Raw genomic sequence first — 230,686 nt, forward strand, 5'->3', positions numbered from 1 at the left:
AGCGTCGGTCACGTCGACGTAGGCCACCTCGACGGCGGCCTCGGTGGGGCCGAACAGATTGACGATCCGGACCCGGCCGAGGAGATCGTGGGCGCGGGCGACGACCGCCGGCGGCAGCGCCTCGCCGGAACAGAACAGCCAGCGCAGCGAGTCCAGGGCCCGGATCTTCTCGGCCGGTACGACATCCAGGAACACCGAGAGCATCGACGGCACGAAGTGCACCGACGTCGCGCGGTGGTGTGCGATGAGATCGGCGATGTACGCCGGGTCGGCGTGCCCGCCGGCCCGCGCCACCACGATCGTCGCCCCCGTCATCACGGGGGCGAACAGTTCGGGCACCGACACGTCGAACGTGAAGGGCGTCTTCAACACGATGCGATCGCCGGTCGACCACGGGTACTCGTCCAGACCCCACCAGAGGCGGTTGAGCACCGAGGTATGCGACACCGTCACACCCTTCGGACGCCCGGTCGACCCGGACGTGAAGAGCGTGTACACCGCATCGTCGGGTCGCAGTGGCGCCAGTCGGTCCGCGTCGGTGACCGCCGCCACCGACAGGTCCACCTCGCCCGAGGCGTCGACCTCGATCACCGCGACCGCGTCACGCAGATGCGTCACCGACGACGGGACGGCGCCCGCCCCGACCAGCACGACGCCGACGGCCGCGGTCTCCACCATGTACTGCACACGGTCTGCGGGCACCGTCGGGTCGATCGGGACATACTGGCCGCCGGCAGCGACCACCGCGTGGATCGCGACGACCATCTCCACCGAGCGATCCAGCGCGACACCGACCGCCACCGCCGGTCCCACGCCGGCCGCGATGAGCTCTCGGGCCAGTGCCGACACCCGGGCACCGAATTCGGCATACGTCAGGGACCGCTCCTCGAACATCAGGGCGACATCGTCGGGCGACCGGAGGATCTGTGCGGCAACCGCATCCGCCACCGAACCGGAGGGCACGGCCATGGTCGTGCCGACGGACCAGTCGCCGATGTGGGCACTCTCGTCGGCGGTCAGCATTCCTACGTCGGCCACCAGGGTGTCCGGCGCCGACGCCGCGGCGCGCAGGATCTCGACCACCGCGTCGGCGAACACCCGGATCTGCTCGTCCGCGAAGGCATCCGGCAGATACTTGAGCGTGATCGAGAGCTGATCGGCCATCGGGGAGGTGATCATGTTCAACGGATAGTGCGTCGAGTCGCTGACGACGGCCTCGGCGATGTCGAGTCCGCCGGTGAGTGCGGCATCGGTGGTCGAGAGCGACTCGGTGTCCACCGGATACGACTCGTGCACCGTCAGCGTGTCGAACAGTCCGGGGACACCGGTGAGTGCGGTCAGCTCGGGCAGACCCAGGTGCTGGTGGTCGAGCACCGACACCTTGGCTTCCTGCAGGCGGGCCAGGACCTCGCTGACCTGCGCCGCCGGATCGACGTCCACCACCGCGGGCAGGGTGTTGATGAACAGTCCGACCATCGACTCGACGCCCTCGAGGTCGGCCGGTCGGCCCGACACCGTCTCACCGAAGGCGACCACCCGGTTGCCGGTCAGCCGCGACAACAGCACCGCCCACGCGAACTGCAACACCGTCGCCACGGTCGCCCCGGTCGACCGGGCCAGCGACTCGACGGCGGCGGTCAGCTCGGCGTCGACGATGACCTGGTGATTTCTCGGCAACGACGCCATCGTCGCCCGGGTACCGGGCGACACGAGCGTCGGTCCCTCGACGTCGGCGAGTACCTCGCGCCACGCGGCCAGACCGTCCGTCACGTCGATCCCGGCGATGTGCTTCAGATAGTCCTCGAAATCACCGTTGCCCGTGCCGATCTGGCCGGTGTAGGTGGTACCCGAGGCGTACAGGGCGATCAGATCGGCCAGCACCAGCGGACCGGACCAGCCGTCGAACAGGATGTGATGGTTGGTGATGACGACGCTGACGCCCCCCGCGTCGCGTACGAGCACCACCCGCAGCAGCGGTGGCGCGGCCAGATCGAATGGTGTCACCCGCTCGTGTGCGGTCACCTCATCGACACGAGCGCGACGTTCGGACTCACCGACGGCACCCAGATCGATGGTGCGCCACGGCACTCGGACGTCACCGGGGACCACGCACACCACCGCACCGCCCTCGGTCTGCACGAACGCGGACCGCAGCACGCGATGGTGTCCGACGAGCGTGTCGAGGGCTGCGTGCAGTCGCTGTTCGTCGACATCTCCGCGCAGGCGGAGCACCGCTTGGCTGACGTACACATCCACCGAGTCGTCGATGTCGGGGCCGGCCAGCGCGGATTGCAGATAGAGGCCTTTCTGCAGCGCGGACAGCGGCCAGATGGGTGCGTCCGGCCACCGGGACGACAGCAGGTCCAGATCCGCTTGCGACACAGCGGTTCCCGGAACGTCGGACGGGGACAAACCGACGTTTCGGTCATGTGACACCACATCCACGATGGCGGTCAGTTCGGCCGACCACCGATCCGCCAGCCCGGCGACGTCCTCGGCGGACAGGATGCCCTCGACGAACAGGAAGTCCGCGGACAGCTCACGGCCATGCATGCTCTGGCGGGTCCCGACATTCACGGTGAGGACATTCATCGCCGCCATCGCGCCCGACACCGACGCCGGCAGCGCCGGGGCGTCCGGATCCGCCATGAACGGCACCACGGTGTCGTTCGCACCGCCGCGACCGCCCGCACCGAAGAAATTGAATCCGATCGACGGCAGCGCGCGCCCCGCCATCCGGCCGTCACCACCGAAGCGCAGCAATCCGAAACCGACTCCGCGATCGGGCTGTCCGAGCCGTTCCTCCTTGGCGGCCTTCACCGCATGCACCACGTCGTCGGCCGGATCGAGAGCCATCGGCGCAATCGTCGTGAACCATCCGACGGTCCGGGCCAGATCCGCCCGCCGCGGGTCCGCGCCCGCCGCCGCGAGCTCCTCATAGCGCCCGTGGCCCTCCAGCAACACGCCGACCGGCGAGTCGTCGCCGATCCCCCGCGACTGCTGCCACGACCGCACGGCCCGGGCCAGGGCGGCCAGCAGCGCGTCGTTGACGTGCCCGCCGAACGCCTCCGGCACCACCGTGACCAACGCCTCGGTGACCGTGGCGTCCACTCGGTGCCGCACCGAGCCGAGTGTCGAGAACCGGTCCCGCACCCGGTCGAACGAGGTGCCGAACGAGGTCGGTGCACCCAGCCGTGACTCCCAGTACTCCAACTCGTGTGTCCGGTCGGCGGACTGACCGGCCAACGCCGTGTGCCAGGCCTGCGCCGAGGTGACCTCCGGCCGCACCTGCAGCGGCCCGCCCGCCTGCACCTGGGCCCACACCGTGATCACGTCCTCGATCAGGATCGGCCAGGACACCGCATCGACGCCGACGTGGTGGATGGCGAGGACGATGCGCGCCGCGTCGGCGCCCGCCACGAGGACCGCAGAGACCAGCACCCCGGCCGACGGGTCGAGCCGTCCGCAGGCATCCGCATGCGCCGCGGTGATCGCGTCGGCGAACTCCGGGGACCCAGCGGCCGCCGACGTCGTCTGACGACGCACCACCGGTCGCGAACCGACGCCGGCGGTCAGCACCCACCGCCCGTCGATGTCGGTGAGGCGCGCCGAGAGCATCGGGTGGGCATCCACGACCGCACCCAGGACACCGGACAGCGTCTCGGTGTCGAGTCCGTCCGGGGAGATGAGCACGACAGCCTGCGAGAAATCGGCGAAATCCGCTGCCGAATCCGATGATTCGATCATCCAGGAGACGACCGGTGAGATCGGCACGGAGCCGGATCCACCCGACGGCTCGTCCAGCAGTGGCAGCCGCTCGCCCCCAGAGGTGACCGCCTGCGCCATCGCGCGAACCGACTTGTGCTCGAAGATGTCCCGCGGCGAGAGCGACAGACCCGCCGCCCGTGCGGCCGACGACAGCTGGATCGATGAGATCGAGTCGCCGCCCAGCGCGAAGAACGACTCCACCACGCTGACCCGATCGACGCCCAGGACGCCGGCGACGACCTGTGCGAGTACTTCCTCGGTCGACGACGACGGCGCCACATGCGCGGCGCTCTCGGTCTCGATCACCGGAGCGGGCAGTGCGCGTTTGTCCAGTTTGCCCGCCGGTGTCAGCGGAAGGGCGTCGAGCACCTGCAGACTCGCGGGCACCATGTGGGAGGGCAAGCGTTCGGCGACGTGGTCGCGCAGCGCGGTGATGTCCGTGGACGGCTCGGCCACCACGTATCCGGCGAGCGCGGAGGCCACCGACCCGCCCACGCCGATCACCACCGCAGCAGTGACCTGCGGATGCGATTCGAGGACCGCGGCGATCTCACCGAGCTCGATGCGCAGACCACGCAGCTTCACCTGATCATCACTGCGGCCGACATACTCGAGCACCAGCTGTGACGCATCGGTCCGCGTCCACCGGACCACGTCGCCGGTTCGGTACATCCGGTCACCGGGTCCACCGTGCGGGTCGGCCACGAATCGTTCCGCGGTCAGGCCGCGACGGTCGAGGTAACCGCGGGCGAGGGCGACACCGGTGGCATACAGGTCACCGGCCACGCCGACCGGCACCGGATGCAGGCGGGCATCGAGCACCAGCAGTCCGACCCCGTCGATCGGACCACCGATGTGCACGGGACGCCCGGCGGTGAGCGCGTGACTCATCGCGACGGCGATCGACGCCTCGGTGGGACCGTAGGCGTTGAAGAAGGCGAGCCGCGGAGCCCAGCGATCGACCAGCGTCTGCGACACCGCCTCACCGCCGGACATGAGGACGGCCAGGTCCGGAACGGACTCGGGTTCCAGAGTCGCGAGCACCGACGGCGTCAGGAAGACATGGGTGAGACGCTGTTCGCAGATGAATGCAGACAGCATGTCCCCGCCGAGTACGCCGTCGGGCCGATAGACCAGCGCCGCACCGGATGCCGAGGCCAGCAACCATTCGAGGATGGATGCGTCGAAGCTCGGTGAGGCGAACCCGAGAACACGCGAGGAGGCGTCCACACCGAAGCGTGCGATCTCCGCCACGGCGAAGTTGTGGATGCCGCGGTTGGTGACCGACACCCCCTTGGGGGTGCCGGTAGAACCCGACGTGTAGATGACGTAGGCGACGGCATCGAGATGCCTCGGTGCGAGCAGCTCGTCGTCACCGATCGCCGCCGCGTCGTGGCCGGCCAATACGCCCGGTGATCCGATGTCCTCCATCGACCACCAGTCCGCACCAGACGGAAGGCCCTGGCGCACAGCATCTGTGGTCAAGCCGATGCGCACCCCGGAATCGGTGAGCATGTGTTCGATACGTTCCACCGGGTACTCGGGATCGATCGGCAGATACCCGGCACCGGCCTTGGCCACCGCCCACATCGCGGTGAGCAGATCCGCGGACCGCCCGATCGCCAGCGCGACCAGCGACTCGGTACCGACGCCCTGCGCGATGAGCCGGCGGGCCAGCCGATTCGACCGTGCGTCCAGCTCGGCATAGGTGAGCACCGCACCGGTCTGGTCGGTGACGGCGACATGATCGGGATGGCGTCGGGCGATGTCGGTGAAGACCTCCGCGGGCACTCGCGCGGCGGCGGCACGCCCGCCCCGCACCGGCAGCAACCCGGCGGCCTCGTCGTCGGAGAGAAGGTGGGTGTCGCCCACCGGCAGAGCCGGATCCGCGGTCAACTGGTCGAGCAGCCGGACGAGTTGCGTCGCCATGTGTTCGGCGGTCGCCGCGTCGAAGAGATCGGTGGCGTAGATCAGGCTTCCCTGCCATCGGTCACCGGCGTCGGTGATACCGACCGTCAGGTCAACCTTGGCCGGAATATCCTCGACTGCAACGGAACTCACCTCGATGCCGCCGACGTCATGCGCCAGCACGCCGCCTGCGGCGAACTCGGCGAGCACCGACTGGTCGAACGAGAGCAAGACCTGTGTCAGCGGGGCGAACGCCTCCGACCGAACCGGGGCAAGGGCCTCCACCACCGTCTCGAACGGCACATCGGCGTGGGCGAAGGCCTCCAGATCGGTGGCCCGCACCTGATCGAGCAACTCGGCGAACGGCATTCCCACATCGACCGTCGAGCGCAGCACCAGGGTGTTGACGAACATGCCGACCAACGGATCCAGCACCCGCTGACCGCGGCCGGCGATCGGCGTGCCCACCGCGATGTCGCCGGACGATGACAGCCGGGCCAACAACACGGCCAGCCCGGCGTGCACCACCATGAACGGGGTGACGCCGTACTCGCGTGCAACCACCGCGATGCGATCGGTGACCCACGCGGGGACCTCGAAGGACACCTGCGCGCCACGTTGGGAGGCGACGGCGGGTCGCGGCCGATCGGTCGGCAGCTCCAGCACGTCCGGCAGTCCCGCGAGTTGCGACGACCAGTAGGCGATCTGCTGCCCCACCACCGACTCGGGATCGCCGGCCGTACCGAGAACCTCGTGCTGCCAGATCGCGAAATCGGCGAACTGCACGTCCAGCGGTACGAACTCCGGTTCCGCGCCGGTGACCCGCGCCGCGTACGCGGTCACCACATCGGCGACCAACGGTCCCATCGACTCGCCGTCGGCGGCGATGTGATGCACCACGAGACCGAACACGTACTCCTCGGCCGCCACCTGCCACACCCGCGCCCGCATCGACCACTGCGCGGTCACGTCGAAGCCGGTGGCGATCGCGGCGACCAGCTCGCTCTCCGAACCGACGACGGCCCAGTCCAGTCGCTCGGACACCTCGTCGGCGGCACAGATCACCTGGACCGGTGTCCCGTCCACCGCCGGGAACACCGTGCGGAGCACCTCGTGACGCACCACGACATCGACGAGCGCGGTGTGCAATGCGTCGATGTCCACCGGCCCGGTCAACCGCAACAGCACCGGGATGTTGTACGTCGACGCCGACGGGTCGAACTGATTGATGAACCACATGCGTGCCTGGGCGAACGACACCGGCACCTGCTCCGGACGCGGCGCCACCGCCACCACCGGGGCCAGCCCCACCCCGCGCCCGCTGATCACATCGGCCAGCCCCTGCACGGACGGGACGTCGAAGACATCCCGGACCGACAGCTCGACGTTGAACGCCTCGGCGGCCCGGCCGACGATGCGCGCCGCCGCCAGCGAGTTGCCACCGAGGTCGAAGACGGAGTCGCCGACGCTGACCCGCTCCAGGTCGAGCACGTCGGCAACGATCTCGGCGAGGATCTTCTCCGTTTCCGAGCTGGGGGCCACATACTCCGCGGTGCCCTTGATCTCGGGCTCCGGCAGATTCCGGCGGTCGAGTTTGCCGTTCACCGTCAGCGGCAGCTGATCGATCACCATCACCACGTCGGGCACCATGTAGGTGGGCAGCAGGCCGGCCGCGGCGATACGCACCTCCGACGGTGTGGTCGCCTCCTCGGACTCGAGTACGACGTAGCCGACGAGCAGTTCGTCGGCGTTGTCGCGGCGCTTGACCGCGACCGCCGCGGCGTCCACCCCCGAGGTGGCCAGCAGCGCTGTCTCGACTTCGCCGAGTTCGATGCGGAAGCCGCGGAGTTTGACCTGAGCATCGGATCGACCCAGGTACTCCAGGCTGCCCTCGCGCGCGATGGCGAGGTCGCCACTGCGGTACATGCGGCTGCCATCCGCGGCGAACGGGTCCGCCACGAAGCGGATCGACGACAGTCCCGGTCGGCCCAGGTAGCCGCGGGTGACCTGGGTGCCGCTGACGTAGATCTCGCCGGGCACACCGTCGGGGACCGGGCGCAGCCGGTCGTCGAGCAGGTGGATGGTCAGCTCCGGGAGGCCCTGCCCCACATCAGAGCCCTTGGCGGACTGGACGAAATCGGGATCGAGTGCACGGAAGGTCGAGTGCACGGTGGTCTCGGTGATGCCGTACATGTTGACCAGCACCGGGCCTACCCGACCGTCGCTCTCCAGGCGATCGGAGTACCAGCGACGGACCTGGGCGAAATCCAGTGCCTCGCCGGCGAAGACCATGTAGCGCACGGTCGCGGCGAGTTGCGTCGACGATCCCGGCCGCACCGCGGCCGCGAGTTGGTAGTACGCCGACGGTGTCTGCGAGACCACCGTCGCCGACTCGGTGATCAGCAGTTGGGCGAACTCGTCGGGGCTGCGCGTCGTCAGGAAGTCGACCACCACCAGCCGCCCACCGAACAGCAGCGGGCCCCACATCTCGAACACCGAGACGTCGAAGGCGTAGGAGTGGAACATCGTCCACACATCGTTCTCGGTGAACCCGTAGTGCCGTTGGGCGGCCGACATCAGCCCGACGACGCTCCGATGTTCCACCACAACACCTTTGGGCCGACCGGTCGACCCCGAGGTGAAGATCAGGTACGCCGCGGCGCGCGGATCGATCACATCCGGCAGGTCCCGGTCGTCCGACGCCGCCGACAGCTCTGTGATGGTTCGCCGATCGACCTCCAGGAAGCCGAGTGCCTCTTGTCCGTCGTGATCGGTGATGATGAGCGCCGGTGCCGCGTCCGAGACGATGAACGCGAGGCGATCCGCGGGGTGCGAGGTGTCCAGCGGCAGGTAGGCCGCACCGATCTTGAGGATCCCGAGGATCGCGACCATGACCTCGACGGTGCGCGGAGTCGCCAGACCGACCACAGAACCCGGCCGGACGCCGGCGGCGAGCAGACCGGCGGCCACCGCATCGGAGAGCTCGTCGAGTTCCCGATACGTCAACGAGCCTCCGTCGAGATCGGTCACCGCCACCCGAGAACTGAAACGGTGCACGGCCGAACGGAAGATCCCCGGCAACGACCCCCAGTCGGTGGTGCCGGCCACGGCACACGCGCGCTGCCGGATCTCGTCGACCGCGGCCCGGATCGCCGATGCGATACCGGCCGGGTCCAAACCGTCCCGACGGATCAGCCCGGTGACGATCGCACTCACCGCGGCCTCGGTGTCCAGTCCACGTGCCTCGAACACCGAGGCGGTCGCGGAGACGCGGGTGTTCAACTCCGCGAACGTCATCGCGTTGCCGGCCCCGGTGAACGCAACGGTCTCCGGCTCGAGTTGCGCCGCGATGGTGATCAGGTCTCGCGTCGGCGGACGCCGCCCCCATCCCGTAGAAATGTCCACCGCGTCCAAACCGATTCCTGTCACGTCCGTTCGCTGCCTTCCGACTCAGTGGAATCCGTCGAATGATCGCCGCGTGTCACCACCGTGTCGGCACGTTCACGTAGCTCGGCGAGTACCGCGTCGAAGCCGTCGGGTCCGGCCTCGGCCAGACCCGGCACCAGAGTCATCGCCGCCATCGTCAACGCCGAATCAGCATCGGGCGCTGTGGGACTCATGGCTGCCATCATCACGTCGAGGTCACCGAAGCTCAGCGCCGGCGGGCCGCTGATCGCGATCGCTGTGGGGTCGGCCGCCGCCGCGGTCGACACCAGATCGGCGAGCCCGGCCTCCGAGTCGGCGGCATGGTCGGCCGACGCGAGCTGCTCGTCACCGAGACGAATGCTCACGTCGCCGACGGTGGCCTCGGGCTCGGATACCACCGACTCCAGCACCTGTAGATAGCGTGCCGCCATCCGGTCGATCGTACGGTGCTCGAAAAGATCTGTGGCATAGAGGAACTGCGCGCGCATCGCGCCCCCACGCCCGTCCCGCTCCGGATCGTTCGGGAACAGCGTGAGCTGCAGGTCGACCTTCGCCGAGGTGAGCTCCTCGTGGATCGGCGAGACGGTCAGCCGATCGAATTGCAGCACGGGGAAATCCACGTCCTGGAAGGCGAGCATGACCTGATAGATCGGATTGTAGGAGGTCGGCGGCTTGGACAGGGTGCGGGACACGATGTTGTCGAAGGCCACATCCGTGTGCGACATGTCCGCGAGGTCCTCGTTGCGCACCCGCGTGAGCAGATCGACGAATCGCTCACCCGGGTCGATCTGGGTACGCAGCGCCAGCGTGTTGACGAACATCCCGACGACGTCGTCCAGGCTCTGCTCGCCACGGCCGGCGAACGGCGTGCCGATCACGAGGTCGGTGGCACCCGACATTCGGTTGAGCAGGACCGCAAAGGCCGCGTGAATGACCATGAACGCCGTCGTGTGATGCCGGCGCGCAACAGAATCCAGCTGCGCCACGATGGCGGCCGGGATCTCGAAGTCCACCGAGTCACCCCGGAAGGTCGGCGACTTCGGCCGCGGTCGGTCATGGGGAAGGTCCAGGCGCTCCGGGACACCGGCCAGCCGTTCGTCCCAGTAGGCCAGCTGGCGTTCCTCTTCGGTGATGCCGTCGCCGTCGACGACGGCCAGACGTTCGGACAACCAGAGGCTGAAGTCGGCGTACTGCACCGGCAGCGGCTTCCAGGCCGGCTCGGCCCCCGTGCTGCGGGCGGCGTAGGCGGTCATCAGATCCCGTGCGAGCGGTGACATCGATGCGCCGTCGGCGCTGATGTGATGGACCACGAAGACGAGGACGTGCTCGTTCCCCGAGATCCGCAGCAACACCGCGCGCACCGGTGGCCGGGTGGTGATGTCGAATCCTTCACCGGTGACCCGCGCGATGGCGTCCTCGAGTGAGGACCCGACATCGCGCAGCTCCACGGTGAGTTCGCTCTCCACGACATCTGCCGGCATGATCACCTGGATCGGCTCACCGTTGATCATCGGATAGGTCGTACGCAGCGACTCGTGCCGCCGGACCAGGTCGGTGGTGGCCAGTTGCAGCGCGGCGACGTCGAGGTCGCCGGTGAGCCGCAGCGCCATCGCGACGTTGTACGCCGCCGATCCCGGATCGGAGCGGTTGACCAGCCACAGCCCGCGCTGCATCCCCGAGACCAGCACCAGCTCCGCGCGACTACGGGCGAGCAGCGGCGGCGCGCCGTGACCGGTGGGCCCGCCTGCGAGCGCCTGGGCCAGCGTCGCCACGGTCGGGCGTTCGAAGAGCAACTTCACCGGTACCGGCCGATCGAGCAGAGCCGACAGACGTGAGGTCACCTTGGTCGCGGACAACGAGCTACCGCCGAGATCGAAGAAGTCGGCGTCGGCGCTGACCCGGTCCTGTCCGAGAACCTGCCCGAAGATCCCGGCGACCACCGCCTCCATCTGCGAACTCGGTTCGCGATACCGGGCGGACGTTGTGAAGTCCACCGGCGGAAGGGATCTGCGGTCGATCTTTCCAGATGTCGTGAGACGGAACTCTTTCACGATGACCAGGGAGTGCGGCACCATGTAGCTCGGCAGATGGGTCGCGGCCTGTTCGAGGATTCTCTTGGGGTCGGCCGAGGCGCCCTCGACCAGGCGCGCGTAGGCGACCAGAACGTCATCGCCGCCGGGTCCGGGGACACCGAGGCTGACCACCTCACTCACCATGGGGTGACGCGCGATCGCGGCATCGACCTCGCCGGGCTCGATGCGCAGGCCACGGATCTTCAGCTGGAAGTCGGTGCGCCCCACGTACCGCAGGTTTCCGCCCGCGGTGCGGACCACACGGTCGCCGGTCCGGTACATGCGCTCCCCCGGCGCGAACGGGTTCGCGACGAAGCGGGTGGCAGTGAGGTCTTCTCGACCGTGGTAGGCCTGCGCGAGCGCAATGCCGGACAGGTACAGCTCACCGGGTACTCCGGCGGGCACCGGACGCAGCGCCGGATCGAGCACGAGTGTCCCGACGCCGGGGACGGCGTGACCGATGGTGACCTCGTCGCCATCGTGCAACGGTCCGGCGGCGGTGGCCCAGATCGTCACCTCCGTCGGCCCGTAGAGATTGAAGAATGCACGTCCCGCTCTCGCCCAGCGCCGCATCAGGTCCGGCGGGCATGCCTCACCGACACTGATCACACGGGTCAGGTGCGGCACGGCGGCCGGCTCCAACGTGGCCAATGCCGACGGTGTCATGACGGCGTGGGACACCCCGTGCCGGTCGATCAGTTCGGCCAGCTCGTCGCCACCGAACACGCCCGCGGGGCTGACCACCAGCTCCGCTCCGTTACACAGGGCCATCAGGATCTCGAAGATGGAGGCGTCGAAGCTCGGCGACGCCACGTGCAGGACCTTGGAACGCCTGTCCAGACGAAGGATCTTCTTCTGATTCGCGACGAGGCCGGCGAGACCTCGGTGGCTCAGCGCCGCCGCCTTGGGGCGTCCGGTGGAACCGGAGGTGTAGATCAGGTACGCCAGATCGTCGACCCCGGGTGCGCGAACCAGTTCGTCGGCGCGGAGGCGGGCACCGCTGTGCCCGGCCAGCTGCAGCTCCACCGACTCGTCGTCGATCGCCATCCATTCCACACCGGGCGGCGTCTTGGACGCGACCGGGAGCGTGGTCAGCCCGAGTCGTGCTCCACTGTCGGCGAGGATCTCGGCAAGCCGCCCGGCCGGATGGGCCGGGTCGATGCTGACAAAGGCCGCACCGCACTTCGCCACGGCCAGCATCGCCATCACCGACTCGTGCGAGCGCGGTATGCAGATCGCCACCACATCACCCGGGCCGATCTCCCGGGCGACGAGCTCGCGAGCCAGCTGATTGGTGCCGGCCTCCAACATCGACCAGGTGATCCGGACCGCCCCGCTCAGGGCGACCGCAGCCGGGTTCGCCTGCGCGACACCGTAGAACAGCAGGTCGCGCAGCGTCTCCGGGATGGCAGGCGCCTTGGGGTGGCGGGTGAGCATTTCGAGCTCGGCCTCGTCGACGAGATCGATGGTGCCGATCCGCCGATTCGGCGTCTCGACGATCGTTCGCAGAATCGTGTTCAGCTGCGCGGCCACACGTTCGATGGTCCGATGGTCGAAAATATCTGCCGCATATGCGAATTCGACGTCCAGACCCGACGACCCGACCTGATCGGTCACAGTGATCGACAGATCGAATTTGGCCGACGGCACACGGGCATCCAGCATCTGTGCGGATTCCACCCAATGATCGAGCGCCGTCGCCTGCCCGGGATGCATCGTCAACGACACCTGGAAGAGCGGAGTGTGGGCAGCGGACCGTTCCGGCGCAACGGCTTCGACCACTCGCTCGAACGGGATGGAGGAGTGACGCATCGCCCGGGTGCGGGTGGTGTGCGCGCGGTCGAGCAGCTCTGACGTCGTGTCCCCCGCCGAGATCGACGTCCGTAACACCACCGTGTTGACGAACATGCCGACCAGATCGGCGGTCTCGGGTTCATCGCGGCCGGCGACGGCCGTCCCGATGGCGACCTCGTCGACCTCCGCCCAGCGCGCGAGCAGGATCGCGAACGCCGCGTGCAGCACGGAGAACGGTGTGACGTTGTGGTCACGCGCCAATGTCCGGATGCCGGCGACCAGGTCCGGATCGAGCGAGGTGTCGACGTAGCCGCCTGCGCCCGACGCCACATGCGGCCGGGGATGGTCGGTGGGCAGCGGGAGGAAACCAGGTAGCCCGGCCAGCTCCTCTTCCCAGAACCGCAGACCCTCGGTCGCGATCTCCGTGGGATCCTCCGGATCACCGAGGAGCTGGTGCTGCCAGACCGCGAAATCCGCGTACTGCACCGCCAGAGGTGGCATCTGCGCCTGCGTCCGGTCCCGGCGCGCCGTGTAGGCCACGAAGAGATCCCTGATCAACGGCATCAGTGAGAATCCGTCACCGGCGATGTGGTGCAGCACCAAGACCACCACATAACCCTGGCGATCGCGCAGGATCCGAACGCGGAACGGGATCTCGTGCACCAGGTCGAAACCACGGGCGGCCTCGGCGGCGATCACCTCGTCGAGCCGGTCGTCGACGACACCGACCTCGACGTCGAGGAAGCTCACGGCCTCATGAGGCCGCAGGATCTCCTGCACCGGTTCGCCGCCACTGGATCCGAAGCGGGTGCGCAGGGTCTCGTGTCGTTCCACCAGGTCGGCGAGCGCCTGCTGGAGCGCGGCGATGTCGACATCGGCGCCGAGCCGCACCGCGCCGGGCATGTTGTAGGTGCCTGCACCCGGATCCATCCGGTTGACGAACCACAGCCGGGTCTGCGAGTGCGACAGCGGGATGATGTCGGGACGCGGCTCGACTCTGGTCAGCGGCGGTCGACCGTCGGCCCCACCCTTGCGGGACCGTTCGGCGATCTCGCCGACATCGACCGAGACGAACACGTCGGTGAGGTCGATCCGGACGTTGTGTTCGATCCGTGCCCGCGACACGAGTCGAGCGGCCATCAGCGAATCGCCACCGAGGGCGAAGATGTTGTCGCGCAGGCCGACTCGTTCGACACCGAGCAGCTCGCCGATGAGCGTCGCCAGGGTCTGCTCCATCGGGGTGCGGGGCGCCTCGTAACTGACGACGGGTTTGAGGTCCGGTGCGGGCAGGGCCTTGCGGTCGAGTTTGCCCGCGGTGCCGATCGGGAACTGCTCGAGCAGCACCGCGGCGGACGGGACCATGTGCGAGGGCAGATGGCGACGGCACCACGACAGAGCCGCAGCCTCGCTCACCGACTGATCATCGGAGCGGAGGTACGCGACGAGCACCGGTCCGGCGCCGAGGTCTGTGCGGGGTACGACTGCGGTTGCGTCGACCCCCGGCATGGCGTCGAGTACCGCTTCGATCTCGCCCGGCTCGATGCGCTGGCCGCGGATCTTGATCTGAAAGTCGGTGCGCCCCAGGTAATGCAGTTCGCCGTCGGCGCTCCAGCGGACCAGATCACCCGTGCGGTACATCCTCGTGCCCGCGGGACCGAACAGGTCTGCGACGAATCGATCCGACGTGAGATCGGTCCGCCCGACGTAGCCGTCCGCCAATTGGCAGCCCGCCAGATACAGTTCGCCCGCGACTCCGGCCGGGACAGGACACAGGCGGGTGTCGAGAACGTAGGTGTCGGTGTTCGCGACCGGCCGGCCGATCGGCACCGGACCATCGCCGACCACCACCCGCTGTTCGGTCACGTCGATCGCGGCCTCGGTGGGCCCGTACAGGTTCACCAGTTCGGCCGACGAGCCGGTCAACACGCGATCGGCGAGCAGCCGCGGCAGCGCCTCACCCGAGGTGAACACCCGCCGTACCGTGGGCGGCAGGAGGATCTCGTGGCCCTCGTTCTGCAAGACCTCCGTGTAGACATCGAGCATCGAGGGCACGAAGTGCAGCACGTTCACCTGCTGCTGTGTGATCAGGTCCAGCAGGTACTCGGGATTGCGGTGGCCGTCGGGCCGCGCGATGACCATCTCGGCCCCCTGGGCCAACGGCCACAACAATTCCCACACCGAGACGTCGAAGGTGAACGGGGTCTTGTAGAGCACCCGGTCCCCGGCACTCAACGGGTAGTTGCCCTGCATCCATGCGAGTCGGTTGATGACCGCGGAATGCGAGACCTGGACGCCCTTCGGTGTACCCGTCGACCCGGAGGTGAACAGCACGTAGGCGGCTTCACTGCCCCCGCCGACCGCGCTGTCCGTGGGCCACTCGTTGTCGCCGGAGGCGGCCCCGGTCGCGATCGCGTCGAAGCCGATCGTCCGCAGCGACGCGTCATCGATGACCACCCGCGCGGAGACCGTCTCGGCGATCAGCCGCCGCCGCTCGTCCGGTTGGGCGGGATCGACGGGCACGTAGGCGGCGCCGATCGTCAGCACCGCGTAGATCGCGGCGACCTGGGCGACGCCCCGGTCGAGTGCCACGACGACGTGGTCGCCCCGGCCGATGTCGTTGGACGCCAGATAACCGGTCAGCACACCACGCAGCCGATCGAACTCGGCGTAGGTCCACCGTCGACCCTCGAAATCGACCGCGACCCGTTCTCCGTGATCGCGCACGTTGCGTTCGAAGGGGGCGAGCAGATGGGTGACGGTCTCCGGCAGCGCCAGTTCGGGACCCCGCCCGACGTCGACCATCTCCTCCCGCTCTCCGGCGAGAAGGAGGTCGACGTCACCGATCAGCGTGTCGAGACCGGCGAACAGGCGACCCAGGAAGGTCAGGAACCGCTCGGAGTGCCCCTCCAGCTCGTCGGCGGTGTACAGGTTGGGATTGCCGTGGAGGTCGACGACGAGCCGGGCCCCTGGGCTTGCCTGATAGACGTTGAGGCGCAGATCTTCCAGGATTCCCGAGCTCAGGATCTGGTAGTCGACCGTCGCACCGATCATCTCGATCGGCTTGTCGAAGAACATGAGATTCACGATCGGACCGAACGATGCCGTGTTGGCATCCTGCAGCCCGGCATCGATACGGATGTCCTCGAACCGATAACGCTGATGGCGGAGAGCGCCGGTGAGTTCGAGCTGTAGCTGTTCGATGAGCTGGGTCATCGTCAATTGCGACACGTCACGTGCACGTACCGGCAGCATGTTGGCGAGCATGCCGCTGCCCATTTTGATCTTGGCGGAGGCCCGCCCCGTCACCGGAAGGCTCAGGACCACGTCATCGGTGCCGGCCATGCGCGCGAGATAGGCGGAGAATCCGGCCGTCAACAAGACTGCCGTGGACGTGTTGAGGTCCGACGCGACGCGATCGAGGGCGGCCTGCTGCTGCGCACTCATCTCACCTCCGGCCACGAGATTGACCGGGGACAGCGGCGCGGCCGCCGACTGCTGTGCGAGCGTGACACGCTCGGGCAGGTCGCGCACGCGCGCGACCCAGTGCTCGCGGTCCGCCTGTCGACGCGAGCCCTCGATGTACTTCTTGTCGTCCGCGAGGATCTCCGCCAACGTCGCCGCGGGTTTCGAAACGTATTCCGAACCCGCGAGCGCCATGTTGTACCGATCAAGGGTCTCGCGTACGCCGGTCAGACCGGCGTAGCCGTCCATGGCGATGTGATGTGCACGCACGTACCAGAATGAGCGGTCATCGGCGACCCTGATCAGCGTGGAAACAACCAATCGATCAGTACGCAGATCCATTTGTCGCTGATAGTCGTCGTTCATCCACTGACGCGCAGCAGCGACGGGGTCCGGCCGATCACGAAAATCGAGAAAGTCCAGACGGTTGTCGATCCCGTGATCGACAACCTGCATCGGTACCCCATTGACCTCGTCGATTCTGGTGAACGCGGACTCGCGAACACGCGCGTTCTCGACAACGACCTTCTCGAAGATCTCGCGATCGAGTGGCCGATCCCGGTCGCGGATATCGAGATACTGAGCAACGGTAACGGAATAGTCGGCAGAGAGGCTCTCGGCGAACCACATCCCACGCTGAGCTGCGGTGAGTTCCAGATATACGGGTTGGGTCTCGGTGGCATGATGGGTGTTCTCTGCTGACCCCATAGCCTCTCTCTTCCAGGTCATCGGCCAGCCCGAACCAGCGTCGTCCGATTCGTCCGACGCGTGGGTCGTCGTGGGCTGTCTGTTCCGGGGGAAGGTTGTTCCCTCGCAACAGTGTGCGTCATTATCCACCTTCCAAAACGAACTTCACCATGATTCGGTTGAATGGATGAGCAGCCACCCGCTCACCCGATTACCCGGTAAACGACTTGCTCACGGTAGGAATTCGGTCGATGACCGCAGATCGTTACCGACCGCCGCGACGAGTCATCCAAACGTACGAATCCATCGGTTCCCGAAGTAATGTTTGGGCAGCGCGTGGCGACAATATTCTGGGACCATCGACCATGATTTTGGGTAGCATCGCCACATCGTCCAGCCGTGCGCTCCGTAACCGAGGTGGCCCGAGAGGAGTTGTCGATGGCCGAGCAGACCCGCCGGTCCACCGCCGCAGCACCGATGGACCCGGTGTCGGACATCGACCGGGACGCGGATTTGCTCACCTCCGGTGACTTGCAGATCGGTCCCCAGCACATAGGTCCGCAGCGCATAGGTCCGCAGCATGCAGATCCGCAGTCGGTCGGCCCGCCTGCGGGTTCGTCGGACGCCGGATCTGCGAGTACCGAGTCCGGCCGGCCGGCTCGAGCACGTCACGCAGCCGTGCCGGGCGACGAGGCGCCGACTGTCCCGATCCCCACTGTGGCGGCCGGGTCCCCGGCACCGGAAACGGACGCGAGTGCCTCCGAATCCCCGGCGGTCGTGAATGGCTGGCACGTAGTCAGCAATTCCACGCTCGACCCCACCATCGCCGGCACCTATCCCACTGCCGACACCGACACCGCCCACACCACCGCCGAGGACTCTTCGACACCGCCGGGCGATCCGCCGAGCGTCTCATCCACAGATCAATCGACCGAGCCCCCCGCAGAGGACGTCGGCACACAGTCGAATGATATTCACCCCCAACACCTTCCGGACACCCCCACATCATCGACGGACGCGGTTCCGCCCGCCCCGCACAACCCGGTCGCCGACGTCCCGCAGCGAGAATCGGCGATCGAGGTCGTCAACCTGCACAAGCGATTCGGCGACAACGTCGCCGTCGAGTCCGTCAGCTTCTCGGTAGCCAAAGGGTCGATCCTGGCTCTGCTCGGTCCGAACGGGGCCGGCAAGACGACCACGGTGAACATGCTCTGCACACTGCTCAAGCCCGATGGGGGCAGTGCATCCGTGGCAGGGCACGACGTGGTGTCGGATGCGCCGGGGGTGCGACGGTCGATCATGTTGACCGGACAGTTCGCCGCCCTCGACGAGGCGCTCAGCGGACGAGAGAACCTCATCCTGTTCGGCAGGCTGATGGGCCTCACCCGCTCGGCGGCTCGTGCTCGCGCGGACGACCTGCTGACCTCGTTCGAGCTGACCGACGCGGCAAACCGCAAGGTCGGTGAGTACTCGGGCGGAATGCGCCGACGCATTGACATCGCCTGCGGCCTCGTCACGCAGCCGGAGGTGGTCTTTCTCGACGAACCGACCACCGGCCTCGATCCTCGGAGCCGTCTGGAGGTGTGGAAGCTCGTCGAGTCGCTGCGCGACCAAGGCGTGACCACGCTGCTGACCACCCAGTACCTCGAGGAAGCGGACACCTTGTCCGACCACATCGTGGTGATCGACCGCGGCAGGGTCATTGCGTCGGGCACCGCGGACGAGCTGAAGGCCGCGACCGGCGCCTCCCATTACGAGGTGTCGCCCGCCGACCCCGACGACCTGAACCGACTCGTGGAGTGCCTCGGGGACCTGGTGCCCGCCGGCACGGCCCGTCGGCCGTCCGATGACTCCTCCGATGACCCCGACGAGCGATTCTCGGTGGCCGTCCCGGCTCCGGCCGGAGCGGACACCCTCGTCGCCATCGTGCAGCGCACCACGCAGGCCGGAATCCGGCTGTCCGACGTCGCGCTGCGTCGCCCGAGCCTCGACGAGGTGTTCCTCGCACTGACCGACCCTGCTCGTCCCGATGGCACCGGTGCGCCCCGGGCCGCCACTCCGCCGGATGAGCCGGACCCGGGAACATGACGGCGACCGGGAACATGACGAGCCGGGGCACGAGCGCCGGCCGCATCGCCTCCGCCGAACTGACCGTCGGGCGTCCACCCACACACCCGATGGCGCAGTGGTGGACGCTGACGAGTCGCGGGCTGGGCGCGATCGTGCGCAACGGCGAGATCATCTTCGCGTTCGTCGCTCCGGTGCTCCTCGCGATCTGCTTCTACCTCCCGTTGCGATCGATCATGGACGCGGATCCAGGCATGGACTATGCGGCATTTCTCATGCCGATCATCGCGCTGCAGTCGGTGAGTTTCGTGGCATCGTCGGCCGCGATGCGTGCCGCCGTCGACACCACCAAGGGCATCAACACCAGGTTTCGCACGATGCCGATGCCCGTCGCCGTTCCGACCCTCGCACGACTGGGAGCCAACACCGTGTTGCTGGTGATCTCGGTGATCTGTGCGACGGTCACCAGCCTCGTCATGGGGTGGCGTCCCGACGGCTCCGCGCTCGAGACGGTCGGACTGTTCGGCGTCGTGCTCACGGTCGGCATATTGATCGCGATCCTGGCCGACGCACTCGGCCTGTTGACCAATAGGCCCGAGGCGACAAGTCAGGCCTTGTCCCTACCGATCCTGATACTCGGATTGCTGTCGACCGGGTTTGTACCCGAGAACCAATTCCCCGACTGGATTCAGCCGTTCGTCCGCAACCAGCCGATCTCGCAGTTCGCGACCTCGATGCGCGCGCTGAGCGACGGCACCGCGACCCTCGACATCCTCACCCCGACGATCTGGTGGTGTGTCGGACTCCTGGCCGCGGGGATCGTGATGACGACGCTCGGCGTGCGACGGGCCGTGCGATGACCGCCGCCATCGACTCCGCCTCGCCCGATCCGACCTCGCCCGAATCCGGCGAGGGTGAGGCCACCTCGGCTGCCGCGGCGCGGGCCACGTCCGCGACCGACACCGCCGGGACGCGCAGTCCTGCCGAGGGGTCTGTGCGCGCCTGGTTCACCCAGAGCCTCGTGTTGTCCTGGCGGCAGTTGTCGGTGATGATCCGCGACAAGGCGACGTTCCTGCAGCTGATCATCGTCCCGATCTTGACCCTGGCCATGTTCAAGGTGGTGCTCGGGGACGCGATCGGCAGCGCCACCGGCCAGGACAGCACCTACGGGACGGTACCTCTGGTCATCCTGGTCAGCGCGATGTTCGGGTCGGTCGCCGCCGGCATCCGGCTGAACCAGGAACGCGGGACCGGCCTGCTGTCCCGACTCTATGTCCTGCCGATCAACAGGGCCGCCGACCTCACGTCGCGGTTGCTGAGCGAGGTCTTCCGCATCGTGGTGGTGACTGCTCTGCTGATTGCGGTCGGCTCCACCATCGGATTCGACATCACCGGGGGCGTTGTCGCGGTCGCCGGCATCTTCGGTGTGGCTCTCATGTTCGGCGTCGCCTACGCAACGCTGGTCCTCGCGCTCGCCGTCAGCGCCCAGCCCTCGGCACCGTTGGTCCCCTTGCTGTCGCTCGTATCGAGTGTGCTCATGTTCTTCAATTCCGGCTTCTCCCCCGTCGATGCCTACCCGGGCTGGTTGCAGCCCATAGTGGAGAATCAGCCGATGACCCCGGCCATCGAGGTGATGCGGTCGCTCGCGGCCGGCGGCCCGATCGCCGAGAACCTCATCAAGGTGACCATCTGGACGATCGTCATCATCGGCGTCTGTATCTATCCGGCCCTCCGCGGCTACCGCAAGGCAGCGACCGCACGCTGAGGCAGCGACGCACCGGCGGCGCACGGTGTCGCGTACCGCGCACCACCGCTGTCCGGTCGTCATGACCGGGTTTGGGTGGCCGTCGGGTACGCGACACCGTGTGGCGCCGTGACTGTTTCACTCTATGGAGTTCTCAAGGGACAGATGCGGTCCCGGCCAGGGGTCGCTCTCTGCGGGTCGAGTAGCGGCGAACGAAGTGAGTTGCGTATCGAGACCTGGGTTGGGTGATCTCGATACGGTCCCTCGCCTGGCGGCTCGGAACCTACTCGATCAGCGGAAGAGCGACGGCGGGTCAGTCAGGCTGGTTGGTCGGGTGGGGTCAGCGGCGGTGGTCTGGCGGTTGTCGTCACCGGGTCTCGGTTCAGGCGGCGGTGGGCAGGTTGTCGAGGTTCATCGTGCGCCGGTTGTGGGCCGGGATTGGACGTCGTTGCGGGTCGACGGATGCCGGCGGGATCAGCCAGGGGTGTTTGTCGAGTCCCATCACGACGTCCCAGCCGTTGTGGTGGACGTCGTGGTGACACGAGGGGCAGAACAGGCAGCCGTTTTCCAGGTAGGTTTTGCCTCCGTCGGCCCAATGTTTGATGTGGTGCGCATGGCAGCGGGTGGCGGGTGCCCCGCATTTGATGCAGCCCCGATCGCGTTGGTGCAGAGCTCTTCTCAGAGGTGCGGGGAACAGGCGTTTGTCGTGGCTGATGTCGAGGGGGACGGCTTCGTCGTCGACGATCATGGTGGTGATGGTGCCGTCACAGGTCAGGGTGCGCAGGGTGGCTTCGGTGATCGACCCCATGAACTCGAGTTCGGCGTCTTCGGGTCGTTCGGCGGGCACGGTGATCAGGGTTTGGGTGCGCGGTGCGGAGGCGACATCGCCGCCGCGAGCAGCGATGTCCAGCAACGTTTCTAGCGCGTCGGCTTGGCGACGCTCGGTCGACCGGGCGTCGGGGGAGCCGTCGGGTTCGGGACGGGGTTTGGCTAGTTCTTCGATGGCGGCGTGGAACTTTTCGCCGACGTCGGTGTTGAGGTCGGCGTGCACTTCGAGCCGTCCGTCGCTGGTCAACGCTTTGGACAGGGTGTTGAGGTTGCGGTCTTCCGACGCCGGCAGACCACCGGTGTCGTCGGCAGCCCGGTTACCCAACCGTCGGGCGTGTTTGGTGATGTCGGCGGGGGTGGCGCCGGAGAAGAACTGTCCGAGAAGATCTGTCACAAACCTTAGACGCGCTGCGTCGTCGATCGGTTCCGCTGATCTGCCCTCGATATGGTTGACGCCTTTGACCACCGCATCGGCGTGCTCACTGGAGATCGCACCGTCTGCGGCATGCGCATGCAGGGTGGGCAGCGAGGACGTGGTGGCCGCGATCCGCAGCAGGCGAGCCGCCACAGCCGGCGCGAAGCCCATCACGATGAGCAGTTCGGTCATCTTGCGGCCGTGATCTTTCGCCACCCCCAAGCGATCCATGTCGCCGGCAAGGAGCGCGGCGAGGTGGTCGAGACGGTTGCGCCCGGTGATCACCACCTGCATCAGATCAAACGCGGCACGTCCGGTCAGGTCGTCGGATCGGCGCTGCTCACAGAGTGAATCGATGGATGTCATGAGGTCCCCCGAAGTTCTCATGACACCAATTTATTCGAACTGGTGTTCGAAGTCAAGGAAAATCCTGGACTTCTTCAGAAGCCTGTGGACGGCGTGTGGGGTCGCCATTCGGAGGGTGTCACGAACGGGTCGCCCTTCGTGACGCTCGCACGCTCGCTCCCTTCGTGACGCTCGCAAGCTCGCTCCCTTCGTGACGCTCGCACGCTCGCTCCCTTCGTGACGCTCGCACGCTCGCTCCTCAGGGCGGCGCCTCAGGGCGGCGCCTCAGGGACCGGGTGGTGACGCTCGCAAGCTCGCTCCGCGGCTCCTCAGGGCAGCGCCTCAGACTCAGGGACCGGCGTCACCGCGGACTGGCGAGCGCAGGCAATGCCGACCCCCGCGAATCCGACTCCTCTTTGGTCTCGATTCGACGCGCGCACCTACCGAAGTCTTGGCAGAGTTGTCCCATGGACAGCACCGCTGTGGAACGGGAGATCCTCACCTGGGATTTGAACGGCCAGGCATGCCGGGCACTCGCCCAGATGGTCGCCGACGACGGATTCGTCCCCGACATCATCCTCGGCATCGCGCGCGGAGGTCTGATCCCGGCCGGTGCGATGGCCTACGCGCTGGACTGCAAGATCCTGATCTCGCTGAACGTCGAGTTCTACACGGGAATCGGTGAGACCCTCGCCGAACCCGTGCTGCTCCCGTCGCTGTTGGAGAGCAGTGGACTCACCGATCAACGGGTCCTGGTCGTCGACGACGTCGCCGACTCGGGCAAGACGCTGCGGATCGTCGACGACTACTGCGAGCAGCAGGGCCGGGTCGCCGAGGTCCGTAACGCGGTCATCTATCAGAAGCCACACACGATCACCCGGCCCGACTATTGCTGGCGCACCACCGACAAGTGGATCAACTTCCCGTGGTCGGCCGACGGGCCGGTCGTCGACCGGCGCAATCCGTGATCATTGCGCAGACGTCGTCAGCCGATGGCGTGTAGCCCGCCGGCCTGGCCGTCGTCGATGTCGCGGGCCAGCCATTCGACCACCTGACACACCGTGTGGACGACGGCGGTCGGCTCGTCGAGCCTGCCGATGCGCGGTAGACAGTGCAGTATCGCGGCGGACACCGTGGACCCGATACCGAGGCCGTTCTGCTCGGCCACCATGTCATAACTGACCAGCGCGCCCGCGAGGTCGCGATAGGTCGCCGATTCGTCGATGTATCGGACCGCAGTCAGTGTCGGGGTGATCTCGGCGCGGCGCGCGATCTCGTCACGCGTCGCACACAATCGTGCGGTCGCCCACGGTCCGAAGTCACCGACCATGCCTGACCTGCTTTCCACACCCGAGAGGTCCGCGTCGGAGGGGATGAGACCGGGACTTCTCCGTGAAGAAATGATGACAGCTCATCGGGCTCCTGTCAGTCATGGACGACAGATTTCACGAAGAATGTCGCTCAGGGTCGCATCACTCGGTCCCGCGCTCGGCGCGGTCGGCCTCCATGGCGTCGATGAGACTCTTCGGCCGAAGGTCGGTCCAGTTCTTCTCCACATACTCGAGGCACGCCGCACGGCTGTCCTCACCGAACACCTTCGTCCATCCCGCCGGGATGTCGGCGAAGGTCGGCCACAACGAATGCTGGTTCTCGTCGTTCACCAGCACAAAGAAACGTCCGTTTTCGTCGTCGAACGGGTTGGTCATCTGCTCTGTCGTTCCTCTCGTGTCATCGCTGCCCCAACTGATCGGAGATCCACGGGCCGATCGTCTCCAGCGCCGTGGCATCCGCGAGACCCAGGTGGTGGGCATCGAGGTCGATGTTCCTGATCGTACCGGTCACATATTTCCGCCAGGACGTGCGGACCACGTCCGGGTCGTCCTTGTCCGCAGTCGCCGTGACGACGGCCAGCGAACCGTCGAACACGTCGGGGCGATAGCTGGTCACCACATCTCCGGCGGACGCGAAGCTGTCCATCACCCACTGCACCTGCTCGGACCCGAGCAGCCCCATCGACGCGATCTGCTCCCGCACGACCTCGGCCACCTCGTCGGACGTGCGAGCGCGCACGTCATCGCCGAGATCGAACAGATCACGCCAACCGCCCAGCAGGTCACCGACGACCGCGCCGTCCGAATCCGCCGACGAAACCACTTCGCCGGTTGTGCCGTCCGACGCCTCCTGGTTCGGCACCGCCGCGTCCATGATCCCCAGGAAACCCACCTGGGCGCCGTCCGCCTGCAGCATCGTCGCCATGGCGTGCGCGACATGTCCACCGAGCGACCAGCCGAGAAGGTTGTACGGCCCCTCCGGCTCCACGCGCCGGATCTCCTCGACGTACCGAGCCGCCAGCTCGTCGACGGTGCCGGCGCTCGGTTCACCCGACACCACGTGCGGGTCCTGCAGGCCGTAGATCGGCCGATCCGGCAGATACGGCGCGAGCCCGCCGTAGAACCACGCCAGACCGCCCGCGGGATGCACACAGAACAGCGGTGCACGGTCACCGCCGCGCCGCAGCGGAAGCAGTACCTCGCCGACGACCGCGTCATCGGTGCCGCCGTCAAACCTCGCGGCGACACCACGGACGGTGGGATCGCTGAACAGCCACGACAGTTCGATGTCGATTCCCGCGTCACGCAGGCGGGCGACGACGCGCGTCGCCGAGAGCGAGTTGCCCCCGAGATCGAAGAAGCCGTCGGTCGCGCCGACCTGTTCGACGCCCAACACCTCGGCGTACACGTTCGCCACGCTGCGTTCGGTATCGGTCTCGGGGTCGACATACTCAGCCGCCGACACCGGCTCCGGATCAGGCAGGGCGGTCTTGTCGAGCTTGCCGACGGGCGTCAGCGGCAGCGCGTCCAGCACGACGAAGGACGACGGGACCATGTGTCGCGGCACGCGCCGCGCCAGGTGATCACGCACGGCATCGACCTCCAGGCCGTTCTCACCGACGAGGTATGCGACCAGCGAGGAGACCGGCTCGCCGACCCCGAGCACCACAGCACGCCAGACGTCGCGGTGCTCACCGAGCACCGTCTCGATCTCACCGAGCTCGACCCGCTGACCACGCAACTTCACCTGGTCGTCGGTACGGCCGCCGACCTCGACGACGCGCCGGCCGTCGGAGTCGACGACCCAGCGGACGATGTCACCCGTGCGGTACATGACCGCCCCGGGAACTCCGTGGGGATACGCGACGAAGTTACTCGCCGTCAGTGCGGCCCGGCCCAGATATCCGCGGGCCAACGCGCCACCGGAGATGTAGAGCTCGCCGAAGGTTCCCGGCGGGACCGGGTTCAGGCGGTCGTCGAGTACCACGAGGTCCACTCCGCGCATCGGGGCGCCGACGTGGATCGGCTCCCCCGCCGTCATCGGCGATGAGTAGGTGACACCGATCGTCGCCTCGGTCGGCCCGTACGCGTTGAACACCGCCGTGTGGTGGGCATGCTCGTCGACCAGCGAGTGCGGGACCGGCTCACCACCGACGGTCAGCGACCTCAGTTCCGGCAGCCCGTCCGCGGGAATCGTCGCGGCGACACTCGTGGGTATCAGCGCATGCGTGATCCGGTTCTCGGCCATGTACCGATGGAGTTCGGCACCACCGAGAGCATCGGCGGGCCGATAGACCAGGGTGCCGCCGCCGAAGGTGGTCACCAGCATCTCGGCGACCGAGACGTCGAAGCTCGGGGACACATATCCGAGGGTGCGCGAACACTCGTCGAAGCCGGTGGTCGCGACCGACTCGGCAGCGAAGCCGTGCAGCGCGCGGTGGGTCACCGCGACACCCTTCGGACGGCCCGTGGAGCCCGACGTGTAGATGACGTAGGCGAGGTTGTCGGGACCCGGCGTGCCGAGCTTGTCCGCCGACGTCAGTGGCGCGGTGGATCTCTCGTCGGACCCGACCTCATCGGCCGCGGGAACGCCGGCGCCATCACCGTGGATGGCGGCCCCGTCGATCGTCAGCCAGGCCACCCCGGCCCCGCCCATGTCGGGCGTACCGGGAACCGTCACACCGAGGACCGCACCACAGTCCTCGATCATCATGCTCGTCCGCTCTATCGGATAGTCGGGATCGATGGGAACGAATGCGCCGCCGGCACGCGCGACCGCCCAGATCGCCGTCAGAAGTTCCACCGAACGCGGAATGGCCAGGGCCACCAACGAGTCCGGCCCCACACCGGCACCGATCAGGTTGCGTGCCAGGCGGTTCGCACGTCGATCCAGCTCGGCATACGTCACGGCGCTTCCGGCCGCATCGATCGCCGCCTCGCGATCCGGCCACGTGCTCGCGGCACGATCGAACAACTCGCCCAACAACATCGGCCCGGTGGCCTCGCCGCCGGAGACCGGGACGAGTTCAGCGCGTTCGGTCTCGTCGAGCAGGTCGACGTCGCCGACCGGTAGATCGGGCTCGGCGGTGTACACGTCGAGCAGGCGGACCAGGCGGCTCGCGAGCGCCGCCACGGTCGCATCGTCGAAGAGGTCGGTGGCGTAGACCACGGCCCCCGACCACGGCTGCCCCTGATCGCCGGCGGTGATCGCCACGGTCAGGTCCACCTTCGCCGACACCGCGTCGGCGGCCATCGGCGTGATCCGCACCCCGTCGATCTCGGCTCCCGGCAGACCAGCCGCAGCAACGTCGGTGACCGCGGACTGATCGAAGGTCAGCGATACCTGCGTCAGCGGCGAGAACGCCTCCGAGCGAACCGGATCGAGACGATCGACCACGGCTTCGAACGGTACATCTGCGTGCTCGAAGGCGTCGACGTCGGCTCGGCGGACGGTGTCGAGCAGCGAGGCGAAGGTTGCCGCAGGGTCCACCGGCGTACGCAGCACCAGGGTGTTCACGAACATGCCGACGAGATCGTCGAGTGCTCGGTGACCGCGCCCGGCGATCGGAGTACCGATCGCGATGTCGTCGGTGGCCGACACCCGCGCCAGCAGCGCGGCCAGCGCAGCCTGCACGACCATGAACGGCGTCACCGATTCGCGCCGTGCGACACCGGCCACCCGCATCGCCACGGACTCGGGGATCTCGAAGCGCGCCAACGCACCTCGATGTGAGGCCACCGACGGGCGAGGGCGGTCCGAGGGCAGGGCGAGGACATCGGGCAGGCCGGCCAGTTCATGTGCCCAGAAATCGAGTTGGCGCCCGATGACCGAACCCGGGTCATCGGTGGAGCCCAGTTCACGCTGCTGCCAGACCGCGTAGTCGGCGAACTGGACCTCGAGGTGCCCTCGGGTGGTGTCATCGCCGCGGAGCCGGGCCTGATAGGCGTCGAGCACGTCGGCGACCAGCGGTCCGATCGACTCGCCGTCGGCAGCGATGTGGTGGATGACCACAGCGAGGATGTGATCGTCCGGCGCCGCCCGCCAGAGCCGCACCCGCAGAGGCGTTTCCCTGGTGACGTCGAAGCCGGTGGACGCCGCCGCATCGAGCTCGCCGCGATCCTCGACCATCGCCCAGTCGGCGCGGCCCGGGTCGCCGTCGACGTCATGGATCAGCTGTCGCGGCACACCGTCGAACTCCGGGTAGGTGGTCCGCAGTATCTCGTGGCGGGCGACCACATCGGTCATCGCGCCGTGCAAGGCGTCGACGTCGAGTTCGCCCTCGAGGCGCAGCACGACGGGGATGTTGTAGGTCGGTGCGGCCGCATCGAATCGGTTGATGAACCACATCCGCTGCTGGGCGAGGGACAGCGGGATCTGCGCCGGGCGCGGGGTCACCGGCACGAGGTTCGACCGTGTTTGCCCCGAACCAGGTGCGACCGCCGCAACAAGGTCACGGACCGACGGCGCATCGAAGAGCATCCGGACACCGACTTCCGCGTCGAGAGCAGCGGCGACGCGCGCGACCAAGCGGGTGGCCGACAGCGAGTTGCCGCCGACGTCGAAGAAGCTGTCGGTGACACTCACCTGCTCGGCCCCGAGGACATCGGCGAAGATCTGCGCCACGATTCGTTCGGCGTCATTCGACGGGGCGACGTACTCGGTGCCGCCGGAGAAGTCCGGCTCGGGCAGGGCCCGGCGGTCGAGTTTGCCCGCGGTGTTCCGCGGGATGTCGTCGAGCACCGTCCAGACACCCGGCCGCATGTACTCCGGAAGCGACTGCGCGACATCGTGCTTGACAGCATCGAGGTCGATGTGATCGCCGGCCAGGTAGGCGACCAGGTGCTCTCCCCCGCCCGGTGCGGTGGCCACGGTCGCCGCAGCATGAATGACACCCGACGCCGACGCCAGCACCGACTCGATCTCACCCAGCTCGATGCGCTGTCCACGCAGCTTGACCTGGAAGTCGGTGCGGCCCAGATACTCGATCTCGCCGCGGTGGTTGACCCGCACCAGATCGCCGGTCCGGTAGAGACGGGCACCCGGCTCGCCATACGGGTCGGCGATGAACCGCTCCGCAGTGAGGTCGGGCCGCGCCGCGTATCCGCGGGCCAGCTGGACTCCGCCGACGTACAGCTCGCCGGGCACGCCGACCGGGACCGGACGCAGACGTCCGTCCAGGACGTGCGACGTCGAATTCCACACCGGCAGACCGATCGGGGTCGTGGCGTCACCGGCGTCGATCTCGCTGATCTGCTGGTAGGTTATCTCCACCGCAGCCTCGGTCGGGCCGTACAGGTTGAACAGGTCCGCACCCGGGATCAGCTCACGGGTCTGTGCCGCGACGGCCGGCGGAAGCGCCTCACCCGTGGTCGACAGAATCCGCACGCTGTCGAGCGCGGCCAGACGCCGCGGGCCCGCCAGTTCGAGGAACACCGACAACATCGACGGCACGAAATGCACCATGGAGGCGCGATGTTCGGCGATCTGTTCGGCCACGTAGACGGGGTCGAGGTGACCGTCGGCCTTCAGCACCACGGTCTTCGCGCCGATCATCAACGGCGCGAAGATCTCCGGCACCGAACAGTCGAAAGTGTAGGGCGTCTTCAACATCACGGTGTCGGACGCGTCGATCGGGAGCTGGTTCAGGCCCCACCACAGTCGGTTGAGCACGGCCTCGTGCGTCAGGGTCACACCCTTCGGCCGACCGGTCGAACCGGACGTGAAGATGGTGTACATGGCGTGATCGGGCCGCAGCGGGGCGAGCCGATCGTCGGGCGTCACCGGTGAGACGTCCCCCGCCACCCCGACCGAGGTATCGACAACCATCGGCTCGACCTCGCTCTCGCGCAGCGCTTCTGGAAGCAGGCCCGGCGCGACCAGAACCAGCAGTGCCCCGGCGGTGTCCACCATGTACTCGACGCGGTCGGACGGGGCGGCGGTGTCGATCGGCACGTACTGGCCACCGGCCGCGACGATGGCGTGAATGGCGACGACCATCTCGATCGAGCGCGGCATGCACACGCCGACTGCGACATCCGGGCCGACGCCACGCCGGATCAGTTCGTGCGCCAGCGCATTGACCCGATCGCTGAACTCGGCGTAGCTGACCGCGCGGTCACCGAGCCGCAGCGCGGTGGCTGACGGGGTGCGCCGCGCCTGGCGGGTGATGACGTCGGCGACGAACTCGTCGCTCACCAGGACATCCAGTCCGCCGGCACGTACGGCGTCACGCGCCCGTTCGGCGCGATCGAGGATCTCGGCGTCGCCGACGGCGAGATCCGGCCGTGCGCTCAGAACATCGAGCAGTGCGACGAATCGCCGTGCGATGGATCGGGCGGTCGCCGCATCGAACAGGTCGGCCGCGTACACCAGGTCACCACGCCACCCGCCGTCGGCGCCGTCAACGGCCACACCGATCGACAGATCGACCCGCGCCGGTGGGGTACGGCCATCCGTGACGGGCGCCACCCGCAGGTCGCCGTTCGAGGCGTCGACGCTCATCGACTCGAGCGCCTCGGTCGCGCTGACGATGCTCTGGTCGAAGCTGAGCATCACCTGCGTCAACGGCGCGAACGCATCCGAACGGGCCGGGTTGAGCTTCTCCACCAGATACTCGAACGGGACGTCGGCGTTGGCCAGCGCGTCGAGGTCGGTGCGGCGTACCAGATCGAGCAGATCGTGGAACGACGCCGAGCTGTCGACATCGGTGCGCAACACCAGGGTGTTCACGAACATCCCGACGAGATCATCGAGCGCAGCTCGTCCACGTCCCGCCGTCGGAGTGCCGATGGCGATGTCAGAAGTAGCCGACAGCCGGGCCAGCAGCGCGGCCAGTGTTGCGTGCACGACCATGAACTCGGTGACACCGTTCTCCGCGGCGAGTGCACTCACCCGCTCGACGACGTGACCCGGAACCCGGTACTCGACGAGACCGCCACGCATCGACGCCGACGACGGCCGCGGCCGGTCGGTGGGCAGCTCCAGCACGTCGGGCAGAGCCGCCAATTGCGTGGTCCAGTAGGCCGCCTGCCGTCCGAGTACCGAATCCGCGTCATCTGCGTGACCCAGAACACGCTGCTGCCAGAGCGCGAAGTCAGCGAATTGCACTGGTAGCGAGACGAACTCGGGAGCCGCGCCCGACACGCGCGCCCGGTACGCGGTGACCAGGTCCCCGACCAGTGGGCGCATCGACTCACCGTCGGTGGAGATGTGGTGTGCCACCAGAAGCAGTACATGGTCATCCGTCGCGGCTCGGAACAGCCGCGCCCGCAGCGACAGCTCGGCGGTGACGTCGAATCCCGCGGAGCCGGCGGCGAACACCTCCCGCTCGGTGTCGACGACCGCCCAGTCGAGCCGGTCCGCGGCCGCCTGCGGCGAGAGGATCTGCTGGATCGGCTCGCCCTGGTGCTGCGGGTAGACCGTCCGGAGCACCTCGTGCCGGGTCATCACGTCGACCAGCGCGGCGCGCAGTGCCGAGACATCCAGCGACCCGGTCAGTCTCATCGCCACCGGGATGTTGTAGGCCGCCGAACCGGGGTCGAAGCGGTTGATGAACCACATCCGCTGCTGCGCGTTCGACAGCGGAATCCGCTCTGGCCGAGGTCCGGCGACGAGCGGCTCGAGCGCGTCCTGCGCGGCTGTCAGCCGTCCCGCCAGTCCCCGTACTGTCGGCGCGTCGAACAGGTCGCGCACCGCCACATCGACGCCGAGCGTTTCCGACACACGTGAGACGACACGGGTGGCCGACAGCGAATTGCCACCCAGGTCGAAGAAGTTCGCAGTCGCGCCGACCTCGTCGATCCCGAGCACCTCGGTGAACACCTGCGCCACCGCCCGCTCGTCATCCGTTGTCGGCGGCACATGCCCGTCGTCTTCGATCACCGGTTCCGGCAATGCCGCCTTGTCCAGCTTGCCCACGGGGGTCAGCGGCAGTGCGTCGAGCACGGTGACGGAGGACGGGATCATGTGCGACGGCAGTCGTTGCGCCAGAACCGACTTCAGATCGGCCGTGTCGAGCGTGTCCCGAGTGACGACGTAGGCCGCGAGCGCCGTCGCGACCGATCCACCCACACCGACGACCACGGCCGACTCGACGCCCGGATACTCGGTCAGCGCCGATTCGATCTCACCGAGCTCGATACGCAGGCCGCGTAGCTTCACCTGATCATCACTGCGGCCCGAGTATTCGAGCACCAGGGATCCGGTCTCGTCACCGCGCCACCGCACGACGTCGCCCGTCCGGTACATCCGCTCCCCGGCATCCCCGTGCGGCGTGGCGACGAACCGCTCTGCGGTCAGACCCGACCGGTCGAGATACCCGCGCGACAACGCCGGTCCGGTGACATACAGCTCGCCGGTGACCCCGACGGGAACCGGATGCAGTCGGTCGTCGAGCACCAGCAGTCCGAGGCCGGCGAGCGGACCGCCCAGGCGGACAGGCGTACCCGCCGCCATCGGGGCGGACAGTGTCACGCCGATGGTGGTCTCGGTGGGCCCGTACAGATTGTGGACGTCCACATGCGACGACCACTCCTCGACCAGAGCCTGCGGCACCGTCTCACCGCCGGCCAACAGCGCAGCGAGATCCGGCAGCGTCGAGGGATCGAGCGTCGCGAGCACAGTGGGGGTGAGGAAGGTGTGCGTGATGCGGTGTTCGCGCATGTAGGTCTGCAACACATCGCCGCCCACCGCGTCGGCCGCCCGGTACACGAGGCTGCCGCCGGGGACGGTCGCGAGCAGGTATTCGAGCACTGAGGCGTCGAAGCTCGGGGAGGCGAAGCCGAGAACCCGGGGAGCCGTGTCCGCAGAGTCGTCGGCGCCGGCGGCGATGCCCAGCCGGGTCATCTCCTCCTGCGCGAAATTCGCGAGGCCCGAATGCGTCACGGTGACACCCTTCGGCCGGCCGGTGGAACCCGACGTGTAGATCACGTAGGCGACGTTGGCGGGACGCAGGACGGCACACTCGTCATCGGAGAACGCCACGGTCGGGTTCTCTTCGATCTGGGCCGCGACATCGTCGGCATCCAGGCGCAGCCAGTCGAAGCCCTGGTCGGGCAGGTCGCCGACCTGGCGCACGCTCAGGCCGAGCACGGCACCGGAGTCCTCGACCATCGACGCGACGCGCGCGGCGGGGTAGTCGGGATCGATCGGCACGTATCCGGCACCGGTCTTGGCCACGGCCCAGATGGCGGTGAGCAGCTCGGCCGAGCGTGGAATAGACAGGGCCACCAGGGATTCGACCCCTATTCCCCGCTCACGTAGCCACCGGGCGACCTGGTTGGATCGTTCATCGAGGATCGCGTAGGTGAGCTCGGTCCCGGCAGCGTCACGCACCGCCACCCGGTCCGGCCAGCGCCGTGCGGCGTCGGCGAAGAGATCGCGGAGTACGACCGGGTCGCTGCCCGGTCCGGCGGACACCGGTGTGAGGTCCGAGGCCTCGCCGGCATCCAGCAGGTCGACGTCACCGACGGCCACCGTCGGGTCGGCGACGACCACGCTCAACAGCCGGGTCAGGCGAGAGGTCAACAGCGCGACGGTTTCGTCGTCGAACAGGTCGGTCGCGTAGGTGACCGAACCGGCCCACGCATCGGGCCCGGTTGCGATGTTCACCGTCAGATCGACCTTCGCCGAGTCGGTCTCCGGGTCGAGGCCGGTGATCCGAAGTCCTCCGACCGTGACGTCACCGCGGTCAGGTCCTCCAGCCGCCGACTGCGCCATACCCTCCCGATCCCTGAGGAGCCCGGAGCCTGCGGAGGGACTCATATCCTCCCGATCCCTGAGGAGCCCGGAGCCTGCCGACGGCGTCATAGCCTCCCGATCCCTGAGGAGCCCGGAGCCTGCGGAGGGACTCATATCCTCCCGATCCCTGAGGAGCCCGGAGCCTGCGGAGGGCGTCACGAAGGGCGTCTGGTCGACTGCGAGGAGCGTCTGGACCAGCGGCGCGAAGGCTTCCGAGCGCGGCGGGTCGACGACCTCGACCACCTGCTCGAACGGGATGTCGGCGTGGGCGAAGGCATCGAGATCGCCGGCCCTGACGTCGGCGAGCAGCTCGTCGAACGACCACGACGCCTCGACCCGGGTGCGCAGCACCAGAGTGTTGACGAACATCCCGACGAGGTCATCGAGGACCGCGTCGCCGCGCCCGGCGATCGGGGTGCCGATCGCGACGTCATCGGTACTCGCCAGGCGCCCGAGCACAACTGCGAGAGCGGTGTGCAGGACCATGAATTCGGTCACGCCGCGATCGCGCGCCAGGCGCGAGATCTCCGCGGCGAGCGCTTCGGGGATCTCGAACGTGTGCGCCGCACCGCGCATCGAGGCAACCCGTGGCCGCGGCCGATCGGTCGGCAGATCCAGCACGTCGGGCAGCCCGGCGAGACGATCCCGCCAGTAGCCGGCCTGTTGCGACAGCAGGGTATCGGGCTCGTCGACGGCGCCCAGCACCTCGTGCTGCCAGGCGGCGAAGTCCGCGAACTGCACTGGCAGCGCCGGCCAGCCCGGCTCGGTGCCACCCGCGCGGGCCGTGTAGGCGGCGATCAGGTCGCGCGCGAGCAATCGCACCGATTCTCCGTCGGCGGCGATGTGATGCGCCACCACGACGAGCAGGTGCTCGGAGTGTGTCCCGGGGGCGCCAGGCGCCAGCGCGACGCGAATCGGCCACTGGGTGGTGACATCGAAACCCGTTGTGGCGATGGACATGGCGTCATCCGGGTGGTCCACCTGAATCCAGGGCACGTCGTCGGCGACGGCGTCGACCGGCGCGATCGACTGGTACGGCTGTCCCTGTTCTGCCGGGAAGGTCGTCCGCAGGATCTGGTGGCGTTCGACCAGGTCGATCACGGCGCGACGGAGCGCAGCGACATCGAGTGGCCCGGACAGGCGCAGTGCCACCGGGATGTTGTAGGTGGCAGCCGTCGGGTCATAGCGGTTGATGAACCACATTCGCTGCTGGGCGAACGACAACGGGATCGGGTCCGGACGTGACACCGACCCGATGGCCGGAAGCTCCTGTCGGGTACCGGGGCGGATCCGTCGGACCAGTTCACGCACGGATGGCGCATCGAACAGCGTCCGGACCGCCACGTCGGTGTCCAGGGCCTCCCCGACGCGCGCGACGAGACGGGTCGCGGTCAACGAGTTGCCGCCGAGGTCGAAGAAGCTGTCGGTCACCGAGACCCGCTCCACCCCCAGCACCTCGGCGACGACGTCGGCCACCACCTGTTCGACATCGTCGGCGGCGGAGACGAACTCACCCTCGGCGAACTCCGGCTCCGGCAGCGCACGACGATCCAACTTGCCGGCGGAGTTCAGCGGGATCTCGTCGAGCACCATCCACACCGTCGGCCGCATGTATTCCGGAAGTGAACCGGCAACATCGTGCTTGACGGCATCGAGGTCGAGCTGCTCACCGGGCACCGGCGCCACATACGCCACCAGATGTTCGGCACCGGCGGACGCCGCGGACACCGTGGCCGCGACGTGGACGACGCCCGGCGCGGCCGCGATGGCCGACTCGATCTCGCCCAGCTCGATGCGCTGACCGCGCAATTTCACCTGGAAATCGGTGCGTCCCAGATACTCGATCTGTCCGTCTCCGCCGACCGTCACCAGGTCGCCGGTGCGGTACAGGCGCCCGCCCCGTCCGCCGAAGGGATCGGCGACAAACCGCTCCGCGGTGAGGTCACTGCGCGAGGCGTACCCGCGAGCCAGTTGCACGCCGCCGAGGTAGAGCTCGCCGGGAACGCCGGGCGGCACCGGCCGCAGTCGCGAATCCAGTACGTGGGCCGTCGAGTTCCAGAACGGGACGCCGATCGGCACCGACGATGCGCGCGGATCGATGTCGTCGACTCGCTGACCCGTGATCTCGACCGCGGCCTCCGTCGGCCCATAGAGGTTGTAGAACGCCGCGTCCGGGAACCGGGCGCGGGCCTGAGCGGCCACGGCCGGAGGAAGCGCCTCACCCGTCGTCGACAGGTACTTGACGGAGGTCAGCTGCGCCAGTCGTTCCGGGTCGACGACATCGACGAAGACCGAGAGCATCGACGGCACAAAGTGGACCATCGTCGCGCGGTGCTCGGCGATCAGGTCCGCGAGGTAGCGCGGATCGGCGTGGCCCCCCGGGCGGGCCACCAGGAGTCGGGCACCCGCGATCACCGGGGCGAACAATTCCGGAACCGAGCAGTCGAACGTGTACGGGGTCTTCTGGACGACGACATCGTCGGCGGACAGGGGGAATCTGTCGAGTCCCCACCACAATCGGTTGACAACGGCTTCGTGGGTCAGCGTGACACCCTTGGGCCGGCCGGTCGAGCCCGACGTGAAGATCGTGTACACGGCGTTGTCGCCACGAACCCGAGCGCGCAGATCTCCTGCGGTCAGCGGGGTCTCGTCGCGATCGAGCGGCACCCGGGTGTCCACGACGACGATCGGCGTGCCCACTGCCTGGGCGGCGGCACGGACCATGGAGTCCATGTCCGTGTCGGTGTTGTCGGGCTCGGCACCCTCCGGCCCCACCAGCAGCATCGTGGCGCCCGCCGTGGTGAGCATGTACTCGGCACGGTCGATCGGGGTGCCGAGGTCGATCGGCACGTACTGACCGCCGGCGGCGACGACGGCATGGACCGCGACCATCATCTCGACCGATCGTGGAATACACACGGCCACCGCGACATCGGGTCCGACCCCGGAGGCCATGAGATAGCTGCCCAGCGCCGCGACCCGCGCGCCGAACTCGCGATAGGTGACCGTGCGGCCATCGAAGATCATCGCGATCGCGTCCGGGGTCGCGGCGATCTGCGCCGCCACCAGTTGATCGACGGTCTGGTCGGAGACCGATACCTCGGGGCCCCGAGCGCGGGTCAGCGCAGCGGTGCGGTCCACGTTCGACAACAGATCGATCTCGCCGATCTGGATGTCCGGTCGCTCGACGACCGAGGTCAGGATCTCGACCAGTGCGGACGCGAAGCCGGCGACCTCGGCGGCATCGAACGCGCTCGGCAGGTACTTGACGTTGATTCCGAGTCCGTCTGCCGTCGGCGTCGCGAAGAGGTTGAGCGGATAGTGCGTCGCATCGGTGACCTTGATGCCGTCGATCTCCAGCCCGGCTGCCGCACTGCCGTCGGCCACCGCATCCTCGTCGATCGGATACGACTCGAAGATCGTCAGCGTGTCGAAGCCGACCTCACCGACCGCCGCGGCGATCTCGGGAAGTCCGACGTGCTGGTGATCGAGCAGGCGGGTCTTGCTCTCCTGCAGTGCCACCAGTGTGGTCCGAACCGATGCTTGCGGGGCCACGGTGAGTGCGACCGGCAGGGTGTTGATGAACAGCCCGATCATCGACTCGACACCGTCGATCTCGGGCGGACGCCCCGACACCGTCTCGCCGAAGGTCACCGTCTCCTGCCCGGTCATCCGGGACAGCAGCACACCCCAGGCGAATTGCACGACGGTGGACACGGTGACATTGGAGGTACGCGCGAATTCCTCGACACCACGGCTGATCTCGGAGTTCACGAGCAGCGCGTGTTCGGCGGGCATCTCGTCGACCGTCGCCGTGGCGCCGGCGGAGACCAGGGTCGGACCGTCGATCTCAGACAATTCGGCGCGCCAGGCGTCGACGGCGGCCCTGCGGTCTTGACGGTACAGCCAGTGCAGGAAGTCCTCGTAGTCCGCACTTCGCCGTGTCGCAACCGATTGACCGTCGACCGCGAAACCCCGGATGAGCTCGGCGAGCACCACCGGTCCCGACCAGCCGTCGAACAACAGGTGGTGGTTGGTCACGATCAGGACGGCACGTGGTCCGTCCTGATCCGGCAGGGCCGCCAGCACGAAACGGATCAGCGGCGGTGCCGACAGATCGAATCGCTCGACACGTTCACCGGTCGCGATGTCCGCGATGATCTCCTCGGCGCGCTCGGATGTCTCGTCGCGGAGATCGATGGTCCGCCAGGGCAGATCGACGGTGGCCGGCACGACCGTCACGAGCGCACCACTTGTGCACTGCACGAACCCCGAGCGCAGTACGCGATGCTCGGCGAGCAGCCGGGTGGCGGCACGGTGCAGCCGGTCACCGTCCGGCTCGCCGGCGATCCTGAGCATCGCCTGGGTCACATAGACGTCGATGGCGTCGGCGACCTCGCCGGGCGTGCCGTCATGCCGGGCTGCCTCGACGAACAGCCCCCGCTGCAGCGGCGACAGTGGCCACAGGTCGGCACCCGGGTATCGGCTGCGCACGTCGTCGATATCGCGCTGGGAGAGGTCGGCACCCGCGATGTCCGACGGGGTCGGCCCCATGTCCCCGGACTCGTCGACGACATCGACGAGAACATCGAGCGCCCCGCGGAAGTGACCGGTGATCTCGGCGATCTCGGCGGCCGTCAGCGCACGCCGCGGATAGCTGAATTCGGCGACGATCTCGCGTCCGTCGTCGCCCGCTCCGATGTGGACGTGGATGTTGAGCGCGGCGGGCGCCCGCATGGCGCCGCTGACCGAGGCCGGGAGCGCCGGGGTGTCGTTCGCGATGGTGAACGCGTCGTCGGGATCGACGGCCGTTGCGGCGTCGGCGACCGCGGCCCCGACGGCACCCATGAAGTTGTAGAGGATGGGTGGCAGGTCACGATCGCCGAGCGCGGCGCCGGGAGCATACCGGTGCGGCGCGAAGCTCACGCCACGATCCGGTGTACCGGCGAGGATCTCCTTCACGCGACGCACGGTATCGACGACCGCGGCGGCGTCGAAACCGATGCCGTCTCGGATCTCCCGAGGGGCCGAGTGGAGGTCCGGCGGGACCGCGATCGGGGTGAAACCGGTGAACCAGCCGACGGTACGCGACAGGTCCGCGCCGGACGCGATCTGCTCCTCGCGCCCATGCCCTTCCACCAACATCGAGACGGTCCGTTCAGCGCCGTCGATGTCGGGCTGGGCGTCTTCCCAACGGCGGACCGCTGCCACGACCGCAGCCACCAGGATCTCGTTCACGCCGGAACGGAACGCGGCTGCGACACGGTCGAGCACCGCTGCGGAGGCGGCCGCGTCGACCGTTGTGGTCACGGTCATCATGTCCCGCATGCGATCTCGCACGCGGTCGAGTCGTCGTCCGAGAACGGTCTGCCGCTCGGGCAGACGCTGCTCCCACACGGCGGCCTCTGCCCCCCGCTCGGCGGGCAGACCGTCGAGGACACCGGCCCAGCGCCGCGCAGACGTGACCTCACCGGGGAGGTCGATCGCAGTGCCGGCGACGCGATGGGACCATGCGGCAGAGAGCTCGGCGGCCAGGATCGGCCACGACACCACGTCGATCGCGATGTGGTGCACGGCGATCATCACCCGTCCCGTGCCGCCGGCGGCAGGTCGCAGCCCGACGACGTCGACGAGCCGTCCTGCAGCGGGGTCGAGCCGGCCGAGGGCCGCTGCGTGCTCGGCGCGCATGATGTCGGCGAATTCGTCGTCGCCCGGTACCGAGCGCGTCGCGACGATCCGTACCGCCGCATCGGGCTCGAACGTGCCCGCCCCGGCGGTCAGCGACCAGCCGCCGTCGGTTGTCTCGACGAGCGTTGCGGTGAGCATCGGATGGTGTGCGACGACCGCGCCGACCACCGCCCGCAGATCCTCGATCGCGATCGCGGGCGGTAGTGACAGCGTCACGGTCTGCGAGTAGTCCGCGAAGTCCCGGCCGGAATCGGAGAGTTCGAGCATCCACCGGATCGCGGGCAACAATGATGTCGCCCCGACACCACCGCCCTCGTACTCGGTGAGGGTGGCCGTGTCCCGATCGGCGCTCGCGCGCGCTATCGCTCGGATCGTCTTGTGTTCGAAGATGTCGCGCGGAGTGATGTCGAAGCCGGCCGCGCGCAACTGCGAGGACAGCTGAATCGACATGATCGAGTCGCCGCCGAGTCCGAAGAAGGACTCGGTGACCGACACCCGCTGCACGCCCAGCAGTGTCGCGACCACACCTTCGATGGCACGCTCGACGGGGCCCTCCGGTTCGACGTGGCCCATGACCGGAGTCCCGAACTCGGGAGCCGGCAGCGCCTTGCGATCGAGCTTGCCCGCCGAGTTCAGCGGCAGGCTGTCGAGGACCGTCCACACGGTCGGACGCATGTATTCCGGCAGGGTGACATCGACCGCCGCGCGGACCGTGTCGAGCACGGGTGGCGCCGCCGGTGCGCCGGCGAGATAGGCGACGAGGTGCTCGCCGCCTCCCGGCGCCGTCGCCACGGTCGCGACCGCGTGGACGACACCGGGCGCCGACGCCAACACTGCCTCGATCTCACCGAGCTCGATGCGCTGCCCACGCAGCTTCACCTGGAAATCTGTGCGGCCCAGATAGTCCAGCCGCCCGTCGGAACCACGGCGCACGAGATCGCCGGTGCGGTACATGCGCGCACCGTCGCGACCGAAGGGGTCTGCGACGAATCGCTCGGCGGTGAGATCCGGCCGCGCGGCATAGCCACGGGCGAGTTGCACTCCCCCGACGTAGAGTTCGCCCGGCACCCCGGGGGGAACCGGCCGCAGCCGGGCATCGAGCACGTACGCCGTCGAGTTCCACACGGGCACGCCGATGGCCACCGATGTCTGATCCGGCCGCACACCAGCGATCGACTCGAACGTTATCTCGACGGCGGCCTCGGTCGGACCGTACAGGTTGTAGAACTCGATGTCCGGCAACAGTTCACGGGTCCGCGCAGCCACCGCCGGCGGGAGGGCCTCGCCGGTGGTCGAGATGATCCGCACACCACCCAGTGTGCGCACACGCTCGTCACCGACGACATCGAGGAAGACCGACAACATCGACGGCACGAAGTGGACCATCGTCACGCCGTACTCGAGGATCGACTCCGCCACGCGACTCGGATCGAGGTGGCCGTCGGCGTCGAGTACCGCCACCCCGGCGCCCACCATCAGGGGCGCGAACAGTTCCGGCACCGAGACGTCGAACGTGTACGGCGTCTTCAGCATCACGGTGTCCGACGGGTCGATCGGCAATTCGTGCAGACCCCACCGCAGCCGGTTGACCACCGCGGCGTGCGGGAGGGTCACACCCTTCGGGCGACCGGTCGAACCGGAGGTGAAGATCGTGTATGCCGCATGCTCGGGCCGCAGTGGCGCGCGGCGATCGGCATCGGTCACCGGCTGGGCGTCCGGGACCTCCCCGGTGCAGTCGACACCGAGGGTGTCGACGTCGACCCCGGACACGGCCGGCGCGTGGTCGTCGGAGACGAGGACGAGCGCGACGCCTGCGGTCTGCACCATGTACTCGACGCGGTCGTGCGGCGCGTCGACGTCGATGGGCACGTACTGGCCACCCGCCGTGATCACGGCGTGGATCGCAACCACCATCTCGGCGGAGCGTGGGATACAGACGCCCACAGCCACGTCCGGACCGACGCCGCACGCGATCAGGTGGTGGGCCAGCGAATCGACACGGGCGGCGAATTCCGCGTGGTCGATCGTGCGAGCACCGACGAGCAGTGCCGGCGCCGACGGATGGGCGGCGCCGTACTCCCGGAGGACGTCGGGCAGCACCAGGGCACCGACGTCGATGCGCTCGCCGGTGGACCGGGTGAGTTCCTCAGCGACCTCATCGTCGTCCAAGAGGCCGATGTCGCCGACGACGTTGTCCGGCCGTTCTCCGATCGACCGGAGGATCCGGTCGAATCCCCGGGCCAGCCTGCGGGCCGTCATCTCGTCGAAGATGTCTGCGGCATAGACGATCTTGCCTGTCAGGGTATTGCCGTCGTCGAGCAGGCCGAACGTCAGGTCGAACTTCGCGGCATCGGCGCCGGGATCAACCGTCCGCACCTCGAGACCGGCGATGTCGGTGTGTCCGGCGCCGCCCGAGGTGTCGCCGCCCTGGTCCAGCATCAGCATGACCTGGGCGAGCGGCTCGAAGGCTTCCGACCGGACCGGGTCAACCTTCTCCACGACCTGTTCGAACGGCACCTGTGCATGGGCGAAGGCGTCGAGGTCCACTCGACGGACGGCATCGAGCAGCTCGCGTCCGCTCGATGCCGGATCGACCGCCGTACGCAGTACCAGCGTGTTGACGAACATACCGATGAGTTCGTCGAGTTCGGCCCGGCCGCGTCCCGCGACCGGGGTGGCGATCGCGATGTCGGGGGTGGCCGACACCCGGGCCAGGAGAACGGCAAGAGCCGTGTGCAGCGTCATGAACAGCGTGGAGCCATGCTCGCGGGCCACTGCCGCCAGCGCCTCCCGGGTGGACCGGTCGATACGGAATTCGACTGTGCCACTGCGCATGCTCGCAACGCGCGGGCGTGGCCGATCGGTCGGCAGATCCAGTGCGTCGGGCAGCCCGGCCAGTTCGTCCGCCCAGAACTCCAGTTCGCCGGCGATCGTGGAGTCGGGCTCCTGCGGGGTGCCGAGTTCCCGGCGTTGCCACAGGGCGAAGTCGGCGTACTGCACGGTCATGGGCTCCCACGCCGGGGCCCGGCCGTCGACCCGCGCCGCGTAAGCGGCGATGGCGTCACGTGCCAGGACCGGCCCGGATTCACCATCGCTGGCGATGTGGTGGATGACCAGCACCAGCAGATGTTCGATTCCTGCAGCAGATTCGACGCGCGCGATCCGGGCCCTCAGTGGAAGCTCGGACACCACGTCGAATCCCCGGCCGACGACTGCGAGAGCATCTGCCTCGTCGGTGACCGCCCAGTCGACGGCGACCTCGTCCGTCCGGAGGATCTGCTGATGAGGCAGGCCGTCGGCACCCTCCGGGTAGATCGTGCGCAACACCTCGTGCCGCTCGACGACGTCGGCGAGGGCGACGCGCATCGCGTCGAGATCCACGGCGCCGGCCAGGCGCAGCACAACCGGGATGTTGTAGGCGGCGGACTCCGGTGCGAGACGGTTGATGAACCAGATGCGTTGTTGCGCATAGGACAGTGGAATCAGGTCCGGTCTGACCTGCGGTTCCAGCGGCGCACTGGTGTGCGCCGGCTCGTTCGACAAGACTGCCGCGAGTTCACGTGCGCTGGGCGCGTCGAACAGGGTCCGCACCGGAACCTCGACGCCCAGACCGTCTGCCACCCGGGCGGCGACCCGGGTCGCCGACAGCGAGTTCCCGCCCAGGTCGAAGAAGCTGTCGACCACCGACACCTGCTCGATGTCCAGCACGCCGGCGATGATCGCGGCGATCGTGGCCTCCCGGTCGGTCTCCGGTGCCACGTACTCGCCTGCCCGTCCCCGGAGTTCAGGGGTGGGCAGGGCCCGACGATCGAGCTTGCCCGCAGCGTTGATCGGCATCTCGTCGAGCACCGACCACGACGTCGGGCGCATGTAGTCGGGTAGCGAACGGGCGGCGGTCTCGGCCACGACGTCGAGGTCCACGGAGTCGCCGGTGACGTAGCCGACGAGTTCATCGCCCCCGCCGGGTGCCGTCACGACCGCGGCGGCCGCGTGCACGACACCGGGAGCCGATGCCGCCACCGCCTCGATCTCGCCGAGCTCGAGCCGCTGCCCGCGCAGTTTGACCTGGAAGTCGTTGCGGCCGAGGTATTCCAGCTCGGGACGTGACGAGTCCGCACCCACACGCCACCGCACACGATCTCCCGTGCGGTAAAGGCGCGCCCCGGGCGGACCGAACGGATCCGCGACGAAGCGCTCCGAGGTCAGGGTCGGCTGGTTCTCGTAGGCGCGTGCCACCTGGACACCGCCGATGTAGAGCTCGCCCGCGACGCCGACCGGGGTCGGGTGCAGCCGATCGTCGAGGACGACGGCGGTCGTGTTCGCGATCGGCCGACCGATGGGCACCGACTGATCCGACTGGACGACCTCGTGCCGGGTGACGATGACGGTGGTCTCGGTGGGACCGTACTGATTGTGCAGTCGTGCCGACGGAACAGCGGCCAGGGTCGCGTGCGCCGCGGCCGCCGACAGTGCCTCACCACCGGTGAGGATGGCGCGCAGACTGCCCAGACGCCGACGACCGTCCGCGTCGGTCACGTCGAGGAAGGCCGACAGCATAGACGGGACGAAGTGGACGAGCGTCACCGCGTGTCGCTCGATCATGGCGGCGATGTGAGCGGGTTCGCGGTGGCCGCCGTCGTCGGCGACGACCATCCGCGCACCTGCGAATGCAGGCAGGAAAAGTTCTCGCACAGCTGCATCGAACGTCGTCGGCGTCTTGTGCAGGATCGCGTCATCGCCGCCGACGGCGAACGCCTCCGCGTCCGCCCTCAGCCGGTTGAGGACCGACCGGTGCGAGACGGTGACACCCTTCGGCCGTCCCGTCGACCCCGAGGTGAAGATGGTGTACGCGGCGTGATCCGGGCGCAGCGGGGACGTGCGTTCGCGATCGGTGACCGGCACGATCTGTGCATCGGGTGCGAGGTCGTCGGACATCACGACCTCGAGGCGCGCCACATCATCGGGCAGCGGCACGTCATCGGCGCCACCGCTGGACACCAGAGCGAGACGGGCTCCGGCGGTCGACGCCATGTGGGCGCCACGTTCGGCCGGTGTCTCGGGATCGATCGGGACGTATCGGCCACCGGCGACGATCACCGCGTGGATGGCGATCACCATGTCCGCCGACCGCGGCATGCACACTGCCACAGCGACTTCTGGGCCGACACCGCGCCCGATGAGCTCCCGTGCCAGGGTGGCGACGTGGTGACGCCACTGTCGCCGGGTGATTCGCGTGGTCGATGTCTCGATGGCCGACGCATCCACGTCGGTATCGGCCCCGCCGGCGAGGTGATCGGCCAGGGTCGCCGAGGACGGTTCGGTGCTCGGACCGATGCCGGCACGCAACGCGCCCGCCCCGGCCTCGGCGAAGAGATCCAGGTCTCCGATCGGAGTCGCCGGCTCGTCGAGGAAAGCTGCGAGTGCGCGGCACAGTGTCTCGCCGAACCCTACGATCCGCTCGCGGTCGAACAGGTCGGTGGCGTAGGTGATCACCGACGTCCACGCCTGTTGTCCGTCCGCCATCGGACCGAAGTTGATGGACAGGTCCACCCGCGCGACAGCGGCCCCGGCGTCCTCGATCGGCTCCACGGAGACACCTGCCATGGCAGCACCCTGTGGGGGGTGCCCGGCGACGTTCAGCAACACCTGGGTGAGCGGTGCGAACGCTTCGGACCGCACCGGGTCGAGACGCTCGACGAGGTACTCGAACGGGACGTCCGCATGTTCGAAGGCATCGAGGTCGGTGGTCCGGACCTCGTCGACCAGCCCGTCGAAGGTCACACCCGAGTCGACCTGTGTCCGTAGGACGAGCGTGTTGACGAACATGCCGACGAGGCCGTCGAGTTCCCTGCGGCCACGCCCGGCCACCGGCGTCCCGATCGCGATGTCCGTCGAGGCGGACAGCCGCGCCAGCACGACGGCGAGCGCGGCGTGCACCACCATGAACGGGGTGACACCGTGTGCCGCCGCATATTCCGTGACCGCCCGCGACACATCGGAGGACACTGTGAACTCGTGTCGGGCACCGCGTCCGGACGCCACCGCCGGACGCGGCCGGTCCGAGGGCAACTCGAGCACATCCGGGAGATCGGCGAGCTGCTCTGCCCAGTAGCCGGTCTGGGCGCCGAGGACCGAATCGGGATCATCGGCCGAGCCGAACTCGCGATGCTGCCACAAGGCGACGTCGGCGAACTGCACATCGAGCGGGGTGAATTCGGGCGCCTCGCCGCGAACACGCGCATCGTAGGCCACCGCGAGATCGGCGATCAGCGGCGCCATCGATTCGCCGTCACCGGCGATATGGTGCACCACCACGACGAGCACATGTCGATCCGCCGACTCCGGTAGCAACCGCACCCGCAGCGGAAGTGCGGCACTGACGTCGAACCCGGTGTCGATCGCGTCCGCCAACGCACGCTCGTCGGTGACCACAGCCCAGTCGAAATCCGTGCGCGCCGAATCCGCGTCGACGATGTGCTGGTGTGGCACCCCGTCGATCGCCGGATACACGGTCCGCAGGATCTCGTGGCGTTCCACCACGTCGCCGAATGCGGCGTGCAGGGCATCGGGGTCGAGCGAACCCGTCATGCGAACCGCGACCCTGATGTTGTAGGCCGCCGACTCGGGATCGAAGCGGTTGATGAACCACATCCGCTGCTGCGCGAACGACAGCGGGATGATCTCCGGCCGCTCGTGCGCGACGATCGGCTCGACCACGCTGTCGCCGACACGGATTCGGCGGGCGAGATCACGGATCGTGGGTGCCTCGAACAGATCGCGGACCCCGATGTCGGCGCCGAGCGCCGCACCGGCCCGCGCGGTCACGCGGGTCGCGGACAGCGAGTTGCCGCCGAGGTCGAAGAAGCTGTCGGTCACCGACACCCGGTCCACGCCGAGCACGTCGGCGAACACCTGCGCGAGCGTCGTCTCGACATCGCCCTCGGGCGCGACCAGATCCCCGCCGGCGAACTCCGGATCGGGCAGGGCCCGGCGGTCGAGTTTGCCGGTGCTGCCCAGCGGGACGTCGTCGAGCGCCATCCACACCGTCGGCCGCATGTATTCGGGCAGGGCACCGGCGGCGTTGTCGCGGATCACATCCAGATCGAGTTCTTCGCCGGGACCCGCGGCCAGGTACGCGACCAGATGCTCTCCCCCACCGGGCGCGGAGGCGACGGTCGCGGCCGCGTGCACCACGCCCGGGGCGTCGGCCAGGACCGACTCGATCTCGCCGAGTTCGATGCGCTGACCACGCAACTTCACCTGGAAGTCGGTGCGCCCCAGATACTCGATTTCCGCGCGGTCCGCATCCGGCCCGCTGCTGTTCCAGCGAACCAGGTCACCCGTGCGGTACAGGCGAGACCCGTTCGCGCCGAACGGGTCGGCGACGAATCGTTCGGCGGTGAGGTCTGGCCGCGCGGCGTAACCGCGGGCGATCTGGACGCCGCCGAGGTACAACTCACCGGCGATGCCCGGCGGCACGGGACGCAGCCGGTCGTCGAGGACCCAGACGTCGGTGTTGGTGATCGGCGATCCGATCGGCATCGCGGTGACGTGTTCGTCGACCGCCTCGACGTGGTGCGCGGTCACCTCGACCGCGGCCTCCGTCGGGCCGTACAGGTTGTACAGCGCCACCTGCGGCAGCCGGCGGCGGGCGGCACGTGCGAGTGCCGGTGGCAGTGCCTCACCCGCGATGTAGAGGTAGCGCAGACCGGTCATCGCGGCGAGCTGCTCGTCGTCGACGATGTCGAGGAAGGCGGCCAGCATCGAGGGTACGAAGTCGACAGCGGTGATCTGCTCGCGGGCGATGAGCTCGGCCAGGTATGCGGGGTCGGCATGCCCGCCGGGACGGGCCACGACCACCCGCGCGCCGATCATGAACGGCGCGAACAGTTCCGGCACCGAGACGTCGAAGGTGTACGGCGTCTTGACGATGGTGGTCGCATGTGCGTCGACCTTCTCGAACGCCGCGAGTCCCCACCGCAGACGGTTGACGACGGAGGAATGCGACACGGTGACGCCCTTCGGGCGGCCGGTCGATCCGGACGTGAAGATCGTGTAGACCGCGTGCTCGGGACGCAACGGGGCCAGACGCTCGTCCGCGGTCACCGGCGCGGTACCGGTGGGCGCGGGCCCGGTGAGGTCCACGACATCGATCGGCAGGCCCGCGGTCCCGGCCACGTCGCGAAGCGCATCGGGTGGCCCGCCGGCGGCGACGAGGACGCGGGCCACGGCGGCCGTCTCCACCATGTACAGCAGTCGGTCCGCGGGCGTCTCGGTGTCGATCGGCACATACTGTCCACCTGCGACGACGATCGCGTGCACCGCCACAAGCGTTTCCAGCGATCGTGGCAGGCACACGCCCACCGCGACGTCGGGGCCGATTCCGGCCGCGATCAGCCGTCGGGCGAGATCGTTGACGCGAGCGTCGAACTCGGCGTAGGTGACGATCCGGTCGCCGTCGACCACCGCGACCGCCTCGGGCGTGCGCTCGGCCTGGGCCGCCAGTGCGGTTCCGACCAACTCGGGTGCGAGCGCCGCCGTGGCGCCTCGGCTCCAGTCGTCGACGAGGTCCCGTTCTGCCGACCCGAGCAGGTCGATGTCCGCGACGAGACCCGAGTCGGCAGCCGTGAGCGCACACAGGATCTGTCGCAGCGCCCGACCGTACTGCGCAACCTGCTCGTCGGTGAATGCACCGGGCAGATACTTCAGCTGCAACGAGATCCGGGGTGCGCCACCCGAGGATCCGCGCACGGGCGCCCCGATGAGGTTCAGCGGGTAGTGCGTGGCGTCGCCGGTCCGGACCTCGGTGATCCGCAGTTCGTCGGAGCGTCCGTTCTCCGCGACGGCCTGCTCGTCGACCGGGTAGGACTCGTACACGGTGAGCGTGTCGAAGAGCGTGTGATGCCCGGTGTGCGCGGCGATGTCGGCCAGCCCGACATGGTGGTGATCCAACAGTCGTGTCTTCGTGGTCTGCAGGCGTTGCAGCGCGTCGTCGACCGTCGATGCCGGATCCACGGTGACCGCGACCGGCAGGGTGTTGATGAACAGGCCGACCATCTGCTCGACGCCGTCCATGTCCGCCGGTCGCCCGGACACCGTCTCGCCGAACGCAACCGTTCGCTGACCGGTCATCCGCGACAGCAACACCGCCCAGCCGAACTGGAGCACGGTCGACGTCGTCACGCCGAGCCGCCGGGCCGTGGCGCCGATGGCGTCACCGAGTTCGGCGGGGACGTCGATGCGGTGATCACGAGGCCGGGTGTCCTCGGTGGCCACCTGGCCGGGAGCAACCAGCGTCGGCCCCTCCAGATCACTCAGCGCCGCCGACCATTCCGCGTGCGCCGCGTCGTCTTCGCGCGCGGCGAGCCAGGTCAGATACGTCTCGAAGTCGCCGTCATCGGTGGACGTCAGCGGTCGGCCGCCGAAGTAGGTGGCGAAGAGGTCGGCGAGGACCAGTGGTCCCGACCAGCCGTCGACCAGGAGGTGATGATTGGTGACGATCAGCGCCGCGCGGGAGCCGTTCGCGTCGTCGGGCAACAGCACCAGCCCGAAACGGATCAAGGCCGGCTCGTCGAGGTCGAAGGGGCGTCGCAGGTGATCGGCGCTGAAGTCGTCGAGGCGGGTGTGGGCGTCGCCTGCGGCCCGCAGGTCCAGGGTCGTCCATTCGAGCTCGACCGTCGGCGGCACGACCGCGACGACGGACCCGTCGGCGGTACGCACATAACCCGAACGCAGGACCCGATGATGCTGCAGGAGCGCGGACGCCGCGGCATGCAACCGCGCAACGTCGACGTCTCCGGCGAGGTCGATCACGGCCTGGGTGACGTACACGTCCACTTCCCCGGCCGAACCGTCGTCGACGCCGGAGGGCGTGCCGAGTTCGGCTTGGAAGTAGAGGCCCTGCTGCAGGGGTGTCAGCGGCCAGAGTTCGGCGCCCGGGAATCGACTGTGCAGGTCGTCGATCTCGTCCTGGCCGAGATGGGCACCGATCAGGTCCGACGGTGACGCGCCCACCTCACCGGTCCGGGCGGCGGTGACGATGTCGGCGAGTTCGGTGACCCACCTATCGGTGAGGAGGGCGACCTCGTCGTCGGTGAGAATGCCTGCGCGGTAGGCGAACGACGCACGCAGGGCTCGCCCACCGTCGGTCACGACGGTGCTCACGTCGACGGTCACGGCGCTCGACGCCATCATCGCGCCGGTGATCGTCGATGGCAGTACGACGTCGTCGCCGGACGGGAGGAACGCGTAGTCGGCGGCGGTGCGGTCGCCGTCGGACCCGGCACTGCCCGCTCCCACGTTGCCGAAGTAGTTGAACCCGATGGCCGGCAGCGGACGCCGGCGCAACTCGGCGAGTTCGGGGGTCTCCTGCACGTCGACGACGTTGGGCGCCAGGTAGCGCAGCACTCCGAACCCGAGCCCGTGATCGGCGCGCCCGAGCAGCTCTTCCTTGGTGTCCTTGACCGTGCGGGCGGCATCCCGGTTGTCTCCCACCGGGATACGCACCGGTGAGATCGCAGTGAACCATCCGACGGTCCGGGCCAGATCGACGGCGCGGGGATCGGCACCACGGGCGGCGACGTCGGACTCGCGTCCGTGACCCTCGACCTGGATCACCACCGCGTCGTCGCCGGCCGCGTCCCCCCTCGTGCTCCGCAACCGGTGCACCGCACGGGCCAGCGCGGCGAGCAGTGCGTCCTGGGTGCCCGCGGCGAATGCGTGTGGCACGGCGGTGAGCAGCGCTTCGGACACCTCGGTGTCCACGGTGACGGTCACCCGTTGCATCGGCGACGGCTGTAGACCGTTGTCCGACTCCCTGTCGCCGAACGGGGCCGCGTCGGCCGGCAACCGCTCCAGCCAGTAGGGCAGTTCGGCCAGCCGGTCGGGCACGTCGTCGGCGAGGACCTGTGCCCAGCGGCGGATGGAGGTTCCCTCGGGTTGCGGGGTCGGCTGCCCGCCGGAGGTCACCTGGGACCACATGGTCGCCAGATCCACCACGATCGTGGGCCACGACACCGCGTCGACGGCGAGGTGATGGATGACAATGAGCAGTCGCGCACCGTCGGCCGCCACGTCGTCAGCCGGCCCGGCGGCGGCCTGCCCGCTCGGGGTCCCGGGCGACACGACCACAAAGCGAGCGATGTCGCCGGTGGTCGGGTCGAGTTCGGCGAGCGCCGACGCATGGATGCGGGTCAGTGCGTCCACGAAGTCGTCGGTTCCGGGCTCCGCGTCCGGGGTCTCGAAACGCACGATGGCATCGACATCCACCGCCCGGCCCGTCTCGAGCGTCCAGTCGTCGGCCGTCCTCCGCAGTTGCGCCGCCAGCATCGGGTGCGCGGCCAGCAGCGCATCGATCATCGGAACGAGGTGCGCGCGCGTCATTCCCGCGGGCGCACGCAACAGATTGGCCTGGGAGAAATCGGCGAAGGCGGGCGTCGCATGGTCGGTGGGACCGTCGGCCCCCTCGAGCATCCACCGAATGATCGGCGTGATCACCATGTCGCCGGAGGGACCGCCTGCGAGTTCGGGAAGGGCCTCGAGCGCGCCGCCGGCACTGCCGGCCGCAGCCGCCATTCCACGGATGGTCTTGTGTTCGAAGATGTCCCGTGGTGTCAGCCGCAGCCCGACCGACTTCGCCGCCGAGGCGAGCTGGATCGACATGATGCTGTCGCCGCCCAGCGTGAAGAACGAGTCGCTCGCGCCGACGCGGTCGAGTCCGAGCAGCCCGGCCACGATGTCGGCCAGCGCGCGTTCGGCATCGGTCGCCGGCGGCACGAACGCGGTGTCGACGAGGAAGTCCGGCGCGGGCAGCGCGGCGCGGTCCAGTTTGCCCGACGGCGTCAGCGGGAGCTCGTCGAGAACGACGAACGCAGCCGGGATCATGTGCGCGGCCAGCCGGTCACCCGCCGCACGGTTCACCGCGTCGACGTCGACGTCGATGTCGGCGTCGCCGACGAGGTAGCTCACCAACCGGGTTCGACCGGCCGGGTCATCGGCACCGATGGTCACCGCCTGCCGTATGCCGGGCAGCGCGGCGAGGACGGCGTCGATCTCCCCCAGCTCGACCCGCTGACCGTTGATCTTCACCTGATGATCGGCGCGGCCGGCGAATTCGATTTCGCCCGCGGGTGTTCGGCGGACGAGGTCGCCGGTTGCGTAGAGGCGGGTGCCGGGAAGCCCGAGCGGGTCGGCGATGAAGCGGGTCGCGGTCAGACCCGCTCGTCCGAGGTAGCCGCGCGCCAGACCCGGCGCCGAGAGGTACAGCTCCCCGACCACGCCGTGCGGGACGGGGTTGAGACGCTCGTCGAGGACATAGGCGGTGAACCCGTGGATCGGGCGGCCGATCGTGACCGGCCGCGCGGCCCGGAGTCGGCCGGCGGTGGCGACGACGGTCGCCTCCGACGGTCCGTACATGTTGTAGAGCGCCAGTGCGGTACCGGTCGGTGCGGCCCATTTCTCGACCAGGTCCGGCGGGCATGCCTCTCCACCGGTCGCGAGGTGCTTGAGCTGCGGCACGTCGGCCGGATCCATGGTCGCCACGACCGTGGGTGTGATGATGGCGTCGGTCACCCGGTGGCGGGCCATGAGTTCGGCGAGTTCGGCGCCGCCATAGGTCTCGGCCGGCGAGACGACCAGCGTGTGACCCGATCCGATGGCCCAGAGCATTTCGAAGAACGACGCGTCGAAGCTCGGTGATGCGACGTGGAGTACGCGAGTGGCCGACCCGTAGGAGATCTCGCGCTGGGTGTGCACCAGATCCGAGACGCCGCGGTGGGCGACGGCAACTGCTTTCGGCCTGCCGGTGGAGCCGGACGTGTAGATCAGGTAGGCGAGGTTGTCCAGCCGCACGGGGCCGCGGCGCTCGTCGTCGGCGAGGACGTCGGCGGACTCGGTCTCGGCCCGGTCGATGACATCGGGGTCGTCGAGGACCAGCCATCGGGGTCGATCCCGGTCACCGAGCGTCTCCCGGTCGTCCATGGTGGTGATGCCCAGGGCGGCATCGGAGTCGGTCAGCATGAACGCGATGCGGTCATCCGGGTAGGTCGGGTCGATCGGGAGATAGACGCCACCGGCCTTGATCACCGCGAACGTCGCGATCACCGACTCGAGCGAACGCGAGATACCCACGGCGACCACCACATCCGGGCCGACGCCGTGGCTGATCAGGGTTCGCGCGAGACGATTGGTGCGCGCCTCGAACTCGCCGTAGTCGACAACGCGGTCGTCGACGACGAGGGCCGGGTGGTCGAGATCGAGGGTCCGGTCGAGGAGTACCTCCGGCAGCGTCCGGTTGCCACCGAAGGTCTCGGCGGCGCGGGCGGTCGCGGCGAGTTCGACACGCACCGCATCCATCTCACGGCGCTGGTCGTCGCCGAGCAGGTCGATGTCCCCGACCGCGGTGTCGCAATCGCCGGTGAGAGCGGCCAATACCCGCAGCCAGGTATCGGCGAAGCCACGCACCGTCGGTTCGTCGAACAGCGCTCGCGCGTAGAGGAATTCCGCTCGCAGCGGGGTGGAATCGCCCGTGCCCTGACCCTCCAGCACACCGACCGTCAGGTCGAACTTGGCATCCTGTTCGGCGATGTCGAGGGGTTCGACGGTCAGTCCCGCATCGGTGAAGCGCTGCCGCTCGGCGGTGTCGTCCGCGGCGTAGGTCAGGGCGATCTGTGTCAGCGGTGCGTGCGCCGATGACCGCTCGGGCGCCAGCGCGTCGACCAGCTGCTCGAACGCCACATCCGAGTGGGCGAAGGCGTCCAGGTCGACCGACCGCACGTCGGACAGGAATTCCGCGATCGTCTCGCCCGGATCGACCGTGGTGCGCAACAACAGGGTGTTGACGAACATGCCGATCAGGTCGTCCAGCGCGGACTGGCCACGACCCGCGATCGGCGCCCCGATCACGACGTCGCGGGTCGACGCGAGCCGCGACACGGTCACCGCCAGTGCGGCGTGACAGATCATGAACGGTGTGAGTCCCGTGTCGGCGGCGGTCTGCTGCACGGCGGCGGCGAGCTCGGACGGTACGTCGATGCCGATCCGATCCCCGTCGGCATCCAACACCGCCGGGCGCGGCCGGTCCATCGGAAGGTCGGTGACCGTGGGGATGTCGTCGAGCACGCTCAGCCAGTGGCCCATCTGCTGCCCGATGGGCGACTGCCGGTCGTCGGTGCGGCCGAGCGTCTCATGCTGCCAGAGGGCGTAGTCGGCGTACTGCACGGCCAAGGCTGCGGGCACCGCGCCGCTCCCGGAGGTACGCGCAAGATAGGCGCCGATCAGGTCCGCGGCGAGCACCTTCGCCGACTCGCCGTCGAACGCGATGTGGTGACACACGATGATGACGTCGGTGACGTCGGAATCCGGTGCACGCCAGATGCGTCCGCGGATGGGAAGTTCGGTGGCGACGTCGAAACCGCGTGCCGTCGCGGCCTGCAGTTCCTCGGCTCTCTCGGCGTGCGACCAATCCAGCAACCCACCGACGTCATCGACATCGAGGATGCGCTGGGTCGGACGCCCGTCGACCGTCGGGTAGACCGTGCGCAGGATCTCGTGCCGGGCGACGACGTCGCCCAGCGCGTCGAGAAGCGCGGCGGCGTCGACGCTGCTCCCGTCGATCTCAGCGCGCAGCCGCAGTCCCAGCGGGATGTTGTAAGCGGCCGAGCCGGTGTCGAACTGGTTGATGAACCACATCCGTTGCTGGGCGAAGGACAATGGGATGACGTGTGGCCGTGGCCCGGGCACGATCTCGGCGGTGGCGCCGGTTCCGGGCCGGACGCGTTCGGCGAGCGCTCGCACCGTGGCCGCGTCGAACAGGTCGCGAACCGAGACATCGGCGTCCAATGCTCGTCCGACCCGGGCGGCGACCCGCGTCGCCGACAGCGAGTTGCCGCCGAGGTCGAAGAAACTCGTCGTCGCCGACACCCGCTCGATTCCCAGCACCTCACCGAAGACCTCGGCGATCGTGGTCTCGGTTCCCGGGTTCGGGGCCACGAACTCGCCGCCGCCGAACTCCGGCGCCGGCAGGGCGCGGCGGTTCAGTTTGCCCGCACTGGTCAGTTCGACGCGGTCCAACCGCATCCAGACCGTCGGTCGCATGTGATCGGGCAGCATGCGCGCGGCGACCGCCTTGACGTCGTCGAGGTCGATCGACGTCTCCGGCGCACCGGCGACATAGGCGACCAGGTGCTGTTCCCCGTCGCCGGTGCTCACTACCGTCGCGGCGGCATGGACCACGCCGGGCGCCGAGACGAGCACCGCCTCGATCTCGCCGAGCTCGATGCGCTGACCGCGCAGTTTGACCTGGAAGTCGGTGCGTCCCAGGTATTCCAGCTCGCCGCGGGCGCTGTACCGGACGAGGTCACCGGTCCGGTACATCCGGGTGCCGGCCGAACCGAGCGGATCGGCGACGAACCGGTCGGCGGTGAGGTCGGCACGCGACGCATAGCCGCGGGCCAGTTGCACCCCGGCGAGGTACAGCTCGCCGGCCACACCGACCGGCACCGGGTGCAGTCGGGCGTCGAGGACACGGGTCGCGGTGTTCCAGACCGGTCGACCGATCGGGACCTCGGTGTCGCCGGCCCGCACTTCCTGGGCGGTGACGTCGACGGCCGCCTCGGTCGGGCCGTAGAGGTTGTGCAATCGCGCCGCGGGCAGCGCATCGAGTGCTGCGGCCGCCACCGACGGTGCCAGCGCCTCACCCGAGGTGAACAGCTGCCGCACCGAGGTCAGCACCGACATCCCTTCGGGGCCGAGCACCTCGACGAAAGCCGACAGCATCGACGGGACGAAGTGCGCGGTGGTCACACCGCGCTCGCGGATGAGCTGCGCGAGGTATGCGGGATCGCGGTGCCCGTCCGGTCGCGCGAGCACGAGTTGCGCCCCGACCATCAACGGCCAGAACAGCTCCCACACCGACACGTCGAAGGTGACGGGGGTCTTCTGCACCACGACATCGGCGGACCGCAGGCGGTAGGAGTCCTGCATCCACGCCAACCGGTTCGCGATCGCGCGATGCGAGACGACGACGCCCTTCGGTCGGCCGGTCGACCCGGAGGTGAACAGCGTGTAGGCGGCGTGATCGGCGTCGAGCGGCGCAACGCGGTCGGCATCGGTGACCGGTGCGGTGTCGCCCGTGACGGGTACCGACAGGTCGACGACCACGACGCGCGGCGCATCGGCGGTGAGACCCGAGACGACGTCGGCGACGGCACCGGACATTCCGGCCGGACCGATGAGCAGGGTCTCGGCGCCGGCGGTGTCGAGCATGTAGCCGATGCGGTCGGCCGGCGCGTCCGGGTCGACCGGCACATAGTGGCCGCCCGCGGTGACCACTGCGTGGATGGCGACGAGCATCTCCGCCGACCGTTCGATCGCCACCGCTACCGCTGTGTCCGGGCCGATCCCACCACCGATGAGTTCGCGGGCCAGCACGTTCACCCGGGCACCGAAGTCGGCGTAGGACAGGGTGCGGTCGCCGTCGACGAGAGCTGTTGCGGTGCGGTGGGATCGGACCGCCTTGGCGATGCCGTCCGGCAGCGGCGTGACGCCGGCGTCGACCTCGAGTCCCTGCGACCAGGCGCGGAGGCGGCCTTGTCCTGCGGCGTCGACGAGGGGAACGTCGCCGATCACGGTGGCCGGGTCGTCGACCAGCGCATGCAGCAGTTCGACATACCAATCGGCGATGCGCAGTGCGGTGTCGTGGTCGAAGAGGTCGTCGGCGTAGACGATCGAACCGTCGAGCGCCTCCAGGTGTCCGTCGTCGTCGCGAGTGGCGGACAGCCCGACGGTCAGGTCGAAGCGGGCGGCCGGGTCACCCGGGTCGGCCGGCGAGATGGACAGGCCGGGCAGGTCGATGCTCGGGTTCTGGTGTTGCTCGAGCGTGAACATCACCTGCGCCAGCGGGGCGAAGGACTCCGACCGGGTGGGGGCGAGTCGTTCCACGAGATACTCGAAGGGCACGTCGGCATGGGCGAATGCCTCAAGATCCGTTTCGCGGGTAGAGCGCAGCAGTTCGTCGAAGGACATGCCGGGCTCGATCTCGCTGCGCAGCACCAACGTGTTGACGAACATGCCGATCACGTCGTCCAGCGCGCTCTGCCCACGTCCGGCCACCGGCGTGGCGATCGCGACATCCGTTCCGGCCGAGAGCCTGCCGAGCAATGCGGCCAGCACGGCGTGCAGCACCATGAACACCGTGACGTCGTGACGTGACGCCAGGTCGTCGACCGCCGCGACGAGGTCGGCGGGTACGTCGAATTCGGCGAGACCGCCGTGCATCGACGCGACCGACGGGCGGACGCGGTCGGTCGGCAGTTCGATCACGTCGGGCAGGTCGGCCAGCTGACCATCCCAGTAGGAGACCTGCTGTCCGACAACGGACGTCGGATCGTCGACGGAGCCCAGGACGCGGTGCTGCCACACGGCGAAGTCGGCGTACTGGACCGCGAGTTCGGGCCAGTCCGGTGCACTGCCGGACGTCCGTGCCACGTATGCGGTGACGATGTCGCGCAGCAGCGGTGCCAGTGACTCACCGTCGGCGGCGATGTGGTGGATGACCAGCACGAGCAGATGCTCGTCGGTGCCGGTGGCGACGAGAGCGGCACGGATCGGCAGGTCGACGGTGACGTCGAACGGCTGTTCCACGACGGATCGCGCCGCAGATGCGTTGGCGGGCCGGGCGAACCAGGTGGTGTCGGTGTCGCCGATGGCAGGGTCGAGAATCTGCTGGCGGGCATCACCGTTCTCGTCGGCCGGGAACACGGTGCGCAGACTCTCGTGGCGGCCGATGACGTCGGCGAGCGCCTTCTGCAGTGCGTCGGCGTCGAGGTGCCCGGAGAGTCGCAGCGCGAACGGGATGTTGTACGCGGGTGACGTCGGATCGAACCGGTTGATGAACCACATCCGCTGCTGGGCGGTCGACAGCGGGAGGGCATCGGGCCGCGGCCCGGCGGTGAGCGGTTCCACCGCGGCCACGGTGTGCCCGGCGACGGTCTCACGCAGTGCGCGGACGCTGGGTGCGTCGAAGATGTCGCGGACCCCGACCTGCACACCGAGGGCCTCGGCGATGCGCGCCGCGACCCGGGTGGCCGACAGCGAGTTGCCGCCGAGGTCGAAGAAGCTGTCGCCGGCCGACACGTCGTCGAGTCCGAGCACCTCGGCGAACACCGTGGCGATCGTGCGTTCGGTGTCGTCGGCAGCGGCGACGTACTCGCCTGCCCCGAACTCCGGTTCGGGCAGGGCACGCCGGTCGATCTTGCCGGCGGTGTTGGTCGGCATCGACTCGAGTACCACCCACCCGGTGGGCCGCAAGTACTCGGGCAGTGCCTGCGCGGCAGCCGCCTTCACGGTGTCGAGGTCGACCTGCTCCCCCGCGACGTAGCCGACGAGGTGATCGTCGCCGCTCGGCGCGGACGCGACGACGGCGGCCGCATGCACGACAGCGGGTGCGGCGGCGAGCACGGCCTCGATCTCGCCGAGCTCGATCCGCTGGCCGCGCAGCTTGACCTGGAAGTCAGTGCGGCCCAGATACTCCAGCTCCCCGCGCCCATCGTGGCGCACCAGGTCGCCGGTGCGGTACAGGCGCCCACCCGATGAGCCGAACGGGTCCGCGACGAACCGGTCGGCGGTGAGGTCGGGTCGTGCCGCGTACCCACGCGCCAGCTGCACCCCACCCAGGTACAACTCGCCCGCGGTGCCGGGCGCCACCGGACGCAGCCGTGCGTCGAGCACCCACGCGGTGGTGTTCGCCACCGGCCGGCCGATCGGCACGCGGATGTCGCCGGGGCGGACTTCGTGGGAGGTGACGTCGACGGCGGCCTCGGTCGGACCGTACAGGTTGTGCAGCCGCGCCGTGGGAATCGCGCCCAGGGTGGCGGCCGCGACCGCCGGGGTCAGGGCCTCACCGGAGGTGAAGATCTGTCGCATCGCGGTCAGGTCTGCGATCCCGCCGTCACCGACGACGTCGAGGAACGTCGCGAGCATCGACGGTACGAAGTGCGCGGTGCTGACGTGCGCCTCGCGCATCAGTGCCGCGAGTTGGTGCGGGTCCCGGTGTGCGTCGGGGCGGGCGATCACGAGTTCGGCGCCGACACACAACGGCCAGAACAACTCCCACACCGACACGTCGAAGGTCACCGGGGTCTTCTGGAGCACCACATCGTCAGGCCCCAGCGGATACGACGACTGCATCCAGTCCAGACGGTTCACGATCGCGGAATGTGTGACGGTCACGCCCTTCGGACGGCCCGTCGAGCCGGACGTGAACAGCGTGTAGGCCGGATGCGTCGTCCGCAACGGGGTGATGCGCTCGGCATCGGTCACCGGTGCGACGGCATCGCCGGCCGGCGCGTGGGCGTCGACGCGGACGGTGTCGACGCGGTGTGCGCCGATCGCCTCGGGCACATCGCCGGCCACCAGCACCACCGCGGCGGCGGAGGTGTCCAGCATGTAGGTGATCCGGTCGGCCGGCGCCTCCGGATCGAGCGGTACATAGTGACCGCCGGCGGAGATGACCGCGTGGATGGCGACGAGCATCTCAACGGATCGCGGGATACACACGCCCACCGCGACTTCCGGTCCGACACCGCGTGCGATGAGCTCGCGTGCGAGCGTCCACACGCGGTCACCGAATTCGCCGTAGGTGACGGTTCGGTCGTCGAACGCCAGCGCGGCCGCGGTGCGCGTCGACGTGATCTGCGCCGTCACCTGGTCGGCGAGGGTGACGGGCTCGATGCCGACGTGGTCACCGTGCGCCCACTGCGCCACCTGGCTTCGGTCGGCGTCACTGATGGTGTCGACGTCGGCGAGCAGGCGTTGCGGTGTCTGCACGAGTGCCTCGAGCACCGCCCGCACATGGTCGGCGATCCGTGCGACCTGGGTGTCGGTGACGACGCTGGGCAGGTACTTGTAGGCGAACCGCATGCCGTCGCCGCGTGGGCCGACGATCAGGTTGAGCGGATAGTGCGTCGAATCGGCGAAGTCGACCCCGGTGATGTCGAGGCCGGCCGCGCGACTGCCCGACGCGAGCGCGTCGGAGTCGACCGGGTAGGACTCGTAGACGGTGAGGGTGTCGAACAGCACCGGCCGCCCGGCGATCTCGCCGATGTCGGCGAGGCTGAGGTGCTGATGGTCGAGCAGCCGGGTCTTCGCCTCCTGCAGGCCCGATGCGACCTGAGCGAGACTCCGGCGCGGATCGCAGTCCACGACCACCGGGATGGTGTTGATGAACAGGCCGATCGCGGCCTCGACCCCGTCGAGATCGGCGGGACGCCCGGACACGGTCTCACCGAAGGCGACCACCTGCTGTCCGGTCAGGCGGGACAGCACCATCGCCCAGGCCACCTGGATCGCGGTCGATGGCGTCACGCCGTTGTCACGGGAGAAACGGTGCAGGCCGCCAACGAGATCGGCGTCGAGATCGACCTCGAGGCCGGCCGGCTTCTCGGCGACCGCCGCGGATTGCTCGGCCGCGAGCAGAGTCGGTCCGTCCAGCGCAGACAGTGCCTCTCGCCACGCACGGTATGCGGCATCGCGATCGCGGCCGGCGAGCCAGTCGAGGAAGTCGCGGTAGTCGGTGCGGGCGCGAGACTGCGCCTGCAGCGCACCATCGCCGACGTACGCGGCGAACAGGTCGGCGATCACCAGCGGCCCCGACCAGCCGTCGAGCAGGATGTGGTGGTTGGTGATGATCAGCCGGTGCCCGCCCGACGGCATGCGGGCGGCGACGAACCGGATGGGACCCGGGCGGGTGAGGTCGAAACGGTTCGTGCGCTGGGCATCGGCCAGTTCCGTCAGCAGCGCCTCGGCGGTGTCCGCATCGTGGTCGCGGAGATCGACGCTGTACCACTCCGGTTCCGCCGTCGGTGGCACCACCGTGACCGGTGTGCCGGATGCCGTGCGCACGAACGCCGAACGCAGCACCGGATGTGCGCGGAACAGTTCGGTGGCCGCGCGTCGCATGCGGTCCTCGTCGATGGCGTCGGCGATCTCGATGACCACCTGTACCGAGTAGACGTCGATCTCATCGGGCCGGGCGGCGACCTCCGACTGGAACAGCAGTCCCTGCTGCAGCGGCGACAGTGGCCACAGGTCGGCACCGGGGTACCGCCGGCCGAGTTCGTCGATCTCGGCCTGGATGAGACCGACCTGCGCGACGTCGGATTCGGAGAGTCCGGGATCACCGACCTGCGCGACCTGGGACGCGATCGCGGCGAGTGCATCCTGCCACCGTCGGGCGATGTCGGTCGCCTCGGCGTCGTCGAGGACCGCCGCCGGGAAGCTGAGATCGGCACGCAGCACCCGACCGTCGTCGGAAGCGACGGCCGAGACGTTCACCGCCAGGGCGGCCAATGCCACCATGTCCCCGCGGACCGACGGGGGCAGGACCGGGACGTCGGTGGCGGGAAGGAAACCGACCCCCGCCGTGGTGCGATCGTCCGCCCCGGCGCTTACGTTGCCGAAGTAGTTGAACGCGATCGCCGGCAGCGGGCGTCCGGCCAGCGGCGAATCCTCGCGCAGATAGCGCAGTGGGCCGAAGCCGATGCCGTGATCCGGCAGCGCGGCGCGGGCGTCCTTGGTCGCCTTGACGATCGACGACTCATCCGGGTCCGCGGGGACGTTCACGGCGACCGGGGCGATGCTGGTGAACCAGCCCACGCTGCGCGAGAGGTCGGCACCACGGGCGATGTGCTCCTCGCGACCGTGTCCCTCGAGCAGGATCCGCACGCGTCCGGCCCGTCCGTCGGCCACGGCGAGCGCCAGGGCCGCGACCATCGGATCGTCGGCCCCGGTCCGGTAGGCCTTGGGTATGTGGGTCAGGAGCGCGTCGGAGAGCTCGGTGGGCAGCGTCCAGGAGATCGTCCGGACCGTCGACTGACGGTCACGGACACGGTCGAACGGACGCCCGATCGCGATGGCGTCGGTGTCGTCGAGGTGGCGAGCCCACATCTCGACTTCGTCGGTGCGTTCCGCCATTTCGGTGAGCACACCGGCCCAGCGGCGCATCGATGTTCCGGTGGCCTGCAGGGTGATCGGCTGTCCGGCCGCGAGTTGCGACCCGGCGGTGACGAGGTCGGTGATGATCGCCGACCACGACACCGCGTCGACCGCGATGTGATGGATGCTGACGATCAGGCAACCGTCCGCGGAGTCGGAGGTGGGCCGCAGGCCGGTCGCGGCGACCACGGCGCCGGTTGCCGGGTCGAGACGACCCAGGGTGTCGGCGTGGGCGCGCAGCAGGACGTCGGTGAACTCGGGTGCATCGGGGTCGACGACGACATCGTCGACACGCACCAGGAGTTCGGCGTCGAAGTCGTTGCCCGCGAGCATGTCCCACCGACCGTTGTCGTCGGCCAGGCGCGCGGTGAGCATCGGGTGGTGAGCCACGACCGCGGCGATGACGGTGCGCAGGTCGGTCACCGAGATGCCGGCGGGCAGCGTCAGCACGGTGGTCTGGGAGAAGTCGGCCAGGTCCGACGCGCTGTCGGCATGCTCGAGCATCCAGGCGACCGCGGGGGTCAGGGCGACATCGCCCACTCCCCCGCCGGGATACTCGGCCAGCTCGCTGCTCGTCGCCGTGCGAGCTGCTGCGGCGAGCGCGCGGACGGTGCGGTTGGTGAAGATGTCGCGTGGGCTCAGGGCATAGCCGGCCGAGCGTAGTGCCGAGGCCAGCCGGATGGACATGATCGAGTCGCCGCCGAGGGCGAAGAAGGACTCGGTCACCGACACCCGCTCGACTCCGAGGACACCGGCGAAGATGCCGGCGATCGCTCGTTCGTCGTCGTCGGCGGGGGCCATGTAATCCGTGTCCAGCGAGGAGAAGTCGGGAGCGGGCAGGGCGCGGCGGTCGAGTTTTCCGGAGCTGCCCAGCGGGATGTCGTCGAGAATTGTCCACACGGTGGGCCGCATGTACTCGGGCAGTGACCGGCCGACCGCGTCTCGTGCGGCGTCGGCCGATGCCGGTCCGGCGAGGTAGGCGACGACATGTTCGGCCCCGCCTGCCGACCGGGCGACGGTGACCGCCGCGTGGACCACGTCGTCAACACCGGCCAGCACCGACTCGATCTCGCCGAGTTCGATGCGCTGTCCGCGGAGCTTCACCTGGAAGTCGGTGCGGCCCAGGTACTCCAGCACATACGAATCGGGGTCGGTTGCGCTGCGGTTCCACCGGACCAGATCGCCGGTGCGGTACAGGCGATCGCCGGGGACGCCGAACGGGTCGGCGACGAAACGTTCGGCGGTGAGGTCGGGACGGGCGGCGTAGCCCCGGGCGATCTGGACGCCACCGAGATAGAGCTCGCCGGGTACACCGATGGGTGCCGGGCGCAGCCGGTCGTCGAGCACCCAGGTGCTCGTGTTCTGAGTCGGCCGGCCGATCGGAACGACGTCGCCGACGCGGTCGAGATCCTGGTGGGCCACCTCCACCGCGGCCTCGGTAGGACCGAACAGGTCGTGCAGGCCGGCATCCGGCAGTGCGGCCCGCGTTGTCGCGGCCACCGACGGCGCGAGCGCCTCGCCGGAGGCGAACACGTAGCGGACGCTCGTGAGCTGCGAGAGGACCGCGTCGTCGACGACGTCGAGGAAGACCGACAGCATCGACGGCACGAAGTGCACTGAGGTCACCGTGTGTTCGGCGATCACGTCGGCCAGATAGGCCGGGTCGGTGTGCCCGCCGGGTCTGGCGATGAGCATGCGCGCTCCGGCGTACAGCGGTGCGAACAGTTCCGGCACGGAGACGTCGAAGGTGTACGGCGTCTTGAGGATCACCGTGTCCGACGCGCCGATATCGAAGGTGGCCAGGCCCCAGAGGAGCCGGTTGAGCACGGACCGGTGCGAGACGGTGACGCCCTTGGGCCGGCCGGTGGAGCCGGAGGTGAAGATCGTGTAGGCGGCGTGGTCGGGACGCAGCGGAGCGTTCCGGTCGACGTCGGTGACCGGTGTGGTGTCCACGGCGACCGGTGCGCTGGTGTCGACGGAGTGGATCTGCACGCCGGCATCGGTGATCGCCTGCGGCGCCCATCCGGGTCCGACAAGGACGATCCCCACCTGCGCGGTGTCCAGCATGTGGCGCACGCGGTCGGCGGGTGCATCGGTGTCGATCGGCACGTACTGCCCGCCCGCGGAGATGATCGCATGGATGGCGACAACCATCTCGATGGATCGCGGAATGCACACTCCGACCGCGATATCCGGTCCGACGCCGTGGCCGATGAGGTAGCGGGCCAGGTCGCCGACGCGGGAACCGAACTCGGCGAAGTCCACGGTTCGTCCCTCGAACAGGAGGGCGGGGGCCGTCGGCGTGTGACGGATCTGCGCGGCGATCGCCGTGTCGAGGGTGGTGTGCGGCGTGGTGACCTCGGCGCCGACAGACAGTTCCCGCACCGTGTCGATCTCGTCGGCGGACAGCAGTGGGGTGTCGCCGACCGGTGTCGACGGGTGGGCGGCCAGATCACCGAGGAGCCCGACGAAACGGGTGGCGAGACGTTCGACGGTGGCGGCGTCGAACAGGTCGGTGGCGTACACGATGGAGCCGCGCCAGCCGCCGCCGGATGTGCCGATGGCCAGATCGATGGTGAGGTCCACCTTCGCCGACGGCTCACCCGCCGAAACGGGTGTGGCCATGAGGCCGGGCAGCTCGATGGTCGTGGGCACATTCTGGTCGACGGTCAGCAGTACCTGCGCCAGGGGCGCGAAGGCCTCCGAGCGGGTGGGATCGACCTCGTCGACGACATGTTCGAAGGGGACGTCGGCGTGCGCGAATGCATCGAGATCGACCCGCCGGACGTCGTCGAGCAGCTCGGCGAACGTTGCCGCGGAATCGATCTCGGTGCGCAGGACCAGGGTGTTGACGAACATGCCGACGAGGCCGTCGAAAGCCTCGTCGCCTCGTCCGGCGATGGGCGTGCTGACCGCGATGTCGGTGGTGCCGGACAGCCGCGAGAGCAGCACCGCCAGTGCGGCGTGCACCACCATGAACGGTGTGGTCCCGGTACGGGTCGCGATCGCGGTGATCGCCTGCGCGACGTCGGCGGGTACGTCGACGTCGACCGCCGCGCCGCGCAGCGATGCGACCGCCGGACGCGGCCGATCGGCCGGGAGGTCCAGCACGTCGGGCAGCGATGCCAGTTGGTCGGTCCAGTACCGCGTCTGGCCCGCGATGGCCGAGTCGGGATCGTCGGGGTCACCGAGCACCGCCCGCTGCCACAGCGCATAGTCGGCGAACTGGACGGGCAGCGGGGTCCAGTCCGGTGCGGTGCCGGCCGACCGCGCGCGGTAGGCGGTGAGCACGTCGGCGACCAGGGGCGCAAGCGACTCGCCATCCGCGGCGATGTGGTGCACCACTAGTGCGAGAACGGATCTCGATGTGTCGCCGGCCTCGGTCGCCAGCACGGCCCGGATCGGCAGTGATGCGGCGATGTCGAATCCGGTCGACACCGCTTCGGTCACCGCCGCGCTGACCTGGTCGGCCGACCCCTCGATCTCCCGCCAGGACAACAGGGTGTCGATGTCGGCGACCGGGTGGACGATCTGTTCACCGACACCATCGGTCTCACCGAACGTGCTCCGCAGCACCTCGTGGCGGCCGATGACGTCGACGAAGGCCGCCCGTAGCGCAGCCGTGTCGAGCTCTCCGTTGAGTTCGAGCACCGCGGGGATGTTGTAGGCCGGTGACTCCGGGTCGAATCGGTTGATGAACCAGATGCGCTGTTGCGAGTACGACAGCGGCAGGTGCTCGGCGCGCTCGAGCGAACCCGGGGCGATGGACGGCCGCGCCGTTCGCGCACCGGCGGTGACCAACGCGGCGAGTTCCCGCACGCTCGGATGGTCGAAGATGTCGCGCACGGCGACGTCGCGGTCGAAGTGTGTCGCCAGGCGCGCGGCCAGACGGGTCGCCGACAACGAGTTCCCACCGAGGTCGAAGAAGGACTCCACGACGCTGACGGTCTCGCGCCCCAGCAGATCGGCGACGATCTCGGCGACGGCGGACTCCTCCACGGTCGCGGGGGCGACGTGATCGGCGTCGGCGTCCCACTGCGGCAACGGCAGCGCCCGGCGATCGAGCTTGCCCCCGGTGGTCAACGGGATCTCGTCGAGCACGATGATCGCCGAGGGGATCATGTGGCGCGGCAGACGGTTCCGCAGGGAGTCGGTCAGCTCGTCCGGGTCAGGCGCGTCGGTCGTATCGTGTCGCGGCACCACGTAGCTGACGATCCGCATGGAGTTCGCCGGCCCGCGTACGCCCACGGTCACCGACGTAGCGACGCCGGGCTGTGCGGTGAGCATGCCGTCGATCTCGCCGAGTTCGACACGCTGGCCGTTGATCTTCACCTGGAAGTCGGCACGTCCGGCGAACTGAAGACGATGGTCGGCGGTCCAGCGGACGAGGTCGCCGGTGCGGTACATCCGGCTGCCGGGTTCGCCGAACGGTCCGGCCACGAAGGCGGCGGCGGTCAGCCCCGGCCGGTTCAGGTAACCGGACGCGAGCGCCTCGCCCGCGAGATAGAGCTCGCCGACCGCGCCGACCGGGACCGGATGCAGTCGCTCGTCGAGCACGGCGACCGAGAAGCCGTTGATCGGGCCGCCGATGGTGATCGGCTCGCCGGGGTTCACCGCCGCAGACGTGGCCCAGACAGTCGCCTCGGACGGTCCGTAGAGGTTGAACATCTGTCGGCCCGGCGCCCAGGTCGCGACGACCTCGGGTGGGCACGCCTCACCGGCGGTGGTGAGGTGGGCCAGCGTGGTGATCGGGGTCGGATCCATCGTCGCCAGCACCTGCGGGGTGATGACGGCGTCGGTGACTCCGCTGTCGACCATGACTGACACGAGTTCGGGACCGGCATACACGTCGGCCGGGGAGATCACCAGTGTGGCACCGAGTCCGATGGCCCAGGCCATCTCGAAGAACGCGGCGTCGAAGCTGGGTGACGCGACGTGCAGGACCCGCGTGTCGGCCGGGTCGGACGAGATCGTCCGTTGTGCGGCAAGGAGGTTCGCGATACCTCGGTGAGACACCGCGACCGCCTTGGGCCGTCCGGTGGAGCCCGAGGTGTAGATCAGGTAGGCGATGTCGTCGAGGCGGGGTGCGCGGATGCGCTCGGCGTCGGCGATCATCTCCGGGGAGAAAGTTTCCAGGCGAAAGCTGATATGCGGGTCGTCGACGGCCATCCAGGTGACGCCGGTGAACTCGTCGGCGAGACCCGCCTGTCGAGTTGTCAGTGCCAGTGACACACCGGAGTCGGCGAGCATGTGCGCGATCCGGTCGGCCGGTAGCGTCGGGTCGATCGGCAGGTAGGCGGCTCCGGTGGCCAGCACCGACCAGACCGCGACGACGGAGTCGGCCGACCGGCCGATCGCCACCGCCACGACGTCACCCGGACCGACACCCTCGCCGATGAGCAGGCGACCGAACCGCTGTGTGCGGGAGATGAACTCGTCGTAGGAGACCGATTCGTCGGCGAACACCAGCGCAACCCGGTCGCCGGGAACTTCGCGCTCGGCGACGATGTCGGTGATCGTCCGGGGGGTGATCGTGGCCGGCTCGGTCAATGGCGTGAGCGCTGCGCGGTCGGCCGGATCGATGACGACGACATCGCCCGTCGCCACATCAGGCGCGGCGACGAAGCCCTCGAGCAGGTTCTCGTACATCGCGGCGATGCGGCCGACCTCGTCGTCGGAGAAGGCCCCCGGGAGGAACTTGAACGTGAGGGCGAGTTCATCACCCACGGGCGCGGCGGCGAGGTTGAGCGGGTAGTGCGTGGCGTCGGTCAGCGAGACGTCGGTGATCTCGAGGCCGGCCGCGGAACTGCCGGCGCTCACGGCAGCGGCGTCGACCGGATAGGACTCGTAGACGGTCAGGGTGTCGAACAATGCCTGATGGCCCGCGGCCGAGGCGATGTCGGCGAGGCCGAGGTGCTGGTGGTCGAGCAGTCGGGCCTTGGTGTCCTGCAGCGCGATGAGCCCCGACCGCACCGAACGGCCTGGGTCGACCTCGACGACGACCGGCAGCGTGTTGATGAACAAACCGATCATCGACTCCACACCGGGCAGCTCCGGCGGGCGCCCGGAGACGGTCTCACCGAAGGTGACGGTGGTCCGCCCGGTCAGACGGGACAGCAGCACGCCCCAGGCGTACTGCAGGATCGTCGGGACCGTGGTGTCGGTGTCGCGGGCGAGCCGGGCCAGTCCGGCGACGACGTCGGCACCCGCCGTGATCACCTCATCGCGAGGCAGTTCCGTTGCCGTGGGCCGATATCCGGGTCGCACGAGGGTGGGGCCGTCGACGTCGGCGAGGGTGTCGCGCCACAGCTCGAGACCGGCGGTGTCGTCGCGGTTGTCCAGCCAGTGCAGGAAGTCGGCGTAGCCGGCCGGCCCTTCGTGACGGTCCTCCGCTAGCGCTCCGGACCTCCTCAGGGATCGAGGGGAATCGTCCTCGCCAGCGTCACCCGGACGCACGGATCGAGGGGAATCATCCTCGCCGCCATCACCACTCGGCACCGCTCGGGGGGAATCGTCCTCGCCGGCGTCACCCGGACGCACGGATCGGGAGGAATCGTCCTCGCCAGTGTCACCTTCCGCTCCCTGAGGAGCGAGCTTGCGAGCGTCACCTTCCGCTCCCTGAGGAGCGAGCTTGCGAGCGTCACTTTCCGGTCCCTGAGGAGCGAGCTTGCGAGCGTCACTTTCCGGTCCCTGAGGAGCGAGCTTGCGAGCGTCACGAAGGGCCGACCCTTCGTGACGGTCCTCCGCTAGCGCTCCGGACCTCCTCAGGGATCGGGGGGAATCGTCTTCGCCGCCATCACCACTCGGCAGCGATCGGAAGGAATCGTCCTCGCCAGCGTCACCTTCCGCTCCCTGAGGAGCGAGCTTGCGAGCGTCACCTTCCGCTCCCTGAGGAGCGAGCTTGCGAGCGTCATGAAGGGCCGACCCTTCGTGACGGTCCTCCGCTAGCGCTCCGGACCTCCTCAGGGATCGAGGGGAATCGTCCTCGCCAGCGTCACCCGGACGCACGGATCGGGGGGAATCGTCACGAAGGGTGACATAGTGCGTGAACAGCTCGGCGAGGACGAGCGGGTTGGACCACCCGTCGAGCAGCAGGTGGTGGTTGGTGATCACGAACCTGTCGGTGCCGCCGGGGAGGTGGATCACGCGGAACCGCAGGAGCGGCGGCGCAGCCAGATCGAACGGTGTGACGCGGTCGGCGAGCGCCAGCTCGGCGGCACGAGCCTCCGCCTCGTCGGGCGCGAGGTCGGTGAGATCGTCCACATCCCAAGACAGGTCGACGTCCGACGGTACGACCGCGACCGGGGTGCCGGCCCCCGTCCGCACATACGCCGAGCGGAGCACCACATGGTCGGCGAGAAGTCGTCGCGCGGAGGCGTTCATCCGCTCGACGTCGATGCGCCCGGCGACATCGATGGCGCCCTGCGTCACATACACGTCGACTCCGGTGCCACCCTCGTCGGCGGCGGTCTGCGCCACCTCGGACTGATAGAACAGGCCACGCTGCAGTGGTGTGAGCCGCCACAGGTCGGCACCCGGATACCGCCGGGCGAGATCGTCGATCTCCGCCTGATCCAGCCCGGTGGACGCGATATCCGACGGGCTGAGACCCGGATCGCCGACCTCGTCGACGTGCGCGACGATCTCGGCCAGTGCCCGGACGAAACCGTCGGCCAGTGCGGTCACCGAGTCCTCGTCGAGAACTGCTGCCGGAACACCGAACTCGGCGTGCAGGACGCGTCCGTTCGACGCCGGGACAGTGTTGACGTTGACCGCCAGTTCGGCCAGAGCGGCCATGGCACCCGAGACGGTGCCCGGCAGCCGGGGCGCATCGACGACCGGCACGAAGGCCACCGACTGTCCTTGGTCGACGCCGACACCGGCCGCGTCACCGCGGCCCGCAGCCCCGGCACCGAGGAAGTTGAAAGTGATCGGCGGCAGCGGCCGTGCGGCAAGAGGCGAGTCGGGCAACAGGTAACGCAGTGCGCCGAACGCGATGCCGTCATCGGGACGCTCCGCAACGGCCTCCTTGGTGGCCTTCAGGACGGACGTGAGATCTGCGGTCGGATCGATCTCGACCGTCAGCGGCGACACGCTGGTGAACCAGCCGACGGTGCGCGACAGGTCGGCGTGGCCCTGATCGCCTGCGATGTGTTCTTGGCGCCCGTGGCCCTCGATGAGGATGGACACCGGAACCTTCACACCCTTGTGTCGGGCGACTGCCAGGCCCAACGCTGCCAGCATGATGTCGTCGGCACCGGTCCGGAACGCCGAGGCGACACGTCCGAGAACCGCCTCGGTGACCTCGGTGGGAACCTCCACGGTTTCGGAGCGGACGGTCGACTGCCGGTCGCGTGCCCGGTCGAGTGGTGCACCGAGATGCAGCGGGCCAGCAGGCAGATGTCGTTGCCACAGATCGAGTTCGGAGGTTCGGGTGCCCGCGAGGTCGTCGACGACGGCGGCCCATCGGCGCATCGAGGTTCCGGCCGCCTGCAGGCTGATCGGCTGTCCCTGCCTGGCCTGGGAGGCGGCGACGGCCAGATCGGTGACGATGGACCGCCACGAGACCGCGTCGACCGCGAGGTGGTGGACGGCGACGACGAGATGCCCGGTGCGCTCGCCGCGACCACGAATACCGGTGCACGCGATCATCCGTGCGGCTGCCGGATCCAGACGGCCCAGCGCATGGGCGTGCGCCGTGCGGATCTGCGACTCGACGTCGTCGGTTCCCGTGCGCGCGGCCGCATCGTCGGCGGTCCACAGCGACAGGACATCGGCACTGTCGAACTCTTCACCCGCCTGCATCGCCCAGCCCTGGGGCGTGGCGGTCAGCCGCGCGGACAGCATGGGATGATGGCTGATGACGGCGTCCAGCACGGTGTGCAGGTGCGCTTCGTGGACGTCGCCCGGGAGCGACAACACCAGGGCCTGCGAGTAGTCGGCGAAGTCTGTCGGGCCGTCGGCGTGTTCGAGCATCCAGTGCACTGTCGGCGTGATGGCGATATCGCCGACCGCCCCGCCCGGCAGCTCTTCCAGCGTCACACCGCCGGCGGTCTCGGCCGCCCGGGCGAGAGCGCGAACCGTCTTGTGCTCGAAGATGTCCCGCGGGCTCACTGCGAAGCCGGCGGCACGGAGCAACGACGACAGCTGGATCGACATGATGGAGTCGCCGCCGAGCGCGAAGAAGGACTCGGTCACACCGACACGTTCGACGCCGAGCACGCCGGCCACCGTGTCGGCGATCCGCCGTTCGGCGTCCGTGTCCGGCGCGGCCGTCTCAGCCGGTTCGGTCGACGAGAAGTCCGGCGCGGGCAGCGCCCGCCGGTCGAGTTTGCCCGCGCTGCCCAGCGGCAACTCGTCGAGGACGGTCCACACCGTGGGGCGCATGTACTGCGGCAGGGCCGCGGCGACCGCAGCCTCGGCGGCGGACACGTCGACCGTCGGCGCGGGCGCCAGGTAGGCGACCAGGTGTTGCGCACCACCGGGTGAGGTCGCCACGGTGGTCGCGGCATGGACGACGCCATCCACGCCGGCCAGCACCGATTCGATCTCACCGAGCTCGATGCGCTGTCCGCGCAGCTTCACCTGGAAGTCGGTGCGGCCCAGATATTCCAGCTCGTCGCGGCTGTTGACCCGCACGAGATCACCGGTGCGGTAGAGGCGCGAGCCGGGCTGCCCGTACGGGTTGGCGACGAAGCGGTCCGCGGTCAGGTCGGGACGCCCGGCGTAGCCACGGGCGACCTGGACGCCGCCGAGGTAGAGCTCGCCGGGGACGCCGACAGGCACCACGCGCATGCGTGAATCCAGCACGAGAGTCTGGGTGTTCCACACCGGCCGGCCGATCGGCACGACGTCACCGACGACATCGAGGTACTGGTGGGCCACCTCGACGGCGGCCTCGGTCGGCCCGAACAGATCGTGCAGGCCGGCCCGGCCGAAGGTCTCCCGCGCCGTCGCGGCAACGCTGGGCGGCAGCGCTTCTCCGGAGCAGAACACGTAACGCAGGTGTGTGAGGCGGGCCAGCTGATCGGCGGGCACGACGTCGAGGAACACCGACAGCATCGATGGCACGAAGTGCACCGAGGTGACCCGATGGGCTTGCAGCACGTCGGCGAGATAGCCCGGGTCGGTGTGCCCCCCATGCCTCGCGATGAACAGGCGCGCTCCGGCCATCACGGGTGCGAACAATTCCGGTACGGACACGTCGAAGGTGTACGGCGTCTTGAGGATCACCGTGTCATCGGAGTCGAACGGGAACCTCGACAGCCCCCACCGGAGCCGGTTGAGCACCGAGCGATGGCTGACCGTGACGCCCTTGGGCCGTCCGGTCGAGCCCGACGTGAAGATGGTGTACGCGGCATGATCGGGCCGCAGCGGCGCGATCCGGTCATGATCCGTGAGCGGGCGTGCCTGCGGAGATCCAACATCCACCGCGAGGGTGGAATCGACGACGATCGTCGGCACGTCGACTGCGTCCACTGACCCTGGCAGGTCGCCATCGCCGACGAGCAGTGCCACCGCACCGGAGGTCTCGACGATGTACCCGGCCCGGTCACCCGGCGCCTCGGTGTCGATCGGCACATACTGGCCGCCGGCGGCCACCACCGCGTGAACGGCCACCACCATCTCGACCGATCGTGGGATACACACGGCCACCGCGATGTCCGGACCCACACCGAGTTCGATCAACCGACGGGCGAGCGTGTTGACGCGGGCGCCGAACTCGGCGTGGTCGAGGACGCGATCATCGACCACCAGTACCGGCGCATCGGGATGTTCTGTGCCGTACTCGATCACGGCGTCAGGCAGAACCTGTACGGGCATGTCGACCACGGGCCCGGTGGTGACGTCGATCTGTCGCGCCGTCTGCGCGTCATCGATGATGGCGAGATCCCCGATCACCGGATCCGTCTCGGTCTGGACGCACCTGGCGACGGCGGCGAGGACGGCGCGGAATGCGTCGGCGAACCGCTCTGCGCTACCGTGATCGAAGAGATCTGTGGCGTAGACGATCTTGCCCCACAGCCGACCGTCATCGGTCTCCGTGACGCCCACGGTCAGGTCGAACTTGGCGGCGTCGGCACCCGGGTCCTCAGCCGTGATCTCGAGGTCGCCGACGACGGTGGGTCCGAGCCCGCTCTGGTCGAACACGAGCAGTACCTGCGCGAGCGGTTCGAAGGACTCCGACCGCACCGGGTCGAGGGCCTCCACGAGTCGCTCGAACGGCACGTCGGCATGCGCGAACGCATCGAGGTCGTCACGTCGAATGCGGTCCAGCAGTTCGGCGAACGAACCGTGGGGTGACACCTCGGCGCGCAGGACGAGGGTGTTGACGAACATGCCGACGAGGTCGTCGAGGGCCGCCCTGCCGCGACCTGCGGTCGGCGTCGCGACCGCGATGTCGGTCGTCGCGGACAACCTGGCCAGCACCACCGACAGCGCGGCATGGATGACCATGAATGTCGACACCCCACGCTCGGCGGCGAGGCGTTCGATTCCGTGTCGAAGGTCGGCGTCGACCACGTAGTCGACCGAACCGCTGCGCATCGACGCGACCTTCGGGCGCGGTCGATCCGTGGGGAGTTCGAGCACGTCGGGCAGTCCGGCGAGCCGATCGGTCCAGTAGCCGAGTTGCCTGCTGATCTCGGCATCCGGGTCCGTCGTGTCGCCGAGGAGTTCGCGCTGCCAGAGCGCGTAGTCGGCGTACTGCAGCGCCATCGGCGTCCAGGTCGGCGGGTTGCCCTGTGCCCGCGCGGTGTACGCGGCGGCGATGTCGCGGGCGAGGACCGGTCCCGACTCGCCGTCGGCGGCGATGTGATGGACGACCATCACGAGGAGGTGTTCGTCTGCTCCGATCGGTGCGAGCCGTGCCCGGATGGGCAGTTCACGGGCGACGTCGAACCCACGGGTCATCGCCGAGCGTGCATCGATGTCGGTGGTGATCGCCCAGTCCAGTTCGGTTGCGGCAGAGTCCTCGTCGAGAATCTGCTGCCGGGGCGTGCCGTCGGCGCCGGCCGGGTACACGGTGCGCAGGACCTCATGCCGGGAGATCGCGTCTGCGACCGCCGCTCGCATGGCGTCGGTGTCGACCGGGCCGCGCAGGCGCAGCACGACCGGGATGTTGTAGGCCGCCGACGTCGTGTCGTACTGGTTGATGAACCACATCCGTTGCTGCGCAAAGGACAGTGGGAGCGGCTCGGGACGTTGCACGGGTGCGAGTTGCGGCGCGCCGGCGCGAGCCGACTCCGCGGTCTCCACGTAGGCGGCGAGCTCACGGGTGGTCGGTGCGTCGAACAGTGCCCGCACGGCGACGTCGGCACCGAGGGCGTCGGAAACCCGTGCCACCACGCGTGTCGCCGACAACGAGTTGCCGCCCAGGTCGAAGAAGCTGTCATCCACCGACACCCGCTCGACACCGAGCACGTCGGCGAAGACCGTCGCGATCGTCTGCTCGGATTCCGTTTCGGGCGCCACGTACTCGCCGGCCGCGAACTCCGGGTCGGGCAGTGCCCGCCGGTCGAGTTTGCCGGCCGAGTTGAGCGGTATGTCGTCGAGCACCATCCACACGCTCGGTCGCATGTATTCCGGCAGCGCGTCGGCGACCGCCGCCTTCACGGCGTCGAGCTCGAAAGTCTCTCCGGGTCGGCCGGCGACGTAGGCCACGAGGTGTTCCCCGCCGGCCGGTGCCGCGGCCACGGTCGCGGACGCGTGCACGACGCCGGGTGCCGACGCGAGCACGGATTCGATCTCCCCGAGCTCGATGCGCTGTCCGCGCAGCTTCACCTGGAAGTCCGTGCGGCCCAGGTAGTCGAGCGAGCCATCGGGCAGGCGCCGCACGAGATCGCCGGTGCGGTACAGCCGCGCCCCGGGATCGCCGAAGGGGTCGGCGACAAAGCGCTCGGAGGTCAGATCCGGTCGTGCTGCATAGCCACGCGCCAACTGCACCCCGCCGACGTAGAGTTCGCCGGCGACCCCGGTCGGCACCGGGTGCAGCCGGGCGTCGAGGACGTGGGCGGTCGAGTTCCACACCGGGAGCCCGATCGGCACCGAACCGGTTTGTTCGTCGATCGCACCGATGTTCTGACCGGTGATCTCGACAGCCGCTTCGGTGGGCCCATACAGGTTGTAGAACAACACGTTCGGCAGCAGTGTCCGGGTCTCCACGGCGACCGCCGGCGGCAGGGCCTCGCCGGTCGTCGAGACGATCCGCAGTGATCGGAGCGAGCGCACCCGCTGCGCACCGGCCACCTCGAGGAACACCGACAGCATCGACGGCACGAAGTGCACCATCGTCACCTGGTGACGGGAGATCTGCTCGGCGAGATGAATCGGGTCGAGATGCCCGTCGGCCTTGAGCACGAGCAGGCGTGCACCCGTCATCAGGGGTGCATACAATTCGGCGACCGAGCAGTCGAACGTGTAGGGCGTCTTGAGCACGACGGTGTCCGACGTGTCGATCGGCAATTCGTCCAGACCCCAACGGAGTCGGTTGACGACCGCACGATGGGTCAGGGTCACGCCCTTCGGACGACCGGTCGATCCCGACGTGAAGATCGTGTAGACGGCGTGGTCGGGGCGCAGCGGGCCGCGACGTTCGTCGTCCCGCACCGCGGAGCCGCCGCCGGTGACGTGCTCACCACAGTCCACCGTCCGCACGGCGACACCCGCCTCACCGATGGCGCTCGGAACGTGGCCGGGGCCGACCAGTACCAGGTCGGCACCCGCGGTGTCGAGCATGTAGCGCACACGATCCGTGGGGGCCGCGACGTCGATCGGCACATACTGTCCACCGGCCGCACCGATCGCGTGGATGGCGACGACCATCTCGATGGATCGCGGGATACACACGCCGACAGCGACATCCGGGCCGACGCCGTCGGCGATCAGTACGCGGGCGAGTACGTTGACACGTTCGGCGAGCTCACCGTAGGTGACGGTGCGCTCGTCGGACACCAACGCCGTCGCCTCCGGACTCGTCGCGGCCTGGCGCGCCAGCGCGTCCGCGGTCGTCTCGGCGTCCAGGTCGACCGATCGCCCCCGGGCCAGGGAACTCTGGCGGTCGGCCGACGAATCGTCGAGGAGGTCGACGTCGCCGACCGCACGGTCCGGATCGGCGATCACCTGTCGGATCACCCGGTCGAACATCGCGGCGAACCCGCTGATCGTGCTGCGGTCGAAGAGATCGGTCGCGTATTCGATCACACCGGACAGCGGCTGCGGCGCATCCTTATCCGCGCCTCCGCGAAGGCCCGCGGCCCCTTCGATGAAGGTGATGGCAAGGTCGTGATCGGTGAGATCCCGGTACTGCTCCAACAATTCGGCGGTGACACCGGAAAGCTCGAACCGGACGTCCTGCGCATCCTGCAGGAGCAGCAGGACCTGGAAGATCGGTGAATGCGATGTGCTCCGGGTGGGCTGGAGCTTCTCGACGACCATGTCGAAGGGGACGTCGGCGTTGCCCAGCGCGGTCAGGTCGCGGTCTCGGACCCGGCCGAGAAGGGCCGCGAACCCGCCGGCGGGATCGACGTCGGTGCGCAACACCACCGTGTTCATGAACATGCCGACCAGGTGATCGAGCGCCGGTTCACCGCGCCCGGCGTACGGGGTGCCGATCACGACGTCGCGTTCGCCGGTCAGACGGTGCAACACGACGGTCCACACCGCGTGCAGGACCATGAAGAGCGACACGTTGTGCGCCCGCGCGAAGCGGCCGATGTCCGCCACGAGCTCGGCGTCGACCTCGAAGGTCACGGCGTCGGCCAGGTGGGATCGGACCGGCGGCCGGGCCCGGTCGGTGGGCAGCGCGATCAGGTCGGGGGCACCGGCGAGGTCCTGCTGCCAGAAGTCGAGCTGCTGCGCGGCAATCGATTCGGGGTCCCCGGACTCGCCCAGCAGAGCTCGCTGCCAGAGCGTGTAGTCGGCGTACTGGACGGGCAGCGGCGACCAGGACGGAACCTCACCGGCGCGCCGCGCGGTGTAGGCGGTGATCAGGTCAGCGGCGAGCGGGGTGAGTGATCCGCCGTCGCTGATCACGTGGTGGGCCACCAGCACGAAGAGGTACTCACCGTCGGCCCGCTCGAACAGGCGCGCGCGGATCGGCGGTGCGGCCTTCAGGTCGAAGCCCACGCCCATTGTGGCGGCGAGCGCGGCGTCGGTTGCCGCCGTGTCGTCGGCCGCGATCCGGTGCGGGTCGGCGATCTCCACGTCGGGCTGATAGCTGCCCACCGGCAACACGACCTGTTCGGGCACACCGTCGGAGGCCGGGAAACGGGTGCGCAACACCTCGTGTCGCTCGATCAGATCGTGCACCGCCGCGTCGAGTGCCGACGGCTCCAGCTCGCCACGGAACCGCAGGACGAGCGGGATGTTGTAGACGTGGCTCCCCGGATCCAACTCGGCGAGGAACCAGATCCGGCGCTGCGCATGGGACAGCGGGATCGGGGCCACCCGCTCGGCCGGGACGAGTTCGGGGCGGTGCACGTGCACCCGGTCGGCGACCCGGATTGCCAGATCACGGACGGTCGGCGACTCGAAGATGTCACGGACGGTGACGGTGACGTCGAGATCATCCGAGCATCGAGTCGAGATCTGAGCGGCAACAAGCGAATTGCCACCCAGACTGAAGAGCGACTCGACGACGCTGATCTCCTCGACGTCGAGTACCGCCTCGAAGACGTCGGCGATCTGCCGCTCCAGCTCTCCGCGAGGCGGCTCGTAGGAGGCAACGCTGACCGGGGCCGGTGTCGGCAAGGCCGCGCGGTCCAGCTTCCCGTTGACGTTGAGCGGCAGCTGATCGAGCACCACCACGACATCGGGAACCATGTACTCGGGAAGCCGGGCAGCCGCCGCGGCGCGGACCTCGGACACATCCGGATCGTCTGCTCCCGAGGCGGTCCCGACGACGTAGCCCACCATCATCTCGGGCTGATCGTCGCGCTGCCTGATCGCCGCGGCCGCGGCGTTGACACCGGGCGCAGACAGCAGTGCGGCCTCGACCTCACCGAGCTCGATTCGGAATCCGCGCAATTTCACCTGGTCGTCGCTGCGGCCGAGGTATTCGAGTGTTCCCCCGCGCGGGATGACCATGTCGCCGGTTCGATACATTCGTGCGCCGGGCTCGGACGGGTCGGCCACGAACCTCGTTGCGTTCAGCTCGAATCGGCCCAGATACCCCCGGGCGACCTGCCCACCGGCGATGTAGAGCTCCCCGGGTACACCGTCGGGCACTCGGGCGAGACGACGGTCCAGGACATGGCACCGGGTTCCGGGGATCGGCCCGCCGATGTCGGAAGCATGTGTGGCCGCGACGAACTCGACGGACAGCTCGCGCCGCGTCATGTACACGGTGGCCTCGGTCGGCCCGTACATGTTGTGCAACGCCGGTCCCGACTCGCCGTCGATCTCCAACCGATCGGCGTGCCAACGGCGGACCTGCGCGAAGTCCAGTGCCTCGCCGACGAAGATGATGTGGCGGATCGACCTCGAGAGCCGTCCGCGTACGGGTTCACGGACCGCGGCGGCGAGCTGGTAGAAAGCCGACGGCGTCAGGTTCACGACCGTGACCTGCTCGCTCTCCAGCACCCGGACGAAATCCGCGGGCGAGCGGGTGGTCAGGTAGTCGAGCACGACCAGACGGCCGCCGAAACTCAGCGACACCCAGATCTCGCCGACCGAGACGTCGAACGCATAGGACTGGAACATCGTCCACACATCGTTCTCGGAGAAGTCGAAGCTCTCCCCCATCGAGCGCAGCAGCGTGATGACGTCGTCGTGAGTGACCACGACGCCCTTGGGCGTCCCGGTGGAACCGGACGTGTACATCACGTAGGCGGGATGATCGCCGTGAACGCGCTCGAGCGGCTCGTACTCATCGCGTCCGGATTCGGCGTCGGCGACCGTGGACAGCCGGACATCGAGATCCGACCACGCCGCGACCGTCTCGTCGTCGGCGAGCACCATGAGTGGGTGTGCGTCGGAGACGATGGTCTGTAGTCGCTCGACCGGATGGGAACGGTCGAGCGGGAGATAGGCCGCCCCTGACTTGACCACACCCAACAGCGCGACGATCAGCTCCGCGGTGCGTGGCAACGCCACTCCGACGAGGACCTCCGGACCGGCCCCGGCTGCGACCAGGCCCGCGGCCAGCCGGTCCGAGCGTTCGTCGAGTTCGGAATAGGTGAGCGCGGTCCCGTCGAGATCGACGACCGCGGTTCGGTCGGCGAAACGATGGACGGCGGAACGGAACAGTCCGGGCAACGATCCGAGATCGGCCGATCCCATGATCGCGAAGGCGAGAGAACGGATCTGCGCCACGATCCGCTGCGACTCGACGGCGATCGCGGCCGGCTCCAGACCTTCAGTCTGGATCAGTCCGGTTACCGAACCCGATGCCGCCGCCTCGGCGTCGAGTCCACTGGCCGCGAGGACCCCCGCGGTCGCGGCGACCCGCTCGTGCAGCACGGCGAAGGTGATGGGCCCTGTCGCACCGTCGAAAGCAGTACGGCCGGGCGCGAGTTCCGCTGCCGCCGCGATGAGATCCGGGGTTGACGGCCGACGTCCCCAACACTGGGTGACACCGATCGACCCCACGTCGATTGCCGTCACGCCGGTCCGTGACCTCTCGCCGGGGACATGGACTCGGCGCCGACCCGGCGCGCTCGCGTGCGGACCTGCGCGACCACTTCGTCGAGATGATCCGGGCCCGCCGAGGCGAGGTCGGGGATCGAGCTCATCAGGGCCATCGTGAGGGCCGCGTTGCGGTCGGCGCCGGGTAGCGCAGCAGCCATCGCGACGGTCGTCTCGTGCAGACGTCCGAATGCGAGGGTGAATCCGTCGCGGTCCACGGCGATCGCCGCCGGATCGTCTTGCGCGGCACCGGCCACGAGGTCGGACAGGGCGGTCGCATCATCTTCCGTGTCGCCACCCGCCGTGTCGTGCTCCACGTCGAGCACGATGTCGCCCACCACGCAGTCCGTATCGCTCGCCACCGCTTCGAGTACACGCAGGTACCACGCGGCCAGCCCGTCGACCGTATCTCGATCGAAAAGATCTGTTGCGTAGAGCAACTCACCCTTCATCGCATCGTCCGGAGTGTCGCCGGCGGGATCCTCGGGGAAGAGCGTCAGCTGCAGATCGACCTTCGCTGCCGACAGTTCCTCGCTCTCCGGGGAGATCCGCAGACCATCGAGTTCCAGAGCCGGGAACTCGATGTTCTGGAACGCGAACATCACCTGGAACAACGGATTATAGGAGATGGGTGTGGCCGGGAGGACGCGAGAGACGATCTCGTCGAACGCCACATCCGTGTGTGCCATGTCGACGAGATCCTCGTTGCGAACCCGTTCGAGCAGCGACGTGAACGACTCGTCCAGCGAGATGCGGGTGCGGAGGGCGAGCGTGTTGACGAACATGCCGACCACATTGTCGAGCGCCGAGTCTCCACGACCCGCGTGCGGAGTCCCGATGACGACGTCATCCTTGCCGGTGACCCGTCCCAGCAGTACCGCGAACGCGGCGTGCGTGACCATGAAAAGCGTGGTGTTGTTCACACGCGCGACTGAACGCAATGCTCTGGCCAGCTCGGCCGGGATCTCGAACTCGACCGTCTGGCCGTCGAAGCTGGGCGTCTGCAGACGGGGCCGGTCGGTGGGCAGGGCGATCTGATCGGGCGCCCCGGACAGCCGGTCCACCCAGTACTCGAGTTGCCGTTCTCCCTCGGTGACACCGTCATCGGAGAGCGCCGCGAGCCGGTCCGCCTGCCACAGTGTGAAATCGGCGTACTGCACCGGAAGCGACTGCCACGCCGGCGCAGCACCCCGGCGGCGTGTTTCGTAGGCGGTCATCAGGTCTCGTGCCAGCGGCGCCATCGACGCGCCATCGGCGCTGATGTGGTGGACGACGAAGACGAGGATGTGCTCATCGGGCGCTTCGCGCAGCAGCGCCATGCGGATCGGCGCGGTGGTCACGATGTCGAATCCCTCTCCGGTCACCCGGGAGATGGCATCGGCGAGGTCGCCATCGATGTCGACGATCGGCAGCTCGAACTCATCGAGCACGTCCTCGGCCGGGATGATGACCTGGATGGGCGCACCGTTGACCATCGGATAGGTGGTCCGAAGTGTCTCGTGCCGTCGGACGAGGTCGGCCATCGTGGCGCGCAATGCCGCCGTATCGAGTCGCCCCGACAGCCGAAGTGCTAGCGCCACATTGTAATTGGCCGAATTCGGATCGGACCGGTTGAGCAGCCACATGCCACGCTGCACTCCCGAGACACCGACCATCTCGGCCCGGTTGCGCGCCGTGAGGGGTGGCGTCGCGCGGCCTGTCATCGTTGCGGTCAGGTGCGCCGCGAACTGGGCCGCGGTCGACTTCTCGAAGAGGTCCTTCACCGGCACCCGCCGGTCGAGGAGACCACCGAGGCGCGATACGGCCTTGGTGGCCGACAGCGAGTTGCCACCGAGTTCGAAGAAACCGTCGTGGACGCTGACCCGGGCGACGTTCAGGACCTCGGCGAAGATGTCCGCGACGACGGCCTCCATCTCACCTCGCGGCGCGACGAACTCGTGTGAGGTCGTCAGATCCACCGCGGGCAGCGCATTCCGGTCGATCTTGCCGGACGGCGTCAACGCGAAGTCATCCACCACGACGACACTGTCAGGGACCATGTAGCCCGGCAGATGCGCCGCCGCATGACCCAAGAGATCCTCGGGTGACACGGAGACGTCGTCGACGGTGGTCACGTACGCGACCAGTGCGGTCTCGCCGGATGGGCCGTCGACGCCGACACTGATCGAGTTCGACACGGCCATGTGATCCATGAGTACCACGTCGACCTCGCCGGGCTCCAATCGCTGTCCGCGAATTTTGAGCTGGAAATCGTTGCGGCCCTGGTAGATCAGTTGACCGGACGTGGTACGGATCACGCGGTCACCGGTTCGGTACATGCGCATTCCGGGCTCGAAGGGGTTGGCCACGAACCGCGTCACGGTGAGGTCTGGACGCAGATGGTAGCCCCGCGCGAGTTGCACGCCGGTCAGGTAGAGCTCGCCGGACACCCCGGCCGGCGACGGACGCAGTCCGTGGTCGAGAACCAGCGCACCGACACCGCACACCGGTGTTCCGATCGTCACGGTGTCCTCCGCGGTCATCGGGCCCGTCGCGGTGGCCCAGATCGTCGCCTCGGTCGGTCCGTACAGATTGAAGAAGTCGCGTTCGGCTTCCACCCATCGGCGCATCAGATCGGGTGGGCACGCCTCGCCGACGCTCATCACCGAACGCAGGCTCGTCACCGTGTTCGGCTCGAGCGTCCCCAGGGCCGAGGGCGTCATGACCGCGTGGGTGACGCCGGCGTCGACGATGACATCCTCGAGTTCGGCACCGCCGTAGACGTCGGCGGGACTCACCACCAGCCGGGCACCGACGCACAGCGCCATGAGCATCTCGAAGACCGAGGCGTCGAAACTCGGCGACGCCACGTGGAGCACGCGGCTGTCGCGGTCCACGGCGAACCGGCGTTGTTGGTTGTCGACCATGTTCGCCAGGCCACGGTGGGTGACGATCGTGGCCTTCGGCCGCCCCGTAGAGCCGGAGGTGTAGATGAGGTAGGCGATGTCGTCGACGCGGGATGCGGAGGTCAGCTCGCCGGCGGGGATCGGCGCGCCGCTGTGCCCGGCGACCTGGAGCTCGACGGATCCATCGTCGATGACGAGCCAGTCGAGGTCGTCGGGGACATCCTCGCCCGCCCCGGTCACGGTGAGACCCAGCATCGGAGCCGCGTCGGCGAGCATCTCGTTGCGGCGTGCCGCCGGATGACGGGGGTCGATGTTGACGAACGCGGCGCCGGTCTTCGCCACCGACACGGCGGCGAACACCGAGTGCGACGACCGGGGCATCATGATCGCAATCAGCCTGCCGGGTCCGGCACCGAGTGAGATGAGCTCTCGGGCCAGCTGATTCGTCCGGGCGTCGAAGACCGACCAGGTCCTCTCGCTACCGTCACCGACCACCGCGGGCGCCGCCTGGTCGGCGCGGATCGCACCGTCGCACAGCAACTCACGCAAGGTCTTCGGCGCGACGCGGGACGGCGCCACCTGTGCCAGGGCAGCGACGTCCGCAGCCGGTACGAGATCGATCCGTGCGATCCGCCGATCGGGATCGTCGACCATCGCGCGCAACACCGTGGCGAGGTGGCCGGAGATGGCGGCGGCGGTCGACCGGTCGAACAGATCAGTGGCGTAGGACAGTTCGATGTCGTACTGCGTGTCGGAGGTGTGCCCCCCGCGCTCGGCGACCGAGAACGCGAGGTCATACTTTGCCGCCGGTACCCGCGCGTCGAGCATCGAACCCGTTCCCGCCCACTGCGACAGTTCGTCGGACGGGTCGGATTGCATGGTCAGCGAGACCTGGAAGAGCGGCGTGTGCGCCGAGGAACGCGGCGGTGCGAGCTCGTCGACGACACGTTCGAACGGGATGTCGGCGTTGGCCATCGCCCGGGCGCGGCACCGATGAGCGGTGGTCAACAGGTCGGTCACCGTGTCTCCGGCCGCGACCGGGGTGCGCAGGACCACCGTGTTGACGAACATCCCGACCAGGTCGGTGACACGTTCGTCGTCACGGCCACTGACGGCGGTGCCGATGGCCACGTCATCGGTGCCGGCCAGGCGCGCGAGGACGGCGGCGAGCGCGGCGTGGAACACGGCGAACGGGGTCACCGAGGCATTCCGCGCGAGCGCGCGGATGCCGTCGACGAGATCGGCGTCCAGGGTCGTGTCGACATAGCCGCCACGTCCGCCGGCCACCCGCGGCCGCAGACGGTCCGTGGGCAGCGCCAACAGGTCATCCATTCCGGCCAGTTCGGCACGCCAGAAATCGATCTCGCGCGCCGCCAGCTCGGTGGGGTTGTCCGCGTCACCGAGGAGGCGCCGCTGCCAGAGCGCGAAATCGGCGTAGTGGACCGGCAGGGAAGCGAAGTCGGGTGCGTCGCCGGTGCGACGGGCCTCGTACGCGATCAGCAGATCGGAGATGAGCGGCCTCAGCGAGAATCCGTCGGCCGCGATGTGGTGGGCGACGACGACGAGGATGTGGCCGTCATCATCGGCGAGCAGAGCCCACCGGAACCCCACTTCGACCTCGAGGTCGAAGCCGCGGCGCGCCTCGTCGGCGACGGCGTCGGCAACGGTCTCCTCGATCCGCCGCACCGACACATCGGTGAGATGATCGAGGTCGGCGACATCGACGATCTGCTGCACGGGTTCACCGGCCACCGACGGGTACCGGGTCCGCAGCGATTCGTGCCGATCCACGACATCGAGCACCGCCCGCCGCAGGGCGTCGGTGTCCACATCCGGACCGAGGCGCACCGCACCCGGCATGTTGTAGGTGGCCGCCTCCGGGTCCATCCGATTGATGAACCAGAGTCGGGTCTGTGCGTGCGAGAGCGGCACCGACTCGCCGCGATCGCCACCGGGCACCAGCTCCGGCATGCCCTCGGCGAGATCTTCGGCGCGAGCAGCCATCTCGGCGATGGTGGGAGCGTCGAAGATGTCGGCGAGCCGCAACGACAGCGCGTGCTCGGAGCGCACCCGAGACGCCAGTCGCGCCACGGTCAGCGAGTCGGCGCCGGCGGTGAAGATGTTGTCGTGCAGTCCGATCCGTTCCGTGCCGGTCAGCTCTTCGATGATCGCGGCAAGCGTCTTCTGCACCGGCGACGTCGGCGCCGCGAACGGTACATCGTCGGCGACGACCGGTGCCGGCAACGCGGCCCGGTCGAGTTTCCCGGACGCGTTGACCGGGAAGTCGTCGAGGACGACCACCGCGCCCGGCACCATGTGCGACGGCAGGAGGCGGCGGCACAGGGCCAGCACGTCCCGCTCGGCGAGCGCGGCGGACGTTGATCGCACATAGGCGACCAGGGTCGTCGGGGTCTGGTCGCCGTCTGTGGTGACGGCGACTGCGGCGTCGACGTCGGGCAGTCCGCACAGGACGGACTCGATCTCGCCGAGCTCGATCCGCTGGCCGCGGATCTTGATCTGGAAATCGGTGCGGCCCAGGTACTCCAGTTCGTACTGGTCGTTCCAGCGCACGAGATCGCCGGTGCGGTAGAGGCGTTGACCGGCGGTGCTGAACGGGTCGGCGACGAACCGGCCGGCGGTCAGATCTGCGCGTCCGATGTATCCGTGGGCCAATTGGCTTCCGGCGATGTAGAGTTCGCCGGCGACACCGACCGGTACCGGACGCAGCCGCGAGTCGAGGACATGCACCCGGGTGTTGGCGACCGGCCGTCCGATCGGTACCGGTCCTTCTCGGTCGTCGACGCGGTGTTCGGTGACGTCCACCGCGGTCTCGGTCGGCCCGTACAGGTTGATGAGGTCGACGCGACTCGACGCGGCAACCTTTTCGGCCAGAGTGCGACTGAGCGCCTCGCCCGAGGCGAACACCTGCCGCACGGTCGGGGCGAAAGCGGCACGCGCGTGCCCCGCCGGGCCGTCGGTCCGGTGCTGACCACCCGAGTTGATGTCGACATACGCGTCGAGCATCGACGGCACGAAGTGCAGCGTGGTGACCCCACTCGATGCGATGAGATCCGCGAGGTACTCGGGGTCGCGGTGCCCATCGGGGCGTGCGATGACCATCCGCGCGCCGCGGGCCAACGGCCAGAACAGTTCCCACACCGAGACGTCGAAGGTGATCGGCGTCTTGTAGAGCACGGCGTCGGCGGCGTCGATCGGGTAGTTCTCCTGCATCCAGGTCAGTCGGTTGATCGCCGCGCGGTGACCGACCTCGACGCCCTTCGGCGCCCCGGTGGAACCGGACGTGAAGATGACATAGGCCGAGGCGTCACCGCCGGATCGCCTGGCCGCGATCGGTGTCGGGGTCTGCGCTGCGGTGTCGTCGAAGCCGGTGGTCTGCAGGTAGTCGGTGTCGACGACAACCTGTGCGCCGACGATATGGGCGATCAGAGCCCGTCGGCTCGGCGGCTGTTGCGGGTCGACCGGGACGTAGCTGCCGCCTGCGGTGAGCACGGCGTAGACCGCGGCCACCTGTGCGACACCGCGATCGAGCGCGACCACCACATGGTCACCGCTGCGGACGCCATCGTCGAGGAGACGTCGGGCCAGGGCGAGACGGAGACCATCGAATCGGGCGTATGACCATGTTCGGTCCCCGAACTCGATGGCGGTCGCCTCCGGCGAGCGCCGGACCTGCTGCTCGAACGCGTCGAGAAGCCGGGCGCCCTCGTCGGGAGTGTCGATGTCGGGACCGGCGCCGGCCGCCAGCAGTTGGTGCTGCTCGTCCTCGACAAGCAGTGCGACATCACCGATGACGAGGTCGGCAGCAGTGGGCAGCTGTTCCAGGAAGGTCACGAATCGACGCAGGTGTCGTTCGAGCTCATCCTGCCGATACAGCGAGGGGTTGCCGTGCAGATCGACGGTGAGCTGTTCGTCGGGACCGGCCTGGTACAGGTTGACCCGAAGGTCCTCCAGAATCCCGGAGGTCAGGATCTGATAGTCGACTTCTGCGCCGACGAGCTCGATGGGCTTGTCGAAGAACATCATGTTGATGATCGGCCCGAAGGACGCGGTGTTGGAGCTGCCCATCCCGGCGTCGACACGCACGTCCTCGAACCGATAGCGCTGATGACGCAGCGCGCCGGTCATCTCCGCCTGGATCTGCGCGACGAGTTCGTGCAGGGTCCGCCCGGTGACGCCGCGGGCCACGACGGGCAGCATGTTCGACAGCATGCCGCCGGCTCGCTTGATGCGGGCGGTGGCACGCCCGGTGACCGGCAGGCTCAGCACCACGTCGTCGGTGCCGGTCATGCGCGCGAGGTAGGCGGCGAATCCTGCGGTGAGCACGACCGCCGGGGAACTGCCCGCGGCCGCGGCGAACTCCTCGAGAGTCTTCTGCACGGCCGGGTCGAGCTCGGTGCCGGCGATCACATTCGCCGGCCGCAGCGGCGCGATCCCGGCGGTCGTGGCGAGGCTGACCCGCTCCGGAAGATCGGCCGCATGCGCCGTCCAGTGCGCGCGATCGGATGCACGTCGCGAACTGTCGGCGTAGGCGAGGTCGTCGGCGACGAGGTCGGCCAGATCGGCTCGGGGCTTGGTTGCGGGCACGGTGCCGGTGGACGCCGCGTTGTAGCGGTCGAGCACCTCGTGCATGGCCGTCAGCGCGGCGTAGCCGTCGATCGCGATGTGATGGGCGCGCAGGTACCAGAACGCACGGTCGTCGGCCACCCGCAGCAAGCTCGTGACCACGAGTTGATCGGTGCGCAGGTCGACGGTGCGCTGATAGTCCTCATCCATCCACCGACGGGCCGCCGAGAGCGGCTCCGACTCGGAGCGGAGGTCGACGATGTCCAGCCGGAAGTCGACGGCCGGATCCACCACCTGTTTCGGGATGCCGTCGACCTCGACGATGCGGGTGAACGGGGACTGCAGGTCCCAGCCCACCTCGCGCACGACATCTCCCAACAGGGCGATGTCCAGCGGCCGGTCGGCGTCGCGGATGTCGAGGTAGTTGGCGACGATGACCGAGTAGTCCGACGACAGGTTCTCGGCGAACCACATGCCCCGCTGCGCGGCGGTGAGCTCCAGTGGCCGGATACCCGAGACCTCCGCCACGCGTTCGTCCGCGTGTTCGGTCGGGTCCATTCCACTCGCTCTCGTCGGGCGACGTGGAGATGTTCGTCGAGCGTTTCCGCACCCGCTCTGGGGTACGACACGTCGCGACAACTCCATGTCTCGTGCGTGCAATTCCCGTCTCACCGATCAGCACTGCTGATGGCGCTCCGGCCCCCCGACCCAAAGAACGTGCTCTGTCCAGCATATTAGTGCGCGAAACTAACCGTTCTGGACCTCCGTATGTCGTCGGAGGAGACCGATTCGTTACAACGCTCGCTGAAGCGTTCGACGTCGAACCGTAACGAACACCGACCGCCAGACGGTAATCGGAGTGTCGGCCTTTTCGTCGACTTGCCCGTACCTTAGGGACTCAACCTGTGGGAATGCTGTCTTGTTCACGGCAGGTTGCCGTGTGTCGAGGATCGGTTGAGGTACCGCGCAACTGCCCTGCGTAAGTTGAATCGGTAGGCCTTCGCGGCCGATACCGTCGATCCGGAGAAGGGAGGCCCGAAATGTACGAGTCATCGCTCGGACATGTCAACGGTGACCCCGGACCGGCCGACGACCACCCGGCCGGGTTGAAGCCGGCCGAGACGAGGGACGGAGCGCGGCGCGCTTTCGACCCCCTCACCGATCCGATCGACCCGGCGGATCTGCTGCCCCTGGATCAGCCGGGCGACCCCTCGCTGTGGGAGCGGGATCGCCACCGGGGCGGACCGCCCCCGGGTGCGTCCCCGGTCCCCGATGACCTCCCGACTGCGACGCCGCCGCGTCCGGCTCCCCCACTGACCCCGGACCGGTTCGCGGGCACCGACCGCCTGACACGGCCGGGCCCGTCCGAGGTACCGCAGCACGTCCCGCCGCCGGATCCGATGCCGTTCACCGGACCGCAGCCGGTGTCGTGGCCCATGGCGACGAATGTGGCCGCGACACACGTCACAGCAGCGCCGGCGACACCTCAGCCTGCGCCACCGACACCTGCGCCACCGAAGCCCCCGCCTGTGGCGGCCCCGTTGGTCGCTCCCGCGCCCGACACGTCGGCCCCTGGATTCGGCCACGAGTCGCCGACCGGCCCCGAGCCCGCCGTGGTCGCCTTCGGTCTGCAGAAGCGGTTCGGGGACAACGTCGCGGTTGCCGACGTCACGTTCTCGGTACCGCGGGGCACGATCCTCGGCCTCCTGGGTCCCAACGGCGCGGGCAAGACCACCACGGTCAACATGCTGTGCACACTGCTGCGGCCCGATGCGGGAACCGGCCTGGTGGCCGGCCACGACATCACCGATCGACCCGCGGACGTCCGCCGATCGATCATGCTGACCGGGCAGTTCGCCGCTCTCGACGAATCGCTCACCGGCCGCGAGAACCTGATCCTGTTCGGGCGGCTCCTCGGTCTGGGGAAGTCGGCCGCGGCCGCCCGCGCCGACGAACTCCTCACCTCGTTCGGACTGACCGACGCGGCCCGTCGACGCGTCGGCGAGTACTCGGGCGGCATGCGTCGGCGCATCGACATCGCCTGCGGTCTGGTGACGCGACCCGAGGTGGTCTTCCTCGACGAACCGACCACCGGTCTCGACCCGCGTAGCCGTCAGGAGGTGTGGCAGTTGGTTCGAGGGCTCCGCGACGAGGGCGTCACGACCGTGCTGACCACCCAATATCTCGAAGAGGCGGACGCGCTCGCCGATCAGATCGTGGTGATCGATCACGGCCGGGTCATCGCCGCCGGTACCGCCGATGACCTCAAGTCCCAGATCGGCACCTCGGTGTACCAGGTGACTCCCGCCGACCCCGCCGACGTCCCCCTGGTCCGCGAGACCCTGTCCGACCTGATCGGCGAGCCCACGAGGTCCGTTCGCGACGGCCACGAATCCGACAGCCACGCCCCCGCCGGCCACGACCCTGATGGCCACGACCCCGACAACAACTCCGACCCGGGTCCTGCCCTCTCGGTGTCCGTGCCCGCCCCGGACGGAGCCGACACCCTCGTGGAGATCGTGGGGCGGACGAGCGCCGCGGGCATCCGCCTGGCCGACGTCGCTTTGCGGCGACCGAGCCTCGACGAGGTGTTTCTCGCGCTCACCGAACCCTCCCCGAAGGTGACCCCATGATCAGCCACACAGACACATCCACCGAGAGGTCTGGCGCCGTCGGCCCACCCGCCGCGGTCGGTGTGGCCGAGCCGCAGATCAGCGCAGTGCAGCAATGGTGGGCCCTGGCCGTGCGAGGCGTGTCCGGGCTCATCCGGAACGGCGAGGTGATCTTCGCGATCATCGCCCCCGCGTTCCTGGCCGTGTGCTTCTACATACCGCTCCGGTCGCTGATGGACGCTTCCCCGGGCATGGACTACGCCCAGTACCTGATGCCGATCATCGCGTTGCAGTCGGTCGGATTCGTCGCATCGGCCTCGGCGATGCGCTCATCGGTGGATCGGGAACGCGGCATCAATGTTCGATTTCGCGTCTTACCGATGAAAGCGTTCGTACCGGTGGCGGCCCGCGGATCGGCGAACGCGGTCCTGCTGACGATCTCGCTGGTCTTCGCCACGATCGCGAGCCTGCTGATCGGGTGGCGACCGCACGGCGGTGTCACCGGCACCATCGGCCTGTACGCCGTCGCCTTCGGGGTCGGCATGCTGATCGCGGTCATCGCCGACGCGCTCGGACTGATCGCCCGCAGCCCACAGTCGACCAGCCAGTTGATCGGCCTCCCGGTGCTCATCTTCGGCATGCTGTCCACCGGGTTCGTCCCGGCAACCGAGTTCCCCGACTGGATCGCACCATTTGTGCGCAACCAGCCGGTCTCCCAGTTCTCCGACTCGATGCGGGCGTTCAACGACGGCAGCGCGACATGGTCGGTGGTAACGCCGACCGTGTTCTGGTGCGTCGCCATGGCCGCCCTCGCGACCGTTCTGCTGTTCTGGGCCGAACGGAGACAGCGGGCATGACGATCACATCGCGGGACACCGAGTCTCCGCCGGCCGGCGCCGAGGGCGCACCGGTCGCCGGGCGCGCTGTCGCGACCGGCCCCAACGGCACGATCAGCCCAGGGCCCGCGGTCTCTGGGGCCGTCACCTCCGGGCCCACCCCCTCTGGACCGGCCGGCACCGGCCCCATCACCTCCGGACCGGCCGTCTCCGGTCCGCCGGAGCAGACCATGACCGCATGGGTCACCCAGACCCTGATCCTGTCCGGTCGGCAACTCTCGGTCTGGGCACGCGACTACTCCACTCTCGGCCAGAGCCTGCTCTTCCCGGCGCTCACGATGGTCATGTTCAAGGTCGTGCTCGGCGGCGTGGTGAGCGACGCAACCGGACAGAACAGCGCGTTCGGTACGGTCCCGTTGGTCATCCTGGTCGGAGCGATGTTCGGCTCGATGGCGGCGTCGGTACGACTCAACCAAGAACGCTCGACCGGACTGCTGGGACGCCTGTACGTGCTGCCGATCAACCGGGCGGCAGATCTGAGCGCACGGATCGTGGCCGAACTCGTCCGGATCTTCGTGTCGACAGTGATCTTGCTGGTGACCGGCCTGTTCATCGGATTCCGGTTGACGCAGGGTGCGTGGGCGGCGATCGGCATCGTCGGCGTCGCGCTGCTCTACGGGATGGCCTTCTCGATGATGGTCCTCGCGTTGGCGGTCAACGCGCGACCAACCGCGCCGATCGTGCCGATGATCTCGCTCATCGCGAGCGTCATGATGTTCTTCAACTCCGGTTTCAGCCCGCTCGAGGCATTCCCGACCTGGCTGCAACCGATCGTCGCGAATCAGCCGATGACCCCGGCCATCGAGGTGATGCGGTCCCTGGCCATGGGTGGTCCGATCACGGAGAACCTCATCAAGGTTCTGGTGTGGGCGGTACTCCTGCTCGGTGCGTTCACCTACCCGGCGCTGCGTGGCTACCGCAAGGCCGCGACCGAACGCTGAAACCGGCCCGGACGCCGTAGGCTCACAGCATGCTCACCGACAAGACCGGAGCCGCAGTCTCGGTCCTGCACCAGCCGTCGGAGCGGCGCTACGCGATCGAGGTCGAGACGACCGCGCCGCCATCCCCGGTGACCGTAGGATTCACCGCCTACCGCGACCGCGACATCGACGGTTCCCCTGCCCGCGTCTTCTTCCACACCGAGGTCGCCGACGACTTCGCCGGACGCGGCCTCGCCACGATCCTGATCCGCGAGGCCCTCGATGCGACCCGCGCCGAGGGCCGCACCATCGTCGGCGTCTGTCCGCTGGTCGCGGCCTACCTACGCAAAAACCCCGAATACTCCGACGTCACCCACGCGGTGACACCCGACATACTGAGCTGGCTGAACGCGGAGCTGGGCTGACGCGCGTCCGGTACGCCGCGGAACTCATCCGAGCGTTCCGGTATGGACGGACACGCGACCGTCGACGCCGTACTCGATGCGGCGCACGCTCGGCTCGGCGTTCACGACGATCGACGCGACAACCGTCCGACCGGGCGGCAGCACGCGTGCCGTCACCTGACCACCGTCGACGGAACGCAGCGCATCGATCAGGACGCCATGCAATCGCCGGAGCGTCCCGTCGTCGGCAGACGCACTCAATACTCCGTCATCGAGCAACAGCACCGAGACGCCGCGTCGGCGCGCGCGCCAGACGGCCTCACGCACCTGCTCCGACTCCCAGGCCCGGGCCCGGATCCCATCTCTGAGCTGGGCCTCGGTCAGGCGCGCGTCCGCGACCTCGGCAGCGGTGAACTCGTGGCCGGCGACGATCTTCTGCAGGATCGGGCGGGCGCGACGATCCAGCCTGCGGAGTTGGCGATTGCGCTCGGCGGCACCGGCCGCAGTCGCCGCCTCCGCCGCCGCCTGACCGATCGCGCTCTCCCGCAGCATCCGTATCCGGATCACCATCGGCCGCGCCATGATCACGAACAGCGTCGCCACGACCATGACCGGGTAACAGAAGAATGTGATCTCCGCGCCGGCCGCGAATCCGAAACCGACCCGGTGACCCCACACACCCGCCACCAGCGTGCAGCCGACGGTCCCCGTCCAGGCCACGACCGGTCGACCATGCAGCGCCACCATCGTCAGCACGATCGTCACCGCCGAGACCGGTGGCGAGGTCTGCAGCGTGAGATAGGTCGCCGGCGGAAGACTCCACAACGCGATCGCCAGCCCGCAGAGCGCCAATCCGACCACCACGATCGCCACCGCGACCCGACTCTGCGCACCACGCGCGCGTACCACGAGACCGGTGGCAACCACGAAGATCGCGAGCGCACCGGCCAGGCCCACCCAGTCCGACACGGCCGTGATGTCGTGCCCGGCGCCGACCGAGACGACGACGTACACGACCGTGAAGATCGACAGGGCGACGGCCACCGTCGGGGAGCCCAGCCCGAACAGGTCGAGCGTGGCGTCGTCGAGGTCCCCGTCGTCCGCCACGACCGGGTGGTGGGTCATGATCGAGCCCACCTCACCGCGACCGTCGTTCCGACGCCGACCGCACTGTGTACCTCCGCGGTCCCTCCCGGAAGTGCCCCCATCCGTGCGTGGATCCCGGTCGTGATCCCGTACCGCTCCGCTCCGACCTTCCCCGGGTCGAACCCCACCCCGTCGTCGGTGATGGTGATGCGGACGGCATCATCGCCGAAGGCGCCGGAGATGGTGCAGCGGGCGCCGGCACCGGCATGCCTGCGCCAGTTACGCAGCGCTTCGCCGGTGGTGCCGATGACCGCGGCGACCGCCTCGGCCGGATAGAACACCTCACGGTCGGGCACGGTCAGCTCCACCCGGACGCCCTCGCTCACGGCCGCCGCCGACGCCCGAATCCGCTCGGTGAACTGGGCGACGTCCACTGCGGCGTGCTCGTGGTCGTCACCTCGATCGAGTTCATCGAGTGCCGAGGCGGCCTCCGCCACCAGACGTGGATCAGGACGCGCCTCATCGACCGCCAACAGGGACGCGATCACCTTGTCGTGGATCAACGCCGCGAATCTCGCCCGCTCGGCCTCCTGCGCCATGTCCGCGGCGCTCGATGCGGCGGCCGCGAGCGTCGCGGTTCGGCGCGCATCGAGCGACCGGACGTTGCGCGTCGTGGCATATGCGACAGCGATGAACACACCCGAGAGAGCCATCGTCAACGGGGCGCTCAGCATCTCGAGAGGTCGGACCTCACCGTAGAGCCCGACTTCGTTGGCCGCGTGAACCAGTACCGTGGCCACCACGAGGTTCGCCAACGCCCATCGGGTTCGGGACACGAGCACCAATGCGATGCTCGGCACGGCCGGGAACTGGACCAGCCACACGGTGTAGCGCTCCGCATCGTCGGGCACGCCCCGCCAGGCGGTGAACCAGAGCGCCGTCGCCGACAGGAAACCCAGCGCGCACGCATACCCCAGGGGCACCAGCCCGCGCGGAACCGTACGGAAGGTCGCGGCGACGAGCAGGCCCGCCGGTCCGACGACGAGGATCACACTGACCGGCGTCCACCACACGGCGGTCAGCCCGGCGTTTCGCATCGCCACCGGAAGCATCACCACCGTGAACGCGAGGAGCCCCAACCCGACGAAGCGGGACCCGGCACGTTCGAGTCGTCCGAGATCGGAGTCGTCGCGACCGGGTCCCCCGGCATCGGTTCGGGCCGGGGCGGCACGCGACCATCGATTCATGACCTTCATCGCGTGATCAGCACTGTCGTCCACCGAGTCCTCCGGATATCTCACCGTCCTCGGCACAGTCGTACCGTCGCGCCACCCCGGCGTCGTCGACGACGATCGTCGCGCGGGTCGTGCGTCCGGGAGGCATCACCCGGGCGGTGATCCGGCCGGACCGTACCCGTTCGAGCTCACCGACCAGCACATCATCGAGCCGCGATTGGATCGCCTCGGCCCCCACCATGCCCCCGTCGTCGAGGAGCACCACCCAGACCCCGCGTCGGCGTGCCTGCCACACCGCGGCGCGAACCCGTGCGGACTGCCACGCGGGGGCCCGAATTCCATCGCGCAGCTCGGCCTCCACGAGTCGGGCGCCGGCCACCTCGTCCGGGTCGAAGTCGTGGACGGCGGCAACCTGTTCGAGCAGTGGCCGCGCTCGCCTGTCGAGAAGGAGGAGTTGACGATTCCGTTCCTCGGCGGCCGCCCTGGTCGCCGCCGCATCTGCGGCGAAACCGATCTCTCGGGCGTGCAATGTCCTGATGCTGTCGGCCATGGGCCGCAACATGACCACGAACAGCGTCGCGAAGACCATCACCGGGTACACCCATGACGTGAAGACCAGACCCGACATGAAGCCGAGACCACGCAGCTCTCCCCACGCAGCTGCACACACGCTCAGCCCCACGGCACCAACCCACGCCACACCGAGTCGACCGCGGATGGCGAGCAGGGCGAGCACGACGATTCCGACGACTGCGGCGGGCAGGCACTGCAACGGTTCGAAGGTCGCAGAGGGCACCGACCACCACGCGCACGAGGTCCCGGCGATCATCATCGCGACACCTGCGATTGCCACCGGACGACCGAGCGGGTCGCCCACCGCTCGGGTCATCACGGCGACGTCGGCGGCGAGCAGGACAAAGGCCGCCGACAGCCCGATCCAACTCCACGCCGATTCAATCCGCAGACCCGATCCTGCGGTGGCGAGGACGTAGACGACCCCCAACGCGATCATCGCTCGCACAACGGTGGGAGAACGTAATCCGAAGAGATCGATCTCTCCGATCGGTACCGCTGCGGTTCCCGGCCGGGAAGTCGGTTCAGACCGCATCGCGGCCCTCCCAACTCAACACGACGGTGGTGCCGTGACCCGGTGTGCTGCCGATATCCGCTCGGCAGCCGCCCAGCGCCGCCATCCGACGTCGGATCGCCACGTCGACGCCCAGCCGGTCCGGGCGCACCTCGGCCGGGTCGAAGCCGGTGCCGTCGTCGACGATGGCCACTGTGGCGCGGTTGGCTCGCAGGTCGGCGGCGACCAGACACGATGCGCCCGGCCCGGCATGTCTGTCGTAGTTGCGGATGGCCTCACACATCGCATCGAGCATCCCGGACACGACATCGGCCGGATAGCGTCCCGCGGTGGACCGGTCGATGGTCACCGACCGTTCGATCCCGTCGTCAACCGAGATGGCCGCCGACCGCACCCGTTTCGCGAACTCGTCGGCGTCCATCGTCGCCGGCTCGGCATCGTCGTCACGACGGTCGAGCTCATCGAGCGCCGACGTCGCGTGCGCAGCGAGCGCCGGTGACGGCCGTCCGACGTCGATGGCCAGCAGGATCGCGATGACCTTGTCATGGATCAGCGCCGCGAAGCGCGAGCGCTCCCCCTCCTGCGCCGCCGACGCCGCCGACGCCGCGGCCCGCTCGATCGTCTGCGACCTCGTCTCGTCGAGGAGCATGGCAGTCCGCACCGTCACCACGGCCACCGCCAGGAACACGCTCGTCAGCGCGATGGTGAGCAGCGAACCCAGGTAGAGCTCGAGGCGGATGTAGCCCCTGGCCCCGAGTTGGTTGGCGGTCTGGGCCAGCGGCGTGGAACCACAGATGCAGGTCAACGCGAGTCGCGGGTGCCCGGTCAGCGCGAACAGGAGCCCCGGGACGCCGGGGAACTGGACCAGCCAGACACTCAGCGATGACCCGGGTTCCGCAGTGTCACCGGTCCATGCAAAGAACCACAGCACGGTGGCGACGACAAATCCCAAGCTGCACAGGGTCGCGAGCACGGTGAGGTTCGCGAGTTGCGGACGGTAGGACGCGACGATCACGGCAGTGGCCGGCACCACCACGAGGAGCACGCTGGTCGCGGGCCACCACGGGGCGGTGACGGCCCCCCGCGTCACGATGACCGGGATCAGTCCGATGGTGAAGACGATGAGTCCGCATCCGATGAACCGGGAACCGACTCGTTGGACGCGTGCCAGGTCCGAACGGTCGGAGGGGCCCAGGAGTCGCTTGCGCCAACGGCCGAGCGGCACCGAACCAGGACGGTTCGGTGCGCGATGAATCATCGTCGTCGCAGACACCTGATCATCCGATCCTCGCCTCGCCGTGTTCTCCTCTCGACGATGCCATGTCGCCGGACGTCGCGGGTGGGTCCCCGCCGATGCCGCCCAACTCGGCGTGGTCCGGACGGTGGCAGGTTCACTGCCGCCACCGATATGCGCCACGTGGACGCAGACGTGCCGGGGAATCAGCGTCGGCGGGATGTTCGGCTGCCGCGCGGGGATATCGCCGCGCCACCGGACCGGCACTCGCACCGTGCAGGATCACGCTGGCCAATACGGTGACGCCGATGGCCGCGACCGCGGCCTGCGCGCTCGGAGCGTCGCCGAGCTGTTCGACTCCCAGCAATGCGAACACCACCGATGCCAGGCCGCGCGGGCCGAACCAGCCGATGAGCAGTACGTCGCGGCCCGGGAGTCCGGTGCCGATCAGCGAGAGGGCCACCGGGACCATCCGGAACACCGTGAGGGCGAGCAGCGCGTAGCCGGCCATGAGCAGCAGGTCACCGGCCTCGACGACGTGTCCGGCGAGTGGGATCAGGGTCGCACCGAACAGGAACCAGACGACCAGTGCCAGCAGTTCGCCCACGAGTTCGGGGAGTACCTCCAACGTCGTCGATGCGTCGTGCTCGCTGCTCGGCACGCGCACGGCCGGCGGGGGCCCCGACGTTCCCTCGGCACGGTCGCGCTCGATGATGTGACCGAACGCCATACCAGCGACGAATGCAGCGATGAACCCGTTGCCCTCGACAGCGGTGGCGAGCGCGAAGACACCGGCCGCCGCGGCCAACGCGGCGATCTGCCGGGTCTTCACCGACGACAGCTCGCGGGCCGCGGAGATGTTGATGATCCATGCGGCGAGGCCACCTGCGGCCAGGCCGATGCCGACGCCCAGGAGCAACTCCTTCGCCGCCTCCCCGAGCGTGATGCCCTCGGCCCCGCCGACGCCCAGGGCCGTTGCGGCGATCGCGATCGCCAGGGTCACCACCGGCGTGGCGATGCCGTCGTTGAGGCCGCTCTCCACATTCAGGGTCAGCCGCAGACGTCGCGGAATCCGCTCGTCGTTGATCACCGCGACGCTCAGTGCCGCGTCGGTCGGAGCCAGAGCGGCACCCACGAACAGCGCCAGACCCCAGTCGAACTGGTCGAAGAGCACCTCCGCGCCGACGGTCCCCAGGACGATCGTCATCGGCAGCCCCAACACGAGCAACCGCGCCGGCAGCCGCACGGCGCGACGGAGTCGACCCACGTCGACCCGCGACGCGTCGGTGAACAGCACCAGGCCGAGCGTGACCTCGGCGAGCGTATGGACCACCGACGTGTCGACGTCGACCGTCAACAGGCCCCAGTCCGGGTTGCCGAGCAGGTAGCCGACCGCGACGAACAGCAGCGGACCGGTGACGTCGTGGCGCGTCAACAGCCGGGACAGGACCGCCCACGCCAACAGGAGCAGACAGATGACGGCCACTGTTGCGTCGGTCATCGCACACCCACCGACCCGACCCCGTTCATGCTCGGATTATGCAGCACCGGGGCGGTCCGCGGCGGTCCAGAAACGCCGAACGGCCCGCTCCCCCCTCGGGGAACGGGCCGTTGCGATGTAACTCGCTGCGAGTCGGCTTACTTGGCCTTCTCCAGCACCTCGACCAGACGCCACCGCTTGGTCGCCGACGTCGGGCGGGTCTCCATGAGCCGCACGCGGTCGCCGATACCGGCGGTCTCGTTCTCGTCGTGTGCCTTGACCTTGCTCGTGGTCCGGATGATCTTGCCGTAGAGCTTGTGGCTCTTACGATCTTCCAGCTCGACCACGATGGTCTTCTGCATCTTGTCGCTGACCACGTAGCCGATCCGCTCCTTGCGGTCGTTACGCGTCGTCGTTTCGGTCACTTTCTGGTCCTCACTCATGCGTCTTCACCTTCCGGTCCCGACGCAAGACCCAGCTCGCGCTCCCGCATCACGGTGTAGATACGTGCGATCTCGCGACGCACGGTCCGCAGACGACGGTTGTTGTCGAGCTGGCCGGTGGCCATCTGGAAACGAAGGTTGAACAGCTCTTCCTTCGACTCTTTCAGGCGATCGACCAGATCGGTGTCATTGAGCTCACGCAGCTCGGTCGCAGCAACTCCGAGTGCCATCAGAACTGCTCCTCTCTGGTCACGATCCTGGTCTTGATCGGGAGCTTGTGCTGCGCGCGGCGCAGGGCCTCGCGAGCGATCTCCTCGTTGGGGTAGGTCATCTCGAACAGCACACGACCCGGCTTGACCGGGGCGACCCACCATTCCGGCGAACCCTTACCGGAACCCATGCGGGTCTCGGCAGGCTTCTTGGTCAGCGGACGGTCCGGGAAGATGTTGATCCACACCTTGCCGCCACGCTTGATGTGCCGGTTGATGGCGATACGAGCGGACTCGATCTGACGGTTGGTGATGTACGCGCCTTCCAGAGCCTGGATGCCGTAGTCACCGAAGGTCACCTTGGTGCCGCCCTTGGCCTGGCCCTTCAGGCTGGGGTGATGCTGCTTGCGGTGCTTGACCCGGCGGGGGATCAGCATGATCAGCCCTCCTGCTTCTCAGTGGCCGCACCTGCACCCGCGGTCGCTTCTGCCGGAGCCTCCGCCGCGCGTCCCGCGTCGGTGCTCGTGGCAGTGGTGCCGGAAGCACCGCTGCGACGGGGCCGGCTGGGCCGGCGGGGACGACGGTCCTCGGTGGCCGGCGCGGCTGCACTCAGCTCACGCTTGCCGCCGACGATGTCGCCCTTGTAGATCCAGACCTTCACGCCGATACGGCCGAAGGTGGTCTTGGCTTCGTAGAGTCCGTAGTCGATGTCGGCGCGCAGCGTGTGCAGCGGCACGCGTCCCTCGCGGTAGAACTCACTGCGGCTCATCTCTGCGCCGCCCAGACGACCCGAGCACTGGACCCGGATGCCCTTCACGTTCGGCTGACGCATCGCCGACTGGATCGCCTTGCGCATCGCGCGACGGAACGCCACACGGTTGCTCAGCTGCTCGGCGACGCCCTGGGCCACCAGCTGGGCCTCGGACTCTGCGTTCTTCACCTCGAGGATGTTCAGCTGCACCTGCTTGCCGGTCAGCTTCTCCAGGTCGCCACGGATCCGGTCGGCCTCGGCGCCACGGCGACCGATGACGATGCCCGGACGGGCGGTGTGGATGTCGACGCGGACCCGGTCACGGGTGCGCTCGATCTCCACCTTGGCGATGCCGGCGCGCTCGAGTCCGGTGGACAGGAGCTTGCGGATGGCGACATCCTCTTTCACGTACTCCGCGTACTGCTTGTCGGCATACCACCGCGAACTCCAGTCGGTGGTGATGCCCAGACGGAAGCCGTGCGGGTTGATTTTCTGGCCCACTACTAGGCTCCCTTCTGCTTCGGCTGACGCGAGCGACCGCGGCCGGCCGACGCCTTCTCCGGAAGGCTCTCGACGACGACGGTGATGTGGCTGGTGCGCTTGCGGATGCGGAACGCACGACCCTGCGCACGCGGCTGGAACCGCTTGAGCGTGGGGCCCTCGTCGGCGAATGCGGTGGCGACGACCAGGGTCCGGCGATCCAGATCCAGGTTGTTCTCCGCGTTCGCGACGGCGCTGGCGAGGACCTTGTACACCGGCTCGGATGCCGACTGCGGTGCGAACCGCAGGATGTCGAGGGCCTCGTCGACGTTCTTGCCGCGGATCAGGTCGATCACGCGACGCGCCTTCATCGGCGTCACGCGCACGAACTTCGCGGTTGCCTTGGCTGTCGGATTATCGGTCTGCGTAGTCATTACCGGCGCTTCGCTTTCCGGTCATCCTTGATGTGACCCTTGAAGGTGCGGGTGGGGGCGAACTCGCCCAGCTTGTGCCCGACCATGTTGTCCGAGACGAACACCGGGACGTGCTTGCGACCGTCGTGGACGGCGAAGGTGTGACCGATGAAGTCCGGGATGATGGTCGAACGGCGCGACCAGGTCTTGATGACCTGCTTGGTGCCCTTCTCGTTCTGCGTGTCCACCTTGGCAAGCAGGTGGTCGTCGACGAACGGGCCCTTCTTGAGGCTGCGTGGCATTCTCTAACTCCCTCCTGTGCTTATCGCTTGTTCTTGCCGGTACGACGACGCCGGACGATCAGCTGATCGCTGGCCTTGTTCTTACGGGTCCGGCCTTCCGGCTGGCCCCACGGGCTGACCGGGTGACGACCACCCGAGGTCTTGCCCTCGCCGCCACCGTGCGGGTGGTCGACCGGGTTCATCACGACACCACGCACGGTCGGGCGCTTGCCCTTCCAGCGCATGCGGCCGGCCTTGCCCCAGTTGATGTTGCTCTGCTCGGCGTTGCCGACCTCGCCGACGGTGGCGCGGCAGCGCACGTCGACGCGACGGATTTCACCCGACGGCATACGCAGGGTGGCGTAGGTGCCTTCCTTGCCCAGCAACTGGATGGATGCGCCCGCACTGCGGGCCATCTTCGCGCCGCCACCCGGGCGCAGCTCGACGGCGTGCACCTGGGTACCGGTCGGGATGTTGCGCAGCGGCAGGTTGTTACCCGGCTTGATGTCGGCGGTCGCGCCGCTCTCCACCACGTCGCCCTGGTTCAGACCCTTGGGCGCGATGATGTAGCGCTTCTCGCCGTCGACGTAGTGCAGCAACGCGATCCGCGCAGTGCGGTTCGGGTCGTACTCGATGTGTGCGACCTTGGCGTTGACGCCGTCCTTGTCGTTGCGACGGAAGTCGATGAGGCGGTAGGCGCGCTTGTGGCCGCCACCCTTGTGCCGGGTGGTGATGCGGCCGTGCGCGTTACGGCCACCACGACCGTGCAGCGGGCGAACCAGCGACTTCTCCGGATGATCGCGGGTGACCTCGGCGAAGTCTGCGCCACTGGCACCACGACGACCCGGGGTCGTCGGCTTGTACTTACGAATAGCCATGTCTCTAGTCCCTCAGTTCTCGAGTCCCGGTCAGCCGACCGGTCCTCCGAAGATCTCGATGGGCTTGCTGTCGGCGGACAGCGTCACGATCGCGCGCTTGGTGTTCTTGCGCTTGCCGTAGCCGAAGCGGGTGCGCTTGCGCTTGCCCTGCCGGTTGGCGGTGTTGACGCTGGTGACGCTGACGTCGAAGATCTTCTCGACCGCGATCTTGATCTCGGTCTTGTTCGAGTCCGGATGCACCAGGAAGGTGTAGACGTTGTCCTCGATCAGTCCGTAGGACTTCTCGGAGATCACCGGTGCCAGGATGATGTCACGCGGGTCAGCCTGCGTAGGCATATCAGGCCTCCTTCTTGTTCTGCTCGATGAACGCGTTGAGCGTCTCGACGCTGAACACCACCTCGTCCGAATCCAGGACGTCGTAGGTGTTGAGCTGATCCGGCGCGATCGGCAGAACGTTCTGCAGGTTCGCGACGCTCTTCCATGCGGTGTCGTCCTCACGGCCGAGCACCACCAGGAACTTGCGACGGTCGCTCAGCGCCTCGAGGAACACCCGTGCCGACTTGGTCGACGGGGTCTGCCCGGCCACCAGCTCGGTGATCACGTGGATGCGCTCGTTGCGTGCGCGGTCCGACAGCGCACCGCGCAGGGCGGCGGCCTTCATCTTCTTCGGGGTGCGCTGGCTGTAGTCACGCGGCTGCGGGCCGTGGACGGTGCCACCGCCGGCGAACTGCGGTGCGCGGGTCGAACCCTGGCGGGCCCGACCGGTGCCCTTCTGGCGGTACGGCTTGGCGCCGCCACCGCTGACCTCACCGCGGGTCTTGGTCGCGTGGGTGCCCTGGCGGGCGGCGGCCTGCTGGGCCACGACCACCTGGTGCATCAGCGCGATGTTGGCCGGCGCGTCGAACAGGTCGGCGGGCAGGTCAACGGTGCCGTTGGTCGAGCCGTCAGCGGCCTTGACGTCCAGCGTCAGCTTCGTCGTTGTCTCGGTGCTCACTTGGTCGCACCACCCTTCACTGCATCACGGATCACCACGATGCCGCCCTTGCGGCCGGGGATCGCGCCCTTGATCAACAGCAGACCGGCTTCGGCGTCAACCTTGTGCACGGTCAGGTTCTGCGTGGTCACGGTGTCGTTACCCATCCGGCCCGCCATGCGCATGCCCTTGAACACACGACCCGGGGTGGCGCAGCCACCGATCGAGCCGGGTGCACGGTGCACGCGGTGCGCGCCGTGGCTGGCGCCCAGACCGGAGAAGCCGTGGCGCTTCATGACGCCGGCGAAGCCGCGGCCCTTGGAGGTACCGGTGACATCGACCTTGGTGCCGTCCGCGAAGATCTCCGCGGTCAGCTCCTGGCCGATCTCGAGCTCCGAGACGTCCGCGATGCGGATCTCGGCGAGGTGGCGACGCGGTGTCACGCCGGCCTTGGCGTACTGCCCGGCGACCGGCTTGGTGACCTTGCGCGGGTCGATGGCGCCGTAGGCGAGCTGCACGGCGGTGTAGCCGTCACGGTCCGCGGTACGGAGCTGGGTGATCACGTTCGGTCCGGCCTGGATGACAGTCACCGGAACGACACGGTTGTTTTCGTCGAAGACCTGGGTCATGCCGAGCTTGGTGCCCAGAATTCCCTTGGTCGCACTCTGGTTACTCATGATTTCTTCTCGCCCCCCGCCTACTGGATGTTGACGTCGACGCTGGCCGGCAGATCGATGCGCATCAGCGCGTCGACCGTCTTCGGCGTCGGGTCGAGGATGTCGATGAGTCGTTTGTGGGTGCGCATCTCGAAGTGTTCGCGGCTGTCCTTGTACTTATGCGGCGAACGGATGACGCAATAGACGTTCTTCTCGGTGGGCAACGGCACCGGGCCGACCACGCGTGCCCCGGTACGGGTCACGGTTTCCACGATCTTGCGCGCCGAAGCGTCGATCGCCTCGTGGTCATAGGCCTTGAGCCTGATGCGGATCTTCTGTCCCGCCACGCTGTGTCCTCTTCCGTCAGTTGTTCTCGACAGACAAACACCGCGTGACCTTCTCGCCCCGCGAACGGGGACCGACACAGATCGTCGGCGGACACATGACCACCCGCGTGAGATTCGGGGATCGACGCTGTTCATCTATCGTTGTACGTAGGTTCGCTCTGGGAGCGAACCGGTTGTGCTCCGGCACCCGCGGTCGGGCGTGTCGTGACCATGAACCTGATTCGGCGCATGCGTTTCACGCCCTGGCCCGGAATCCGGGGCCTGGGAGTCATTCACCTGAACGAGGCCGCAGACAACCCTGCGTCCGCCGCTCAAGGCAACCCGACAAGTATGCACCAGGTCGGGGTGCATATTCAAATCCGGGCCGCAAGCGCTCACCAGGTCGTGCGTTGCGGTCGATGGCACGGCAGTCGACACCACCCGGCGAGCCAAAGACCCTAGGCCTTGGAACCCGGCGAGCCGAAGACCCCAGGTCCTGGCACGGAGGTCGACAGAACCCGGAATTTCGCCGAGAGAACCGCCCCAGCCACGAACCCGACGCACCCCAATCCAGGTTCTCTCGGCGAAATTCCGGGTTCTGTCGACGCGAATAGGGGTTCTCTCGACGCGAATCCAGGTTCTGTCGACGCGAATAGGGGTTCTCTCGACGAAATTCCGGGTTCTGTCGACGCAAAGTCGCCCTCTCCCGACGCGAAGTCACGAGACAACTTACCCACAAGTAAGATCGCCCCATGGCCCTCTCCCCCACCTACGCACTCCGTCGCCGACTGCCGGACAACCTCGTCGGCGATGTCCTCTTCTCTCTGGGCATGGTCGCGCGGGTGCCCTACTTCGGTACGGTGCTACCCCTCGTCAGCGAGATGCGACCGGGCTACTGCCGGGTCAGCGGCCCGAACTGGTTCGGCGTCCACAACCACCTCGGTACGTTCCACGCGATCGCCGCCTGCAATCTGGCCGAGGCCGCGATGGGGATGTTGATGGAGGCCACCACCCCGGCGAGCCACCGGTGGATTCCCAAGGCGATGAACACCCAGTACCTCGCGAAGGCAACCACGCGCCTGACCGCCGAGGCCCGGCTCGTCGACCCGGTGGACTTCGATGCGATCACCGACGGCGCCGACGTCACCGTCAGCGTCCGAGTCCTCGACAAGCGTGACACCGAGGTCGTTCACTGCGATATCACCACCTGGGTGACACGTCAGGCTTGACGCGACAGAACTGTCCTGTCCCTGCCGGCCCGACCCGCCGGGCCGGCGCCTCACCGGAAGCAGGCCCGCCAGCCGCCGCTACGCAGAACGCCGACGTCGCAATACCGTGCGCTCGGGTAATAGGCACCCATCGTGGCCGCCGGATTCGTGCCGCGTGCCTGCGACGCCATGACACTGCGCGAATAGAACCCGCCCGCGGGCAGCATCTGGCGATAGATGAGGACCTTCTGCGGCACCGCAGTGGTTCCCCAGGGAATCCAGGTCACCGAGGGGTCGCCGGTCGGCCGATCGGCGGGTGCGGCCACGACATAGGTGTAGTAGCCGTCCCGGTCCACGCGCGTCCGGTAGTCGGCAGCACACGAGACCACCGGATACGGGGGCACGCGGTCGTTCTGGCACATCGACCAGTAGCGCAACTGTGTGGCGGCGGTCGGTGACACACCCGCGCGCGTGTTGGGGAAGGTGGGAGCACGCCCACGGATGACCACCACCCGACCCGGCCGGTAAGAGACGACGGCGCCGAGGTAGCGGCCCTCACCGTTGGCCAGCAGGCCGTCGGTGCTCCGCGGGTTGACGAAGGTCGCCTCCGGCAGGTTCGGCGCGAACGCCGCGTTCGCGGCCCCCACGAGCGGGACGCTCAGGCCGGCCGTGATCAGTCCCCCGAGTGCGCCGTTGCTGGCATAGGAACTCGCGCACGGCGCCATCACCGTCGACCCGCCGCCCACGTGCATCGTCACCGTCGGCAGCTGTACACCACCGTTGGGTGACGCCGCGTTGTGTGGGACGTAGATCCGCTCGATGAGCAGCCCCGCCGACGGGCCGGAGAACTCATTGCGCGACGCAGTGGCAGGTCGGGTCACCACGGCCGCCCGCCAGCGCCGGCCCGGCCCCGACCCCTGACCCGAATATGGGTTCGTGCTCCCCGCATTCGGCCGAATACGGCTGTCCCGCAACCAGTCCACGGCGGTCAACCCGGTGCCATAGGTGTTGAACGAGAAATACCGCGCATCCGGGTAGGTGCCGTTCAGCTCGATCCAGTCACCCGCTCCCAGCAGATAGGGCGTGACCCAATAGGTCGCGTTCGTCTCCGGGAAGCCCAGATTGAGATCGCCGAGATGGGTCCGCATCTGCCAGGCACACCCGGGAGCCGGCGCGTGGCCCTGCGGGGCGGCCGACGCCGGCGTGGTCAGCAGGCCCGTCACCACGATGGCGACAACGAGAGCGATGGCGACGCGGAAAGCGCGTTTGATCATAGGTACCCGACCTCCTCCGACCTGCCGAATATATGACCCCGGGATCGATCTGGCCTCCGCTCGGCCACAAGTGGGCGGAATGTCGGATTGCGTTGCGGCTGCTTGCCCTGCCGTGGCAAGCGGATGCTCCTAGGCTGTGATGATGACGCCCGGAAACGAGTGCGCCGATCTGGGCAACCGGGCCGCCGCCATCCGCAAGGTCGGGGTCGAGGAAGAGTTCCACCTGGTCGATCTGCGTACCTCGAAGCTGACGACGCGGGCACCCGAACTGCTCGAGATCCTCCCCGCCGACAGCCCCTACGTCGAGGAGCTGCAGCGCTGCGTCATCGAGGCCAACAGCGGGGTATACCAGCAACTGTCCGAGCTGCGCGAAAACCTGCGGTCGAACAGGTCCGCGCTCGTCGACGCCGCGCGCACACTCGGCATGGGTGTCGTGGCCGCCGGGTCGGTGCCGCTGGCGGTACCCACCGAGATGCGGGTGACCGAGACACCCCGGTATCGGCGAATGCTCGCCGACTATCAGTTGCTCGCCCGCGAGCAACTGATCTGCGGAACGCAGGTTCATGTCGATGTCCGCAGCCGCGACGAGGCGGTGGCGATCGCAACCAGGATCGCTCGGTACATCCCTCCGCTGCTCGCCCTGTCGGCGAGTTCACCGTTCTGGGCCGACGGCTCGGACACCGGATACGCCAGCGTCCGGACTCTCGTCTGGCAGCGCTGGCCCACCACCGGCCCGTTCCCCGACGTCCACACCGCCGCCGACTACGACGCCGAGATCGGCCGACTGATCGGGAGCGGCGTGATCACCGACCCCGGCATGGTGTACTTCGACGTCCGCCCCTCCGCCCGGGTCGGCACGCTCGAGCTCCGGGTCTGCGACAGTTGCCCGTCGGTGGACACGATCACCGTCATCGCCGGACTGTTCCGGGCGATCGTGTCCCATGAGGCCGAGCGTCTCGGAAAGCCCGCCGAGCGGATGTCACCGGCGCTGTATCGGGCGGCGATCTGGCAGGCCGCCCGGTCCGGCCTGGAGGGCGACCTGATCGACGTCGACGACGCCACACCGCGCCCGGCGGCCGACGTCATCACCGACCTCGCCGAATCATTACGACCCGAGCTCGAGGAGAGCGGCGACTGGGAGACCATCCGAGATCTCATCGGCGAGGCCCTCGCGATCGGCAGTTCGTCGGCGCGACAGCGGCGCACGCTCCGGCGCCGCGGTCGGCTCACCGCCGTCGTCGACGGGTTGATCAGCGAGACGGCCGGAACCCTGGCCGAAGTGGTGCTGCCCGACGATCCGGGCGGCCGACTGCTGCACGGCTATGGTCTGGTCGAGCGATCCGATGACGTGCCGACGGTGGACTCGCCGGAACTGCAGTGCTACGACGAGGCGGTGGCCCCCGACACCTTCGCTCGGCCCGGCTACGACGAAATCCTCGCCGCGGCTGGAAAACTCGGCGCGATCGAACTGCGCAAACGGCAATACCAGATCGAACGCGAACAGAGCATCGACGGCGTGACCTTCCGGGTCACCGGCCAGGATCGCGCACAATTGTTCCCGCTCGACGTGGTCCCCCGCTACATCGGCGCGCAGGACTGGCAGAACATCGGTGCCGGACTCCGCCAACGGGCGCTCGCCCTGAACTCGTTCATCCTCGATGTGTACGGGGACCAGAACATCATCGGCGACGGCGTCATCCCGTCCGAAGCCCTCGACCTTGCTCCGGGGTACCGGCAGACCGGACGGATACCCTCCTGGCAGCGGGTCCGCACGCACATCTGCGGCACCGACCTCGTCTCCCCCAGCCCTGGGCGTTTCCTCGTCCTCGAGGACAACCTCCGTCTGCCGTCCGGAATCGCGTACGCCATGTCCAACCGTGCGTTGATGACCCAGTTCCTGCCCGAGATCCCCATGCCGCCCGGGACGATGTCGATCGCCGGCGTACCCCGCATGGTCGGTGACACGATCGCCGTCGCGGCGCCGCCCGACCCCCACGCCGACGGCGTCGACATCATGCTCAGCACCGGCTGGAAGGACTCGGCGTGGTTCGAGCACCAACTGCTCGCCAAGGGCGCGGGCCTGCTGCTCACCACACCGGAGAACATCTCGGTCGCCGACGATGGCCCCGACGCCGGCCGACTGTTCGTGCACCACGGTTCGGTGCGCTCGCCGGTCAACACCGCGTTCGTGCGGATCGACGAGGAGATGCTGCTGTCGTCGAAGGGCTTCGACGAGCAACCGCTGCGTGCCGGGATCCTCGACGCGCTGGCCCGGGGCACCTTCGCCATCGTCAACGCGATGGGGAACGGAGTCGGCGACGACAAGGCGATCTATTACTACGTGCCCGCGATGATCCGGTACTACCTCGGTCAGGAACCGATGATCGATCAGGTGCCCACGTGGTTGTGCGCTGAACGGCAACAGCGCGACCACGTGCTCGCCAACCTCGAGCACCTGGTGGTCAAACCCATTGACGGGCTGGGTGGTTCCGGCATCACCATCGGCCCCGAGTGCACCGAGGAGGAGCTCAGCCAACGGCGGGTGGATCTGTTGACGCAGCCGGAGCGCTACATCGCGCAGGAGGTGGTGGCGCTGTCCACCCATCCCACCTTCGACGGCAACGGCTTCTATGCTCATCATGTCGACCTGCGGGCCTTTGTGCACCTGCGTGATTCGGGAGGTGAGGTCAGTGCGCACATCGCGCCGGCCGCACTGACCAGGGTGGCCCCGGCCGGCAGCCTGATCGTCAACTCGTCGCGCGGCGGCGGGGGCAAGGACACCTGGATCCAGGGCGTCGGAGTTGGCTTGGGAGAGGACTGAGACATGTGCGGTGTATGTGGTGAGATCCGATTCGACGCGACATCTCCGGACATCGGCGCGGTCGACGCGATGACCTGCGAGATGACCCGCCGGGGCCCGGACGGATCCGGTGTCTTCGCAAAGGGTTCGGTTGCGCTGGGACATCGGCGGCTCAAGATCATCGATCTGTCCGAGCGTGGAGCCCAGCCGATGGTGGACCCGGAACTCGCGCTCGCGCTCGTGTTCAACGGCTGCATCTACAACCACCGGGAGCTACGGCGCGAACTCGAGGCCAAGGGCTACCGATTCTTCTCCCACGCCGACAGCGAGGTCATCCTCAAGGCGTTTCACGCCTGGGGTCCGGCGTGTGTCGACCACCTCATCGGGATGTTCGCCTTCGCCGTCGTCGACACCGACTCCGGAGTCGTGACCCTGGCCCGGGACCGGCTCGGCATCAAACCGCTCTACATCGCCGAGACACCGGGCCGGCTCCGATTCGCGTCGTCGGTGCAAGCGCTGCTCCGCGCAGGCGACGTCGACACCTCGATCGATCGCGTCGCACTGCACCATTACTTCAGCTTCCACTCGGTCGTACCCGCGCCGCACACCATCTACAACGGCATCCGCAAGCTGCCCCCGGCCACCGTCCGGACCATCACACCAGATGGGCGCAGCACCGAACGGCGTTACTGGACACCGTTGTTCGAACCCCACCCGGACCGGGCCGATTGGGATGAGCAGCGCTGGCAGCACGAGGTGTTGGATTCACTGCGCACCGCGGTCCGCCGCCGCATGGTCGCCGACGTCCCGGTCGGTGTGCTGCTGTCGGGCGGCGTCGACTCGTCGCTGGTGGTGGCCCTGCTGGCCGAGCAGGGCCAGACCGACCTCGCGACGTTCAGTATCGGATTCGACTCCGCAGGTGGCGAATCCGGCGACGAGTACGCCTACTCCGATCTGATCGCCGACACCTTCGCCACCGACCACCACAAGATCCACATCGGTACCGACCGGTTGCTGCCCGCGGTTCCCGACACCATCGCGGCGATGGGTGAGCCGATGGTGAGCCATGACTGCGTGGCCTTCTATCTGTTGTCGCAGGAGGTGAGCAAGTCCATCAAGGTGGTGCAGTCGGGCCAGGGCGCCGACGAGATCCTCGGCGGCTACTCCTGGTATCCGCCCTTGCAGGACATCGACCGTTCCGAGACCACCAAGGCCTACGCGAGCGTCTTCTTCGACCGTGGCCACCACGCCATCGGCGAACTACTCAGCGAGCCATATCATGTCGACGGCGACTACGATCCGAGCTGGGAGTTCGCGCTGGCCCACCAGTCCGCGCCGGGCGCCCGCACCGCCGTGGACGCCGCCCTGCGGCTCGACACCACGATCATGCTGGTCGACGACCCGGTCAAACGCGTCGACACCATGACCATGGCGTGGGGTCTGGAGGCCCGCGTCCCGTTCCTCGATCACGAGTTCGTCGAGCTCGCCGCGACGTGCCCACCCGATCTCAAACTCGCCCACGGTGGCAAGGGAGTTCTCAAGCAGGCCAGCCGATCCCTCCTGCCTGCCGCCGTCATCGATCGCACCAAAGGGTACTTCCCGGTGCCCGGAATTCGCCATCTCGAGGGCGGGGTGCTGGACCTGGTGTCGGACGCGCTGCGTTCCACCACCGCCGTCAACCGTGGCCTCTATCGCCCCGAGGCGCTGGATCGTCTGTTCGCGGACCCGAACGGCATCCGCACCACCCTCGACGCCAACGAACTCTGGCAGCTCGCCATGCTGGAGATGTGGCTGCAGACCATGGAGGCCATCACCACACCATGAGCGCCGGCAATCCGACTCCATCCGCCTCCGAGACCGCCGCACCGACCCATCTGCTCCGCTTCGACGACCGCGGATGGCACACCTATGGCGCATCGGTGTCGCCGGATGGCTCCGCATTCGCCTACATCATCGACGACGGAACGGGTTACCCGCGGGCGGCCCAACGATCCTTGTCGGTCGACGGTGTGGGCGAACTGCGCTGGGTCCGGCTGCGCGCCACCGGCCCGGTACGCAAGGTCGTTCATTCCACCGACGGGAAGTGGCTGGCCGTGGAGATCGCCCCGAGCGGAGGCGAGCACCACCAGGTCTGGGTCGTGACCACCGACCCCGACGACGACACGGCCTACCGGATCGGCGCCGCGCGACCCGATGGCCGCCCGTTCGGCACGGTGTCGCTCGTGGGCTGGGACACCGACTGGGTCCTGATCACGGCGACCGAACCCGACGGCACGGCCCACGCGCTGCGGATTCATCCGGGTACGTCGACGTCGGTGACCCTCGATGTCCGCGTGGGCGGGGCGCTGGTCGACTCGTGGAAGGGGGCGACGTTGGTCCGCGTCGGCCCACGGGGTTACCGCGACATGCTGCTGATCCGCCGACGCGTCGACACCGGTTCCGACGAGGTCACCATGACCCCGCTCCTGCCGAACGACCCCGGGTCGGTCACCGACGACGGCTACATCCTCGACCAGGGATTCGACCATCCGTCGCTCGTGTTCGTCGGTCCGCCACAGGACGCGCAGCGCGACCTCGACAGTGTGCAGGCCTTGGTGATCAGCGATTTCGATGCCAAGTACCCACGCCTGCTCGGTGTCGAGCTGGGTCGCGGCGGTGTGCGATTCCGGGTGCTGGCACAGCGGCCCGGCGCCGGAGTCGACGCATTCGCGGTGAGCAACAACCAGTCCACGGTCGCGATGTTGTGGAACATCGACGGACGCAGCGAGTTACAGATCCTCACCCTTCCCGACCAGACCCTGCACGACCCCATCGAACTGCCCGGCGAGGTGGCCCACGACCTCTCCATCAGCGCCGCGGGAAAGCTCGTGGCGGTCACCGTGTCCAGCCCGCAGCATTCACCGCTGGTCCACCTCGTCAACACCGCGACCCGGGAGGTCGTCGCCGTCCGCGACGACGTGGTCGCCGGAGCAGGACCGTCGAGCGGGCTCCGTCCGGAATTGCTGGAGTTCTCGGCGCGTGACGGGATGCCGTTGTCGGGGTTGCTGTTCCGGGCAGACCGTGCCGATGCGGCCGGCCCCACCCTCATCTACTTCCACGGCGGACCGGAGGCACAGACCCGGCCGGACTACAACTTCTTGTTCGGGCCGCTCGTGGACGCAGGCGTCACGGTGTTCGCGCCCAACGTGCGTGGATCGTCGGGTTATGGACGGCTGTTCTCCCACGCCGACGACCGTTACGGGCGCTACGCCGGGATCGACGATGCCGCCGACTGCGCAGACCATCTCATCGCGACAGGGATCGCGGACCCGGACGCCGTGTACTGCTCGGGACGCTCGTATGGGGGCTATCTCACGTTGGCGTGCCTCACGTTCCACCCGGATATGTTCGCAGCGGGTATCGCGATCTGCGGTATGAGCGATCTGGAGTCGTTCTTTCGCAACACCGAGCCGTGGATCGCGGTCGCGGCCCACACCAAGTACGGTCACCCGGAATCCGATCGCGAGCTGCTGGCGGACCTGTCTCCGATCCACCGGATCGACGATGTGCGTGCGCCCCTTCTGGTGATCCACGGCGCCCACGACACCAACGTACCGGTCAGCGAATCCCAACAGATCGTCGACGAATTGCGTGCCCGTGGCGCGAGGGCGGAGCTCCTCCTGTTCAACGACGAGGGGCATGAGATCGTCAAGCGCCACAACCAGCAACGGTTGGCCGAGGCCGTCGCAGGGTGGATATTCGAGCATCCGGCACGAGGCCGGGTGCCTCGATGAGCTCACGCATGACCGACCGTCTCATCGCGCAGCTCGTCGAGACGCGCTCGGACAACGCACGCGCCAACGTGCTCGAGGAATTGCGGCGCCTGATCCTGTCCGGTGGGGCGCCACCCGGTGTCCAGATACCGCCCGGTGAGGTCGCCGATGCCTTCGCGGTCAGCCCGATCCCCGTCCGCGAGGCCCTCAAGACCCTGGTCGGCGAGGGACTCGTGGTCCACCAGCGCAACGCCGGTTACCGGGTCAGCCAGCTCTCGAGCGAGGAGCTGCGCGAAATCTATTTCGTGCGAGGAACTCTGGAGCAAGCCGCGTTGGCGCGGGCCGTCGACCGGATCGACGATGCCGGTATCGACGCTGCGCGGGGACGGCACGACGAACTGGTGACAGCAGTGAAGTTCAACGATCGCAAGGCATTTCACGATATCTCCCGGCAGTTCCACCGCGAGCTCACGACTCCCTGTGCAATGCCCCGTCTGCTCAACATGTTCGAGGCGACCTGGAACCTGACCGAACCGTTCCAGGTGATGCGGGCGGTCGGCACCGCAACTCAGGAGGCACTCAACGCCGATCACGCCACCCTGCTCGATGCTTTCGTCGCTCGCGACACCGGAGCGGTGCTGGACGTGGCGAAAATCCATCACCAACGCCTCGAAAGCGCGATCGTCGAGACCGCCGCCGATCTCGAGGTCCGGCACGACGACTGACAATCGCGTGCTGACCAGCACGAATCCCGGCAAAATATATCTACTCGTTAATTCCCGGGTAACAAACGGTTTCTAGCTTTATCCCATCAGCGCCTATCAGAGGATGTCCGCTGACCGCCTGACCGGGAGAGCCATATGTCTGCATCAACCGACGTCGCGACCGCGCACGAGAGCGCGGCCGGCGAAAGCGTCATCAAACTCGGGTATCACCAAAACCTGACGAACTCCGACCTCGCGCCACTCAAGGAACAGAAGTGGACCTGGTACAACATCTTCGCGTTCTGGATGTCGGACGTGCACAGCGTCGGCGGGTACGTCTTCGCCGGCAGCCTGTTCGCGCTCGGCATCGCCGCCTGGCAGGTGCTCGTCGCCCTCGTGGTCGGCATCATCGCCGTCAACCTGTTGTGCAACCTGGTGGCCAAGCCGTCCCAGTTGGCCGGGGTGCCCTATCCCGTCACCACCCGAGTCGCCTTCGGCGTCAAGGGCGCCAACATCCCGGCCATCATCCGCGGATGCATCGCCGTCGTCTGGTACGGCATCCAGACCTACTTGGCGTCGGTCGCTTTCGGCTTGCTGGCGCTGAAGTTCTGGCCGGGCCTCGAGCCGTGGGGCGACGTCGATCAGCACGGTTTCCTCGGCCTGAGCATCCTCGGCTGGGCCGGGTTCATCCTGATGTGGGTGCTGCAGGCGTTCGTGTTCTGGAACGGCATGGACACCATCCGCAAGTTCATCGATTTCTGTGGTCCGGCGGTGTACGTCGTGATGGTCGCCCTGGCGGCATATCTGATCGTCAAGGCGGGCTGGAGCAACGTCAGCCTCGATCTGTCGACCGGCCCCGGACTGTCCGGATGGTCGTCGGTCACCCAGATGATCAGCGCCTTCGCCCTGGTGGTCTCCTACTTCTCCGGACCGATGCTGAACTTTGGTGACTTCTCCCGCTACGGGAAGTCCTTCGCCGAGGTGAAGAAGGGCAATTTCTGGGGTCTGCCGGTCAACTTCCTGTTCTTCTCGCTGCTGGTCGTGTGCACCGTGTCCGCAGGCGCGACGGTGATCGGAAAGGACGAGGACGGCAACATCATCACCGACCCGGTGCACATCGTCGACCAGATCGACAACACCACCGCCGCGGTCCTCGGTGTTCTCACGTTCGCGATCGCCACCATCGGCATCAACATCGTCGCGAACTTCGTGTCCCCCGCCTTCGACTTCTCAAATGTGGCGCCCACCAAGATCACCTGGCGAACCGGCGGGATGATCGCGGCGGTCGGCTCGGTGCTGATCACCCCGTGGAACCTGTTCAACAACCCCACCGCGATCCACTACACAATGGACACACTCGGTGCGGTGATCGGTCCGCTGTTCGGCATCCTGATCGTCGACTTCTACCTGATCAAAAAGCAGAAGATCGAGGTCGACGACCTGTTCAGCATGGACGCGGGCAAGTCGTATGCCTACCGCAACGGCTGGAACCCGGTCGCGGTGATCGCGGTGATCATCGCCTCGATCCTGCCGATCAGCTTCGTCATCTGGGGCACCGCCTACCAGGCGAGCTTCACCTGGTTCATGGGAGCCGCGGCCGGCGGGATCGTCTACTGGGTCGGCATGAAGATCGCGCCGACGAGCTTCGTCTACGACAGCGGTGAGGTCCCGGCCGTCCTGCCGACCGCCAAGGACGGCAAGCTCGAACCGTCCGCGCTGTAAGCACGACTCACAGGAGTACGACATACCGATGCGCATCTGCGTCATCAATCCGAACACCGCGGCGGCGATGACCGAGGTCATCGCCGCCGCGGCGCGCTCGGTCGCACGTCCGGACACCGAGATCGTCGCCGTCACCTCCGCAATGGGTCCCGCGTCGATCGAGAGCCACTACGACGAAGCCCTTGCGGTTCCCGGGCTTCTCGGCGCGATCGTCGACAATCCCGACTGCGACGGCTACCTGATCGCCTGCTTCGGGGACCCTGGTCTGGATGCTGCTCGCGAGGTCGCCTCCGCCCCCGTCATGGGAATCGCCGAGGCGGCCATGCATCTCGCCGTCCCCCTCGGACGCAGCTTCTCGATCGTGACCACCCTGCACCGGACAATCGGCCGCGCAGCTGATCTCGTTGATCACTATGGATTCACCCGGCAGTGCCGGGGGATCCACGCCTGCGACATCCCGGTGCTCGAACTCGAGACCAATCCCGCGACCGCGTTGATCCTGGAGAAGTCCTGCCGCGAGGCGCTGCAGACGGACGGCTCCGATGCGATCGTGCTCGGATGCGCCGGCATGGCCGATCTCGCGCATCGCATCAGCGACGCCATCGGGGCGCCCGTCATCGACGGCGTCGCCGCCGGTGTGGGCATGCTCGGCGCGATGGCCGCCATCGGACTGCAGACCGGGACCGCGTCCGGGGAGTTCGCCACCCCGCCACCCAAGCCGTACTCCGGACCGCTGGCGGACTTCGGCCGTCCGTGACCGGTGCGTCGGCAGGATCACCCCTCCGCCACCTGGCTGAAACCCTTCGGAAACATGCCGGAAACCATTGCAGCAGATAGTCTTACCTGCACATGAAAGGCCCGTCCGCCCCCGTGCGGTGACGATCCGGATGGCCTGAGTCCGGGACAGGGTGCACGCTGCGGCACACGCCGCCGACCCTGAGGATGCGTCATGCCCGATCAGATTTGCGACCTGCTCATCACCAACGCCTACATCTATGTCGATGCCGGCTGGGAAGTGCCATCCGGATGGATCGCCCTCAACGACGGTCGCGTCCAGGGTGTCGGTTCGGTCGGTGATCGGACTCCGGACGCCGCGACGCACATCGATGCAGGCGGCAGACTCGTCACGCCCGGGCTGGTCAACGTCCACCATCACATGTATCAGAATCTGACCCGCTCCCATGGGCCCGTGGTCAACGCCGGTCTGTTCGACTGGTTGACCACCCTCTACCCGATGTGGGCGAACGTGGACACCGAATCGATCTACCTCTCCACCTGGGTTGCCATGGCCGAACTGCTGCTCGGCGGGTGCACTCTGTCGTCGGACCACATGTACGTTCACCCGCGAGATGAGTTGATAGACGCCCAGATCCTGGCTTCCGGCGATCTGGGATTCCGCTTCTACGCCAACCGGGGCTCGATGACCCGGTCGATCGAGGACGGCGGGCTACCGCCGGTGGAAGTGGTTCAGGACGCCGACGACATCCTCGCCGACTGCGAACGTCTGATCGACCGTTACCACGACCCCGAGCCCGGCGCGATGACACGCGTGGCGCTCGCCCCGTGCTCACCGTTCTCGGTGACGGCGCAATTCATGACCGACACCGCCGTGCTCGCCGAGAAACACGACGTACGACTGCACACCCACCTGGCCGAGGATCAGGACGAACTCGCCTACTGCCGCTCGATGTACGGCATGAGTCCCGTCGAGTACTTCGAGAGCGTCGGATGGATGCAATCACGTTCGTGGGTGGCTCATTTCATCTATCCGACCGACGAGGAGCAGGCGCGCATGGCCACGGCAGGTGTGGGCGTGGCGCATTGTCCGAGCTCCAACATGCTGATCGGCGGTGGATCTGCGGACGTGCAACGCCTGCGGGCGCTCGGTGGCCCGGTCGGTCTGGGATGTGACGGTTCGGCGTCCACCGACCACGGATCGATGTGGCTGGAGGCCCGGGCGGCCTTGACACTGGCAAGATTCCGTGGCGGACCGACCGCGATGACCGCTAGAGATGCCCTGCACATCGCGACCCGGGGAGGCGCCGCATGCCTGGGATGGGACGACGAAACGGGACACCTGCGTCCCGGGGCGTGCGCCGACCTGGTGGTGTGGACCGCATCTCCACTGTCCTTGGCCGGAGCCGTCACCGATCCGGTCGAAGCGTGGCTGCGATGTGGTCCGATGACGGCCGACACGACGATCGTCGGCGGCCGGGTCCTCGTGCGCGATGGACAGATTCAGAATCCCGCGGTGGGCGACGTCCTCGCCGCGCACGACCGACACGCGCGCCGCATCCAGGGTGTCGCAGTCTGATTCGAGTCGGGCGAGGAACGAGCGATGCTCCCCCATCCGCCCCCTGAGGAGCCTCGCGAGGAACGAGCGATGCGTCACGCACCGCTCCCTGAGGAGCCTCGCGAGAAACGAGCGATGCGTCACGCACCGCTCCCTGAGGAGCCTCGCGAGGAACGAGCGATGCGTCACCCACCGCTCCCTGAGGAGCCTCGCGAGAACGAGCGATGCGTCACCCACCGCTCCCTGAGGAGCCTCGCGAGGAACGAGCGATGCGTCACGAAGGGCCGCCCTTCGTGACAGTCCTCCGCTAGCGCTCCGAACTTCCTCAGGGACCGGAAACAAAGCGCACTTCGCCACCAACGCAAACCAACCCCACCCACCGCTCCCTGAGGAGCCTCGCGAGAAACGAGCGATGCTCCCCACCGCTCCCTGAGGAGCCTCGCGAGGAACGAGCGATGCGTCACCCACCGCTCCCTGAGGAGCCTCGCGAGGAACGAGCGATGCGTCACGAAGGGCCGCCCTTCGTGACAGTCCTCCGCTAGCGCTCCGAACTTCCTCAGGGACCGGAAACAAAGCGCACTTCGCCACCAACGCAAACCAACCCCACCCACCGCTCCCTGAGGAGTCTCGCGAGGAACGAGCGATGCGTCACGAAGGGCCGCCCTTCGTGACAGTCCTCCGCTAGCGCTCCGGACTTCCTCAGGGACCGGCTGGTGACAATCCTCCGCTAGCGCCAATGCCGCGCAGTTAAGGATGTGACTTCTGATGCAGAAGTGACACGCGGTATCGGCGTGTCGGAATTATAAACAACGGAACTCACGGTATCGATTGGATCGTCCGCCAAGTCCATCCATCAACCAGGAGTTCCGTTGCCTGATCAGTCTGTCATGCCGACCACCGTTGTGACCGGTGTCGACCCGTTTGCTGCAGGTCAGCTCGGCGAGTTGACCCAGATCATTCCCCCTGAGATGGTCGATGCGGCACTGGCCGAAACCCGCACCACCCAGCGTCGGGTTCGGGTGCTGCCCTCCCGAGTCGTGGTGTATCTGCTGCTCGCGGCCGGACTATTCGCCGAGCTGGGCTATCAGCAGGTGTGGGCTCGGTTGACGTCCTCAGTACCCGCAGCGGCCTGCCCGGGCAGCTCGGCGTTGGCCCAGGCCCGCCGCCGGATCGGCCCGGCACCATTGCGCGCGTTGTTCGAGTTACTCGCCGGCGACACCGGCGGCGCCGCCCGCTGGCGCGGACTGCACGTGTGTGCAATCGACGGCACGACGATGGTGATCCCCGACAGCCCGGCCAATGGTGGCCGCTACCGACACGTCAAAGGCACCCACGGTGGCTCGACCTACCCGATCGTGCGGCTGGTGGCGCTAGTTACCTGCGGTACCCGCACACTGTGTGATGCGGTGTTCGGACCCGACACCATCGGCGAAATTGACTACGCAGCACAACTATTACGATCAATCAGGCCCGGGATGCTCATCCTCTACGACCGCGGATTTGATGCCGCGGACCTGATGACCGCCATCCACGACACCGGCGCCGATTTCCTCATCCGCGGCCAGCGCACCCACAAATCGCCCCGGTATGGCAGCTACCCCGACGGCAGCTGGCACACCATCATCGGCGGTGTCACGGTCCGCATCATCGACGCCGTCATCACCGTCAACACCACCACCGCCGACGGCCACACAATCGTGGGCACCGGACACTACCGGCTCCTGACATCGCTGACCGACTACCGCAGCTACCCCGCGGCCGACCTCGTCGAGCTGTATCACCAGCGATGGGAGATCGAAATCACCTACCTGGAACTGAAATCGAGCATCCTGGGCGGACGGGTGCTACGCGCCCGGACCCCGTCCGGGATCACCCAAGAGGTCTATGCCCTGCTCGTGGTGTACCAAGCACTACGCCTGGCCATCGCCGAGGCAACGATCAGTACCGACACCCAACCCGACCGCGGCAGTTTCACCGTCGCCCTCAACACCGCACGCGACGAAATCATCAAGGCCCGCAACATCATCGCCACAACCACCAGCACCGTCGACCTCATCGGCGCCATCGGCGCCGCCGTCCTTGCCCACCTACTCGGCCCCCGCCGCAACCGCCGATGCCCCCGCGTCACCAAACGTGCCATCTCCAAACACCGCGCGAAAGGAACCATCGACCGCACCAACTACCAGACCACCTACAACCTCACCATCGAACAATCTGCACCCGACGGTTGACAACACACCCCGAACACTAACTACGCGGCATTGCCGCTAGCGCTCCGGACTTCCTCAGGGACCGGCTGGTGACAGTCCTCCGCTAGCGCTCCGAACTTCCTCAGGACCGGCTGGTGACAGTCCTCAGGGACCCGAAGGCGAGAGTCCTCCGGGACCGGGAATGCCGCAACCCTCCCGTCACACCCTCATCGTGACGTTCTTCGCCGCGAGGAGCGTGGAGAGCGCCTGGGGGATCAGCGCGAGTGCCAGCACCGAGAACGCAAACGTCCACGAGCCGGTGGCATCGTGCAGGGCGCCGATGGCGATGGGGCCCAGCGCGGCAATGACATAGCCGACCGATTGCGCCATCCCGGACACCTGCCCGGTCACCACCGTCGACGGACTGCGCAGCACCATGAACAGCAACGCCAGACTGATCGAGGAACCCGGTCCCACCATCACCAGGATGACCCACAGATGCGTCCAGGTATCTGTCGCCAGCAGTCCGGCGAACCCGATCGCGCACACGGCGATGGCGGCCAGCGTGATGACACGCTGATCGGCGAATCTGCCGGCGACGACGGGGATCACCAGCGATGCGGTCAGCGCGACGACCTGGCCGACGGCGAGGGTGGTCCCCGCGTCGGCGGCGCTGGCGCCCCGGTCGATCAGGAATTGTGGCAGCCAGGCACCGAAGGTGTAGAAGACGAACGACTGGGCTGCCATGAACACGGTGATCGACCAGGCGATGCGATTGCGCCACAACGAAGTCGGTGTGGCGGTGACCGTGACACGATGCACATGCCGTAGTTGCGGCAGCCACGCCACCATCGCCACCGCCGCGAGCACCGACCACGAGGTCAACGTCAACCGCCAGTCACCGCCGAACCGTTCGTCGATAGGGATGGTCAAACCCGCGGCGACGGCGGCCCCACCGGACAGGGTCATCGAGTACAGCCCGGTCATCAGACCCGACCGATGTGCGAAGTCGCGCTTGATCAGTGCCGGCAACACCACGTTGCAGATTCCGATCGCCGTGCCGATGACGGCGGAGCCGATCAACAGGCTCACCATGCTCGGGACGTATCGCAGGCACATCCCGCCGATCAGCAGGATCATCGACCCGAAGATGGTCCGTTCGATCCCGAACCGTGCCGCCAGACGCGGCGCGGCCGGCGCGCTGAGTCCGAAGAACAACACCGGCAACGTGGTCAGCAGTCCGGCCCCGGTGCCACTCACGCCGAGGTCGGCCATGACGTCGTCGATCAACGGGGCCACCGAGACCACCGGCGGACGCAAGTTGGCGGCGACGAGCATGATGCCGACCGCCGCGACGACGGCCGCGATCCCTGTGGGTGCGCCGCGGCCCTCGGAAGTCGGCCGATCCGTACCGCGCGGTGCGGCCGGCGCGGTCGACGGTCCGCCGGTCACGGGAGCCTTTTCAACGACTCGTCGAGGTAGAGGTGGACCGCGTCACGGGCTGCTGTCGGGTCCCGGGACTCGATGGCGTCCACCACCGCGGCATGCCCTGGCGGCAGGACCCCATCCACCACACTCGCCTCGACCACCTCGGCGTGCAGACGCTGCATGACCTCCACGATGCCGCCGTAGAGCTCCACCAAGAGCGGATTGCCAGAAGCCTCGACGACAGCGGCGTGAAAAGCAATGTCCGCCTGCAGGTATGCGACGCTGTCGGCGCCGGCGAGCGCTCGTTCGGCGTCGGCGAGTCGCTCGCGGAGAACGCTGAGGTACTCGTCCGGACCTCGCTCCGCCGCAATGGCCGCCGCTTCGACCTCGATGGCCCGGCGCGCACCCAGAAGGTCGCGTTGAGCCGATCCGGGTACGCAGCGCTCGATAGCCGCGGCCAACATGTTACTACTCCGGACATAGGTCCCGTCTCCGCGTCGCGGCACGAGCTGTCCGGAATGCTCCAGTGCCCGGACCGCCTCACGGATGGTGTTGCGCCCCACCCCGAATTGTTCGACGAGTTCGGGCTCGGCGGGAATCCGCTCCCCCACCGCCCATCGCCCGGTGCGGATCAGGTCCTGCATGCGGCCGACGACCAGTTCGCTGGTGCGTGGCGGCGGGGAGATGAGCTCGGACACCCAAAGAGCCTAACATCCCATGTTTAGGGATCCGTCTCAGCTCCGTTCGGAGTGACGGCGCGCACGACGTCCCGAGTCCGGCGGGGCCCGCTCCGCCGACCAAGTAGCCTGGTTGGGTCGGGTCCCCGACCGCGCCGCCGGAGAACGCCGGCGAGCCGCCGGGCCCGAGCATCCGAACACCGAACAGCGGAGGCAGCAGCACCTCATGGCTCAGAGTCCGAAGAAGGTCGTCGTCGACCCACGCAAGGCCGAACGTCGCCGATCCCTGCTCATCAGGATCGGCGCGGCCGTCGTCCTGATCGCAGTCGCCGTGGGCCTCGGGCTCTGGGCGATCATGTCGAACGAGTCGAGCACGGGCACCTCAGCGCAGGTCACGGTCGCCACGGACACCAACGCGTACCGGGTCACCACGGCGCCCGCCGGCAGCACGCCACCCGCCGTCCTGACCCTGGTCGAGGACTTCCAATGCCCGGCCTGCCGACAGTTCGAGGCGCAGTTCGGCGATGTCATCGCCGAACTGCGGGACAACCCGAAGGTCGCCGTCGACTACACCCCGATCGCCTTCCTCGACCGGATGTCGACCACGGACTACTCGACCCGGTCGGCCAATGCGTCGGCCTGTGTCGCCGAATCGACCGCGAAGGACGGCGACTTCTCCACCTGGCTGAAGTTCCACGATCTGCTCTACGCACAGCAGCCGGCAGAAGGCTCGGCCGGCCTGTCCGACGACAAGCTCAACGATCTGGCCACACAGGCCGGTGCCAGCAACGTCAGACAGTGCATCGAGGACCGCCAGTTCGGTGATTGGGTGGCACAGACCACAGAGAAGACGGCGGCGACGTCGACCCCGACCGTCAAGATCAATGGCCAGGTCGTCCAGTTGACCACCCCCGACGCACTTCGCGACGCAGTCCTGGCAGCCGCCAACAAGTGACCGCATCAGCAGGGAGCAGCACCGACATGACCGAGGCGACCGCAGCAGACGAAGCCGGCGACACCCGGGATCACACCGTGGACAACCGGGACACCGAGGACACCGGCGGGGATTCCTCGTCGGGCTTGCTGGGATTGGTGCCCGTGTCGCGCGGCATCTCGATCACACTGCTTGTCGCGGGCGTGATCGGTCTGGTCGCCTCGGCAACGCTCACGGTTGAGCGATTCCACCTGTTCACCGACCCCTCGTACGTACCGAGCTGCAGCATCAACCCGATCATCTCGTGTGGATCGGTGATGGTCACCGAACAGGCGGCGATCTTCGGATTTCCCAACCCGCTCATCGGGATTGCCGCATTCTCGGTGATCGTGGTGACCGGCGTTCTGGCGACCGCCGGCATCTCCCTGCCCCGCTGGTACTGGCTCGGTCAGGCGCTGGGGACGCTGGCCGGGTTCGTGATGATCAACTTCCTGGCGTTTCAGAGCCTCTACCGGATCCATGCCCTGTGCCCGTACTGCATGGTGGTGTGGGTGGTCACCCCGCTGATCCTCGTGCTGAGCACGGGACGGGTGCTCGGCTCCTCGCGGATGGGGCGGGAGCTACGCTCCTGGCTGTGGGTGTTGCTACCCGTCTGGTACGCGGTGGTGATCGTGGCCATCGGAGTCGAATTCTGGGACTACTGGTCGACTCTCATCTGAGACGGGGCCTCGGGTTTCCTACGCCCACCGGGTGATACCCGGGTCACGGCCGGGGCAACGAGGTCACGCGGAGACGTCGAGTTCGGCGATCACCTTCGTCGGGTTGATCCAGACCGCGAGTTCGCCCGGCACACCGTTGCGGCTGCCGAACTCGTCGGCACGATCGACACCCATGTACCTGGCGCCACAGTGCGTCGCGATCCGCCGCACCTCGGTGAGATCGTCGCCGGTGACGGCGTGACCCTGGATCTGGACGAATGCATAGGGTGGCTCGGGCAGGTCCACCGTGAGGACCACGCGCGGATCCCGGGTTATCGCACGCCCTTTCGCGGTGGTCGAGCCGGTGTTAAACGCGATCCGATCGCCGTCGAGCACGAACCAGATCGGCGCTGCCAAGGGCCGCCCATCCGCGGCGAGAAACCCGAGATGGCCGGTCTTCGTGCCGCTGGAGAGGAAATCGCGGATCGCCGGTTGGTCCAAGGAAGCAGCCATATCCCAACCCTACGGGGGAGACCCACACAGCCGCATGAGTTCGGTTGCCCTCTCCCCGGCGGACCTACTCGTGGGCCAGCTGATCGCCGATCTGGCAGGCGACCATCATGATGGTCGCGTGCGGTCCGCTGCGCCCGGCGGTCGGCAGGATCGACCCGTCGACGATCCGCAATCCCCGCAGTCCCGTCACCGCGCCCGACCAATCCGTCCGCGAACCCATCGGCATGCTGCCCCAGGCATGCTGCGAGGTGCGGACGATGGGGTCCACGACGACCGAACCCGGCTCGATCATGTCGGCGAACCCACCGGACCTCAGCATCCGACCGATTGCCTCGACACCACCCTGGAGTCGGTCCGCGGTCGTCGCGTCGATGGTGCCGAGATCGACGATGGGGTGACCCGCGGCCCGCTGCTGTATCGATCCGACGGTTCCCGGTCGCATCACCGCCACGCCCATGGCCGGCCCCGCGCTGGGAAGTCCCTTGATGTAGCTGCCCATATCGGCGCTGTAGCAACGGAGTTCCAGATCGTCGTCGGTGTGGACGACCGACTGCAGCAGGGCGGTCGGGGTGGCCGCATCGATCCGGCTGCGGTAATGCACCAGAACCTCACGATGTTCGTGCACGGGCAGTTCGTCGATCCCCCCGAGGGTTTCGAGTTCGGATCGCAGCAGGATCGCCGCCGTGCCGAGTGTGCCTCCGGAGAGGACGACCTCGCCGCACCCGACCACCTCATCCCCCAGCCGGACGCCGGTGACCCTCGACCCCGACGAGACCACGACGTCGACCTCCGCGTCGGTGCCGAGCATCAGGTTCGGACGACGCAGTGCAGGCCGGAGGTACGCCTCCGCCGCAGTCATGCGGAACATCAGGTCCCGATTGGATCGGACACGATTCACCCCGACGATCGGCCAGGGGTCGTCATGCCCACGCACCGGAAGAATCCGCCCCCAATACGATTCGAATCTGTCGACGACGGGTGCCAGTTCGTCGTCGGCGAACGCCGACACGGCCATCGTCCCACCTGCGCCGTCGAGTTCCTCGTACGAGTGCGCGACGTCGTCGATCCGCCACTGCCAGTCGACGAAGTCGTCGGCGTGCCAACGGAGGAAGTAGCCGCCGTTCACCGACGACGACCCGCCCAGTCCACGCCCGCGCACCACACCGAGCCCGGTCGCCTCATCATGGTAGGTGGCGTACGGCGAGCCACCCTCGATGGGCAGCGCGCGCAGATCCCGCACCTGCGACGACGGCCAGTCCGCTGTGCCACGATCCAGCAGCAGAACCGAGCGATCGGGGTTGCGCGACAACCGTTCGGCCAACACGCAGCCGGCGCTGCCCGCACCGACGATCACCGTGTCGACGACCGTGGGGAGATCGCTTCGCATCAGGTCTATGTGGTGAGAACAGGTCGCAGGGCACCCAGATCGCGTTCGTGCAACGCGCCCTGCCACAGGCCGGTGCCATACGCGAGGTCGTCGAGTCGCCGGAAGACCGTGTAGCCGAGTGGGCCCAGCGCAGGCCCCACCGCCGGCTCGGCGACCACCTGCCGGACCCACGACACGATCCCTTCGGCAACGGCGATCTCGATGGCCAGGCGCCGGAATCGAGCGGAGAACACCGCGAGGAGGACGGCGACCGGCCAGTAGTGCCGACATATCGCACCCGCCGCCTGGAGCAGGCCGAACCCGAGTGCACGGCCGGTCATCTGGGTCGCCACGATCGGGGCCCCGGGTAGCTCGCCCAGGCGCCGGCGCAGGCGCACCCCGGTCTGTCCGACGATGATGAGCGCGATCGCGAAGCCGATCTTCGTCCGCGTGAGAAGCGCGACGACCGCCACGGCCATCGGGATCGACATCACGACCGGCGCCGCGAAACCGCCATGCCGGGAGGCCAGGTACGCGGCGCCGGTTCCGTAGAAACGACGACGGCCGAGCACCGAGCGCACGTCGGTCCGGTGATCATGGGCGACCTGCGCCACCGGGTCGTAACGCATCCGCCAACCCGCCTTGTGCGTCCGCCAGCACAGGTCAACGTCCTCGGCGACCCGCAGCGACTCGTCGAAACCACTGAAAGCGTTGCGCCGCACCACCATCGCCGCACTCGGGACATATGGCACACGGCTACCGGGAACCACGGAGCACTCCTCGGGCCCCATGTCGAGAGAGGAATGTCCGTTCTCGTAGCGCTCGACCATAGACGCATCACGTGCGGTTCGGCTCAATCCGACGATCCGCGGCGCGACGATGGCCACGGCGGGGTCCGAGAAGTGGCCGAGCAGCATGGTCAACCAATCCGCACTGGGAACCACATCGGAATCGAGGAACGCGACGAAGTCGGTCGTCGCGGCCGCGGCGCCCGCGTTGCGTGCCGCAGCCGGCCCCCGATTCTCGTCGAACCGGAGCACAGCGACGCCGGGACGGGCGGCGTGGATGGGCTCGAGGGAGCCGTCGTCGACGATCACCACCTTCATCCCGGCCACCGCGTCGAGCAGGCGGTCGACGCCGGCCTGGTTGTCGCGAACGGGGACGACGACGGTCACATCGTCGGGTCGTGGCCCGAACATGGGGCGCGGGTTGGCGATTCCGCTGTCGAGCAGTCGACGGGCGAGACCGCGGGTGGCCGCGTCACACACCTCGATACGACCGTCCGCCGATGTCATCCCGAGGGCCGTATCGGTCAGCCGGAGCATGCGGGTCGGCGACCCGCCGACCAGGAACCGCAGGTCGCGGTGCCGGGCGCAGCGCATGTCGATCTGGACCTGGAATCCGTCGGGCAGGCCGGTCGCAACCGCCGTGGCGGCCTCGGGCGCCCGTTCCAGCGCCGTCATCCGAGTCGCCCGTTCTCGTCGATGGTCCAGCTTCGTACCGCACCCACCAGGCCCGACACCAGCTCGTCGGTCAGCCGCGCGCCGGCCTCACCACTTGCCCCGTCCGGGTCGCCGAGCACACCGTTGGTGCTGACGGCCGCGACGCCGCCGGCCCGCATCGTCGACAACAAGGTCGCAACCGGCGACACGTTCCCCGACTCCGCCGCCGACAGACTGACGGCCTCCGGGGAAAAGTGAAGCAGCACAGAGGTTTCGGTGAATCCAGCGTGGGCATCCCCACCCGGGAAGGCGCAGGGGAACCATGCGGCGTCGCGCCCCTCGTAGCGCAATCTCTGCACCGCGGAGGCCAGCGTCGAGCCGTTGCCGCCATGCCCGTTGACGAAGACCAGGCGATCCGCCCAGCGGCAGGCACTGCGACCGTACTCCACCAGCATCAGCTGCAGCGCCTCATGGCCGAGCGAGATGGTGCCCGGAAATCCTTCATGCTCGCCGCTCGCGCCGTAGTTCAGCCCCGGCGCCGTCAACACCGCGGACGTTCCATGCGGATCACCCGAGCCGAGCCGTGTCGCGGCCCGATCCGCCACCACCCCGGCGATGCGACTGTCGGTGTCGAGCGGAAGGTGGGGTCCGTGCTGCTCGGTCGCGCCCAGAGGGACGAGAAGGGTGACCGATCGGTCAGACAGTTCGGGCCAGTACAGCTGTCCCAGCGCGGCCCGACGTCCCATTCGTTCAACTTTAGCGATGCGCTCGGTGCGTGTTAACCGAGTCGGCGCATTTCTTCGATAGGAATCCGGCATCGGTGGGCTTCGGCAGCCCGTATGTCCGAGCGCTCGATCGGTTGTGGGATGCTGGACCGACAAACGTGAGACCCGACACATCGGAACGGGTACGGATCGGGAGGACACCATGACGTCATCTGCCGCGCACAGCAGCGGAAAAAACGGGCCCCTCAGCGCAATCCGCGTGGTCGAGTTCGCCGGCATCGGCCCAGGACCGCACGCCGCGATGCTGCTGGCCGATCTGGGGGCCGATTTGGTTCGCGTGCAGCGACCGGGTTCGCTCCCTGCGGCCGATCGCAACGCCGACGCGCTGCTGCGCGGACGGCAGGTCGTCGAGGCCAACCTCAAGGATCCCGCGGACCGGGACACCATTCTTCGACTGGTGGGCAAGGCCGACGTGATCCTCGAGGGTTTTCGCCCCGGAGTCATGGAGCGCCTCGGCTTCGGCCCGGACGACCTCGAGGCGGTCAATCCGGGCCTGGTCTACGGGCGGATGACCGGATGGGGCCAACAGGGCCCGCGTGCCGACCGCGCCGGCCATGACATCAACTACATCTCGCTGACCGGCATGCTGCACGCCATCGGCCGCAAGGACGACCGCCCGGTGCCGCCGCTGAACCTGGCAGGCGATTTCGGCGGCGGTTCGATGTTCCTGGTCATGGGTGTGCTGGCCGCGCTGCTCGAACGTCAGGTGTCCGGCCGCGGACAGGTCGTGGACGCGGCGATGGTCGACGGCGCATCGGTGCTCGGCCAGATGATGTGGGCTTTCCGCGGCACCGGCCTGTGGAGTGACGAACGCGGTGTGAACATGCTCGACACGGGCGCACCCTACTACGAGGTGTACGAGACCTCCGACGGCAAGTACATGGCCGTCGGAGCCATCGAGCCGCAGTTCTACGCCGAGCTGATCACCGGACTGGGCCTCGCCGACGCGGACCTGCCCGGGCAGAACGACATCGCGAACTGGCCCAAGCTCAAAGAGATCTTCACGAATACGTTCGCCTCGCGTACGCGCGACGAGTGGACAAAGGTCTTCGACGGAACCGACGCCTGTACCTCTCCGGTGCTCGACTTCGGTGAGGCGCCGTCGGACCCGCACATGGCGGCGCGCGCCAACCTGATCGAGATCGACGGCGTCATGCAGGCGCAGGTGGCCCCCCGCTTCTCCCGGACCAGCCCCGAGACCCCCTCCGGTCCGGCGCGCGAAGCCGTCGACCCCACCACTCTCTGGCAGGACTGACCCACCGCGCCGAGAGAACCCGGGTCCACCCAGAGTGCCCACACGGGTTCTCTCGGCGCGATTCCGGGTTCTGTCGGCGCGATTCCGGGTTCTGTCGGCGAGGTTCTGGGTTCTGTCGGCGAGTCAGACCTTGGTGGCACCCATGTCGATCTGGAACTCGGCACCGGTGATGGCCTTGGCCCCGTCGGACGCGAGATAGAGGACCGCGTCGGAGATCTCGTCGAGCGCGGCCACCGGGTGGTGATTCATCATCGAGGTGAGATGCGGTGCGACCCAGGGGATACCGAAGATTCTGTGCGCCTCGGTGTCGGCCACGCCCATCGGGGTGTCGACCGCATAGGGGTGCACGCTGTTGACCCGGATTCGGTAGTGGCCGAGTTCCTTGGCCGCGGACTGGGTGAGCCCACGCAGGCCGAATTTGGATGCCGAATACGATGCCTGTAGCGGCATCGCCTTCAAGCCGGCCGACGAACTGATGACGACGATCGAGCCCCCGTTGCCCGCCTCCATCATGTGCGGGATGGCTGCCTTGAGAGTCTTCCAGGTACCGACGAGATTCACGTCGACGACGTCGGTGAATTGTTCCTCCGAGAGCTCCCACACCGCGCCCCAGGTGAGAATTCCGGCGTTGGCGACGACAATGTCGAGGCGACCGAACTGCTCGACACCGTCGGCGACCAGCTGCTGCTGGAATGCGAGGTCGCGGGTATCCCCTTGCCGGGCAAGAATTTTGCCGCCCGCCTCCTCGACGAGGCGGATCGTCTCGGCGAGGTCGTCGGCGTTCGGCGCCGGATAGGTGGTGTGGTCGGCCACGGGCCCGGCGATGTCCATACCGATGATCGCCGCACCCTCCCGCGCGAATCGCAGCGCGTGATTGCGCCCCTGACCGCGCGCGATGCCGGTGATGTAGACGACCTTGCCGTCGAACTGCCCCATCCGCTCTGTGTCCTCGTCTGCTCATCGGTCACCCGCCACAGGCGACCGTCACAGCCAGAACTGTAACACGTTCTACTTTGTGGCGGGTGACCGCGAGGACCGGATGGTTCAGGCGTCGCCGAAGCTGCGCTCGAAATCGGCCGGGATGATGAGGTCATCACGCGAGAGTTCGTGAACACTCTTGTGCCCCAGCCCCATGACCACACCGTCGAGACCCATGCGCAGCAGGTCGAGGACGTTCTCCACGCCCGCCTGACCGTTGGCGCCGAGACCCCAGAGATAGGCGCGACCGATCATCACCGCACGGGCACCGAGCGCGAGCGCCTTCGCGACGTCGCTGCCACGGCGAATGCCGCCGTCGAGCAACACGTCGAGCTGCCCGCCGACCGCGTCGGCGATCGGTCCGAGCAACCGGATGGTGGCGGGGGTGCCGTCGAGATTGTTGCCTCCATGGTTGGAGACCGAGATCGCCGAGGCACCGATGTCGACGGCCCGCTTCGCATCGTCGAGGCGGGTGATTCCCTTGACCATGAACGGCCCATCCCACTGCTCGCGCAGCCACTTCAGGTCGTCCCAGGTGGGCGGCGGCGTGCTCATCCACTGTCCGTAGGCGCCGAAGAACGTCGGTCCCGCCTCGCCCTTGTGCACCAGGTTGGGGGCGGTGAGATCAGGGATCTCGACCTTGCCGTCGCGAATCCAGTCCAGCGCATAGCGTGGCTTGAGCGCGATCTCCGGCGCCAGCTTCAGCAGCGCCTGGAGATCGACCTTCTCCGGGATCTCCGGGCTACCCCAGTCACGACCGACGTTGAACACCCAGTCGGTGGTGACGATCAGCCCCTTCGCGCCGGCCTCCTTGGCGCGCTGGGCGCGAGCCAGGATCTCGTCGCGCGAACCGAGCCAATAGATCTGGAAGAAGACCTTGTCATTGACCGCGGTGACCTCTTCGATCGGATGAGATGCGAAGCTGGACAACCCCATCGCGGTGCCACGCGCGGCCGCGGCGCGGGCCACCGCGACCTCGCCGTCGGGGTCGACCGCCTGCACGCCGGTCGGCGAGATCATCACCGGGAAGGAGATCTCCTGTCCCATCACCGTCGTCGAGAACTCGCGGTCGGCCTGGGCGCCGACGACGTGCGGCGCGAAGCCGAGTTCGGAGAAGGCGTCGGTGTTGTCCTTGAGGGTGACGCCCGCCTGCGTACCGGCCACCAGCGACGAGTACACCGACTTCGGCAGCCGCTTCTTGGCGCGCCGCTGTGCTTCATGGACGGTTTCGAACCACGGGTTGCGGGCCCAGGGATTCTTGGCCATTGTTCTTCCTACCTACTTGTGGGTGACAGCACACCATCACCCGACCGCGAGCCGGGTGTGGCGTGGTGTCGCATCTTGGGGTTGTGTTACTCGGGTCTGGTTGTCAGGGCGCGAAACCCGCCAGCGGATTCTCGTCACAGCTCTTCGATGGCGGCGCCCCTACCGGGGTCAGGTCGCCGTCCGGACGCCGGGTCATCAGCGTCAGCGGAGTGCCGCGTGAATGATCCTTGTTCGCAGTCGGTTTGGTGCGGTCGCCGGCCAACAACTGCTCGCCATAGCCCTGCACGCATTCCGGGTCCGGGCCCGCCAACGGCAGGCCGGTGAAGAACTTCGCGGCCATGCAGCCGCCGCGACAGGCGTCGAAGTGGGCGCACTTGGTGCAGGCCCCGGCGTTCTGCGGTTCACGCAGTTCGGTGAACAGGTCCGAGTGCTGCCAGATCTGCTGGAAGCCACCATCGGTCGTGATGTTGCCCGCAAGGAAGTTCTCGTGGATCGCGAACGGGCACGCGTAGACGTCGCCGACCGGGTCGATCAGACACACGACCCGACCCGCGCCACACAGGTTCAACCCGGGCAGAGCACCTGCGCCGCCGGACCCGCCGAACGCCGACAGGTGGAAGAACGAGTCGCCGGTCAGGACGCCGTCGCCGTGGGCCACCAGCCAGTCGTAGAGCTCACGCTGCTGTTCGGGCAACGGGTGCAGGTCATCCCAGACGTCGGCGCCACGGCCGGACGGGCGCAGGCGGGTGATCCGCAGGGTGGCGTTGTAGCGGTCGGCCAACGCCTTGAACTCATCGAGCTGCGCGACGTTCTCGCGGGTCATGACCACACTGATCTTCGCGTCGGCGAAGCCGGCCTCATGCAGGTTCTCCAGCGCGCGGACCGCCATGTCGAACGAGCCCGGCCCACGCACGGAGTCGTTGACCTCCGCGGTCGCGCCGTCGAGTGAGATCTGCACGTCGACGTAATCCGACGCCGCGAGCCGCGCCGCGACTGCCTTGTCGATGCGTAATCCGTTGGTGGAGAACTTGACCCCCACCTGATGACTCGTCGCGTAGTCGACCAGCTCCCAGAAGTCCGGACGCACGGTCGGCTCGCCGCCGCCGATGTTCACATAGAAGACCTGCATGCGTTGCAGTTCATCGATGATCGCCTTGCACTGCTCGGTGGACAGCTCGCGTGGATCACGCTTGCCCGACGATGAGAGGCAGTGCACGCACGCCAGGTTGCAGGCGTAGGTGAGCTCCCAGGTCAGACAGATCGGGGCGTCGAGACCCTTCTCGAACTGATCGACCAGACGACCGACCTTCGGGGTTTGCACCGTCGGCGTCGGCGAAGCCAGGTCCGTTGTGGTGGGCGGCATTTCAAGCGTTGTCATTGCGGTGACTCCTCGGGGGCAGGCGAGTCGGTACGGCGGTCAGTGGTCGGTGCGTCGGATGATCATCCCGGAGTCGGCCAGCGCACCGAGCGCCTGCAGATACAGGGAACGGTCCGTGGCCCCGATTCCGGCGGCGGCGAGAGCGTCCTCGGCGCTCGGATGGTCACCGAGCGATCCGACGATGTCGACGACGGTCAGGTTCTTGAGAAACGACAGTTTGCGCGTACCGAAGTGGTACAGCAACGCCCCGAAGGGCTCGGGGCGCAGGGCCACCTTGGGATTGAGTGTCCAGGCATGCGCGGGGTCGAATCGCGGCGCGCTCCCGGCGCCGGCAACCGCATCAACGCGGTCGCCGGACGCCGGAGCAGATGTCGGGGTCGACATCAGTAGACCCCGCACATCCCGTCGATCGACACCTCTTCGACGAGCGACTCACCGACGAGTTCGTCCTGATTCGACGTGGCTTGCTGATCGGCCATGATCCAACCTCCATATTCTCTCGGTAGTGATGCGGATCACCGGATACTATAATGGCACTCGGTGCATAAAAACAGCCCCCAGCCAAAACTGATCAGATGGACAGGTGAAGATGAGCCAACCGGACTCGGCACCCTCGGTGCATCGACCCGGCCAGCTGGGCCGCAGGCCGGTGACGTCACGCGCGGAGATCAGTGCCGTGGCGATCGATCTGTTCACCGCCAAGGGCTTCGACGAGACCAGCGTCGAGGACGTCGCGGATGCGGCCGGGATCGCGCGCCGAACGCTCTTCCGCTACTACCCGTCGAAGAATGCGATCGCGTGGGGCGACTTCGACTCCCACCTCGCCGACATGCGCACACTGCTCGCCGACATCCCGTCGGAGCTCCCCATCGCCGAAGCGCTTCGTCGCGCCCTCATCTCCTTCAACACGGTTCCGCCGACCGAACTGGCCGGCCACCGTCGACGCATGTCGCTGCTACTCGGCGTCCCTGCCCTGCAGGCCCATTCGATGCTCATGTACGCGGAATGGCGTCAGGTCATCGCGGAGTTCTGCGCTCACCGTCTCGGCCTGGACGAACATGACCACCTGCCCCAGACGATCGCCTGGATGTGCCTCGGCACGGCACTCGCGGCCTACGACCAGTGGCTCTCCCATCCCGACGCAGACCTCGAAGCCCTCATCCTGGCGGGAAGCCGTACCCTTGCGGAGGGAGTCGGCGCCCTGCCGTGATCGGGCGGGGCTGCGGTAGACTCAAGTAGAACGTGTTCTAATTTTGCCCTGACCAGCACCGACGGGGACGATCGTGAGAGGTACGAGATGACAGAGCTGACACCACATGGCTCGCGCAGCGTGATCCTTACCGTTGCCGACGTCATCGACGAGACCGCCGACGCGCGCTCCATCGTCTTCGAGGTGCCCGACTCACACCGCGAGCCGTTCACCGAGTACCGGCCCGGACAGTTCCTGACCCTGCGCATCCCCAGCGACCAGACCGGCTCGGTGGCCCGCTGCTACTCGCTCGCGTCGGCGCCGCGGACCGATCGACTGCCGAAGGTCACCGTGAAGCGGACCGTGGACGGGTATGGCTCCAACTGGGTCTGCGACAACCTCACCCCCGGCTCGAAGATCGAGGTCCTGCCGCCCTCCGGCGTCTTCACACCCAAAGATCTCGACACGAAGCTGCTGCTGATCGCGGCCGGCAGCGGTGTGACACCGGTGATGTCGATTCTGAAGGCCGCACTGCACGGTGGAACCGCCCCGATCACCTTCTTCTACGCCAACCGCGGCGTCGACGACGTGATCTTCGCCGACGAACTGCGCGACCTGCAGCGTGCTCATGCCGACCGCCTCACCGTCATCCATTGGCTCGAGTCCCTCCAGGGCCTGCCCGACGACCGCGTACTCGCCACCACGTTCCGCTCCCTCGCCGACCACACGGCCTATCTCTGCGGGCCGGGACCATTCATGGATGCCGTCCACAAAGGCCTTGCCGGAGCCGGATTCCCGCATCACAACGTGCACACCGAGGTGTACAACTCCCTGTCGGGGGATCCGTTCGCCGACGTCGAGCTCGACGAGGTCAGCGAGGCCGAGGAGGCCGAAGCAGCCTCGGTCGAGGTGGAACTCGACGGCGAGACCCACACACTACGCTGGCCGCGCAAGCGATCACTGATCGACATCATGCTCGCCGCCGGCCTGGACGCGCCGTATTCGTGCCAGGAAGGCGAGTGTGGTTCCTGCGCCTGCACCCTGACAGACGGTACGGTCGAGATGGAGAACACCGGCGCGCTCGATCCCGAGGACATCGCCGACGGCTACATCCTCGGTTGCCAGGCCCACCCGACTTCGGATTCGCTGAAGATCGAGTTCTGACGACGAGCCGACCGTTCACGACGACAAATGGGGTGGTTCATGTCTCCGGTTCGATTGTCCCGGCTACTCGCGGGCATGTTGTTGTCCATCGGCACACTGCATTTCGTGGCGCCCAAGCAGTTCGACGCGATCATCCCGGAGGAGATCCCGGCCGATCCCCGGACCCTCACCTACGCTTCCGGTGTCGCCGAGGTCGCGATCGGTGCCGGCCTGCTGGTCCCGCGTACTCGTCGTGTGTCGGCCGCACTGGCTGCCGCGCTGTTCGTCGCCGTCTATCCCGCGAACCTCAACATGGTGCGGCTGTGGAAGGACAAGCCCGCGGCCATGCGCGCCGTGGCGATCGGACGTCTGCCCCTGCAGTTCCCGATGATCTGGGCGGCCATCAAGGTCTTTCGGTCCTCACCGAGCTGAGACCTGATTCCTCAGCGGAGCGACCGGAAGTACGCCCGTTCCTCGGCGTCGAGGTGCTCGATCGCGTAACTCAGTGCGGTACGGCCCATCTCGGGCGCGTGCGCACCGAGATAGTCGGTGAGGATGTCCCGGCCGACACGTTTGCCCATCTCCCGCAGCATCCACCCGGTGGCCTTCTGGATCAGATCGCGGCGATCGTCGACGACGCGCGGTACGACGGCGAGCGTCGCGTCCGCGATGCCATGCTTGAGAAACGCGAACGTACCGACGATCCCGGCTCGGCGAATCCACAGATCGTCGGCGGAGGCGAGTTCGACGAGCGGGCCGTGATCGTCGAGTCGGACCAGCCATGCACCGAGGATCGGGTCGGCAGATGAGTCGATGAGATCCCAGTTGTCCACCTGACCGGCGAACAGGGCGCGGCGGTAGAGGCTCACCCAGTCGACACGTGACGCATCATCGGTCGACCGTTCGAACTCGCCGCGCAACAGGAACAGCGCAATCAAGCGGTGCTCGTGGATCGACGACTCCAGCAGCTCACGAATCACGTCGGGTTCGACACCGCGAAATCGCTTGGCGACCTTACGTAATCGAGGCACGGTGACGCCGATGAACTCGTCGCCTTCGCCGTATTCACCGGGGCCGGTCTTGAAGAACCGTGCCGATCCGGCGGCGCGAACCGGGTCGGCGTGCTCGGCGACGGCGGCCACGATCTGTCCGACAGTCGCCTCCCCCACCCCGGGAGACCCTGCTCCGTCCGACGCGCCTGCGCCCATTCAGCCGACGACGTCGGCGATCGGGGTTCTGGTGAGCAACTTCGGCCTCGTCTTCATGACCGCGCCGACCTTGCCCGCGCCGACGACACCGGTGAGATAACCGTCCCGGCTGTAGTAGGCGAGGAACTTCGTCCCGTCGTCGTCCACCAGATGCAGGTCGTCGGTGGCCTCCGGCCGGCCGAGTACCTGGATCTTGAGACCGTATTGGTCGCTCCAGAAGTATGGCGGTGCGGCGGGGATCATCGCATCAGTCTGGGCGATCCGATGTGCGACGACCGTGGCCTGTTCGACGGTGTGCGTCCAGTGTTCGACGCGTCGGGTTCCGCCTGTCTCGGTCCGCCAGTTCGCGACGTCGCCGAGCGCGTACACGTCCGGGGCCGAGGTGGCGCCGTACTCGTCGCAGGCGACGCCACCCCCGGATTCGCGTGGGGCCAGGGCGATCCCGGAGCCGTCCAGGTAATCGATCACCGGGGTCGAGCCGATCCCGACGACCACGATGTCGGCGGCGAGTTCGGTTCCGTCGGCCAGCACGACGCCGCTGACCCGGCCACCGTCCGTGCGGATCTCGTCGACTCCGATCCCCGTCCGGACGTCGACTCCGTTCGCGACATGCATCCGGGTGATCAGCTCGCCGATCTCGGTGCCCAGGGCGGCCGCGAGCGGTGTCGGGGCCGGCTCGACCAGTGTCACCGCGAGACCGCGCTGGGTGAGGCTGGCGGCCACCTCGCAGCCGATGAACCCCGCGCCGACCACGACCGCCGCCGACGCCTGTTCGATCTCACCGCGCAGCGCCAATGCGTCGTCGATGGTGCGCAGGACGTGGACCCCGGCCACATCCTCGGTGCCGGGCAGCGATCGGGGTGCCAGACCTGTGGCCAGGACCAATGCGTCGTAACGCAACGTCTCCCGGTTTCCCGGATCGTCGAGTCGTTCGACGGTGACCGTGTGGTCGTCGGGCGCGATCGCGCACACCCGCTCGCCGACACGAAGGTCGACCGACGCGTCACCGAAGTAGTCGGCGGGTTTCAGGTCGACGCGATCGTCCTTGCCCAACAACACCGACTTCGACAATGGCGGTCGATCATAGGGTGGGTGCACTTCGGCTCCCACCAACGTGATCGGACCCGCATAGTCATTGGACCGCAGGCTCTCCGCTACGCGGATTCCGCCCAGACCCGCACCGACCACGACCACACCCGCGGCTGACCCGCTCATCTCCCATGCCTCCCTGACGCATCGTTCCGCGGTGCGGGCACGTGCCCGACTGCGGCTGCCGGCCGCCGATGGCCGACCCGGGGACGCGCTGGATGCATCCCCCTCACCGGGTGACGTCGCCGACCATGTCGAGGTCGGCGAGTCGCCAATGACCATCGACATTACGCATGGTGGCCCATCGAGCGGTAGGGGTCCTTTCCCCGTTCCGTTCTTCGGGATCTGTCACACCCTGGACCCGGATCGTCGGATCGGCGAACACGAGGACCTGGGCCTGGTCATCGGCGTAGGTGTTCACGCCGACGCCGACCACCCGCACCGACATCGTCGCACCGGTCTCGACAGCGCCGGCGAGCACCGCGTCGGGCCCCTGACTGCGATAGGTCTGCAGCAGCGGAGGGGCCAGGTGTGTGGCCACCGCGGCGCGGTCGGCGGGGCCGTCGGCGGGCGCAAAGGTCATGAGCGCGGTGACGGCGTCGCGGGTTGCCGTCAGCAGCGCGTCGCGCTGCGACTCGTCGGGCACCGGCCGCGCACGTGCGGCGGTCACGAAGGCAGCGACGGCCACCACCGCCGCGAGGATCGCGATCACGCCGAGTACGACGGCCCGGCGACGTCGACGCCGGGGCAGGTGGGCACGTGCGGTCATGCCTGGCCCGCCTGACTGATCAGCCACGCCGAATCTGTTCGGGTCATGGTCACCTCGACGGTCACCCGACGGTCCCGGACGTCTCCGCCGACGAGCTGCGGGTCGGTGGCCTCGGCCACCAGCAGCACCGTCGCCTCGGCGCCGGCATCCGCGGAGGGCGGGTCGGTGACGAGCCCGGCCGACAGCACCTCCCCGGTACTCGGCGAGTCCAGAGCGCCGACGGCCTGCGTCAGAGCGTCGCCCGCGGTCTGGAGCCGATCGCGTTGTGCGCCGGTGGTCACGGCCAGCGCCCGCTTCAGGTAGCCCTGGGGATCGGCGGGATCGGCGGTCAGCAGTGTGGTGACCGCGGCGCGGGATGCGTCCAGTGCAGCGGTGGCCGCGTTCGACCGGGCCTGCTCACCGCGGTTGTGCACCCACAGCGCGATCGCTCCGCCGGCGACGACGAGTGCGAGCACAGCGATCGCGCCGATGGCGATCAGGAACCTCCGGGTGCGCCGACGCGCCCGGTCGCGCAGTGGGGCCGCGGCGGCGATACGCGCCGATCGCGCGTTCCGGGTCGCCGCGTCCACCCGACGACGCGCCGCCGACAAGTCATCCGTCGTCGCCTTCGGCGCAGTGCCTCCCGATCCGGTCATGACATCACCTCCACCCGCGTAACCAACCATTTGTCGCCGTCGCGAGTGAATCGCGCTGCGACCGTGCGCTTCTCGGTGATCGGCGCCGAGTCGGCGGCGGCCGGAGTGGTCACCACGGTGGCGCGGATGAGGGTGTCACCACGATCTGGGGCCGCATCGATCACCCCGACGACGTCGGGTGTCCAGGTGATGCTGCGTGCCCCGGCCGCCGGGGGCCGCGTCAACTCGGTCGCATAGCGTGCCGCGAACTCCCCGCCGACGAGGCCGCGCGCCCGCGCACGATCGGACTTCCAGGAGCCGGCGTCGACCGAGAACACCTGGGCCACAATCCCACCTGCCTCGTGGCGAAGTTCCGTGCGGCTCTGCTCGGTGGCCGAAGCGGTGGCCGCGGCGCGCCATTGCCGACCGAGCACTCCGACGAGTCCCGCCAGCACGACCGCGATCACCACAGTGATGACGACTGCCGTGCGTACCGGGATCACCCGATCGGTGGTTCTCGGTGGTCTCGCTGCGGGCGGGCTCCCCGGGGCGGGGGCGGGATCGGTGCGCTTCACGGCAGGTACTGCACCGCCGCCATTTTCAGCCGACCGTCATCGGGTTGCATCAGGACGCGCAGGCGAAACTGCCGTACCGACTCGCCCGCGGCCGTCTCCGATCCTTGGAGGAACTCGACGCTGGCAGCGACCAGTACCGTTGCCTTGTCGCCGGATCTGCCCGACACTCCGGCGCCGTCCACCGTTCCGCGGGCGACGGTGCCCTGCGACTCGACGAAGCGTGAGTAGCTGTCCGCCGATTGGGCGAACTGGTCGCGGAACTCGCCGGTGGAGCCATCGAGGATGCGGCGCGCCTGATCCGGCCGACGATGGTCGGGACTGAGCAGCAGTGCGACGCCGGCAATCGCGGCCTGCTCATAGTCGGCGTCGGTGTAGGCGGCGTCGGCGCGCACCCAGACGGTGACGCCCACGGCCGCGACGACAACCGTGACGATGGCCGCCACGGCCATCAGCCACCCGACCCGCGACGGCCGTCGCAGCCCCGCACGGACTTCCACGGCCTCGAGCTCGTCGATCGCACGGCGCAGCTCGGCACGCGCGACCCGTTCGGCATCGAGCAAGGCATCGGTGGCCATCCGAGGGTCCTCTCCGCGGGGATGCCGACCTCCCCGTCGGCAGCCCCAGCCTAGTGGCACCCGCGGGCGGCCCTCGGCGCCTGCACCGTCATTCCCATGCGAATACCGGGCAAATCGCGCAGAATCAGCTATTACCTGCGAGGAGGCGCTGATGACGCGACCACAATCGACGACGAACTCGATCTTCCGACGCAAACCGGTGACGGGCGAGGGTGCGCCCGGGCATGCTTCCGGCGACCCCCATCTGAGCCGGAGTATCGGGACGTTCCAGCTGACGCTGTTCGGCGTGGGCGCAACGGTCGGCACCGGTATCTTCATCGTCGTCCCGGAGGCGATCAGCTCTGCCGGTCCCGCCGTCATATTGTCCTTCATCATCGCCGGCGTCGCGGCCGGTCTGGCCGCCATCTGCTATGCGGAGATGGCGTCGGCGGTGCCCGTGTCCGGGTCGAGCTACTCCTACGCCTATGCGACCCTGGGCGAGGTCGTCGCGATGGGCATCGGCGCCTGTCTCATGCTCGAATACGGCGTCTCGGCCGCCGCCACCTCGATCGGTTGGGGGCAATACCTCAACGAACTGATCGGGAACCTGTTCGACTGGCAGATCCCGCACGCGCTGAACGCGGCACCCTGGGGCGTCGACGACCCCGGCATCATCAATTTGCCGTCGGTCATCCTGATCTTCCTCTGCGGACTCCTGCTGATCCGCGGGGCGAGCGAGTCGGCTCTGGTCAACACGGTGATGGTACTCATCAAGCTCGGCGTCCTGCTGCTGTTCGGGGCGGTCTGCCTGACGGCCTTCACCTCGAGTCACTTCTCACCGTTCATGCCCGAGGGGATGTCCGGCGTGACCTCGGCGGCGGCCGTCATCTTCTTCACCTTCATCGGACTCGACGCGGTGTCGACAGCGGGCGACGAGGTGCGCAACCCACAGAAGGCCATGCCGCGCGCGATCATCGGCGCGCTCGTGATCGTCATCAGCATCTACCTGCTGACAGCCGTGGCGTCGATCGGGGCGCAGGCATGGACCGAATTCAATCCGGACGACGAGGCGAGCCTGTCGCAGCTGGCCAACAACGTCACGGGCAACACCATCGTGGGCAACATCATCGCGGTCGGCGCGGTCATCTCCATCTTCTCGGTGACGCTCGTGGTGATCTACGGGCAGACCCGCATCCTCTTCGCCATGGGCCGCGACGGCCTGCTGCCGTCGGCGTTCTCCAAGGTCAGTCGTACGACCATGGTTCCGGTGAACAACACCGTCATCGTCTGCACGGTGATCGCCATCCTCGGCGGCTTCGTCCCGATCGACAAACTCTGGGATCTGGTCTCGATCGGCACTCTCGCGGCATTCATCGTGGTGTCCATCGGCGTGCTGATCCTGCGCCGGACGATGCCGCACCTGGATCGGCCGTTCAAGGTCCCGGGTTATCCGGTGACGCCCGTCCTGTCGGTCGCGGCGTGCATCTGGATTCTCAGCGGGCTGCACTGGGTCACGTTCATCTTCTTCGGCCTGTGGGTCGGTGTCGCGCTGATCTTCTACTTCCTGTGGGGCCGACGCCACAGCAGGCTCAACCAGGCGCCGGGCACCGCGTCCGACAAGGTGGCGCCGTGACGATTCTGGTCGGATACGTCCAGGGCGAGGGTGGTCTCGGCGGGGTGCAGCTGGGCGCGATGATGGCCGAGTCGCTCGGCACCGATCTCGTCGTCGCGACCGTCGTGCCGAAACCCTGGACGACACCGTCGATGGGCAAGATCGACGCCGAGTTCGTCACGTGGACCGATCAGGTAGCCGACAAGGCCGCCGCCGAGATCACCGAGTACATGCAGATCTACCCGCCGGAGCTGGCGTGGCGATTCCTGCGCCTCGATCACCGAACCGCCTCGGCGGCACTGATCGACTGCTCTCGGGAGCTGTCCGCAGACGGGATCGTGATCAGCTCCACCGGGGACGGCCAGTTGGGTCAGATCGTCATCGGCTCGACCGGCGACACGCTCATGCATCGCTCGCCGATACCGATCGGGATCAGTCCTCGCGGCTATCGCTCGCCCAAGGACGGTCGGCTCAAGCGAGTCACCGCCGCGATCGCCGGTTCCGATCCGGCATCGGTGTCGGTGGTCGATCGGGCCCGAGCGTTGTCCGACCGGATGAACGCCCCACTGCGTCTCGTCACCTTCGCGGTCCGGGGCGGCGCGATGTATCCCCCGCTGGTCGGTCTCAGCATCGAGGACACCGTGCTCGCTCAGTGGAAGGAGCAGTCGCTCGAGGCTCAGGAGAAGCTGGTGAACGACGGTCGCCTTCCCCCGGACACCGAATGTGTGGTCGCCGCGGGGCGCGGCTACCGGGAGGCCTTCGACTCCGTCGAATGGATCGACGGCGAGGTGCTGTTCGTCGGCAGTACCCGTGAGGGCATTCTGTCGCAGGTCTTCCTGGGTTCGCGTGCCACCAAGATCATCCGGCACTCGTCGGTCCCGGTGGTGATCCTCCCCCGCTGATCAGCGTCCGGCGATGCGCTTGTCGTACTCGGCGCGGCCGGCGCGGTCGAAGTCGAGGAAGATGCTGTCCAGCTTGGTCATCCGACGCGACGCGCGCTTGGATCGTTGGGTGAACAAGGGATTGAGCGCGACCCACGCCATCGACCGAGGGGCCGTCACCCGGACACGTGGACGAGCGATGATGCCCACCACCTCGGCGGCGACGTCCTCGGGTTCGCTCACCCGGATGAAGGCGTTCGTCTTGAGTCCGTCGATGAGCCCGGTCCGAGTGAACGTCGGCAGCACCGTGCTGATCCGTACCCCGGACCCGCTCAACTCGGCGTCGAGTGCCTCGGAGAACTCGATGACACCGGCTTTCACTCCGTTGTAGACCGCCATTCCCGGTGTGGGCAGGCGACCGGCCACCGACGCGATGTTGACGACCTGGCCGCGACCGCGTTCGACCATCCGACGGGCCGCCAGCTGCGTGCCGGTCAGCACACCCACCAGGTCGATGTCGACGGTCCGGCGGATCATCGCGTCGTCGAAGGAGAGGAAGTGGCCCACCGGCATGATGCCGGCATTGTTGATGAGTACGTCGATCGGCCCGAGCGCGGCTTCGACGGCGTCGAGGAACGCGGTGAACGATTCGCGGTTCGTCACGTCGACCCCGAATCCCTCGACCCCGAGGTCGGCGGCAGCCTTGCCCACCGCCTCGTCGTCGATGTCGCCGAGCGCTACCACCGCTCCGGCCTCGAACAGCTGTGTCGCGGTTTCGAATCCGATCCCACGCGCACCACCGGTGATGGCGATGACCTTGCCGCGCAGGGCCGATCGGATCTCTTCAGGATCGGCGCCGCGGCGCAGGCGATCAAGGACTGACATGGGTTGTTCCTTTCGTGGTCACAACAAATCTCGGCGCTGCCGCCTCATCGCAGGCTCTGAGGTGCGGGCTTGCGAACCTCCCCCGTCACGAAGGCGCGCCCTTCGTGACGGCCCTCCGCTAGCGCTCCGGACCTCCTCAGGGACCGGAACGGCCGCCCCCGCCACCGGGCCCCACGACGCTCCCCCGCTCCCTGAGGAGCGAGCCTGCGAACTCTCCCGCTCCCTGAGGAGCGAGCTTGCGAGCGTCACGAAGGGGCGCCCTTCGTGACGGCCCTCCGCTAGCGCTCCGGACCTCCTCAGGGACCAGAACGGACCCGCCCCTCCGCTAGCGCTCCGGACCTCCTCAGGGACCGGAACGGACCCGCCCCTCCGGCTAGCGCTCCGGACCTCCTCAGGGACCGGAACGGACCCGCCCCTCCGGCTAGCGCTCCGGACCTCCTCAGGGACCGGAATGCACACGCCCGCGGGACCGGAATGGCCCCGCCCCCGCCGGCGGCCCCACACGGCTCACCAGATCATCGGGGCCAGATACTTCGCGGCCAACTGGCGAACGGCCTCGGGTTGCTGCTTCGTCTCATCCGAAGCCGGGATCTCCAGGAAGGAGATCACCAGCCGGACATGGAGTTCCACCGCCTGGTGAAGATCCTCGTCGGGCATCTGCGCCCCCGCGTCCCGCAGGGTGTTGGCCACCCGGTCGGTCACCATGTCGATGAACAGGGACGTCACCGACGCGGTGATTCCCCGCATCTCCGAATCGGTGAGGACCAGCCTGCGCATCAGCGGATCCTCGGAGATCATCACCGCGCCCTCGGCGAAGGCCTCCACGACCGCGTCGGCCGGGCCGAGTCCGACGACCGCGTTCATGAGGCGGTGCATACCCCGTTCGTAGAGGTCGTTGGCCACCGCGAGCAGCAGCGCCTCCTTGTTCGGGAAGCGGCGATACAGGGTGCTGCGACTGACGCCGGCCTGCGCGGCCACCTCGTCCATGTTCGCGCGCCGGACCCCCACCGCGGTGAACTCGGTTTCGGCGGCCGACAGGATCGCCTGTTCCTGATCCTCGGGGCTCGCGGTGTTGCGCGCCTTGCGTGGGGCCTTGGTCGATGACATCGGAGCGGGCGTCATCGGCGTCGGAGGTCCACGGGCAGTTTGTCCTTCGGGACCGGAAGCGAGCTGTAGTCCATCGGGACCTGGTAGTCGTCCGGGACCGACCACTCGTAGTTCCGCACCAGGTGATGCAGGATCGTCTTGATCTCCATCTGGCCAAAATACAGCCCGATGCACTTGTGCACGCCGCCACCGAACGGCGTCCACGCCATCCGGTGTCCCTTGTCCTCGGCCCGCTCGGGCGAGAATCTCTCCGGGTCGAACATGTCCGGGTTCGTGAAGAACTCGGGGTCGCGGTGATTGGTCATCTGCGGCACCGAGACGAAGCTTCCCTTCGGGATGTAGTAGCCCTGAACCGAGGTGTCCTTGATGGCCATGCGCGGCTGCGCCGGCACCGGCGGACACATCCGCAGGGATTCCTTCATGACGAGGTCAAGTGCGGAGAGCGACTTGAGGTCGTCGTATCCGAGCTCCGGGTTCAGTTCCATCGACTGCTCGTGGGCCTTGCGCTGCCACTCCGGCGATTTCGCCATGCGGTAGGCCATCTGCGTCATGGTGATGGTCGAGGTGTCATGGGCGGCCATGAGAACGAAGATCATGTGATTGACGACGTCCTCGTCGGTGAAGCGGTCGCCCTCGTCGCTCTCTGCATGACACAGCACCGAGAAGAGGTCCGGGGTCTCGCGCGCCCGCTTTGCCGCGATGTTCTCGTGGAAGAACTCCTCGAGCACCTTGCGCCCGCGGAGCCCTTTCCACCACCGTCCCCCCGGGACGGGTTTGCGAACGTAGGCGACGCCGGCCCGGACCGTGTCGATGAACGCCTTGTTGATCTTGTCGGCCTCGTCCTTCGGCAGTTCCAGACCCAGGAAGACCTCGAGTGCGACGTCGAGCGTGAGCGCCTTGAACTCCTCGAACATCTTCACGTTCCCGGTCGGGAAACGCTCGACCCGGTCGGCGATCATCGGCTGCATCTCCTGCATGTAGCCCTTCAGCACCGACGGTGTGAAGGCCTGCTGCAGGATGTGCCGGTGATGACGGTGCTCGTCGAAGTCGAGCAGCATGATGCCGCGGTTGAAGAAGGGGCCGATGAAATAGCTCCACGCCGGGCCGTTGGCGAATGCCTTGTCGCGATTCATCAGGATCTCATCGGCGGCGCGCGGACCCGAGGCGATCACCATCTGGATTCCGAGGGCGTTGAGTCCGGACACCTGACCGAAACGCGCGAGCCGCTCGTCGCCGAACGCGAACGGGTCGCGCCGCATCGCCATCATCTCGAGAATCCCGTTGCGCTCGGCGCAGGGCACTTCCAGCAGGCCGCTGTCGGCCGGGGCCTGGGCAAACACCGTTGTCATCGCCATCTCCTCGCCACCGTGAATTTTCGATCAGCAACCTCCGGACGTGGTGTGACGTCGGTCGCATCAGTTCTATTGGAACAGATTAGCGGAAATGTTTCTAGGGCCGTGTCCGAGGGCCCCGTTCGGCGAGAAGCGCGTGACACCGCCGCACCCGGTCGCGCCACCAGCGATCACGATCGGAGTCGGCGAGCGGGGCCGAGCCCGGATCGATCGCGCCGGGTCCGAACCACCGCGGGGTGACCGACCCGTCCGCGGGCACGAACGGCTCCGCGACGTCGGCGGTGAAGAGGGTCCCGGTGGCCAGGCCGCACGCGTGGTCGAGCGACGGCAGCGCCGCGGCGGTCGCGACGCCCGCGGCGATCCCGACCGCCGAATCCAGCGCCGACGACACGACCACGGGCAGACCGAGATCCTCGGCCAGCTGCAGCGTCGCGCGCATTCCCCCGAGCGGGGCGACCTTGATGATCGCCAGATCCGCGGCGTCGGCGGCGACCACCCGATACGGGTCGGCCGCCTTGCGGATCGACTCGTCCGCCGCGATCGGGACGTCCACGGCCCGGCGCACCGCGGCAAGTTCTTCGACGGTGACACATGGCTGTTCGACGTACTCGACGTCGCCGATCGCACGGATCGCACGGATCGCTTCGTCGACGGTCCAGCCGGCGTTGGCGTCGATGCGCACCGTCGGCACCACGGCGCAAGCGGCAGCCACACGGGCAACGTCGTCGTCCAGCGTCTGGCCTCGCTCGGCGACCTTCACCTTCGCGGTGGTCGCACCGGGGTTACGGGCGAGGATCGCGGCCACGTCGTCGGCCGGGACGGCAGGAACCGTCGCGTTCACCGCGACCTCGTCGCGGCAGGCCGGCGGCGGACCCTGGTAGGCCGCCTCGATCCCCGCGGCAAGCCAGGCCGAGGCCTCGGGGTCGTCGTACTCGACGAAGGGGCCGAACTCTCCCCACCCCGCCGGGCCGGCGAACACCATCGTCTCGCGTTCGACGAGCCCGCGGAACCGGCTCCGCATCGGCAAGCGAACCGTGATCGCCGAAGCGAGCAGTTCGTCCACGGGCGGCAGCAGGCTGTCCACCATGACATCACCTCCAACCCAGCTCGGTTGAAACAAATCTTTCATTCCGTTCCAACCTGCGTTAGTCTCCTCTCATGTCAGTCAACCAGGACTATGAGCGGGCAATCCGTGAGGCCGAGCCCGTCGTCGTCGACGACGTCGACACCTCCGACGTCGCGCCCCGCCTGGGCGCCGATTCACTGGTCTGGAAGTTCTACGGGGACAGTCGGGGCATCCTCGGCTTCCAACGACTCGCGGGCACCGAGAACTGCATCGAACAACTCGGGCAGGCCGTCCTGGACCACTCGGTCATCTTCGACGACTTCCTCGGGCGCGCGCGGCGTACCGGCCCGCCGGTGATGAAGACCGTCTACAGCACCGAGCCGCAGAAGTGGGGTCGCACGGTTCGCGATTTCCATCGCGACATCAAGGGCACGATCAGCGACGGATCGCGCTATCACGCACTCAATCCCGAGCTCTTCTATTGGGCGCACGCCACATTCGTCGATCAGGTGCTCTTCATCACCGACACGTTCATTCGTCGCCTCAGCTATGTCGAGAAGGTGCAGATCTTCGAAGAGAGCAAGATCTGGTATCAGCTCTACGGGGTGAGCGCGCGCAGTCAGCCACAGACCTATGAGGAGTTCCTCGCGTACTGGGACGACATGTTGAACCGCTTCGTTCCACACAAGACGGTCGTCTACGCGACCGGCTACATCCGACAGGGACTCCCCCGCCCGAAGAGGGTGCCCGCACCCGTCTGGAAGGTTGTCTCGGCACCATTGAACGCCTTCCTCCGCACGGTCATCGTCGGGACTGTGCCCCAACAGATGCGCGACGTCTGCGGGTTGGAGTGGAATGAGAAACGCGAGAAGCACTTCCAGCGTTTCGCGGCCACCATGCGTGCACTCAACCCGGTGTTCAACCGGCTCCCACTGAAGTGGCTCTACGTCCCGTGGGCGTATCGGGCCTGGCAGGAGATCGGCATCGATCCGCGTCCGCTCCACAACAAACCGGCCGCCTGAGCGCACTCGCCCGCGACCTGGCCGGTTCGCCCCGGCTGGTGGCGTGCGGGCCGGTCGCGGTCAGGTGGCGCGGAGGAACTCGCCTGCCGCGGTACCGAAGTCGTCGACACGATCACGGTGCACACTGTGCCCGATGTCGATCACGGTGAGCTGCGCGTCCGGCATCGCGTCGCTCAGTGCATGCAGGTGCCGCGGCGGGAGAAAGCTCCGCCCGCCACCGGAGATGACCAGGGTGGGCGCCGTCACCACCTTCAGCCGCGCCCACCACCCCGGATCGGCGACCGCGAACTGCGGGGACACCTCGGTGGCCACGCGCCGGTCGAAGCGGATGAGCGGCACCGGATTCCGCACCGCCCACCCCAGTCCTCGAACCCGCTCACCGAGCGAGGCGGCGACGACGATGTCCTCATCGACGTCGTGCTGGTCGCGGGGCATCGGCGGGATCTCCTCCAGGACCAGACGGCGCACTCTGTCGGGGACGTCCATCGCCAGCCGCAGTGCCGAGTGCGCGCCCAATGAGTGCGCGACCACGTCAGCCACCGGGATTTCGAGGTCGTCGAGTACGAAGCGCAGGTCGTCTCGGAAATCGTCGAGGAGGTAGGTCTCGGCGTGGCCGCTGCGCCCGTGACCACGCAGGTCGACGGAGACGACCGTCCTGCCGTCGCGCCGCAGTGCGCCGGCGAAGGCCCGCCACGTGCTGTGGTCGGCGGCCATCCCGTGGACCAGCAGGACCGGAGGACGGTCGCGGTCGACACCAGAGACCCGGACACCGAGCGCGAGGTCCCCGGACGGCGTCGGTCGATGCAGAACTCGCATGCGTACGAGGGTAATGAGTGGCGCATCTGCTGGGATTACGGGTTCCGTCGGCGCGATTATGGGTTCTGTCGGCGCGATCGAGGGTTCCGTCGGCGCGATCGAGGGTTCCGTCGGCGCGTTCGAGGGTTCCGTCGGCGCGATTACGGGTTCCGTCGGCGCGTTCGAGGGTTCCGTCGGCGCGTTCGAGGGTTCTGTCGGCGCGATCGAGGGTTCCGTCGGCGCGATCGAGGGTTCCGTCGGCGCGATTACGGGTTCCATCGGCGCGATCGAGGGTTCCGTCGGCGCGATTACGGGTTCCATCGGCGCGATTACGGGTTCCGTCGGCGGGCGGCGCGCGCTCAGCGCCGGGGTCGCGGTGGCCTCAGTCGCGGAACCACCCGCTGCGTTTCGCGTTGAACACCATGTCCTGCCAATAGCCCCACTGGTGGGTTCCGACCGCGGGATAGTCGGTGGTGATGCGCACGCCCGAGAGCGCAGCGGCCACCTCGAACGAGCGGGTCTGCGCCAGCGACACCACTTCGAGCGGCGTGCCCTTGATGGAACCGATCGCGTCGGTGTTGTACTTACCCCACACGCCTGATGCGGCGCCGACGCGGATGTGCATCCCCCGCATCCGTGAGATCTGGGCCAGCGCGTCGTTGCGTATCCAGCGATCGTCCCACGGCGGTCCCCACATGCTGTCCGCACTGAAGGGGCCGACCCCGGCCTCCATCCCGGCATCGATCAGGGCCAGTCGCACCGCCTCACGCATCGTCGGTGCCGACAGGTTCAGAAATCCCGACATCGAGAAGATGTGCGAGATCCGCTTGCGGTGGTAGGCGCCGTAGATCATCGCCGCGTTGCCACCCATCGAGATGCCCATGATCGCGTATTTCGACCGGGGACCTACGGCGAGTCCGCGGGCGTCTAGTTCGTTGACGATCGTGTTCAGCCGGCAGGTCCACCGATAGCGATACTTGATCTTGTTGGCGGGGCTGGCCGCATTCCAGTCCGTGTAGAAGCTCGCGAGCCCGCCGACCGGTTCCACCACGTTCACACCGGAATTGGCGATTCGCTGAATCCGGGTCTCATGCCGCCACCCGCTCATGTCATTCGTCGCCCGAAGACCGTCGAGGGCGATAACGGTCTTGTAGTTGCCCCACCGGACCCACATGTCCACCGGCGTCGACGGCATACCGCAACCCGCAACGTAGAAGCGGCTCAAGGACGCAGCATTCGCGGTGCCGGCCCCGACGGACCCGATGCCGACGATGGTTGCCGCGACGAGTAGGCAGACGAGGACTCGACGACGCAGCGCCAGCCGGCGTGGTCGGATGGTGAGAACTGGCACCGCAGTACCGTAATCCGTTGTGTCACCGGGTCGCCACAGCTGTGACCAGAGCAGCGGCAGACCGAAACGGGGCTGTTACCAAAGTGTCTGGTGCCACTAAAGCTACTGGAGTGATCCGATTGCGCGGGTCACTTTCGATACCGCGCGCGGCGCGGGAGAACGCGGGTTGTCGACGACCCGCGCGACCCCAGCCGACCCGCGCGAACCGAGCCGACCCGCGAACCGAGCCGACCCGCGCGAACCGAGAGCATCCGCATACCGAGGAGAAGCGCGATACGAGCAAAGGCGCCCGGCCACTTTCGTGACCGGGCGCCTTCTCGACTCAGTGAGTCAGATCGTCAGGAGGACAACCTCACTTGTTGATCTTGGTGACTCGACCCGCACCGACGGTGCGACCACCCTCGCGGATGGCGAAACGCAGGCCCTCGTCCATGGCGACCGGCTGGATGAGCTTGACGCTCATCTCGGTGTTGTCGCCCGGCATGACCATCTCGGTGCCCTCGGGGAGGGTCACGACGCCGGTCACGTCGGTGGTACGGAAGTAGAACTGCGGACGGTAGTTGTTGAAGAACGGGGTGTGGCGTCCCCCCTCGTCCTTGCTCAGGATGTAAGCCTGGCCCTCGAACTCCGTGTGCGGAGTCGTGGTGCCCGGCTTGACGATGACCTGACCACGCTCGACGTCCTCACGCTTGAGGCCGCGCAGCAGCAGACCGGCGTTGTCGCCTGCCTGTGCCGAGTCGAGCAGCTTGTGGAACATCTCGATACCGGTGACGGTGGTCTTGGTGGACTTGTCACGGATGCCGACGATCTCGACTTCCTCGTTCACGTTGACCTCGCCGCGCTCCACACGACCGGTGACCACGGTGCCGCGGCCGGTGATGGTGAAGACGTCCTCGACAGGCATGAGGAACGGCTTGTCGGTCTCACGGACCGGGTCCGGGATCGACTCGTCGACGGCAGCCATGAGCTCCTCGACGGACTTGGTCCACTCGGGGTCACCCTCGAGCGCCTTGAGCGCCGAGACCTTCACGACCGGAGCTTCCTCGTCGAACTCCTGGGCGGCCAGCAGTTCGCGGACCTCCATCTCGACGAGCTCGATGATCTCGTCGTCGTCGACCATGTCGGCCTTGTTCAGGGCGACGAGGATGTAGGGCACACCGACCTGGCGGGCCAGCAGCACGTGCTCGCGGGTCTGCGGCATCGGGCCGTCGGTGGCGGCAACCACGAGGATCGCGCCGTCCATCTGGGCCGCACCGGTGATCATGTTCTTGATGTAGTCAGCGTGACCGGGGGCGTCAACGTGTGCGTAGTGACGCTTCTCGGTCTCGTACTCCACGTGCGAGATGTTGATCGTGATACCACGAGCCTTCTCTTCCGGAGCCTTGTCGATCTGATCGAACGCAAAGCTCTGGTTGAGATCCGGGTACTTGTCGTGCAGCACCTTGGTGATGGCCGCGGTCAGCGTGGTCTTGCCGTGGTCGACGTGACCGATGGTGCCGATGTTCACGTGCGGCTTGGTCCGCTCGAACTTCGCCTTCGCCACTTTGTTTGTCCTCCTGGACTGTTGTTGTCCTGCTGGGCGGATCCCAGCAGGAGTCGTTACTTACGTTGTCGCGCCCGCTCTGGGTTGTTGCCAGCGCTTGGTCGCTGCGACAACCGACTTATTCGCCGGTCGCCTTAGCGATGATTTCCTTCGACACGTTCGACGGAACCTCCGCGTACGAGTCGAACACCATGGAGTAGTTTGCCCGGCCCTGGGTCTTCGACCGAAGGTCTCCGATGTAGCCGAACATCTCCGACAGCGGAACCTGTGCCTTCACGACACGGGCGCCACTGCGCTCCTCCATGGCCTGGATCTGGCCACGGCGGGAGTTCAGGTCGCCGATCACGTCACCCATGTAGTCCTCCGGAGTCGTGACCTCGACGGCCATGATCGGCTCCAGGATGACCGGGCTCGCCATCTTCGCAGCCTCCTTGAGGGCCTGCGAACCGGCGATCTTGAAGGCCATTTCCGAGGAGTCGACGTCGTGGTACTGACCGTCGAGCAGGGTGACCTTCAAATTGACCAGCGGGTAACCGGCGAGAACGCCGTACTGCATCGCATCCTGCGCGCCGGCATCCACGGACGGGATGTACTCACGCGGGACGCGACCACCGGTGACAGCGTTCGCGAATTCGTAGGTCGCACCGTCCTCGGCGTCCACGAGGGGCTCGAGTTTGATGATGACCTTGGCGAACTGGCCGGAGCCACCGGTCTGCTTCTTGTGGGTGAACTCGTGCTTCTCGACCGTCTTGCGAATGGTCTCGCGGTAGGCGACCTGCGGCTTGCCGACGTTCGCCTCGACCTTGAACTCGCGCTTCATTCGGTCGACGAGGATGTCGAGGTGGAGCTCGCCCATACCGCCGATGACGGTCTGGCCGGTCTCCTCGTCGAGCTTCACCGAGAAGGTCGGGTCCTCTTCGGCCAGCTTCTGGATCGCGGTGCCGAGCTTCTCCTGGTCGGACTTGGTCTTCGGCTCGATCGAGACGTTGATGACCGGGTCCGGGAAGCTCATCGACTCCAGCACGATCGGCGCGCTGGCATCGCACAAGGTGTCACCGGTGGTGGTGTCCTTCAGGCCGATCATCGCGTAGATGTGGCCCGCGGTCGCATCCTCGACCGGGTTCTCCTTGTTGGCGTGCATCTGGAACAGCTTGCCGATGCGCTCTTTCTTGCCCTTGGTGGCGTTGAGCACCTGGGTGCCGGCACTGATCCTGCCCGAGTAGACACGGACGAAGGTCAGCTTGCCGAAGAACGGGTGTGCGGCGATCTTGAACGCGAGCGCCGAGAACGGCTCGTCCGACGACGGCTTGCGGGAGAGGACTTCCTCCTCGTTGCCCACGGCGTGACCCTCGACCGAGGGGACGTCGAGCGGCGACGGCAGGTAGTCGATGACCGCATCGAGCATGGGCTGGACGCCCTTGTTCTTGAACGCCGAACCACAGATCACCGGGTAGTACTCGCGCGCGATCGTCAGCTTGCGGATGGCAGCCTTGATCTCCTCGACGGTGAGTTCCTCGCCGCCGAAGTACTTCTCCAGCAACGCCTCATCGGTCTCGGCGACGGTCTCGAGCAGCTTCTCGCGGTATTCGGCGGCCTGGTCGACGAGATCCGCGGGGATCTCCTCGATGGTCGGCTCGGCACCGATCTCCACGGTGCCGCGCCACGTGATCGCCTTCTGCTCGATCAGGTCGACGACGCCGTCGAAGTTGTCCTCGGCGCCGATCGGGAGCTGCAGCACCAGCGGCTTCGCGCCGAGACGCTCCTCGATGGTGCGCACGGTGAAGAAGAAGTCCGCACCCAGCTTGTCCATCTTGTTGACGAAGCAGATACGCGGGACTTCGTACTTCTCGGCCTGCCGCCAGACCTGCTCGGACTGCGGCTCGACACCTTCCTTGCCGTCGAACACGGCAACGGCACCGTCGAGCACGCGCAGGCTGCGCTCCACCTCGACGGTGAAGTCGACGTGGCCGGGGGTGTCGATGATGTTGATCTGGTTCTTGTTCCAGAAACAGGTGACCGCGGCGGAGGTGATGGTGATCCCCCGCTCCTTCTCCTGCTCCATCCAGTCGGTGGTCGAGGCACCGTCGTGGGTCTCACCGATCTTGTAGTTCACACCGGTGTAGAAGAGGATTCGCTCGGTCGCGGTCGTCTTGCCGGCATCGATGTGGGCCATGATGCCGATGTTGCGAACCTTGTTCAGGTCGCTGAGCACTTCCTGTGCCACTTGGTTTCCCTTCGGGAATTGCTGTTGAACAAAGGGCATGCGCTCCGCGTGACCGTGGTTCGATCACGCGGAGCATGTTCTCACCAGCGGTAGTGCGCGAACGCCCGGTTGGCCTCGGCCATCTTGTGGGTGTCCTCGCGACGCTTGACCGACGCACCGAGGCCGTTGGAGGCATCGAGAAGCTCGTTGGCAAGGCGCTCGACCATGGTTTTCTCGCGACGCTGACGGCTGAAGGTCACCAGCCAGCGCAGCGCCAGGGTGTTGGCGCGGTTCGGCTTGACCTCGACGGGCACCTGGTAGGTGGCGCCACCGACGCGGCGGCTCTTGACCTCGAGGGTCGGCTTCACGTTGTCCAGCGCGCGCTTGAGCGTCACGACGGGATCGGTGCCGGTCTTCTCGCGGGCCTGTTCGAGGGCCTGGTACACGATGCGCTCGGCGGTCGACTTCTTGCCGTCCAGCAGGATCTTGTTGACCAGCTGGGTGACCAGCGGCGAACCGTAGACGGGATCGTTGATGAGGGGGCGCTTGGCAGCGGGTCCTTTACGTGGCATGACTTATCAGTTCCCCTTCTTCGCGCCGTAACGGCTGCGCGCCTGCTTGCGGTCCTTGACACCCTGGGTGTCGAGCGAGCCGCGGATGACCTTGTAGCGGACACCGGGGAGGTCCTTCACACGACCACCGCGGACGAGCACCATCGAGTGCTCCTGCAGGTTGTGACCCTCACCCGGGATGTAAGCGGTGACCTCGACGGCACTGGTCAGGCGCACACGGGCGACCTTACGCAGCGCGGAGTTCGGCTTCTTCGGGGTGGTGGTGTAGACGCGCGTGCACACGCCACGACGCTGCGGGCTCCCCTTGAGGGCCGCGGTCTTGGTCTTGGCAGCCTTGTCGTGACGGCCCTTGCGGACCAGCTGATTGATCGTTGGCACTAGGTGTGTTCTTCCTTTGTCGGCAGTTGTTCCTCGGCGTCTTGTGGACGCGTCGGACGCTCTGTAGTTGTTGCGCTGCGGTTTGTGCTCCGGGCAAGCTCTCGAAAACCGTTTCCGGTTTCGCTGCTTCCGCAACTCGCCCCACCAGCGCATAAGCGCTGGTCAGTACATTTATCGCTACCCCGAGGTCGGGCGTGTCAAACGCTCGACGACGGTCTCGCCTGTCAGTTCGCAAAAACCCGGGTGCGCCGGGCATGCGGACTGGCCCAGCATGGGCCGGGCACCGGCGATCCACTCTACCGATCGAGTTTGCACAGGTCAAAAAACGGATCCCGCATCCGAATCGGGAGTCGACGCGACATGAACAACGCGTGGACACGCGATGGGTTCAACACCGACCGCGCCGGGTTTCTTCCCGATCGACCGTCCTACGAAAAAGGTTGCCGCCTGGCCCGATTCACGAGCCGGACGGCAACCTGTGTCGACGGGGCCGAGGCTACGGGGTGTTCCACCAGGCGAGCACCGACGGCCAGGCCTTGGGGTTGGATGTCTGGTAGCCGAGGTAGGCACCGATCGCAGCGCCGATGCCGGCTCCGATCCAGCCGAACACGATGAACCCGATCAGCCCCCCGATCAACGTCGACACCGGCGTGTTGCCCTTCCAACCCTTGTTGAGTTCGTTCCACATCATGTCGTAGCGCTGCGCCTTGGTGATCCGCTTGGCACGGGGCTTCACCTGCTGCTTCTTGGCGGCGGCGGTGGCCGCGACATCCAGCTGAGCGCGGTACGCCGGGCTGACGGTGGGGGTGAACACGGCCCTCGTCCCGTCTGCGCTCACCGACCAACGCAGCGGCACCCGGAAGCCGTCCATCGTGCCCGCCAGCGGCATCGCGTCGACGACACGCCCCTGCCGATCACGCACCTGCAGTGCGGTGCGCGCCGCGTTCGGCACGAACACGGCGTCTGCCAGTGTGGCGACGACGCTCTGGCCGTTCGCCGTGAGTCCGGCGGTGACAAACGGAGAGCCCGAGGACCGAACCGGAGCAGCGTTCGCAGTGGCCGACGGGATGACCAGGGCGACCGCGGTGAACGCGGCGATCGCCAGAAGGACACGGTGGATGTGTTTCATTGACCCCAACTTCAAATGTGAACCGTGAATACCCTCAGCGGGAATACTGAGAGACGGCTGAACTCTAGCCGGGCACACCGACACGTGAGTCTCGGGATCGCCGACCGGCATCCGAGATCACCCTGGTTGTCCTTCCGATTCACTACCCCAACCGAATCCACCTCAGGGACAATGCTATTCGGTCGACTGAGGCAACTTGACCTTCGCTGCTCCGCGCTTGGCCGGGTTCGACGGCGGTGGCACCACGGGACCGATGTCGCCGTCGGGCGCGGTGTCGAGGTCGACGATGACGGGCGCATGATCACTCGGCTTGGTGCCCTTGCGAGCCTGCCGATCGATCCACGCCGCCGCAACCCGATCGGCGATCCCACCACCGGCGAGGATGAGGTCGATGCGCATGCCGAGGTCCTTGTGGAACATCCCGGCGCGGTAGTCCCAGTAACTGAACACCCGCTCCGACGGCCACCGTTCGCGCACGACGTCACGCAGGCCGAGCGCCCCGAAATCGTCGAGCGCGGTGCGCTCGGGCTCGGTGACGTGGGTGTGACCTATGTAGGCGGCGGGGTCGAACACGTCGGCGTCCGCGGGCGCGATGTTCATGTCACCGCACAGCATCGTGTTGCTCGACGCGTCGGCCGCCTCCCCTGCCGCGACCACCGCGCGCAGCTGCGACAGCCACGCCAGCTTGTAGCGGTAATGATCGGAATCCGGCTCGCGCCCGTTGGGGACATACAGCGAGTAGATCCGCACTCCCCCGCAGATCGCCGACACCGCCCGCGCCTCCGCCGGCGAGTCGGGCTCGGGGAAACCCGGAGCTTCGTCGAAGCCCTGCCGGACGTCGTCGAGGCCGACACGCGAAAGCAGCGCCACCCCATTCCACTGTCCCTGCCCCACATGGGCGATCTCGTAACCGCGCTCGGCCAGATCGTCGCCGAGCACCTCGTGGAAGGCATCATCGGAGAGCTTGGTCTCCTGCAGGCAGACGACATCGGGCTGTCGCTGATCGAGCCACGGCAACAGACGTGGAATCCGCTGCTTCACCGAGTTCACGTTCCAGGTCGCGACACGCATGGGGTCCACGGTAGCCGGGCAGCTCACCGCCGCCGTGGGGTGCCTTCACCCGCCCGCGGCCAGCGCGTCGTCGGTCTCCGTTCAGTGCCCGCCGACATCCACCCGTCCGCCACGGGGCGTGTGGAAGTCGTAGGCCGTCTCCGCATGCTGGCCATCGTCGATGCCATCCATCTCGTGCTGCCGGTGCGCCCGCATACCCATGGTGTATTTGATGGCGAAGCCGATGATCGCCGTCACCGCCATGGCATAGGCGAGCACGACGACGACGGCGACCGCCTGCCGCCACAGCTGGTCCAGGCCGCCGCCGTAAAGCAATCCATCGACTCCCGCGGGGGCCGACGAGCTGGCCACCAGTCCGATCATCAGCATCCCGACCACGCCACTCACGAAATGCACGCCCACGACATCCAGCGAATCGTCATAGCCCCATCGGAACTTCAGTTCGATGGCGTAGGACGCAACCGCTCCGGCCACCGCACCGATCGCGAGCGCTCCGATCGGTGTCACCGAGGAGCAGGACGGGGTGATCGCGACCAGCCCCGCCACCACACCGGACGCGGCGCCGAACGAGGTGGGCCGCCCGTGGCGGATGCGTTCGACGATGAGCCACGCGACCATCGACACGGCACCCGCACCGAGCGTGTTCACGGTGACGAGCGCTGCCGCACCGTTTGCCGCCAGCGTCGACCCGGCGTTGAAGCCGAACCAGCCGAACCACAACAGTCCCGCACCGAGCATCACGAAGGGCAGATTGTGTGGACGCATAGGGTCTTTGGGCCATCCCGCCCGCCTACCGAGCAACAGGGCGACCACGAGCGCGGATGCGCCCGAGTTGATCTCGACGACGGTGCCGCCCGCGAAGTCGATGGCCTTCAGATGTGCGACGATCCAGCCGCCGTGCTCGGCGGTCAGTCCCGGCGCACTGAACACCCAGTGGGCCACCGGGACGTAGACGAGGATCGCCCACAGCGCAGCGAAGACCAGCCAGGATGTGAACTTCATCCGGTCTGCGACCGCACCGGCGATGAGCGCCACGGTGACCATGGCGAACCCGGCCTGAAAGGCCACGAACAACAAGGCCGGGATCGTGCCGACGAGCGGCATCGAGTTGGTGTCGGCACCTCCGGGTCCGAAGTGGCCGAACAGGTTTCGCAGTCCCGCAAAAGTCGTCGGGTCGCCGATCACACCTCCGCGATCGGGCCCGAAGGCCATGGAATAGCCCACCACCAACCAGACGATCCACACGATCGGGACCGCCGACAAGCACATCATCATCATGTTCAGCACGCTCTTCGAGCGCACCATCCCGCCGTAGAACAGGCCGAGAGCCGGGGTCATCAACAGCACCAGTGCGAATGCGGCCAACATCCACGCGGTGTTCGCCGCATCGGGGGCGTCCATGGTCGGGAACGAATTCACGCCCATCAGAGTACGATCCGCCACCCACTGCTCCGGCAGCTATCCGGGCGCCGGCACCGAGCAGATCGGCGGCACCGACCGCCGGGCGGGCCGGCGCGGAGGAGTCGTGCGCGGTTTGCCGGAATTGCCGCGATCGGTCTGCGTCACGATGCCGACGATGCCTCGCCGTCGGGCGCGGGACCGCCTCGCAGCGGCCCGCCGACAACATCGCCGGCAGCCGGGTGGGTCGTCACCGGAACGCGGGCGAGGACAACGCCGGGGCCGATCGGAGAACCGTCGCTTGACCTGCGATCCACCGGCAGATCGAGTCGGGCTTCGCAGGACGCTGCGGTGAACTGTGCAGACCGCCGCCGGCGTCGCATCGGGGCCGTGACGACGAATTGTCGCCGGTCACACCGCCTTGCGCCGGTCCCCCTGATAGGCGGCCACCAGATCCTCGCGGGCCCGCGCCACCCGCGACCGGATGGTGCCGATCGGGCACGCGCAGATCTCGGCGGCCTCGGCATAGGCGAAGTCCAGCACCTGGGTCAGCACAAATGCTTCGCGACGGCGCTCGTCGAGGTCGGCGAGCAGCATCTCCAACTCGACCCGGTCATCGTGTCGCTCGCTCTGCGTCGCGACCGTCGACATCGATTCGGGTGCCTTCAACTGCAACCGCGGTCGCGACGACTCGTGGCGAAAGTGGTCGGCGACGGCGCGGCGTGCGATCGCGAGCAGCCAGGTTCGTCCGGACGCCCGGCCACCGAACGTGGGAATCGAGCGGAACGCCCGCAGGTAGGTGTCCTGGGTCAGATCGTCGGCGACGCGGCGATCCGCCAGACACCCCACAAACCGCCGTACGTCGTCCCGCGTAGCCTTGACGAAGGATTCCAGGGCCTGCTGGTCGCCCTGCGCCGCGGCCAGCGCGAGCCGAGTCGCATCGTCGCAAGGCGTTGTCACCGGGTAACCGTAGCCACAGCCGGAGCACCGCCCGCCGGCGGCGGGAACTGACCGGCCGATCGGTGCGACCACTCCGGTGAGGATGGGTTCCGACCCATGAGTCGGCAGGAGTGAGTGTTTGGGAGGCAGTGTGACATCGTTCACGCCGACGACGGTGGACCCGGATGAGAACCGGGTCGAACTCGAGGTCTCGGGGATGACGTGCGGAGCGTGTGCGGCGAGAGTGGAACGCAAGCTCAACAAGGTCGACGGTGTCCGCGCGTCGGTCAACTATGCGACCCGGGTCGCGACGATCGATGCGCCGCGGGAACTGGTCGCCGACGACTTGTGCGCCGTCGTCGACAAGGCCGGCTACTCGGCCCGCCCGCGGGTCTCCGGCCCGATCGATCCCGACGACGATCCCGACATGCGCTACGCCCAGGACATCTTCCGCAGGATGGTCGTGGCACTGCTGCTGTTCATCCCGCTGGCAGATCTGTCGATCATGTTCGCGACCGTGCCGGCCACCCGGATCGCCGGCTGGCAGTGGATACTCATCGCACTCGCGGCGCCGGTGGTGACGTGGTGTGCGTGGCCGTTCTACCGGGTCGCCGTGCGCAACCTGCGGGTCGGCGCGCTGTCCATGGAGACGCTGATCAGCATCGGCATCGTGGCGGCCACCGGGTGGTCACTGTGGTCGATGTTCGGCGAGAGGGCCGACGTCGGGGACGTCGGCGTGTGGCAGGCGATCCTGGGCAGTGACTCGATCTATCTCGAGGTGGCCGCCGGCGTCACGGTGTTCGTGCTCGCCGGGCGGTACTTCGAGGCCCGCGCACGGTCCCGCGCCGGCGGGGCGTTGCGGGCACTGGCCGCGTTCGGCGCCAAGGACGTCGCGGTACTGCTGCCGGACGGTTCACAGATGCGCATCCCCGTCGGCGAACTCAAGGAAGGTCAACGCTTCCTGGTCCGCCCGGGCGAGACCATCGCGGCTGACGGACTGGTGATCTCGGGGTCGTCGGCCATCGACATGAGCGCGATGACCGGCGAGTCCCGCCCGACCGATGTGGACGAGGGCGACGCCGTGATCAGCGGCACCGTCTCACTCAACGGCCGACTGGTGGTGCAGGCGGCTCGCGTCGGCGACGACACCCGGTTCGCGGCGATGCTGCGGCTGGTCGAGCAGGCGCAGAGCACCAAGGCCGACATCCAACGACTGGCCGATCGCATCGCCACCGTGTTCGTCCCCATCGTCATCGCCATCGCCATCGGAACCGTGATCGCGTGGCTGATCGCCGACGGCGACGTCGACAACGCCGTCGGCGCCGGGCTCGCGGTCCTGGTGATCGCCTGTCCGTGCGCGCTGGGCCTGGCGACCCCGACCGCGCTCATGGTCGCGTCGGGTCGCGGTGCCCAACTCGGCATCTTCCTCAAGGGACACCAGGCGCTCGACGCCTCCCGCGAGGTCGACACGGTCGTCTTCGACAAGACCGGCACCCTCACCAATGGTGCCCTCGACATCGTGTCGGTATCGGTCGCCGCAGGCCACGACCGTGACGCCGTCCTGCGTGCGGCCGCGACCGTCGAGACCGCCTCGGAACACGCCGTCGCCAAGGCCATCGCCGCCGCTGCCGACACCGGCGACATCGCTTCGGTGACCGAGTTCGTCGCCGAACCCGGCAAGGGTGTGTCAGGCGTGATCGACGGCCGCCGCGTGCAGGTGGGTTCGCCGCGCTGGGTCTCGAGCGACGCGATGGTGCCGACCGACGTCGCCCGCGCCTGTCGCGACGCGGAGTCCGTCGGCCACACCGTCGTCTACGTGGCGATCGACGGCGAAGTGTGTGGCGCGATCGCGGTGGCCGACACCGTGAAGGCCGGCGCCGCGGACACCATTGCCGAACTGCGCGCGCTCGGCCTGCGCACCTTGCTGGTCACCGGTGACAATGCCGAGGCGGCGCGCGCCGTCGCCGAGCAGGTCGGCATCGACGAGGTCTTCGCCGAAGTGCTGCCCGACGAGAAGGTCCACTGCATCGAACGGCTGCGCGAGGAGGGCCGGGTGGTCGCGATGGTCGGTGACGGCATCAACGACGCACCCGCACTCGTCACCGCCGACCTGGGTCTGGCGATCGGACGCGGCACCGACGTCGCCATCGCGGCCGCCGACATCATCCTGGTCCGTCATGACCTGCGGAGTGTGGTCGAGGCACTGGGCCTGGCGCGCGCGACCCGGAACACCATTCGCACCAACATGATCTGGGCTTTCGGCTACAACGTCGCGGCGATCCCGATCGCGGCGGCGGGGCTGCTCAATCCGCTCATCGCCGGTGCGGCGATGGCGTTCTCGTCGTTCTTCGTGGTGTCGAACAGCCTGCGGCTGCGACGGTTCGCCGCCGGCGAGGAATGGACCGGCAACGATGGGGCCCGGCCGATCGACGATCCCGTCGCGGCCCGAGATGTGGAGGTAGGGCTGTGACGCAGAGGAACCACGTACGCGCGCTGCTGCTGGCGGTCGTCGGAGTGTGCGCATTCGGGGTCGCCGGCTGCGCCGAGCCCACGACGACACCGACCCAGCCGAGCGGCTCGATGGTCGACAACACCATCGATCCGGTTCCGCTCGACAAGGTGATGGACGCCGTCGCCGCGCAGCAACTACCCGTCACCGGTCGCCACGACGCGACCGACCAGCTGTGCCCGTCGGCGGGCTGCACCTCGGCCGAGGCCGCCGACCAGCTGACCATCCTGCACTTCCCGACGACCGGCCGCGCCGAGATCTACGCTGGCGGCGACCTGAGCTCCTTTCAGATCCTCGACGTCGTGGTGACGTTCCCGGACGGCACACCCGAGGACCAGCGCACCCAGTACGAAGCGGCAGTCAAGCTCGCGCTCCGCTGAGCCCGGCCGGCTCTGTGGGTTCTTCCCCCGGGTGAGAACGGCCCGGTCAGCGGTCGCGGGAGAGCTCGGCGAGCATCCGGTTGTAGGCGGTCAGCTCGTCGTCGGCGAAGTTGTCCGCACGCCGGTCCTTGCGCCGCGCCGTCCGCCGGTCCGACTTGGCCCACTGATTGACGAGCGCCACCACGACGAGCAGTGCCGGCACCTCGCTCGCACCCCACGCGATGGCGCCGCCCACGAACTGGTCGCGGGTCAGGTCGTCGAGCCAAGGAAGGCCCAGGTAGGTGTAGAAGGTGCCCCCGATGATCGAGTTCATCGTCATCGTCGCGATGCCGAAGAACGCGTGGAACGGCATGATCGCGAAGAGCAGACCCAACCGGCCGAGCCACGGCAGCCGTTTGGGGCCGGGGTCGATGCCGATGATGATCCAGTAGAAGAGGTACCCGGTGATGAGGAAGTGCACGCTCATCAGGTCGTGACCCCAGTGGTATCGCGCGAGCGTGTCGAACAGCGACGTGAAGTAGACGCCGTACAGCGAGATCACGAAGATCAGTATCGCCACGATCGGGTTGCTGAGGATGTGCGTGAACCGTGAATGCACCAGCCACACGATCCACTCGCGAGGTCCCGGCAGATTCTCCGCACCGGCGGTCGGCAACGCCCGCAGAGCCAGGGTGACCGGCGCACCGAGGACGAGCAGTACCGGGATGAACATGTTGAGTGCCATGTGTTCGGCCATGTGGACGCTGAACATCGCCATCCCATAGGTACGGACACCGGACGACGTGACCACGAGCAGCGAGGCGCAGCCGAGCATCCAGGAGACGGTCCGCGGCCATTCCCACCCGATGCCGCGCCGGTGCAGCCACCACACGCCGAACGCGTAGAGAGCGGCCATCGCGACGGCCCCCACACCGATGAAGAGGTCGAGGCGCCACATGAACGCCAGCCGCGCCACTGACGGCGGGTCGGGGAGTTCATAGCCGAGGAAGACATCCCACACGGTGAACTGGTGAGCGAGCAGCGCCGGGGCCGTGCGCGTCGCCATACCTGCGATCGCCGCCTGCAGCGTCACCGCGGCCACGACACCCATCTGAATCAGCAGCAGTGACCCGGCCGGCATCGCTTCGGCACGACGGGACCGGGCGAGCAACCGGACGTCGACGACTAGTCCGAGCACCACGGCCGCGGCGGCGAGCAGCGCCCAGCGACCGTAGGCGCTGCCGGTCAGGTCACCCAGCGGCACCAGGAAACCGAGCAGGACCATCCCGTAGACGACCGCGCAGACGTCCAGCACCACCAGCGACGCGGCCACCCGGCGCAGCGTCGGCAGGCGATCGACCTCCGGGGTGTCACGGCCGAGGGTGAGTGCCGTCGCCACCCTGACACCGATCAGCACGGATACCGCAGACGCGAACATGATCGCCGCGGTCGTCGTGAAGTCGTGGTTCGGACCCTGACCGGCGTTACCCGCGACGGGCAACGCAACCGCGGCGATGAAACCCGGGATCAGCAGAAGCGCATGGCTGGTCCACGACAGGGTCGTCCGGGCGACGATCGCGATCAGCAGCGCGCAGCACGCACTGACGATCCATCCGACGGCCTGCTCGGAGGTCTCGATCAGCGACAGCGCACCCGGCGTGGCGAGCAGCGTGTGGATCGGCACCCCGGACCGATCGGCCGCGGTCACGACGACCATCAGCAACGAGCCGACCAGCCACGCCGGAGCTGCTCGTTCGATCACGCGATGGGCGCGGAAGGTCTCCACGCCGATCATGCCGTCGGAGTCCGGTCGCGAGCAGATCGTGACGTACACGAGTGAGCCGATCGTGATCGCGGTGAGCACCGTGGTCAGAAAGTAACCGGTGGGTGTTGCGACTGCGGTCAGCCAGCCCGGGAAGCCGTCGCCGGTCTCGTGGAACCGTGTCGTCCCCGAAACGATGGCGTAGCCCACGAGAGCGACGACACCCGCGACGATGCTGATCCCGACCACCGCGGCAGGGGCAGCGGCCCCGCGGCGACGTGAAGCTGTGTCGATCATGAAATCCTGAGCGGTTGTCGGGCGGATCGCTCCGCCCGGGACGGCCGGCGTTCGACGCCAACTGTACGACCGTAGGTCGTCGTCGCGAAAAACGAGAGACAGCTCACAGCTGCGATCGGCATACGCGGGAACCAGCCGAACATCCGAGACGACTACTCAGATATCAGGCTGCTCCGGAGCTTTCCTCCGGGAGCCGCCGAGCCCACACTTTCACCAATTCGACGAAACGGAGTTTCTCGACGTGACCGCCAGTTCGCCGCCCGCGGCGTCGCAGCCGCATGCGACCCGGCCCCTCGAAACCCGGTCGTCGGAAACCTCACCCCGCACCGGGACCGTCATCTGGACGCGTCCGGCCACCACCCTCGGTGAGAGGCCGTCCCTGGGTGCGGTCGGACGCGTGGCGACCCCGTGATCACCGACCTCGCGCTGCGCTGGGTGGTCACCGTCCTCTTCGCGCTCGCCATCGCCGAGTTCCTGTATTCGCTGGTGACGCATCGGATGCGGTGGTCAGGCGTGCTGAGTCACGTGCTGCATCTGATCATGTCGGTGGCCATGCTCGTCATGGCCTGGCCGTTCAGCATGGAGTGGCCCACCACGGGTCCGATGGTGTTCTTCGTCGTTGCCGGCGTGTGGTTCCTGATCGCCGCGATCGCATTCGCCGGCGGGCCGGCCGAACAGGTGGCCCACCTGTACCACGCGGTCATGATGGGGGCGATGGCGTGGATGTATGCGGCGATGAACGGAACGCTGTTGCCCGGTTCCGACGACGAGATCACGCCCGCCGACGGAATGCACGGGGCGGACTCGTCGATGCCCGGCATGGACATGCCGCACGGTGGCATGTACGGCACGGGCGTTCACACCGCCCGACCGGGCTATGTGACGCCGGTCGACCTGATCCTGGGAGCCGTCTTCGTGCTGGCAGCTCTGGTGTGGCTGTATCTGTACGTCAGTCGGCGCCGCCTCGCCGGCGACCGCGAGGACCGGGCGTCGGCGCTGCTCACCCACAGCGGCGAGCTGTCGCAGGTGTTCATGGCGACCGGTATGGCGATCATGTTCTTCGTCATGGCCTGAGAGGCGTCACCGGTCAGGCGCCACGCCGCTCGGTGCGAGTGATCACCTCGCTCAGCAACCCTTCAGCGTCGTTCGCGGATCGTGGGTCGGGAGCGGAACACACCCGTGTTGCGCTGTCGCGGCACGATCGGTTCGGGAGACATTAGTGGCCATGCGCATTCTCGTGGTGGACGACGACCACAGCGTCGCGGAGACGGTGCGGCGGATGCTGGTTGCCGAGGGCTGGGTGGTGGCCGTGGCACACGACGGGACAGCCGGCCTCGAACGGGCCACGCCCGAGAAGTTCGATGTCGTCGTCCTCGACATCATGATGCCCGGCCTCAACGGATACGAGGTCGTCCGCCGGATGCGCGCAGCCGGCGTCTGGACCCCGGTGTTGATGCTGACGGCGAAGGACGGCGAATACGATCAGGCCGATGCGTTCGACGTCGGCGCCGATGACTATCTGACCAAACCGTTCTCGTTCGTCGTGTTCGTCGCCCGGCTCCGCGCGCTGGCCCGACGAGGCGCGCCGGAACGACCGGTCATCCTGACAGCGGGGAGCCTGTCGCTCGACCCGGCCCGTCACGTCGTCTGCCGCGGTGACGTCGAGGTGAGTCTGACACCGAGGGAATTCGGGGTCCTCGAGTTCCTGATGCGCCACAAAGGGGAAGTCGTCACCAAGACCGAGATCCTCGACTCCGTCTGGGATATCAACTACCGGGGCGACGAGAATGTCGTCGAGGTCTATGTCAGCTACCTGAGGCGCCGCATCGACACTCCATTCGACTGCAAGGCCATCGAGACCGTCCGCGGCGTGGGATATCGGCTGGCGACCGACGGCGGCGGCTGACGATCACAGTTCCGCGGGAAGGCTGAACCCGACGCGGGCCCCACCGTCGGGCGAGTCGGTGACGATCACCGTGCCGTGGTGTGCGCGAACGATTTCGGTGACGATCGACAGGCCCAGGCCCGACCCGCCCTGCGATCGCCCGCGAGCCGTGTCGAGCCGCACGAAACGCTCCGTCACGCGAGTCTTCTCGGCGTCCGGGATCCCTGACCCGTTGTCGGACACGACGATCGTGGCGGTCTGCGTGGTGGGGTCCGCGCTCATCTCGAACGTGATCGTGTTCCGGGTGTGGCGCAAGGCGTTGTCGGCGATGTTGCGCAGGGCCCGCCCCAATTTCTCCTCGTCTCCGCGCACCCGGACCGCGACGATGTGGGCCTCGATCGTGTAGTCGGTGACCGCCTCCAGCCGTGCGACCTCCGCGCTGACGATCTCGTCGAGATTGACGTCGGCCAGGCGAAGCGGGACACCGCTCTCATCGGCTCTGGCCAGCAGGAGCAGGTCGGCCACCATGTCCTGCAGGCGCAGGGCTTCGGGCATCATCACCCCCTCGACGGTGTCGGGATCGATCGGCTGATGTTTGACCCGCGAGAGATCAAGCAGCCCAACCAGTGTGGTCAGCGGACTGTTGATCTCGTGCGACGCGTCGTTGACGAATCGGAGCTGCCGTGCCCGCGCGGATTCGATCCGGCTCAACATCTCGTTCATGGTCGTCGCCAACGTGGCGATCTCATCCCCGGAGTTGGGCACCGGAACACGCTGGGTCAGGTCGCCGCCGGTGATCTCCTCGACGCGTCGGCGGATGTCGTCGACCGGCCGAAGGGTTCGGCCGACGAAAAAGTATGTCAGCACCGCCATGCCGATCACGATGATCGGGAACATGATGCAGCACAGGATCGCCACGATCACCAGGGTCGCGTTGATGGGGCCTTCGGGAGCGCCGACGCCGACCGTCAGTGCACCGTCCGGGGTCATCACACCGAGCGCCGTGGCCTGGTATTCCTCATCGGAGCCGACCGTGGCGTGTGCGCCATGCACCGCCTGTTGCGTTCCTGGCGCCATTGTCGGCACCATCGGCTGGTCGTAGCTGTCGTCGTTGCTGAGTCGGATGGTTCCCGATTTGTCGAAGACCTGGATCACTGCGACGTTCTGCGCGGTCGTCAACAGCGACGGGTCGATTCCGCGTAGGCCTTCCTGTGCCAGGGGTTCGGCGATCTGTTCTGCGCGAGCAGAGGTCGCCGCCTCGGCGGAGCGGAGCAGGATGTGGTGCAGCGCCACCACCATCAGCACCGCTGCGATCGCGAGTGCGAGCGTGACCAATCCGGTGGCCACCAGTGTCAATCTCGTCCGCACGGGACGTAGCCGCCGACGTATTCGCTGGTAGATCGCAGCTGATCGGTCGGGCACGGGGGAACCCTAACGCGCTCGACGTCGTCGTGTACACCAGCCACTCAGCTGGACCAAGGATCGTCACAGTGCGTCGGGACGAGTGTGTGACGTGATCGCCGATTCGGGCGATCGGTACATCAAGGGAGAATTGAGATGCTTCGTCACACCGCCGGCCACAACACAACTCGTTCGCGACGACTCCGGAAGGCCGCAGTGGGAGCAGGTCTGGTCGCCGTCCTGGCCACCGGCGCCGGCTTCGGTGTCGCCCATGCCGTCACCGGCCACAACCGGGAGCATGCTTCGACCACATCGTCGACCGACCGCCCAGAACCCGGCGACACGCCGGACCAGACCGCCGACCAACCCGACGTCGCCGGCCGACCCGACCTCCCCGAAGCCGGTGACACGCCCGATCAGACCGCCGACCAACCCGACGTCCCCGGCCGACCCGACCTCCCCGAGCCCGGCGACACACCCGACGCGGCGCACTGACGATGTCCGGGAGCCGCAGTGAGCTCAGGCCGGAATCGCCGGTCGGATCACCATCCTCCGCCGTCGAGACCTTGGCGGCTGCGGCCCCGTGACGTGCGTCGGTGCCGGACTCAGCGTCCACTAAGCAACAACGGAACACCATGTGAGCATGTCACCGTATCTGGGCCGACGGGCGTCGGCGGCTGCGCTGTTGGTGGTGGTGTGTGTCGTCGGCGTCGCACTCGCCTATGACGGCGGACCATTCGCGATCGACCACTCCGTGATGGACTGGATGGTCGCCCATCGCAACACCACCTCCTTCGCGGTGGTGTCGGTGATCTCCGACTGCTTCGGCCCGGTCATGATCGCAGTCTGGGCGTTCATCGCGGCCGCAGTCTTCGCAATCCGGGACCGTACGCTCAGCCGCGCCATCGCGGTCGTGGCCACCGTGGCGGCCGCCGCAGTGGTCACCGAGATCGTCAAGCTCGTGGTGGCTCGCCCGCGACCCCCGATGATCTACCACCGGTCGATCCCGGAGATGACCTATTCCTATCCATCCGGCCACGTCACCGGAACGAGTGCACTGACCATCACGATCGCGGTCGTCGCAACGGCGACTGCATCACCCGCTGTGCGTCGGTGGGCGCTTGCCGCCGCCGCCGCGATCACGCTGTTTGCCGCCGCAACCCGCCTGTACCTCGGAGTTCATTGGGCCTCCGATGTCATCGCGGCCTTCGCCGTCGGCACCGCCGCGGCGCTGGTGCTCCCCGATCTGGTCGCTGCCGGACTCGACAAGGCCCGGCAGTGGACACCCGACCGGCTACAAACCTGGGTCGCCCCCGGCCCACTCGCGACGAGGAGAACACCCACCCGTGTCCATCGATGATGTCGCCCGTGACCGGGCCCGCCGAGTGTTGAGCAAGGTGCCCGAGGTCACGATCTATTTCTGGATCATCAAGATTCTGGCGACCACCGTCGGCGAGACCGCCGCGGACTTCGTCAACATGACACTGCGCCTGGGACTGCAATCGACCACCGCGGTCGCCGTCGCCCTGCTGGTGGTCACACTCGTCGCGCAGTTCTGGGTCAACCGCTATATCCCCGCGCTCTACTGGTGGACCGTGCTGCTCATCAGCGTCACCGGCACGCTGATCACCGACAACCTGACCGACAACCTCGGTGTGCCACTCGCGGTCTCGACATCGGTGTTCGCCGTTGCTCTCGTGATCGTCTTCGTCGTCTGGTACGCGGTCGAAGGAACACTGTCCATCCATTCCATCCGCAGCAGGCGCCGAGAGGCCTTCTACTGGTTGACGATTCTCGTCACCTTCGCCCTCGGAACCGCTGTCGGAGATTTGATCTCGGAGAAATTGGCGCTCGGCTACCTGACCTCTCTCGTGATCTTCGCCGGTGTGATCGCCCTGATCGCGGCGGCTCACTACGGATTACGCCTCAACGCCGTCGTCGCGTTCTGGGCGGCCTACATCGTCACCCGGCCGTTGGGCGCGTCGTTGGGCGATCTGATCACCCAACCGACGGACGCGGGTGGGCTCGGCATCGGCACCACGGTCACCAATGCGGTGTTCCTGATCGTGATGGTTGTGCTGGTGGCATATCTGAGCATGACCAAGGTGGATCGGATCGAGCAACACGATGTCACACAGCCGGTACTCGCATGACGCTCCCTCACCCGGCTTCGATACGACCGCAGGCACTGTCCGTGCGCATGGCAGCGTCGCTGACGGCGTCGGCCGCGGCCACGACGTTCGTCCTGACGCTGCTGTGGGCGATGAGCGCGTCCGCCCGCGTGCCGGCACATCTGTCCGTGTCGCCACACGCGCTGCTCATCGCTGCCGTCACGACATCGGTCGTCGTCTCCGTCTGCTCCAGGCTGTCCGCGGCTCTGACCCAGGGGCCACCGAGGTCGCGGAGTGACCGATGAAGACGGGCGCCGGCGTCGTCATGATCGCTGTTGCCGTCCTCGTCGCGATCGGCGTGTTCGCGACGGCCGCGTCGTACAGTCGTGCGCTGGGTGCTCCCGGTCACGGCTCACCGGGGACCAAGACGACGGTGTGGCTGCGCGAACATCACCTGGGGTCCGCTGTCACGGTTGGCGAATCCTGGCTCGACTCACGTCGTCTACCACCTCGGCAGCACCACCCGGCGACACCGACACCGACACCGACGACGGAAACACCCTGACCTCGCCGACTTTCGGCGCCGCCGGACATCAGCGCTCGATGACCTGCCCACCATCGACGTCCCACCGTCGATCCAGGCGGACGTTGTCCACCATGCGGCGATCGTGGGTGACCAGCAGCAGCGCACCGTCGTAGGAATCGAGCGCCTGCTCGAGCTGCTCGATCGCCGGTAGGTCGAGGTGGTTGGTCGGCTCGTCGAGGACGAGGACATTGGTGCCACGCGCCTGGAGCAGGGCGAGCCCGGCCCGGGTCCGTTCGCCCGGGGACAAGGCGTCGACCGGCCGTGCGACGTGATCCGCGCGAAGACCGAATTTCGCCAGCAGCGTCCGCACGTCGGCCGTGGACCAGTCCGGCATGAGTTGCTCGAATCGGTCGGTCAGCGGTTGTGAACCGGTGAAGTGGGCGCGCGCCTGGTCGATCTCGCCGACGGCGACACTCGCGCCGAGGGCGGCGCTGCCCGCGTCTGGTTCGACCCGACCGAGCAGCAACCTCAGAAGTGTCGACTTCCCGGCGCCGTTCGGGCCGGTGATACCGATACGGTCGCCGGCGTTCACCTGCAGCGACACCGGACCGAGAACGAAATCGCCTTGACGCACAACGGCATCGTTGAGTGTTGCGACCACCGAACTCGCTCGGGGCGCGGCACCGATGGTGAACTCGAGTACCCATTCCTTCCGCGGTTCGGCAACCTCGTCGAGTCGTGCGATCCGACTCTCCATCTGGCGGACCTTCTGTGCCTGCTTCTCGCTCGACTCGGTGGCCGCGCGCCGGCGGATCTTGTCGTTGTCGGGAGCTTTGCGCATCGCGTTGCGCACACCTTGGCTCGACCATTCGCGTTGGGTGCGCGCCCGGGCCACCAGATCGGCCTTCTTCTCGGCGAACTCCTCGTACTCGGCACGCTTGTGTTGGCGGGCGATCTCCCGTTCCTCGAGATAGCTCTCGTAGCCGCCGCCGTAGATGGTGTTGCTGTGCTGCGCCAGGTCGAGTTCGAGGACCCGGGTCACGCTGCGTGCCAGAAACTCTCGATCGTGACTGACCAGGACGACGCCACCCCGCAGGCCGCCGATCACATCCTCCAGACGCGCCAGACCGTCGAGGTCGAGATCGTTGGTCGGCTCGTCGAGAAGCACGACATCGAACTGTGAACACAGCAGTGCGGCCAACCCGACGCGCGCCGCCTGCCCACCGGACAGCGCAGTCATCGGAGTCGCCTCGGGTCGCACTCGTCCGTCGTCGAGGCCGAGGTCGGCGAGCACCGCCGGCAGCCGCTCATCGAGGTCCGCGGCGCCGGTCGCGAGCCAATGGTCCAGGGTCGATGCGTAGGCGTCGGCCGGGTCGACGCCGCCGGGGTTCGGCGGTGGATCGGCCAGCACCGCTGCGGCCTCATCCATCGCCCGGGTCGCCTGCGCGCAACCCGTTCGGCGCGCCACGTAGGCACCGACGGTCTCGCCCGGCACCCGCTCATGCTCCTGGGGCAGCCATCCGACGAAGGCGTCGGATGGTGCCAGCGACACCGATCCCTCGAGCGGCTCGAGATCACCCGCCAGAATGCGCAGCAACGTCGTCTTGCCTGCACCGTTGGCGCCGACGACACCGATGACGTCGCCGGGCGCAACAGTCAGATCAAGGTGGTCGAACAGGGTGCGGTGGGCGAATCCGCCTGCGACGTCTTTGGCGACGAGGGTTGCGGTCATCGGTCAATCGTCGCACTCCGACGCGCTCGGACGTCAGGGACGTGCTACTTCGGCTCCCGGTTCCGGCGCGGACGCCTGATCCGACGGTGCTGCCGCCTGACGACGCCGGGAGATCGCTGTCCACACCATGGGCAGGATGGAGATGACCACGATGACCACGAAGATCGGTTCGATCAGCTTCTGCACGATCGTGAACTGTCCCAGCCAGTACCCCAGCATCGTGACACCACAGGCCCACACCACGGCGCCGAGGACGTTGTAGGTCAGGAAGCTTCGATGACGCATCCCGGCCGCGCCCGCGACGATCGGAGTGATCGTTCGAACGATGGGAACGAATCGGGCAAGAAAGACGGTCACCGGACCGTGGCGATCGAAGAATTGGTGCGCCTCATCGACGTAGCGCTGTTTGAGGATGCGATTCTCCGGTCGGAACCATCGTGTCCCCACGGTTCGTCCGATGGCGTAACCGACTTCGGCGCCCAGGGCGGCAGCCAACGGCGCCAGGAGCAGTACCTGCCACAGCGACGCGAATGCGGGCACCTGGTCTTTGCCGCCCGCTGCGATGACCATGCCCGCGACAAAGAGCAACGAGTCTCCGGGCAGCAGTGGGAACAGGATGCCCGACTCCACCAGGATCACCACCAGCAAACCGGCCAGCGCCCACGTCCCGAAGTAGCCGAGCAGTGTGACGGGATCGAGGAATCCGGGAAGGGCGCCGGCCTGGACGACCGTTGCGGCCGAGGAGAAATGGTTCACTTCGCCGACAGTAAGGAGTGGTCACTGAGAGATCGCTGAGTTGAGGTTCACACACGACGCAACGGTCGTCGCCCGGCCCGCTCCGCTCGCTGAGCCCGCAGATGACGATAGTTTCTCGGTTGCTTGCTCGATGGCCGTCACGACCTCGAGGAAACCGGTGCGCCCGGGGGTGATCAGCGACGTGTGGGTGGCACCGGCGACCTCGATCATCGTCGGGTGGCCGGGGCCCGCGACGTCCTCGAGGTAGTGTCGGGCCACGCCGATCGGCACCACCCGATCCCGGGTGCCCTGCAACATCAGGATCGGGCTGCGCACACAGCGGGACCGGCTGGGATCGGCGAGCGCGTATCGCGCGGCCTCCTGTTGCGGCGCACCACCCAGGAACAGGCGAACGTTGTGATCGCCGTGCAACGCCGCATACGTCATGTCCAGCGGGCCGGCGATCGAGATCACCAACTGTGGCGGATGCGGTTGATGCTCGGATGCCCACACCGCCAGCTGCCCACCTGCGCTGTGACCGATCAACACGGTCGGCCCCCCGGCGAGCGCGGGATACCGGGTGCGCAATGTCTGGGCGAAGTCGGCGGCGTCACGGGCATCGGTGAGGGTCGTCGGCCAGCCGCCGCCGGAACCGATCTGGCGATACTCGACGTTGAAGACCGCGAAGCCGTCACCGACCAAGGTCCTGGCGAGCGGCAGCATGCCGGCCGGCCCATCCTGCGAATGCCGCCAGCCGCCACCGTGAAACAACACCAGCAGCGGGATCCCCGACCGTGCCGGTGGCCGATCCGGCAGATAGAGGTCGCCATGGTTCTGGGTGGGATCGGCGGTGCCGGTCGTCGGATATTCGAGCCGGATGGGTGTGATCGTGTGTTGCCCAACGCCGCGGTTCGTCCAGACCGCCTCGTTCGCACCGACGGGGGCCTGCGACCGTGGCGACGCCGCCGAGCAACCGGTGAGCAGAGCGACCGCGGCGAGAACAACGGCGAGCAGGACGAGGACCACAACCCGCGGTGCCCGCCCATCCGACGAGTCACGTGGCATGGCGTTCTCCTGACTGCCTCCGCCGACGACCCGATGCCGCATGCGGATTCACTTGTCCCGGTGACCGACGTCCGCCGCTCACCGGACCATTCTGCGCCGACCGCGCTGAGGAAGCACTGAGTGACGCCAGGTGGTGTCACTCGGTCCAAGCGCGCCCCGGAATCCGGCCGGCACGCGATGATGGTCGGGTGAGTTCTGTTGGTGATGCCGTCGTCCGGATCGGGCCGACACTGGCCGTGGTGGTCGTGGTACTCGCCATACTCGCCGTCGCGGTGAATCATGCGGGCCGAACGGGTCACGCGCGAGAGGCCGTCGTCGCCACCGTGCGCGCGGTGGTGCAGTTGGCGGCACTGGCCGCGGTGTTGGGTGTGGTGATCCAGACGATGTGGGCATCCGCGCTCTTCGTCGTCGTGATGGCGTGCGTCGCCGCCGCGACGTCCGCGGGCCGGGTCACCAGTCGACGTGGAACGGTCCGTGAGTCGGCACGTTGCCTGCTACCGGTCGCGGCCGCGACCATCGTCATCGTGAGCGTCCTGGTACTGATCGGCGTGCTCCCGGCGAGCGGGCTGGCCGTGATCCCCACGGCGGGAATCATGTTCGGCGGCGCCATGAACACCACGTCGCTGGCCGGACGCCGTGCACACGATGAATTGGCCACCAGGCGTGGGGAGGTCGAGGCAGCGCTGTCGCTGGGGCTCGCGCCGCATGATGCGCGCGTGGAGATCTGCCGCCCCGCCGCCGCGACCGCACTGGTCCCGGGCATCGATCAGACGCGCTCGGTGGGTCTGGTGACGATCCCCGGGGCGTTTGTCGGAATGGTGCTCGGTGGCGCGTCGACGACCGCCGCTGCGGTCATGCAGTTGTTCGTACTCATCTCCCTACTCGCGGTCAGTGCCATCGCGGTGGTGGTCACCACGGAGATGGTCGCCCGAGATCTCTTGTGAGAGTTCAGCGCTCCAGTACAGCCCACAGACCGAGCACCCAGGGCACCGAAAGCGCGATGACAGCGGTGAGGTTGAGCCGCCAGTGGTCGCGTACGAGTGCGGCGAACTCACGGATCGACGCATTGGGAACGAAATACGGCGCGGTCGCGGCTCCCACACAGAATCCGTCGATTCCCGCCGCCCGCATCTGTGTCGCGGCGCGAAGCGCGTGATAATTGCTCGTGACGACGGCCACGGGCGCACCTATCCGGTTCTCCGCAAGCAGCATTGCCGACATCGTCAGGTTCTCGGCGGTGTCGGTCGAGCGGTCCTCGAGCAGAATGAGCCCACCGTCCACGCCGGACGCCTCCAGATAGTGTGCCATGGCTGCCGCCTCCGAGGTCTCCTCGTCGTCACCCCGACCTCCCGAACAGACCAACAGCGGCGATCGGCCGGCCGCACGGGAGAATTCGAAGATCTCCCGTCCACGCTCGAGACGAGCGGCGAGCAGTGGGCCGACGTCGCGCCCGTCGATCAATCCGGCGCCGAGCACGATCACCGCCCGGACGGGTTCCCGGCCCGCGCGCCGACGGGCCCACCCCGCATAGATCCACGACCACGACACCGCGGCGACCAACACGAAACCCAGGTATCCGGCGGGTAGGCCGACCGCCGCGAGCAGCAGCAACGCGGTGTTGCTGCGCTCGGGGTCGAACCACCCGAGAGCGATCGCCACGATGATCGACCAGGCATAGCAGAACAAGATGACGCCGAGGACCGTCGACACCATGGTGGGTGGACGAATTCCTTCGCGCCGCAGGAGCACCGCACCGTTGATCACCAGGAAGACACCGAGTGCGACCACGGCGAACAGACCACACATCCCGATGATCAGCAGCACCCACGCCCCGGTCATCCTGCTGCCGCTCACGGCCACCGCGGCGAGCACCACGATCAGGACCGCAACGTTCACGGCAGCCGTCAGGTAGACGCCGGGACGCAACCGGCGTGGGTCACGCCACGCGGCGATCACCCCACTGAGGATCAACGCCGACAGCGCGATCCCGAGAAGGTACATGGCCCTCATGGTGCCAGGGTCGGCCGATCATGGGCCGGTATCTGCAGTGCCCATCCTCCGGGACGCCATGGCCGGCACCTGACGAGCGTTCAGTCCGACTCCGGCGTCTGCAATGCCGCGCTGACCATCTCGGTCCATGATGCGACGACCTGTGCACGTCGTCGCGAGTCGTCGGAAAGGGTGTCGGCCAGGCCGAGTCCCCGTCCGAGGTCGAGCGTCACCTGCACCATCCGATGGGTCTGCGGATGGCGTCCCTCGGGGTCCAATGCGGCCACGGTCATCTGATGTGCCGCACGGGCGAACCTGGCCTCCATCGGCAGGATGAGCTCGCGCAACGCAGGATCGGAGGCCGCCGCCGCCCACACCTGCAATGCCGCCTTGAATTCGGTTCCGGTGTAGATCTCCACGGCCCGCGTCACCACCGCCGCGATCCGATCGTGCTCGTCGCGGATGTCGGCCACCGGACTCGAGGCGGAGGTGGTCATGTCGTCGAAGATCTGCTCGAGCGCCGCGGTGATCAGCGCCTCGCGCGTCGGGAAGTGGTGTTGCGCCGCGCCGCGTGACACACCGGCGCGCTCGGCGACCGCCGCCACCGTCGCCGCTGTCCAGCCGTCGTGGGCGAGGGCCTCGATGGTCGAACGCAGCAGACGTTCCCGCGTGAGCCGTGATCGTTCCTGCTGCGGCTCACGCGGATTCGGCGTTCGGGTGCCCGCGATCACGGATCTGCGCGTTCGGTGAGATCCCAACTCGGCCGCCGCTTGCCGAGAAACGCCGTCATTCCCTCGCGGGCCTCGTCGGTGGCGAACAGGGCGGCAGATTCTGACGCCCGCTGCTGCGCGTCCCGATCGAAGGCCGCCAGGACATCGGCGGTGGCGAGCGCCTTGGACGCGGCCAGTCCCTGCGGTGACGCCCGTCGGATACCGGCGAGGACGTCGGCCAACGCGGTGTCCAGGGCCTCGGCGTCGGCGCAGGCCTCGGTGATCAGCCCGCAGCCGGTCGCGGTCTGGGTGCCGAACGTCTCGCCGGTCAGGAAGTATCGTCCGGCCGAGCGCGCCGTCATCTTGGGGACGAGGACCAGGGAGATCACCGAGGGCGCGAGCCCGAGCCGCGATTCGGTCAGCGCGAAGGTGCAGTTCGGTCCGGCGAGCGCGATGTCGGCGGCACCGACCAACCCGAAACCGCCGGCGCGCACGTGTCCGTCGATGCGCGCGATCACCGGCTTCGGCATCTCGATGATCGACCGCATCAGATCGATCATCGACCGCGTACCGGCCGCCGACGCATCCTCGACCGACATCCCCGACGCGAGCGCCTCGCTCAGATCGGCACCGGCACAGAAGGTCCCACCGGTATGGGTGAGGACCACGGCCCGCACCGCCGGGTCGTCGGCAGCCGTGGCCAGTCCGGCACCGAGTTGCTCGACCAGCGAGGCGCCGAGGGCGTTTCGGTTCTTCGGCGAGTCGAGTTCCAGAGTGGCGATCCCCGAGTCGATCGAGGTGTGCACCACCTCGTCCGCTGCTGCAGCGTTCATCGTCGTCCTCAGTACGATTTCGGCAGCCCGAGGCTGGTCTGCGCGACGAAGTTGAGGATCATCTCCCGGCTGACCGGTGCGATACGCGCGATGCGCGCGAGACTCAACATCGGCGCGAGACCGTATTCGGTGGTCAGTCCGTTGCCGCCCATCGAGTGCACGGCATGGTCGACGATCTTGACGCAGGCCTCTGCCGCAGCGTATTTCGCCATGTTGGCGGGCTCGGCGGCACCCCAGTCGTCACCGGCGTCGTAGAGGGTCGCGGCCTTCTGCATCATGAGTTTGGCCATCTCCAGTTGCACCTTGCCCTCGGCGAGCGGATGCGCGATCGCCTGATGCGCGCCGATCGGGGTCTTCCACACGGTGCGGTCGTTGACGTAGGCGACCGCCTTGTCCAGCGCGAAGCGCCCCATACCCAGTGCCGACGCCGCACCCATGATGCGCTCGGGGTTGAGTCCGGCGAACAGCTGGCTCAGTGCGGCGTTCTCGGAGCCGACGAGAGCGTCTGCGGGTAGCCGCACATCGTCGAGGAACAGCTGGAACTGCTTCTCCGGATTCTGCAGTTCCATCTCGATCATCGTGTATTCGAAGTTGGGTGCATCGGTCGGCACGATGAACAACGCCGGCTTGAGGTTGCCGGTCTTGGCGTCCTCGGTGCGAGCGACGATGAGCACCGCCTCCGCCTGATCCACACCGGAGATGTAGACCTTGCGTCCGGTGAGCAGCCACTCGTCGCCGTCGCGTCGCGCCGTCGTGGTGATCTGATGCGAGTTCGATCCGGCGTCGGGTTCGGTGATGCCGAAGGCCATGGTGATCGTGCCGTCGGCGAGTCCCGGCAGCCAGCGCTGTTTTTGTTCGTCGGTGCCGAACCGCGCGATCACGTTGCCGCAGATGGCCGGCGACACGACCAGCATCAGCAGGCCGGCGCCCGCCGCCGCGATCTCCTCCATCACGATGGACAGCTCATACATCCCGGCGCCACCGCCGCCGTACTCCTCCGGCAGGTTGACCCCGATGAAGCCGAGTTTTCCGGCCTCACTCCACATCTCGTCCGTCTTGCGCCCCTCTCGGGCACACTTCCGGAAGTATTCCTGCCCGTACTTCGCGGCGAACGCCGCCACCGATGCGCGCAGCGCAGCACGCTCGGGGGTCTCGACGAACGGATTGGGGGCGGTGTCGTCGATCGTCTCGGTCATCCGACCTTCTCCTCTGTCAGGGTGTTCGACTGGTCCGTGGCCTCGGTGACGATGTCCTCTGCGGCGATCACCGCGAGGACATCGCCGACGGAAAGTTGTTGTCCGGCCACAACGGACAGGGTGGCCACCACACCGTCGGACGGCGCGGAGACGGTGTGCTCCATCTTCATCGCCTCCAGCCACAGCAGTGGTTGCCCGGCCGTGACGTGGTCGCCCTCGGTGACCGCGATCCGGATCACCGAACCCGGCATCGGGGCCAGAAGTGAACCCGGACGGGCCACTGCGGACGGATCGACGAATCGAGGGACCCGCCGCAGGGCCACCGACGCGCCCGGCCGGTCGACGAACACGAGGTCGTCGCCGTGGCGTGACACCGACAGCGTGCGTCGCACGCCACCGGTTTCCAGGACGACACGCTCGGGCGTCACCTCGACGACCGTCACATCCGGGAGATCGGGCAGTTCCAGACCCGACCGTCCGCGCCGATAGCGGACATCGATCTGCTCGTCGCGGCGGGTCTCGACGTAGCTCTTCACCTGGTGACCGGATGCCAGATTACGCCAGCCCGAGGGCAATCCGGCCTGCACCGTGGCGCGTTTGGGTGCCGCGGCCGAGTCGGCCAGTGCTGCCGCCGTCGCCGCGATGCGCACGTCCTCGCCGGTCGCCAGCGGCGCCGACAGCAGATCCAGACCTACCTCGTCGATGAAGCCCGTGTCGGTGTCACCGGCGCGGAACTCTGGGCTGTTCAGGGTGTTGACCAGCATGTCCCGGTTGGTCACCGGACCGTGGATGCGAGCATCGGCCAGCGCTCGCGCCAACATCGTCGCCGCCCGCCGACGATCCGGCGCCCAACTGATCACCTTGGCCAGCATCGGATCGTAGAAGGTCGAGATCTCGCTGCCGCTCTCGATTCCGGCGTCCACCCGGATTCCCGGTCGCTGCAGCGGACCGAACCGGGTGTCGGCCGGCACCTCGATCGTGTGCACGGTGCCCGACTGCGGTTGCCAGTCCGTGGCCGGGTCCTCGGCGTACAGCCGGACCTCGATTGCGTGCCCCGACGCCTGAGGCGGTTGCTGGTCGAGGCTCTCCCCCATCGCAACCCGCAACTGCCATTCGACCAGATCGGTTCCGGTCGTCAGCTCGGTGACCGGATGTTCGACCTGCAGTCGGGTGTTGGTCTCGAGGAAGTAGAACCGGCCCGTGTCGTCGGCGAGGAACTCGACGGTCCCGGCGCCTGTGTATCCGATGGCCTTGGCCGCGACACGCGCCGCGGTGAACAGCCGGTCGCGCAGGTCACCTCCGATGCGCTCCACCAGCGGCGCCGGCGCTTCCTCTACCACCTTCTGGTGGCGGCGTTGGATCGAGCACTCCCGTTCACCGACCGCCCAGATCACACCGTGGGTGTCGGCCATGATCTGCACCTCGATGTGATGGCCCCGCTCGACGTACGGTTCGCAGAACACGGTCGGGTCCCCGAACGCCGATTCCGCCTCGCGTGCGGCCCCGTCGACGGCCGCCGACAGCTCGTCGAGGGCCCGGACGATCCGCATTCCGCGTCCGCCACCGCCGGCCGACGCCTTGATCAGCAGTGGGAGGTCGTCGGCGGTGACTGCTGCCGGGTCGATGTCGCCGAGCACGGGTACCCCGGCGTCGGCCATCAGTTTCTTGGCGTTGACCTTCGATCCCATCGCGGTGATCGCCTCGGGCGGCGGGCCGATCCAGGTGAGGCCGGCGTCGATCACGGACTGGGCGAATGCGGCGTTCTCCGAGAGGAATCCGTAGCCGGGATGAATCGCGTCGGCGCCGGCCGCATGGGCGGCCGCGATGATCCGGTCGCCACGGAGATAGGTGTCGGCCGACGTCGACCCGGGCAGGTGGGCCGCGGCGTCGGCCATGCGGACATGCGGTGCGTCACGGTCCGGGTCGGAGAACACCGCGACCGTGCGCAATCCCATGGCGCGGGCAGTGGTGAAGACCCGGCAGGCGATCTCGCCGCGGTTGGCGACCAGTACTGAAGTGATGGTTGTCATCTCCGCCTCACATCCGGTAGACGCCGAAGTTGGATGTGCCTTCCACCGGCGCGCTGTGGATCGCCGACAGACACAGCCCCAGCACGGTTCTGGAGTCCCGCGGGTCGATCACACCGTCGTCGTAGAGCATCCCGGACAGGAACGCCGGCACCGACTCCGCCTCGATCTGCGCCTCGATCATCTGCCTCATCGCCGCGTCGGCCTCCTCGTCGACGACACCACCGCGCGCCTCGGTAGCGGCCCGGGACACGATGGAGATCACCCCGGCGAGCTGCGCGGCGCCCATGACCGCCGATTTGGCGCTCGGCCAGGCGAACAGGAACCGCGGGTCGTAGGCCCGACCACACATGCCGTAGTGACCGGCACCGTAGCTCGCGCCGATCAACAGCGAGATGTGCGGCACGGTCGAATTGGACACGGCGTTGATCATCATCGAGCCGTGTTTGATCATGCCGTTCTGTTCGTACTCCTTGCCGACCATGTAGCCGGTGGTGTTGTGCAGGAACAGCAACGGGGTGTCACTCCGGTTGGCCAGTTGGATGAACTGGGTGGCCTTCTGCGATTCCTGACTGAACAGCACACCCTGCGCGTTGGCCAGGATGCCCACCGGATAGCCGTGGATACGTGCCCATCCGGTACACAGCGAGCTGCCGTATTCCGCCTTGAACTCGTCGAAGTCGCTGTCGTCGACGATCCGGGCGATCACGTCGCGGGGGTTGAACGGAACCTTCAGGTCCGACGGCACGATGCCGAGCAGTTCCTCGGTGTCATAGCGGGGCCCGATCACGTCGGCAACCGGCCCCGGCCCCTTCTTGCGCCAGTTCAGTCGGGACACGATGCGCCGTCCCAGGCGGATCGCGTCCTGTTCGTCGGCCGCGTAGTAGTCGGCCAGGCCGGACTGGCGGGCATGCATCTGGGCGCCGCCGAGCGACTCGTCGTCACTGTCCTCGCCGGTGGCCATCTTCACCAGCGGCGGGCCGCCGAGGAAGACCTTGGAGGCGTTCTCGATCATCACCACGTGGTCGCTCATGCCGGGGACGTAGGCGCCGCCGGCAGTCGAGTTGCCGAACACCAGGGCGATCGTCGGGATACCGGCCGCGGACAGTCGGGTCAGATCCCGGAACATCCGACCACCCGGGATGAACACCTCCTTCTGAGTGGGCAGGTCTGCCCCGCCGCTCTCCACGAGCGAGATCACCGGGAGGCGATTCGCCAGCGCGATGTCGTTGCACCGCAGGATCTTCCGCAACGTCCACGGATTGGAGGTGCCACCCCGCACGGTCGGGTCGTTGGCGACGATCATGCACTCGACGCCTTGCACCACACCGATGCCGGTGACCACGGACGCGCCGACCTGGAAGTCGGAGCCGTAGGCCGCCAGGGGGCAGAGTTCGAGGAAGGCCGAGTCCTCGTCGATCAGCAGTTCGATGCGTTCACGCGGGATCATCTTGCCGCGTTTGCGATGTCGGGCCACATACTTCTCGCCGCCGCCGGCAAGAGCCTTGTCGAACTCTTTCTGGAGTTCGGCCAGCTTCGTGTTCATCGCCTCGCTCGCCGCCGCGAAGTCCTCACCCGCCGCGTCGAGCGTGGAGCGGATGGTTGTCATTGCTGGTACCCCAATCGTTTTGCCGCGAGACCGGTCAAGATCTCGGTCGTCCCGCCGCCGATGCCGATGATGCGCATGTCCCGGTACTGGCGTTCGACCTCGGTGCCGGTCATGTAGCCGAGGCCCCCGAACAGCTGGACCGCCTTGCTCGCCACCCATTCACCGGCCTCGACCGCGGTGTTCTTGGCGAAGCAGACCTCGGCGATGAGATCGTCGTCGGAGGTCACGTTGCGTTCGATCACGGCCCGGGTGTAGCAGCGTGCCACGTCGATCCGACGGGCCATCTCGGTGAGTGTGTCCTGCACGGACTGTCGTGCGATCAGCGGCTTGCCGAAGGTCTCCCGGTCACGCGCCCACGCCAGGGTCAGATCCAGGCAGCGTTGCGCGCTCGCGTAGGCCTGCACCGCAAGACCCGCGCGTTCGGAGACGAATCCCGCCGCGATCTGCGCGAATCCGGAGTTCTCGACGCCCACCAGGTTCGCGACCGGGACGCGGGCGTCGACGAACGAGAGTTCGGCTGTGTCCGAGGCGCGCCACCCCATCTTGTCGAGCTTGCGGGTGACGGTGAATCCCGGTGTGTCCTTCTCGATCACCAGCAGCGAGACGCCCCCGGCGCCCGTTCCGCCGGTGCGGACGGCGGTGGTGACGAAGTCGGCCCGCACCGCCGAGGTGATGTAGGTCTTGGCGCCGTTGACCACATAGTGATCGCCGTCGCGGACCGCCGAGGTACGCAGATGTCCCACGTCGCTGCCGCCGTCGGGCTCGGTGATCGCCAGACTGCCGATCTTCTCCCCGGCGAGCGTCGGCCGGACCCAACGGTCGATCTGATCGGGATCTCCGGCCGCGATGAGGTGCGGCAGCGCGATGCCGTGGGTGAACAGTGAGGCGAACACGCCACCGGCGGCGCCGGCCTGGTGGAACTCCTCACCGAGGATGGAACTGTCGATCAGATCTCCGCCCGAGCCACCGACGTCCTCGGGGACGCCCAGGCCGAACAGCCCCAGCTTCGCCGCCTCGCGATGCAGATCACGGGGGATCAGGCCGTCGCGCTCCCAGTCGTCCTGGTATGGCAGGATGTGTCGCTCGACGAAACCGCGGACAGATGAACGTAATTCGCGGCGCTCCGGTGTCTCCCACACCGGACTGCTGATCGGCACTAGTTCTCCTCGGGGTTGGTGAATGCAACCGGTATCGGTACGGGCCGTGACCGCAACCACTCGCCCATCCCTTTCGCCTGCGGGTCGAACCGCACGTTCTCCGCGACGCCGCGGCCGAGGACCTCCTCGATCACGAAGTTGACGGCGTTCAGATTCGGCAGGCGGTACCGGTGCACCGGCAGGTCGGCGACCTCGGGCAGCAGTTGCTTGAGCAGGTCGACGTCGAGGGTCGCGTCGAGCCAGGCGAAGTGCTCGGGATCGCGCACCCAGACACCGATGTTCGCAGTGCCGCCCTTGTCACCGCTGCGGGCACCGGCGATGGTGCCCAACGGCAGTGACGCCATCGGACCCCAGTCGGTGGAGGTCTCGGCGGGCTTGTCCTCGGTGTCGGGTGGCACCTCGGTGCGCAGTGGGCTCGGTGGGACCGGCTCGACCACGCCATCCGGGAGCGCGACCCGATGGTCGATCGCATCGGCATCGACGTAGCCGGGTTCGAACACCCCGTACGGGGTTCCGTTGCCGGGTGGGCCGGTCATCGTGAACCCGGGATAACTCGCCAGGGCCAGCTCGACGGCCGTCGACGAGAATGCCCGCCCCACCTTCTTGCCGTCGGGATCGCGGACGACGCACCGCAACAGGGCACTCGCCTGCTCTTCGGTCTCCGCGTCCGGACGGTCGAGCCGGGACAACTCCCAGCTGATCTCGGCCGGCGCCGTCGGCAGCGCGGCGGTGAACTGTTCCTTGAAGAGGTCCGCCTTTGCCTCGATGTCGAGGCCGGTGAGGATCAGGGTGATCTCGTTGCGCACACCGGCCAGATGATTCAGTGACACCTTGGTGGTCGCCGGTGGTGCCTCACCCACCACTCCGGTGACCGAGACCCGGTCGTCGCCGACCTGATCGAGCTCGATGGTGTCGATGCGCGTGGTGACGTCGGGTCCGAGGTAGCGGGGTCCGCCCACCTCATAGAGCAGTTGCGCGGTCACGGTTCCCACGGTCACCGCGCCCCCGGTGCCGGGATGCTTGGTGATCACCGACGATCCGTCGGCCGCGATCTCGGCGATCGGAAAGCCCAGGCGTCCCATCTGCGGGAGTTCGGTGAAGAACGAATAGTTGCCGCCGGTGGCCTGTGCACCGCACTCGATGATGTGCCCCGCCACGACCGCACCCGCGAGCGCATCGAGATCGCGGTATTCCCAATCGAATTCGCTGGCCGCCGGACCGACGGTGAGGGATGCGTCGGTGACACGGCCGGTGACCACGATGTCCGCGCCCGCATCGAGGGCGGTCTTGATCCCGAATGCACCGAGGTAGGCGTTGGCGGTCAGCGGTGTGCCGAGGCCGAGTTCGGCGGCGCGATCGACGAGGTCGTCTCCGTCGACAAAGGCGATGTCGGTGTTGACGCCGATGCTGTCGGCGAGTTCACGCAGCGCCACCGTGAGGCCGTGCGGATTCAGGCCGCCGGCGTTGACCACGATGCGCACGCCTTTGTCCATGGCCAGGCCGAGGCAGTCCTCCATCTGGCGCAGGAAGGTCTTCGCGTAGCCGGATCTCGGGTCCTTCATCCGGTCTCGGCCCAGGATCAGCATGGTCAGTTCGGCGAGATAGTCGCCGGTGAGGTAGTCGAGCTCACCGCCATCGAGCATCTCCCGTACGGCCGAGAAGCGGTCGCCGTAGAAGCCCGACGCGTTGCCGACCCGAATGATCTTCTGCGCGTTGGTGTCGGCCATCGTCACACCCCGGCGTCGTCGTGTGTTGGCGCCCGGCCCGCGCCGGGCGGCCCGGCGAAGGCCTGGGCTATCCGCGCCCATCGGGCGGCCTCGTCGCCGACGAGTTGCACGTCGAGATCGGCCAGTGCGCGACGTTGGGTCACCAGCTGGCAGAAGTCGACCGCGGGGCCGCGCACGACCTCGGAGGCGTCCTCGGGTCCCCACGTCCAGAGCTCACCGGACGGCGCGGTGATCTCGTACCGGAACGGTTGGGCGGGTGCGGTCAGGCCGTTGACCAGGTAGGCGAAGTCACGGGTACGGACGCCGATGTGCACGACTGCCTTGATCCGGTCGGTCGGCTCCGGCGTGACGCCCAGCGTGTCGGCGACGTCGAGTCCGTGCGCCCAGGTCTCCATCAGCCGGGCGGTGGCCATCGACGCTGCCGACATCGGCGGCCCGTACCAGGGGATCTTCACGCCGTCGGGCACGTCGCGCAGGGCGTCGGCCAGCTTCCGGCGTCCGATGCGCCAGTTCGCCAGGATCTCCGCGGGCGGCGCCTGGGCCCCCTCCCGGGCGGCCTCGTCCACGAAGCCCTCGGGATTCCTCGCGACCTCCTTGAGTCCGGCGGAGAAGCGATCCGGATCAGTGGCCGCTGCGAGAGCCGCGGCGTCGGTCCACGACAGATGTGCGATCTGATGCGCGATCGTCCATCCCGGGGCCGGCGTCTGCCGGGCCCATCCCTGCTCGTCGAGGCCCGCCACGAGGGCGTCGAGCTCCTCCGATTGTGCGGTCAGATCCGCCAACAGTCCGTCCACGATCGACATGAGACCACCGTCACACAGGTGTCCGGAAAAAGCAAGCACGCATGATTGTTTTCGCGATGACGCTCGTCGGGAAGGCCCCCAGCCGGCACCCACTCCACGCGCTGCGTGAGTAGGCCGCGAACGGAGTGAGTGGCCGTATCGAGACCACGGCCCAACCCATCCGCGATCTCAGCGGTTCGTCAGCGGTACAGCACGTCCGCCGAGGCGCGGCTCAACAGCAGGCCGTCGTGTGCGTGCATGGTCGCCTCGAAGGAGGCGATCCGCCGGCCGACCTTCACCGGCGTGACGTCGACGATGACGTCGGCGCCGTGGACCGCCGGCGAGCGGAGAAATCCGATGGCGAGGTCACCGAGGCGGTAGTCACCACCGGCGGCGGCGTTTGCCTGGCCGGCGAAGGAACAGGCCTGAGCCACGATCGCGGCGATCACGCCGCCGTGCATCGTTCCGAACACGTTGCCCATCCACGGCTCGGTGGCGACGATGAACCGGACGCCCGTCCCCCGATCGTGGTCGAGCACCTCGACACATCCGTTGAGGAGGTCGACGAGCGGTCCCGCCGCCCGGACCTCGGCTGCGATCTGTTCGACGATGTCCCGACCGGACAGGGTCGGATCGATCGCGGGCGGGAGATCCACGAGATGGGTGAGCGCCCGGTCCGGTGGCGCGTCGACGCCGCGACTCTCGGACGGATCGGCGTCATAGGTGCGCCCCACCGCGACGTTGCGTGCGGTGCCGGAACAGCAGATGTGTCCGGTGGAGGTGACGATGTCGACCCGGGTGGTCCCGAATCCCTCGTCGTGCATGAGAAGTTCGGCGGTCGCGGTGACGCGGTCGTCGAGACCGACGTGGCCCTGCATCGCCATCGACAGTCTCGCCTGGACACAGGGGGTGCCACCCGGGCCCGAGGAGAAGAACGGCAGACCACCGACGTGATCGAAGAGCACGGCCAGTGCCGGCAGGTCGATGCGGCCGCGGTGATCGGCGAACACGGGACCGAGTTGCTGCTCGGCGACGACCGTGCCGTGACCGGCGGGCGCGACGTTTCCGACCCCGAAAGCAGTGACCGGGTCGGTCCGCGGCGGACCCTCGGTTCGGGTCGGTTCGGCGACCATGGCGCACCCACTCTCACGTGACATCTGGCGGTGCCTTCATCCAATCACCCCTGTTCGGCAGCACCGAACTCAGCCGCGGCCGGTGTAGGACAGGTCACAGCCGACTCCCGTTCCGACGCCGTGCGCCCGCACCGACGCGTACCTCCCCAGGGGCGAGTAGACATTTTCGAGATTCTGTTCACACGAAACGAGAACACGTTCTACAGTGGTCGCGTGGCCGAGACCGTGACGCAGCTCCTGCAGGAGCGTAGAGACGACGACAATCTGGCGATCACCTTCGAGGGTCGGCAGTGGTCGTGGCGCGAGTACATCGCCGACGCCGAACGCATGGCCTCGGCAGTGCTGGGACTCGCCGATCCCACGCGGCCGATGCACGTCGGAACGCTGCTCGGCAACACCCCGGACATGCTGCGTGCCCTCGCCGCGGGAGCGCTCGGCGGCTACGTCACCGTCGGCGTGAACAACACCCGGCGCGGCGACGGACTCGCCGCGGACATCGTGCGTGCGGACTGCCAGGTGCTCATCACCGACGCCCAGCACCGACTGCTGTTGGACGGGCTCGATCTCCCCGGAGTCACGGTTGTCGACACCTCGTCACCCGAGTGGACACAGTTGCTCGACACCGCCGGAGAGCTGGTGCCGTTCTCCGTGCCGACGGCCGCCGACACGTTCATGCTGATCTTCACCTCCGGCACCAGCGGTAATCCGAAGCCGGTTCGCTTCGCGCACATGATGATGCCGTTCGCGGGCCCCGTCCTGGTCGACAAGTACAGCATCGGCCCCGGCGACGTCTGCTACCTGTCGATGCCGCTGTTCCACTCGGCCGCACTGATGGGCGGATACTGTGTGGCGTTGTGCGGCGGTGCGGCCATCGCCCCGGCGAAGTTCTCCGCATCGACGTTCCTGGCCGACATCCGCCGCTATGGGGCGACGTACATGAATTATGTCGGCAAGCCCCTCGCGTACATTCTGGCCACCGAGGAACAACCGGACGACGCCGACAATCCCCTGCGCGTGGCGTTCGGCAACGAGGCCACCGACCGCGACATCAACGAGTTCTCACGACGCTTCGACTGCACCGTGTGGGACGGGTTCGGCTCCACCGAACTCGCGATCATCATCACCCGCGAACCCGGGACACCCGAAGGGTCGATCGGCAAGGGCTTTCCCAATGTGGCCGTGTACAACTCGGAGACACATACCGAATGTGCACGGGCCCAGTTCGACGAGACCGGGGCACTCGCCAACGCCGACGAGGCCATCGGCGAACTGGTCAACGTCGAGGGCGCCGGGATGTTCATGGGCTACTACAACGACGAGACGGCCACCAGCGAGCGGCTCCGTGACGGCATGTACTGGTCGGGTGACCTCGCCTACAAGGATGCCGACGACTGGATCTACCTCGCGGGCCGCACCGGCGACTGGATGAGGGTGGACGGGGAGAACATGGCCGCCGGACCCATCGAGCGAATCCTGTTGCGGCTCCCCGAGATCAACCGGGTGGCGGTCTACGCGGTCCCCGATGAGCATGTGGGCGATGCCGTGATGGCGGCTGTGGTCCTGCAGGATGATGCCACGCTCACCCCCGAGGCGCTGGCCGAACAGCTCGCCGCACAGGCGGACCTCTCCCCCAAGGCGTGGCCGCGGTTTGTCCGCATCGAGGATGACCTGCCCACGACGGCGACGAACAAGATCCTCAAGCGTGAGCTGAAGAAGGAGGGGCCGGTCGCGGGTGCGGGAACCCTCTGGGTGCGGGAGGCGCGGTCGACCGGGTATCGCGTGGCGGCCGCGTCCGCGGCGACGGTGTGATCCCCACACGGGTCGAAGACCTGACCGCAACGTGGCTCTGCGACCTGCTCAGACCCACGCACCCGGATGTGGAGATCGATTCCATGGCCGTGGAATCCGTCGGATCCGGTCAGATGGCCGGGTCCTTCCGGATAACGCCCGAGTACTCGACCGCCGGTTCGCTGCCGCAGACGATGGTCGCGAAGGTCGCCATCGGGGAACGCTCCCAGCGGGAGTTCGCGGCCGGAGTGTTCCGCAACGAGGTGCTCTTCTATCAGCGGATCGCGCCGACGGTCGCCATCCCGGTACCGCGTTGCCACGCGGCGGTGATCTCCGAGGACAACACCGAGTTCGCATTGTTACTCGAGGACATGGCGCCCGCCGTCCAAGGCGATCAGATCGCCGGCTGCAGCGCCCAGGAGGCCCACGCGATCGCCGTCGCCGCAGCAGGGTTGCACGCGCCGCGGTGGTGCGACGAGACCCTGTTCGACGTGCCCGGCCTCACGTTGCCCAACCATGAGGATCGCGTCCTCATGGACTCCATCCTCGAACCGATGGCCGACCAGTTTCGGGCTCGATACAACCTCGCCGGACGGACAGCCGCGGCAATCGACTGGCTGGTGGCCGAGGCCGGCGACTGGCTCGAGCGCACACCACGGCACTACTCTTTGATCCACGGCGACCTGCGAATCGACAATGTCATGTTCGGCCCCGACGGGACGGTGACCGTCGTCGACTGGCAGACCATCACCGTCGGCAACCCGTTGCGCGACATCGCTTTTCTCCTGTCCACCAGCGTCGACGTGGAGACTCGCCGAACATGTGAGCGAGAGGTCGTCGGCGCCTATCACCAGGCACTGCTCGAGCGCGGCGTCGACGACTATCCGCTCTCGACGTGTTGGACCGACTACATCGACTCATTGATCCAGGCACCGATGATCATCGTGTTCGGTTGCGCTGCAGCGATGCCGACAGAACGCGGTGACCGGATGTTCATGACGATGCTGGAGCGCGCAGCCACGGCCATCGCCGACCTGACACCGGGTGCGCTGGGATGAAGTTGGTGATCGGCGGCACGGGCTTCCTCGGCTCGCGGGTCGTTCATCAATTGGTGGATGCGGGCGAAAAGGTGCGCGTGCTCGTGCGTGAGACCAGTGACACCCGCGCGATCGACGGGCTGGATGTCGAATTGATCGTCGGTGAGCTCGTCGACTCGGAAACCGTGGCCGCTGCACTGCGCGGCTGCGATGTGGTGTTCTACTGTGCGGTCGACACCCGTGCGTGGCTCCGTGATCCGGAACCCCTGTACCGCACGAATGTCGATGCCCTGCGTGCGGTGCTCGATGTGGCCGTCGACGCAGGACTGCGTTCGTTCGTCTTCACGAGTTCGGTGGCGACCATCGGGCTGGTGAAAGGACGCCAGGCCACCGAGGACGATGCGTTCAACTGGGCCGACAGGGCACCCGGCTATGTCAGGTCTCGTGTGACCGCCGAGAATCTGGTCCTGCGGTATGTGCGGGAGCGCGGGTTTCCGGCGACCGCGATGTGTGTGGCCAACACCTACGGTGCGGGTGACTGGCAGCCGACACCACACGGTTCGTTCGTCGCCGGTGCCGCACTGGGCAAGTTGCCCTTCACGGTTCGCGGTTGCCGCGCGGAATCGGTCGGTGTGGACGATGCGGCGAGAGCCCTGATCCTGGCCGCAGATCATGGACACGTGGGCGAGCGCTACATCGTGTCCGAGAGATTCATCGACCTCGGTGAGATCGTGTCGATCGCGGCGCGCAGCGCCGGACGGACGGCACCCCGCGTGGTCCTTCCGCTGCCGATCCTCTACCTGCTGGGGGCGGTGGGGTCGCTACGCGCCCGGTTCACCGCACGACCGACACGCCTGACGCTCACGTCGGTTCGGCTGATGCATCTCATGTCCCCGATGGACCACGGTAAGGCCGAGCAAGACCTGGGGTGGCATCCCCGACCGGTTGCCGACGCCGTCGGCGAAGGTGCGCGGTTCTGGGTCGACCGCGACGCAAACCGGCGGTCGGCCGGGCACCAGCCGGTCCCCGAGCAGCCTCGCGCGGAACCAGCAGAGCGTCACCACCCCGGTCCCTGACGGCCTCGCGTGGAACGAGCAATGCGTCACCCCGACCCCTGAGGAGCCTCCGAGGAACGAGCGATGCGTCACCACCCGATCCCTGAGGAGCCTCGCGAGGAACGAGCGATGCGTCACCACCCGATCCCTGAGGAGCCTCGCGAGGAACGAGCGATGCGTCACGAAGGGCCTCACCGCGGATACGTGACGATCTCCCGCCCCGTGCGCGGGTTCCTCCATGTGATGGTGCGGTCGACGTGCATGACCGGTATCCACAGACCCATGTGCTTGCGCTGATGATCCGGCCGGCACAGCGGTGCCAGGTTTTCGGGCACAGTCCAACCACCAACGTACGGGTCCGCACGCAGAAACTTCACGAGGTGATCAAGGTCGCATTCGTGAGCTGGTCTGCCGCAGTAGGGGTATCGACAGTACAGGTCCGACAACAGAATCTGCTCCCGCAACCGCGCCGACGGCGCATACGTCAGTGCACCCGGCGGTGGCAGGTCGTGGCCACCATGCCCGGACGGATCAACCGGGTGGGCCCGACCACGCTCGCCGACCACGATCCGCCCGGCCGTGCGGCGGTTCGGTTTGTCCGGCAACGTGATCAGCGTGGCGCGGTCGGTGAGGTCTGTGGCCATGGGAGGGTCGATCGCCCCGTAGCCACGTAGTCGGGGGACCTCGACGCCGACCTTGTCGAGCACCAGCGTCCAGGGCTTCGGGACGGGGGCGAGCGGGAACTCGGGTACACCGTCCGGCGCGGGCTCGTGCTCGAGCACCCGATCTGCCACGGGATCAGGGTACGGCTCGCGATCGTGGTCCACCTCGCGATCGGATGCGGGGCGGCGATTGCGCTCGACGTCGTCGGCCGCCTGGTCACCCCCGGCTGAAGCCGCACTGTCGGAGAGGTTTTCATCTCTCGCCGCGTCGTCGCCGTCGGCGTGGTCGCTACGATCCTCGGAGGCGCCATCATCGGTGGGACCGTCGATATCGATTGCGTCGTCACCATCACGGTCATCGTCCCGGCCACAGTCGGGCCCGGGTGAGGAAGGCTCGGTCGGACCGGCCGGCCCAGAGGTAGGGTCAGTCGGCGCTCCACCATAGGGACAGTCATCGCCACCGCATCGGCAGGCCAGTCGCACACCCGGGGTGCCGATGAGTTCCGCCAACGCTTCGACCCGCTGTTGCCCCAAGGTGCGCGGATCCCGCCGACACAACCGCTCTTTTATCAGTGCGGCAATCCCCTCGCGCAGGAACACTCCATGCTCGGCCGGTACGCAGGCGTCGATGTTGGCGTGTCCGGAACTGTCGTTGGTGACCGTGACGTTCTGCCACGCCCGACCGAACTCCTTGCGCGCCTCGGCCGCACCCTCCGGATCCAGCCCGATCACCACCCCGGCCAACTCATCGCGCAACACCTTGTCCGTCGTCGGACGCGCCCCGTACTCCAGAGCGATATCCTCCATATCCATCACCGGCCCGAACTCGGCAGCGGCATCAGCGGCGTCAGCGTCGGCGGGATCGGCCGTGTCGGACGGATCACAGGTGGCCGGATCGGCATCACTATCGGTGTCGTCGTCATCTGCCGCCGCATCGCCCGTGGCATCGCCATCGGCATCTGACACATCCGTGCTGGGACTCGAATTACGCTGCATGACATCAGATGCCGCCTCAACCGAATGCACCAACTCCGACATCCGATTGGTACTGTACTCGCCGGCCAGATACGCCATCCTCAATTTGGCCATGTGCTGCAACGCCGATCCCAGGCGATACCACTTGCCGGCCTTGGTCCGCGACAGACCCAGCTGCACCGAAATCTCTCCGACTGCAGCCTTCTCCGCATGACGACGAACCTTCATCTCAGCAGCTGGACTCAGCCCCACCATCAAGTCATCGTGTACATTCTCACCAATCCGGAAGGCCAACAACACCGCTCGCGCCTCAGCCTGACGACTCAACAGCAGCGCAGCACGCGCCTCGGTGACCGCGTCCGCCGACCCGACCGAAGACAGAATCGCATCATCAGCAACCGGATCCGAATAGGAGAACACGACCCCACCCTTCGTGATGCTCGCTCATCAGGAACGAACTTTCCGCGCCCGCAGGCGCTACGGAGACAGAACAGCAACGACACCAGCCCATCATCGAAAACACGGCCCGCGTTGGAAATTCAACTGACACCAGATTAACCACGGCCACCGACAAGAACGCTCGTCACCGGCGGAGCTTGTGGATAGCCCCCATCACTTCGACTGGGTACAGAGTATCGGCTGCCACCGACAAGAATGGTTGCTGCGCAGACGCTTTCTCGCGCGCGGGGTCGACCCTTCGTGACGGTCCTCCGCTAGCGCTCCGGACCTCCTCAGGGATCGAAGGGCACACACCGCCGCTAGCGCTCCGGACCTCCTCAGGGATCGAAACGCCCACACCACCGCTGGCGCTCCGGACCTCGTTAGGGATCGAAACGCACACCACCGCTAGCGCTCCAATTGTCCTCAGGGATCGAAAGGCACACATCGCCGCTCCGGACTTCCGCAGGAATCGACATGGCTGAGGCATCGACTGCGGAGGGAGCTTGCGAGCGTCTCACCTCGGTCCCTGAGGAGCGAGCTTGCGAGCGTCACGAAGGGCCGCCCTTCGTGACGGCCCTCCGCTAGCGCTCCGGACCTCCTCAGGGATCGAAGGGCACACACCGCTGCTGGCGCTCCGGACCTCCTCAGGGATCGAAACGCACACCACCGCCAACGCTGTCGCCCCGAAACGAAAAGCAAACCACCGCAGACGATTCCGACACCTGGAGGAGGGTGATACGCACTCAGTCCAGGAGCTCGGCCAACTCCGCCAATGTGTAAGGCGCACTGTCCTTGTGATCGCGGTAGGCGATGAACGTCGCCTGCGCCGGTTCGTATCGACCGATGAATCCACCTGCGGCGGTGAACACCTGTCCCGAGATCCCCTTGGCGGCATCACTCGACAGGAAGACGTACAGGGAGGCCACGTACTCGGGCGGCGCCGGGTCCAATGCCGCATCCTTGGTCACGTCATCGAGGATTCCGCGACGGTGCAGGCTCTCGATATGTGCGACGAAATCGTCACCGGTGGACAGGCGCGACTTCGCGCCCGGCATGACCACATTCACGCGGACTCCCCGATCCGCCAGGTCAGCAGCCGCGGCGAGCGCGAGACTGTTCACCCCACCCTTGGCCGCCGGATAGCCACTGCCGCCGAACATGCCGAGCGATGCAGCGGAACCGGTCAACACGATCGACCCCGTCTCTTGCTCGGAGAAGACCCGCCCCGCCGCCTGCAGCAGGTGGAAAGCACTCATCAGATGTGCATCCACCTGCTCCCGAAAGTCCTGTGTCGAGATCGAGAGAATCGTCGACCCCGGCGGCTCCGCGATGCCTGCGCAGTTGATCGCGATGTCGAGCGCCCCGAACTCCGACAGTGCCGTGTCGACCAACTTCTGGGCCACTCCGTCTTCTCCCGCGGAGCCGACGATGCCTACCGCATACCCACCACCGCCGCGGATCTCGGTGACGGTGTCGTCCACCGCCACCGGATCGCGACCGTTCACCACGAGGGACACCCCTCGCCCGGCCAGTGCGTACGAGACCGCCAGGCCGATGCCGCGCGTCGCACCGGCGACCACCGCGACCCGCCCGGACAGGCTGAGATCCGGGGTCACCGAACCCGACCGCACGGGATCGTCAGTCATCAGACCCTGCTGCCCACCGGCGTGATCGGGATCGATCGACCGCGGTCGGCGAACTCGAAGGATGCGCCGGAACTGAACCGTGCCACCGCAACCTCACCGAACTCCTCGTGTGACGTCGCACCCAGCGACATGACGAACTCGATCGCATCGTCGACGTCGTCCGCCGACGCCACCGACCAGTGCGCATCGACGGCGGTGCCGATCGCCTGCAGAGGCTCGTGATGCTCTGTGCCCAACACCGTGACCCATCCGCCGTCGGTGACGGCATCGGAGACCTTCGGTACCCGCACCACCACGTCGTCGCCGCGCACCTCGGCACACACGCCGGTGTACTGCCACGGCCCGAGAACGGGGTGCAGGTTGATCACCGATGCCAAACCGGTGGCATCCGAGCCCAGACCGAGTGCCGCGCGTAGACGATCCGCGGCGAGGCCTGCGATTCCGGTCAACTGCTTGCGGAAGATCTCGCGGGCCTGCTCCTCGCTGTCGGCGTGCCTGCGCACCGACTTCAAGAATCCGAGCGACAACAGTTGATGCTGCAACGCAACTTCTTCGGCGATACGCGCCAGTGCCGACCGCGACCATTCCCGGAACTGCAGGTCGGCGACGAGCGGTCCACGGTAATCGCTGTGACCGCCTCCTGCCGTGACGTCTATCGGCGTGAGAACCAGGCGCCCGGCCGCGGATGTGAACATCTCGGCGGCGTCGGAGGGCAGCGGAAGCTCCTCGCGATCAGGCTCGATGGTCACCGTCCACTCGCAGTGCGGCATCCGGTCGGCCGGTCGACGCGGGGGCCGGTGGACCGGCCGGATACGGGCCCGCCGATTCGTCGCGATGGCCGTCGCGTCGAAGGTCGGGTCCTCGATGTCATGGCACATCGTGGTCACATACTCGTCACCCAGCGGCTCCACGTCCATCAACGCGCCACAGTGCCGCAGCAGGAACGAACCGTGGTATTTGTCGGTCACCTCGTACCGAAAGTCCATGAACTGTGGGGGTGCGCCGATGTCGAGCTGAAGACACTTGAACATGTCCTCCACACCGTCGCCGTCGATCCCGAGCGCGGCCCGCATCCGATGGGTGTACACCGGACTCGCCGCCATCCATTCCTCGATGGCGACCTGTCCCATCACCTCGCGGCCGAAGTCGCTGATCAGATGCGCCATCCCGCTGCGGTCGATCAGCTGCCCCGAGAGCAGCAGTTCCGGGACCAGGATGGCGAGTTGGTCCTGACTCAGGCCTTGATAGCCCGGGGCTGATTGAGTCATCGGTCAGATCACCAGAACTCGACCGGTGCTTTGCCGAACGGATACCACCCGGGCAGATCACCGGGCGCCGACTTCTCGATGCGCTTGAGCATGCCGTCGCTCATCGCATTGTTCTTCAGCATCTCGATGAACAGCGCGGAGACGTTTCCGAAGTCGAAGAAGTCCCGCTGCCAGGAGAACTGGAAGTTGCCGGCGTACTTGAACCAACTTCCCTGGATACCCTCGAGCGCGTAGTGGGTGCCGTCCTCACGCTTGCCCTGGTATACCTGCTTCCACAGCCCGATCATGTCGCCGGTCTGGTCGTCGATCACCCACGCCTGATAGGGGTACTCCCAGCCCTCGAGGCCTTCCATCTCCTGACCCAGGGCGAGCTCACGGATCTCGTCCCGACCCACCGCCATGAAGTCCTTTTCCGGACCGTAGTTCCATCCGTAGGTGGCGTCCTCGGTGTAGAACTCGGCGAGCGGCTTCCAGTCCCCGGCCTTTTCGGCCTCCACATTGGCATCGAGCCAACGGTGTTTCATCTCTTCCAATTCGGCACGATCAAAAGACATGTCACTCCACTTCATTCGTCATCGTCGACAATTTTCAGAGCTTGGGTCGGGCAGTACATCACCGCGGCCTCCACCTCGGTCCGCAGGCTCTCGTCGGGAGTCGCGTTCAGGATTTTCACGTGGTCCTTGTGCGCCTCGAAGACCTCGGGAGCCTCCATCTCGCACATCCCATGTCCCTGACATAAATCGAGATCCACTTCCACACGCATCAGCCCGACTCCGCCCCCGACCGCATCCGCCTCCGATAGCTGACCCGGCACGGCTGTTGCAGCTGCACCACCATCTTGGAGTGGTCGTTGCGGTAGGTCTCCGACGGCTGGAGCATCTCGAACTCGTAGTTCTGGAAGAGCACCGAGAAGATGGCCTTCAGCTGCATGATCGCGAACTGCGCACCGACGCAACGATGACGGCCGGCACCAAACGGTATCCACGTCCACCGATTGACCAGGTCCTCCTGACGAGGCTTGTCGTAGCGGTCCGGGTCGAATGTGTCCGGTGACGGGAAATCCTCCGGCAAACGGTTAGACACGGCCGGCGACACCGCGATCGACTGACCGGCCGTCACCTCGAAGTCCTCCACGTGGAAATCCTTCTGCACCACCCGCATCAAGACGATCAGGGGCGGATGCAGACGCAGGGCCTCCTTCAGCGAGTTCTCCAGCTGAGGCATCTGCCGCGTGTGGGCGAACGTGTACTCGGGCCGTTCTCCGGGTGGGGTGTCGCCGTAGATCTCGTCGAGCTCGTCGTACACCCGCGCCATGTAGTCGGGGTTGCGCAGCAACTCGATCAGCGTCCACGCCGCGGTCCCCGACGTCGTGTGATGCCCGGCGAACATCATCGAGATGAACATGCCGGTGATGGTGTTCGCGTCGAACCCGACCTGCACGAGCACGTCCATGAGATCGCGATCGGCCTTGTCCTCGGTCGGATTCGCGATCCGCTCATCCATGACTCCCTGGATGAACTCGACCAGCTCCGCGCGTGCCTCATCGCGCTTGCGGAAGCTCTCGATGTCGGCCTTGTAATCGACGTAGGCGATCGGGTCGGTACCCTTCTCCAGATCATGGAACAGGTGCGCGATGTGACCGTTGAGGCGTTCCCGGAACTTCCGCCCGATCAGGCATGCCGACGACGTGTAGAGGGTGAGTTCGGCGAAGAACTCGAGCAGATCGATCTCTCCCTCGTCGCCCCAGTTCGCGATGATCCGCTCGACCTCGTTCGGAATCGTCACCGCGTGCTGCTTCATGTGCGCGCCCTTGAGCGCCGAGTTGTGGATCGCCTTCGAGCGTTCCTCCGGGCTGGTGTCGAACACGACGCCCTCGCCGAACACCGGTGTCATGAAGGGATATGCGGCGGCCTGGTCGAGATCCTCTTCGGGCGCCCGGAAGAACTCCTCGTTGGCGGCAGCCCCGGACACGAGAACCACCTCACGGTCGGCGAGTTGGAACTGCCCGACGTCACCGCACTCCTCCCGGACCCGCCAGAACAACCCGATCGGATCGGATGCCAGTTCATCGAGGTGGCCGTGCTCGCCGTCTCCCCCGGAGACGCGTTTGGGCTTGGTCAGTGCGGTCATCACTGCTCTCCTTCGGACTGCTTGTCACGCTTCTTCAGAGCGCCCTCGGCCTCCACCTCGACCACACGCATGTGCGCCCCCCGCGGCATCGTCACGATGGCGGCGACCGCCTGCGCGATGTGTCCGGGCTCGAGGAAGTTGCCGTGTCGGGCCAATCCGTGCCTGATCCAGTCGTTGAGCATCAGCTCGGTGGTCTTCTGATCCAGATCCATGCCCATGCCGGTCAGGACTTGTCCGGGACGGATCACGCTGGCGCGCACGCCGGTCCCCTCCAGCTCCAACTGGGCTGTCGCGACCAGGCCGTCGATGCCGGCCTTCGCCGCCACATATGCCGATGACCAGGGCCGCGGATGAAGCACGACGTCGGAGCCGATGAACACGTAATCGCCACGGCCACGCTCGATCATTCCGGGAACCACCGCGCGATACAGCCGGTGGGCGCCGACCAGATGGATGTCGATCTGCGACGCGAATTCCTCAGGCTCCACCTCGTAGGACAGGCCGACGGCGAGGTCGCCGGCGCCGCTCACCACGATCTCCAAGTCCCCCAGCGCGGCCTGCGCTTTGGCAACACAGTCCTGCACCGACGTCCCGTCGGTGATGTCCAGCGGAACCGCTACGGCTTCGCCGCCGGCGGCGGTGATCTTGTCGGTCAGCTCCTGCAGCTTCTCGACCCGGCGCGCGGCCAGCGCAACGGGATAGCCTGCTGCGGCCAGGAATTCGGCGGTGGCCGCACCGATGCCCGACGATGCACCGGCCACCAGCACCGGACGACGCTGCGGATGAGGGATGAATGCCATCAGCGCACCTGCACTTTCACGGGGAGTTCGGCGAATCCGCGGACGTTCACCGAGTGCACGCGGACGGCGTTGTCGATGTCGATGTCGAGGCTGCGGATCGATCGGGCCACCTCGGCCAGACCGATGTTGGACTCCAGGCGCGCCAGATGCGCACCGAGGCAGAAATGGGTTCCCATCCCGAAGCTCATCAGGGCCTGGCTGCAGTCCCGACCGATCTGATACCGGTCGGCATCGGCGCCGAACACCTCCTCGTCCCGGTTTGCCGAGCCGACCAGCAACAGCACCCGTTCGCCGGCCGGAATCGTGAGCCCTCCGTACTCGACGTCGGCGAGCACGCGCCGCAACACCATCTGGGTGGAGTTGTCGTAGCGCAGCGTCTCCTCCGTCCAATCCGCGACACAGTCCGGATCGGCGAGCGGCTTGGCCAGTTCGTCCGGGTTGCGCCAACCCCAATAGAGCGCATTGGCAAGGAGTTTGGTCGTCGTCTCGTTTCCCGCGACGACCATCAGGACCATGAACCCGACGATCTCGTCCTCGGTGAGGCGGATCTTCTCGCCCGTCTCGTCGTCGTCGATCTCCGCGGTGATCAACGCCGACACCAGATCGTCGCCGAGATTCTTGCGCCGATCGGCGATCAGCTCGGAGTAGTACTTGTGCAGTTCGATGTAGGCGTAGATCGCCGCTTCCGGGATGTCGAGCACACCCTCTTCCCGATGCAGCAACAGATCCGACTGGTGGCGCAGATGAGCGCGGTCCGGCTCGGGCACACCGAGCAGTTCCGACACGACGTCCATCGGCAACAGGCCGGCGAAGTCCGCGATGTAGTCGAACTCGCCCTTGTCCAGACACTTGCTCCAGTGCTGATGCGTCAATGCGGTGATCCGACCGGACAGGTCACCGACGCGGCGGGGCGTGAATCCCTTGGACACCAGCTTGCGGATGCGCATGTGCTTGGGGTCGTCCATGGCAAGGAACGACATCGACTTGTGTGCATCGGGACCGTAGGAGGACGGGTCCATCGACACACCCCAGCTGTTGGACAGCTGGACGCTGTCGCGGAATCCGGCCCGGACGTCCTCGTGACGGGCCAACGCCCAGAAGTCCATCGAGGCGTTGTGATAGACGGGCACCTCACGCCGCAGCCGCTCGTACGTCGGATACGGATCCTCGTGGAAATCATAGGCATACGGGTCGAACGGGACGAGATGTTCCATCCCCGTTCCCGTGGCGGTTTCGGTCATCACTTCTCCATCAGTAGATGTGCAGCTGCGACAAGACGTTCCGAGGTCTGCTCGTATGTCATGTGTCCCATTCCCGCGTGCACCAGACCGCCGGCGTAGATCATCTCCAGGCCGTCGAGCAATGGCCCCGGGTTCTCCGGATCAGCCTCCAGCGCCTCGGCGAGCCGACGCCGGATGAAGCCGCCGATCCGCAACCGCAGATGCTCGACGTCCGGGTCGGTCCCCAACAGCGCCATGGTGACCGCCCCGCCGAGCTGCCCCTGGCCGGCGACCACCATCGACACCTCGCGCAACACCTGGGCGACGCGTTCGGTCGGCGCCATCGACAGGTCCGGCTCGGCGACCCCCGAGCTGAGCCGACGCCAGAACACCTCCGCGACCAGGTGACTCTTCGATGAGAAATAGGTGTACGCAGTCGCGGGCGCCACGCCGGCGAGCTTGGCCACACCACGCACCGTGAGGCCGTCGAACCCGACGTCGTTCAGCACGTCCACCGCCGCGTCGGTGAGCCTGCCGACCGTCTCGGCCTGCTGCTGGGTGAGCCTGCGGCGGGTGGATTCCTGAGATACGGGACTGGACATGTGAGCGAGGCTACACTAGGTTTGAACTTGAGTCCAGACACCTGTCCAGATGGAGTTCCAGACAATGGCCCTACGCCCCGAATCGTCGTCCGAGTTACTGATCGACGGCAAACTCATCCCCGGAAGTGGCGGCACCTTCGATGTCGTGAACCCGGCCACCGAAGACGTTCTCGGGAAGGCCGCCGACGGCACCACCGAAGACATGGACGCCGCCATCGCCGCCGCACGCCGGGCCTTCGACACCACCGACTGGTCGCGCGACCACGCCTTCCGAGCACGATGCCTGCGTCAGTTGCGCGACGCGCTACTCGCGCACGGCGATGAACTCCGTGAGCTGACCATCGCCGAGGTCGGCGCTCCGGCATTCCTGACCACCGGGCCCCAGTTCGAGGGCCCGGTCACCGACCTCGGCTGGTTCGCCGACCTCGCCGAGAGCTATGCCTGGACCACCGACCTCGGCATGGCGAAACCGATGGGCCTCAAGAACATCCGGGAGATCCGCAAGGAGGCGGCAGGCGTCGTCGGCGCCATCACGCCGTGGAACTTCCCGCACCAGATCAACTTCGCCAAGATCGGTCCGGCGCTGGCCGCGGGCTGCACCGTCGTCCTCAAACCGGCACCCGATACGCCATGGTGTGCCGCGCTCGTCGGCAAGGTCATCGCGGAGGAGACGGACTTCCCGCCCGGCGTGATCAACATCGTGACCTCGAGCGATCATGCTGTGGGTGCGCAACTGTCGACGGACCCGCGGGTGGACGTCATCTCGTTCACCGGCTCGACCGCCACCGGCAAGAGGGTGATGGCCGGCGCCGCCGAGTCACTCAAGCGCGTCTTCCTCGAACTCGGCGGGAAGTCGGCGTTCATCGTTCTCGACGATGCCGATCTGGCGTCGGCCTGTGCGATGGCCGCATTCAACGTCGTCACCCACGCCGGACAGGGCTGCGCGATCACCACTCGGCTTCTGGTGCCGCGAGAGAAACTGGCCGAGGCCGTCACCGCGACCAAGGACGCTCTCGCGGGCCTGGCCCCCGGCGACCCGAGAGATGCCGGAACGATCTGCGGCCCACTGATCTCCGCAATTCAGCGCGATCGGGTCGAGTCCTACATCGCACTGGCGAAAACCGAGGGCGGCACGATCGAGATCGGCGGTGGCAGGCCCGCCGACAAGGACAAGGGCTTCTACGTGGAGCCGACGCTGATCTCCGGGCTGGACAACTCCGCGCGCGTCGCGCAGGAGGAGATCTTCGGCCCGGTGCTGGTGATCCTCCCCCACGACGGCGACGATGACGCCATTCGCATCGCCAACGACTCCCCCTACGGTTTGTCGGGAGCGGTGTGGGGCACCGATCCCGATCGGATCAACAAGGTGGTCAACGGGGTTCGTACCGGCACCATGGGCATCAACGGTGGTATCTGGTACTCCGCCGACGTCCCGTTCGGCGGCTACAAACAGTCCGGCATCGGTCGCGAGATGGGCCTCGCCGGGTTCGAGGAGTACCTCGAGACGAAGGCGGTGGCGACCCCGGCATGAGAGTTCGACGATGGCGAGTGATCTCGATACGGCGCCTCGCCTAGCGGCTCGGCACCTACTCGATCAGCAACGGGACCCCTCCCTGGTCGACCCGAACAGCAACGGGACCCCCTCCCTGGTCGACCCGATCAGAACAGGAACCACCCACGCCGGTCGACCCGATCAGCAAGAACCCACCTCGCTGGTTGAGTAGCGGCGAGCCGCTAGGCGAGACGCGTATCGAAACCACGTACCACCCGGAATCAACAGCAACAGAAGGTACACATGACTTCCGAACGTTTCCAGAACAAGACCATCATCGTGACCGGCGCCGCGGGCGGCATCGGTGAGGGCTATGCCCGCGGTCTGGCCGCCGAGGGCGCCAACGTCGTCGTCGCCGACGTCAACGACGAGCTGGGCAAGCAGGTCGCCGCCGACATCGGCGGCCTGTACGTGCACACCGACGTCGCAGACGAACAGTCCGCCAAGGATCTCGCCGCCGCCACCGTCGAGGAGTACGGCACCGTCCACGGACTGGTCAACAACGCCGCGATCTACGGCGGCATGAAACTCGACTTCCTGATCACCGTGCCGTGGGACTACTACAAGAAGTTCATGAGCGTGAACCTCGACGGCGCACTCAACGTGACCCGCGCCGTCTATCCGCACATGACCTCCGGCGGCGCGATCGTCAACCAGTCCTCCACCGCCGCTTGGCTCTACAGCGGCTTCTACGGACTGGCCAAGGTCGGCATCAACGGCTTGACCCAGCAGCTCGCCACCGAGCTCGGTGGGCAGAACATCCGCGTCAACGCGATCGCCCCCGGCCCGATCGACACCGAGGCCACCCGGTCGACCACGCCCAAGGAGATGGTCGCCGACATCGTCAACCGGTTGCCGCTCAAGCGGTTCGGCACCCCGGACGACCTGGTCGGCATGTGCAAGTTCCTGCTGTCCGACGAGGCAGGCTGGATCACCGGACAGATCTTCAACGTCGACGGCGGACAGGTCATCCGGTCATGAGTGACGCCTCCCCCGCCAAACCGGTACGCCTCGGCTACGTGGGACTCGGCAACATCGGTGGCCCGATGGCGGGACGCCTGGCCAAGTGGCCCGGTGGCCTCAACGTGTTCGACCTGTCCGACGAGGCGGTCGCCAAGATCGTCGACCAGGGTGCGACTGCTGCCCCATCCCTGACCGACCTCGCCGCGAACTCCGACATCATCGGCATCTGCGTGCTGAACGACGAGCAGGTCCGCACCGTCGTGGCCGGCGACGACGGCCTCTTGAGCGCCGCGGCGCCGGGCACCATCATCACCGTCCATTCGACCATCGGCCCGCAGACGGCGATCGATCTCGCCGAAATCTGCGCCCGCCACGGCGTCACGTTGCTCGACGCCCCGATCTCCGGTGGCGCCGCCGGTGCCGAACAGGGACGACTGGCGATCATGGTCGGCGGCGATCGCGCCTCCTACGAGCGACTCAAAGAGCCGTTCGGACTCGTCGCGGGGATGCTGGTGCACGCCGGCGACGATGTCGGCGCCGGGACGAAGATGAAACTCGCCCGCAACCTGCTGCACTTCATCTCGTTCACGGCGGCGGCGGAGGCGTCCAAGCTGGCGGAGGCAGCCGGGATCAGCATCACCAAGTTGGGCAAGGTCGTTCGGCACACCGACGCGATCACCGGGGGTGCCGGCTCGATCATCCTGCGCGACACCACGGCCGAGATCGCACCCGACGATTTCTGGTATGACGTGTTGGTACCGGTTCGCGGACTCGGCGAGAAGGATCTGTCACTGGCTCTCGAACTGGGACGCGAACTCTCGGTCGACCTACCGCTCGGCGAGATCGCGCTCCGCGATTTCGCCGCCGGACTGGGTGTGCCGCACCACGAAGGAGAAGACGCATGACCGCAGCCGACGAAACCACCAGCGAGCAACGCCAAAAGGGCCTCGACATGATGTCGAAGGTCTACGGCTGGGAGATGTCCGATGGACCGGGCGACTTCTTCGCGCACACCGCCGATCAGGTGTTCGGCGAGGTCTGGACGCGGCCGGGCCTCTCGGTCCGCGACCGGCGACTTCTTCTCCTCGGCGCTCTCGCGCAAGCCGGTCAGATCGACGTCGCCGAGATCCAGGCGAGCGCCGCCATCGGCAACGGTGAACTGAGTGCCGAGGAACTCGAAGAGATCAGCCTGTTCCTGTGCTACTACGTCGGCTGGCCGCTGGGTACCAAGATGCATTTCATGTTCGGCGATGTCATCTCCAAACACCAGAAGAAGCAGAAGTGACGTCGACGGTCGGGTTCACCGAGGTGACCGGGGGCGGTGGCTGCTCGATTGTCAGCGCCACCCCGGGACCTGACCTGTCCGCCAACGGTTTCCAGGAGAACGAATACGCGGCAGACGGTGTCGCCACGCGGTACACGGCCGACGGGGCTCGGACGATCTCCCCACACGGTGAGGACAAGTTCACCACCCGCGTGCTCGTGCGGAGACCCCGACGCGACGCCGATTTCAACGGCACCGTCGTCGTCGAATGGCTCAATGTCAGCAGCGGATCCGATGCCGCACCCGAATACACCTATCTGGCCGAAGAACTCGTCCGCGGCGGGTACGCCTGGGCGGGCGTGTCCGCCCAGTACACCGGGGTGATGGGCGGCCCTCCGTCCGTCGACGGGCTCGACGGAACCACGACCCGTGGCCTGGTCGCCCATGACGCCCACCGCTATGCGGGGATGCACCACCCGGGGGACGCCTACAGCTACGACATCTACTCCTCGATCGGGGGGTCGCTACGCTCGACCGGCGAGTCGTCGGGTGTCGATCATCCGCTGCGCGGCTTGTCTGTTCGCCGCCTGCTCGGAGTGGGCGAGTCACAGTCGGCGATGGCGCTGACGACCTATGCCAATCACTTCGCCGCCGAACACCGCGTGTTCGACGGCCTGCTCATCCACAGCCGGGCGGCCGCCGGGCTACCTCTGGGCGATGTCGGTACAGCGGTCGACGTCGACGCCGTGTTCGCCGACGAGCCGGTGACGATCAGAACCGATCTGGAGATCCCGGTGTTCGTCGTGCAGACCGAAACCGATGTCCTGACGAACTTCAGGTTTCATCGAGCACGCCAACCCGACACGGATCGCCTGCGCATCTGGGAGATCGCCGGCACGGCACACGCCGACCTGCATCAGATCGGCCCATACGAACACATGCTCGGCTGCCCGACGCCGGTCAACCGCGGCCAGCAGCGCCTCGTACTGAGGGCGGCACTGCATCACCTCCGCGACTGGGCCGACGGCGGCGCCCCACCGCCTGTCGCGCAACCGCTGGAAGTCGTCGATTCGATGACTCCTCCGCTATTCGCCGTCGACGAGTTCGGGAATGTCCGCGGGGGTGTCCGCACACCCTGTGTGGAGGCACCGACCGAGGTGCTGAGCGGAATCGTCGGCGACGACGTCCCCCGCATCTGCGTGTTGTTCGGCTCCACCACCCCGATCCCGCCGGAACGCCTCACCGCCCACTATCGCGATCGCGATGACTACGACCGGCGGTACCGTGCGGCGACCGCAACAGCCGTAGAGAGCGGATTCATCCTGCCCGCGGATCGCGACGAGGCATTGTCCGACGCACGACACGACCTCATTCCCGACTGACGCGCCGCAGGAAACGAGACGCCATGCACTTCACCCTCGAGGACATCACCACCGAGGAGTTCGAACGTCGCAAAGCCCTGTACGGCCCGCTGGCCGACTCGGTCCGGGAACTGATCGACGCGGTGATCCGCACCGAGGTCGACGATTCGACCGTCCGCGAGGCCCACCGACAGATCTCCGCCGTGGTGGAATCGTTGCGTGCCAAGCAGATCGACGGCGCGTTCGGTGTGCGCCACACCGCCGACAAATTGGGCATGCCATGGGGCAACGCGGTGATCGGACTGCGCAACGCGATCGCGCCGCCCCTGCGTGGCACGCGGCATCCGGACGGACTGGTCACCACCGATTTCACCCTGGGCGCGGCCTATGAGGGGCCGCCCGGGTGCGTGCACGGCGGGGTGTGCGCGATGGTCCTCGACCACGTGCTGGGCCAGGCGGGCAGTGCCGACGACGTGCCCTGCTACACGGGCACCATTTCGGTCAGATATCTCCGGCCGACGCCGCTGGGGCCGCTGCATGCCCGGGCGATCATCGTCGAACGGGACGGCCGTAAGAAGATCGTGCGCGGATCGCTGTCCGACGCCGACGGGGAGACGGTGACCGCGGAGGGAACCTTCATCGTGCCGAAGGACTGGGCGGGTGTCATGCCCGATCAGAGCATCGGCGCGATCGCGGGCCCGGCATCATCAGAGGGTTCGTGATCGACATGCTCCATCGCAGTCACAGATGCCCGTAGTAGCGTGGATCCGGTGAACAGCGCTGTTCCCGATCGATCCTCGCCTGCGGCCGCGGCCCTGCCCGAACCCTTCAGTTCGGCTGAAGCCGATCAGGTCCGGCAAACATGGCAACGACTCGGGCTGCCCGGACTGCTCGACGTACACACCCATTTCATGCCGAAGTCCGTGATGGACAAGGTGTGGGGATACTTCGACTCGGCGGGACCGCTGATCGGCCGGGAGTGGCCGATCGCCTATCGTGCCGACGAGGACGTGCGCGTGTCGGCCCTGCAGGAGTTCGGGGTGCGTGCTTACTCGTCGCTGGTATACCCACACAAACCTGACATGGCCGAATGGCTGAACGGTTGGGCGGCGGACTTCGCCGCACATCACCCGGACTGCCTGCACACCGCCACCTTCTATCCGGAGGAGTCGGCGCCGGAATACGTCTCGAAGGCCATTCAGCACGGAACACAGGTCTTCAAATGCCACATCCAGGTCGGCGACTTCTCACCGCTCGATTCGCTGCTCGACGGGGTCTGGGCGCAGATCGCCGACAGCCAGGTCCCGGTGATCATCCATTGCGGCTCGGGCCCCGCACCCGGCACCCACACCGGACCGGAGCCGATCGCCACCCTGCTCCATCGCTTTCCGTCGTTGCCGCTGATCATCGCGCACATGGGCACGCCCGAGTATGTCGAGTTCCTCGACCTCGCCGAGCGTTATCCCAACGTCAGATTCGACACGACCATGTCGTTCACCGACTTCTCCGAGGAAGGCGCCCCGTTCCCGACGGCTGAGCTGCCCCGGCTGCGGGACCTCGGTGACCGCATCCTGTTCGGCAGCGACTACCCGAACATCCCGTACCCGTACACGCATGCTCTCGAAGCGCTCGAGCGCCTCGAGCTCGGGGACGACTGGCTGCGCGGCGCGTTCTACGGCAATGCCGCGGAGTTGTTCGGGATCGACGGCGCGGCCGACTCTCACAACACCTGAGACAGGAAGGCGCGCAACCGTTCCGATTCTGCGGCGTCGAAGATCTGTTCGGGCTTGCCCGTTTCCACCACGACACCGTGGTCCATGAACACCACGTGATCGGACACGTCACGGGCGTATCCCATCTCGTGGGTGACGACGACCATCGTCATGCCTTCGGTGGCGAGGTCGGCCATCAGTGCCAGCACGCCTTTGACGAGCTCCGGGTCCAGTGCCGAGGTCGCCTCGTCGAAGAACATGACCTGCGGTTCCATCGCCAGTGCGCGCGCTATGGCCACGCGTTGCTGCTGGCCACCGGACAGGTTCCCGGGACGCGCCGACGCCTTGTTCGTGAGGCCGACGATCTCGAGCTGCGCCATCGCGACCGCTCGTGCGTCGTCCTTGCTCAGGCCCCGCAGTTTTCGGGGACCCAGCGCGATGTTGTCCACCACCGTCTTGTGCGGGAACAGGTTGAAGTGCTGGAACACCATCCCGATCCGGCGCCGCAGTTCGTCGGGATTGTCGTCGAGCACCGAACGGCCGTCGAGGAGGATGTCGCCCTGATCGGGCTCGTGCAGTCGGTTGAGCACACGCAGCAGCGTCGACTTCCCGGAACCGGACGGCCCGATGACGGTCGTCGTGGTACCCGCGTCGACCTGGATGTCGACGCCGCGCAACACGTGATTCTTGCCGAACGACAGGTGCAGGTCGTGGCCGGTCAGAGAGACCGCCTGGCGCGCTGTGGTGGTGGTGTCGGCCATGGCCCTCAACCCTTCTCGATCGCGGTGGCCGGCAACGGATCGTCCTCGATCTCGGGGGGTCGACCCGTGCGCAATCGGTTGTCGATGTAGTTGACCAGATGTGTGAGGGGGATGGTGAGGACGAGGTACATGATGCCGGCGGCCACCAGCGGCGAGAGGTTACCGGTCTGCGCGTTGAGGTCTCGGCCGACCGCGAAGAGTTCGCGTTGACTCGCCAGCAGACCGAGGAAGTAGACCAGCGAACTGTCCTTGATCAGACTGATGAACTGGTTCATCAGAGCGGGCAGCACGCGCCGGACACCCTGTGGGATCACGACGAGCCGCATGGACTGTCGGTAACTGAAACCGATGGCGCGCGAGGCCTCCATCTGTCCCGTGTCGATGCTCTGGATGCCCGATCGGAAGATCTCGCCGATGTAGGCGGCGGCGAGCAACGCCAACGCGACCGCGCCCAGCCAGTAGGGGTTGTTGCCGGTGATGTTCTTGACCACGGGGCCGACGCCCAGGCCGACGATCAGGATCACCACCACGGCGGGTAGGCCACGGAAGACGTCGGTGTACACACGGGCCGGCCAGCGCAGCCATCGTGACCTGGAGATGCCGGCGACCGCCAGGGCCATGCCGAGGATTGTGCCGAGCACGCCGGAGACCACCGACAGGATGAGGGTGTTGACCAGACCGGTCTTGATCAGGTCGGGGAACGACTTCTGATAGAGGTCCCAGTTGAAGAAAGTGCTCCCGAGTTGGGCGAGTGTCCCTTTCGGAGCCGTCGGCTCGTCTTGCTTCGCGGCGTCTGCGGCCGCGTTCTCCCTGGCGATGGCGGCGAAGTCGGGCAATTCCGGTGTCGGCGCCGCCTTGCTGCCGGGTTTCCATCCGTCCGGCAGTTCGCGTGGCACCCAGTCGGTGTAGAGCTTCGCGTACGTGCCGTCGGCGATGATCGCGTCGAGACCGGAGTTCAGCGCGTCGACCAGCTTCGGCTTGTTCTTGCCCACCGCCCAGGCGACGAAGTTGTTGACGCTGAAGGTGTTCTCCACGATGGCGGTGCCGTCACCGTCCTTGACCGCCCCCTCCGCCTGCTGCGACGGCGCAACCCACGCGTCGATCTGGCCGCTCTTCAGATTCGCGTAGGCGGTTGCGTAGTCGGGGAACTTCACCGGGTCGAGCTTGAGTGTGTTGGTCACGTAGTCGTCTTGAACGGTGCCCTGCACGACGCCGATCCGGTTGGACGCACTCAGATCCGAGAAGCTCTTGATCGGTCCGCCCGATGGCGCGACCAGGGAGAAGTAGCCGAAGTCGTAGCCGTTGGTGAAATCGACGGTCTGTCGCCGCTCGTCGGTGGTGGTGATGGACGACGACCCGACGTCGAACCGATTGTTGGCCACCTGCGAGAGCAGGCCCGCGAACTCGGTTCCCGAGAACTGGATCTGCAGGCCCAGCTTGGCGGCCACCGCCTTGAGCAGTTCGTTGTCGAAACCGGTGAAGACACCCTCGCTGTTCACACAGATGCTCGGTCCGGCGTCCGACAGCGTGCCGACCGAGATCGTCCCGGGTTTGAGCAGCCCGAGGGCATTCGTGTCGATCTGGTCGACGGGTGTCGTCGTCGCGGTGGTGTAGCGGTCCTCGCCGCCCTGATCGGCCGCCCCCATGTTGGTCGGGGCGGCCGATGCCGAGGCGGCGCCGGCCGGTGTGCAGCTGTCCGCCGGGGCGGCTGAGGCTCGCGGTGCCGGCGCACCGATGGCGGCGATCAGACCGATCATCGCCACGACGACGAGGACGACCAGGTGGCGGACGGGTCTGCGGGCGGGACGAGCCGGGGCCGGTCGGGAGGCGGTCACCTCAGCACAGTAGCGAGCAGTGGTGGTGGGCACCCAACAGTTCCGCTCACCGCGGCGCGAAACCCACCGATGTCAGGCGGAGCCCCGCGCGGCCATCCGGGCGCGCACCTCGGGCCTGCGCAACGGCGGCACCGTCTTGGGTGGCTGCCGACGCTCCGGCAGCGCATCGAGCAACTCATGCGTCGCCGCGGTGACCTTCTGAACGGCCGCTTCGAACGCCTCGACGTTGGCCGCCGAGGGATGCCGCACCCCGCTCACCTTGCGGACATACTGACGGGCGGCGGCCTCGATCTCCTCGTCGGTGGCCGCGGGCTCGAGACCCCGCAGTTCGGTGATGTTGCGGCACATGGGTCGGCTCCTCGGGTTTCGATACGTCTCCTCGCTCCGCTCGTCGACTACTCAACCAGCGGAGGAATCCGTCTCCTCGCTCCGCTCGTCGACCACTCAACCAGCGGAGGAATCCGTCTCCTCGCTCCGCTCGTCGACTACTCAACCAGCGGAGAAGTCCGTCTCCTCGCTCCGCTCGTCGACCACTCAACCGGCGGGCAGGGTCGGCCCAACCGCTGATCGAGTAGCCGCGAGCCGCCAGGCGAGCGAGCGTATCGAGATCACCCGCGCCCGACGACGAGTTCAGTCGGCGATCTTGACGACCGCCTTACCCAGGATCCGCCCCTCGGCCAGATCGGTCAACGCCTTGGGCAGCTCATCGAGCGAATAGGTGACGTTCACCTGCGGACTCATGCCGGCCGCGATCATCTCGCCCAGCTCGTCGTGGAGCAGTTCGGGTAGGCCCGGGTGCGTGCGCACGTACTCGCCCCACGCCGCGCCGACGATCGAGATGTTGCGGAACAGCACCCGGTTGAGCTTGACCGTCGGGATGCCGCCGGCCGCGAAACCGATGACGACGTAGCGACCGTCGGGGGCGACCTGACGCAACGCCTCATCGAAGACCTCTCCGCCGGACGGGTCGATCATGACGTCGACGCCTTCGGGTGCGATCTCCTTCAGCTTCGCACCCCAGCCCTCTTCGAGCTGCACGATCTCGTCGGCGCCGGCGCTGCGCAACAGTTCGTCGGCGCCCTTGCGATGCACGATGGCGATCACCTTGGCGCCCATGGCCTTCGCCACCATGATCGATGCCGTTCCGACGCCGCCTGCGGCGCCGAGCACGCCGACGATCTCACCGGGAGCGGTCTGCGCGCGGACCTTCAGCGCAAACAACGCCGTCTGGTAATTGATGCCCATCGCGGCACCCTGATCGAAGGTGAGGCCCTCGGGCAGCGGCAGCAGCTGCTCGGGCGCCGCGGTCACCTGTTCGGCGAAACCGCCGACGACCGAGGCCACGAGCACTTTGTCCCCGGCCTTGACCGACGAACCCTCCGGCGCCTCACGCACCACACCGGCCACCTCGGTCCCCGGCGTGAACGGAGTCGGCATCCGCAGTTGGTACTTGCCCTGGCTCATCAGCAGGTCGGGAAAGCAGACTCCACACGACTTGATGTCGACCAGAACCTGCCCGTCGGCGGGTTTCGGGTCGTCGACGTCGGTCAGTTCCAGTCCTGCGGGGCCCGTCTCGGCGGTGAGCACTTGTGCTTTCATAACGGTCACCCTACGCGGCCCCGAACCTGGACCGGATAGGATCTGCCTCATGACCTCATCGTCGACGCGGATGCCGAACGCCCCATCGCCGGAGCGCCTGAAAGTGGCCGAGGAAGCCCCCGGGTTCATGCCGCTCGACGAGGCCCAGACCTTGTTCGAGATCGCCGGAGAGTATCTCGCACAGCCCAATTCGACGCGTGTGGGCGTGGAGATCGGCACCTACTGCGGCAAATCCACCGTATTCCTGGGCGCGGCCGCCGAGGCCTGCGGTGCGACCATCGTGACGATCGATCACCATCGCGGATCCGAGGAGCACCAACCGGGTTGGGAGTACCACGACACCTCGCTGGTCGACCCGCACACCGGCACCCTGGACACCTCCGCACGCTTCCGGCAGACGATGTTCGACGCCGGCCTCGAGGGCACCGTGATCGGCATGCTGGCGACGTCGACGATCGCGGCCAAGGTGTGGGGCAAACCCGCCGACTTCGTCTTCATCGACGGCGGCCACAGCATGCAGGCCGCGCAGAACGACCTCGACGGCTGGGCACCCTGGGTCCGTATCGGCGGGGCACTGCTCATCCACGATGTGTTCCCCGACCCCGCGGACGGCGGTCGCCCGCCGTACGAGATCTATCGGCAGGCCCTGGCAACCGGCCAGTTCACCGAGGTGCGCGCCGAGGGCTCGCTGCGCGTCCTGCGCCGCGACGGCGGCACGCCGGGCGAGCCCCTTTAGCCCCCTTTAGCCCCCCTTTAGCCCGCCCCGGACCGCCTCGGGCCGAGTCCGCAGGGTTCGTCCCCCGGGTATCGCCAGAGCCTCCACAAGCTCAGGGGGCGTTTGCCGATACCCGGGGGAGGAACCGTCACGGCACCAGTGCGCGCAGTTTGCCGAGGATGTCGGGGTAACGCTGGAGGTGTGCGCCGCCGTTGATGTCGAAGGCGGCGCCGGTGATCCACGTGGCCTTGTCGGAGGCGAGGAAAACCGCGACGTCGGCGACTTCCCCGGGCCGACCACTCCGACCCAACGGAGTGTTCTCGATGTACTCGTCGGTCAGCCCCGGCACCATCGAGAGCCCGGCGGTGAGCGGAGTGTCGATGAGGCCGGGTTGGATCGCATTGACGCGGATGCCGCGCGCGGCCAACTCGAGCGCGGCGACCTCGACGAGCATCGTGGCGCCCGCTTTCGACGCGCAGTATGCGGCCACCCCCGCGCCCGGCTGCCGCCCGTTGAGCGACGAGATGACGGTGATGCTACCGCCGTCGACGACGCGCTGACCTGCGTGTTTGAGCACCAGAAACGAGCCGGTCAGACATACCTCGATAGTGGTCTGCCACTGCTCGAGCGGCAGTTCGGTGATGGCGCCGGGGATTGTCAGACCCGCGCAGCTCACCACCGCCCGCACATCGTCGAGATTCGCGAACCCGGCCTCCACCGATGCCTCGTCCGTCACGTCCATCGCCACTGCCCGGCCACCGACCTCCTCGGCGGCGGCGCGTGCGCCATCCTCGTTGACGTCGGCGACCACCACCGAGTAGCCCTCGGCGGCGAAGGCTCCGGCGGTGGCCCGCCCGATCCCCGATGCCCCGCCGACCACCACGGCTGTGCCGGTCATCGCGCGCCGACCTGATCGGAACCCGCGGCGCGCTCCGCCGACAGGTGCCGCGTGAGGAAGGAGATCTGGTGCGTCGCTGCCGGTTCGAACCAGTCCCTGCCATCGAACACGTCGAAGTGATCACAGGGATAGTGCCGCACCTCGGCGCGAGCCTTGAATGCCGCCTTGGCCGCGGCGTGCGGCGGCGCCGCCTGGTCGAAATCGGCGATCTGCATCAGCACGGGAGCGCTGATCCGGTCGGCGATCTTGTCGGCGCGGAAACTGCCCAACTCCAGCCCCACCGACGCATCCACCTCGTTGCGCCAGGACGGCCCGGCTATCGAGAGGTAGTCCTCGTAGTAGCCCGGTGAGGTGAGCGCGGCCTTCTCCCCCGGGCGTCCCACGACGGCCATCATCGTCGCAGGCCGCCCGACCTTGGTCGCCAGCGCACTGCCGATGCCGCTCGCCGTGGAACGCAGCATCGCGGCCGCTCCGACCTGCGGATAGTTGTGGATGCCGGCCGAGAGGCCGTTGACCAGGGGCACCATCGTGATCACGGCGGCGATGTCGGTCCGGTCCGCCGCGACGATCATGGCGTGTCCCCCGGACTGCGAGATGCCCCAGAGGATCACCCGGTCGGGGTCGACGCCCGGTTGGCGTTTGGCGGCCGCGATCGCCGCCCGGTAGTCGTCGGCCTGCTCTTTCATCGAGATCCGCTGCCGCTGTGCGCCTTCGGAGAGTCCGAAGCCGCGATAGTCGAAGGCCAACACGGCGAGCCCGGCATCGGCGAGTCGACGTGCGTAAGGCTCGAGACCGGAATCCTTGGTCCCGGCGAACCCGTGCGCCATGACCACGACCGGACGTCCCGCCGGGCCGTCGAAGGGTGAGGTCTGCGGACCGGGAAAGAACCATGCGTCGCACGATGTTCCGTGCGAATCGAAGGTCACGTTCTGTCGGGTCATGGTCACTCCTGCACTCCGGCCGCAACGGCGGGCCTGTCGTCACGATGTGCGCCGGCATGCGACCAACGGAGGCCTCCTTGCGCGACAGCACGTCGCCGGCCCGCCGGGATCTCCTTGGTCCTGATGTCGTGCTCGTAGAGATAGTGGTCGAGTTGCTGCGTGTGCCGCGGGCGATCGAGCATGTGGCCGGAGTGGAACGCCATGTCCTCGGCGATGATCCGACGCATGTCGTCGACGCCCGGAAGACGATAGCGGCCGACCGCGTACGCGCCGATCACACGCGCCTGGCATTCGACGAAGGGGAACAGCGTCGGCGTCGCTTGCGCGAACCCGGCGAAGATGAGGTCGTCGATACCGGGATAGAACATCCGCTTGTACAGGTCGATACGGTTCTCCGGGGCGCTGATGAAATCAGGGTCGAAGAACGGGAAGGTGATGTTGTATCCCGTTGCGTAGATGATGATGTCGAAGTCATCCGAGGTTCCGTCCTCGAAGTGCACGGTGGACCCGTCGAGCAGCGAGATGTTGGGTTTGGCGATCACATCCCCCGAGCCGAGGCGCAGGGGCAGCTCGACGGACTGGGTCGGATGCGCCTCGAAGAACTTGTGATTGGGGGTCGGGAGACCGTAGTCCTCGGGCCGTCCCGCGGTCATCGGCTGCATGACCTGCATGAACTTCCGCTGCCAGGAGAACGGGATGTACGGCGATGTGTGGTAGTACTTGTCCGCCGGTTTACCCGCGAAGTACTTGGGGACGATCCAGGCACTCGACCGTGTCGACAGTGTCAGCTTGTTGTCCAGCGCCTTCGACGACAGTTCGACGGCGATGTCGGCGGCGCTGTTCCCCAAGCCCACCACCAGGATTCGCTTGCCGGTGAATTCGTGCGGCGTCCTGGGATCGATGTAATGGTGCGCGTGCATGGAGATGCCGTCGAAGTCCCCGGGGAAGTCGGGCACACGGGGATCCCAATGGTGGCCGTTGGCGACGACCAGTAGATCGAATCGGCGAAGCTCCCCACGTTGGGTCTCCAACTCCCAGCCACCATCGTCGAGCCGTCGGGCATGCGTGACCCCGTTGCCGAACTCGATGTTGTCGAGCAGCCCGAAAGCCTCGGCGTAGGAATCGAGGTAGGCCTTGATCTGCGTGTGGTGCGGGAAGTCGGGGTAGTCGTCGGGCATCGGGAAGTCCCGGAACGACAGCTGATGCTTGGATGTGTCGATGTGCAGCGACCGGTAGGCGCTGCTGTGACCGTTCGGGTTCCCGAAGGCCCAGTTACCGCCGATGCGATCGGACGATTCGAAGCAGGTGTAGGGCACGCCGTAGTCGGCGAGCATCTTGCCTGCGGTGAGGCCGCTGATGCCGGCCCCGATGACCGCGGTGCGCGGTAGATATGAGCTCATGGTTCCTCACCCGATCGCCCGGCGACCCCGGACGGTAGACAGATTGTGCATTCTGTCTACCGCATTTCCGCGCTGGGGTAAACAGAATCCGGAAATTGTCTACGAATTTGCTAGGGTTCGATCGTGAGCGAGGCACCACTACATCAGCGCCCGACCTCCACGGTCAGCGCGCGACTACTGGATGCCACCGAGAAACTGCTCGCGGACAAGGGAATACGATCCACGACGATGCAGGAGGTCGCAGAGACCGCCGGAGTCTCGCGCGCATGGCTCTATCGCCACTTCCCGGATAAATCGACCCTCATCGGTGCCGCCATCGTGCGCCTGAATGAGTCGTTCTGGTCGGACGCGCGCGGCGAGCTCGATGCGATCGACGGCTTCGACCGCCAGGTGGCGGCGGGCGTGCGCATCGGGCGCGGCGCCTATGACGACCCCGGGACCCTGCTGATGCGTTTGCGGACGACCGAGCCCGAGGAGTTCGCCGCCTGCGCAGGTGCCGGCGTCAGCGGGCTTGTCCCCGATCTCGCGTTGTTCTGGCGTCCCTACGTCGACGCGGCGGCCGGCCGCGGAGAGATCCACCCCGCGCATGACCTCGATGAGGTGTCGGAATGGGTTGCACGCGTGTTGATCAGCCTCGGCACAGTCCCGTCGGAGACGATCGACCCCGACGATGCCGACGCTGTGCTGCGGCACGTGCGCCGCTATCTGATGCCGGGGTTGCAGGTGGCGCCTGACTCTTGAGCCGCCGCATGCTCCGAACCGTTCGTGTGGACGACGACGTCACCCCCCGTTCCCTGAGGAGCCTCGCGAGGAACGAGCGATGCGTATCGAAGGGCCCTTCGTGACGCATCCTCGCAAGCTCGGAGGCTCCTCAGGGATCGGGAGGTGACGCATCCTCGCAAGCTCGGAGGCTCCTCAGGGAACGGGAGGTGACGCATCCTCGCAAGCTCGGAGGCTCCTCAGGGATCGGGAGGTGACGCATCCTCGCAAGCTCGGAGGCTCCTCAGGGAACGGGAGGTGACGCATCCTCGCAAGCTCGGAGGCTCCTCAGGGATCGGGAGGTGACGCATCCTCGCAAGCTCGGAGGCTCCTCAGGGAACGGGAGGTGACGCATCCTTGCAAGCTCGGAGGCTCCTCAGGGAACGGAAGGTGACGCATCCTCGCAAGCTCGGAGGCTCCTCAGGGAACGGAAGGTGACGCATCCTTGCAAGCTCGGAGGCTCCTCAGGGAACGGGGTGACGCATCCTCGCAAGCTCGGAGGCTCCTCAGGGAACGGAAGGTGACGCGACCTCCGATCACCCGGCGGCGACCGCAGCCAACCCCAGTTTCCCCGCCAGTTTCGCCAGGTACCCACTCGCGCGTTCGACGCTGTCGTCGGGAAGCCCGTAGAGGACCTGCGTCACCCCGATCTCACCCCACTTGTCGAGCTTCTCCGCGACGGGCTTGAAGTCGAGCACCACGATCTGCGGCGCACCCTCGCGGCCGGCGTCGGACCAGATCTGCTGGAACAGCGACACCGACCCCTCGATGTCCTCCTCACCCGGGGTGGTGATCCACCCGTCGGCGCTGCGCGCGATCCACTTGAAGTTCTTCTCGTTGCCGGCCGCCCCGACGAGGGTCGGGATCGACGACTGCGGCTTCGGCCATGCCCAGCTCGTCCCGAAATCGACGAATTCGCCGTGGTATTCGGCCTCCTCATCGGTCCAGAGCGCACGCATCGCCTCGAGATACTCCCGCAACATGGTCCGCCGACGTTTCGGCGGTACGTTATGGTCGGCCAATTCGTCCAGGTTCCAACCGAATCCGACACCGAGGGTGAGCCGGCCGCCGGAAATGTGGTCGAGGGTGGCCAGTGTCTTCGCCAGCGTGATCGGATCAGACTGCACCGGCAGCGCGACCGCGGTCGCGAGCCGGATGCGCTCGGTCACCGCCGCGGCGGCCGCCAGTGATGTCCATGGGTCGAGCGTTCGCATGTAGCGGTCGTCCGGCAGCGACGAATCACCCGTCTGCGGATGCGCCGCGTCGCGACGGGTGGGGATGTGGCCGTGCTCCGGGACAAAGTACGACGCGAAACCGGCCTCTTCGATCAGCGGCGCCAGCACCTGCGGTTTCAGGCCGCGATCACTCGTGAACTGCACGATTCCGAACTCCATGAACCCTCCAACGCCGCATCGCGAATCGCCGTCCAGCACCCTGGACGACTGACTGGACACTAGTCTAGGTGATTCAGCGTCCGACGGCCAGACTTTGCCGGACATCACGGAAGATCCCGTGGCCCGGGGTGGTTCGGCTGATCGCGTCGGCGGCCAGCACGACGGCCGCCGACGTCCAGCAACTCTTCTCGACCGGCCACCGCTTGCCGTCGGCATAGACGAGGCCCGTCCAATACGATCCGTCCGGATCCCGCAGGTGCTGAATCGATCTGACGAGTTCGATCGCATCATCGGTGTCGCCGAGCGCATCCACCGCCAGCGCCAGCTCACAGGTCTCCGCGCCGGTCACCCAGGGACGATGGTCGACGCAGCGGATCCCGAGCCCGTTGACGACGAACTCCTCCCACCGACGCGCGATGAGCTCCTGCCCCGCGCGACCGCGTACAGCGCCACCGAGAATCGGGTAATACCAGTCCATCGAGTGATCCGACGGCGGCTCGAACAACTCGGGCCGGTCGCGGATGGCGTCACCGAGGGCGGTGTGCGCGGACACCCATGCCTCCTCCGGCTGGCCCATCTCGTCGGCGATCCGCACGGCGCAGTCGATGGCCTGGAAAATGCTTGCGTTGCCGGTGATCTGGGCCTGTTCGTACATGGCGCCGGACCGATGATCCCCGGCCCAGCGAAATGCGCCGTCGGCACGCTGATACTTCATGACCAGGTCGATGGCTGACCACACCGTCGGCCACATCCGATCGAGGAACGCGGAGTCGCCGGTGATCAGGTAGTGATGCCACACCCCGACCGCGATGTACGCGCAGAAATTGCTGTCGATGTTGGGGTCCTCGACATGGCCGACCACGGTCCGGATGGGCCACGATCCATCATGGCGCTGGTGCCTGCGCGACCAGTCGTATGCGGCCTCGGCCTCGGCGATGCGGCCGGTGACCGAGAGCGCCATCGCCGACTCGACGTGATCCCACGGATCTGTCTGGCCACCCGGAAACCACGGCAGTGCACCCGAATCCTCTTGCATCGCAGCGATCGCGGCGCCCGTGCCATCGATCTGTTGCGCGGTGAGCACCCCGGCGATCGCCGGAACCGAGGTCACGCGGTCGCGGTGTCGGCCGGTTTACGCAGATAGAGCGCCACCGACTTGCCGATGACCGGATTGAGCACCTGTTCTCCGACCCGGGTCAGCCACGGCTTGCTCATCATGTCCCACACCAGTAGCTGGTGATATCCCTTCACCAGGAGGTTGTCGTTGTTCTCCACACCGACTGCACATTTCAGCCACCAGTACGGTGCGTGCAGCGCATGGGAGTGGTCGGTTCCGGTGACCTCGAGGCCCGCCGCTTCCAACTTGCCGGCCAGTTCGGAGGCCTTGTAGATGCGGACGTGACCGCCCTCCACCTCGTGGTACTCGTCCGACAGGGCCCAGCAGACCTTCTCCGGCCAGTAACGCGGAACGGTGACAGCGGCGTGTCCACCCGGCTTGAGGATCCGCACCATCTCGGCGATGGCGCCTTCGTCGCCCGGGATGTGCTCCAGGATCTCCGACATGAGAACCACGTCGAAGCTGTTGTCCGCGTACGGAAGTCGCAGCGCGTCCCCGACCTCGGCGCGCGCCTTGGCGTCCGCCGGGACATGACCTTCGGCCATCATCGCGTCGAACATCTCGGCAACGTCGGCCATGTCGGACTCGGACTGGTCGAACGCGATCACGTCGGCACCGCGACGGAACATCTCGAACGAGTGCCTACCCTGACCCGCCCCGATGTCGATCGCCTTGGTCTGCGGACCCACCCCCAGGCGGTCGAAATCCACTGTCAGCACGCGTACTCCCCTATCTCTAAACGGATGCGCCCGACCGGTCGACGCTCTCGCGCGCCACCCGGTCCAGCACGGTCTCGTAGTGCTCGGCGGTCTTGGCCGCCACGGCCGCCCAGCTGTAACGCTCCTCGACGCGATGCCGTCCGCCCTCCCCGAGGCGGCGACGCAACTCGGCGTCGTCGAGCAGCCGTTCGATCGCCTGGGCGAGTTTGCCCGAATCCCGCGGCGGCACCAGCAGGGCCGCCTCTTCCTTGGTCCCGACGACCTCGGGGATCGCGCCGGCACGCGTCGCGACCAGGGGCGTCGCACAGCTCATCGCCTCGACGGCCGGTAAGGAGAAGCCCTCGTACAGCGAAGGTACGCAAGCCACCTCGGCCGATGCCATGAGCTCGGCCATCTCCTCGTCCTCGAGGCCCGACACAACCTTGACCTTGTCACCGATGGCGAGTTCGTCGATCATCTTCGCCGACGGCCCGTTCGGATCGAGTTTGGACACCAGTACCAGTTCGACCTGTCGCTCGGCACTGAGCTTGGCGACCGCCTCCAGCAGGTACGACACACCCTTGAGCGGCGCGTCGGCACTTGCCACACAAGCGATCCGACCGGGTACGCGCTCCACACCGGGCCGGAAGACCGATGTGTCGACGCCCAGCGGGATGGTGGTGATCCGGCCGGACGGGATGTCGAAGGCCTTGCGGATGTCCACCTCGCTGCTGCGGGACACGGTGAGGAGCTCGGGGATTCGGCGCGAGACCCGACCCTGCATGCGCAGGAAGGAATGCCAGCGCCAGGCGGTGATCTTGCGCCAGCCCTTCGCCGCCTTCACCGCCAGTGTCCGGTCACGCGTGATCGGATGATGGATCGTCGCGATCAGCGGGAAGCCGGCCTTCTGGATGTCGAGCAGACCGTAACCGAGGCACTGGTTGTCGTGGACGATGTCGAAGTCGTCTCGGCGGTCCTTCAACAGGCGGGCCACGCGCAGGCTGAAGGTCAGTGGCTCACCGAAACTCGCGGTCCACATCGAACCGACCTCGAGCAGGTCGATCCAGTCGCGGTACTCCTTCGGCCGTGGCGTACGGAACGGATCCGGTTCGTCGTAGAGCGCCATGCTCGGCACCTTGGTGAGCTTGACGCCGGCATCGATGGCGACCTGGTCGAGCTCGGGATAGGGCTGGCCGGAGAAGATCTCGACCTGGTGCCCGAGCAGAGCGAGCTCGCGCGAGAGATGCCGGACGTAAACCCCCTGGCCGCCACAATGCGGCTTGCTGCGATACGACAGCAGTGCGACCCGCATCCCCTACACCGGTTCCATACCGGCGGCGGTCTCGAACTCGGTCATCGAGACGAACTTGACCCGGCGGCGACCCGCCGACTTCCCCGCACCCTTCTCGGCGGCGTCGATGGCTTTCCACCCCGCGAGATCGATCCGCCGGGCGCCACGATCCGACACGAGGTCGACGACATCGTCGCGTGCCGTCGACGGCGCCGACAGCGCGTTGTCGACGTAGTCCCGCAGGACCGCTTCCGCGGTTTCCTGGCCACACATTCGGTTCATCCCGATCCCCCCGGTCGCCCCTCGTTTGATCCAGCCCGTGACATAGAGCCCGGGCACCACATCGCCGTCGGCGACAGCCTGAACCCTGCCGTCCGTGTTCGGCACGACACCCTTCACCTCGTCGAACGGCAGGTCGATCACCGGCACTCCGCGATAGCCGATCGCGCGCAACACCACTCCGGTCTCGAGCTCGAACCGCTCGTCGGTCGGCGTCACCGCAACACGTTCGGTGCCCGGCGCGTACACATTTCGCACGCAGGTCAGCTGCTCGACGTGCCCTTCGCCCGAGATCTCCACCGGTGACACGAGGAACCGGAACACGATCCGTCGATTCCCCTCGGTGGTCGGCCGCTCGGCGAACTCACGCGCCAGCCGGATCTTGGTCGCGATCGTCGAGTCCAGCGTGTCGTCGGCGAGCGCGGCCTCCGTGGCGGGGTCCAGCACGAGTTCGTCCGGATCGATCACCACATCGACGCCCTCGACATCGCCGAGAGCCAGGAACTCGCTGTTCGTGTAGGCGGCCTGGGCGACGCCGCGGCGCGCCAGCAGGATGACCTCACGCACGTTCGATTCACGCAGCGTGGCGAGGGCATGGTCGGCGATGTCGGTCGACGCCAGATCCTCCGGGTCGCTGGCCAGGATGCGCGCCACGTCGAGCGCGACGTTACCGTTGCCGACCACGACCGCACGCTCCGACGACAGATCGACCTCGAGATCCGCGTAATCGGGGTGGCCGTTGTACCAGGCGACGAACTCGGTCGCGGGGATCGATCCGGCGAGATCCTCACCCTCGATGCCGAGTCGCTTGTCCGTCGCGGCACCGACCGCGTACACCACCGCGTGATAGCGCTCGGTGAGTTCGGCATGGGTGATGTGCTTGCCGACCTCGACGTTGAGGAAGTACTGGAAGTTCCGCTTGGCCGCGGTGGCGGCAAACGTCTTCTCGACGCCCTTGGTCGCCGCATGATCGGGCGCGACACCGGCGCGCACGAGACCGTACGGGGTCGGGAGCCGGTCGAACATGTCGACCTTGACCTGAGGCTTGCGCACGAGCTCCTCGGCGGCATAGAAGGCCGCCGGTCCGGCGCCGATGATCGCCACGTGCAATTCCCCGTCGGGGAGCTGCGGCGCCTTCTTGGGTGGAACCAGACCGCCCTCGACGTCGTGGTCCTTGTAGTAGTCGGCGTTGATCTGCAGGTACGGCTCGTCGCGTTCCTCGAGCTGATCATCGGGGATGATCGCCTCGACCGGGCACTCGTCGATGCACGCGCCACAGTCGATACAGGTCTCTGGATCGATGAACAACATCTCCGCAGTGAAGAAATCCGGTTCGTCCGGAGTGGGGTGAATGCAGTTGACCGGACATACGCTGACGCAACTCGCATCGTTGCAACATGGCCGGGTGATCACATGCGCCATCTGCTGATTCCTCGAAATCCAACACGTGGAACGTGTTCTAGTTTTTCCGTCCTGAGTATCTTAACTGTAAAGATACCGGGGACTGAAAGTAGGGACCGAGTGAGCACGTCACCCAGCGGGACGAACATCGAACCACTGCGGGATCGCAAGACCGGGGCACGGTACTTCGAAGCCGGTTACCGCATCCGCACCGGCGACGTCGACCAGGACATGCGGGTCCGGCTCGACGCCGTGGCCCGATACCTGCAGGATGTCGCCAACGACAACATCGAGGCCACCGAGTTCGGCGCCACCGACCCGTTCTGGATCGTGCGTCGCACGGTGATCGACGTGATCAGGCCGTTCTCCTGGCCGGCGCAGGTCACCGCCCAACGCTGGTGTGGGGCGTTGTCCACTCGGTGGACCAACATGCGGGTCCGGCTGACCGCCGACCACGAGACGAATCGGTTCAACCCCGACCAGCGCGCACCCGGGTTGATCGAGACCGAGGCGTTCTGGATCAACGTCAACGATCAGGGGATGCCGTCACGGCTGACCGACGAGGCGTTCGAACTGTTGTCGCAGATGACCGACGAACATCGTCTGCGGTGGAAGTCGATGAACCCCGACAAGGCGCCCGACGCGGCGTCGACCGACCTGCCCGACCGCGAACACGTCCTGCGGATCACGGACTTCGACCCGTTCAAGCACCTCAACAACGCCGCGTACCTCGAGGCCATCGAGGACGAACTGGTCGACCACCCGGACCTGGTCAAGATCCCGCATCGCGCAGTGATCGAGTATCTCCGGCCGATCGTCCCCGGCGTGCCGATCACGCTGCGCAGGGTGCGCGAGGCGGACCGCCTGCTGGTGTGGATGTTAATTCCCGGCGACGACGACGATCAGGTGGTCGCGGCGACGGTTGTGGTGTCGAAACTGCCCTAGTGTCGTGCGGTACCGGTTCATCGCGATGAGCGCATGATCGGCCGCCCGCACCCGTTCCGGTTCGTCGCGCTGCTGGTTGCGCTGTCCATCCCGTTCTACGTGGTCGGGGCGCTGCTGGGCGGCATTCACATCGGTGCGCTGAGCCTGCCGGCGAGCGCGGTGATGGTTCCGCTGCCCGGCCTCGTGGCCCTCCTGCTGGTGCGGCTCGACGATCGTGGTGGCCGTGCGATCGGCGCATTCCTGCGTCTGCCGATACGGTGTGCCGATCGTCGTCTGCGCTGGACAGTTGTGTCGCTGACGACGATGCCTGCCATCACCGTGTTGTCCTCGTTGCTGCTGCGCGGCTTCGGCACATCCGACGCGTTGTGGACCGGACTGAACTCACCGCCGGCCTACGTCGCGTTGGTGGCGGTCATGCTGGTCGCGGCGACCTGCGAGGAGTTGGGGTGGTCGGCCTACCTCGCCCGGGGACTGCTCGGGGTTCGCGGGGTCCTCGCGACCGGGCTCATCGTCGGGTCGGTATGGGCCGTGTGGCACTCCATACCGTTGGTTCAGGTGGGCCACTCGACTCTGTGGCTGGTCGGATGGACTGCGACGACGATGGGCGCCCGCGTGCTCATGGTGTGGCTGTACGTCGCGTCGCGATACACGCTGGTCTACCCGATCGTGTTTCACGCCATGATCAATGTGTGCGCTGCCCTGTCCCCGACGAGCGTGTCGGACGCCGGGTCGCTGACGACGGGTGGGATCGTTCTCGCCGTCGCCGCCGTGGTGACGCTGCGTGCGGGGGCGAGAGTGGCTTCTACTGGCCGCCGCTGAGCAGCAACTCCATCAGCTTGGTCGGCGCGGCACACGGGTCCGCGGGCGCAGCGCTGGTGCGCGGTTCGACCCACCAGGTGTAGACGCCCCGGCTGGGTGCACGAGCCGTGACCCCGCAGACCGCAGGGCGCTTGGGGTCGCGCTGTGTGAACGCGGCCTGGCTGGCGATCTTGATGTTCTCGGTCTCGTATCCGAGCTTCTTCGCGGTCTGCTTCTCGACGTTCGGGTCACCCCATTCGAACCAGTTGAAGGTGACGTCGGCGGTCATCGAGCCTTCGACGATCCATCGACAGATCGCGCCGTTGAACGTGCCGCGGGCGATCGTGCCCCCGACTGCCTGCGCGATCTGCGTCGGCGACAGGACGGAACACTCGAGGAGCAGCTTGTCGAACTGGTCGGTGTCGACGTGACCCTCTTGCTGGTTGTCGGCGGCGCCGACCGACACCGCCTTGCCGTCAACGCTGCGCGCGCACGCCGTACCGAAGCCGAGGAGCAGCAGCAGGGCGGCCACGACCGTGAGAGTGCGTCTCATGACGCCCGCTCGATGGACAGCCGGGACAGTTGGGTCGCGGCATCGCAGATCTGATCGGTCGACGGCGGCTGCACGTCGTTCAGGTTCAGGGTGCCTGCGCTGACCGACCACTCGAAGAAGTCGGCGCCGAAGGCGATCCCGATCTCACAGATGCCGATGTCGGAGGCGATGAAACCCTTGTGCCCGTTGATATCGATGTCCTTGGTGGATTCCCGGGACAGCTGCTCGGTGGCCCGTTCCCGGCCGATCGGCGACCCCCGATACCAGTTGAAGGAGGTGACGGGTCCCGTCCGATCGCTGCTGCTGTCCCATTCGCACGCCGACGGGTTGTTCACGGTGTTGGACAAACCGGAGAACGCGGTGATTCGCGTGACCTCCTCGGTGGTCACACCGCCGCACGCACCGAAGAAGGGGCCGGAACCTGCTTTCCCAGGGGCTTGGGGAGTCGTGGGCGTCCCGGGGTCGTCACTTCCACCGGAGCATCCGGTCAACGCCAGTGCGATGGCCACGACCAGCGAGACGAGGAAGCCGCCGTTGCGGCGCAACCGGTCGATCTCGCGGCGTTCACGCTTGGTGGGCCGACCCGCTCCGCGGTCACGCCGCGGCTGGCTCGCGAGCACCTCCCGCGGCGGAGGTGGCGGACTGTGGTCGAGGTAGCACTCGGCGGCCATCGGCGCGGACACCCGCTTGCTGATCAGCTTCGTCACCTCGACGATCCGCTCGTGACCGTGCAGGCGCACGCGCACCTCGTCGCCGACCGTCACCGGTTGCGCCGGTTTGGCGGTCACGCCGTTGACGCGGACGTGGCCGCCGCGGCATGCCGCACCCGCCGCGGATCGGGTCTTGGTGAGCCGGATCGCCCAGATCCAACTGTCGACGCGGGTGGTCATTGCTCCTCTGGGTTGACGGCGTGTGGGTGCGGTCGAGGCCGGTCTATTTCTGCCTGGTCAGGAAGTAATAACCGGCGCCCCCGGCGACCAGGCCGATGACCAGGGCCGGCCAGAATCCCATCAGCAACCAGAGCACACCGAACACCACGATCCCCGGAGATACCGCCGCAAGGCTCATACCAGGGTGTTGGCGCGCCACCTCAGACACCGCTTTGCGCTTCGCCGGATCTACCGCCATGGCTCCTCCTTGGTGAGGCTGAACGCGTGTCGCGCATCGATGCCTCCACTGTAGCCAAGGCGACCGCCTGCCCCGCGTGAGCGCCGTCGGCGAGCACCGCGAGGTGCGTGCCGACGGCATACTTCGGGTCAGTAGGCCGACGACGGGTTGGAAGACTCGGCGCCCGTCGAGTTCTCCGTCGAGCCGGAGCCCGAGTCTGGGTCGGAGCCGGTGTCGGCGGACGAGCCTGCGTCGGCAGCTGAGCCGGCATCGGCGGATGTGCCCGTGTCTGCGGATGAGCCCGTGTCTACGGACGAACTGCCGGACCACGACGTCGACGAGCCCGCTCTGGCGCCCTCGCCGGAATCATCGGAGTCGCCACTGCGATGCCGCCCCACGTAGCCCGTCGGAGGGGCTGGGATGCTCCGGTGCCTGCCGACGTACCCGGCCCCGGCAGACTCTGGAGCCGGAACCTCGACCTCTGGCGCGTTGTCCGATTCAGGCGAGTACGTCGAGTTCCCGGCGGACACCGATTCCACGACAGGCGTCTGGTCGTCGGGCGTGGTGTCGGATGCCGGTGCACTCGCCCGCAGCAGACTCGGTGCCGCGTCAGCCGCAGCCCCGTCCGCCGTCGTGTCCTCGGCGAGGGCGCTGACGGTGGTCGCGGTGGCCATGGTGGTGATGTCCGGGACGGTGTACGGACCGGCCGTGGGAATCCCGAACGGGAAGTCGATCTCAGGTAGGTGGACGACCGGGACGATCTCGCCGCTGTCGAGTGCTCCGAGGGTGAGCACCGGGGTCCCCAGATGATTCGGCCGTTCCTGTCCGTTGACCGTGACCATCGGGTCGAGGGTGAGTTCTTGGCCGAGCCAGTCGATGGTGATCGGAGCCTGCACACCGTAGTCGCTCGTCAGCCGGACAAAGTTGCCGCTGAGCAGGTCATGGTCGCCGGCGAACGACAGGCGGGCGAAATCCTTGCTGAGAGTCAGCGGTTGGCCGTTCAGCAGTTGGCCGAGTACCTGACTGAGGACGCCGGTTGGGTCGAACAGGACCGCCGACGGGTCGGTGAGCCCGAATTGCACCTCGGGGGTGTCCTTGAGCAGGTCGAGCCGGAAGTCGAAGGTGCCGAGGACATTTGCGCATGCCCCGACGTCCTCGGCGTAGGCGGCGGTGAGCCCGCCGTAGCAGCTGACGTGCTTCACGGCGGGGATCGCCAACCCGGTGGGCACGGTGAAGATGGTCACCGGAATCGCACTTGTGGTCCATGCGTTCGCCATGCCCACCACGGCGAAAGCGACAGCTGTCCGTCCATCGCTCGCACCGGCGGTGGCCACGCTGATCGGCAGGTATGCGATCGCGGTTGCCTTGCCGCCTCCGGAGGCCAACGCGAACTGGACTCCGTCGCCGAGGATCGATGCACTCCCCTCCGCAAGCGCGGCATCCGGTACGGGATCGACCGTCACGCCGAGCTGCTGCGCCGCCGCGATCGCGAGCTGGCGCACACCTTCGGCGACCACGTTGCCGCCCGGCGTGTTCAGATAATCCTTCAGCGGGTCGTATGCGGACGCCGGAACCAGGTCGATGCTCGTCGGCAACACCACCGCGACCCCCGCGCCCGTGGAGCCAGAACAATCCGCGCCTGAGCTGACCGGTCCTCCGTCCGAGTCCGACGAGCAGAGACTGAATCGCCACTGATCTGCGAGTTCCTGGGTGACCCCGTTGTTGGCCAGAGCGGCTATGACGTCGCCGATGGATCCAGTGGGGCTCGGCAACGAGAACGCCGCGTGCGCCTGCCCCGGACCCATCATCTGTCCGGCACCGACCGCGGCCACGGTGGCGAGCGTCGCGACACCTGCGGCCACGCCGTTTCGCTTCTGCTTTCGATGACGTCGACGATCGTCTTTCCGCGATCGCCGAATTCCGTTGCGCCCCAGATTGGTCATACGTCCAACTCCCCTGTGCCACCGACCGAGCGCGCTCATTGAATCACGGCCCGATTCGTCCGGTACGCGTAATCAAGGAAACGGGTGTAGTCACATGAACATGCAGGATGGGCCGATGTGTCGGTCCGGCCGGTCACCATCGGGAGCCGGTTGGACGCGCCTGTGTACGTGCAGGACATCTGCACGGGTGGCGCAGTTCGCGGCCACAACGTTCCGCGGAACGTTGTGGCGTCATGGGACCCCCCACGACTGAGTCGCTCATCACCCATCGGCCGAGACGGGAATGAACCCAACGGATCTACTCGTTGCGCAAATGGTCAACACGTCGTCGAACAAGAGGTGCAGTCGTGCAGATCGGGATCATCGGTGCGGGATTCATCGGCGGAACGCTCACGCGTCGCCTGACGGCCCTGGGCCACGAGGTACGCGTGGCGAACTCCCGCCACCCGGATACGCTCGCCGAGCTGGCCGCGGAGACCGGTGCCACTGCGGCGTGGGCGGCCGACGCCGCACAGGACGCGGACCTGGTGATCGTCAGCATCCCGCAGAAGAACACCCCCGACCTCGAATCGGGAATCCTCGACGCCCGCAAGGTGAATGCGCCGGTCGTCGAGACCAACAACTACTACCCGCAGCAGCGAGACGGCAAGATCGAGCCAATCGAGAACGGCACACCTGAGAGTGTCTGGGTGTCGGAATTGCTCGGCGTACCGGTGTACAAGGTGTTCAACGGAATCTACTGGAAGCACCTGCTGAACAAGGGTGTACCCGCGGGGACGCAGGGGCGGATCGCGCTGCCGATCGCCGGCGACGACCCGGCCGGCAAGGACATCGTGTTCCGGATCGTCGACGAACTCGGCTTCGACCCGGTAGACGCCGGACCGCTCGCCGAGTCGTGGCGCCAGCAGCCGGGAACTCCGGTGTACGGCAAGGATTTCGATGTCGAGAACACACGCCGGGCGCTGGCCGAGGCGTCGCCGGAGCGCACCGCGGACTGGCGGGCCTGACGCTCTCGGGCGAACCCGCGGCTCGCCCTGCGCCGGTTACCGACGCTTGGGACGTCCGGGACCGCGTCGAGCACTCTTGCCGGGGATCTTCCCGGCCGCTTCGCGTGCTGCCTGCTTGGCCGCCGCTTTCTCCCGGGCCGACCGTTTGGGCGCCTCGCCGGTACGGCCGCGCGACGACGTCGCCTTACGGCCGCGCACGATGCCGATGAACTCGTCGGCGAGTCCGGTGGTCGGTTGTGGCCACAGCAGCCCTACGGTCGAGGTCGGGGCGTCGGTCACCGGACGGTGTACCAGATCCTTGCGGTGGTGCAGGCGCGCCAGCGACTGCGGAACCAACACCACACCGATCCCCGCGGCGACGAGTTCGATTGCGTCGCCGGTTGTCTCAGGTCGATGGGACACTGCCGAACCCGGACGCTGTGCCACCGTCAACGGCTCGTCCAACGGCCACAGAAGCTGTTCGTCGGCGAGATCGGCCAGCGTCATCTCATCGCCTGCGGTCAGCACGTGGTCCTTCGGCACCACCACGACGGTGTTCTCCTCGTACAGTTCGATGGTGTGATGCGCTCCCCCGTCGCCGCGCCGTAGCGCATCCGGCAGGCGGGTGATCGCCATCTGGACGCGCCCCTGCCCGATGGCCTCGGCGCAGTCCGCGACGTCGAGGCCGACGAGTTCCAGCGGCACATCGGGACGACGTTCCTCCCAGGTGCGGACCCACTTGCCCGGCGTGACCCCCGGGACGAACGCCAGCCGGAACACTGGGGCGTCGTCGCCGGTGGTCGGGCCGGGTGTGGTCACGACCAGAGGCTACCGCGATATCCTCGGCGGATGAGCTCACAGTCGATGAAGCCGGCCACCGCCGCCAAGAAGTTGGACGTGTACCTGCCGGCGACGCCGGCAGAGTTCCGCGAGCGCCCCATCACCCGAGCCGAACTCGCCGAGCTGCAGGCCGACCCGCCGGAATGGCTCCGTACGCTGCGCGCCGACGGCCCGCATCCGAAGAATCTGGTCGCCGCCAAACTCGGGATCTCCAACTCCGCCCTGGTCCGCGGTGGTGTCACCGAAGCGCTCACGACGGCACAGATCGATGAACTGCTCGCCGAGATGCCGGACTGGCTGGCGGCCGAGCGCGCCACCCAGATCGAGGTGCGGCGCGAAGAACGCCGGATCAAGTCCCTGCACGCGGACAAGCGTCGGGCGCGCGAAGAATCCGACGCCGAGTCCGACGCCTGACATGTCGGCGCCCCCGGCGCAATCGTCGACCTGATCCCCAGGGACTTCTACCGTGTCCGTCCTGCTGTCGGCGCCGTCACCCCGAATCGCCGCAGCCCACGCCGGTATCGCAGGCGTTCATCGGCGTTGCCCTATTTTCTGTGCGGCGGGTTGAGATGAACGAGGAACGAAACCGATGCATATTGTCCTCGCCTGTCGCCTCAATTCTGCTGCGGCAACCACTCGCGCTCGCTGTTGTCGCGCTCACCTCCGAGAGCGGACTCGTCGCTCCGTGGTGTCCCGTCGGGGTGGAACTCGACACGCAGCACGGTGCGGGGGCCGTCGACGACGACGGTGCCGCACAACGCGCGGCCCGGCGGCAGGATGCGGATCACCACAGAACCCTCGGTGGTGGTGTCCAACACCTTTGCGATGTGCGTCAGCACGGAGGTACGCACGGGTTCGTCGGCGTCGTCGAGGGCATGGCCGTCGACCATGACCACTTCGACTCCACGGCTCCGGGCGTGTGCCGCAGCGGTAGCGACTTCCGGCGTGCCGGCGAGGATGGGCGCTCGCAACGAATCCCGTATCTGCGCTTCCAGATTGCGGCAACGCTCTCGTTCAGCTGGTGGGAGCGGCGCATCCTCGGCGATCCGCGTCAACAGCGGAGCCACGTCGGCGTTCAATTCGCGCAGACGCTGGTCACGTTCGGCCACCGCGGCCACAGCCGCAGCGTGTGCGGCATTCTGTTCCACGGCACGTCGTCGCAGTTCGTAGATGTTGCGTGCGGCCGGCCGGATGGTCGCAGCAAATAACGTGGCCATCAGCAACGGCCCGAAATGCACCACACTCATCGCGAAGCCCTCCAGCGCTCCTCGATCGGTGGTGACGGTCCACAGCATCACCGCGGCGACCAGACCGATCATCGTCAGCCAGGCAGCCCCTACCCGTCCACGCACACACATCCACGTGCACAGCATGGTCACTCCACCGAACATCCAGACTTGATCCGGTGAGCTCGGTGGGACCGGCAGCGCGTGGAAGCAGGCGTAGGCGGCCGGGGTCGTTGTGACGACCACGGCAGCGGCCCACGGTGCCGGAAGCGGGTCCTGGCGGACCGCGAGGATGGCCACCGCACTCAGGGCCAGTATTGCAAGCAGTAGCGCGCCCGGCCAGATCGCGGAGAGATCGCCCGCGGAGGTCACCCACAACGCCGCGTCGGCCGCGAGGAACAGCGCCGCGATCGCCCAGGCGACGCGGGTGTTCATGCCCAACAACGAGCGAATATCTCCGGTCTCCCGGTTCAACCGGACGTCGAACACGCTCACCGCGCGATCTCCCATCGCAGGTCCACGCGGGTTCCGGCGCCCGGGCTCGACACCACCTCGGCACTCCCGCCGGGTAGCGACCGGACTCGCGCGAGGATGCTCACCGCCAGACCGAGGCGATGCGGAGGAATGCTCGCGGGATCGAAGCCGCAGCCGTCGTCGACCACGGTGACACCGATGGCGTCGGCAGCGATGTGCAGAGCCACGGCACGGTCGGCGTCCTCGCCCGCGTGGATGATGCTGTTGCGCAGTGCCTCCCCGACAGCGGACTCGAGAACGTCGATGACGTCGACGGGCACACGCAGCGAGGCGGCGTCGTCGTGGAAGGTGGTGACGACCTGTTGGCTCACGTCGACAGCCAGCACCGCGGCGCGCAACGGTGTGCGGACGGCATCGACGGACAGCATGGTGACTTCCGCGGGTGGCGAGTCCAGTTTTTCCAGAGTGATCGTCGCCTGCCGCTGAACCATGTCGGTGTTTCCCTGTCTGGCGGCGGCCAGGAGTGTCGAGATGACCCAGTCGTGGAGCAGGCCGTCGACGTGACTGCGTTGGCTGCGTCGGGCGTCGGCTTCGGCGGCCGCAGCGGCACCTGCGTAGGCTGCGGCGCGCGTTTCATCGAGAAGTCTGCCGGTACGTATCGCCATCAGCGCCGCACACGTGTACGTGAGGATGAAGGCGAATGCGAACATGACTTCGGCGGTGAGGTTTCCGGCGTAGTCGTCGGGTCGGCACAGCGCGTTTGCCAGCTGCGCCGGCACTATCGCCGCCGCCATCAACGTCACGGTCCAGCGGGGCGGCAGCGTGATGGCGGCGGCAAGTGCGGGCAGGCCCGGGATGACCGAGAACCAGAGTTGG

Annotated in this window: 150 protein-coding genes (2 of these 150 only partly in view); 52 read left to right on the forward strand and 98 right to left on the reverse strand. The window is 67.5% G+C overall.

Features of this window, described 5'->3' with window-relative positions:
- Together ACVT6V_RS25265 and ACVT6V_RS25270 are read right to left on the reverse strand one after the other, a co-directional pair.
- Positions 1 to 9,105: the 5' portion of a non-ribosomal peptide synthase/polyketide synthase gene (locus ACVT6V_RS25265; protein ID WP_489896821.1), read on the reverse strand. Its footprint begins 15,840 nt before the window's first position; only the first 9,105 of its 24,945 coding nucleotides appear in the window; it begins with the start codon at positions 9,103 to 9,105; the stop codon falls past the left edge of the window.
- A complete protein-coding gene (locus tag ACVT6V_RS25270; RefSeq protein ID WP_489896822.1) occupies positions 9,102 to 17,138 on the reverse strand; it encodes an amino acid adenylation domain-containing protein in 8,037 nt (2,678 codons plus the stop codon). Before ACVT6V_RS25270 ends, ACVT6V_RS25265 begins: the two co-directional genes overlap by 4 nt.
- A 417-nt stretch (positions 17,139 to 17,555) precedes the next feature.
- Here ACVT6V_RS25270 and ACVT6V_RS25275 point away from each other — a divergent pair, with 417 nt between their 5' ends.
- From ACVT6V_RS25275 to ACVT6V_RS25285, 3 genes are read left to right on the forward strand one after another with little or no spacing between them, the layout of a single operon-like run.
- Complete coding sequence (locus ACVT6V_RS25275; protein WP_489896823.1) at positions 17,556 to 19,205, forward strand: ATP-binding cassette domain-containing protein; 1,650 nt, start codon at positions 17,556 to 17,558, stop codon at positions 19,203 to 19,205.
- Positions 19,202 to 20,044: an ABC transporter permease gene (locus ACVT6V_RS25280; RefSeq protein WP_489896824.1), complete on the forward strand. Its 843-nt coding sequence runs from the start codon at positions 19,202 to 19,204 to the stop codon at positions 20,042 to 20,044. The genes ACVT6V_RS25275 and ACVT6V_RS25280 overlap by 4 nt, the downstream gene beginning before the upstream one ends.
- The gene (locus tag ACVT6V_RS25285) at positions 20,041 to 20,949 is read left to right on the forward strand and encodes an ABC transporter permease (RefSeq protein WP_489896825.1); all 909 of its coding nucleotides are present in this window, start codon (positions 20,041 to 20,043) and stop codon (positions 20,947 to 20,949) included. The genes ACVT6V_RS25280 and ACVT6V_RS25285 overlap by 4 nt, the downstream gene beginning before the upstream one ends.
- 361 nt (positions 20,950 to 21,310) lie before the next feature.
- Here the strand turns inward: ACVT6V_RS25285 and ACVT6V_RS25290 are convergent, their stop codons facing one another.
- The gene (locus ACVT6V_RS25290) at positions 21,311 to 22,558 is read right to left on the reverse strand and encodes an HNH endonuclease (RefSeq protein ID WP_489896826.1); all 1,248 of its coding nucleotides are present in this window, start codon (positions 22,556 to 22,558) and stop codon (positions 21,311 to 21,313) included.
- A gap of 425 nt (positions 22,559 to 22,983) precedes the next feature.
- Between ACVT6V_RS25290 and ACVT6V_RS25295 the strand changes: the two genes are divergently transcribed.
- On the forward strand, positions 22,984 to 23,484 hold the full coding sequence (locus tag ACVT6V_RS25295) for a phosphoribosyltransferase (RefSeq protein WP_489896827.1): 501 nt from the start codon (positions 22,984 to 22,986) through the stop codon (positions 23,482 to 23,484).
- Between the two features lie 17 nt (positions 23,485 to 23,501).
- On the opposite strand, the gene ACVT6V_RS25300 is transcribed toward ACVT6V_RS25295, so the two are convergent.
- The 4 genes from ACVT6V_RS25300 to ACVT6V_RS25315 all read right to left on the reverse strand — a co-directional run bounded on the left by ACVT6V_RS25300 (position 23,502) and on the right by ACVT6V_RS25315 (position 86,916).
- Positions 23,502 to 23,846 carry a hypothetical protein gene (locus ACVT6V_RS25300; RefSeq protein ID WP_489896828.1) on the reverse strand — a complete coding sequence of 115 codons (345 nt, stop codon included), beginning with the start codon at positions 23,844 to 23,846 and terminating at the stop codon, positions 23,502 to 23,504.
- Positions 23,847 to 23,988: 142 nt separating this feature from the next.
- Positions 23,989 to 24,222: an MbtH family protein gene (locus tag ACVT6V_RS25305; protein WP_489896829.1), complete on the reverse strand. Its 234-nt coding sequence runs from the start codon at positions 24,220 to 24,222 to the stop codon at positions 23,989 to 23,991.
- 22 nt (positions 24,223 to 24,244) lie between these two features.
- Positions 24,245 to 78,868, reverse strand: coding sequence for a non-ribosomal peptide synthase/polyketide synthase (locus ACVT6V_RS25310; RefSeq protein ID WP_489896830.1), 54,624 nt, complete (start codon positions 78,866 to 78,868; stop codon positions 24,245 to 24,247).
- A complete protein-coding gene (locus ACVT6V_RS25315) occupies positions 78,865 to 86,916 on the reverse strand; it encodes an amino acid adenylation domain-containing protein (RefSeq protein WP_489896831.1) in 8,052 nt (2,683 codons plus the stop codon). The genes ACVT6V_RS25310 and ACVT6V_RS25315 overlap by 4 nt, the downstream gene beginning before the upstream one ends.
- A 482-nt stretch (positions 86,917 to 87,398) precedes the next feature.
- Between ACVT6V_RS25315 and ACVT6V_RS25320 the strand changes: the two genes are divergently transcribed.
- The 4 genes from ACVT6V_RS25320 to ACVT6V_RS25335 are packed head-to-tail and all read left to right on the forward strand — an operon-like array spanning position 87,399 to position 91,211.
- Positions 87,399 to 88,991 (forward strand): ATP-binding cassette domain-containing protein, encoded by a 1,593-nt coding sequence (locus ACVT6V_RS25320; RefSeq protein ID WP_489896832.1) that lies wholly within the window; start codon positions 87,399 to 87,401, stop codon positions 88,989 to 88,991.
- Entirely contained in the window at positions 88,988 to 89,827 is an 840-nt protein-coding gene (locus ACVT6V_RS25325) for an ABC transporter permease (RefSeq protein WP_489896833.1), read from the forward strand. Before ACVT6V_RS25320 ends, ACVT6V_RS25325 begins: the two co-directional genes overlap by 4 nt.
- Complete coding sequence (locus tag ACVT6V_RS25330) at positions 89,824 to 90,807, forward strand: ABC transporter permease (protein ID WP_489896834.1); 984 nt, start codon at positions 89,824 to 89,826, stop codon at positions 90,805 to 90,807. The genes ACVT6V_RS25325 and ACVT6V_RS25330 overlap by 4 nt, the downstream gene beginning before the upstream one ends.
- Before the next feature lie 29 nt (positions 90,808 to 90,836).
- Positions 90,837 to 91,211 carry a GNAT family N-acetyltransferase gene (locus ACVT6V_RS25335; RefSeq protein ID WP_489896835.1) on the forward strand — a complete coding sequence of 125 codons (375 nt, stop codon included), beginning with the start codon at positions 90,837 to 90,839 and terminating at the stop codon, positions 91,209 to 91,211.
- Between the two features lie 24 nt (positions 91,212 to 91,235).
- Here ACVT6V_RS25335 and ACVT6V_RS25340 read toward each other — a convergent pair whose 3' ends face one another.
- From ACVT6V_RS25340 to rpsJ, 16 genes are all read right to left on the reverse strand, one after another.
- A complete protein-coding gene (locus ACVT6V_RS25340; RefSeq protein WP_489896836.1) occupies positions 91,236 to 92,315 on the reverse strand; it encodes a DUF8320 family protein in 1,080 nt (359 codons plus the stop codon).
- Positions 92,312 to 93,556 (reverse strand): sensor histidine kinase, encoded by a 1,245-nt coding sequence (locus tag ACVT6V_RS25345; protein WP_489896837.1) that lies wholly within the window; start codon positions 93,554 to 93,556, stop codon positions 92,312 to 92,314. The genes ACVT6V_RS25340 and ACVT6V_RS25345 overlap by 4 nt, the downstream gene beginning before the upstream one ends.
- The gene (locus ACVT6V_RS25350) at positions 93,540 to 94,619 is read right to left on the reverse strand and encodes a DUF8320 family protein (protein WP_489896838.1); all 1,080 of its coding nucleotides are present in this window, start codon (positions 94,617 to 94,619) and stop codon (positions 93,540 to 93,542) included. Before ACVT6V_RS25350 ends, ACVT6V_RS25345 begins: the two co-directional genes overlap by 17 nt.
- On the reverse strand, positions 94,609 to 95,871 hold the full coding sequence (locus ACVT6V_RS25355) for a sensor histidine kinase (protein WP_489896839.1): 1,263 nt from the start codon (positions 95,869 to 95,871) through the stop codon (positions 94,609 to 94,611). Before ACVT6V_RS25355 ends, ACVT6V_RS25350 begins: the two co-directional genes overlap by 11 nt.
- Positions 95,872 to 95,989: 118 nt before the next feature.
- Entirely contained in the window at positions 95,990 to 97,333 is a 1,344-nt protein-coding gene (locus tag ACVT6V_RS25360) for a cation:proton antiporter (RefSeq protein WP_489896840.1), read from the reverse strand.
- A 137-nt stretch (positions 97,334 to 97,470) separates the two neighbouring features.
- The gene (gene rpsQ, locus ACVT6V_RS25365; protein WP_489896841.1) at positions 97,471 to 97,755 is read right to left on the reverse strand and encodes a 30S ribosomal protein S17; all 285 of its coding nucleotides are present in this window, start codon (positions 97,753 to 97,755) and stop codon (positions 97,471 to 97,473) included.
- Entirely contained in the window at positions 97,752 to 97,985 is a 234-nt protein-coding gene (gene rpmC, locus ACVT6V_RS25370; protein ID WP_489896842.1) for a 50S ribosomal protein L29, read from the reverse strand. The genes rpsQ and rpmC overlap by 4 nt, the downstream gene beginning before the upstream one ends.
- Positions 97,985 to 98,401 (reverse strand): 50S ribosomal protein L16, encoded by a 417-nt coding sequence (rplP, locus tag ACVT6V_RS25375; protein WP_004020548.1) that lies wholly within the window; start codon positions 98,399 to 98,401, stop codon positions 97,985 to 97,987. Before rplP ends, rpmC begins: the two co-directional genes overlap by 1 nt.
- 2 nt (positions 98,402 to 98,403) lie before the next feature.
- Positions 98,404 to 99,216 (reverse strand): 30S ribosomal protein S3, encoded by an 813-nt coding sequence (gene rpsC / locus ACVT6V_RS25380; RefSeq protein ID WP_489896843.1) that lies wholly within the window; start codon positions 99,214 to 99,216, stop codon positions 98,404 to 98,406.
- A 2-nt stretch (positions 99,217 to 99,218) separates the two neighbouring features.
- A complete protein-coding gene (gene rplV, locus ACVT6V_RS25385; protein WP_489896844.1) occupies positions 99,219 to 99,629 on the reverse strand; it encodes a 50S ribosomal protein L22 in 411 nt (136 codons plus the stop codon).
- On the reverse strand, positions 99,629 to 99,910 hold the full coding sequence (rpsS, locus tag ACVT6V_RS25390; protein WP_005203946.1) for a 30S ribosomal protein S19: 282 nt from the start codon (positions 99,908 to 99,910) through the stop codon (positions 99,629 to 99,631). Before rpsS ends, rplV begins: the two co-directional genes overlap by 1 nt.
- Positions 99,911 to 99,930: 20 nt before the next feature.
- Positions 99,931 to 100,767 (reverse strand): 50S ribosomal protein L2, encoded by an 837-nt coding sequence (rplB, locus tag ACVT6V_RS25395; protein ID WP_489896845.1) that lies wholly within the window; start codon positions 100,765 to 100,767, stop codon positions 99,931 to 99,933.
- Positions 100,768 to 100,797: 30 nt separating this feature from the next.
- Positions 100,798 to 101,103 carry a 50S ribosomal protein L23 gene (gene rplW / locus ACVT6V_RS25400; RefSeq protein WP_489896846.1) on the reverse strand — a complete coding sequence of 102 codons (306 nt, stop codon included), beginning with the start codon at positions 101,101 to 101,103 and terminating at the stop codon, positions 100,798 to 100,800.
- Between the two features lies 1 nt (position 101,104).
- A complete protein-coding gene (gene rplD, locus ACVT6V_RS25405; RefSeq protein WP_489896847.1) occupies positions 101,105 to 101,761 on the reverse strand; it encodes a 50S ribosomal protein L4 in 657 nt (218 codons plus the stop codon).
- Entirely contained in the window at positions 101,758 to 102,417 is a 660-nt protein-coding gene (rplC, locus tag ACVT6V_RS25410; protein ID WP_489896848.1) for a 50S ribosomal protein L3, read from the reverse strand. The genes rplD and rplC overlap by 4 nt, the downstream gene beginning before the upstream one ends.
- A 20-nt stretch (positions 102,418 to 102,437) precedes the next feature.
- Positions 102,438 to 102,743 carry a 30S ribosomal protein S10 gene (gene rpsJ, locus ACVT6V_RS25415; RefSeq protein ID WP_003938093.1) on the reverse strand — a complete coding sequence of 102 codons (306 nt, stop codon included), beginning with the start codon at positions 102,741 to 102,743 and terminating at the stop codon, positions 102,438 to 102,440.
- A gap of 731 nt (positions 102,744 to 103,474) precedes the next feature.
- On the opposite strand from rpsJ, the gene ACVT6V_RS25420 reads away from it, so the two are divergent.
- On the forward strand, positions 103,475 to 103,951 hold the full coding sequence (locus tag ACVT6V_RS25420; RefSeq protein ID WP_489896849.1) for a hotdog fold domain-containing protein: 477 nt from the start codon (positions 103,475 to 103,477) through the stop codon (positions 103,949 to 103,951).
- A 50-nt stretch (positions 103,952 to 104,001) separates the two neighbouring features.
- Here ACVT6V_RS25420 and ACVT6V_RS25425 read toward each other — a convergent pair whose 3' ends face one another.
- Positions 104,002 to 105,204, reverse strand: coding sequence for a hypothetical protein (locus tag ACVT6V_RS25425; RefSeq protein ID WP_489896850.1), 1,203 nt, complete (start codon positions 105,202 to 105,204; stop codon positions 104,002 to 104,004).
- Positions 105,205 to 105,346: 142 nt separating this feature from the next.
- On the opposite strand from ACVT6V_RS25425, the gene ACVT6V_RS25430 reads away from it, so the two are divergent.
- The 8 genes from ACVT6V_RS25430 to ACVT6V_RS25465 all read left to right on the forward strand — a co-directional run bounded on the left by ACVT6V_RS25430 (position 105,347) and on the right by ACVT6V_RS25465 (position 118,706).
- Positions 105,347 to 108,025, forward strand: coding sequence for a glutamate--cysteine ligase (locus ACVT6V_RS25430; protein WP_489896851.1), 2,679 nt, complete (start codon positions 105,347 to 105,349; stop codon positions 108,023 to 108,025).
- Between the two features lie 3 nt (positions 108,026 to 108,028).
- Entirely contained in the window at positions 108,029 to 109,828 is a 1,800-nt protein-coding gene (locus ACVT6V_RS25435) for an N-acetylglutaminylglutamine amidotransferase (protein ID WP_489896852.1), read from the forward strand.
- The gene (locus ACVT6V_RS25440; protein WP_489901007.1) at positions 109,825 to 111,777 is read left to right on the forward strand and encodes a S9 family peptidase; all 1,953 of its coding nucleotides are present in this window, start codon (positions 109,825 to 109,827) and stop codon (positions 111,775 to 111,777) included. Before ACVT6V_RS25435 ends, ACVT6V_RS25440 begins: the two co-directional genes overlap by 4 nt.
- 8 nt (positions 111,778 to 111,785) lie before the next feature.
- Entirely contained in the window at positions 111,786 to 112,481 is a 696-nt protein-coding gene (locus ACVT6V_RS25445; RefSeq protein WP_489896853.1) for a GntR family transcriptional regulator, read from the forward strand.
- A 135-nt stretch (positions 112,482 to 112,616) separates the two neighbouring features.
- Entirely contained in the window at positions 112,617 to 114,182 is a 1,566-nt protein-coding gene (locus tag ACVT6V_RS25450) for an NCS1 family nucleobase:cation symporter-1 (protein ID WP_489896854.1), read from the forward strand.
- A 28-nt stretch (positions 114,183 to 114,210) separates the two neighbouring features.
- Positions 114,211 to 114,939, forward strand: coding sequence for an aspartate/glutamate racemase family protein (locus tag ACVT6V_RS25455; protein ID WP_489896855.1), 729 nt, complete (start codon positions 114,211 to 114,213; stop codon positions 114,937 to 114,939).
- A 192-nt stretch (positions 114,940 to 115,131) separates the two neighbouring features.
- The gene (locus ACVT6V_RS25460; protein ID WP_489896856.1) at positions 115,132 to 116,496 is read left to right on the forward strand and encodes an 8-oxoguanine deaminase; all 1,365 of its coding nucleotides are present in this window, start codon (positions 115,132 to 115,134) and stop codon (positions 116,494 to 116,496) included.
- A gap of 866 nt (positions 116,497 to 117,362) precedes the next feature.
- Entirely contained in the window at positions 117,363 to 118,706 is a 1,344-nt protein-coding gene (locus ACVT6V_RS25465; protein WP_489896857.1) for an IS4 family transposase, read from the forward strand.
- A 177-nt stretch (positions 118,707 to 118,883) separates the two neighbouring features.
- Here the strand turns inward: ACVT6V_RS25465 and ACVT6V_RS25470 are convergent, their stop codons facing one another.
- Together ACVT6V_RS25470 and ACVT6V_RS25475 are read right to left on the reverse strand one after the other, a co-directional pair.
- Positions 118,884 to 120,002, reverse strand: a complete 1,119-nt coding sequence (locus ACVT6V_RS25470) for a CynX/NimT family MFS transporter (protein ID WP_489901008.1) — start codon at positions 120,000 to 120,002, stop codon at positions 118,884 to 118,886.
- A gap of 110 nt (positions 120,003 to 120,112) precedes the next feature.
- A complete protein-coding gene (locus ACVT6V_RS25475; protein ID WP_489896858.1) occupies positions 120,113 to 120,790 on the reverse strand; it encodes a FadR/GntR family transcriptional regulator in 678 nt (225 codons plus the stop codon).
- A gap of 205 nt (positions 120,791 to 120,995) precedes the next feature.
- On the opposite strand from ACVT6V_RS25475, the gene ACVT6V_RS25480 reads away from it, so the two are divergent.
- Both ACVT6V_RS25480 and ACVT6V_RS25485 read left to right on the forward strand, forming a co-directional pair.
- Positions 120,996 to 121,724 (forward strand): DsbA family protein, encoded by a 729-nt coding sequence (locus ACVT6V_RS25480; protein ID WP_489896859.1) that lies wholly within the window; start codon positions 120,996 to 120,998, stop codon positions 121,722 to 121,724.
- A 26-nt stretch (positions 121,725 to 121,750) separates the two neighbouring features.
- Positions 121,751 to 122,422 carry a vitamin K epoxide reductase family protein gene (locus ACVT6V_RS25485; RefSeq protein ID WP_489896860.1) on the forward strand — a complete coding sequence of 224 codons (672 nt, stop codon included), beginning with the start codon at positions 121,751 to 121,753 and terminating at the stop codon, positions 122,420 to 122,422.
- Between the two features lie 63 nt (positions 122,423 to 122,485).
- On the opposite strand, the gene ACVT6V_RS25490 is transcribed toward ACVT6V_RS25485, so the two are convergent.
- From ACVT6V_RS25490 to mftE, 4 genes are all read right to left on the reverse strand, one after another.
- Positions 122,486 to 122,914, reverse strand: a complete 429-nt coding sequence (locus ACVT6V_RS25490) for a PPOX class F420-dependent oxidoreductase (RefSeq protein WP_489896861.1) — start codon at positions 122,912 to 122,914, stop codon at positions 122,486 to 122,488.
- A gap of 64 nt (positions 122,915 to 122,978) precedes the next feature.
- Positions 122,979 to 124,301, reverse strand: a complete 1,323-nt coding sequence (mftG, locus tag ACVT6V_RS25495) for a mycofactocin system GMC family oxidoreductase MftG (RefSeq protein ID WP_489896862.1) — start codon at positions 124,299 to 124,301, stop codon at positions 122,979 to 122,981.
- 5 nt (positions 124,302 to 124,306) lie between these two features.
- The gene (mftF, locus tag ACVT6V_RS25500) at positions 124,307 to 125,743 is read right to left on the reverse strand and encodes a mycofactocin biosynthesis glycosyltransferase MftF (RefSeq protein ID WP_489896863.1); all 1,437 of its coding nucleotides are present in this window, start codon (positions 125,741 to 125,743) and stop codon (positions 124,307 to 124,309) included.
- On the reverse strand, positions 125,740 to 126,468 hold the full coding sequence (mftE, locus tag ACVT6V_RS25505) for a mycofactocin biosynthesis peptidyl-dipeptidase MftE (RefSeq protein WP_489896864.1): 729 nt from the start codon (positions 126,466 to 126,468) through the stop codon (positions 125,740 to 125,742). Before mftE ends, mftF begins: the two co-directional genes overlap by 4 nt.
- A gap of 181 nt (positions 126,469 to 126,649) precedes the next feature.
- Between mftE and ACVT6V_RS25510 the strand changes: the two genes are divergently transcribed.
- A complete protein-coding gene (locus ACVT6V_RS25510) occupies positions 126,650 to 127,762 on the forward strand; it encodes a CaiB/BaiF CoA transferase family protein (protein ID WP_489896865.1) in 1,113 nt (370 codons plus the stop codon).
- Between the two features lie 123 nt (positions 127,763 to 127,885).
- Here ACVT6V_RS25510 and ACVT6V_RS25515 read toward each other — a convergent pair whose 3' ends face one another.
- The 5 genes from ACVT6V_RS25515 to mftA all read right to left on the reverse strand — a co-directional run bounded on the left by ACVT6V_RS25515 (position 127,886) and on the right by mftA (position 131,863).
- Positions 127,886 to 128,698, reverse strand: coding sequence for a mycofactocin-coupled SDR family oxidoreductase (locus ACVT6V_RS25515; RefSeq protein ID WP_489896866.1), 813 nt, complete (start codon positions 128,696 to 128,698; stop codon positions 127,886 to 127,888).
- Positions 128,699 to 128,806: 108 nt separating this feature from the next.
- Positions 128,807 to 130,006, reverse strand: coding sequence for a pre-mycofactocin synthase MftD (mftD, locus tag ACVT6V_RS25520; RefSeq protein ID WP_489896867.1), 1,200 nt, complete (start codon positions 130,004 to 130,006; stop codon positions 128,807 to 128,809).
- Positions 130,007 to 130,109: 103 nt separating this feature from the next.
- Complete coding sequence (gene mftC / locus ACVT6V_RS25525; RefSeq protein WP_489896868.1) at positions 130,110 to 131,384, reverse strand: mycofactocin radical SAM maturase; 1,275 nt, start codon at positions 131,382 to 131,384, stop codon at positions 130,110 to 130,112.
- Positions 131,385 to 131,423: 39 nt separating this feature from the next.
- Positions 131,424 to 131,768: a mycofactocin biosynthesis chaperone MftB gene (gene mftB / locus ACVT6V_RS25530; protein ID WP_489896869.1), complete on the reverse strand. Its 345-nt coding sequence runs from the start codon at positions 131,766 to 131,768 to the stop codon at positions 131,424 to 131,426.
- On the reverse strand, positions 131,768 to 131,863 hold the full coding sequence (gene mftA / locus ACVT6V_RS25535) for a mycofactocin precursor MftA (protein ID WP_489896870.1): 96 nt from the start codon (positions 131,861 to 131,863) through the stop codon (positions 131,768 to 131,770). Before mftA ends, mftB begins: the two co-directional genes overlap by 1 nt.
- Positions 131,864 to 131,973: 110 nt before the next feature.
- Between mftA and mftR the strand changes: the two genes are divergently transcribed.
- From mftR to ACVT6V_RS25550, 3 genes are all read left to right on the forward strand, one after another.
- On the forward strand, positions 131,974 to 132,594 hold the full coding sequence (gene mftR, locus ACVT6V_RS25540) for a mycofactocin system transcriptional regulator MftR (protein ID WP_489896871.1): 621 nt from the start codon (positions 131,974 to 131,976) through the stop codon (positions 132,592 to 132,594).
- Between the two features lie 87 nt (positions 132,595 to 132,681).
- The gene (locus tag ACVT6V_RS25545; protein ID WP_489896872.1) at positions 132,682 to 133,737 is read left to right on the forward strand and encodes a 2Fe-2S iron-sulfur cluster-binding protein; all 1,056 of its coding nucleotides are present in this window, start codon (positions 132,682 to 132,684) and stop codon (positions 133,735 to 133,737) included.
- 39 nt (positions 133,738 to 133,776) lie between these two features.
- Positions 133,777 to 134,148, forward strand: a complete 372-nt coding sequence (locus ACVT6V_RS25550) for a DoxX family protein (protein ID WP_489896873.1) — start codon at positions 133,777 to 133,779, stop codon at positions 134,146 to 134,148.
- Between the two features lie 11 nt (positions 134,149 to 134,159).
- On the opposite strand, the gene ACVT6V_RS25555 is transcribed toward ACVT6V_RS25550, so the two are convergent.
- The 6 genes from ACVT6V_RS25555 to ACVT6V_RS25580 all read right to left on the reverse strand — a co-directional run bounded on the left by ACVT6V_RS25555 (position 134,160) and on the right by ACVT6V_RS25580 (position 138,546).
- Complete coding sequence (locus ACVT6V_RS25555) at positions 134,160 to 134,924, reverse strand: DNA alkylation repair protein (protein WP_489896874.1); 765 nt, start codon at positions 134,922 to 134,924, stop codon at positions 134,160 to 134,162.
- Positions 134,925 to 136,139, reverse strand: a complete 1,215-nt coding sequence (locus ACVT6V_RS25560; RefSeq protein WP_489896875.1) for an NAD(P)/FAD-dependent oxidoreductase — start codon at positions 136,137 to 136,139, stop codon at positions 134,925 to 134,927. It abuts the gene before it with no gap.
- Between the two features lie 103 nt (positions 136,140 to 136,242).
- A complete protein-coding gene (locus ACVT6V_RS25565; RefSeq protein ID WP_489896876.1) occupies positions 136,243 to 136,782 on the reverse strand; it encodes a hypothetical protein in 540 nt (179 codons plus the stop codon).
- Complete coding sequence (locus tag ACVT6V_RS25570) at positions 136,779 to 137,417, reverse strand: hypothetical protein (protein ID WP_489896877.1); 639 nt, start codon at positions 137,415 to 137,417, stop codon at positions 136,779 to 136,781. Before ACVT6V_RS25570 ends, ACVT6V_RS25565 begins: the two co-directional genes overlap by 4 nt.
- Positions 137,414 to 137,971 carry a hypothetical protein gene (locus tag ACVT6V_RS25575; protein ID WP_489896878.1) on the reverse strand — a complete coding sequence of 186 codons (558 nt, stop codon included), beginning with the start codon at positions 137,969 to 137,971 and terminating at the stop codon, positions 137,414 to 137,416. Before ACVT6V_RS25575 ends, ACVT6V_RS25570 begins: the two co-directional genes overlap by 4 nt.
- A complete protein-coding gene (locus ACVT6V_RS25580; protein WP_489896879.1) occupies positions 137,968 to 138,546 on the reverse strand; it encodes an Rv1363c family protein in 579 nt (192 codons plus the stop codon). Before ACVT6V_RS25580 ends, ACVT6V_RS25575 begins: the two co-directional genes overlap by 4 nt.
- 151 nt (positions 138,547 to 138,697) lie before the next feature.
- On the opposite strand from ACVT6V_RS25580, the gene ACVT6V_RS25585 reads away from it, so the two are divergent.
- Positions 138,698 to 140,158: an amino acid permease gene (locus tag ACVT6V_RS25585; RefSeq protein ID WP_489896880.1), complete on the forward strand. Its 1,461-nt coding sequence runs from the start codon at positions 138,698 to 138,700 to the stop codon at positions 140,156 to 140,158.
- A complete protein-coding gene (locus ACVT6V_RS25590) occupies positions 140,155 to 141,039 on the forward strand; it encodes a universal stress protein (RefSeq protein ID WP_489896881.1) in 885 nt (294 codons plus the stop codon). Before ACVT6V_RS25585 ends, ACVT6V_RS25590 begins: the two co-directional genes overlap by 4 nt.
- Here ACVT6V_RS25590 and ACVT6V_RS25595 read toward each other — a convergent pair whose 3' ends face one another.
- From ACVT6V_RS25595 to ACVT6V_RS25610, 4 genes are all read right to left on the reverse strand, one after another.
- A complete protein-coding gene (locus ACVT6V_RS25595; RefSeq protein WP_489896882.1) occupies positions 141,040 to 141,903 on the reverse strand; it encodes an SDR family oxidoreductase in 864 nt (287 codons plus the stop codon). It abuts the gene before it with no gap.
- 507 nt (positions 141,904 to 142,410) lie between these two features.
- Complete coding sequence (locus tag ACVT6V_RS25600) at positions 142,411 to 143,010, reverse strand: TetR/AcrR family transcriptional regulator (RefSeq protein WP_489896883.1); 600 nt, start codon at positions 143,008 to 143,010, stop codon at positions 142,411 to 142,413.
- 11 nt (positions 143,011 to 143,021) lie between these two features.
- Positions 143,022 to 144,359, reverse strand: coding sequence for a cytochrome P450 (locus ACVT6V_RS25605; protein WP_489896884.1), 1,338 nt, complete (start codon positions 144,357 to 144,359; stop codon positions 143,022 to 143,024).
- Between the two features lie 100 nt (positions 144,360 to 144,459).
- A complete protein-coding gene (locus tag ACVT6V_RS25610; protein ID WP_489896885.1) occupies positions 144,460 to 145,449 on the reverse strand; it encodes an o-succinylbenzoate synthase in 990 nt (329 codons plus the stop codon).
- 71 nt (positions 145,450 to 145,520) lie between these two features.
- On the opposite strand from ACVT6V_RS25610, the gene ACVT6V_RS25615 reads away from it, so the two are divergent.
- Positions 145,521 to 146,450 (forward strand): oxygenase MpaB family protein, encoded by a 930-nt coding sequence (locus ACVT6V_RS25615; RefSeq protein WP_489896886.1) that lies wholly within the window; start codon positions 145,521 to 145,523, stop codon positions 146,448 to 146,450.
- 60 nt (positions 146,451 to 146,510) lie between these two features.
- Here ACVT6V_RS25615 and ACVT6V_RS25620 read toward each other — a convergent pair whose 3' ends face one another.
- From ACVT6V_RS25620 to ACVT6V_RS25665, 10 genes are all read right to left on the reverse strand, one after another.
- Positions 146,511 to 147,266 carry an alpha/beta fold hydrolase gene (locus tag ACVT6V_RS25620; protein ID WP_489896887.1) on the reverse strand — a complete coding sequence of 252 codons (756 nt, stop codon included), beginning with the start codon at positions 147,264 to 147,266 and terminating at the stop codon, positions 146,511 to 146,513.
- A gap of 361 nt (positions 147,267 to 147,627) precedes the next feature.
- Positions 147,628 to 148,518, reverse strand: coding sequence for an alpha/beta hydrolase (locus ACVT6V_RS25625; protein ID WP_489901009.1), 891 nt, complete (start codon positions 148,516 to 148,518; stop codon positions 147,628 to 147,630).
- Positions 148,519 to 148,948: 430 nt separating this feature from the next.
- Positions 148,949 to 150,139: an elongation factor Tu gene (gene tuf / locus ACVT6V_RS25630; RefSeq protein ID WP_489896888.1), complete on the reverse strand. Its 1,191-nt coding sequence runs from the start codon at positions 150,137 to 150,139 to the stop codon at positions 148,949 to 148,951.
- 118 nt (positions 150,140 to 150,257) lie between these two features.
- Entirely contained in the window at positions 150,258 to 152,363 is a 2,106-nt protein-coding gene (gene fusA, locus ACVT6V_RS25635; protein WP_489896889.1) for an elongation factor G, read from the reverse strand.
- Positions 152,364 to 152,443: 80 nt separating this feature from the next.
- On the reverse strand, positions 152,444 to 152,914 hold the full coding sequence (gene rpsG / locus ACVT6V_RS25640; protein WP_489896890.1) for a 30S ribosomal protein S7: 471 nt from the start codon (positions 152,912 to 152,914) through the stop codon (positions 152,444 to 152,446).
- A 6-nt stretch (positions 152,915 to 152,920) separates the two neighbouring features.
- Positions 152,921 to 153,292 carry a 30S ribosomal protein S12 gene (rpsL, locus tag ACVT6V_RS25645; RefSeq protein WP_489896891.1) on the reverse strand — a complete coding sequence of 124 codons (372 nt, stop codon included), beginning with the start codon at positions 153,290 to 153,292 and terminating at the stop codon, positions 152,921 to 152,923.
- A gap of 496 nt (positions 153,293 to 153,788) precedes the next feature.
- Positions 153,789 to 154,421 carry a DUF8020 domain-containing protein gene (locus tag ACVT6V_RS25650; RefSeq protein WP_489896892.1) on the reverse strand — a complete coding sequence of 211 codons (633 nt, stop codon included), beginning with the start codon at positions 154,419 to 154,421 and terminating at the stop codon, positions 153,789 to 153,791.
- 174 nt (positions 154,422 to 154,595) lie between these two features.
- The gene (locus ACVT6V_RS25655) at positions 154,596 to 155,492 is read right to left on the reverse strand and encodes an exodeoxyribonuclease III (RefSeq protein WP_489896893.1); all 897 of its coding nucleotides are present in this window, start codon (positions 155,490 to 155,492) and stop codon (positions 154,596 to 154,598) included.
- Between the two features lie 81 nt (positions 155,493 to 155,573).
- Positions 155,574 to 156,893, reverse strand: coding sequence for an ammonium transporter (locus ACVT6V_RS25660; protein ID WP_489901010.1), 1,320 nt, complete (start codon positions 156,891 to 156,893; stop codon positions 155,574 to 155,576).
- 408 nt (positions 156,894 to 157,301) lie between these two features.
- Positions 157,302 to 157,850, reverse strand: coding sequence for a sigma-70 family RNA polymerase sigma factor (locus ACVT6V_RS25665; protein ID WP_489896894.1), 549 nt, complete (start codon positions 157,848 to 157,850; stop codon positions 157,302 to 157,304).
- Positions 157,851 to 157,980: 130 nt separating this feature from the next.
- Between ACVT6V_RS25665 and ACVT6V_RS25670 the strand changes: the two genes are divergently transcribed.
- On the forward strand, positions 157,981 to 160,299 hold the full coding sequence (locus ACVT6V_RS25670; protein WP_489896895.1) for a heavy metal translocating P-type ATPase: 2,319 nt from the start codon (positions 157,981 to 157,983) through the stop codon (positions 160,297 to 160,299).
- On the forward strand, positions 160,296 to 160,718 hold the full coding sequence (locus ACVT6V_RS25675) for a hypothetical protein (protein ID WP_489896896.1): 423 nt from the start codon (positions 160,296 to 160,298) through the stop codon (positions 160,716 to 160,718). Before ACVT6V_RS25670 ends, ACVT6V_RS25675 begins: the two co-directional genes overlap by 4 nt.
- Before the next feature lie 46 nt (positions 160,719 to 160,764).
- On the opposite strand, the gene ACVT6V_RS25680 is transcribed toward ACVT6V_RS25675, so the two are convergent.
- A complete protein-coding gene (locus ACVT6V_RS25680; protein WP_489896897.1) occupies positions 160,765 to 162,756 on the reverse strand; it encodes a cytochrome c oxidase assembly protein in 1,992 nt (663 codons plus the stop codon).
- Between the two features lie 408 nt (positions 162,757 to 163,164).
- On the opposite strand from ACVT6V_RS25680, the gene ACVT6V_RS25685 reads away from it, so the two are divergent.
- Both ACVT6V_RS25685 and ACVT6V_RS25690 read left to right on the forward strand, forming a co-directional pair.
- The gene (locus ACVT6V_RS25685) at positions 163,165 to 163,830 is read left to right on the forward strand and encodes a DUF5134 domain-containing protein (protein ID WP_489896898.1); all 666 of its coding nucleotides are present in this window, start codon (positions 163,165 to 163,167) and stop codon (positions 163,828 to 163,830) included.
- Between the two features lie 151 nt (positions 163,831 to 163,981).
- Entirely contained in the window at positions 163,982 to 164,662 is a 681-nt protein-coding gene (locus ACVT6V_RS25690) for a response regulator transcription factor (protein WP_489896899.1), read from the forward strand.
- 3 nt (positions 164,663 to 164,665) lie between these two features.
- Here ACVT6V_RS25690 and ACVT6V_RS25695 read toward each other — a convergent pair whose 3' ends face one another.
- The gene (locus ACVT6V_RS25695; protein WP_489896900.1) at positions 164,666 to 166,063 is read right to left on the reverse strand and encodes a sensor histidine kinase; all 1,398 of its coding nucleotides are present in this window, start codon (positions 166,061 to 166,063) and stop codon (positions 164,666 to 164,668) included.
- Positions 166,064 to 166,198: 135 nt separating this feature from the next.
- Between ACVT6V_RS25695 and ACVT6V_RS25700 the strand changes: the two genes are divergently transcribed.
- From ACVT6V_RS25700 to ACVT6V_RS25720, 5 genes are all read left to right on the forward strand, one after another.
- Positions 166,199 to 166,537 (forward strand): hypothetical protein, encoded by a 339-nt coding sequence (locus ACVT6V_RS25700; RefSeq protein WP_489896901.1) that lies wholly within the window; start codon positions 166,199 to 166,201, stop codon positions 166,535 to 166,537.
- Positions 166,538 to 166,685: 148 nt separating this feature from the next.
- Entirely contained in the window at positions 166,686 to 167,402 is a 717-nt protein-coding gene (locus tag ACVT6V_RS25705; RefSeq protein ID WP_489896902.1) for a phosphatase PAP2 family protein, read from the forward strand.
- The gene (locus ACVT6V_RS25710) at positions 167,389 to 168,195 is read left to right on the forward strand and encodes a COG4705 family protein (RefSeq protein ID WP_489896903.1); all 807 of its coding nucleotides are present in this window, start codon (positions 167,389 to 167,391) and stop codon (positions 168,193 to 168,195) included. The genes ACVT6V_RS25705 and ACVT6V_RS25710 overlap by 14 nt, the downstream gene beginning before the upstream one ends.
- A gap of 47 nt (positions 168,196 to 168,242) precedes the next feature.
- Positions 168,243 to 168,458 carry a hypothetical protein gene (locus tag ACVT6V_RS25715; protein WP_489896904.1) on the forward strand — a complete coding sequence of 72 codons (216 nt, stop codon included), beginning with the start codon at positions 168,243 to 168,245 and terminating at the stop codon, positions 168,456 to 168,458.
- Entirely contained in the window at positions 168,455 to 168,718 is a 264-nt protein-coding gene (locus ACVT6V_RS25720) for a hypothetical protein (protein ID WP_489896905.1), read from the forward strand. Before ACVT6V_RS25715 ends, ACVT6V_RS25720 begins: the two co-directional genes overlap by 4 nt.
- A gap of 28 nt (positions 168,719 to 168,746) precedes the next feature.
- On the opposite strand, the gene ACVT6V_RS25725 is transcribed toward ACVT6V_RS25720, so the two are convergent.
- From ACVT6V_RS25725 to ACVT6V_RS25735, 3 genes are read right to left on the reverse strand one after another with little or no spacing between them, the layout of a single operon-like run.
- Positions 168,747 to 170,411, reverse strand: coding sequence for an ABC-F family ATP-binding cassette domain-containing protein (locus ACVT6V_RS25725; RefSeq protein ID WP_489896906.1), 1,665 nt, complete (start codon positions 170,409 to 170,411; stop codon positions 168,747 to 168,749).
- Between the two features lie 33 nt (positions 170,412 to 170,444).
- The gene (locus ACVT6V_RS25730) at positions 170,445 to 171,167 is read right to left on the reverse strand and encodes a VTT domain-containing protein (RefSeq protein WP_489896907.1); all 723 of its coding nucleotides are present in this window, start codon (positions 171,165 to 171,167) and stop codon (positions 170,445 to 170,447) included.
- A 21-nt stretch (positions 171,168 to 171,188) separates the two neighbouring features.
- On the reverse strand, positions 171,189 to 172,211 hold the full coding sequence (locus ACVT6V_RS25735) for an alpha/beta hydrolase family protein (RefSeq protein ID WP_489896908.1): 1,023 nt from the start codon (positions 172,209 to 172,211) through the stop codon (positions 171,189 to 171,191).
- A gap of 188 nt (positions 172,212 to 172,399) precedes the next feature.
- Here ACVT6V_RS25735 and ACVT6V_RS25740 point away from each other — a divergent pair, with 188 nt between their 5' ends.
- Positions 172,400 to 173,155, forward strand: a complete 756-nt coding sequence (locus tag ACVT6V_RS25740) for an ABC transporter permease (RefSeq protein ID WP_489896909.1) — start codon at positions 172,400 to 172,402, stop codon at positions 173,153 to 173,155.
- Between the two features lie 4 nt (positions 173,156 to 173,159).
- Here the strand turns inward: ACVT6V_RS25740 and ACVT6V_RS25745 are convergent, their stop codons facing one another.
- The 10 genes from ACVT6V_RS25745 to ACVT6V_RS25790 all read right to left on the reverse strand — a co-directional run bounded on the left by ACVT6V_RS25745 (position 173,160) and on the right by ACVT6V_RS25790 (position 185,374).
- Complete coding sequence (locus tag ACVT6V_RS25745) at positions 173,160 to 174,221, reverse strand: YdcF family protein (RefSeq protein ID WP_489896910.1); 1,062 nt, start codon at positions 174,219 to 174,221, stop codon at positions 173,160 to 173,162.
- An 80-nt stretch (positions 174,222 to 174,301) separates the two neighbouring features.
- Positions 174,302 to 174,931, reverse strand: a complete 630-nt coding sequence (locus tag ACVT6V_RS25750) for a TetR/AcrR family transcriptional regulator (protein ID WP_489896911.1) — start codon at positions 174,929 to 174,931, stop codon at positions 174,302 to 174,304.
- Positions 174,928 to 175,743: an enoyl-CoA hydratase family protein gene (locus tag ACVT6V_RS25755; protein WP_489896912.1), complete on the reverse strand. Its 816-nt coding sequence runs from the start codon at positions 175,741 to 175,743 to the stop codon at positions 174,928 to 174,930. Before ACVT6V_RS25755 ends, ACVT6V_RS25750 begins: the two co-directional genes overlap by 4 nt.
- An 8-nt stretch (positions 175,744 to 175,751) precedes the next feature.
- Positions 175,752 to 176,939: an acyl-CoA dehydrogenase family protein gene (locus tag ACVT6V_RS25760; protein ID WP_489896913.1), complete on the reverse strand. Its 1,188-nt coding sequence runs from the start codon at positions 176,937 to 176,939 to the stop codon at positions 175,752 to 175,754.
- Positions 176,936 to 178,969, reverse strand: coding sequence for an acetyl/propionyl/methylcrotonyl-CoA carboxylase subunit alpha (locus ACVT6V_RS25765; protein ID WP_489896914.1), 2,034 nt, complete (start codon positions 178,967 to 178,969; stop codon positions 176,936 to 176,938). Before ACVT6V_RS25765 ends, ACVT6V_RS25760 begins: the two co-directional genes overlap by 4 nt.
- A gap of 7 nt (positions 178,970 to 178,976) precedes the next feature.
- Positions 178,977 to 180,575, reverse strand: coding sequence for an acyl-CoA carboxylase subunit beta (locus tag ACVT6V_RS25770; RefSeq protein WP_489896915.1), 1,599 nt, complete (start codon positions 180,573 to 180,575; stop codon positions 178,977 to 178,979).
- Positions 180,572 to 181,732 carry an acyl-CoA dehydrogenase family protein gene (locus ACVT6V_RS25775; protein ID WP_489896916.1) on the reverse strand — a complete coding sequence of 387 codons (1,161 nt, stop codon included), beginning with the start codon at positions 181,730 to 181,732 and terminating at the stop codon, positions 180,572 to 180,574. The genes ACVT6V_RS25770 and ACVT6V_RS25775 overlap by 4 nt, the downstream gene beginning before the upstream one ends.
- Positions 181,732 to 183,459, reverse strand: a complete 1,728-nt coding sequence (locus ACVT6V_RS25780) for an acyclic terpene utilization AtuA family protein (protein WP_489896917.1) — start codon at positions 183,457 to 183,459, stop codon at positions 181,732 to 181,734. Before ACVT6V_RS25780 ends, ACVT6V_RS25775 begins: the two co-directional genes overlap by 1 nt.
- Before the next feature lie 2 nt (positions 183,460 to 183,461).
- Complete coding sequence (locus ACVT6V_RS25785) at positions 183,462 to 184,262, reverse strand: TIGR03084 family metal-binding protein (RefSeq protein WP_489896918.1); 801 nt, start codon at positions 184,260 to 184,262, stop codon at positions 183,462 to 183,464.
- A gap of 179 nt (positions 184,263 to 184,441) precedes the next feature.
- Positions 184,442 to 185,374: a hotdog domain-containing protein gene (locus tag ACVT6V_RS25790; protein ID WP_489901011.1), complete on the reverse strand. Its 933-nt coding sequence runs from the start codon at positions 185,372 to 185,374 to the stop codon at positions 184,442 to 184,444.
- 213 nt (positions 185,375 to 185,587) lie between these two features.
- Between ACVT6V_RS25790 and fadD1 the strand changes: the two genes are divergently transcribed.
- From fadD1 to ACVT6V_RS25805, 3 genes are read left to right on the forward strand one after another with little or no spacing between them, the layout of a single operon-like run.
- Positions 185,588 to 187,183: a fatty-acid--CoA ligase FadD1 gene (gene fadD1 / locus ACVT6V_RS25795; RefSeq protein ID WP_489896919.1), complete on the forward strand. Its 1,596-nt coding sequence runs from the start codon at positions 185,588 to 185,590 to the stop codon at positions 187,181 to 187,183.
- Entirely contained in the window at positions 187,180 to 188,220 is a 1,041-nt protein-coding gene (locus tag ACVT6V_RS25800; protein WP_489896920.1) for a phosphotransferase, read from the forward strand. Before fadD1 ends, ACVT6V_RS25800 begins: the two co-directional genes overlap by 4 nt.
- Positions 188,217 to 189,275 (forward strand): NAD-dependent epimerase/dehydratase family protein, encoded by a 1,059-nt coding sequence (locus ACVT6V_RS25805; RefSeq protein WP_489896921.1) that lies wholly within the window; start codon positions 188,217 to 188,219, stop codon positions 189,273 to 189,275. The genes ACVT6V_RS25800 and ACVT6V_RS25805 overlap by 4 nt, the downstream gene beginning before the upstream one ends.
- A gap of 170 nt (positions 189,276 to 189,445) precedes the next feature.
- On the opposite strand, the gene ACVT6V_RS25810 is transcribed toward ACVT6V_RS25805, so the two are convergent.
- From ACVT6V_RS25810 to ACVT6V_RS25850, 9 genes are all read right to left on the reverse strand, one after another.
- Positions 189,446 to 191,311, reverse strand: coding sequence for an HNH endonuclease signature motif containing protein (locus ACVT6V_RS25810; protein WP_489896922.1), 1,866 nt, complete (start codon positions 191,309 to 191,311; stop codon positions 189,446 to 189,448).
- A 764-nt stretch (positions 191,312 to 192,075) separates the two neighbouring features.
- Positions 192,076 to 192,978, reverse strand: a complete 903-nt coding sequence (locus ACVT6V_RS25815) for an SDR family NAD(P)-dependent oxidoreductase (RefSeq protein WP_489896923.1) — start codon at positions 192,976 to 192,978, stop codon at positions 192,076 to 192,078.
- The gene (locus ACVT6V_RS25820) at positions 192,978 to 194,246 is read right to left on the reverse strand and encodes a hypothetical protein (protein WP_489896924.1); all 1,269 of its coding nucleotides are present in this window, start codon (positions 194,244 to 194,246) and stop codon (positions 192,978 to 192,980) included. The genes ACVT6V_RS25815 and ACVT6V_RS25820 overlap by 1 nt, the downstream gene beginning before the upstream one ends.
- A gap of 8 nt (positions 194,247 to 194,254) precedes the next feature.
- Entirely contained in the window at positions 194,255 to 194,800 is a 546-nt protein-coding gene (locus tag ACVT6V_RS25825; RefSeq protein WP_489896925.1) for a Cif family virulence factor, read from the reverse strand.
- A gap of 11 nt (positions 194,801 to 194,811) precedes the next feature.
- The gene (locus tag ACVT6V_RS25830; protein ID WP_489896926.1) at positions 194,812 to 195,009 is read right to left on the reverse strand and encodes a ferredoxin; all 198 of its coding nucleotides are present in this window, start codon (positions 195,007 to 195,009) and stop codon (positions 194,812 to 194,814) included.
- Complete coding sequence (locus ACVT6V_RS25835; RefSeq protein WP_489896927.1) at positions 195,009 to 196,376, reverse strand: cytochrome P450; 1,368 nt, start codon at positions 196,374 to 196,376, stop codon at positions 195,009 to 195,011. The genes ACVT6V_RS25830 and ACVT6V_RS25835 overlap by 1 nt, the downstream gene beginning before the upstream one ends.
- Entirely contained in the window at positions 196,376 to 197,176 is an 801-nt protein-coding gene (locus tag ACVT6V_RS25840) for an SDR family oxidoreductase (protein ID WP_489896928.1), read from the reverse strand. Before ACVT6V_RS25840 ends, ACVT6V_RS25835 begins: the two co-directional genes overlap by 1 nt.
- A complete protein-coding gene (locus tag ACVT6V_RS25845; protein ID WP_489896929.1) occupies positions 197,176 to 198,417 on the reverse strand; it encodes a cytochrome P450 in 1,242 nt (413 codons plus the stop codon). The genes ACVT6V_RS25840 and ACVT6V_RS25845 overlap by 1 nt, the downstream gene beginning before the upstream one ends.
- On the reverse strand, positions 198,417 to 198,998 hold the full coding sequence (locus ACVT6V_RS25850; RefSeq protein WP_489896930.1) for a TetR/AcrR family transcriptional regulator: 582 nt from the start codon (positions 198,996 to 198,998) through the stop codon (positions 198,417 to 198,419). The genes ACVT6V_RS25845 and ACVT6V_RS25850 overlap by 1 nt, the downstream gene beginning before the upstream one ends.
- A gap of 64 nt (positions 198,999 to 199,062) precedes the next feature.
- Here ACVT6V_RS25850 and ACVT6V_RS25855 point away from each other — a divergent pair, with 64 nt between their 5' ends.
- The 7 genes from ACVT6V_RS25855 to ACVT6V_RS25885 all read left to right on the forward strand — a co-directional run bounded on the left by ACVT6V_RS25855 (position 199,063) and on the right by ACVT6V_RS25885 (position 205,871).
- Positions 199,063 to 200,529 (forward strand): aldehyde dehydrogenase, encoded by a 1,467-nt coding sequence (locus ACVT6V_RS25855; RefSeq protein ID WP_489901012.1) that lies wholly within the window; start codon positions 199,063 to 199,065, stop codon positions 200,527 to 200,529.
- A gap of 264 nt (positions 200,530 to 200,793) precedes the next feature.
- Entirely contained in the window at positions 200,794 to 201,531 is a 738-nt protein-coding gene (locus ACVT6V_RS25860; protein WP_489896931.1) for an SDR family oxidoreductase, read from the forward strand.
- A complete protein-coding gene (locus tag ACVT6V_RS25865; protein ID WP_489896932.1) occupies positions 201,528 to 202,418 on the forward strand; it encodes an NAD(P)-dependent oxidoreductase in 891 nt (296 codons plus the stop codon). The genes ACVT6V_RS25860 and ACVT6V_RS25865 overlap by 4 nt, the downstream gene beginning before the upstream one ends.
- Complete coding sequence (locus tag ACVT6V_RS25870) at positions 202,415 to 202,798, forward strand: carboxymuconolactone decarboxylase family protein (protein ID WP_489896933.1); 384 nt, start codon at positions 202,415 to 202,417, stop codon at positions 202,796 to 202,798. Before ACVT6V_RS25865 ends, ACVT6V_RS25870 begins: the two co-directional genes overlap by 4 nt.
- On the forward strand, positions 202,795 to 204,159 hold the full coding sequence (locus ACVT6V_RS25875; RefSeq protein WP_489896934.1) for an alpha/beta hydrolase domain-containing protein: 1,365 nt from the start codon (positions 202,795 to 202,797) through the stop codon (positions 204,157 to 204,159). Before ACVT6V_RS25870 ends, ACVT6V_RS25875 begins: the two co-directional genes overlap by 4 nt.
- A gap of 23 nt (positions 204,160 to 204,182) precedes the next feature.
- Positions 204,183 to 204,860, forward strand: a complete 678-nt coding sequence (locus ACVT6V_RS25880) for a PaaI family thioesterase (RefSeq protein ID WP_489896935.1) — start codon at positions 204,183 to 204,185, stop codon at positions 204,858 to 204,860.
- Between the two features lie 48 nt (positions 204,861 to 204,908).
- Positions 204,909 to 205,871, forward strand: a complete 963-nt coding sequence (locus ACVT6V_RS25885) for an amidohydrolase family protein (RefSeq protein WP_489896936.1) — start codon at positions 204,909 to 204,911, stop codon at positions 205,869 to 205,871.
- Here the strand turns inward: ACVT6V_RS25885 and ACVT6V_RS25890 are convergent.
- From ACVT6V_RS25890 to ACVT6V_RS25905, 4 genes are all read right to left on the reverse strand, one after another.
- Positions 205,859 to 206,611: an amino acid ABC transporter ATP-binding protein gene (locus tag ACVT6V_RS25890; RefSeq protein WP_489896937.1), complete on the reverse strand. Its 753-nt coding sequence runs from the start codon at positions 206,609 to 206,611 to the stop codon at positions 205,859 to 205,861. The genes ACVT6V_RS25885 and ACVT6V_RS25890 overlap by 13 nt on opposite strands.
- A gap of 5 nt (positions 206,612 to 206,616) precedes the next feature.
- Positions 206,617 to 208,368 carry an ABC transporter substrate-binding protein/permease gene (locus ACVT6V_RS25895; protein ID WP_489901013.1) on the reverse strand — a complete coding sequence of 584 codons (1,752 nt, stop codon included), beginning with the start codon at positions 208,366 to 208,368 and terminating at the stop codon, positions 206,617 to 206,619.
- A 150-nt stretch (positions 208,369 to 208,518) separates the two neighbouring features.
- Entirely contained in the window at positions 208,519 to 208,794 is a 276-nt protein-coding gene (locus tag ACVT6V_RS25900; protein ID WP_489896938.1) for a DUF2277 domain-containing protein, read from the reverse strand.
- A gap of 282 nt (positions 208,795 to 209,076) precedes the next feature.
- A complete protein-coding gene (locus ACVT6V_RS25905; RefSeq protein WP_489896939.1) occupies positions 209,077 to 210,045 on the reverse strand; it encodes an NADPH:quinone oxidoreductase family protein in 969 nt (322 codons plus the stop codon).
- A 49-nt stretch (positions 210,046 to 210,094) separates the two neighbouring features.
- Here ACVT6V_RS25905 and ACVT6V_RS25910 point away from each other — a divergent pair, with 49 nt between their 5' ends.
- Positions 210,095 to 210,781 carry a class I SAM-dependent methyltransferase gene (locus ACVT6V_RS25910; RefSeq protein ID WP_489896940.1) on the forward strand — a complete coding sequence of 229 codons (687 nt, stop codon included), beginning with the start codon at positions 210,095 to 210,097 and terminating at the stop codon, positions 210,779 to 210,781.
- Between the two features lie 127 nt (positions 210,782 to 210,908).
- On the opposite strand, the gene ACVT6V_RS25915 is transcribed toward ACVT6V_RS25910, so the two are convergent.
- Genes ACVT6V_RS25915 through ACVT6V_RS25925 form a run of 3 tightly spaced genes read right to left on the reverse strand, consistent with a single transcriptional unit; the run spans position 210,909 to position 213,999 of the window.
- Entirely contained in the window at positions 210,909 to 211,658 is a 750-nt protein-coding gene (locus tag ACVT6V_RS25915; RefSeq protein WP_489896941.1) for an SDR family NAD(P)-dependent oxidoreductase, read from the reverse strand.
- Positions 211,655 to 212,599: an alpha/beta hydrolase gene (locus ACVT6V_RS25920; protein ID WP_489896942.1), complete on the reverse strand. Its 945-nt coding sequence runs from the start codon at positions 212,597 to 212,599 to the stop codon at positions 211,655 to 211,657. Before ACVT6V_RS25920 ends, ACVT6V_RS25915 begins: the two co-directional genes overlap by 4 nt.
- Before the next feature lie 2 nt (positions 212,600 to 212,601).
- A complete protein-coding gene (locus tag ACVT6V_RS25925; protein ID WP_489896943.1) occupies positions 212,602 to 213,999 on the reverse strand; it encodes a flavin-containing monooxygenase in 1,398 nt (465 codons plus the stop codon).
- A 123-nt stretch (positions 214,000 to 214,122) separates the two neighbouring features.
- Here ACVT6V_RS25925 and ACVT6V_RS25930 point away from each other — a divergent pair, with 123 nt between their 5' ends.
- A complete protein-coding gene (locus ACVT6V_RS25930; RefSeq protein ID WP_489896944.1) occupies positions 214,123 to 214,740 on the forward strand; it encodes a TetR/AcrR family transcriptional regulator in 618 nt (205 codons plus the stop codon).
- 554 nt (positions 214,741 to 215,294) lie between these two features.
- On the opposite strand, the gene ACVT6V_RS25935 is transcribed toward ACVT6V_RS25930, so the two are convergent.
- From ACVT6V_RS25935 to ACVT6V_RS25955, 5 genes are all read right to left on the reverse strand, one after another.
- Entirely contained in the window at positions 215,295 to 216,152 is an 858-nt protein-coding gene (locus ACVT6V_RS25935) for an LLM class F420-dependent oxidoreductase (RefSeq protein WP_489896945.1), read from the reverse strand.
- 73 nt (positions 216,153 to 216,225) lie between these two features.
- A complete protein-coding gene (locus ACVT6V_RS25940; RefSeq protein WP_489896946.1) occupies positions 216,226 to 217,263 on the reverse strand; it encodes a prenyltransferase in 1,038 nt (345 codons plus the stop codon).
- Entirely contained in the window at positions 217,260 to 217,988 is a 729-nt protein-coding gene (locus ACVT6V_RS25945) for a class I SAM-dependent methyltransferase (protein ID WP_489896947.1), read from the reverse strand. The genes ACVT6V_RS25940 and ACVT6V_RS25945 overlap by 4 nt, the downstream gene beginning before the upstream one ends.
- A 16-nt stretch (positions 217,989 to 218,004) precedes the next feature.
- Entirely contained in the window at positions 218,005 to 219,279 is a 1,275-nt protein-coding gene (locus tag ACVT6V_RS25950; RefSeq protein WP_489896948.1) for a glycosyltransferase family 4 protein, read from the reverse strand.
- 3 nt (positions 219,280 to 219,282) lie between these two features.
- Positions 219,283 to 220,959, reverse strand: a complete 1,677-nt coding sequence (locus ACVT6V_RS25955; protein WP_489896949.1) for an FAD-dependent oxidoreductase — start codon at positions 220,957 to 220,959, stop codon at positions 219,283 to 219,285.
- Positions 220,960 to 221,058: 99 nt separating this feature from the next.
- On the opposite strand from ACVT6V_RS25955, the gene ACVT6V_RS25960 reads away from it, so the two are divergent.
- Both ACVT6V_RS25960 and ACVT6V_RS25965 read left to right on the forward strand, forming a co-directional pair.
- A complete protein-coding gene (locus ACVT6V_RS25960) occupies positions 221,059 to 221,883 on the forward strand; it encodes an acyl-[acyl-carrier-protein] thioesterase (protein ID WP_489896950.1) in 825 nt (274 codons plus the stop codon).
- 33 nt (positions 221,884 to 221,916) lie between these two features.
- Positions 221,917 to 222,702, forward strand: coding sequence for a CPBP family intramembrane glutamic endopeptidase (locus ACVT6V_RS25965; RefSeq protein ID WP_489896951.1), 786 nt, complete (start codon positions 221,917 to 221,919; stop codon positions 222,700 to 222,702).
- Here the strand turns inward: ACVT6V_RS25965 and ACVT6V_RS25970 are convergent.
- The 4 genes from ACVT6V_RS25970 to ACVT6V_RS25985 form a co-directional block, all read right to left on the reverse strand.
- A complete protein-coding gene (locus tag ACVT6V_RS25970) occupies positions 222,686 to 223,234 on the reverse strand; it encodes a DUF3558 domain-containing protein (protein WP_489896952.1) in 549 nt (182 codons plus the stop codon). The genes ACVT6V_RS25965 and ACVT6V_RS25970 overlap by 17 nt on opposite strands.
- Positions 223,231 to 224,124, reverse strand: a complete 894-nt coding sequence (locus ACVT6V_RS25975; RefSeq protein ID WP_489896953.1) for a DUF3558 family protein — start codon at positions 224,122 to 224,124, stop codon at positions 223,231 to 223,233. Before ACVT6V_RS25975 ends, ACVT6V_RS25970 begins: the two co-directional genes overlap by 4 nt.
- 43 nt (positions 224,125 to 224,167) lie before the next feature.
- Positions 224,168 to 224,362 (reverse strand): hypothetical protein, encoded by a 195-nt coding sequence (locus ACVT6V_RS25980; protein WP_489896954.1) that lies wholly within the window; start codon positions 224,360 to 224,362, stop codon positions 224,168 to 224,170.
- 128 nt (positions 224,363 to 224,490) lie between these two features.
- A complete protein-coding gene (locus tag ACVT6V_RS25985; RefSeq protein WP_489896955.1) occupies positions 224,491 to 226,284 on the reverse strand; it encodes a hypothetical protein in 1,794 nt (597 codons plus the stop codon).
- Between the two features lie 305 nt (positions 226,285 to 226,589).
- Between ACVT6V_RS25985 and ACVT6V_RS25990 the strand changes: the two genes are divergently transcribed.
- Positions 226,590 to 227,291 carry an NADPH-dependent F420 reductase gene (locus ACVT6V_RS25990; RefSeq protein ID WP_489896956.1) on the forward strand — a complete coding sequence of 234 codons (702 nt, stop codon included), beginning with the start codon at positions 226,590 to 226,592 and terminating at the stop codon, positions 227,289 to 227,291.
- Between the two features lie 36 nt (positions 227,292 to 227,327).
- Here ACVT6V_RS25990 and ACVT6V_RS25995 read toward each other — a convergent pair whose 3' ends face one another.
- Entirely contained in the window at positions 227,328 to 228,095 is a 768-nt protein-coding gene (locus tag ACVT6V_RS25995; RefSeq protein ID WP_489901014.1) for a LysR family transcriptional regulator substrate-binding protein, read from the reverse strand.
- Between the two features lie 39 nt (positions 228,096 to 228,134).
- Here ACVT6V_RS25995 and ACVT6V_RS26000 point away from each other — a divergent pair, with 39 nt between their 5' ends.
- Positions 228,135 to 228,524, forward strand: coding sequence for a DUF5997 family protein (locus tag ACVT6V_RS26000; protein WP_489901015.1), 390 nt, complete (start codon positions 228,135 to 228,137; stop codon positions 228,522 to 228,524).
- A gap of 200 nt (positions 228,525 to 228,724) precedes the next feature.
- Here ACVT6V_RS26000 and ACVT6V_RS26005 read toward each other — a convergent pair whose 3' ends face one another.
- Both ACVT6V_RS26005 and ACVT6V_RS26010 read right to left on the reverse strand, forming a co-directional pair.
- On the reverse strand, positions 228,725 to 229,846 hold the full coding sequence (locus ACVT6V_RS26005; RefSeq protein ID WP_489896957.1) for a DUF8320 family protein: 1,122 nt from the start codon (positions 229,844 to 229,846) through the stop codon (positions 228,725 to 228,727).
- A protein-coding gene (locus tag ACVT6V_RS26010) for a sensor histidine kinase (RefSeq protein ID WP_489896958.1) crosses the window boundary here: on the reverse strand, positions 229,828 to 230,686 show its 3' portion. The gene runs 341 nt beyond the window's last position; only the last 859 of its 1,200 coding nucleotides appear in the window; its start codon lies off the right edge, out of view; it ends in the stop codon at positions 229,828 to 229,830. The genes ACVT6V_RS26005 and ACVT6V_RS26010 overlap by 19 nt, the downstream gene beginning before the upstream one ends.

The sequence above is a fragment of the Gordonia sp. LMA167 genome (assembly GCF_058130025.1).

Bases quoted from the DNA above. Each gene is read 5' to 3' on its own strand.
- ACVT6V_RS25545 (WP_489896872.1), top strand. From the start codon at position 132,682: ATGACAGAGCTGACACCACATGGCTCGCGCAGCGTGATCCTTACCGTT.
- ACVT6V_RS25485 (WP_489896860.1), top strand. From the start codon at position 121,751: ATGACCGAGGCGACCGCAGCAGACGAAGCCGGCGACACCCGGGATCAC.
- ACVT6V_RS25910 (WP_489896940.1), top strand. From the start codon at position 210,095: ATGACCTCATCGTCGACGCGGATGCCGAACGCCCCATCGCCGGAGCGC.
- rpsG (WP_489896890.1), bottom strand. From the start codon at position 152,914: ATGCCACGTAAAGGACCCGCTGCCAAGCGCCCCCTCATCAACGATCCC.
- ACVT6V_RS25610 (WP_489896885.1), bottom strand. From the start codon at position 145,449: ATGGTGGACAGCCTGCTGCCGCCCGTGGACGAACTGCTCGCTTCGGCG.
- ACVT6V_RS25580 (WP_489896879.1), bottom strand. From the start codon at position 138,546: ATGGCCACCGATGCCTTGCTCGATGCCGAACGGGTCGCGCGTGCCGAG.
- ACVT6V_RS25900 (WP_489896938.1), bottom strand. From the start codon at position 208,794: ATGTGCCGCAACATCACCGAACTGCGGGGTCTCGAGCCCGCGGCCACC.
- ACVT6V_RS25745 (WP_489896910.1), bottom strand. From the start codon at position 174,221: ATGAGGGCCATGTACCTTCTCGGGATCGCGCTGTCGGCGTTGATCCTC.
- ACVT6V_RS25305 (WP_489896829.1), bottom strand. From the start codon at position 24,222: ATGACCAACCCGTTCGACGACGAAAACGGACGTTTCTTTGTGCTGGTG.
- ACVT6V_RS25450 (WP_489896854.1), top strand. From the start codon at position 112,617: ATGTCTGCATCAACCGACGTCGCGACCGCGCACGAGAGCGCGGCCGGC.
- ACVT6V_RS25825 (WP_489896925.1), bottom strand. From the start codon at position 194,800: ATGTCTTTTGATCGTGCCGAATTGGAAGAGATGAAACACCGTTGGCTC.
- mftA (WP_489896870.1), bottom strand. From the start codon at position 131,863: ATGGCCGATCAGCAAGCCACGTCGAATCAGGACGAACTCGTCGGTGAG.
- ACVT6V_RS25430 (WP_489896851.1), top strand. From the start codon at position 105,347: ATGACGCCCGGAAACGAGTGCGCCGATCTGGGCAACCGGGCCGCCGCC.
- ACVT6V_RS25425 (WP_489896850.1), bottom strand. From the start codon at position 105,204: ATGATCAAACGCGCTTTCCGCGTCGCCATCGCTCTCGTTGTCGCCATC.
- ACVT6V_RS25735 (WP_489896908.1), bottom strand. From the start codon at position 172,211: ATGCCACGTGACTCGTCGGATGGGCGGGCACCGCGGGTTGTGGTCCTC.
- ACVT6V_RS25435 (WP_489896852.1), top strand. From the start codon at position 108,029: ATGTGCGGTGTATGTGGTGAGATCCGATTCGACGCGACATCTCCGGAC.
- ACVT6V_RS25725 (WP_489896906.1), bottom strand. From the start codon at position 170,411: ATGACCGCAACCCTCGTCGCCAAAGACGTCGCAGGCGGATTCGCCCAC.
- ACVT6V_RS25840 (WP_489896928.1), bottom strand. From the start codon at position 197,176: ATGGCATTCATCCCTCATCCGCAGCGTCGTCCGGTGCTGGTGGCCGGT.
- ACVT6V_RS25865 (WP_489896932.1), top strand. From the start codon at position 201,528: ATGAGTGACGCCTCCCCCGCCAAACCGGTACGCCTCGGCTACGTGGGA.
- ACVT6V_RS25445 (WP_489896853.1), top strand. From the start codon at position 111,786: ATGACCGACCGTCTCATCGCGCAGCTCGTCGAGACGCGCTCGGACAAC.
- ACVT6V_RS25785 (WP_489896918.1), bottom strand. From the start codon at position 184,262: ATGTCGATCGTGGACGGACTGTTGGCGGATCTGACCGCACAATCGGAG.
- ACVT6V_RS25820 (WP_489896924.1), bottom strand. From the start codon at position 194,246: ATGACTCAATCAGCCCCGGGCTATCAAGGCCTGAGTCAGGACCAACTC.
- mftB (WP_489896869.1), bottom strand. From the start codon at position 131,768: ATGTCGACCCCGACATCTGCTCCGGCGTCCGGCGACCGCGTTGATGCG.
- ACVT6V_RS25905 (WP_489896939.1), bottom strand. From the start codon at position 210,045: ATGAAAGCACAAGTGCTCACCGCCGAGACGGGCCCCGCAGGACTGGAA.
- ACVT6V_RS25330 (WP_489896834.1), top strand. From the start codon at position 89,824: ATGACGATCACATCGCGGGACACCGAGTCTCCGCCGGCCGGCGCCGAG.
- ACVT6V_RS25715 (WP_489896904.1), top strand. From the start codon at position 168,243: ATGGCAGCGTCGCTGACGGCGTCGGCCGCGGCCACGACGTTCGTCCTG.
- ACVT6V_RS25605 (WP_489896884.1), bottom strand. From the start codon at position 144,359: ATGACAACGGTGTTTGCCCAGGCCCCGGCCGACAGCGGCCTGCTGGAA.
- ACVT6V_RS25985 (WP_489896955.1), bottom strand. From the start codon at position 226,284: ATGACCAATCTGGGGCGCAACGGAATTCGGCGATCGCGGAAAGACGAT.
- ACVT6V_RS25935 (WP_489896945.1), bottom strand. From the start codon at position 216,152: ATGGAGTTCGGAATCGTGCAGTTCACGAGTGATCGCGGCCTGAAACCG.
- ACVT6V_RS25360 (WP_489896840.1), bottom strand. From the start codon at position 97,333: ATGACCGACGCAACAGTGGCCGTCATCTGTCTGCTCCTGTTGGCGTGG.
- ACVT6V_RS25595 (WP_489896882.1), bottom strand. From the start codon at position 141,903: ATGTCAGTCCTTGATCGCCTGCGCCGCGGCGCCGATCCTGAAGAGATC.
- ACVT6V_RS25895 (WP_489901013.1), bottom strand. From the start codon at position 208,368: ATGATCGGTCTGATCGCCGCCATCGGTGCGCCGGCACCGCGAGCCTCA.
- ACVT6V_RS25700 (WP_489896901.1), top strand. From the start codon at position 166,199: ATGCTTCGTCACACCGCCGGCCACAACACAACTCGTTCGCGACGACTC.
- ACVT6V_RS25315 (WP_489896831.1), bottom strand. From the start codon at position 86,916: ATGGACCCGACCGAACACGCGGACGAACGCGTGGCGGAGGTCTCGGGT.
- ACVT6V_RS25515 (WP_489896866.1), bottom strand. From the start codon at position 128,698: ATGGGGCAGTTCGACGGCAAGGTCGTCTACATCACCGGCATCGCGCGC.
- ACVT6V_RS25275 (WP_489896823.1), top strand. From the start codon at position 17,556: ATGGCCGAGCAGACCCGCCGGTCCACCGCCGCAGCACCGATGGACCCG.
- rplB (WP_489896845.1), bottom strand. From the start codon at position 100,767: ATGGCTATTCGTAAGTACAAGCCGACGACCCCGGGTCGTCGTGGTGCC.
- ACVT6V_RS25550 (WP_489896873.1), top strand. From the start codon at position 133,777: ATGTCTCCGGTTCGATTGTCCCGGCTACTCGCGGGCATGTTGTTGTCC.
- ACVT6V_RS25815 (WP_489896923.1), bottom strand. From the start codon at position 192,978: ATGACTGACGATCCCGTGCGGTCGGGTTCGGTGACCCCGGATCTCAGC.
- rplV (WP_489896844.1), bottom strand. From the start codon at position 99,629: ATGACTACGCAGACCGATAATCCGACAGCCAAGGCAACCGCGAAGTTC.
- ACVT6V_RS25770 (WP_489896915.1), bottom strand. From the start codon at position 180,575: ATGACAACCATCCGCTCCACGCTCGACGCGGCGGGTGAGGACTTCGCG.
- ACVT6V_RS25970 (WP_489896952.1), bottom strand. From the start codon at position 223,234: ATGAGACGCACTCTCACGGTCGTGGCCGCCCTGCTGCTGCTCCTCGGC.
- ACVT6V_RS25620 (WP_489896887.1), bottom strand. From the start codon at position 147,266: ATGCGAGTTCTGCATCGACCGACGCCGTCCGGGGACCTCGCGCTCGGT.
- ACVT6V_RS25880 (WP_489896935.1), top strand. From the start codon at position 204,183: ATGCACTTCACCCTCGAGGACATCACCACCGAGGAGTTCGAACGTCGC.
- ACVT6V_RS25285 (WP_489896825.1), top strand. From the start codon at position 20,041: ATGACCGCCGCCATCGACTCCGCCTCGCCCGATCCGACCTCGCCCGAA.
- ACVT6V_RS25585 (WP_489896880.1), top strand. From the start codon at position 138,698: ATGACGCGACCACAATCGACGACGAACTCGATCTTCCGACGCAAACCG.
- ACVT6V_RS25655 (WP_489896893.1), bottom strand. From the start codon at position 155,492: ATGCGTGTCGCGACCTGGAACGTGAACTCGGTGAAGCAGCGGATTCCA.
- ACVT6V_RS25320 (WP_489896832.1), top strand. From the start codon at position 87,399: ATGTACGAGTCATCGCTCGGACATGTCAACGGTGACCCCGGACCGGCC.
- ACVT6V_RS25510 (WP_489896865.1), top strand. From the start codon at position 126,650: ATGACGTCATCTGCCGCGCACAGCAGCGGAAAAAACGGGCCCCTCAGC.
- ACVT6V_RS25755 (WP_489896912.1), bottom strand. From the start codon at position 175,743: ATGAACGCTGCAGCAGCGGACGAGGTGGTGCACACCTCGATCGACTCG.
- ACVT6V_RS25440 (WP_489901007.1), top strand. From the start codon at position 109,825: ATGAGCGCCGGCAATCCGACTCCATCCGCCTCCGAGACCGCCGCACCG.
- ACVT6V_RS25720 (WP_489896905.1), top strand. From the start codon at position 168,455: ATGAAGACGGGCGCCGGCGTCGTCATGATCGCTGTTGCCGTCCTCGTC.
- ACVT6V_RS25660 (WP_489901010.1), bottom strand. From the start codon at position 156,893: ATGGACGCCCCCGATGCGGCGAACACCGCGTGGATGTTGGCCGCATTC.
- ACVT6V_RS25280 (WP_489896824.1), top strand. From the start codon at position 19,202: ATGACGGCGACCGGGAACATGACGAGCCGGGGCACGAGCGCCGGCCGC.
- ACVT6V_RS25680 (WP_489896897.1), bottom strand. From the start codon at position 162,756: ATGATCGACACAGCTTCACGTCGCCGCGGGGCCGCTGCCCCTGCCGCG.
- ACVT6V_RS25325 (WP_489896833.1), top strand. From the start codon at position 88,988: ATGATCAGCCACACAGACACATCCACCGAGAGGTCTGGCGCCGTCGGC.
- rplW (WP_489896846.1), bottom strand. From the start codon at position 101,103: ATGCCTACGCAGGCTGACCCGCGTGACATCATCCTGGCACCGGTGATC.
- ACVT6V_RS25855 (WP_489901012.1), top strand. From the start codon at position 199,063: ATGGCCCTACGCCCCGAATCGTCGTCCGAGTTACTGATCGACGGCAAA.
- mftG (WP_489896862.1), bottom strand. From the start codon at position 124,301: ATGCGAAGCGATCTCCCCACGGTCGTCGACACGGTGATCGTCGGTGCG.
- ACVT6V_RS25555 (WP_489896874.1), bottom strand. From the start codon at position 134,924: ATGGGCGCAGGCGCGTCGGACGGAGCAGGGTCTCCCGGGGTGGGGGAG.
- ACVT6V_RS25270 (WP_489896822.1), bottom strand. From the start codon at position 17,138: ATGGGGTCAGCAGAGAACACCCATCATGCCACCGAGACCCAACCCGTA.
- rplC (WP_489896848.1), bottom strand. From the start codon at position 102,417: ATGAGTAACCAGAGTGCGACCAAGGGAATTCTGGGCACCAAGCTCGGC.
- ACVT6V_RS25965 (WP_489896951.1), top strand. From the start codon at position 221,917: ATGATCGGCCGCCCGCACCCGTTCCGGTTCGTCGCGCTGCTGGTTGCG.
- rpsS (WP_005203946.1), bottom strand. From the start codon at position 99,910: ATGCCACGCAGCCTCAAGAAGGGCCCGTTCGTCGACGACCACCTGCTT.
- ACVT6V_RS25845 (WP_489896929.1), bottom strand. From the start codon at position 198,417: ATGACCGAAACCGCCACGGGAACGGGGATGGAACATCTCGTCCCGTTC.
- rpsQ (WP_489896841.1), bottom strand. From the start codon at position 97,755: ATGAGTGAGGACCAGAAAGTGACCGAAACGACGACGCGTAACGACCGC.
- mftR (WP_489896871.1), top strand. From the start codon at position 131,974: ATGAGCCAACCGGACTCGGCACCCTCGGTGCATCGACCCGGCCAGCTG.
- ACVT6V_RS25920 (WP_489896942.1), bottom strand. From the start codon at position 212,599: ATGACCCGACAGAACGTGACCTTCGATTCGCACGGAACATCGTGCGAC.
- ACVT6V_RS25805 (WP_489896921.1), top strand. From the start codon at position 188,217: ATGAAGTTGGTGATCGGCGGCACGGGCTTCCTCGGCTCGCGGGTCGTT.
- ACVT6V_RS25765 (WP_489896914.1), bottom strand. From the start codon at position 178,969: ATGACAACCATCACTTCAGTACTGGTCGCCAACCGCGGCGAGATCGCC.
- ACVT6V_RS25780 (WP_489896917.1), bottom strand. From the start codon at position 183,459: ATGGCCGACACCAACGCGCAGAAGATCATTCGGGTCGGCAACGCGTCG.
- ACVT6V_RS25300 (WP_489896828.1), bottom strand. From the start codon at position 23,846: ATGGTCGGTGACTTCGGACCGTGGGCGACCGCACGATTGTGTGCGACG.
- ACVT6V_RS25835 (WP_489896927.1), bottom strand. From the start codon at position 196,376: ATGACCGCACTGACCAAGCCCAAACGCGTCTCCGGGGGAGACGGCGAG.
- ACVT6V_RS25705 (WP_489896902.1), top strand. From the start codon at position 166,686: ATGTCACCGTATCTGGGCCGACGGGCGTCGGCGGCTGCGCTGTTGGTG.
- ACVT6V_RS25890 (WP_489896937.1), bottom strand. From the start codon at position 206,611: ATGGCCGACACCACCACCACAGCGCGCCAGGCGGTCTCTCTGACCGGC.
- ACVT6V_RS25560 (WP_489896875.1), bottom strand. From the start codon at position 136,139: ATGAGCGGGTCAGCCGCGGGTGTGGTCGTGGTCGGTGCGGGTCTGGGC.
- ACVT6V_RS25490 (WP_489896861.1), bottom strand. From the start codon at position 122,914: ATGGCTGCTTCCTTGGACCAACCGGCGATCCGCGATTTCCTCTCCAGC.
- ACVT6V_RS25790 (WP_489901011.1), bottom strand. From the start codon at position 185,374: ATGGTCGCCGAACCGACCCGAACCGAGGGTCCGCCGCGGACCGACCCG.
- ACVT6V_RS25470 (WP_489901008.1), bottom strand. From the start codon at position 120,002: ATGCTCGTCGCCGCCAACTTGCGTCCGCCGGTGGTCTCGGTGGCCCCG.
- ACVT6V_RS25830 (WP_489896926.1), bottom strand. From the start codon at position 195,009: ATGCGTGTGGAAGTGGATCTCGATTTATGTCAGGGACATGGGATGTGC.
- ACVT6V_RS25455 (WP_489896855.1), top strand. From the start codon at position 114,211: ATGCGCATCTGCGTCATCAATCCGAACACCGCGGCGGCGATGACCGAG.
- ACVT6V_RS25565 (WP_489896876.1), bottom strand. From the start codon at position 136,782: ATGACCGCACGTGCCCACCTGCCCCGGCGTCGACGTCGCCGGGCCGTC.
- mftE (WP_489896864.1), bottom strand. From the start codon at position 126,468: ATGGGACGTCGGGCCGCGCTGGGACAGCTGTACTGGCCCGAACTGTCT.
- ACVT6V_RS25460 (WP_489896856.1), top strand. From the start codon at position 115,132: ATGCCCGATCAGATTTGCGACCTGCTCATCACCAACGCCTACATCTAT.
- ACVT6V_RS25480 (WP_489896859.1), top strand. From the start codon at position 120,996: ATGGCTCAGAGTCCGAAGAAGGTCGTCGTCGACCCACGCAAGGCCGAA.
- mftC (WP_489896868.1), bottom strand. From the start codon at position 131,384: ATGACAACGCTTGAAATGCCGCCCACCACAACGGACCTGGCTTCGCCG.
- ACVT6V_RS25650 (WP_489896892.1), bottom strand. From the start codon at position 154,421: ATGAAACACATCCACCGTGTCCTTCTGGCGATCGCCGCGTTCACCGCG.
- ACVT6V_RS26005 (WP_489896957.1), bottom strand. From the start codon at position 229,846: ATGGGAGATCGCGCGGTGAGCGTGTTCGACGTCCGGTTGAACCGGGAG.
- ACVT6V_RS25290 (WP_489896826.1), bottom strand. From the start codon at position 22,558: ATGAGAACTTCGGGGGACCTCATGACATCCATCGATTCACTCTGTGAG.
- ACVT6V_RS25980 (WP_489896954.1), bottom strand. From the start codon at position 224,362: ATGGCGGTAGATCCGGCGAAGCGCAAAGCGGTGTCTGAGGTGGCGCGC.
- ACVT6V_RS25860 (WP_489896931.1), top strand. From the start codon at position 200,794: ATGACTTCCGAACGTTTCCAGAACAAGACCATCATCGTGACCGGCGCC.
- rplP (WP_004020548.1), bottom strand. From the start codon at position 98,401: ATGCTGATCCCCCGCCGGGTCAAGCACCGCAAGCAGCATCACCCCAGC.
- ACVT6V_RS25340 (WP_489896836.1), bottom strand. From the start codon at position 92,315: ATGACCCACCACCCGGTCGTGGCGGACGACGGGGACCTCGACGACGCC.
- ACVT6V_RS25465 (WP_489896857.1), top strand. From the start codon at position 117,363: ATGCCGACCACCGTTGTGACCGGTGTCGACCCGTTTGCTGCAGGTCAG.
- ACVT6V_RS25295 (WP_489896827.1), top strand. From the start codon at position 22,984: ATGGACAGCACCGCTGTGGAACGGGAGATCCTCACCTGGGATTTGAAC.
- ACVT6V_RS25420 (WP_489896849.1), top strand. From the start codon at position 103,475: ATGGCCCTCTCCCCCACCTACGCACTCCGTCGCCGACTGCCGGACAAC.
- ACVT6V_RS26000 (WP_489901015.1), top strand. From the start codon at position 228,135: ATGAAGCCGGCCACCGCCGCCAAGAAGTTGGACGTGTACCTGCCGGCG.
- rpmC (WP_489896842.1), bottom strand. From the start codon at position 97,985: ATGGCACTCGGAGTTGCTGCGACCGAGCTGCGTGAGCTCAATGACACC.
- ACVT6V_RS25335 (WP_489896835.1), top strand. From the start codon at position 90,837: ATGCTCACCGACAAGACCGGAGCCGCAGTCTCGGTCCTGCACCAGCCG.
- mftF (WP_489896863.1), bottom strand. From the start codon at position 125,743: ATGACGGCGCTGGAACGGGCGCCCGAGGCCGCCACGGCGGTTGCGACC.
- ACVT6V_RS25615 (WP_489896886.1), top strand. From the start codon at position 145,521: ATGTCAGTCAACCAGGACTATGAGCGGGCAATCCGTGAGGCCGAGCCC.
- mftD (WP_489896867.1), bottom strand. From the start codon at position 130,006: ATGGCCAAGAATCCCTGGGCCCGCAACCCGTGGTTCGAAACCGTCCAT.
- ACVT6V_RS25950 (WP_489896948.1), bottom strand. From the start codon at position 219,279: ATGCGGGTCGCACTGCTGTCGTATCGCAGCAAGCCGCATTGTGGCGGC.
- ACVT6V_RS25975 (WP_489896953.1), bottom strand. From the start codon at position 224,124: ATGACCACCCGCGTCGACAGTTGGATCTGGGCGATCCGGCTCACCAAG.
- ACVT6V_RS25600 (WP_489896883.1), bottom strand. From the start codon at position 143,010: ATGTCATCGACCAAGGCCCCACGCAAGGCGCGCAACACCGCGAGCCCC.
- ACVT6V_RS25760 (WP_489896913.1), bottom strand. From the start codon at position 176,939: ATGACCGAGACGATCGACGACACCGCCCCCAATCCGTTCGTCGAGACC.
- ACVT6V_RS25690 (WP_489896899.1), top strand. From the start codon at position 163,982: ATGCGCATTCTCGTGGTGGACGACGACCACAGCGTCGCGGAGACGGTG.
- ACVT6V_RS25925 (WP_489896943.1), bottom strand. From the start codon at position 213,999: ATGAGCTCATATCTACCGCGCACCGCGGTCATCGGGGCCGGCATCAGC.
- ACVT6V_RS25870 (WP_489896933.1), top strand. From the start codon at position 202,415: ATGACCGCAGCCGACGAAACCACCAGCGAGCAACGCCAAAAGGGCCTC.
- ACVT6V_RS25570 (WP_489896877.1), bottom strand. From the start codon at position 137,417: ATGACCGGATCGGGAGGCACTGCGCCGAAGGCGACGACGGATGACTTG.
- ACVT6V_RS25350 (WP_489896838.1), bottom strand. From the start codon at position 94,619: ATGCGGTCTGAACCGACTTCCCGGCCGGGAACCGCAGCGGTACCGATC.
- ACVT6V_RS25850 (WP_489896930.1), bottom strand. From the start codon at position 198,998: ATGTCCAGTCCCGTATCTCAGGAATCCACCCGCCGCAGGCTCACCCAG.
- ACVT6V_RS25915 (WP_489896941.1), bottom strand. From the start codon at position 211,658: ATGACCGGCACAGCCGTGGTGGTCGGCGGGGCATCGGGGATCGGGCGG.
- ACVT6V_RS25955 (WP_489896949.1), bottom strand. From the start codon at position 220,959: ATGGCGCATGTGATCACCCGGCCATGTTGCAACGATGCGAGTTGCGTC.